209 protein-coding genes, 1 tRNA gene, 4 pseudogenes and 2 riboswitches (1 of these 216 cut by a window edge) are annotated in these 225699 nt (G+C 65.1%); of the genes and pseudogenes, 113 read left to right on the forward strand and 101 right to left on the reverse strand.

The window, feature by feature from the left end:
* From PEP31012_RS06200 to PEP31012_RS06220, 5 genes are all read right to left on the reverse strand, one after another.
* Positions 1 to 168: the start of a diiron oxygenase gene (locus PEP31012_RS06200; RefSeq protein ID WP_150588448.1), read on the reverse strand. 798 nt of this gene lie to the left of the window's left edge; the window shows 168 of its 966 coding nt (coding positions 1-168); the start codon lies at positions 166 to 168; its stop codon lies beyond the left edge, outside the window.
* Complete coding sequence (locus PEP31012_RS06205; protein ID WP_150588449.1) at positions 161 to 1654, reverse strand: adenylosuccinate synthetase; 1494 nt, start codon at positions 1652 to 1654, stop codon at positions 161 to 163. The genes PEP31012_RS06200 and PEP31012_RS06205 overlap by 8 nt, the downstream gene beginning before the upstream one ends.
* Positions 1651 to 2706 carry a 2,3-diaminopropionate biosynthesis protein SbnB gene (gene sbnB, locus PEP31012_RS06210; protein ID WP_150588450.1) on the reverse strand — a complete coding sequence of 352 codons (1056 nt, stop codon included), beginning with the start codon at positions 2704 to 2706 and terminating at the stop codon, positions 1651 to 1653. Before sbnB ends, PEP31012_RS06205 begins: the two co-directional genes overlap by 4 nt.
* Entirely contained in the window at positions 2703 to 3788 is a 1086-nt protein-coding gene (gene sbnA, locus PEP31012_RS06215) for a 2,3-diaminopropionate biosynthesis protein SbnA (RefSeq protein WP_246171162.1), read from the reverse strand. Before sbnA ends, sbnB begins: the two co-directional genes overlap by 4 nt.
* 200 nt (positions 3789 to 3988) lie before the next feature.
* Positions 3989 to 4909: a methyltransferase domain-containing protein gene (locus tag PEP31012_RS06220; RefSeq protein WP_150588451.1), complete on the reverse strand. Its 921-nt coding sequence runs from the start codon at positions 4907 to 4909 to the stop codon at positions 3989 to 3991.
* 154 nt (positions 4910 to 5063) lie between these two features.
* Between PEP31012_RS06220 and PEP31012_RS06225 the strand changes: the two genes are divergently transcribed.
* Together PEP31012_RS06225 and trmL are read left to right on the forward strand one after the other, a co-directional pair.
* Entirely contained in the window at positions 5064 to 5867 is an 804-nt protein-coding gene (locus PEP31012_RS06225) for a ComF family protein (protein ID WP_246171163.1), read from the forward strand.
* A gap of 16 nt (positions 5868 to 5883) precedes the next feature.
* Positions 5884 to 6354, forward strand: a complete 471-nt coding sequence (gene trmL / locus PEP31012_RS06230) for a tRNA (uridine(34)/cytosine(34)/5-carboxymethylaminomethyluridine(34)-2'-O)-methyltransferase TrmL (RefSeq protein ID WP_150588452.1) — start codon at positions 5884 to 5886, stop codon at positions 6352 to 6354.
* On the opposite strand, the gene PEP31012_RS06235 is transcribed toward trmL, so the two are convergent.
* The 5 genes from PEP31012_RS06235 to PEP31012_RS06255 all read right to left on the reverse strand — a co-directional run bounded on the left by PEP31012_RS06235 (position 6336) and on the right by PEP31012_RS06255 (position 9349).
* Positions 6336 to 6866, reverse strand: a complete 531-nt coding sequence (locus PEP31012_RS06235) for an O-acetyl-ADP-ribose deacetylase (RefSeq protein WP_150588453.1) — start codon at positions 6864 to 6866, stop codon at positions 6336 to 6338. The two genes, trmL and PEP31012_RS06235, sit on opposite strands and share 19 nt — an antisense overlap.
* 142 nt (positions 6867 to 7008) lie before the next feature.
* Complete coding sequence (locus PEP31012_RS06240) at positions 7009 to 8028, reverse strand: NAD(P)H-dependent glycerol-3-phosphate dehydrogenase (RefSeq protein WP_150588454.1); 1020 nt, start codon at positions 8026 to 8028, stop codon at positions 7009 to 7011.
* A 63-nt stretch (positions 8029 to 8091) separates the two neighbouring features.
* Positions 8092 to 8598 carry a protein-export chaperone SecB gene (secB, locus tag PEP31012_RS06245; protein WP_017232705.1) on the reverse strand — a complete coding sequence of 169 codons (507 nt, stop codon included), beginning with the start codon at positions 8596 to 8598 and terminating at the stop codon, positions 8092 to 8094.
* A 65-nt stretch (positions 8599 to 8663) separates the two neighbouring features.
* The gene (gene grxC / locus PEP31012_RS06250; protein WP_150588455.1) at positions 8664 to 8924 is read right to left on the reverse strand and encodes a glutaredoxin 3; all 261 of its coding nucleotides are present in this window, start codon (positions 8922 to 8924) and stop codon (positions 8664 to 8666) included.
* 17 nt (positions 8925 to 8941) lie between these two features.
* A complete protein-coding gene (locus tag PEP31012_RS06255) occupies positions 8942 to 9349 on the reverse strand; it encodes a rhodanese-like domain-containing protein (protein WP_150588456.1) in 408 nt (135 codons plus the stop codon).
* 234 nt (positions 9350 to 9583) lie between these two features.
* Between PEP31012_RS06255 and gpmA the strand changes: the two genes are divergently transcribed.
* The 3 genes from gpmA (at position 9584) to PEP31012_RS06270 (ending at position 13143) form a co-directional block, all read left to right on the forward strand.
* The gene (gpmA, locus tag PEP31012_RS06260) at positions 9584 to 10330 is read left to right on the forward strand and encodes a 2,3-diphosphoglycerate-dependent phosphoglycerate mutase (protein ID WP_150588457.1); all 747 of its coding nucleotides are present in this window, start codon (positions 9584 to 9586) and stop codon (positions 10328 to 10330) included.
* Between the two features lie 436 nt (positions 10331 to 10766).
* Complete coding sequence (locus PEP31012_RS06265) at positions 10767 to 12320, forward strand: S41 family peptidase (protein WP_150588458.1); 1554 nt, start codon at positions 10767 to 10769, stop codon at positions 12318 to 12320.
* Positions 12321 to 12390: 70 nt separating this feature from the next.
* A complete protein-coding gene (locus PEP31012_RS06270; RefSeq protein ID WP_150588459.1) occupies positions 12391 to 13143 on the forward strand; it encodes a HesA/MoeB/ThiF family protein in 753 nt (250 codons plus the stop codon).
* Positions 13144 to 13413: 270 nt separating this feature from the next.
* On the opposite strand, the gene ptsP is transcribed toward PEP31012_RS06270, so the two are convergent.
* The 9 genes from ptsP to PEP31012_RS06315 all read right to left on the reverse strand — a co-directional run bounded on the left by ptsP (position 13414) and on the right by PEP31012_RS06315 (position 23375).
* Complete coding sequence (gene ptsP / locus PEP31012_RS06275; RefSeq protein ID WP_150588460.1) at positions 13414 to 15150, reverse strand: phosphoenolpyruvate--protein phosphotransferase; 1737 nt, start codon at positions 15148 to 15150, stop codon at positions 13414 to 13416.
* 145 nt (positions 15151 to 15295) lie between these two features.
* Positions 15296 to 15565: an HPr family phosphocarrier protein gene (locus PEP31012_RS06280; protein WP_150588461.1), complete on the reverse strand. Its 270-nt coding sequence runs from the start codon at positions 15563 to 15565 to the stop codon at positions 15296 to 15298.
* A gap of 3 nt (positions 15566 to 15568) precedes the next feature.
* Positions 15569 to 15982: a PTS sugar transporter subunit IIA gene (locus tag PEP31012_RS06285; RefSeq protein WP_150588462.1), complete on the reverse strand. Its 414-nt coding sequence runs from the start codon at positions 15980 to 15982 to the stop codon at positions 15569 to 15571.
* Between the two features lie 169 nt (positions 15983 to 16151).
* Positions 16152 to 17090, reverse strand: coding sequence for a glutathione synthase (gshB, locus tag PEP31012_RS06290; protein ID WP_150588463.1), 939 nt, complete (start codon positions 17088 to 17090; stop codon positions 16152 to 16154).
* A gap of 59 nt (positions 17091 to 17149) precedes the next feature.
* A complete protein-coding gene (locus tag PEP31012_RS06295) occupies positions 17150 to 18442 on the reverse strand; it encodes a helix-turn-helix transcriptional regulator (RefSeq protein WP_150588464.1) in 1293 nt (430 codons plus the stop codon).
* 573 nt (positions 18443 to 19015) lie between these two features.
* Positions 19016 to 20305: a glutamate--cysteine ligase gene (gene gshA, locus PEP31012_RS06300; RefSeq protein ID WP_150588465.1), complete on the reverse strand. Its 1290-nt coding sequence runs from the start codon at positions 20303 to 20305 to the stop codon at positions 19016 to 19018.
* Positions 20306 to 20661: 356 nt separating this feature from the next.
* Positions 20662 to 22176, reverse strand: coding sequence for an ammonium transporter (gene amt, locus PEP31012_RS06305; protein WP_150588466.1), 1515 nt, complete (start codon positions 22174 to 22176; stop codon positions 20662 to 20664).
* Positions 22177 to 22201: 25 nt separating this feature from the next.
* Positions 22202 to 22540, reverse strand: coding sequence for a P-II family nitrogen regulator (locus PEP31012_RS06310; protein WP_010804740.1), 339 nt, complete (start codon positions 22538 to 22540; stop codon positions 22202 to 22204).
* Positions 22541 to 22553: 13 nt separating this feature from the next.
* A complete protein-coding gene (locus PEP31012_RS06315) occupies positions 22554 to 23375 on the reverse strand; it encodes a TorF family putative porin (protein ID WP_150588467.1) in 822 nt (273 codons plus the stop codon).
* Positions 23376 to 23780: 405 nt separating this feature from the next.
* On the opposite strand from PEP31012_RS06315, the gene PEP31012_RS06320 reads away from it, so the two are divergent.
* On the forward strand, positions 23781 to 24029 hold the full coding sequence (locus PEP31012_RS06320; protein ID WP_150588468.1) for an accessory factor UbiK family protein: 249 nt from the start codon (positions 23781 to 23783) through the stop codon (positions 24027 to 24029).
* Positions 24030 to 24345: 316 nt separating this feature from the next.
* The gene (locus PEP31012_RS06325; protein WP_150588469.1) at positions 24346 to 25890 is read left to right on the forward strand and encodes a YifB family Mg chelatase-like AAA ATPase; all 1545 of its coding nucleotides are present in this window, start codon (positions 24346 to 24348) and stop codon (positions 25888 to 25890) included.
* Positions 25891 to 25896: 6 nt separating this feature from the next.
* On the opposite strand, the gene PEP31012_RS06330 is transcribed toward PEP31012_RS06325, so the two are convergent.
* Complete coding sequence (locus PEP31012_RS06330) at positions 25897 to 26436, reverse strand: hypothetical protein (protein WP_150588470.1); 540 nt, start codon at positions 26434 to 26436, stop codon at positions 25897 to 25899.
* Positions 26437 to 26654: 218 nt separating this feature from the next.
* On the opposite strand from PEP31012_RS06330, the gene PEP31012_RS23920 reads away from it, so the two are divergent.
* Both PEP31012_RS23920 and PEP31012_RS06340 read left to right on the forward strand, forming a co-directional pair.
* Positions 26655 to 27365, forward strand: coding sequence for a thioredoxin domain-containing protein (locus PEP31012_RS23920; RefSeq protein WP_246171164.1), 711 nt, complete (start codon positions 26655 to 26657; stop codon positions 27363 to 27365).
* A 182-nt stretch (positions 27366 to 27547) separates the two neighbouring features.
* On the forward strand, positions 27548 to 28042 hold the full coding sequence (locus PEP31012_RS06340) for a TlpA disulfide reductase family protein (RefSeq protein WP_246171165.1): 495 nt from the start codon (positions 27548 to 27550) through the stop codon (positions 28040 to 28042).
* A 219-nt stretch (positions 28043 to 28261) separates the two neighbouring features.
* Here the strand turns inward: PEP31012_RS06340 and PEP31012_RS06345 are convergent, their stop codons facing one another.
* The 11 genes from PEP31012_RS06345 to PEP31012_RS06395 all read right to left on the reverse strand — a co-directional run bounded on the left by PEP31012_RS06345 (position 28262) and on the right by PEP31012_RS06395 (position 40524).
* Positions 28262 to 29617 (reverse strand): sigma-54-dependent transcriptional regulator, encoded by a 1356-nt coding sequence (locus PEP31012_RS06345; RefSeq protein WP_425494927.1) that lies wholly within the window; start codon positions 29615 to 29617, stop codon positions 28262 to 28264.
* Positions 29614 to 31599 (reverse strand): sensor histidine kinase, encoded by a 1986-nt coding sequence (locus tag PEP31012_RS06350; protein ID WP_150588472.1) that lies wholly within the window; start codon positions 31597 to 31599, stop codon positions 29614 to 29616. The genes PEP31012_RS06345 and PEP31012_RS06350 overlap by 4 nt, the downstream gene beginning before the upstream one ends.
* A gap of 242 nt (positions 31600 to 31841) precedes the next feature.
* Positions 31842 to 33128, reverse strand: coding sequence for a dicarboxylate/amino acid:cation symporter (locus tag PEP31012_RS06355; RefSeq protein ID WP_150588473.1), 1287 nt, complete (start codon positions 33126 to 33128; stop codon positions 31842 to 31844).
* 44 nt (positions 33129 to 33172) lie between these two features.
* On the reverse strand, positions 33173 to 33967 hold the full coding sequence (locus PEP31012_RS06360; protein ID WP_150588474.1) for an ABC transporter ATP-binding protein: 795 nt from the start codon (positions 33965 to 33967) through the stop codon (positions 33173 to 33175).
* A gap of 10 nt (positions 33968 to 33977) precedes the next feature.
* On the reverse strand, positions 33978 to 34814 hold the full coding sequence (locus tag PEP31012_RS06365) for an ABC transporter permease (RefSeq protein WP_217427113.1): 837 nt from the start codon (positions 34812 to 34814) through the stop codon (positions 33978 to 33980).
* A 14-nt stretch (positions 34815 to 34828) separates the two neighbouring features.
* Complete coding sequence (locus PEP31012_RS06370; protein WP_150588475.1) at positions 34829 to 35797, reverse strand: ABC transporter substrate-binding protein; 969 nt, start codon at positions 35795 to 35797, stop codon at positions 34829 to 34831.
* Between the two features lie 372 nt (positions 35798 to 36169).
* Positions 36170 to 36949 carry an IclR family transcriptional regulator gene (locus tag PEP31012_RS06375; RefSeq protein WP_150588476.1) on the reverse strand — a complete coding sequence of 260 codons (780 nt, stop codon included), beginning with the start codon at positions 36947 to 36949 and terminating at the stop codon, positions 36170 to 36172.
* Entirely contained in the window at positions 36949 to 37833 is an 885-nt protein-coding gene (locus tag PEP31012_RS06380; RefSeq protein WP_150588477.1) for an N-formylglutamate amidohydrolase, read from the reverse strand. Before PEP31012_RS06380 ends, PEP31012_RS06375 begins: the two co-directional genes overlap by 1 nt.
* Positions 37834 to 38201: 368 nt before the next feature.
* Positions 38202 to 39212 carry a lipoyl synthase gene (lipA, locus tag PEP31012_RS06385; protein WP_246171167.1) on the reverse strand — a complete coding sequence of 337 codons (1011 nt, stop codon included), beginning with the start codon at positions 39210 to 39212 and terminating at the stop codon, positions 38202 to 38204.
* A 24-nt stretch (positions 39213 to 39236) separates the two neighbouring features.
* Positions 39237 to 39944 carry a lipoyl(octanoyl) transferase LipB gene (lipB, locus tag PEP31012_RS06390; RefSeq protein ID WP_150588478.1) on the reverse strand — a complete coding sequence of 236 codons (708 nt, stop codon included), beginning with the start codon at positions 39942 to 39944 and terminating at the stop codon, positions 39237 to 39239.
* Between the two features lie 247 nt (positions 39945 to 40191).
* On the reverse strand, positions 40192 to 40524 hold the full coding sequence (locus tag PEP31012_RS06395; RefSeq protein WP_150588479.1) for a DUF2917 domain-containing protein: 333 nt from the start codon (positions 40522 to 40524) through the stop codon (positions 40192 to 40194).
* 100 nt (positions 40525 to 40624) lie between these two features.
* Between PEP31012_RS06395 and PEP31012_RS06400 the strand changes: the two genes are divergently transcribed.
* A complete protein-coding gene (locus tag PEP31012_RS06400) occupies positions 40625 to 41647 on the forward strand; it encodes a transcriptional regulator GcvA (RefSeq protein WP_150588480.1) in 1023 nt (340 codons plus the stop codon).
* Between the two features lie 133 nt (positions 41648 to 41780).
* Here the strand turns inward: PEP31012_RS06400 and PEP31012_RS06405 are convergent, their stop codons facing one another.
* From PEP31012_RS06405 to PEP31012_RS06450, 10 genes are all read right to left on the reverse strand, one after another.
* Positions 41781 to 42053 carry a DUF493 family protein gene (locus PEP31012_RS06405; protein WP_150588481.1) on the reverse strand — a complete coding sequence of 91 codons (273 nt, stop codon included), beginning with the start codon at positions 42051 to 42053 and terminating at the stop codon, positions 41781 to 41783.
* Positions 42050 to 42898: a D-amino acid aminotransferase gene (locus PEP31012_RS06410; RefSeq protein ID WP_150588482.1), complete on the reverse strand. Its 849-nt coding sequence runs from the start codon at positions 42896 to 42898 to the stop codon at positions 42050 to 42052. Before PEP31012_RS06410 ends, PEP31012_RS06405 begins: the two co-directional genes overlap by 4 nt.
* Before the next feature lie 2 nt (positions 42899 to 42900).
* Entirely contained in the window at positions 42901 to 44088 is a 1188-nt protein-coding gene (locus PEP31012_RS06415; RefSeq protein WP_150588483.1) for a D-alanyl-D-alanine carboxypeptidase family protein, read from the reverse strand.
* A gap of 252 nt (positions 44089 to 44340) precedes the next feature.
* Positions 44341 to 44970 (reverse strand): alpha/beta hydrolase, encoded by a 630-nt coding sequence (locus PEP31012_RS06420; RefSeq protein ID WP_150588484.1) that lies wholly within the window; start codon positions 44968 to 44970, stop codon positions 44341 to 44343.
* Between the two features lie 69 nt (positions 44971 to 45039).
* Positions 45040 to 45369 carry a (2Fe-2S) ferredoxin domain-containing protein gene (locus PEP31012_RS06425; RefSeq protein WP_150588485.1) on the reverse strand — a complete coding sequence of 110 codons (330 nt, stop codon included), beginning with the start codon at positions 45367 to 45369 and terminating at the stop codon, positions 45040 to 45042.
* A gap of 119 nt (positions 45370 to 45488) precedes the next feature.
* Entirely contained in the window at positions 45489 to 46661 is a 1173-nt protein-coding gene (locus PEP31012_RS06430) for a VanZ family protein (RefSeq protein WP_150588486.1), read from the reverse strand.
* Between the two features lie 13 nt (positions 46662 to 46674).
* Positions 46675 to 47517, reverse strand: coding sequence for an ABC-type transport auxiliary lipoprotein family protein (locus PEP31012_RS06435; RefSeq protein WP_150588487.1), 843 nt, complete (start codon positions 47515 to 47517; stop codon positions 46675 to 46677).
* A 32-nt stretch (positions 47518 to 47549) separates the two neighbouring features.
* Positions 47550 to 48509 carry an MlaD family protein gene (locus PEP31012_RS06440; protein ID WP_150588488.1) on the reverse strand — a complete coding sequence of 320 codons (960 nt, stop codon included), beginning with the start codon at positions 48507 to 48509 and terminating at the stop codon, positions 47550 to 47552.
* Entirely contained in the window at positions 48499 to 49482 is a 984-nt protein-coding gene (locus PEP31012_RS06445; RefSeq protein ID WP_246171168.1) for an ATP-binding cassette domain-containing protein, read from the reverse strand. Before PEP31012_RS06445 ends, PEP31012_RS06440 begins: the two co-directional genes overlap by 11 nt.
* A complete protein-coding gene (locus tag PEP31012_RS06450) occupies positions 49482 to 50603 on the reverse strand; it encodes an MlaE family ABC transporter permease (RefSeq protein WP_150588489.1) in 1122 nt (373 codons plus the stop codon). Before PEP31012_RS06450 ends, PEP31012_RS06445 begins: the two co-directional genes overlap by 1 nt.
* A gap of 205 nt (positions 50604 to 50808) precedes the next feature.
* Between PEP31012_RS06450 and PEP31012_RS06455 the strand changes: the two genes are divergently transcribed.
* Genes PEP31012_RS06455 through PEP31012_RS06465 form a run of 3 tightly spaced genes read left to right on the forward strand, consistent with a single transcriptional unit; the run spans position 50809 to position 53859 of the window.
* Positions 50809 to 51807 carry a biotin--[acetyl-CoA-carboxylase] ligase gene (locus PEP31012_RS06455; protein ID WP_150588490.1) on the forward strand — a complete coding sequence of 333 codons (999 nt, stop codon included), beginning with the start codon at positions 50809 to 50811 and terminating at the stop codon, positions 51805 to 51807.
* Complete coding sequence (locus PEP31012_RS06460; RefSeq protein ID WP_150588491.1) at positions 51804 to 52952, forward strand: type III pantothenate kinase; 1149 nt, start codon at positions 51804 to 51806, stop codon at positions 52950 to 52952. Before PEP31012_RS06455 ends, PEP31012_RS06460 begins: the two co-directional genes overlap by 4 nt.
* Positions 52924 to 53859: an SPOR domain-containing protein gene (locus PEP31012_RS06465; protein WP_150588492.1), complete on the forward strand. Its 936-nt coding sequence runs from the start codon at positions 52924 to 52926 to the stop codon at positions 53857 to 53859. Before PEP31012_RS06460 ends, PEP31012_RS06465 begins: the two co-directional genes overlap by 29 nt.
* A gap of 213 nt (positions 53860 to 54072) precedes the next feature.
* Here PEP31012_RS06465 and PEP31012_RS06470 read toward each other — a convergent pair whose 3' ends face one another.
* The 3 genes from PEP31012_RS06470 to PEP31012_RS06480 form a co-directional block, all read right to left on the reverse strand.
* Positions 54073 to 55080, reverse strand: a complete 1008-nt coding sequence (locus PEP31012_RS06470; protein WP_150588493.1) for an asparaginase — start codon at positions 55078 to 55080, stop codon at positions 54073 to 54075.
* Complete coding sequence (rfaE2, locus tag PEP31012_RS06475) at positions 55077 to 55580, reverse strand: D-glycero-beta-D-manno-heptose 1-phosphate adenylyltransferase (RefSeq protein WP_150588494.1); 504 nt, start codon at positions 55578 to 55580, stop codon at positions 55077 to 55079. The genes PEP31012_RS06470 and rfaE2 overlap by 4 nt, the downstream gene beginning before the upstream one ends.
* A gap of 115 nt (positions 55581 to 55695) precedes the next feature.
* The gene (locus PEP31012_RS06480; RefSeq protein WP_150588495.1) at positions 55696 to 56571 is read right to left on the reverse strand and encodes a ferritin family protein; all 876 of its coding nucleotides are present in this window, start codon (positions 56569 to 56571) and stop codon (positions 55696 to 55698) included.
* Between the two features lie 711 nt (positions 56572 to 57282).
* Here PEP31012_RS06480 and PEP31012_RS06485 point away from each other — a divergent pair.
* From PEP31012_RS06485 to PEP31012_RS06495, 3 genes are all read left to right on the forward strand, one after another.
* Positions 57283 to 57843 (forward strand): chalcone isomerase family protein, encoded by a 561-nt coding sequence (locus PEP31012_RS06485; protein WP_150588496.1) that lies wholly within the window; start codon positions 57283 to 57285, stop codon positions 57841 to 57843.
* A gap of 201 nt (positions 57844 to 58044) precedes the next feature.
* Entirely contained in the window at positions 58045 to 58482 is a 438-nt protein-coding gene (locus PEP31012_RS06490; protein ID WP_174978137.1) for a nuclear transport factor 2 family protein, read from the forward strand.
* Positions 58483 to 58595: 113 nt separating this feature from the next.
* The gene (locus PEP31012_RS06495) at positions 58596 to 59183 is read left to right on the forward strand and encodes a LysE family translocator (protein ID WP_150588498.1); all 588 of its coding nucleotides are present in this window, start codon (positions 58596 to 58598) and stop codon (positions 59181 to 59183) included.
* 27 nt (positions 59184 to 59210) lie between these two features.
* Here the strand turns inward: PEP31012_RS06495 and PEP31012_RS06500 are convergent, their stop codons facing one another.
* From PEP31012_RS06500 to PEP31012_RS06525, 6 genes are all read right to left on the reverse strand, one after another.
* Positions 59211 to 60053 carry an AraC family transcriptional regulator gene (locus tag PEP31012_RS06500; RefSeq protein ID WP_150588499.1) on the reverse strand — a complete coding sequence of 281 codons (843 nt, stop codon included), beginning with the start codon at positions 60051 to 60053 and terminating at the stop codon, positions 59211 to 59213.
* 27 nt (positions 60054 to 60080) lie between these two features.
* Positions 60081 to 61370, reverse strand: coding sequence for a patatin-like phospholipase family protein (locus PEP31012_RS06505; RefSeq protein ID WP_150588500.1), 1290 nt, complete (start codon positions 61368 to 61370; stop codon positions 60081 to 60083).
* Between the two features lie 141 nt (positions 61371 to 61511).
* A complete protein-coding gene (locus PEP31012_RS06510) occupies positions 61512 to 62459 on the reverse strand; it encodes a PhaM family polyhydroxyalkanoate granule multifunctional regulatory protein (RefSeq protein ID WP_150588501.1) in 948 nt (315 codons plus the stop codon).
* A 145-nt stretch (positions 62460 to 62604) separates the two neighbouring features.
* Positions 62605 to 63426, reverse strand: coding sequence for an enoyl-CoA hydratase/isomerase family protein (locus PEP31012_RS06515; RefSeq protein WP_150588502.1), 822 nt, complete (start codon positions 63424 to 63426; stop codon positions 62605 to 62607).
* 171 nt (positions 63427 to 63597) lie between these two features.
* On the reverse strand, positions 63598 to 64749 hold the full coding sequence (locus tag PEP31012_RS06520) for an ABC transporter substrate-binding protein (protein ID WP_150588503.1): 1152 nt from the start codon (positions 64747 to 64749) through the stop codon (positions 63598 to 63600).
* Between the two features lie 407 nt (positions 64750 to 65156).
* The gene (locus PEP31012_RS06525; RefSeq protein WP_150588504.1) at positions 65157 to 66143 is read right to left on the reverse strand and encodes a fumarylacetoacetate hydrolase family protein; all 987 of its coding nucleotides are present in this window, start codon (positions 66141 to 66143) and stop codon (positions 65157 to 65159) included.
* 432 nt (positions 66144 to 66575) lie between these two features.
* Between PEP31012_RS06525 and PEP31012_RS06530 the strand changes: the two genes are divergently transcribed.
* The 3 genes from PEP31012_RS06530 to PEP31012_RS06540 all read left to right on the forward strand — a co-directional run bounded on the left by PEP31012_RS06530 (position 66576) and on the right by PEP31012_RS06540 (position 69096).
* Complete coding sequence (locus tag PEP31012_RS06530; protein WP_150588505.1) at positions 66576 to 67637, forward strand: DUF3108 domain-containing protein; 1062 nt, start codon at positions 66576 to 66578, stop codon at positions 67635 to 67637.
* Positions 67638 to 67871: 234 nt separating this feature from the next.
* Positions 67872 to 68666, forward strand: coding sequence for a 3-oxoadipate enol-lactonase (pcaD, locus tag PEP31012_RS06535; protein ID WP_150588506.1), 795 nt, complete (start codon positions 67872 to 67874; stop codon positions 68664 to 68666).
* Between the two features lie 172 nt (positions 68667 to 68838).
* On the forward strand, positions 68839 to 69096 hold the full coding sequence (locus tag PEP31012_RS06540) for a BTH_I0359 family protein (RefSeq protein WP_150588507.1): 258 nt from the start codon (positions 68839 to 68841) through the stop codon (positions 69094 to 69096).
* 152 nt (positions 69097 to 69248) lie between these two features.
* Here the strand turns inward: PEP31012_RS06540 and PEP31012_RS06545 are convergent, their stop codons facing one another.
* Positions 69249 to 69641: a rhodanese-like domain-containing protein gene (locus PEP31012_RS06545; RefSeq protein WP_017231999.1), complete on the reverse strand. Its 393-nt coding sequence runs from the start codon at positions 69639 to 69641 to the stop codon at positions 69249 to 69251.
* Positions 69642 to 69787: 146 nt separating this feature from the next.
* Between PEP31012_RS06545 and PEP31012_RS06550 the strand changes: the two genes are divergently transcribed.
* The 3 genes from PEP31012_RS06550 to PEP31012_RS06560 all read left to right on the forward strand — a co-directional run bounded on the left by PEP31012_RS06550 (position 69788) and on the right by PEP31012_RS06560 (position 74705).
* Entirely contained in the window at positions 69788 to 70918 is a 1131-nt protein-coding gene (locus PEP31012_RS06550; protein WP_150588508.1) for a homocysteine S-methyltransferase family protein, read from the forward strand.
* 116 nt (positions 70919 to 71034) lie between these two features.
* On the forward strand, positions 71035 to 73803 hold the full coding sequence (gene metH, locus PEP31012_RS06555; protein WP_150588509.1) for a methionine synthase: 2769 nt from the start codon (positions 71035 to 71037) through the stop codon (positions 73801 to 73803).
* Between the two features lie 191 nt (positions 73804 to 73994).
* Positions 73995 to 74705 (forward strand): MgtC/SapB family protein, encoded by a 711-nt coding sequence (locus PEP31012_RS06560; protein WP_150588830.1) that lies wholly within the window; start codon positions 73995 to 73997, stop codon positions 74703 to 74705.
* Between the two features lie 235 nt (positions 74706 to 74940).
* Here PEP31012_RS06560 and PEP31012_RS06565 read toward each other — a convergent pair whose 3' ends face one another.
* Positions 74941 to 75267, reverse strand: coding sequence for a DUF1840 domain-containing protein (locus tag PEP31012_RS06565; protein WP_150588510.1), 327 nt, complete (start codon positions 75265 to 75267; stop codon positions 74941 to 74943).
* 224 nt (positions 75268 to 75491) lie between these two features.
* On the opposite strand from PEP31012_RS06565, the gene argS reads away from it, so the two are divergent.
* The 6 genes from argS to PEP31012_RS06595 all read left to right on the forward strand — a co-directional run bounded on the left by argS (position 75492) and on the right by PEP31012_RS06595 (position 81911).
* A complete protein-coding gene (gene argS, locus PEP31012_RS06570; RefSeq protein WP_425494935.1) occupies positions 75492 to 77213 on the forward strand; it encodes an arginine--tRNA ligase in 1722 nt (573 codons plus the stop codon).
* A gap of 66 nt (positions 77214 to 77279) precedes the next feature.
* Positions 77280 to 77945, forward strand: a complete 666-nt coding sequence (locus PEP31012_RS06575) for an SPOR domain-containing protein (RefSeq protein WP_150588512.1) — start codon at positions 77280 to 77282, stop codon at positions 77943 to 77945.
* 245 nt (positions 77946 to 78190) lie between these two features.
* Positions 78191 to 78874 carry a thiol:disulfide interchange protein DsbA/DsbL gene (locus tag PEP31012_RS06580; RefSeq protein ID WP_150588513.1) on the forward strand — a complete coding sequence of 228 codons (684 nt, stop codon included), beginning with the start codon at positions 78191 to 78193 and terminating at the stop codon, positions 78872 to 78874.
* A gap of 46 nt (positions 78875 to 78920) precedes the next feature.
* Complete coding sequence (locus tag PEP31012_RS06585) at positions 78921 to 79775, forward strand: SDR family oxidoreductase (protein WP_150588514.1); 855 nt, start codon at positions 78921 to 78923, stop codon at positions 79773 to 79775.
* Between the two features lie 99 nt (positions 79776 to 79874).
* Positions 79875 to 80366 carry a hypothetical protein gene (locus tag PEP31012_RS06590; RefSeq protein ID WP_150588515.1) on the forward strand — a complete coding sequence of 164 codons (492 nt, stop codon included), beginning with the start codon at positions 79875 to 79877 and terminating at the stop codon, positions 80364 to 80366.
* 225 nt (positions 80367 to 80591) lie between these two features.
* Complete coding sequence (locus PEP31012_RS06595; protein WP_150588516.1) at positions 80592 to 81911, forward strand: MFS transporter; 1320 nt, start codon at positions 80592 to 80594, stop codon at positions 81909 to 81911.
* Between the two features lie 291 nt (positions 81912 to 82202).
* On the opposite strand, the gene PEP31012_RS06600 is transcribed toward PEP31012_RS06595, so the two are convergent.
* Positions 82203 to 83285, reverse strand: coding sequence for an MBL fold metallo-hydrolase (locus PEP31012_RS06600; protein ID WP_150588831.1), 1083 nt, complete (start codon positions 83283 to 83285; stop codon positions 82203 to 82205).
* Between the two features lie 127 nt (positions 83286 to 83412).
* On the opposite strand from PEP31012_RS06600, the gene PEP31012_RS06605 reads away from it, so the two are divergent.
* The 21 genes and pseudogenes from PEP31012_RS06605 (at position 83413) to PEP31012_RS06705 (ending at position 106396) form a co-directional block, all read left to right on the forward strand.
* Entirely contained in the window at positions 83413 to 83850 is a 438-nt protein-coding gene (locus PEP31012_RS06605; RefSeq protein ID WP_150588517.1) for a MerR family transcriptional regulator, read from the forward strand.
* A gap of 307 nt (positions 83851 to 84157) precedes the next feature.
* Positions 84158 to 84643 carry a PaaI family thioesterase gene (locus PEP31012_RS06610; RefSeq protein ID WP_150588518.1) on the forward strand — a complete coding sequence of 162 codons (486 nt, stop codon included), beginning with the start codon at positions 84158 to 84160 and terminating at the stop codon, positions 84641 to 84643.
* A 107-nt stretch (positions 84644 to 84750) separates the two neighbouring features.
* The gene (locus PEP31012_RS06615) at positions 84751 to 85932 is read left to right on the forward strand and encodes an isovaleryl-CoA dehydrogenase (RefSeq protein ID WP_150588519.1); all 1182 of its coding nucleotides are present in this window, start codon (positions 84751 to 84753) and stop codon (positions 85930 to 85932) included.
* An 84-nt stretch (positions 85933 to 86016) separates the two neighbouring features.
* Complete coding sequence (gene aceK, locus PEP31012_RS06620; protein WP_150588520.1) at positions 86017 to 87828, forward strand: bifunctional isocitrate dehydrogenase kinase/phosphatase; 1812 nt, start codon at positions 86017 to 86019, stop codon at positions 87826 to 87828.
* 48 nt (positions 87829 to 87876) lie between these two features.
* Positions 87877 to 88557, forward strand: a complete 681-nt coding sequence (can, locus tag PEP31012_RS06625) for a carbonate dehydratase (protein WP_150588521.1) — start codon at positions 87877 to 87879, stop codon at positions 88555 to 88557.
* Between the two features lie 143 nt (positions 88558 to 88700).
* On the forward strand, positions 88701 to 89885 hold the full coding sequence (locus PEP31012_RS06630; protein ID WP_150588522.1) for an acetyl-CoA C-acetyltransferase: 1185 nt from the start codon (positions 88701 to 88703) through the stop codon (positions 89883 to 89885).
* Between the two features lie 40 nt (positions 89886 to 89925).
* Positions 89926 to 90603, forward strand: coding sequence for an SDR family oxidoreductase (locus PEP31012_RS06635; protein ID WP_150588523.1), 678 nt, complete (start codon positions 89926 to 89928; stop codon positions 90601 to 90603).
* A gap of 206 nt (positions 90604 to 90809) precedes the next feature.
* Positions 90810 to 91415: a 2-hydroxychromene-2-carboxylate isomerase gene (locus PEP31012_RS06640; RefSeq protein ID WP_150588524.1), complete on the forward strand. Its 606-nt coding sequence runs from the start codon at positions 90810 to 90812 to the stop codon at positions 91413 to 91415.
* Between the two features lie 19 nt (positions 91416 to 91434).
* A complete protein-coding gene (locus PEP31012_RS06645; RefSeq protein ID WP_150588525.1) occupies positions 91435 to 91857 on the forward strand; it encodes a YchJ family protein in 423 nt (140 codons plus the stop codon).
* Positions 91858 to 91923: 66 nt separating this feature from the next.
* Positions 91924 to 93531, forward strand: a complete 1608-nt coding sequence (locus PEP31012_RS06650) for a carboxyl transferase domain-containing protein (RefSeq protein ID WP_150588526.1) — start codon at positions 91924 to 91926, stop codon at positions 93529 to 93531.
* Between the two features lie 34 nt (positions 93532 to 93565).
* Positions 93566 to 94357 (forward strand): enoyl-CoA hydratase/isomerase family protein, encoded by a 792-nt coding sequence (locus PEP31012_RS06655; protein WP_150588527.1) that lies wholly within the window; start codon positions 93566 to 93568, stop codon positions 94355 to 94357.
* A gap of 312 nt (positions 94358 to 94669) precedes the next feature.
* The gene (gene bioA, locus PEP31012_RS06660; RefSeq protein WP_150588528.1) at positions 94670 to 96055 is read left to right on the forward strand and encodes an adenosylmethionine--8-amino-7-oxononanoate transaminase; all 1386 of its coding nucleotides are present in this window, start codon (positions 94670 to 94672) and stop codon (positions 96053 to 96055) included.
* Positions 96052 to 97260 carry an 8-amino-7-oxononanoate synthase gene (gene bioF / locus PEP31012_RS06665; RefSeq protein ID WP_150588529.1) on the forward strand — a complete coding sequence of 403 codons (1209 nt, stop codon included), beginning with the start codon at positions 96052 to 96054 and terminating at the stop codon, positions 97258 to 97260. Before bioA ends, bioF begins: the two co-directional genes overlap by 4 nt.
* Positions 97253 to 98023 carry a dethiobiotin synthase gene (gene bioD, locus PEP31012_RS06670; protein WP_174978140.1) on the forward strand — a complete coding sequence of 257 codons (771 nt, stop codon included), beginning with the start codon at positions 97253 to 97255 and terminating at the stop codon, positions 98021 to 98023. The genes bioF and bioD overlap by 8 nt, the downstream gene beginning before the upstream one ends.
* A gap of 126 nt (positions 98024 to 98149) precedes the next feature.
* Positions 98150 to 99142: pseudogene (gene bioB, locus PEP31012_RS06675) on the forward strand (biotin synthase BioB); the annotation flags it as partial.
* 220 nt (positions 99143 to 99362) lie between these two features.
* Positions 99363 to 101384, forward strand: coding sequence for an acetyl/propionyl/methylcrotonyl-CoA carboxylase subunit alpha (locus tag PEP31012_RS06680; RefSeq protein ID WP_150588531.1), 2022 nt, complete (start codon positions 99363 to 99365; stop codon positions 101382 to 101384).
* Between the two features lie 279 nt (positions 101385 to 101663).
* Positions 101664 to 102860, forward strand: coding sequence for a porin (locus PEP31012_RS06685; RefSeq protein ID WP_150588532.1), 1197 nt, complete (start codon positions 101664 to 101666; stop codon positions 102858 to 102860).
* A 515-nt stretch (positions 102861 to 103375) separates the two neighbouring features.
* Entirely contained in the window at positions 103376 to 103561 is a 186-nt protein-coding gene (locus PEP31012_RS06690; protein WP_150588533.1) for a hypothetical protein, read from the forward strand.
* 400 nt (positions 103562 to 103961) lie between these two features.
* A complete protein-coding gene (locus tag PEP31012_RS06695; RefSeq protein WP_150588534.1) occupies positions 103962 to 104207 on the forward strand; it encodes a hypothetical protein in 246 nt (81 codons plus the stop codon).
* Between the two features lie 450 nt (positions 104208 to 104657).
* Entirely contained in the window at positions 104658 to 105440 is a 783-nt protein-coding gene (locus tag PEP31012_RS24200; RefSeq protein ID WP_425494928.1) for a helix-turn-helix domain-containing protein, read from the forward strand.
* Positions 105441 to 106018: 578 nt separating this feature from the next.
* The gene (locus tag PEP31012_RS06705; RefSeq protein WP_150588535.1) at positions 106019 to 106396 is read left to right on the forward strand and encodes a helix-turn-helix domain-containing protein; all 378 of its coding nucleotides are present in this window, start codon (positions 106019 to 106021) and stop codon (positions 106394 to 106396) included.
* Between the two features lie 56 nt (positions 106397 to 106452).
* Here the strand turns inward: PEP31012_RS06705 and PEP31012_RS06710 are convergent, their stop codons facing one another.
* Complete coding sequence (locus PEP31012_RS06710; protein WP_150588536.1) at positions 106453 to 107289, reverse strand: alpha/beta fold hydrolase; 837 nt, start codon at positions 107287 to 107289, stop codon at positions 106453 to 106455.
* Between the two features lie 152 nt (positions 107290 to 107441).
* Between PEP31012_RS06710 and PEP31012_RS06715 the strand changes: the two genes are divergently transcribed.
* The 11 genes from PEP31012_RS06715 (at position 107442) to PEP31012_RS06775 (ending at position 121334) form a co-directional block, all read left to right on the forward strand.
* Positions 107442 to 107993: a YaeQ family protein gene (locus tag PEP31012_RS06715; protein WP_150588537.1), complete on the forward strand. Its 552-nt coding sequence runs from the start codon at positions 107442 to 107444 to the stop codon at positions 107991 to 107993.
* 372 nt (positions 107994 to 108365) lie between these two features.
* Positions 108366 to 109310 (forward strand): 2-hydroxyacid dehydrogenase, encoded by a 945-nt coding sequence (locus tag PEP31012_RS06720; protein WP_150588538.1) that lies wholly within the window; start codon positions 108366 to 108368, stop codon positions 109308 to 109310.
* Positions 109311 to 109359: 49 nt separating this feature from the next.
* Entirely contained in the window at positions 109360 to 110301 is a 942-nt protein-coding gene (locus tag PEP31012_RS06725; protein ID WP_150588539.1) for a hydroxymethylglutaryl-CoA lyase, read from the forward strand.
* A 58-nt stretch (positions 110302 to 110359) separates the two neighbouring features.
* A complete protein-coding gene (locus tag PEP31012_RS06730) occupies positions 110360 to 110878 on the forward strand; it encodes a YbaK/EbsC family protein (RefSeq protein WP_150588540.1) in 519 nt (172 codons plus the stop codon).
* Positions 110879 to 110919: 41 nt separating this feature from the next.
* Positions 110920 to 111162 (forward strand): DUF1289 domain-containing protein, encoded by a 243-nt coding sequence (locus PEP31012_RS06735; protein WP_150588541.1) that lies wholly within the window; start codon positions 110920 to 110922, stop codon positions 111160 to 111162.
* A gap of 34 nt (positions 111163 to 111196) precedes the next feature.
* Positions 111197 to 111628 carry a MaoC family dehydratase gene (locus PEP31012_RS06740; protein WP_150588542.1) on the forward strand — a complete coding sequence of 144 codons (432 nt, stop codon included), beginning with the start codon at positions 111197 to 111199 and terminating at the stop codon, positions 111626 to 111628.
* A 78-nt stretch (positions 111629 to 111706) separates the two neighbouring features.
* Positions 111707 to 112630 carry an MBL fold metallo-hydrolase gene (locus PEP31012_RS06745; protein ID WP_150588543.1) on the forward strand — a complete coding sequence of 308 codons (924 nt, stop codon included), beginning with the start codon at positions 111707 to 111709 and terminating at the stop codon, positions 112628 to 112630.
* Positions 112631 to 113000: 370 nt separating this feature from the next.
* Positions 113001 to 113948: an NAD(P)H-dependent flavin oxidoreductase gene (locus PEP31012_RS06750; RefSeq protein WP_150588544.1), complete on the forward strand. Its 948-nt coding sequence runs from the start codon at positions 113001 to 113003 to the stop codon at positions 113946 to 113948.
* A gap of 455 nt (positions 113949 to 114403) precedes the next feature.
* Positions 114404 to 116524: a hypothetical protein gene (locus PEP31012_RS06755; protein ID WP_150588545.1), complete on the forward strand. Its 2121-nt coding sequence runs from the start codon at positions 114404 to 114406 to the stop codon at positions 116522 to 116524.
* Between the two features lie 166 nt (positions 116525 to 116690).
* Positions 116691 to 118991, forward strand: coding sequence for a hypothetical protein (locus tag PEP31012_RS23605; RefSeq protein ID WP_174978141.1), 2301 nt, complete (start codon positions 116691 to 116693; stop codon positions 118989 to 118991).
* A 165-nt stretch (positions 118992 to 119156) separates the two neighbouring features.
* Positions 119157 to 121334 carry a hypothetical protein gene (locus PEP31012_RS06775; protein ID WP_150588548.1) on the forward strand — a complete coding sequence of 726 codons (2178 nt, stop codon included), beginning with the start codon at positions 119157 to 119159 and terminating at the stop codon, positions 121332 to 121334.
* 95 nt (positions 121335 to 121429) lie between these two features.
* Here the strand turns inward: PEP31012_RS06775 and PEP31012_RS06780 are convergent, their stop codons facing one another.
* The 4 genes from PEP31012_RS06780 to PEP31012_RS06795 form a co-directional block, all read right to left on the reverse strand.
* Positions 121430 to 122278, reverse strand: coding sequence for a 3-hydroxybutyryl-CoA dehydrogenase (locus PEP31012_RS06780; RefSeq protein ID WP_150588549.1), 849 nt, complete (start codon positions 122276 to 122278; stop codon positions 121430 to 121432).
* Between the two features lie 435 nt (positions 122279 to 122713).
* Positions 122714 to 123754, reverse strand: coding sequence for a porin (locus PEP31012_RS06785; RefSeq protein ID WP_150588550.1), 1041 nt, complete (start codon positions 123752 to 123754; stop codon positions 122714 to 122716).
* A 470-nt stretch (positions 123755 to 124224) separates the two neighbouring features.
* The gene (locus PEP31012_RS06790) at positions 124225 to 124485 is read right to left on the reverse strand and encodes a hypothetical protein (protein WP_150588551.1); all 261 of its coding nucleotides are present in this window, start codon (positions 124483 to 124485) and stop codon (positions 124225 to 124227) included.
* A gap of 288 nt (positions 124486 to 124773) precedes the next feature.
* Positions 124774 to 125289: a hypothetical protein gene (locus PEP31012_RS06795; RefSeq protein WP_150588552.1), complete on the reverse strand. Its 516-nt coding sequence runs from the start codon at positions 125287 to 125289 to the stop codon at positions 124774 to 124776.
* A 716-nt stretch (positions 125290 to 126005) separates the two neighbouring features.
* Between PEP31012_RS06795 and PEP31012_RS06800 the strand changes: the two genes are divergently transcribed.
* The gene (locus PEP31012_RS06800; RefSeq protein WP_150588553.1) at positions 126006 to 126476 is read left to right on the forward strand and encodes a hypothetical protein; all 471 of its coding nucleotides are present in this window, start codon (positions 126006 to 126008) and stop codon (positions 126474 to 126476) included.
* 169 nt (positions 126477 to 126645) lie between these two features.
* Positions 126646 to 127050 carry a hypothetical protein gene (locus tag PEP31012_RS06805; RefSeq protein ID WP_150588554.1) on the forward strand — a complete coding sequence of 135 codons (405 nt, stop codon included), beginning with the start codon at positions 126646 to 126648 and terminating at the stop codon, positions 127048 to 127050.
* Positions 127051 to 127169: 119 nt separating this feature from the next.
* Here the strand turns inward: PEP31012_RS06805 and PEP31012_RS06810 are convergent, their stop codons facing one another.
* Both PEP31012_RS06810 and PEP31012_RS06815 read right to left on the reverse strand, forming a co-directional pair.
* A complete protein-coding gene (locus PEP31012_RS06810; protein ID WP_150588555.1) occupies positions 127170 to 127751 on the reverse strand; it encodes an IMPACT family protein in 582 nt (193 codons plus the stop codon).
* Positions 127752 to 127773: 22 nt separating this feature from the next.
* Positions 127774 to 128643 (reverse strand): PhzF family phenazine biosynthesis protein, encoded by an 870-nt coding sequence (locus tag PEP31012_RS06815; protein ID WP_150588556.1) that lies wholly within the window; start codon positions 128641 to 128643, stop codon positions 127774 to 127776.
* 386 nt (positions 128644 to 129029) lie between these two features.
* Here PEP31012_RS06815 and PEP31012_RS06820 point away from each other — a divergent pair, with 386 nt between their 5' ends.
* Positions 129030 to 129749, forward strand: coding sequence for a pirin family protein (locus PEP31012_RS06820; protein ID WP_150588557.1), 720 nt, complete (start codon positions 129030 to 129032; stop codon positions 129747 to 129749).
* 80 nt (positions 129750 to 129829) lie between these two features.
* Here the strand turns inward: PEP31012_RS06820 and PEP31012_RS06825 are convergent, their stop codons facing one another.
* Positions 129830 to 131083 (reverse strand): GTP-binding protein, encoded by a 1254-nt coding sequence (locus tag PEP31012_RS06825; RefSeq protein WP_150588558.1) that lies wholly within the window; start codon positions 131081 to 131083, stop codon positions 129830 to 129832.
* A 445-nt stretch (positions 131084 to 131528) separates the two neighbouring features.
* Here PEP31012_RS06825 and PEP31012_RS06830 point away from each other — a divergent pair, with 445 nt between their 5' ends.
* The 5 genes from PEP31012_RS06830 (at position 131529) to alkB (ending at position 135624) form a co-directional block, all read left to right on the forward strand.
* Positions 131529 to 131939 (forward strand): copper resistance CopC family protein, encoded by a 411-nt coding sequence (locus PEP31012_RS06830; protein WP_246171169.1) that lies wholly within the window; start codon positions 131529 to 131531, stop codon positions 131937 to 131939.
* Entirely contained in the window at positions 131939 to 132928 is a 990-nt protein-coding gene (locus tag PEP31012_RS06835) for a CopD family protein (RefSeq protein WP_150588559.1), read from the forward strand. Before PEP31012_RS06830 ends, PEP31012_RS06835 begins: the two co-directional genes overlap by 1 nt.
* Positions 132929 to 133031: 103 nt before the next feature.
* Positions 133032 to 134240 carry a bifunctional DNA-binding transcriptional regulator/O6-methylguanine-DNA methyltransferase Ada gene (gene ada / locus PEP31012_RS06840; protein ID WP_150588560.1) on the forward strand — a complete coding sequence of 403 codons (1209 nt, stop codon included), beginning with the start codon at positions 133032 to 133034 and terminating at the stop codon, positions 134238 to 134240.
* The gene (locus PEP31012_RS06845) at positions 134237 to 134968 is read left to right on the forward strand and encodes a 2OG-Fe(II) oxygenase (protein ID WP_150588561.1); all 732 of its coding nucleotides are present in this window, start codon (positions 134237 to 134239) and stop codon (positions 134966 to 134968) included. The genes ada and PEP31012_RS06845 overlap by 4 nt, the downstream gene beginning before the upstream one ends.
* On the forward strand, positions 134965 to 135624 hold the full coding sequence (gene alkB, locus PEP31012_RS06850; protein WP_150588562.1) for a DNA oxidative demethylase AlkB: 660 nt from the start codon (positions 134965 to 134967) through the stop codon (positions 135622 to 135624). Before PEP31012_RS06845 ends, alkB begins: the two co-directional genes overlap by 4 nt.
* A gap of 59 nt (positions 135625 to 135683) precedes the next feature.
* On the opposite strand, the gene PEP31012_RS06855 is transcribed toward alkB, so the two are convergent.
* Positions 135684 to 136304 (reverse strand): NAD(P)-dependent oxidoreductase, encoded by a 621-nt coding sequence (locus PEP31012_RS06855; RefSeq protein WP_150588563.1) that lies wholly within the window; start codon positions 136302 to 136304, stop codon positions 135684 to 135686.
* A gap of 212 nt (positions 136305 to 136516) precedes the next feature.
* Here PEP31012_RS06855 and PEP31012_RS06860 point away from each other — a divergent pair, with 212 nt between their 5' ends.
* A complete protein-coding gene (locus PEP31012_RS06860; protein WP_150588564.1) occupies positions 136517 to 137446 on the forward strand; it encodes a LysR family transcriptional regulator in 930 nt (309 codons plus the stop codon).
* Between the two features lie 361 nt (positions 137447 to 137807).
* On the forward strand, positions 137808 to 139526 hold the full coding sequence (locus PEP31012_RS06865) for an acid phosphatase (RefSeq protein ID WP_150588565.1): 1719 nt from the start codon (positions 137808 to 137810) through the stop codon (positions 139524 to 139526).
* Between the two features lie 191 nt (positions 139527 to 139717).
* Here PEP31012_RS06865 and PEP31012_RS06870 read toward each other — a convergent pair whose 3' ends face one another.
* A complete protein-coding gene (locus PEP31012_RS06870; RefSeq protein ID WP_174978142.1) occupies positions 139718 to 140173 on the reverse strand; it encodes a MarR family winged helix-turn-helix transcriptional regulator in 456 nt (151 codons plus the stop codon).
* A 193-nt stretch (positions 140174 to 140366) separates the two neighbouring features.
* Between PEP31012_RS06870 and PEP31012_RS06875 the strand changes: the two genes are divergently transcribed.
* The 6 genes from PEP31012_RS06875 (at position 140367) to PEP31012_RS06900 (ending at position 145407) form a co-directional block, all read left to right on the forward strand.
* On the forward strand, positions 140367 to 142055 hold the full coding sequence (locus PEP31012_RS06875; protein ID WP_150588567.1) for an FAD-dependent monooxygenase: 1689 nt from the start codon (positions 140367 to 140369) through the stop codon (positions 142053 to 142055).
* Positions 142056 to 142084: 29 nt separating this feature from the next.
* Entirely contained in the window at positions 142085 to 142279 is a 195-nt protein-coding gene (locus tag PEP31012_RS06880; RefSeq protein ID WP_150588568.1) for a DUF2783 domain-containing protein, read from the forward strand.
* Positions 142280 to 142377: 98 nt separating this feature from the next.
* Complete coding sequence (locus tag PEP31012_RS06885; RefSeq protein WP_217427114.1) at positions 142378 to 143787, forward strand: MFS transporter; 1410 nt, start codon at positions 142378 to 142380, stop codon at positions 143785 to 143787.
* Between the two features lie 73 nt (positions 143788 to 143860).
* Positions 143861 to 144649 (forward strand): NYN domain-containing protein, encoded by a 789-nt coding sequence (locus tag PEP31012_RS06890; protein WP_150588569.1) that lies wholly within the window; start codon positions 143861 to 143863, stop codon positions 144647 to 144649.
* A gap of 81 nt (positions 144650 to 144730) precedes the next feature.
* Positions 144731 to 144807, forward strand: a tRNA-Val gene (locus tag PEP31012_RS06895).
* Between the two features lie 303 nt (positions 144808 to 145110).
* Positions 145111 to 145407, forward strand: coding sequence for a hypothetical protein (locus PEP31012_RS06900; protein ID WP_150588570.1), 297 nt, complete (start codon positions 145111 to 145113; stop codon positions 145405 to 145407).
* A gap of 118 nt (positions 145408 to 145525) precedes the next feature.
* Here PEP31012_RS06900 and PEP31012_RS06905 read toward each other — a convergent pair whose 3' ends face one another.
* Positions 145526 to 146428: a LysR family transcriptional regulator gene (locus PEP31012_RS06905; protein WP_150588571.1), complete on the reverse strand. Its 903-nt coding sequence runs from the start codon at positions 146426 to 146428 to the stop codon at positions 145526 to 145528.
* A 146-nt stretch (positions 146429 to 146574) separates the two neighbouring features.
* On the opposite strand from PEP31012_RS06905, the gene PEP31012_RS06910 reads away from it, so the two are divergent.
* The 7 genes from PEP31012_RS06910 (at position 146575) to PEP31012_RS06940 (ending at position 155220) form a co-directional block, all read left to right on the forward strand.
* Positions 146575 to 147264, forward strand: coding sequence for a glutathione S-transferase family protein (locus PEP31012_RS06910; protein WP_150588572.1), 690 nt, complete (start codon positions 146575 to 146577; stop codon positions 147262 to 147264).
* A gap of 16 nt (positions 147265 to 147280) precedes the next feature.
* Positions 147281 to 148255, forward strand: a complete 975-nt coding sequence (locus PEP31012_RS06915; RefSeq protein ID WP_246171170.1) for a pyridoxamine 5'-phosphate oxidase family protein — start codon at positions 147281 to 147283, stop codon at positions 148253 to 148255.
* Positions 148256 to 148805: 550 nt separating this feature from the next.
* Positions 148806 to 149654, forward strand: coding sequence for a DMT family transporter (locus PEP31012_RS06920; protein ID WP_150588573.1), 849 nt, complete (start codon positions 148806 to 148808; stop codon positions 149652 to 149654).
* Between the two features lie 249 nt (positions 149655 to 149903).
* On the forward strand, positions 149904 to 150800 hold the full coding sequence (locus PEP31012_RS06925; protein WP_150588574.1) for a LysR family transcriptional regulator: 897 nt from the start codon (positions 149904 to 149906) through the stop codon (positions 150798 to 150800).
* 112 nt (positions 150801 to 150912) lie between these two features.
* The gene (gene argG / locus PEP31012_RS06930) at positions 150913 to 152247 is read left to right on the forward strand and encodes an argininosuccinate synthase (RefSeq protein WP_150588575.1); all 1335 of its coding nucleotides are present in this window, start codon (positions 150913 to 150915) and stop codon (positions 152245 to 152247) included.
* Positions 152248 to 152481: 234 nt separating this feature from the next.
* A complete protein-coding gene (locus tag PEP31012_RS06935) occupies positions 152482 to 153885 on the forward strand; it encodes an HdeD family acid-resistance protein (RefSeq protein WP_150588576.1) in 1404 nt (467 codons plus the stop codon).
* Positions 153886 to 154047: 162 nt separating this feature from the next.
* Positions 154048 to 155220, forward strand: coding sequence for a lipase family protein (locus PEP31012_RS06940; RefSeq protein WP_150588577.1), 1173 nt, complete (start codon positions 154048 to 154050; stop codon positions 155218 to 155220).
* Between the two features lie 284 nt (positions 155221 to 155504).
* Here PEP31012_RS06940 and PEP31012_RS24235 read toward each other — a convergent pair whose 3' ends face one another.
* The 3 genes from PEP31012_RS24235 to PEP31012_RS06955 all read right to left on the reverse strand — a co-directional run bounded on the left by PEP31012_RS24235 (position 155505) and on the right by PEP31012_RS06955 (position 158761).
* A complete protein-coding gene (locus tag PEP31012_RS24235; protein ID WP_315973487.1) occupies positions 155505 to 155675 on the reverse strand; it encodes a DUF6726 family protein in 171 nt (56 codons plus the stop codon).
* A gap of 222 nt (positions 155676 to 155897) precedes the next feature.
* Entirely contained in the window at positions 155898 to 156179 is a 282-nt protein-coding gene (locus tag PEP31012_RS06950; RefSeq protein ID WP_150588579.1) for a DUF1653 domain-containing protein, read from the reverse strand.
* A 497-nt stretch (positions 156180 to 156676) separates the two neighbouring features.
* Positions 156677 to 158761 carry an ATP-dependent helicase gene (locus PEP31012_RS06955; protein WP_150588580.1) on the reverse strand — a complete coding sequence of 695 codons (2085 nt, stop codon included), beginning with the start codon at positions 158759 to 158761 and terminating at the stop codon, positions 156677 to 156679.
* A gap of 166 nt (positions 158762 to 158927) precedes the next feature.
* Here PEP31012_RS06955 and PEP31012_RS06960 point away from each other — a divergent pair, with 166 nt between their 5' ends.
* Positions 158928 to 159860, forward strand: a complete 933-nt coding sequence (locus tag PEP31012_RS06960) for a DUF72 domain-containing protein (protein ID WP_150588581.1) — start codon at positions 158928 to 158930, stop codon at positions 159858 to 159860.
* Here PEP31012_RS06960 and PEP31012_RS06965 read toward each other — a convergent pair.
* Positions 159857 to 161197, reverse strand: a complete 1341-nt coding sequence (locus PEP31012_RS06965) for a voltage-gated chloride channel family protein (protein ID WP_150588582.1) — start codon at positions 161195 to 161197, stop codon at positions 159857 to 159859. The two genes, PEP31012_RS06960 and PEP31012_RS06965, sit on opposite strands and share 4 nt — an antisense overlap.
* A 127-nt stretch (positions 161198 to 161324) precedes the next feature.
* Positions 161325 to 161403: riboswitch (Fluoride riboswitch) on the reverse strand.
* Positions 161404 to 161583: 180 nt separating this feature from the next.
* Between PEP31012_RS06965 and PEP31012_RS06970 the strand changes: the two genes are divergently transcribed.
* The gene (locus PEP31012_RS06970; RefSeq protein ID WP_150588583.1) at positions 161584 to 161808 is read left to right on the forward strand and encodes a Rho GTPase-activating protein; all 225 of its coding nucleotides are present in this window, start codon (positions 161584 to 161586) and stop codon (positions 161806 to 161808) included.
* A gap of 51 nt (positions 161809 to 161859) precedes the next feature.
* Here PEP31012_RS06970 and PEP31012_RS06975 read toward each other — a convergent pair.
* From PEP31012_RS06975 to PEP31012_RS06990, 4 genes and pseudogenes are all read right to left on the reverse strand, one after another.
* Positions 161860 to 163017 (reverse strand): annotated as a pseudogene (locus PEP31012_RS06975) (cysteine desulfurase family protein); the annotation flags it as partial.
* 260 nt (positions 163018 to 163277) lie between these two features.
* Entirely contained in the window at positions 163278 to 164375 is a 1098-nt protein-coding gene (locus tag PEP31012_RS06980; protein ID WP_150588585.1) for a saccharopine dehydrogenase family protein, read from the reverse strand.
* 308 nt (positions 164376 to 164683) lie between these two features.
* Positions 164684 to 165574, reverse strand: a complete 891-nt coding sequence (locus PEP31012_RS06985; RefSeq protein ID WP_150588586.1) for a nickel/cobalt efflux protein RcnA — start codon at positions 165572 to 165574, stop codon at positions 164684 to 164686.
* Positions 165575 to 165738: 164 nt separating this feature from the next.
* On the reverse strand, positions 165739 to 167727 hold the full coding sequence (locus PEP31012_RS06990) for an aconitase family protein (protein ID WP_150588587.1): 1989 nt from the start codon (positions 167725 to 167727) through the stop codon (positions 165739 to 165741).
* A gap of 312 nt (positions 167728 to 168039) precedes the next feature.
* Here PEP31012_RS06990 and PEP31012_RS06995 point away from each other — a divergent pair, with 312 nt between their 5' ends.
* Both PEP31012_RS06995 and PEP31012_RS07000 read left to right on the forward strand, forming a co-directional pair.
* Complete coding sequence (locus PEP31012_RS06995; protein WP_150588588.1) at positions 168040 to 169026, forward strand: SLAC1 anion channel family protein; 987 nt, start codon at positions 168040 to 168042, stop codon at positions 169024 to 169026.
* Between the two features lie 95 nt (positions 169027 to 169121).
* Positions 169122 to 169436, forward strand: a complete 315-nt coding sequence (locus tag PEP31012_RS07000; protein ID WP_150588589.1) for a DMT family transporter — start codon at positions 169122 to 169124, stop codon at positions 169434 to 169436.
* 130 nt (positions 169437 to 169566) lie between these two features.
* Here the strand turns inward: PEP31012_RS07000 and PEP31012_RS07005 are convergent, their stop codons facing one another.
* Positions 169567 to 170526, reverse strand: coding sequence for a GlxA family transcriptional regulator (locus tag PEP31012_RS07005; RefSeq protein ID WP_150588590.1), 960 nt, complete (start codon positions 170524 to 170526; stop codon positions 169567 to 169569).
* 172 nt (positions 170527 to 170698) lie between these two features.
* Between PEP31012_RS07005 and PEP31012_RS23925 the strand changes: the two are divergent.
* Positions 170699 to 171017: pseudogene (locus PEP31012_RS23925) on the forward strand (4Fe-4S dicluster domain-containing protein); the annotation flags it as partial.
* A gap of 342 nt (positions 171018 to 171359) precedes the next feature.
* On the opposite strand, the gene PEP31012_RS07015 reads toward PEP31012_RS23925, so the two are convergent.
* The 6 genes from PEP31012_RS07015 to PEP31012_RS07040 form a co-directional block, all read right to left on the reverse strand.
* Positions 171360 to 171941, reverse strand: a complete 582-nt coding sequence (locus PEP31012_RS07015) for a hypothetical protein (protein ID WP_150588591.1) — start codon at positions 171939 to 171941, stop codon at positions 171360 to 171362.
* A 370-nt stretch (positions 171942 to 172311) separates the two neighbouring features.
* Positions 172312 to 174141, reverse strand: coding sequence for a glutamine--fructose-6-phosphate transaminase (isomerizing) (glmS, locus tag PEP31012_RS07020; protein ID WP_150588592.1), 1830 nt, complete (start codon positions 174139 to 174141; stop codon positions 172312 to 172314).
* 119 nt (positions 174142 to 174260) lie between these two features.
* Complete coding sequence (glmU, locus tag PEP31012_RS07025) at positions 174261 to 175622, reverse strand: bifunctional UDP-N-acetylglucosamine diphosphorylase/glucosamine-1-phosphate N-acetyltransferase GlmU (RefSeq protein ID WP_150588593.1); 1362 nt, start codon at positions 175620 to 175622, stop codon at positions 174261 to 174263.
* Between the two features lie 122 nt (positions 175623 to 175744).
* Positions 175745 to 176689 carry a tRNA 2-thiocytidine(32) synthetase TtcA gene (gene ttcA, locus PEP31012_RS07030; protein WP_150588836.1) on the reverse strand — a complete coding sequence of 315 codons (945 nt, stop codon included), beginning with the start codon at positions 176687 to 176689 and terminating at the stop codon, positions 175745 to 175747.
* A 13-nt stretch (positions 176690 to 176702) separates the two neighbouring features.
* Complete coding sequence (locus PEP31012_RS07035) at positions 176703 to 177098, reverse strand: dihydroneopterin aldolase (protein ID WP_150588594.1); 396 nt, start codon at positions 177096 to 177098, stop codon at positions 176703 to 176705.
* Between the two features lie 21 nt (positions 177099 to 177119).
* On the reverse strand, positions 177120 to 177962 hold the full coding sequence (locus PEP31012_RS07040; protein ID WP_246171171.1) for an SDR family oxidoreductase: 843 nt from the start codon (positions 177960 to 177962) through the stop codon (positions 177120 to 177122).
* A gap of 268 nt (positions 177963 to 178230) precedes the next feature.
* Here PEP31012_RS07040 and PEP31012_RS07045 point away from each other — a divergent pair, with 268 nt between their 5' ends.
* The 3 genes from PEP31012_RS07045 (at position 178231) to PEP31012_RS07055 (ending at position 180844) form a co-directional block, all read left to right on the forward strand.
* Positions 178231 to 179445 (forward strand): class I SAM-dependent methyltransferase, encoded by a 1215-nt coding sequence (locus tag PEP31012_RS07045; protein WP_150588595.1) that lies wholly within the window; start codon positions 178231 to 178233, stop codon positions 179443 to 179445.
* A gap of 28 nt (positions 179446 to 179473) precedes the next feature.
* Positions 179474 to 179668 carry a DUF2905 domain-containing protein gene (locus PEP31012_RS07050; protein WP_017235747.1) on the forward strand — a complete coding sequence of 65 codons (195 nt, stop codon included), beginning with the start codon at positions 179474 to 179476 and terminating at the stop codon, positions 179666 to 179668.
* Between the two features lie 282 nt (positions 179669 to 179950).
* Positions 179951 to 180844 (forward strand): glutamate/aspartate ABC transporter substrate-binding protein, encoded by an 894-nt coding sequence (locus PEP31012_RS07055; RefSeq protein WP_425494936.1) that lies wholly within the window; start codon positions 179951 to 179953, stop codon positions 180842 to 180844.
* Positions 180845 to 180903: 59 nt separating this feature from the next.
* Here PEP31012_RS07055 and PEP31012_RS07060 read toward each other — a convergent pair whose 3' ends face one another.
* From PEP31012_RS07060 to PEP31012_RS07075, 4 genes are all read right to left on the reverse strand, one after another.
* Positions 180904 to 182154 carry a multifunctional CCA addition/repair protein gene (locus tag PEP31012_RS07060; RefSeq protein ID WP_150588597.1) on the reverse strand — a complete coding sequence of 417 codons (1251 nt, stop codon included), beginning with the start codon at positions 182152 to 182154 and terminating at the stop codon, positions 180904 to 180906.
* Positions 182151 to 182795: a glutathione S-transferase family protein gene (locus PEP31012_RS07065; RefSeq protein WP_150588598.1), complete on the reverse strand. Its 645-nt coding sequence runs from the start codon at positions 182793 to 182795 to the stop codon at positions 182151 to 182153. The genes PEP31012_RS07060 and PEP31012_RS07065 overlap by 4 nt, the downstream gene beginning before the upstream one ends.
* 81 nt (positions 182796 to 182876) lie before the next feature.
* Positions 182877 to 183827: a complex I NDUFA9 subunit family protein gene (locus PEP31012_RS07070; RefSeq protein WP_150588599.1), complete on the reverse strand. Its 951-nt coding sequence runs from the start codon at positions 183825 to 183827 to the stop codon at positions 182877 to 182879.
* Between the two features lie 53 nt (positions 183828 to 183880).
* The gene (locus PEP31012_RS07075) at positions 183881 to 185887 is read right to left on the reverse strand and encodes a lytic transglycosylase domain-containing protein (RefSeq protein ID WP_150588600.1); all 2007 of its coding nucleotides are present in this window, start codon (positions 185885 to 185887) and stop codon (positions 183881 to 183883) included.
* 24 nt (positions 185888 to 185911) lie between these two features.
* Here PEP31012_RS07075 and PEP31012_RS07080 point away from each other — a divergent pair, with 24 nt between their 5' ends.
* The 4 genes from PEP31012_RS07080 to pxpA are packed head-to-tail and all read left to right on the forward strand — an operon-like array spanning position 185912 to position 189028.
* Positions 185912 to 186583, forward strand: coding sequence for a 5-formyltetrahydrofolate cyclo-ligase (locus PEP31012_RS07080; protein ID WP_246171172.1), 672 nt, complete (start codon positions 185912 to 185914; stop codon positions 186581 to 186583).
* Positions 186580 to 187233 (forward strand): 5-oxoprolinase subunit PxpB, encoded by a 654-nt coding sequence (gene pxpB / locus PEP31012_RS07085; protein WP_150588601.1) that lies wholly within the window; start codon positions 186580 to 186582, stop codon positions 187231 to 187233. Before PEP31012_RS07080 ends, pxpB begins: the two co-directional genes overlap by 4 nt.
* Positions 187230 to 188240: a 5-oxoprolinase subunit C family protein gene (locus PEP31012_RS07090; RefSeq protein WP_150588602.1), complete on the forward strand. Its 1011-nt coding sequence runs from the start codon at positions 187230 to 187232 to the stop codon at positions 188238 to 188240. The genes pxpB and PEP31012_RS07090 overlap by 4 nt, the downstream gene beginning before the upstream one ends.
* A 41-nt stretch (positions 188241 to 188281) precedes the next feature.
* On the forward strand, positions 188282 to 189028 hold the full coding sequence (pxpA, locus tag PEP31012_RS07095) for a 5-oxoprolinase subunit PxpA (protein WP_150588603.1): 747 nt from the start codon (positions 188282 to 188284) through the stop codon (positions 189026 to 189028).
* Between the two features lie 155 nt (positions 189029 to 189183).
* On the opposite strand, the gene PEP31012_RS07100 is transcribed toward pxpA, so the two are convergent.
* Positions 189184 to 190710: a CoA-acylating methylmalonate-semialdehyde dehydrogenase gene (locus PEP31012_RS07100; RefSeq protein WP_174978143.1), complete on the reverse strand. Its 1527-nt coding sequence runs from the start codon at positions 190708 to 190710 to the stop codon at positions 189184 to 189186.
* Positions 190711 to 190832: 122 nt separating this feature from the next.
* Positions 190833 to 192161, reverse strand: a complete 1329-nt coding sequence (gene aptA / locus PEP31012_RS07105; protein ID WP_150588604.1) for an omega-aminotransferase AptA — start codon at positions 192159 to 192161, stop codon at positions 190833 to 190835.
* 187 nt (positions 192162 to 192348) lie between these two features.
* On the opposite strand from aptA, the gene PEP31012_RS07110 reads away from it, so the two are divergent.
* The gene (locus tag PEP31012_RS07110) at positions 192349 to 193797 is read left to right on the forward strand and encodes an aminotransferase-like domain-containing protein (RefSeq protein ID WP_150588605.1); all 1449 of its coding nucleotides are present in this window, start codon (positions 192349 to 192351) and stop codon (positions 193795 to 193797) included.
* 22 nt (positions 193798 to 193819) lie between these two features.
* On the opposite strand, the gene PEP31012_RS07115 is transcribed toward PEP31012_RS07110, so the two are convergent.
* From PEP31012_RS07115 to PEP31012_RS07125, 3 genes are all read right to left on the reverse strand, one after another.
* Positions 193820 to 194806, reverse strand: coding sequence for a GlxA family transcriptional regulator (locus PEP31012_RS07115; RefSeq protein ID WP_150588606.1), 987 nt, complete (start codon positions 194804 to 194806; stop codon positions 193820 to 193822).
* 53 nt (positions 194807 to 194859) lie between these two features.
* Entirely contained in the window at positions 194860 to 196164 is a 1305-nt protein-coding gene (locus PEP31012_RS07120) for an MFS transporter (RefSeq protein WP_150588607.1), read from the reverse strand.
* Positions 196165 to 196240: 76 nt separating this feature from the next.
* Positions 196241 to 196522 (reverse strand): hypothetical protein, encoded by a 282-nt coding sequence (locus PEP31012_RS07125; protein ID WP_150588608.1) that lies wholly within the window; start codon positions 196520 to 196522, stop codon positions 196241 to 196243.
* Between the two features lie 198 nt (positions 196523 to 196720).
* On the opposite strand from PEP31012_RS07125, the gene urtA reads away from it, so the two are divergent.
* The 17 genes and pseudogenes from urtA (at position 196721) to ureG (ending at position 212288) form a co-directional block, all read left to right on the forward strand.
* Complete coding sequence (urtA, locus tag PEP31012_RS07130) at positions 196721 to 197917, forward strand: urea ABC transporter substrate-binding protein (protein WP_425494937.1); 1197 nt, start codon at positions 196721 to 196723, stop codon at positions 197915 to 197917.
* Between the two features lie 62 nt (positions 197918 to 197979).
* Positions 197980 to 199602: an urea ABC transporter permease subunit UrtB gene (urtB, locus tag PEP31012_RS07135; RefSeq protein ID WP_150588610.1), complete on the forward strand. Its 1623-nt coding sequence runs from the start codon at positions 197980 to 197982 to the stop codon at positions 199600 to 199602.
* A complete protein-coding gene (gene urtC, locus PEP31012_RS07140; RefSeq protein ID WP_150588611.1) occupies positions 199603 to 200814 on the forward strand; it encodes an urea ABC transporter permease subunit UrtC in 1212 nt (403 codons plus the stop codon).
* 77 nt (positions 200815 to 200891) lie between these two features.
* Positions 200892 to 201677 carry an urea ABC transporter ATP-binding protein UrtD gene (gene urtD, locus PEP31012_RS07145; RefSeq protein WP_246171195.1) on the forward strand — a complete coding sequence of 262 codons (786 nt, stop codon included), beginning with the start codon at positions 200892 to 200894 and terminating at the stop codon, positions 201675 to 201677.
* A 2-nt stretch (positions 201678 to 201679) separates the two neighbouring features.
* Positions 201680 to 202381, forward strand: coding sequence for an urea ABC transporter ATP-binding subunit UrtE (gene urtE / locus PEP31012_RS07150; RefSeq protein ID WP_150588613.1), 702 nt, complete (start codon positions 201680 to 201682; stop codon positions 202379 to 202381).
* A gap of 77 nt (positions 202382 to 202458) precedes the next feature.
* Positions 202459 to 203310, forward strand: a complete 852-nt coding sequence (locus PEP31012_RS07155; RefSeq protein ID WP_150588614.1) for an urease accessory protein UreD — start codon at positions 202459 to 202461, stop codon at positions 203308 to 203310.
* A 470-nt stretch (positions 203311 to 203780) separates the two neighbouring features.
* Entirely contained in the window at positions 203781 to 204551 is a 771-nt protein-coding gene (locus PEP31012_RS07160; RefSeq protein WP_150588840.1) for a transporter substrate-binding domain-containing protein, read from the forward strand.
* A 40-nt stretch (positions 204552 to 204591) separates the two neighbouring features.
* Entirely contained in the window at positions 204592 to 205278 is a 687-nt protein-coding gene (locus PEP31012_RS07165) for an amino acid ABC transporter permease (protein ID WP_150588615.1), read from the forward strand.
* Complete coding sequence (locus tag PEP31012_RS07170) at positions 205275 to 205925, forward strand: amino acid ABC transporter permease (protein WP_150588616.1); 651 nt, start codon at positions 205275 to 205277, stop codon at positions 205923 to 205925. The genes PEP31012_RS07165 and PEP31012_RS07170 overlap by 4 nt, the downstream gene beginning before the upstream one ends.
* Positions 205912 to 206634, forward strand: coding sequence for an amino acid ABC transporter ATP-binding protein (locus PEP31012_RS07175; protein WP_150588617.1), 723 nt, complete (start codon positions 205912 to 205914; stop codon positions 206632 to 206634). Before PEP31012_RS07170 ends, PEP31012_RS07175 begins: the two co-directional genes overlap by 14 nt.
* A gap of 162 nt (positions 206635 to 206796) precedes the next feature.
* The gene (locus PEP31012_RS07180) at positions 206797 to 207099 is read left to right on the forward strand and encodes an urease subunit gamma (protein ID WP_150588618.1); all 303 of its coding nucleotides are present in this window, start codon (positions 206797 to 206799) and stop codon (positions 207097 to 207099) included.
* A gap of 261 nt (positions 207100 to 207360) precedes the next feature.
* Complete coding sequence (locus PEP31012_RS07185) at positions 207361 to 207936, forward strand: HupE/UreJ family protein (RefSeq protein ID WP_150588841.1); 576 nt, start codon at positions 207361 to 207363, stop codon at positions 207934 to 207936.
* 47 nt (positions 207937 to 207983) lie between these two features.
* Entirely contained in the window at positions 207984 to 208289 is a 306-nt protein-coding gene (locus PEP31012_RS07190; protein ID WP_150588619.1) for an urease subunit beta, read from the forward strand.
* Positions 208286 to 209986 carry an urease subunit alpha gene (gene ureC, locus PEP31012_RS07195; RefSeq protein ID WP_150588620.1) on the forward strand — a complete coding sequence of 567 codons (1701 nt, stop codon included), beginning with the start codon at positions 208286 to 208288 and terminating at the stop codon, positions 209984 to 209986. The genes PEP31012_RS07190 and ureC overlap by 4 nt, the downstream gene beginning before the upstream one ends.
* Positions 209987 to 210046: 60 nt before the next feature.
* Positions 210047 to 210730: pseudogene (gene ureE / locus PEP31012_RS07200) on the forward strand (urease accessory protein UreE); the annotation flags it as partial.
* Between the two features lie 103 nt (positions 210731 to 210833).
* Positions 210834 to 211559 (forward strand): urease accessory protein UreF, encoded by a 726-nt coding sequence (locus tag PEP31012_RS07205; RefSeq protein WP_150588622.1) that lies wholly within the window; start codon positions 210834 to 210836, stop codon positions 211557 to 211559.
* A gap of 90 nt (positions 211560 to 211649) precedes the next feature.
* The gene (ureG, locus tag PEP31012_RS07210) at positions 211650 to 212288 is read left to right on the forward strand and encodes an urease accessory protein UreG (protein ID WP_150588623.1); all 639 of its coding nucleotides are present in this window, start codon (positions 211650 to 211652) and stop codon (positions 212286 to 212288) included.
* A 338-nt stretch (positions 212289 to 212626) separates the two neighbouring features.
* Here ureG and PEP31012_RS07215 read toward each other — a convergent pair whose 3' ends face one another.
* The 13 genes from PEP31012_RS07215 to PEP31012_RS07275 all read right to left on the reverse strand — a co-directional run bounded on the left by PEP31012_RS07215 (position 212627) and on the right by PEP31012_RS07275 (position 225506).
* Entirely contained in the window at positions 212627 to 213073 is a 447-nt protein-coding gene (locus PEP31012_RS07215; RefSeq protein WP_150588624.1) for a hypothetical protein, read from the reverse strand.
* 145 nt (positions 213074 to 213218) lie between these two features.
* Positions 213219 to 214184: a TraB/GumN family protein gene (locus PEP31012_RS07220; protein ID WP_150588625.1), complete on the reverse strand. Its 966-nt coding sequence runs from the start codon at positions 214182 to 214184 to the stop codon at positions 213219 to 213221.
* Positions 214185 to 214216: 32 nt separating this feature from the next.
* Positions 214217 to 215263 carry a dipeptide ABC transporter ATP-binding protein gene (locus PEP31012_RS07225; protein WP_246171173.1) on the reverse strand — a complete coding sequence of 349 codons (1047 nt, stop codon included), beginning with the start codon at positions 215261 to 215263 and terminating at the stop codon, positions 214217 to 214219.
* Positions 215260 to 216264 (reverse strand): ABC transporter ATP-binding protein, encoded by a 1005-nt coding sequence (locus PEP31012_RS07230; protein WP_150588626.1) that lies wholly within the window; start codon positions 216262 to 216264, stop codon positions 215260 to 215262. Before PEP31012_RS07230 ends, PEP31012_RS07225 begins: the two co-directional genes overlap by 4 nt.
* On the reverse strand, positions 216261 to 217181 hold the full coding sequence (locus tag PEP31012_RS07235) for an ABC transporter permease subunit (protein WP_150588627.1): 921 nt from the start codon (positions 217179 to 217181) through the stop codon (positions 216261 to 216263). Before PEP31012_RS07235 ends, PEP31012_RS07230 begins: the two co-directional genes overlap by 4 nt.
* A 12-nt stretch (positions 217182 to 217193) precedes the next feature.
* Entirely contained in the window at positions 217194 to 218198 is a 1005-nt protein-coding gene (locus PEP31012_RS07240) for an ABC transporter permease subunit (protein WP_150588628.1), read from the reverse strand.
* Positions 218199 to 218468: 270 nt separating this feature from the next.
* Positions 218469 to 220109 (reverse strand): ABC transporter substrate-binding protein, encoded by a 1641-nt coding sequence (locus PEP31012_RS07245; RefSeq protein WP_150588629.1) that lies wholly within the window; start codon positions 220107 to 220109, stop codon positions 218469 to 218471.
* A 204-nt stretch (positions 220110 to 220313) separates the two neighbouring features.
* Complete coding sequence (gene metF, locus PEP31012_RS07250) at positions 220314 to 221144, reverse strand: methylenetetrahydrofolate reductase [NAD(P)H] (protein WP_150588630.1); 831 nt, start codon at positions 221142 to 221144, stop codon at positions 220314 to 220316.
* Positions 221145 to 221170: 26 nt separating this feature from the next.
* Positions 221171 to 222010: a TlyA family RNA methyltransferase gene (locus tag PEP31012_RS07255; protein ID WP_150588631.1), complete on the reverse strand. Its 840-nt coding sequence runs from the start codon at positions 222008 to 222010 to the stop codon at positions 221171 to 221173.
* A 46-nt stretch (positions 222011 to 222056) separates the two neighbouring features.
* Complete coding sequence (locus tag PEP31012_RS07260; protein ID WP_150588632.1) at positions 222057 to 222416, reverse strand: phage holin family protein; 360 nt, start codon at positions 222414 to 222416, stop codon at positions 222057 to 222059.
* 177 nt (positions 222417 to 222593) lie between these two features.
* Positions 222594 to 224009: an adenosylhomocysteinase gene (gene ahcY, locus PEP31012_RS07265; RefSeq protein WP_150588633.1), complete on the reverse strand. Its 1416-nt coding sequence runs from the start codon at positions 224007 to 224009 to the stop codon at positions 222594 to 222596.
* A gap of 32 nt (positions 224010 to 224041) precedes the next feature.
* A riboswitch (S-adenosyl-L-homocysteine riboswitch) is annotated at positions 224042 to 224169 on the reverse strand.
* Positions 224170 to 224287: 118 nt separating this feature from the next.
* A complete protein-coding gene (locus PEP31012_RS07270) occupies positions 224288 to 224971 on the reverse strand; it encodes an LrgB family protein (protein WP_150588634.1) in 684 nt (227 codons plus the stop codon).
* 79 nt (positions 224972 to 225050) lie between these two features.
* Positions 225051 to 225506: a CidA/LrgA family protein gene (locus tag PEP31012_RS07275; RefSeq protein WP_150588635.1), complete on the reverse strand. Its 456-nt coding sequence runs from the start codon at positions 225504 to 225506 to the stop codon at positions 225051 to 225053.
* Positions 225507 to 225699 lie beyond the last annotated feature (193 nt).

A 225699-nucleotide genomic window follows, 5' to 3' on the forward strand; every position in this document is an offset into this window, starting at 1 on the left:
CGCCAGGTTGAAGAACAGGTGATCGGGTTGCAGCGGCGGAAATGGCGCCTCGCCACTGCAGCGGGTAACGGCTGCGACGTCTCGCCAGGGCCGCAGGCCGGGCTCCCGCTCCCCCGCATTCCCGGCCGTGAGCGCACCAATGCCGCGCGTTGCGCCGTGATCAGACATGGGGTGACACCGCGGCGACAGTCGTCAACGGATGCGCGGCCAGCGACACGAGACTGGCCCGCTCCGGCCCCAGTCCGATACCGGCCAATGGCGCGCCGATTTGCCGTTCGACGAAATCAATGAAACCGTGCATGGCCGAATCAACCGTGCCTTCGCGCCCCAGCGCGAGCGAGCGCTCGGTCAGCCCCGGATAAATCATCACGTCCGACATCACGCCGCTGGACATCACGTCGCGATGGACGCGCATCGGCACCCCCTGATAGGTCGAATGGAAGTAGTGCGCGAGGCAGTCGACCTTGTTGAGGTAGACACAGTCGACGGCATGCACCTTGACGACCTCTCGCAACTGCGCGAGATCGAGCATGCCGATACGCCGCGGACGACCGGTCCCCGTGCCGTACTCGCGGGTGAGCATGCGAAGCGCGGTGCCGACATCGAACGGATCGTCGGAGCGCAGCAACCGGTCCGGCGAGAAGCGCGTCTGCTCTTCGGTCACGCCGACGTGCGACTGCGACGCTTCGTCACAATACTGCGCCGAGCGCTCACCCCCCAGTTCCGACGGAAACGGGCCACGGCCGACGCGTGACATGATCGCCTTCGCCACGCCGATCGTCCGACGGTGGTACTTCGGCGACAGATCGCCCCCCACATACGCATACGCCGGCACCGTGTGGCTCGACGTGACATACGGCTGGCAGCCGTCGACAACATCGAGCAGCACCGACTGCGCCCCTTCGAACAACACTCGGGCGCCCTGCTTCACGCGATTCGCGAGCCATCCTCGATCCGGTTCGACGTAAGCACGCAAGGTATCGGCCACCCTCGGCAGGCTCAACAACAAGTCCGACATCTCGGCGATCCATGGCGACGTTCCGCCTTCCGCATTGATCATGCTCGTGAACACGTCGCGCATCGACGCCACGGTGTCGGCTTCGCTCATGAGCAGATCGCCGAGCATCAGATTGACGCGTGTGTCGTTGCGCACACGCAAGGCGCGATCGGCGTAGCACGGCCCGATGCCGTTGCCGGTCGTACCGATCTTGCCGCCGCCGCGCCGATCCAGCGCAATGTGGTGAGGCTGCACGAGCGCTGCCCGCGCGCTGATGCGCAACCGGCCTTCGAGCGAGATACCCATCTCGCGGAGTTGTTCGATCTCATCGGCCAGCTTCCACGCATTAAGGGCGCACCCGGAGCCGATGTAAAGCGTGGCATGCGGATGAAACACGCCCGACGGCAATTGCTTGAGCGCGATACGGCCGAGCGGCGTGTCGATGGTGTGGCCAGCATTGGCACCGCCATTGAATCGGGCGATCACGTCGTACCCCGCGGCGAGAGCGTCGATGATCTTCGCTTTGCCTTCATCGCCGTATTGCAGACCGACGAGGACGTCGGCGAAGCCTTCGGCGCCTGACGACGCACGGTCCGCGGCGGAAGAGGACGCCGAAATGGCGGCAGGAAAGGAAGCGGAACAGGTAACAGAGGTCATGCGCGTTGCAAATCGTGGAAAAAACGGGGGACGGGCGCCTGCTGCGCCGCCAGTTGCTCATAGATCCAACGCCCGACAGCAATGTCGAGAATGCCCAGTCCGAACGGCGAGAACACGATCGGTCGGTCACGCTGCGGCGCGTGGCCGCCGCAAAGCAGATGCGGCAACGATGTCGTGACGAAGCGTCGATGACCGGTCTCGACCTCGGTGAGATGCAGCGAGGTCATCGCCCTCAGGCAATGGTCGATGTCGTCGACAACGTTATGCGACGCGAGAATTACCGCCGGCGCGAGGTCACGAAGCGAGAGATGCAGCACGATGGGACAGTGTGAGAACCAATCAGGGTTGTCCACGTAGGGGGATGACGCTGTCGTAGTGAACACAACGACGTCCGACGCGCGAACGGTGCGTTCAAGCGACGCGTCGGTGCACACTGCATCGCCAAGTCGCGCGTCGATGTGCGTCGCGAGCGACGCGGCGTAATCGGGGTTCAGGTCGTGCACCCGCACCTCGCCGATCGGCAGCCCGGCGAGCGGCAGGCACTCGGCCACGTGACGCGCAATCACGCCGGCGCCGACAAACGCCACGCGCAGGCGTCGCGTGGCCGATTCGGACATCGCCGTCGTCGTGAACCTGTCGCGCGCGAGACACCGCAGCGCGCTGACCGCGCTGGCCGCCGTGCGCGCCGCGCTGATGAAGCTCGCTTCCATACATGCCATCGGATACCCGGTCGCTCCATCGTTCAGGATGAGGACCGCCGAGGCACGCGGCATGCCCCGCTCGATGTTGTCTGGAAAGCTCGAGATCCACTTGATGCCGGTCACGGCCTCGCCTTTGTCATCGCGAAGGTGAGCCGGCAGCGCGATGATGCGATTGCGTTGCGCGTCGGGAAAGCGGAGAAACTGGCTCTGCGGATTGACGGTGCGCCCGGCGTGATGCGCGCGATATGCCGCCTCGACGGTGTCGAGGACAGCAGACTGTCCTTCCCCGAGGACCGCGCCGACCTGTTCCCCCGTGAACACGCGAAATTGCGGTAGCGGTTGTGCGTTCATGGCGATGACGGATGGACAGTCGCGACGAGAGGGGACGTCCCGCAAGGCGGACTCGGGCGGCCGTCGATACACGCGGCGGCCCAATCGGGGTCGTAGAGGGTGTCGAGATACTTGTCGCCCATGTCGGGCGCGATGGCGACGACCGTGTCGTTGGCGGCAATGTCGGCCGATGACAGTTGCACGGCGCGCAACACGCTGCCCGTGGACCCGCCAGCGAGCAAACCGCGCGTGGCCAGTGTCTGGCACATGCGAAGCGTTTCCGCCTCGGCAATGTGGACGATGGCGTCCGGCTGCTCGGCGCGAGACGCCTCGGACAACACCGGGCAGCAACTGGTGCCAAGCCCGGGGATACGGCGCGGCCCGGGCGGGCCGCCGAACGTCACCGAACCGACGGCATCGACCGCCACGACACGGGTCGGTAGCCGATGGCTGCGCACGTAGCGCAGGCAACCGATCAAGGTCCCCGTCGTGCCCGCGCCGACGAACAAATGGTCGACGTGGCGATGCGCTGCGAAGATCTCGGACGCCGTCCATCGATAATGCGCACGCCAGTTGCCCGGGTTGGCGTACTGATTGACCCACACCCAATGCGGATCACGCGCCACTTGCTCGCGAATCCACGCAATGCGCGTGCCGAGATACCCCCCCTGCGCGTCACGCCGCTCAACGCGCACGACATGCGCGCCCGTCGCCTGCATGGCACGGATCGCATGACGGGACGTATTGGGATCGGTCACGCAGGTGAACGGGTAGCCGCGATTTGCGCACACCATCGCCAGCGCCACGCCGAGATTGCCCGAGGACGATTCGACGATCCGTGTGTTCACATCGATGCGGCCTGTCGCCTCCAGATCCTCGATCAGTTGAAGCGCTGTCTTCAGCTTGATGGAGCCCGCCGCGTTCAGCCCTTCCAGCTTGAGATGCACCGTGGCACGGCACAGGCCGTCGATCGCAGCGAAAACGGGCGCCGTCGGGCGCAGGAAGGCGCCGTCCACGCGCAGCCCCCGGCGATCACGCGATGTATCGCTTGGCGCAGGCTCGAGCTGCGGCGACGCCACCCACGTTTCGTGTTGATCTCCCACTCCGACCTCCCGATGTCCCGCCCGAGGGCGATGCAATGGCGTGGCGTAGCGAGGGCCATCCGCAACGTCCTGGGCTCATGCACGCCGTGAAGCGTCATTTAAGCGAATCGGACGAGCGCAGAACACCTGCAAGGTCGTGTAGGACGTAGGATGCGGTGAGATAGTCAGGATGCCGACGGAAGACGTCGCACCCGCGAGGCTCAACGTGGCCGGCCGCCGCGCCCGATGTCCTGGATGCGAACGACGGCATTGCCGGACGCATCGGTTTTTTCGGGAATTTTCCAGGCGTGTCCGTAGACGAGCTCGAACGTCAGGGCGATCGTGCCGTCGGCACCGCGCTGACGTTCCAGCGCCGCACGCAAGGCCGCAAGACGCGCCCGCCCTGTGAGCCCCCTACGACGCTCCGGTCGCGGATTCACGCCGAGCAGGCGCACGTCGCGCAACAGGGTGTCCGGCGATTCGAACGTGAGCGTGAGCCGCTCCATGTCCGTGACCGGCGTATCGAAGCCGCTCGCCACCATCATGTCGCCCAGGTCGTGCATGTCCGTCGGCTCGAGGGCATGCGGCACCTCGTCCACTTCCGCCCACGCCGCCCTCAATTCCCGCAGGGTGTCGGGGCCATAGGCCGAAAACATCAGCAAACCGTCGTTGCCCAGCACGCGATGCCACTCGGGGATGACGCGGTGCGGCTCGCGATACCAATGAAGCGCGAGGTTCGACCACACCAGATCGAACGTGCGTGGTGCGAACGGCAGCGCGGAGAAATCGGCCTGCACGATGCCGTACGGCGGCGCAGTGCGCAGCAGACGCCGCCAACCGGTCGTCGCCCCTGCCGCCACGGCCGCCTTGGCCATCGCGAACGACGCGTCGAGCCCCACGCGATAGGCGTCCGGGTAACGCTCGCCGAAGCTCAGCAGATCGCCGCCCGTGCCGCATCCGGCATCGAGCACGCGCGTCGGCTTCAACTTGATGTAGTCGAGCCGGCTCGCGAGTCGCGATGCCACCTCCCGCATCAGGAAGTCGGCCTGCGGCCAGTGCGGCGCGCGGCGGTCGAACGCCGTACGCAAAAAACGCGCATCGAACGCAGAGGACGGGGTCGAGGGAGCGGCAGAAGGCTTCATGGGACGGGCGAAAAGGCGAGTCGGCAGTATACTCGCTGCTGTCCGAATGCATCGGGCACGGCTGTGCAGCCCGGCGCCCGCCGGCCCGTGCCGCGCCGTGCATCGACGATGTCGGCCGCGCCGCCCTTCACGCCACTTCATCGCTGCTATTGCCTTGCGTTCCCTTCATGCCACCTTCCCGACGCTCGCCAGACTCGCTGGCGGGTGGCTGCGCATGGCGTTGCCGGATCACTGTGCGCTTTGTCACCAGCGCGCCGCGCGACAGGTCTGCCCCGACTGCGCACATGCGTTCGACGCCAACCGGCCCGATGCACCGTCGCGCTGCCGCCAATGCGCCGTCGCCCTGCCACCGCTGGCAACGCTCAGTGATGGCGCCCCCCTGTCCGGCGCCGAGGGTGCGACAATTTGCCGCACCTCGTTACCGCTAGTGTGCGGACAATGCCTGCGACGGCGGCCCGCGTTCGACGCGACGCTGGTGCTCGCAGACTACGTGGCACCGCTCGATACCCTGATGATTCGTCTGAAATACCATGGCGCTCTGCCGTTCGCGCGCGAATTCGGCGAACGCCTCGGCGACGCCCTCGCAACCTGCGGCGACGACACGGCACTGCTGGTGCCTGTGCCGTTAGCGCCCTCGCGACTGGCATCGCGAGGTTTCAATCAGGCGTGGGAACTCGCGCGTGTCGCGTCGCGACGCGCGCAACTGCCTGCCAGCGCCCACATGCTGCATCGCGAGCGGACGACCGCCGCGCAGCGCGGCCTGTCGCGCGATGCACGGCGGCGCAACCTTCGCGGCGCCTTCGTTGCGAGCGACGGTGTCCGTGGGCGTCGCGTTGTGCTCGTTGACGACGTGATGACGACGGGGGCGACCTGCGACGCCGCGGCCGCCGCCCTCAAACGCGCCGGCGCAACGCATGTGCTTGCGGCAGTCGCATTGCGCACGCCGCCCACTTCATAACTTTGCCCCAACGCTCATGTTCAACGTCGTTCTCGTCAGCCCCGAAATTCCGCCGAACACCGGCAACGTCATTCGCCTGTGTGCCAATACGGGCGCACGCCTGCACCTGATCGAACCGCTCGGTTTCCCGCTCGACGACGCGCGTATGCGCCGCGCCGGACTCGACTATCACGAGTACGCCGAGATGAAGGTCCATCGGGACTGGGCTGCGTTTCTGAGCGCCGAATCGCCCGATCCCGCGCGGATGTTCGCGCTGACGACACGCGGCTCGCGCCCCTTCGGCGAGTTGTCGTTCGCCAAGGGCGACTGGTTCGTGTTCGGATCGGAAACCCGCGGCCTCGCCCCGGAACTGCTCGATACGTTCGCCACGACGCAACGCGTGCGCCTGCCGATGCGTCCCGGCAACCGCAGCCTCAACCTGTCGAACACGGTCGCCGTCGTGGTCTTCGAGGCGTGGCGTCAGCAGGGTTACGCCGGCGGGTCCTGATTCGCCAGTGCCGCGCGGTAAAGGGCCAGCATCGCACCGTCGAAGCAGACGAACTCGACGTGCTCGAGACTCGGAAAGTGGGGCAGCGCGTCGCGCACGGTGAAGACGGCCAACGGCACCGCCAGTTCCGGTGGATAGCCATAGATGCCGCAACTGATGGCCGGAAACGCCACGCTGCGGCAGCCGTGCGCCGCCGCCAGACGCAGGCTCTCGCGGTAGCAACTCGCGAGCAGCGCCGGCTCGTCCTCTGAACCACCGTGCCAAACCGGGCCCACCGTATGAATCACATACTTGGCCTTGAGTCGAAATCCCGGCGTGAGTCTGGCCTGCCCCGTCGGGCAGCCGTGGAGCTTGCGGCAGGCGTCCAGCAGTTCCGGCCCGGCGGCGCGATGAATCGCCCCATCGACGCTTCCGCCACCCAGCAGCGATTCGTTCGCGGCATTCACGATGGCATCGACCGGCGATTGCGTGATATCGCCTTGAGAGGTGTGGAGATGGGCAGCTGGCGACATGGGCTTGACTCCCTTGTGCGAGTGCCGACGACGGGATTCCGTCATCGGGGAAACGGCGCGCCGGCCATCGCGCAAAGGATCGCCGGCGGGCCATGCGACGCCGAAGCGGACCGCTCAGGCGTCGCAACTTGCCGGTGAGGCGTTAGCCCGGGGGAGCGTCGTCCTCGCGCTCTGCGCGGGCGTCGCGCCGCAGCAGGGCTTCCACCGCCGCACGGGCGGGCAGCCCTTCGAACAGCGTAGCGCAAACGGCGTCGGTAATCGGCATTTCGACGCCATGCGCACGCGCCAGATCGCGCACCGCACGCGCACATCGTACGCCTTCGGCGACATGCCCCAGCGACGCCAGCACGTCGTCGAGCGACTTGCCCGACGCCAGTTGCAGACCGACGGTGCGGTTACGCGACAGATCGCCCGTGGCCGTCAGGATCAGATCGCCCATGCCGGCCAGCCCCATGAACGTCTCGGGCTTGCCACCCAGCGCGACACCCAGGCGGGTCATTTCGGCCAGGCCACGGGTGACGAGCGCCGCGCGGGCATTGAGGCCCAGACCGAGTCCGTCACTGACGCCCGTCGCGATCGCGAGCACGTTCTTCACCGCGCCCCCGACTTCGACGCCAATCACGTCATCGCTCGAATAGATGCGCAATGCGCCGAAGTGACACGCGGCAATCGTCAGCTCGCACAGCGACGGCACCGCGCTCGCAATGGTCAGCGCCGCCGGCAGTCCCTGCGCGACTTCGCGAGCGAAGCTTGGCCCAGAGAGCGCGCCGCCCGCCACCTGCGGAAAAACCTCGGCAACGACCTGATGCGGGAGCAGTCCGGTATCGGACTCGAAGCCCTTGCACAGCCAGATCAGGTTGTGCGGCGCAGGGGCGGCCAGCGCCATATGGCTGGCCAGCGCGCGCAGGCCGGCAACGGGCACCGCGGCGACGCACAAGGCGTGTTCGCCCGTGCCATGCGTGAGCGCCGCCGCAAAATCGGCTTCGAATCGCAGACGTAGCGACAGCTGCGCACCGGGGAGATAGTGGGAATTTTCGTGGGAGGCGGTCAGTTGCGTCACGAGCGCCGCATCGCGCGCCCAGAGCACAACGTCATGGCGGGCCGCCATGTGGCTCGCCATCGCGGTGCCCCAGGCACCTGCACCGAATACGGCAATCTTCATGAGGGAGGCCTCGACGCGACGGCCGACTGCGTGCCGGGCGTCGCGTCGATCAAGCGCAAGCGCTTAGTGGGTCTGGGCGGCCGAGCCGTCGGGCATGACGATGCCCGGGGCCGGCGTTTCGCCGTTGGCCGCCTGTTGCTCGGCCAGTTGCGCCAGACGCTGCTCGTAGAGCGCCTGGAAGTTTACTTCGGCCAGATGGATCGGCTGGAAACCGGCACGGCTGATGGCGTCGGCCACGTTGGCGCGCAGGTACGGGTAGACGATCGTCGGGCACGCAATGCCGATGAGGGGGTCGAGTTGCTCGACGGGCACGTTGCGAATCTCGAAGATGCCGGCTTGCTTGCCTTCGACGAGGAACGCGACCTTGTCCTTGATCTTGGCCGTCACGGTGGCAATCACGGCGACTTCGAAGATTTCCTCGGCCAGACGTTCGGCGGCGACGTCCAGCTGCACTTCCACGGTCGGCATCTCCTGCTCGAGGAAGATCGCGGGCGAGTTCGGCTGTTCGAGCGACAGATCTTTCAGGTAGGCGCGCTGGATGCTGAAAAACGGCTGATTCTGGTCGGACATTTCGTTTCCTTGGGATAAGACAGCCGCGCAGACACGCGGCTGGGCGCACTATTTTGCGGGCGGTATCAGGCGGCTTGCAAGAGGGGGACGAGGCCACCGGCACGGTCAAGTGCCGACAGATCGTCGTAACCGCCGATGTGGCGCTCGTCGATATAGATCTGCGGTACCGTGCGACGGCCCGTGCGCGTCATCATTTCCTCGCGGCGGGCGGGTTCCTTGTCGATCAGCACCTTCTCGATGTCCTGAACGCCGCGCTGACGCAGCAGTCGCTCCGCCATCTGGCAATACGGGCACACTTGCGTGCTGTACATCACGATCTTCGGCATGACTGGCAATTCCTCGATTACTTCACAACCGGCAGACCGGCTTCCTGCCAGGTGGCAATGCCGCCCTGCAGGCTGAACGCCTCGGCATAGCCAAGACTGCGCAACAGCGTCTGGGCGCGCGCGGCGCCCTGCCCGTTCTTGCACACGATCAGGACCGGTGCCGCCTTGTTCTTGATGATCTGCGCGACCTTCTGTTCGACATCGTCGAGCGGCACGTTGCGCGCGGCGGGCAAGTGGCCGGCGGCGAACTCCTCGCCAGTGCGCACATCGAGCACCACGGCACCCTTGCGGTTGATGAGCTGGGTCGCTTCCACGGTCGACAGACCGCGACCGCCGCGCTTGAATACGGGCCACGCCAGCATGCCCCCCGAGACGAGGGCAATGACGATCAGCGCGAGGTTGGTGTAATCGGTAAGGAACGTCACAAACCACCTGAAAAATATCAAAAGAATCCGATCATTATAAAATAATCCGTGATTGCGCCGACGGGTTGCGTTGCCAATCGCTGCGCCGGACGTCGGCGGCCCCTTCGCCGCGCCCCCGAACGTCTCTGGATTGCTGCCGCAAAACCCCTTGCCGGGCCTTGCTGCGCAAGGCGCGGCGAGCGGCCATCGTCTCGTCGGCTGCCCCCGCTTTCCAACTCTGACTGAAGTTTGCTCATGTACAAGCTCGTTCTCATCCGCCACGGCGAATCGACGTGGAACAAGGAAAATCGCTTCACCGGCTGGATCGATGTCGACCTGACGGACAAGGGCGCCGCCGAAGCCACCCAGGCTGGTGAATTGCTCGCCGAAGCCGGCTACAAGTTCGATCTCGCCTATACGTCGGTGCTCAAGCGCGCGATCCGCACCCTCTGGCACGTGCAAGACGCCATGGACCAGATGTGGATTCCCGTCATCCATAGCTGGCGCCTGAACGAGCGTCACTACGGCGCTCTGGCCGGCCTCAACAAGGCCGAGACCGCCGCCAAATACGGCGACGAGCAGGTGCACGTCTGGCGCCGCAGCTACGACACGCCGCCGCCGCCGTTGGCCGCGGACGACGAACGCAGCTCCTACCACGACCCACGTTACGCCAAGCTCAAGCGCGAGGAGATTCCGCTCACCGAGTGCCTGAAGGACACCGTGGCGCGCGTGCTGCCGTTGTGGAACGAGTCGATCGCCCCGGCGGTGCGGGCGGGCAAGCAAGTCCTCATCGCCGCGCACGGCAATTCGCTGCGCGCCCTCATCAAGCACCTCGACAAGATTTCGGACGACGACATCGCCGGCCTGAACATCCCGAACGGCACACCGCTCGTGTATGAACTGGACGCCGACCTCCAACCGATCCGTCACTACTACCTGGGCGACGCGGAGAAGATTGCCGGCGCGCTGGCCGCGGTGGCGGCGCAAGGCAAGTCGAAGTAATCGCCGAGTCTCGCCTGCGCCCGTCGCAGGCGGCGAGCGCGCCGCCCTCCCTTGGCGGCGCGCGCCCGCGCCGGCCGCGCCCCCTGCTCGCCCTTATCCCCGCCCTTCTCCCCCTCACACGTCCGCTGCGAGCACCTTACTGGCCACCCCCGCTGTAACGCGCCGTAACACGATATCCGAGCGTCCCAAGACTGCCCACTCCATGGGCCCGGCGCAGGGGAAAGCGCGTTGCGCCGGCCAAAGTGGGGCGATTCCTGACGAAGTCGAGGCTCCCGCTCGCGACAAAGGCGCGTAAACCGGAACTTTTCGTAGAACCTCTCCGGAAAATTCCCTGTCGAATGGGCAATGCCCGCCCTGCGGGCAAACGGTTATACTTCGCCAAAGTGCGCGCACCGCTGGGTGGGCGCCCCGAAAAATCCGGAATTTCCACGCCTATATGCGCCAAACCCTCAAACACATCGGCCTGATCGTGCTTGGCCTCGCAACCGGTGCGGCTGCCACCCTCGCGTTTTCGCAGGCTTCCGCACAAAGCGCTACCACGCCGTTGCCGCTCGAACAGCTCCGTCTGCTGGCCGAAGTGTTCGGTCAGATCAAGCGCGAGTATGTGCAACCGGTCGACGACAAGAAGCTGCTGACCGCGGCCATCAAGGGCATGGTGTCGAGTCTCGATCCGCATTCGTCCTATCTCGACAAGGACGAATACAAGGAGCTGCAGGAACAGACCCGAGGCCGCTTCGCCGGTCTCGGCATCGAGATCTCGCAGGAAGACGGCCTGGTCAAGGTCATTTCCCCGATCGAAGACAGCCCGGCGTTCAAGGCCGGCCTGAAGCCCGGCGACCTCATCACCCGCATCGACGACAAGCCCGTGCGCGGCATGACCCTCGATCAGGCGGTCAAGCGCATGCGCGGCGCACCCGGCAGCAAGGTCACGCTAACCATCTACCGCAAGTCGGACGAGCGCACGTTCCCGGTGTCCATCGTTCGCGCGGAAATTCGCGTCCAGAGCATCAAGGGCAAGATGCTCGAGCCCGGCATCGCTTACGTGCGCATCACGAGCTTCCAGGAACGCACGGTGCCGGATCTGGCCAAGAAACTGCAAGAGCTGGCCAAGGACCAACCGATCAAGGGTCTGGTGCTCGACCTGCGCAACAATGGCGGCGGCATCCTGCAGTCGGCGGTCGGCGTGTCCGCGGCCTTCATGAAGGAAGGCGCCACGGTTGTGACGACCAACGGTCAGATCGAAGACGCCAAGCAGAAATACACGGCCACCTTCGACAACTACCGTCTGTCGGCAAGCCCCGACGATCCGCTCAAGGGCGAAGCCGCCTTCTGGAAGACGGTGCCGATGGTCGTGCTGGTGAACGCCTACTCTGCGTCGGCCTCGGAGATCGTGTCCGGTGCGCTGCAGGACTCGAAGCGCGCGCTGATCATGGGCAAGACGACCTTCGGCAAGGGCTCGGTGCAGACCGTGCGCCAACTGTCGCCGGACACGGCGCTGCGCCTGACCACGGCCTACTACTACACGCCGAGCGGTCGCTCGATCCAGTCCATCGGCATCACGCCGGACATTCCGGTCGACCAGAATCCGAAGGGCGATCCGGAAGACGTGCTGATCACGCGCGAAATCGACTACCAGAACCATCTGCACAACACGCAGACGCCTGACGAGCAAAAGGCCATCGACGCCCGCGAAGCGCGCCGCCTCGAAGAGTTGCACCGCCTCGAGGAAGAGAACGCCAAGAAGACGCCGGAAGAGCGCAAGAAGGAACGCGAAGCGCGCCTGCCGGATCTGGGCAGCCCCGACGACTTCATGCTCCAGCAGGCGGTTCACCAGCTCAAGGGCGAGCCGGTCCAGCGCACGAAGTCGCGCCTGGAGGCCAATGCCGGCCCGATGCCGAAGGACACATCGAAGGCAGCCAGCCCCGCCGCCGTCAAGACGGACGCGAAGAGCGGCACGGCAGCGCCGGCCAAACCGTCGGACAAGAAGTAAGCATCGGCTTTACACTACAAACCGTGCCCGCGAAAGCCGGCACGGTTTTTTTATTCATTCCCGTTTTGCGATGAACGACGACCAGTTGCTGCGTTACTCCCGCCACATCCTGCTCGACGAACTCGGTATCGAGGGTCAGGAGCGTCTGCTCGCCGCCCACGCCATGATCGTTGGCGCAGGTGGTCTCGGCTCGCCCGCCGCGCTGTATCTTGCGGCCTCCGGCGTCGGACGCATCACGCTGATCGACGACGACGACGTCGATCTCACCAACCTGCAACGCCAGATTCTCCACGACACCGGGAGTGTCGGTCGGCCCAAGGTGATCTCCGGGCGCGATCGCATCGCGCAGGTCAATCCCGGCGTGGTCGTCGACGTCGTCCAAGCCCGTGCGGACGAAGCGCAACTCACGGCGCTGGCCCGCACCGCCACGGTGGTGCTCGACGGGTCGGACAACTTCGCCACGCGTCACGCTGTCAATCGGGCCTGCGTGACGGCGGGGGTGCCACTTGTGTCCGGCGCAGCCCTGCGCTTCGACGGGCAGATCAGCGTCTTCGATGTGCGAGACGAGGCGTCGCCCTGCTACGAGTGCATTTTCCCGGCCGACGAGCCGTTCCCCGAGCAGGCCTGCGCCACGATGGGGGTGCTCGCCCCGCTCGTGGGCATTATCGGCAGCATGCAGGCAGCCGAGGCCATCAAGCTCATCACGGGAATCGGCAAGCCGCTCGTTGGCCGCCTGCAGATGCTCGACGCCCGCCGAATGAGCTGGCACACGATGCACTGCGCCCGTAATCCGGAGTGCAAGGTCTGCGGGCAGCGCCACTGAGTGCCTGCGGCGCGGCTGGCGTCGATCGGGCGTGGCCCGAACTTTCCGAACTATCTGAACGCTTCGAACGCTTCGAACGCTTCGAACGCTTCGAACGCTTCGAACGCTTCGAATGCTTCGAATGCTTCGAATGCTTCGAATGCTTCGAGCGTATTGAACTCACCGAACGCTTGCTACGCGCGCCGAGCACGAGCGAAAAAAAAGCGGGCGCCCTGTCTCAGGGCCCCGCTTTTCTCGTTGGGGGATGGCCGGCGACGCGCAACCGATCCGTCAGGCCGCCGCCAGGCGCGACAGCGCCGCCTGCATCTCCTCGGGCTCGGTCGCCGCAAGCAGCTCCTGGACCGGCCGCTCCAGATCCGGCAGATGCGCACGCAGGATCTCCTGCTTGACCTGCAGCAGTTGGCTCGGATGCATCGAGAACTCCCGCAGGCCCATGCCGAGCAACAGACGCGTCGCCGTCGGATCACCTGCCATCTCCCCGCACACGGCCACCGGCACGCCGAACGCATGTGCCTCGCGGATGGTCATGGCGATCAGTCGCAGCACCGCCGGATGCAGTGGATCGTAAAGATGGGCGACGGCATTATCGGCGCGATCGATCGCCAGCGTGTATTGAATCAGGTCGTTCGTACCGATGGACAGGAAGTCCAGTCGCTTCAGGAACATCGACACCGTGAGCGCCGCCGCCGGCACTTCGATCATCGCGCCCAGCTTGACGCCTGGGTCGTAAAGCAGCCCCGCGGCATCGAGCTGCGACTTCGCTTCGCGCACGAGTTCGAGTGTCTGGTCGATTTCCTGCGCATGCGCGAGCATTGGGAACAGTATCTGCACCTTGCCGAAGGCCGATGCCCGCAGAATCGCCCGCAATTGCGTGAGAAACATGCGCGGCTCGGAGAGACTCCAGCGAATGGCCCGCAGCCCCAACGCCGGATTCGGCGCCGTCTCGTACGACTCATGACTGTCGAGCGGCTTGTCGGCGCCCACGTCGATGGTCCGGATCGTCAGCGGCAGACCGCGCATCGCCTCGACGGCGCGCTTGTAGGCCTCGAACTGCGCCTCTTCCTCCGGTGCCTCCTTCTCGTTCATGAAAAGGAATTCCGTGCGGAACAGCCCCACGCCCACCGCGCCTGCAGCGACTGCCGTCGCGGCGTCTTCCGGCAACTCGATGTTGGCAAGCAACTCGATGGGAGTGCCGTCGATCGTCTGTGCCGGCGAATGCTTCAAGCGCTGCAAGCGCCGCTCTTCGAGCGCGCGCTCGCTTTGGCGGTAGCTGTACTCTTCGAGCACGATCGGCGCCGGATCGACGATGACGATACCGTGATCGCCGTCGATGATGATGACGTCGTCCTGCTTGATGAGCAGGCTGGCTTGCGCGACGCCGACCGCCGCCGGAATGCCCAGACTGCGCGCAACGATGGCCGTATGCGACGTCTTCCCGCCGAGGTCCGTGACGAAGCCCTTGAACGTCTGCGTCTTGAATTGCAGCATGTCGGCCGGCGCAATGTCGCGGGCCACGACGATCATGTCGTCGCGCGGGGTCTCGGCCACCACGTGGCGAATGCCGGGCGCACCGGCGAGTGCCTTGAGTACGCGCTCGGTCACCTGTTCGATGTCCGCGCGGCGCTCGCGCAGGTACTCGTCGTCGATGTCTTCGAAACGTGCGACGAGCACCTCGAGCTGCGTGGTCAGCGCCCATTCCGCGTTGTAGCGGCGCTCGCGAATCAGCTTGATGACCGCGTCGGCCAGCAGCGTGTCGTTGAGAATCAGCGAGTGAACATCGAGGAACGCGCCCATCTCGCCCGGCGCATCGTCGGGCAGTTCCGCCTTGAGGGTATCGAGTTCGTGCTGGACAGTCGACTGAGCGCCATGAAAGCGCGCGATTTCGTCATCGACCTGGGTGGGGTCAAGCAGATAGTGCGGGACATCGAGCGTGGCGGGCGCGAGCAAGTAGGCGCGTCCGATCGCGATGCCGCGGGAAACGGGAATGCCGTGCAGGGTGAAAGACAAGGAAGTCTCCCCAGTTCAGAGGCGAATGATTCGACCGTAAGCTGTAGGCTTTGCCGCGTTCGGGTGACGTGCGACACGGTGAGCCGCCCTTGGGCGCGGATGCGATCGACGCTCGCGGCGCGCCGCAACTCACCGCAACGACGCGTTACTCCCCTTCGCCGAACTTGCTCGCGATGAGGGCCAGGATTTCATTCATGGCTTGCTGCTCGTCCGAGCCCTCGGTCTCTACTTCGACCGTCGCGCCAATCCCGGCGGCCAGCATCATGACGCCCATGATGCTCTTCGCGTTGATGCGCCGACCATTCCGGGTCAGCCAGACCTCACTCTGAAATTTCGCCGCCAATTGCGTCAGCTTTGCCGATGCCCGGGCATGCAAGCCCAATTTATTTACGATCGTCGTTTCTTGTCGAAGCATGTGTCAGTGTGACGTAGTGTGTGTGGCCGGCGCACCCGCGCCAACCTCCAGAATACCTTTAGATCCGCCGGAAAGCACCTTCTCCACCAGCGTGTCGAGCGGCACCGAGCGATAGCACACCGCCTTGATCAGCATCGACAGGTTCACTCCCGAGAGGACACGCACCTTCGCATCGACGAGTTGCGCCGCGACATTCGACGGCGTGGCGCCGAACAGGTCCGTGAGGACCAGTACGCCGTTGTCCTCGTGAAGCTGCGCGAGGCGTTCGCGCGCCGTGGCGACGAGCGCGGCCGTGTCCTGGTCGGGCACAACGTCGATGGCGCCGATGTGCGCCGGACACCCGCCGTAGATATGCGAAACACACTCGCGAAGTGCGGAGGCGAGCGGTGCGTGGGCAATAATCAGAATTCCAGCCATGATGCTAGGTACGCCAAGCGCCGCGGGTGTTCGGAAGTCAAACACAACGACGAACGCGAACCTGTCGATTTTGGGACAGCTATTTTAACAGGCGCGCAAAAAACCCGATTTTTCAGGCGGTTAGGCCCGGCCTGAGACGGTGCGTCGCCCCGACAGCCCCGAATTCACCTTACACCGCCCGTTCCAGGGCATCGATGAACATTTTCGGCACATCGAAACCGGTTTGGTCCGTGATTTCCTGGAAGCACGTCGGACTCGTGACGTTCACTTCCGTGAGGCAATCGCCGATGACGTCGAGGCCCACGAGCAGCAGGCCACGTTGCCAGAGTATCGGCGCCAGCGTTTCGGCAATCTGACGATCGCGCGCCGTCAGGTCGCGCGCCTCGCCCACGCCGCCGGCGGCGAGGTTGCCGCGCACTTCGTTGCCTTGCGGGATGCGCGCCAGCGAGTGCGGCACAACCTGGCCGCCGATGACGAGAATCCGCTTGTCGCCCAGCACGATCTCGGGAATGAAGCGCTGCGCCATCACCGAACTGGCCCCGTATTCCCCGAGCATTTCGATGACCGACCCAAGGTTGCGGCCATCCGGACCGATGCGGAACACCCCTGTGCCGCCCATGCCGTCCAGCGGCTTGTAGATGACGTCACCATGTTCGTCGTGAAAAGCGCGCAGGCGGGTCGCGTCGCGCGTGACCAACGTCGGCGTCACGAACTGAGGAAATTCGGCGATCGCCATCTTTTCGGAGTGATCACGAATCGCGCTCGGCTTGTTGAACACCCGCGCACCGGCGCGCTCGGCGACCTCAAGCAGCCACGTGGCGTTGATGTACTCCATGTCGAACGGCGGGTCCTTGCGCATGAGCACGGCATCGAACTCGGTAAGCGCGCTCACCCGCGTTTGCACCACGTCGTACCAGGCAATCGCATCGCCCGTCAGGCGGATTTCCCTGACGCGCGCGTCGACCCCCGCGTTCTGCCAGGCCATCTCGTGCGTCTCGCACGCGAATATGCGGTGCCCGCGACGCGCGGCCTCGCGCATCATCGAGAACGTGGTGTCCTTGTAGATCTTGAACTGGTCGAGCGGGTCGGCGATAAAGAGAATCTGCATCGATCGGCGGGAGTCTTGGGGGTTCGGATGCACACACCGCGGGCAGCGGCGACAGACGTCTATTCTAGCCGAGGCGCCATTTTGCCGCTGCGCGTGGCATCAACGTCCGGCGCGCCGCTTCCACGCGACATGAACGCTCGCCCCCCGCTGCCAAGCGCCACGGATCCGCCCAGCCCGAGCAGCAGCGATGCGTCGTGCACAGGATCCAGACGAGCGCGCATGAGCGACAAATGCGTCTTGAGCGTCTGCACGCCAATCGCGCACGCCTCGCGCGTCTGCGCGCGCGACTGCCCGGCCAGCAGCCGCATCGCGATCTCGCGCTGCACCGGGGTCAGCCCCGTCTGCCAGAGCCGCAGCAACAGCCGAATGGCGGGCGGCACGGCGAGGTGCAGGGCAATGCGCACGCGCTCGGTCGCCCGGCCGCCCATTGCGCACAAATGCGTGGCGTGCAGGTGTAGCGTGCCGCCTGGCACCCCGAGTGCCTTGCTGACGGGCACCCCGGGCGAGGCGGCGTCCGATGGGTGGAGCCTCAGTTCGTCGACCAGCGACTGGCAGGCCTGCACGACGACGCACGCCTCGGGCCACGCGCGCCCGGGCATGCGCTGCCAGACCCGGCGCATGAGCGCCAGCGCCGCGGGGTCGGCCCATTCCGGCTGACGTCGATGCCAGACCAGCGTCCCTGCCACATCGTCGCCGATGGCGGCCGACGGTTCCGGCCGAAGCGGTTGAGTGAGGGATGTCATCGCGGTCATCGGGGGGAAGCCGGGGCGATGAAGCGGCGCGGCGAACTCGGCGGCGGCAGACTCAAACGCCGCGACTTCGCGTGCACTGAAACGCGGCTGCGATCTGCGGCGCGACACGAGGAGTCGCAACGCGCCGAGCGGGGCGACGGCCGACGGCCCGGCGCACTCGCTGCGCATCGCCGCCGCGCCCGTGGCCCTGGGCAACGGCAACAGACAAACGTCGAGCAAGTCGCCGTCGGGCAGGCATCCCGCCAGTTCCGGAGGACGGGGCAATGTCGAGGACGCCGCGGCCAAGCCGCCCCGTGAGCGCCGCGCGTGACCGCGCAGCACCTCGCCGTGCGCGAGCGAGCGCTGCAGCGCCGCCACCGGCGGCATCGCCCAATCGCTGGTGGCGAGCCGCTCGCAGGCCGACAGGGGCGCCTGCGGCGCGTACCAGCAAGTCGCCGGCGCTGTCGCGCCTGGATCGTCGGGCGCATGACACCAGAGCGCGGCCACGCCGTCCGCCGCCAGCCTCAGGCGCAGTGTCTCCAGCCACAGCGGCAGATAGTCGAGCGTCGGCAGCGGCAGTTGATGAAGTTGACGAAGGCCTGTGCGCAAATCCCCCTGCATTCCCATATGCCTCCCAGACAGCACCATTCCAAGGAAATTTCCTATTCCGCGTCGAGACGGACGCACCTCCCCCAGTCGGGGGATGTTGTGCATGTCAAACGGTCGCATCATCGCTTCAATGCTGACGCGAACGAGGCAGCGGATCGGCACAGTACACCGATCCAGACATCAAGGGAGCGTGCAGGAAACCAGTTTGCGGGGGGGAACCGCCCAGGGAAGCCCCGATTTCCGGTCGTTGCATGAGGCGACCGGTAAATGTGACGCCCGGCTAGTCGGGGGGCCAGCCGGGCGTCTTTTTCTTTTCGCTTCCCGGAACGGGAAGCGTCCAGGGCGACCGCCTAACCGGCACGCCCTCACCTCAAATTCGGAAACTTCTCAAACCGACGCCAAACCGAAGGGACGTAAGCGGGCGTGACGGGGCGTGACGGGGCGAGCGGGCGCGAACCGATGTGAGCCGATGTGAGCGGACGCGAGCCGACGTGGAGCCGGCGTGGAGCCGGCGTGGAGCCGGCGTGAAGCAGGCGTGAGCGGACGTGAGCCGACGTCACTGGCCGCCACGTCGATCCTGCCGCGTCAATACGTTTCCGGATCCGGATCGGTGCGCTCGAGTTCGACCGACGCCGCGAGCAGTGCCAGACGCGCCACCACGCCGTACATATAGAACCGGTTCGGCGGTGCCGCGCCCGGTTTGGCGTGGACATCGGGCAGCGCCGTGTGCTCGAAGGCGAGCGGCACGAAGTGCATGCCGGGCGCATTGAGGTTCTCGTCGGTCCCGCGTCCGGTGTGCACCCGGTAGAACCCGCCGACCACGTAGCGATCGATCATGTAGACGACCGGCTCCGCCACGGCTTCGTTGATGCGCTCGAACGTGTAGACGCCTTCCTGCACGATCACGTCGTGCACTTCGAGACCTTCCTTGACCACGCTCATCTTGGTACGCTCGCGCCGGTTCAGGTTTTTGATCTCGGCGGCGTCATGCACCATCATCACGCCCATGCCGTACGTGCCGGCATCGGCCTTGATCACGACGAACGGCTTTTCACTGATGCCGTACTCGCGATACTTCTTGTTGATCTTCTTGAGCACGGCGTCGACCGTATCGGCGAGCTTCTCTTCCCCGACGCGTTCATCGAAATCGATGCCCTCGCACTTGGCAAAGTACGGATTGAGCATCCACGGGTCGACGTCGATCATCTTCGCGAATTTCTTGACGATGTCGTCGTACGCCGAGAAATGCTGGCTCTTGCGGCGCACGGCCCATCCGGCATGCAGCGGCGGCAAGAGGTACTGTTCGTGAAGGCCTTCGAGAATCGGCGGAATGCCGGCGGACAGATCGTTGTTGAGCAGGATCGAGCACGGATCGAAATTCTTGAGCCCCAGCCGACGCGGCGAACGCTCGAGCGGCTCGATCACGACGTGCTGGCCGTCGGGCAACTCGATGGTGGTCGGCTCGGTGATGTCGTCCGACAGACTGCCCAGGCGCACGTTCAGCCCCGCGTGACGCATGATCGTCGACAGCCGGGCAAGGTTCTGCAGGTAGAAAGTGTTACGCGTATGCCGTTCGGGAATGAGCAGCAGGTTCTTGGCGTCGGGGCAGATCTTCTCGATGGCGGCCATCGCCGCCTGCACGGCAAGCGGCAGCACCTCAGGCGCCAGATTATTGAAGCCACCGGGGAAGAGATTGGTGTCGACCGGGGCGAGCTTGAAGCCGGCATTTCGCAGGTCGACCGAACAATAGAACGGCGGCGTATGTTCCTGCCACTCGAGCCGGAACCAGCGCTCGATCGCGGGAGTCGCATCGAGGATCTTCTTTTCCAGGTCGAGCAAGGGGCCTTTCAGAGCCGTGACGAGATGCGGAACCATGCTTCTCTCATATCCAGATGGAATATCGATTGTAGAGCATACGCCCGGCGTCCCCCACCCTTGGGCAGGATCGGAGGACGTGCAGTGCGCAAGCTGCGGTGAAAGAAGATGGGGGCGAAGCGGGGAATCGCAAGCAAAAAAAACGGGCACCCCTGGGTACCCGCACAACGCCGGCGGCGGCTGTCCGACCGGCCACCGGCAACTCCTCTTGCTCGCCCTGGGTCAAGCTCGGCAACGCATCGTTGCCGAGTCGCGGGCGGTTGTGGGATGTCAGACCCGGCCGAAGCCGGGCCCGAACAGTGCGACGTCACAGATTCGAACGGTGGGGAAAACGATCCCCACCGACGCTCCTGTCATCAGTTGTGATAAGCGGATTCGCCGTGCGAGGTGATGTCCAGACCCTCGCGCTCTTCGTCTTCCGGCACGCGCAGACCCAGCACGATGTCGGCGATCTTGAAGGCGATGAAGGCGACCACGCCCGACCAGACGACCGTGGTGAGCACGGCCTGCAGCTGGATCCAGACTTGACCGGCGATCGAGTAGTCCGGCGCCACCTTGTTGGCCACGTAGTCGTAGATGCCCGTACCGCCAAGCGACGGGGCCGCGAACACGCCCGTCAGAATCGCGCCGAGCATACCGCCCACGCCATGCACGCCAAATACGTCGAGCGCGTCGTCGGCCTTGAGCAGGCGCTTCAGGCCATTCACCCCCCACAGGCAGATCAGACCGGCAAGCAGGCCGAGCACGATCGAGCCCATCGGGCCGACGAAGCCGGCGGCAGGCGTCACCGCCACCAGACCGGCGACAGCACCCGAGGCACCACCGAGCATTGACGGCTTGCCCTTGCCGATCCACTCACCAGCCGTCCACGACAGCGTGGCAGCCGCGGTTGCGAGCAGCGTGTTCACGAAGGCGAGCGCAGCACCGCCGTTCGCTTCCAGCCCCGAGCCGGCGTTGAAGCCGAACCAGCCGAACCAGAGCAGCGAGGCGCCGATCATCGTCATCGTGAGCGAATGCGGCTTGAACGCTTCCTTGCCGAAACCAACACGCTTGCCAACCATGTACGAGCCGACCAGACCGGCGATAGCGGCATTGATGTGCACCACCGTACCGCCTGCGTAATCGAGCGCGCCCTTCTGGAAGAGCCAGCCGGCATGTGCCGTGGCGGCGTCGGCGGCGGCAGGGTCAGTGTAAGCATCCGGACCCGCCCAGAACCACACCATATGGGCGATCGGCAGATAGGAGAACGTGAACCAGATCACGGTGAAGAGCAGCACGGCCGAGAACTTGGTACGTTCGGCAAACGCCCCGACGATCAGCGCACAGGTAATGGCGGCGAACGCGGCCTGGAACGCCATGTACGCGTATTCCGGCACATTCACGCCCTTGCTGAAGGTCGCGGCGATCGAGTCCGGCGTCATGCCCTTCAGGAACAGACGATCAAAGCCCCCGAAGAACGCCCCGCCCTCGGTGAACGCGATGCTGTAGCCGTAGATCGACCAGAGCACGACCACGAGCGAGAAGATGATGAAGCACTGCATCAGCACCGAGAGCATGTTCTTCGAGCGGACGAGACCGCCGTAGAACAGACCCAGGCCGGGCAGGGTCATGAGAATCACCAGGGCGGTACAGGTCAGCAGCCACGCCGTGTCACCCTTGTTCGGCGGCACGGGCGTCGCGGCGGCGGCGGGTGCCGGCGCAGCGGCCTGGGCCGCCGGCGTCGCAGTGGAGGCAGCGGGTGATGCGGTTTCCGACGCGGCGGCCGGGGCCGAGGCGTCCTGCGCGAGTGCGGCGGTCGAGCCGAGGCCCAGCGTGCCCGCAACGCCCGCGAAGGCGGCGACGAGCAACAGTTTGGCAAGCAGTTTTTTCATGATTGTTGTCTCTTTTGTAGGACCTTCACAGCGCGTCTTCGCCGGTCTCTCCCGTACGGATTCGGACGACGTGTTCGACGTTGGACACGAAAATCTTGCCGTCGCCGATCTTGCCGGTGCGAGCCGCCTGCTCGATGGCGTCGATCGCCTGGTCGAGCAAGGCGTCGCCGATGACCGCCTCGATCTTCACCTTCGGCAGAAAGTCGACGACATATTCTGCACCCCGATACAGCTCGGTATGGCCCTTTTGGCGGCCGAAGCCCTTGACTTCGGTCACCGTAATCCCCGCCACGCCGATGTTCGACAGGGCTTCGCGCACCTCGTCGAGCTTGAAGGGTTTCACAATTGCGGTAATCAGCTTCATGTTGAGTCGCTCCTTAGAATGTCTTCGACAACCCCACGACGACCGTCGCCTTGGAGAGTACTTTGCCGGAATTCGCGGCGGTGTAGTACTTCTCATCGGCGTTCGTATCGACGTAGGCGACCGACACGGTGAAGTTCTTGCCCAGGTCTTTCGACAGGCCGAGCTTCCAGTCGGTATAACCAGCCGCGCTGAAGTTGTGCACCCACTGGTGCCCCACGTGACCGACCGCCGAGAGGCCCCAGAAGCCGATGTCATAGGTCGCCGTGAGGTCGAGATAGCCGCTGTTCGTCGTATCCTGGCCGTCCGGGCTCACGAGACCGAACAGACGGGTCAGCGAGTGCGAGTACTTCAGCGTTACCGTTTTCCAGCCCACGGCGGCATACAGTTCGAACGTATGCGGACGCGGGAAAAACGCCCCGGACGGGTAGGTCCCCGGGTAGTAGTACTGCAGCCCCCCGACGTCGACGGTCCAGTCGGGGAGGACTTCCTTCTTCCAGCCCCCATAGAAGTCCATCTCGATCGGCGCGCTCACCGCCGAGTTGCCATCCGAAATCCAGCTGATGTTCGACGCCCACACGCCGGCGTACAGCCCGGACTCATGCGCGAGATCGAAGCCACCCTGCACCGCCGGGCGCTTGGCCGTTTGCGAAATGCCACGGAAGCGGTAGTCGGAGAACAGACCGATGTTGGCGGTTACCGTCAGCGGTTCGGCTGCGGCACTCGCCGCGGTGGCAGGTGCGGCACCGTCGGCGCTCGCCTGCGCGAAAACGCCGGCGGACGTCGCCATGGCACCGAAGAAGACAACGCCAGCCATCGCAGTTGACACTTTATTCATCACTTTCCCCTGAGTTGTTATCTAACGTCTTGGTGCAGCGTGCGGCAGGTTCCGGCCTGAGTAGAGCAACTCCCGTGCCAGGTCCCATGTCGACATGCGCTGCGACGCGCAAGATACGAATTTCGAGATAAAAAATTGGCAAAATTACGGGGGACGGGCCGGCGCACGGGCATCGCCGACGACGACAACGACGCCGGGCCGACGTGGTCAAATCCTTACCGGGTAATGACTGGGCGGAATTGGACCGGCGCCTGCGCTGGCTGGGCACAGGAAACGGTGTTAGAGTTGCGCCAACGTTGGCGGCCGCCCCCGATGCACCACCTTGCACCGGTCAGACCGGCACGCCGAAGCACTGTGACGGTGCAAGCACCATTTTGGTGCGCAGAAATGAAGCGAGGAAGGCTTATGAAACCGAACGAGATCCTGCAAGACATGCAAACCAAGGTGAGTGAGTTGCTCAAGCAATCGCCCGCCAAGGATATCGAGCGCAATGTCAAAAGCCTGCTCAACCAGGGCTTCAACCGGCTCGATCTGGTAACCCGCGAGGAATTCGACGTGCAGGCGCAGGTGCTTGCCCGCACGCGCGAGAAGCTCGAAGCGCTGGAAAAGCGTGTGGCCGAACTCGAAAGCCTGCGCAGCGAAGCGCAAGACTGACGGGATACAAGGGGCGCTTCGGCGCCCTTTGTGGTTTTAGGGGACCCGAAGCAGGCCAGCGCGATGCCCCGCGTCACCGCCCCCTCGTCGCTTCATCGCTTGACACCCCGTATCGCGACACCCCGATTCTCAGCCTAAGATCGGGATCCTCCTAAATCGCAGCGGACCTTGCCGAGTCATCGGCGGCGTCGCTCCGAAAATACCCTTCACGCCCCCGATTTCCTCCGGTAGGACGTTGTGCGCCGCGGCGTTCTGCGACGACTATCGACATTGATGCGACACGCTGCGATGGGTCGCGATGTTAGAAGGAGGAGAGATGTCATTGGCAGTTGTCAGCAGCCGTGCGATCACGGGGATGGTGGCGCGCGCGGTCACCGTCGAAGTGCACCTGGCGAACGGGTTGCCGGGCTTGTCGCTGGTGGGTCTGCCCGATACCGAGGTCAAGGAGAGCCGGGAACGCGTACGCTCCGCGCTGCAGAACAGCCGGTTCGAATTTCCCGCACGGCGCATTACCGTCAACCTGGCCCCGGCGGATCTGCCGAAAGCGTCTGGCGGCTTCGATCTGCCGATTGCGCTGGGCATTCTCGCGGCCAGCGGTCAGTTGCCCGAAGCCGGATTGCGCGCGCACGAGTTCGCCGGGGAGCTGTCGCTCAGCGGCGAATTGCGGCCGGTCCGCGGCGCCTTGGCGATGGCGAGTGCCGCGCTGGCTGAACCCTTGGCGCGTGCGCTCGTGCTGCCTGCGGGCAGCGCACAGGAAGCGGCGCTGGTCGAAGGCGCCACGGTCTACGGCGCGCGCACCTTGCTCGACGTCTGCGCGCACCTTGCCGAGCCCGACGTGGCCGTGCCGCTGCCGCGTGCCGTCGTCCCGCTCGCCGTTGCGGACGCCGCACTGGCCGACGCCGAAGCGGCGCAGGCGAGCAACCTGCCCGATCTGGGCGACATCAAGGGACAGGAACACGCCAAGCGCGCGCTGGAAGTGGCGGCGGCTGGCGGGCATCACATCCTGTTCTATGGTCCGCCGGGCACCGGCAAGTCGATGCTGGCGACGCGGCTCGCGGGACTGCTCCCGCCCCTGGGCAAGACACAAGCCGTGGAGGCCGCCACGCTGGCCAGCCTGAGCGCACAGGGATTCGATTGGCGTCACTGGGGTCGACGGCCGTTTCGCGCACCGCATCACACGGCAACGGCAGCGGCGCTGGTGGGCGGAGGCAGCGTGCCGCGCCCAGGAGAAATCAGCCTCGCGCATCGCGGCGTGCTCTTTCTTGACGAACTGCCCGAATTCCAGCGACGCGTGCTCGAAGTCCTGCGCGAACCGCTGGAGGTCGGTCATGTCACGATCTCACGCGCGGGCGGACACGCCACATTCCCGGCAGCGTTTCAACTCGTGGCTGCGATGAACCCTTGCCCGTGCGGCGACCTGGGGCATCCATCGCGCAGTTGCCGCTGTACGAGCGAGGCCGTGGCGCGATATCGCAATCGTCTCTCGGGCCCGCTGCTCGATCGCATCGACCTGCATGTCGAAGTGCCGGCGCTGCGTGCCGAGACGTTCGCCGCCCCGGCCAGCGGCGAGCGCAGCGAGGTGGTGGCGGCGCGCGTCGGGCGGGCGCGCGAGCGCCAGCTATCGCGTCAGGGTCAATTGAATAGCGACCTCTCGAGCCGTGCGCTGGAGGCGCAATGCGCATTGCAGCCGAACGCGCAGGATGTCCTGCACCGCGCGGTTACGCAGCACCATTGGTCGGCACGCACGTATCACCGCGTGTTGCGCGTGGCGCGCACGGTTGCCGATCTCGCAGGCAGCATCGCGATCGACGCTCACCATGTCGCGGAGGCTACCCAATATCGCGAAGCCTCCACGACATGACAGAGATCACTCCAGCGTGAAGGAATCGAGAAACTGGTCGACTTGATCCTTCGCGGGCGCCTTCGTCGCGAGCACGACGACCTGATAGACGTGGTTGCCACGTCCGACGAAACGGGCCGCGATGTAACGCTCGGTCTTGTCGCTGGCCTTGCCTTGCGCCAAGACACTTGTCCCGGGAATGGCGGGGGCGTCGCCCGCCTGGTGCACCATGACCTGCACCGGCGCGGCGGCCGCGTCGTTCACATTGGCGAGCAAGCCTCGCTGTAGTTCGGCGAGGATCGTCTGCCGTAACGTCGCATCGTCGCTGGGCAGCGTGACCACGCCCACGGCGAAGAGCGCCGCATCGACCCGCGCCGCCTGCATGCGCATCGGCAACGGACCGGAAGCGAACTTCACTTCGCGGGCGTCCCGCGTCGGTTTGGCAGGGTAGGTGACGGCGTACGCGCCGTCCTTGTCGTGCACCTCGCGCCAGTCGTAGCGAGGGGAACAGGCGGCGAGCAACATCGTCGCGGCAAGCATGACGTAGACACGGACAACGCGATTCATAAACAGGAGAGCAACCTGAGGGAACGGAGACGCTCATTATCCGCCATGTGTTGCGACACGAAAAACGCGTCGTGGCAGTTCCCGGTATCATCGGCGGCATGACACGCACCACGGCTGACTCGTCCCGCCCATTGCCTGCCGGCGTCTGCGACCGACGCGGGCGGCTTGCGTCCGCGCTTGCGCTCACGCACCGACATTGCGTCGCGGCGCGCTCGCCAATGACCCGCAACGTTGCCAGGCAGTATGCAATCGCGCAGTTGAAGGCGCTGTTGATAGCGTCGGCAACGGCGCTATTGAAGATACGCGTGACGGCGTTACCGACGGCACTGGCGGTGCTGACGGCGGTGTGCGCCATTGGCACGGCGGCCGCAGCGCCGGCGTTGGGCGACAATATCCGCCCCGGCACACCGAACTCCGCGGTGCCGCCATCGACGGGCGTCACGTCGCCGCGCGACGCCGGTAGCACTTCAGCAACGCCAGCGCAGAACGACAACCGGCGTCCTGTGCAAGCGCAGGCCACCGTGCCGTTGGCGACGGACTTCGCCGCCCACGCCCGCCGTGCCGCTTCGCTCGACGCCCCGCTGATCGTGCTCGTATCGCTGCGGGACTGCGTCTATTGCGGCCCGATCCGTCAGCGCGAACTTGCGCCGCTCGTGCGCAGCGGCAAATATGAGGTGCGAGAGATCGGCATGGACAGCGCCGCGACCGTGCGCGAGTTTGACGGCTCGACGACGACGGGCGTTGCCTGGGCACGCACCCACGGTGTCAAGGTGTCGCCGACGGTTTTGTTCCTCGATACGCACGGACGCCCGGTCGCCGACCCGCTGATCGGCGCAGGACTCCCCGACTTCTATGGCGCCTATCTCGACAACGCCATCGCGCAAGGCCGCACCCAGTTGCGTGCCGGTCGCGCCGCCGTCGAGCGCTGAGCATCGGAGCCGTGGAATCGAGGCCGCGCAATCGGGGCTGTGGGATCGGGGCTGTGGAATCGAAGCGGTACGATCGAGGCAGCAGAATCGGGGTTGAAAATCAGAGTAGAATCGCCCACACCCATCGAACCATCCTTTCACACGGCTGTGTCATGAGCACTACGACCCCCCGCAAGTCTCCCATGAGCAAGATCCTCGCCATTGCGATCATCGCAATCGTGGCGATCGCTGCGTACTTCACGTTTGCCGGACAAAAGCGCGCGCCCGAGGCGACGTTCACGCTGCTCTCAGGACAAAAGCTCGGCACCGAACAGCTCAAGGGCAAAGTCTATCTCGTCAACTTCTGGGCGACGAGCTGCACCACGTGCATGAAGGAAATGCCGACGATGGTGAAGACGTACGAGAAGTACAAAGGCCGAGGGTTGGAATTCGTGGCCGTCGCCATGAGCTACGACCCGCCGATGTATGTGGTGAACTATGCGCAGTCGCGTCAACTGCCGTTCAAGGTGGCGATGGATTCCGACGGCAGCGTGGCCAAACAGTACGGCAACGTCCAGCTCACGCCGACGACCTTCGTCGTGGATCGCAATGGCAAGGTGCTCAAGCAATACGTGGGCGAGCCCGAATATGCAGAACTCGACAAGCTCATCGAGACGGCACTGGGCAAGCAGGCTTGACGTCGCGGCGCCGGGCCACGTCACCGCATCGCCTAACCTCCCTCGCCGCAACGCAAGCGCCCTTAGGGGCGCTTTTGTTTTGTCCCCGACGTTGGCGCACAACTTAGGGACCCGACTTGGGCATCCGACGCTGGCGCTCGACTTACACACTCGACGTAGACACCCAACGTAGGCAATCACCAGCAACGCCCCGCGTCACCCCTTTCGCCCACGGTGCGATCAACGCCCGCCCTCGCCGCCGTCGCCTTGCCCGCGCGTGTGTAAGCCGTAACGCTTGAGCTTTTCATACAGCGTCGCCTTGGGCACGTGCAGCGCCTCGGCCGTCGCCGCCACGTTGCCTTTGCTGTGCTCCAGCGCCTCTTGCAGCACCGCGCGCTCGAAGCGGTCCACCTGCTCACGGAGCGGGAGCGGCGCGAGCGAGTCTCCCTCCGGCGCACTCGCCACGCCGAGCACCAGACGATCCGCCGCGTTGCGCAGCTCACGCACGTTGCCCGGCCAGTCCGCCTGCATCAGCTCCTGACGCATCCGGTCCGAGACCACGGGCGCCGGGCGGCCATAGCGCACGGCGGCGTCCAGCATGAAGTGCTCGAACAACGGCAGGATGTCCTCACGACGCTCGCGCAACGGCGGCAATGCCAGCGTCACCACATTCAGGCGGTAGTAAAGATCGCGACGGAACGTGCCCGCGCGCACCAGCGCCTCCATGTCGCCCTTCGCCGCGGCGACCACTCGACAGTCGACACGAATCGACTGATTCGAGCCCAACCGCTCCAGCACCCCCTCCTGCAGCACACGCAGCAGCTTGACCTGCAGCGCCAGCGGCATACTCTCAATCTCGTCGAGAAACAGCGTGCCGCCCGACGCATGCTCCAGCTTGCCGACGCGACGCTTGGCCGCCCCGGTAAACGCGCCGACCTCGTGGCCGAACATCTCGCTCTCGAAGATCGCTTCGGGCAGCGCACCGCAGTTCAGTGCAACGAACGGCGCATCGCGCCGAGGCGACAACTCGTGCAGACTGCGCGCCACCAGCTCCTTACCCGTGCCGGTGTCGCCATTGATGAGCACCGGCGCATCGGTCATCGCCACATTGGCGATGAGCGTGCGCAGCGTCTCCATCGCCGGACTGCGTCCGATAATGCGCGAGGCACGCCCGCCCTGCTCCGCCAGTTCGCGCCGCAACGCCTGGTTCTCCAGCATGAGCTTGCGTGTCTCCAGCGCTCGCTTGGCCGATTCGATCAGGCGATCCGGCGCGAACGGCTTCTCGATGAAGTCGTAGGCACCGTCGCGAATCGCCTGAACGGCCATTGAGATATCGCCGTGACCGGTTACGAGAATCACCGGCACCTCGGGGGCGTGCTGACGCAGATGCGCGAGCAGCTCGAGTCCGCTCATGCCGATCAGGCGAATGTCGGAGACGACGATGCCGGCGAAATCCGGCGTGATGCGCTCGCGCGCGGCTTCGGCAGAGGCGAGCCCGAAGGCGTCGAGCCCCGCGAGTTGCAGGCTCTGCAGCGTGGCACGCCGCACGAGTTCGTCGTCTTCGACAAATAGGATCTGAAGGTTCTTGTACATCATGCGATTGTCGCGCCGGTGCGATGCACTCGACGCAGCGTCACGAGAAATTCCGCGCCACCGCCGGGAACGTTGCGGGCGACCAACTGGCCGCCGTTTTCCTGGGCGATGGACGACGAGATGGCGAGTCCGAGCCCCATGCCCTGACCGCCCTCCTTGGTACTGAAAAACGGCTCGAACAGACGCGGCATATGCGCCTCCGAAATGCCCGGCCCGTTATCGCGCACATAGATGCGCGCCCACAGGTCGTCGGCCTCCACATCGATCCAGATCGACGGCGGCGCGTGCGGGCTGGCGACACTCCCCACCGCGTCGATGGCGTTGCCCACCAGATTGATCAGCACCTGCTCGAGACGCAGTCCCTCACAGGCGACCTGCACGTCGTCCAACCCGTCGGCGAACGTCGTCGTCAACGCAATGCCCACCAGACGCCCGCGCAGCAGTGTCACCGTATTGTCGAGCGCGCGGCGCACCGACGCCTGCGTGTCAACGCGGCGCGAGCGACCCGCGAAGAGCCGCAGTTGTCCGGTGATCTTGCCCATGCGATCGGTCAGCGACGCAATGGCCTCCAGGTTCTCCTGCGCCGCGCCGTATTCGGCACGTTCGAGCAACACGCGCGTATTGTCGGAGAAGCTGCGCAGCGCCGAGAGCGGCTGATTGAGCTCGTGCGTGATACCGGCCGCCATCTGGCCCAGCGCCACGAGCTTGGACGCCTGCACGAGTTCACTCTGCGCCTCGCGCAGCTCGTGCTCGGTGCGCGAGCGCTCCTGCACCTCGGTCTGCAAGCGCTCATTGGCCGATTGCAGATCGGCCGTGCGCTCCGCGACCCGCTCGCCCAGTTCCGCATACGCCGATTGCAACAACTCACGGCTCTTCAACATGTCGCGCACGCGCTGACGCCGCTGGTTCCACGCCACCCCCAGCAAGCAAGTGAACGCCGCGAGACAACCCGCCGCCACCGCCGCGATCCGCGCGTTGGCGATCACCTGGTCGAGCGGCGCAAAGTACATGAGCGTCCAGTTCGGCTCGCCCAGCCGGCGCTGCACGGCGAGAAAGCGTCGCCTCTTGCCCGCGCCACGACCGTCGCGCACCGTCACGACCTCGCCGTCGGCGTCGAGCCGCTCGTCCTCGTGCCAGGCGAGCGGCGTGATGTGCTGGTTGTAGTACTGACGCGAGCTGTCGAGCGCCGCCTTCACCGCGGGGGTTAGCGGTGCGAGCGCCCGATACTGCCAGCGCGGCTCGGACGACAGGAAGATCACGCCATGATCGTCGGCCACCACGACCGGCTCGGAGGCGTCGGCCCCGGCTCGCTGGAACCACTCCAGGTTGAGCTTGAGGACCACTACACCGCGAATCTGGCCATCCACCACAATGGGCTGCGAGACGAAGTACCCTGGCTCACCCGACGTCGTGCCCACGCCATAGAAACGGCCCAGCGCGCCCTGCAGCGCATCGATGAAATACGGACGGAAGCGATATTCCTGGCCCACGAACGTGGCCGTCTCGCGCCAGTTGCTCGCGGCCAGCGCGCGACCGTTGGCATCGATCACATAGGCGGCCGACGCCTTGGCGCGCTGGTTCACGTCGAACAGATAATCGTTGGCGCGCTGCACGACCGCGGGATCGTTCGGATGAAGCAACAGATCGCGCACATCCGGATGCAGCGAAAGCAAATACGGCAGGAATTCGTAACGGTCCACGGTGCTGCGCAGACTGCCCGCGTAGCGCTCGACACGCGCGCCGGCGTTCACGCGCAGGTCGGCCACGCCACGCTGCCAGCTCAGAGCGTACGTCAACCAGCAGAACAGAACGCTCGCCAACAGCATGACGGCGATCCACGACCAACGGCGCATCGGCACGGTCCTCTCGAAATCGATGGGAGCGTCGTCGCGCCGAGGGGTCGAAGCGTCCGTACGTGAAGCGAAGCCACCTGCCGGTGCCTGGCGCTCGCGTGGGCGAATCGGGTTGTCGTGCTGAGTGGCCATTGGGTCGCAGCGTACGCCTTGTCGACGTCGATGACGGCCGGTTCTGGCGATGACGACAGGCGGCGCGGTCGTGCCGCCTGTCGTCATCGCAAAACCAGTGAGAACCAAAGAACCACCGGGCGGCGAAGCTCAGGCGCTATTGTGCCTGTGCCGCGCCGCCCGGTGGCGAATCTTGCGTTGGCGGGGGGCAGCAGCGTCACGCGAAACCACTCACGTGAGCCCGCAGCACCCGCCGCCAGCCGTCAGGCCAGCTCCGGCTCGCGGTTCTTGGACATGGCCTGCGCGAGCTTCTTGCGGTCCAGTTCCTTTTCCCAGGCCGACACGACGATGGTCGCCACGCCATTGCCGACGAGGTTCGTCAGCGCGCGGCACTCGCTCATGAAGCGGTCGATACCGAGGATCAGCACCATCCCGGCCACCGGGATGGTCGGGATCACGGCGAGCGTGGCGGCCAGCGTGATGAAGCCGGCGCCGGTCACGCCCGACGCGCCCTTCGAGGTCAGCATCGCCACGGCAAGCAGCGTGAGCTGCTGGCCCCAGGTCAGGTCGATGTTGGTCGCCTGCGCGATGAACAACACGGCCATCGTCATGTAGATGTTGGTGCCGTCGAGGTTGAACGAGTAACCGGTCGGAATCACCAGACCCACCACCGACTTCGAGCAACCGGCATTCTCCATCTTCTCCATCAGCTGCGGCAGCGCGGCTTCCGACGAGCTGGTGCCCAGCACGATCAGCAACTCTTCCTTGATGTAGGCGAGGAAACGGAAGATCGAGAAGCCCGTGAACTTGGCGATCAGACCCAGCACGACGATCACGAACAGGAACGACGTCAGGTAGAACGTGCCCATGAGCTTCGCGAGCGGCACCAGCGAGGCGATACCGTACTTGCCGATGGTAAAGGCCATCGCACCGAAGGCACCCAGCGGCGCAACCTTGGTGATGATGTGCACCACGCGGAAGAGCACGCCCGAGACGCTGTCGATCCAGTTCGTCACCACGCGGCCACGCTCACCGATCATGCCCAGGGCGGCGCCAAACAGGATAGCGATCACGAGGATCTGCAGAATCTCACCCTTGGCGAACGCATCGGTGATCGTGCTCGGGATCAGGTGCATCAGGAAGTCGACGAACGTCTCGCCGTGAGCGGCCTTCGCGGCATAGCCGGAAATCGCCTTCGGATCGAGGGCATTGATGTCGACGTTGAACCCGGCACCCGGCTTCAGGATGTGGGTCGCGGCCAGACCGATGATCAGCGCGAGCGTCGAGACGATTTCGAAGTAAAGGATCGCCTTGCCACCAACGCGGCCGACCTTCTTCATATCTTCCATGCCGGCAATGCCGGTCACGACGGTACAGAAGATCACCGGGCCGATGATCATCTTGATCAGCTTGATGAACGCATCGCCGAGCGGCTTCATCTGCACGGCCAGATCGGGCTTGAGGTGACCGAGCACGATGCCGATGACGATGGCGATCAGCACCTGTACGTACAGGATGCGATAGAAGGGTTTTTTGGTCTGAGTTTGCATGTTGTTTCCTCTTCAGGCGGCGGGGCAAGCCACCGCCCTTGTTATCAATCCGCGGTGACGCCGCGAATTTCGCTTTGCGCAAAGCGCATTTGCTCCTCCATCACCATCTGGGCGAGCGTCTTCTTCAAATCATTGAATTCGCTGCCTGCCGTGTCGCGCGGACGGGGTAGTTCGATGACCATGTCCCGCTTGACCGTGCCCGGCCGGTACGTCATGACGACGACCCGGTCGGCCAGATAGATCGACTCCTCGATGCTGTGTGTGACGAAAATGATCGTCTTCTTGAATTCCTCCCAGATGCGCAGCAGCTCGTCCTGCAACGTGCGGCGCGTGAGCGCATCGAGCGCGCCGAACGGCTCGTCCATAAGCAGGATCGGGCTGTCGAGCGCCAGCACGCGCGCGATCGCCACACGCTGACGCATGCCGCCCGACAGATCGCGCGGAAACCGGTCGCGAAACTCGCGCAGGTTCAACTTGCCGAGCAGCAGATCCACCCGCTCGTTGATCTCGGCGCGACGCATCCCCTTGATTTCCAGCCCGAAAGCGATGTTCTGCGCCACCGTCATCCACGGAAACAGCGCGTACTCCTGGAACACCATGCCGCGATCCGGGCCCGGCTCGGCCGCCGCGTGCGCACGACCGTCGATACGGATGGCGCCCGAGGTCGGTTGCACGAATCCTGCCAGCGCGTTGAGCAGCGTCGACTTGCCGCAGCCCGACGGCCCCAGCAGGCAGACGAATTCCCCTGCGCCAATGGTCAGATCGATGTCCTTGAGCGCATCGACGACGCCGCCCGGAATCGGGAACTGCTTACCCACGTGTTCAATTTCGATCAGCATGTCGCTCGCCTCACTTGGTTTCGAGACCACGGTGCCACTTGAGCAGGTGGTTGTTGAGACGATCCATGCCCAGATCGATCACCAGGCCGAGCAGACCGATGGTCAGCATGCCGGCGATGATCTTGTCGGACCACATGTATTCGCGCGCTTCCAGAATGCGGTAGCCGAGACCGTTGTTCACGGCGATCATCTCGGCCACGATCACGACGATGAACGCCGTACCGATGCCGATGCGAATGCCCGACAGGATGTACGGTGTCGCCGCCGGCATGATGACGCGGCGAAAGATCGTGAACTGGCCCGCCCCGAGATTGCGGGCTGCGCGCAGATAGATGCCGTCGACGTGACGTACGCCCGCGATCGTGTTCATCAGCACCGGGAAAAACGCCCCGAGTGCGATGAGGAAGAACGCCGGCGGGTTGCCCAGGCCGAACCAGAGAATGGCCAGCGGGATGTAGGCGATCGGGGGAATCGGGCGCACCACCTGCACCAGCGGATTGAACAGCCCGTAGATGCGGCTGCTGGTGCCCATGAGCAGGCCGAGCGGCAGCGCGATCACCGCGCCCACGAGAAAGCCCATGACGACGCGGTACAGACTGTTGGCGGCGTCCGTGAGCAATTCGCTCGAATTCAGCCACGCGCCGACGCCGTCGGCCATCGTCACCGTCGGTTTGAGGTATTGCCACCACTTGGCGATGACCGCCAGCGGCGACGGGAGAATGATCGGATTGATCCACCCGAGGCCCGTGACGATCTGCCAGATCGCCACGACCGCGAGCGGAATCAGCACACCGCGCATCATGCGCGTAGTGCGCGAGGCACCCGAAGAAGCAAGCACAGCAGCCATCCGTTCGCCTCGCTTTACTTGATGTTCAGCTTCGTCTTCGCCTTGGCGAGCAGGTCGAGCTTGACCCAGTCGCCCGCGTTCGGCACCGGATCCTGCAGCCGGCCCACGCCATATTGCTTCATGAGGTCGGTCGTGAGCTGCACGTGCGAGGTGCTCAGATCGTAGCTATACGGCGAGTTGCTGATGGCGTCGGTGAAGTCCTGCGTCGTGATCTGGTTCTTGAACATGTCCTCGCGCACGAACTTCTCTGCCGCCTGCGGGTGCTGAATGAAGAAGTCGGTCGCCTCGACGAACGCATACATCAGGCGCTGCGCCACGTCCGGCTTTTCCTTGTAGAGCTTTTCGGTGATCACGAGCGCGCGCACCGGCTCGCCGAGCGGCGTGTCGTAAGGCTTGAGCATTTCCACGCCGAAGCCCTTGTTGATGGCCTGCGAAGCCTGCGGCTCCGACTGACACATCGCATCGATGCTGCCGGCGGCAAGCGCCTGGTTCAGATCGGCATACGCCATGAACAGGATCTGCACGTCCTTGCCCGGCTTATCCGACCACGTCAGGCCGGCCTTGGCCAGCTCGGCGTACAGAATCAGCTCCTGGGCGCCGCCACGGGCCACACCCACTTTCTTACCCTTGAGATCGGCCACCTTGGTGATCGGCAACCCCTTCTTCGCGACGAGACGCACGCCCCCCTTCGCGAATCCGGCCACGGCGTAGATCGGCGCGCCCTGCGCACGACCCGCAATGGCGGCGTCCAGCGCGCTTGCCGACACGTCGACCTGCCCCGCCACGATTGCAGGCATGATGTCCACACCCTTGGCGAACATCCGCTCTTCGATCTTCAGGCCATATTTCGGCCCAATGACCTTCATGTACGACACCGCGCCGTAGTGGGCGAACTTCAGGTTCCCCAGACGGACCACATCGTCGGCAAAAGCGTGTAGCGAAGCCGCGCACAGCGCCGCAACGGCAAGACATTGCTTGAACATAAGGTCTCCTCTTTTATATGGACGGCTTGCCTTGTCCGTCTGGATTCCCGTAAGGGCACCGGATCGGGCGGCAGCACGTACTTGATAAAAGCAATACCTATGCCAACAACGTAAGTCCTTGATTTTAATATGGGAAGATGTGGAAAACCCGAAGAACCGTCATACGAAAAACCGGAAAGCGAGGTCCAATGCTTTCTGGATTTCCAGAAAAATGGCCGAGCGTGGAATGTCGCGCGAGCTTTCGGGTAAATTCCGCCCAGCCGAAGCAACGCAGTGCGATGAAAAGGCGAAGCCCCCCCTTTGAAGGCATCGCCCCAAGCGGTCGGGCCCACCGAAGCGAGGCGGCGACCACCCGTGCGACCCGAGACCCGATCAGGCGGATAACGCTTCCGGCAGGGGCGCCTGATAGCCCAGCGCCGCGGAAATCTCGGTGGCGCAAGCCGACAGGCGCGACGAGATATCGGGCAGCAGCGCCCGCGTCATGCGCGACGACGGACCGGAAGCCGACAGCGACGCGATCACCTCGCCAGACGCATCGCGCACCGGCACCGCCACCGACACGGCTTCGGGCGCGAGCTCGCCGAAGCTCACCGCGCAATCCTGACGACGCACGTTGAGCAGCTCGGCGGCCAACTCGTCACGCTCGATGAGCGTGCCCGCCGTATAGCGCTTGCGCGGACGGCCCAGCACCTGCGCACGAACGTCGTCGGACGCGAACGCCAGCAGCACTCGGCCCGACGCCCCGACATACAGCGGACGACGATTGCCGACCACGCCGTGCACGCGCAACTCATGAGTCGATTCGACGCGCGCCACGCACAGCGACTCTAGCCCGTCGCGCACACGAAGCTGGATATTCTCGTTCAGTGCGCGGTTGAGCGCCTGGAGGTGGCGGTGGGCGACTTTCACGAGATTGACCTGCTCGTGCCCCGCCACACCCAGCACCAACGCCTGCGCGCCCAGCACGTAGGTGACCGGGCTGCCCTCGCGCACCACCCAGCGGTGCTGCTCGAGCGTTGCCAGCAGACGAAAGGCACGCGACTTGTTCAGGCCGGCACGCTGCGCCAGTTCCGTCACACCCAGGCCAGGACACTCCCCAACCAGCGACAACAGCGTAAGCGCCGTATCGACCGAAGCGACTGTGTAGTCCATCAAACTTCCTCGCTATGTTGTTCGGCATAGGCGGCGAGCGCTGCCGCGAATTGGCCAAGTTGCGATTGCAGCGCCGGGAAGCCGTCATGCTTCTCGCCGTGCGATTCATTCAGGTAAAGCGCCTGGTTCAGCTCGATCTGCACGCTGTGGCGCCGCTCGGCGGGGCGTCCGAAGTGACGCACCAGATCGCCGCCGCCATCCTCGCCCCCCGGCGTGTTGTACGCGACGCGATACCCCAGTCGCGTGAATTCGGCGATGACCCAGCGCGAGAACGCCGGATCGGCCGTCGTGCCGTTGCCGTCGCTCACGAGCACGTCGGCGCGCGACATGCCGGCATCGATATCGAGCGCCCCGCCGCGCGACCGCATCGAGTGACAGTTCAAGTGCCAGACCACGCCGTGCCGGTGCCAGGCGGCATCCAGCGCATCGCGCAGCGCCTGGCGGTACGGCAGGTAATAGTCGTGAATGCGGCGCTCGACCTCGGCCACCGACAGGCGCCGGTCGTAGAGCGGCACATTCGGCGCCGCAAACCGATGCAGCAGGCCGACACCGCGCTCGCTGTACGCTTGGGGACGCGCATCGTGCGGCCACAGGCTCGCGAGCAATTCGGGATCGATGTCGTGCTCGGCGCGGTTCGCATCGATGTAGGCGCGCGGGAACAGCGCGGCGACGAGCGTTGCGCCGTGATGCGTGGCCACGGACCACAATTCGTCGACGTACGCGTCGCCGCACGCGAGAATCGCGGCCGTCGGCGCAATGGTGTCGAAATCGGGAGGGAACACATGACCGCTGTGCGGCGCATCGATCACCAGAGGCAAACGCCTCCCCAGGCCCCCTTGTGGCGCTTCCACAAAATATCGGCCCTCGGTGACCTGACGGGACATGCAGTCTCCTCGTGTGCGTCCGGAACGCCCGTCTTTTATCTTTATGACAAGCGCATCGTTTTGCCAAGCAAAACAAGGTTTCAATATTCTGAAACAATGCCGGAGCGTCGGCAAGAAGCGGGTTGTTACGGCATATTTCGCGGCACGACGTCGCGAGACCGACAACGAAAATGATCGTTTCCTCGACGTTCACCGCAGATGTCGACGTGTTTGAAACGACTTAGCCGGCATGCGCCGACGGACGCGCGCGTATCGCCTATTGAACCGGGCTTCGCCTGTGACGCGTCGTAATCGAAAAACAAACAAAAACGCGGACCGTCTTTCGACGGCCCGCGTTCTGTGTCTGGCGACGAGGTGACGCTTGCGGATCAGATGGCGTCGGCCACCCCCGCTTCGTGTGCCTGCACGTCGGCGTGATAGCTGGAGCGCACCATCGCGCCCACGGCGGCGTGCGTAAAGCCCATCTTGTAAGCCTCTTCCTCGAACATCTTGAACGTGTCGGGCGTGACGTAGCGACGCACCGCCAGGTGGTGCTCCGACGGCTGGAGATACTGTCCGATCGTGAGCATGTCCACGTTGTGGGCGCGAAGATCGCGCATCACTTCCAGGATTTCCTCGTCCGTCTCACCCAGGCCGACCATCAGGCCCGACTTCGTGGACACGTCCGGATGCTTTGCCTTGAACTCCTTGAGGAGCGTGAGCGAGTGCTGGTAGTCCGAGCCCGGACGCGCTTCCTTGTACAGGCGCGGCACCGTCTCGAGGTTGTGGTTCATCACGTCGGGCGGGGCGGCATTGAGGATGCCCAGCGCGCGATCGAGACGCGCGCGGAAGTCCGGCGTGAGAATTTCGATGCGGGTTTGCGGCGACAGCTCGCGCACGTGACGGATACAGTTGACAAAGTGCTGGGCCCCGCCGTCGCGCAGGTCGTCGCGGTCGACACTCGTGATCACCACGTACTTCAGACGCATCGCGGCGATGGTCTTCGCGAGGTTGAGCGGCTCGTCGACGTCGAGCGGGTCGGGACGGCCATGGCCGACGTCGCAGAACGGGCAGCGGCGCGTGCATTTGTCGCCCATGATCATGAACGTGGCCGTGCCCTTGCCGAAGCACTCGCCGATGTTCGGGCAACTTGCCTCTTCACACACCGTATGCAGGTTGTGCTCGCGCAGGATCTGCTTGATCTCGTAGAAACGCGACGTGTGGGTGGCCGCCTTCACGCGAATCCAGTCCGGCTTCTTCAGACGCTCGATCGGCACGACCTTGATCGGAATGCGCGCCGTCTTGGCTTGCGACTTTTGCTTGGCGGTGGCGTCGTAGTCGCCGTCGATCGTGCGAACTTCCTTGTTCGCGGTGTCGTTCTGAGTCACGGTGGTGGTCATGTTGGGGGCTTTCCAGACGTCCAATCAGGCGGCGGCGTTTGCGCTTGCGGCCGGGTCGGCCTGCGACGCGGCTTCGGCCGACGCGGTGTGCTGGTCGAGATGATGACCGAGTTGCTGCGCCAGTCGCGCGGCCACTTCGTCCCAGCGGGGGGCCACGCCGAGCGTGGCCATGTCTACGGTTTGCAGTCCGGCGTAGCCGCACGGATTGATCCAGTCGAACGGGCGCAGATCCATCGCGACGTTCAGCGACACGCCGTGATAACTGCATCCATTGCGGATCTTCAACCCGAGCGCGGCGATTTTCGCACCGGCATGCGCTGCGGAGCCGTCGCCCAGGCTCACATAGATCCCCGGTGCGCCGGCCCGGCGCTCAACGTCGAGATTATACGCGCCCAGGGTGTCGATCACTGCCTGCTCGATCAAACGCACCATTTCGCGCACGCCGAGCTTGCGCCGGCGCAGGTCCACGAGCAGGTAAATCACGACCTGCCCCGGTCCATGATAGGTAATCTGGCCACCGCGGTCGACCTTGACGAGCGGGATACCGGTATTTGCCACGAGCAAGTGGGCAGGGTCGCCGGCCAGCCCAAGCGTGTACACAGGCGGATGCTGAACGATCCAGAGCTGGTCGGGGCCGTGCGGGCCACGCGTGTCGGTGTACGCGCGCATGGCGTCGAACGATGTGGCGTAGTCTTCGGTGCCGCGCCAGCACACTTCGATCGGGGAGGTCATGCGCGCAATTTTAACGAAACCCGCGCAGTCTTGCTCGAAGCGGCGCGACCGGGCGCGCGTTGGCAGCTTTTACGGCGACGTTTCGCACTTCAGGGTTGCCCGGGGTCTCACAGCGCGTTGTGAATGTCATTGACACATCGACCGCGTCGACGCCGGCCCCCAACACGAAACACGCGCCCGTTGGCGGCGAAGGCCAAGGGGCGCGTAATGTCACTTAACCCGAGCGCCGGGTCCGCAAGGGGTCGCGTCAGGCCGCCGACGCGCAGGCGTTTGCTTCGCGCGATGCCCGGCGTCCGGCGAGCCACCGGCGCAGCGCACGGGCCAGCGGGAAACGGTGCGCCACTTCGCGCAGCAATTCGGCTTCCGCCACCTCGTCGGACGACACCCAGTAACGGCGGCCGGGTTCAACCACGAGGCGCTGGCCGGGCATGAGCCAGTAATCGCGCGGATCGCCCGCACGTGTCACCCAAACCGCCGCGCCGCGCGCGACCAGCGTATGCTCATGATGCAAGTCGAGGCTGATCACTTCCCCCGGACGGATACCGTAGAAGTACTGCACCTTTGTTAAATTGTTTTGCATTTTACGACCCCCACTCAGTGCGAGACAATGACTGAATCATAGAGACTGGCGGGCGTCTGACCAAACGACATATTTTCACGGCCTTGCCAATAAAACTCACATGGATATTCGGAGACTTCCCAACCTGAGCGCCTTGCGCGCCTTCGAGGCGGCGGCCCGCCTGGAGAGCTTCTCGCGCGCGGCCGAGGAGTTGTTCGTCACACACGGCGCCATCAGCCACCAGATTCGCGCGCTGGAGCAGGAGCTGGGGACGACGCTTTTCGCACGCAACGGCAAACGCATCAGCATCACGCCGGCGGGGCGCCAGTACGCCGCCTCGATCCGTACCGCGCTCGGCGACATTGCGCAGGCGACGCGCAAGTTGCAGGCGGGCACGCGCAGCGAGCGGCGGCTGGTGCTCACGACCATGCCGTCGTTTGCGAGCCGTTGGCTCACGCCGCGCATCGGACGTTTCATCGACCGGCATCCGGAGCTTGAAGTGGAGTTGCGATGCAGCGCCCAGTTGGTCGACTTCGAGCGCGACGATGTCGACGTTGCCCTTCGCATGGGCAAGGGCAACTGGCCTGGGCTGCACATCGAGAAAGTGCTCGACGACGTGTTTTTCCCGGCCTGCAGTCCGACGTACAACAACGGACGTTTGCCGCAGACGGCGGAGGAATTTGGTCGCAGCACGTTGCTGCGCTCGGAGGGCGAGCCGTGGGCGCCGTGGTTCGCGGCGGCGGGCTTCGATTTGCCAGAGCCGACACAGGGCATGATGTACGAGGATTCCGGGATGCTGTCGCAAGCGGCCATCGTCGGCCAGGGCCTGGCGCTCGTACGCCGCTCGCTGGCCGTGGGCGACATCATGGCGGGACGCCTCGTGCGGCTGTCCGACGTCGACACGCCGTGCGACTGGGATTACTACTTCGTGTGTCCACCCGCCGTGCTGCAGACGCAGCGAGTCCAGGCGTTCAGAACGTGGTTCCTGGAAGAATTGAAGGCCTTTGAGTCGGTGAAGGACATGCAGCGCCGCCCGACCCAACCGAATGCCGCCGCCTGGGAGGCCGGCGAGGTGTCACCCGACGCGCAACCGAGATTCCCGTCCCGCCTGCCGCCCGATGACGGCGCACCGACGCACGCTTGAATCCGACGACGCACGCCAACGTCTGAAGCCAACCACCCAATTCAACCGCGCAAGCGAGCGGCTGGACGTCGCGTCCAAAGCGCGCTCGCCGGGTGCATGCATCGCCTGCGCCCCGCCAGGCGTTGTAGGCGCCTTACAGCACCACCTTGACCATCGGATGCCCGGTCAGCGCACGATAGATATCGTCGAGATGAGCTTTCGAGTGGGCGCGCACCGTGACGGTCAGACCGAGATATTTGCCCGTGCTGGACGGGCGCATCTCCACGGTCGCGGCGTCGAATTCCGCATCGAACTCACGCAGCAGCGCCACGATCGCGTCGGCGAAACCGTCCTGCGTCGCCCCCATCACCTTGATCGGAAAGTCGCACGGAAACTCGAGCAGGCTTTCCTTTTTTTCCGTGGTCATAGTGCCTCCTTGGCGCGTTGATAAGCCGCGTACAGCGCCTGGAAGACAGGGCCCGGCTTGCCATCGCCCACGGCCTTGCCGTCGAGCGTGACGACCGCCAGCACTTCCTTGGTGGCCGACGTGATGAGCAGCTCGTCGGCGTTGCGCACTTCCGCTTCACTGACCGGACGCTCATGGAACCGGACGCCGCATTCGCGCGCCAGGCCTTCGAGCACGCCGTAGCGAATGCCTTCCAGGATTCGATTGTCGCGCAGCGGCGCGAACATTTCACCGCCCTTGACGACCCACACGTTGCTCGACGACGCCTCGGTCAGGTTCCCGTCGCGGAACTGAATCGTTTCCTGGACGTCGTGATCGGCCGCGTACTGCGCCATCAGCACATTGCCCAGCAGCGACGTCGACTTGATATGGCAGTTCAGCCAGCGCCGATCCTCATGCGTGACCGCCCCCACCCCGTGCTCCACTTTTTCGCGGCTGGGCAGCGTGAGCGGCGTCGCGATCCCGAACACCGTGGGTGCGATGTCCTTCGGGAACGTGTGCTGCCGCGGCGCCACGCCACGCGTGACCTGCACGTAGACGCTGTGCGGATCAGCCGAACACGTGGCCGAGAGGCGGGCGAAGAGCGCCTCCCATTCGGCTCGCGTGTACGGATTGGCGATGCGGATTTCGGCAAGACTGCGCTCGAGCCGATCCAGATGCTGGGCAAGCCGGAAGGGCTTGCCGTGATAGACCGGCACGACCTCGTAGATGCCGTCGCCGAACAGGAAACCGCGGTCGAGGACGGAGATTTTCGCGTCGCCGAGCGGGATCAGGTCGCCATTGAGCCAGACGGTGGGGTTTTCCATGCTTACTTCTTCACGAACATCAGGCGCAGCGCATCCCATGCGCGGCCAATGAAGCTGGCCTGCGCGACGTCGGCGAGTGCCACGACCGGGAATTCGGCCAGCGACTTGCCGTCGGCCATCACCTTCACGGTACCCACCGGCGTACCGTTGGCGATCGGCGCGATCAGCGGCTCACGCAGTTCCAGTTGCGGCTTGATCTTGTCGGCCGTGCCCTTCGGTACGGTGATGAAGGTGTCCTTCTTCACACCGATCTTCAGCTCGCTGTCCTTGCCCTTCCAGACCTTGGGCGTGGCCACGACCTGATTGGCGCCGTACACGCGCAGCGTGTCGAAGTTCTGGTAGCCGTAGTTCAGCGCCGAGAGGCTGTCCTGCACGCGCGCACGCTCGGTCGGCTCGCCCACGACCACGGACAGCACGCGGCGGTTCACGCCCGGGGCGCCCGGCATCGGACGCGACGCCGTGGCCACGAGGCAGTAACCCGCTTCCTTCGTGTGGCCGGTCTTCAGGCCGTCGACCGTCGGATCGAGGTACAGCAGGCGATTGCGGTTCGGCTGGCGAATGTTGTTGTATGTGAAGCTCTTCTCCGCGTAGATCTTGTAGTACTCGGGGAAGTCCTGAATCAGGTGTGTCGACGCCGCCGCGATATCGGCCACGGTCGTGTAGTGCTGCGGATCGGTCAGCCCGTCGACGTTCGCGTAATGGGTGTGCTTCAGGCCCATGCGCTGCGCCGCGCGATTCATCAGCTCGACAAAGCCCTGTTGCGAGCCGCCGACGAGTTCGGCCAGCGCGATGGACGCGTCGTTGCCCGACTGCACGATCATGCCGTAGATGAGATCGTGCACCGACACCGGCTTGCCGGCTTCGATGAACGTGCGCGACTCGTCGCGACCCACCTTGCGAACCGAATCGCTCGGAATGACGGTCTGCTCCATCGAAATGCGCTTGTCGCGCAGGGCTTCGAAGATCACGTACGACGTCATGATCTTCGTGAGCGACGCGGGCTCCACCCGTGCATCCGCGTCACCGGCAGCCAGCACCTGACCGCTGTTGATGTCGACGATCGTCCAGGCCTTGGCCGACATCGGCGGCGGCGGAATCTGTTGAGCACGCGCGGGAAGCGCGACAAGCGAGCCGCAAGCGACGAGCGCAGCCGCGGCGGCGGCACGGGACAGCGAAGCGTTGAATTTCATGGGCGATGAGGAAAACGATGTGAGGCTCAGGGGCATCTGCGCTTGATGAAGCGCCGTGCCGCCGACACACTGACGAGCGCGCGGCACGGCGAAGAAGACGGCGGCACCGGAGCGCCGGGGCCATGCCTGTCGGGATCATAGACCCGGCTCGGCATGACAAGGTTCAGGGCCGAATTATACCCGTCGCGATTTCGCGGCCCCAGCGCGGCGGGCCTGGACGGTCGAAATCTGCCGAAATTCGCCCCGGGTGTATCAATGACGCCACGCGTCGACCACGAGCTGTTTCAGCAGGGGTAACAGGCCGTGGAAAAAGTGCTCGCCACCGGGAATGACCACGACGGGCAGCGTCTGCGGACGTGCCCAGTCCAGCACCGATGCCAGCGGCACCGTATCGTCCATTTCGCCGTGAATGACCAGCGTGTCGGCCGGCACTGTCGCCACCTCCCAGTTGCTCGCTGCCGTGCCCACGAACACCAGACGCTGCGCGGGCGTCCCGGCGGCCTCCAGCGTCTTCGCGACATGCGAGAGCACGAACGTGCCGAAGGAGAAGCCGGCCAGCGCGAGCGGCAACGTCTCCCAGCCCGGTTGCTGGCGCATCCAGTCGATCACGGCGAGCAAGTCGTCGCGCTCGCCGATCCCTTTGTCGTGCTCGCCCGCCGACTTGCCGACGCCGCGAAAGTTCGGACGCACCACGGCGTAGCCGAGCTGGACGAACGCCCGGGCGAGCGTCTGGGCGACCTTGTTGTCTAGCGTGCCGCCGAACAGCGGGTGCGGATGGGCGACGAGCGTGATGCCGCGCGGCGCGCCTGCCGGACGGTCGATGGCAATTTCGATGGCGCCGACCGGGCCGTCGATAGTGAAGCGTTCAGTCTGGGCGTTCATGAGCGATAGTGGGCTGAAGTGCGGCGAGGCCCGTGCGCAGCGCGCCGGGCGTTGCGTGCGTCGCGAGGATCAGTCGATCAGCAGACGCTCGACGATCTCGCCTTGCGCCAGATGCTTTTCGACAATCTCGTCGATATCGGTTTCGTCGATATACGTGTACCAGGTCCCCTCGGGATAGATCACCACGACCGGTCCTTGCTCGCAGCGATCGAGGCAACCCGCCTTGTTCACCCGCACCTTGCCGGGGCCGGCCAGGCCGAGTTGCTTGACCTTTGCCTTGGCGTACTCCTGCATCGCTTGTGCGTTGCAGTTGGCGCAGGAGGGGCGATCGGCGCCGGGTTCGCGCTGATTCAGGCAGAAAAACATGTGATGCTGGTAGTACTGCGGCTGGGTGGCCATGTCGGGACTTTGGCAAAGTGGCAACGTATTGCGGGCCATTCTAACCGACCTGCCCGCGCCTTGCGGCGTCCGCCCCCCCGTGCGCTCAGGAAGCCGCGCGTGGCGGGAACGGGTGGACCTCAGCGCCGCGCGCCGACGTTGCGCGCGGGGCCGCGATGGCTCGGATCGAACATGGCGAGCAGGTAGATCAGCGCGAGGTACGGCCATGTCCAGGCGAGCCAGCGGGCCAGCACGTTGAAGTGGACATAGCGGCCTTGCCGCCACGACTGGAGTGCCGCTTCGTAGTAGGGGTTCGCCGGCAGCAGGTTCACGAGCACCAGCAGCACAATGAGCGCCGCCAGCGCGACGGCGCCGCGCAGCGCGCGCGGCCCGCGGCCCGCGACGAGCAGTACCAGTGCGCCGATGATCACGCCGTAGATGGCGCCCGCCGTCACCCAGTCGAATGCCTGCGCGGGCGAGAACTGCCACGCCGACGCGATGGCCTTGATCGCGAAAGCGCTGATGAACATTGCGCACAGCAATGGCACGCGCGGTGCCGTACGGCGCATCGCGAGCGTGGCGAGCAACCCCGCCAGGACGGTGCCGCTGGCACTCACCACCGTCTCCCACAGCGCGTGACTGGCGACAGCATCGAGTTCGGAAAGATAGTCCTGCAGTTGCCCCAATCGCGGCACCCAGTCGATCACCCGCCCGGTGACATCGGGGTCCTGCCAGAGCCATATCTGGCGCACCAGGTCGCCGTCGCCAAAGAGGAACTGCTGGGGGTAGGCCTGCGCCCACGGCCACAGGGCCAGCAATACGAGCAGCACGCTCGCGTGCCGCTCGAACCAGGCGAAGCGCAAGTGCCGCAACCATCCGCGATCGAGCAGCGGACTGGTGAGCGGTACCGCGATCGCGCCACCGATGAGCGCGCCCAGCGCGTTCGTGGCGAGATCGACGTTCGACGCGACCCGCGTCGGCAAATATGTCTGCAACGCCTCGATGCCGCAGGAAAGCAACGCGCCGAGCACGAAGGCGGCGATGACGGCTCGCACGCCCCGCCAGGCCGGGTGCAGGGCCAGCACGGTCAAGATGCCGAGCGGCAGGTATCCAAGCACGTTGGTGATCACATCGAACTGCGTGATCCAGCGGGGTAACGGCGCGAACAGGTAGTCGAACGGTCCCACCGCCGCACGTTGGAATTCGAACGGATACAGGCTCGCGTAGGCGATCAGCAGTATCAGGCAAAGCAGCGCCTGACGCGTGAGCGGCGAGGCGCGTCGTTGCCAGGGTTTGACATCCGGCTCGGTCATCGGCGGCGCGGTCCTATTGTGCGGGCACGCCCGCGGCCGGCGACGTGGCCGGCAACCCACGCGAGGACGCCGGCGCATGTGTGGCGGTCATGGCCGATGGCACCGGCACGCGCCCGGCGAGCCATTGGATCAGTTGCGTTTGCACCGCGTCGCTGGCCGCGGCCAGCGCGCGCGTGCCGCCGGCGGCGTCGGCACGTGCGGCGGGGGCCTGCGCACGTAGCGTCGTCTGCGCGAGCAGCTTCGGCCCGTCGAACAGCGTGGCACGTATCTGGACGACGCCACGGCTCGTCGACGCATTGTCGAAGTACTGCGCAAACTCCTCGAGTTCCACACGCAACGCGGGCGCAGCGCTCGGGTCGCCCGCCGCCAGCACCGGTCGGTCGACCGACAGGGCGGCGCGTAACCGATCGCCGAAGAGCCGTGCCGGCGACGCCAGCCATCGGCTGTTCGCATACCCGCGGGCCTGATCGCCATCGCTGGCAGGCAAGCGGTAGTAGATCGTGTCGACGTCGAGCCAGCTCGGCGCATTGACCACCACTTTGAGCGGCGACAGCCGCTGTCCGGCGGCGGCAACAACGTCCGGCGACGGCGCGGCGGCAGAGTGCGTGGCATGCGTGGCGGCGGCAGTGGTGGCGGCGGCATTGGCACCGCCCTTGGCCGATGCGGCGGGTATCGTCGGCGGACCGAGATCGAAGCGCGTCAGCGAGGCCGACGGCGCCTGGGCGGCGCATCCCGCCACCAGCAAGACCGCCGCGGCGCAAAGCCACCACGGGATCGGCGCACGCGCGCGATGGGCTCCTTCGCGCGGCGCGACGGCCGCGCCGTGGGCGTTGATCGCGTCGGTCGGGTCAGTCATCTCCCTCTCCCCTTGCATGACAGTGTTGCGCATTATTGACGCCCTCCACCGGGCCAGGAAAAACCCGTTTCGCCCGGACCGGGTGGCGGCGGCGACGTGCCGAACAGCAGCGCGCGCGGATTGCGGTTGATCGTCTCGGCCGCTTGACCGACCGCCTGCGTCGTAAAGCGCAGATCGTCCGAGAGCGTGTTCAGGCGCGGCAGCGCTTCCTGTTGCAGCGAACCTTCGAACGTTTCCATGGTGCCCTGGAACGCCGCCAGACTCGACGCCGCCTGATCGGCCGCGCGTCCCACGCTATCCAGGTTGCGCACTAGCGGCCCCTGCGGATCGGTCAATTGTTGGGTCAGACGATGCGCCCCGGCGAGCGTGCCATTGAGTTCGTGCAACGTGTCCGGCAACTGCGCCGTGACAGGTTCGAGCTGCTGCGCCACGCGATTCACGCTTTGCGCGGCCGCCTTCACGCTGTTGATCGAATCGAGCATGGCCTGCCGGTTCTCGGGCGACAGCAGCGTGTTGACCGAGGAGGTTGCCGATTCGAGCTGATGCACCAGGTTGTTGCCGCGCCGCTGCAGCTCGTCCACAAAACTCGGGCGCAGCCGCAACTGCGCGACATGCTTCTCGGACGACGGCAGCAACGTTCGGTCATGCCCATCGTCGTCCAGTTGCACGAAGGCCAACCCCGTTACGCCTTGATAGCTCAATGTAGCGAAGGTCGAGCGCGTCATCGGCGTGCCCTCGTTCACAAGAATGCGAATCAGGATCTGGCCCGGCGTGCGGGGGTCGAACTTGATCGACTCGACCTTCCCGACGGCCAGCCCGCGATAGCGCACGGCGGATTCCGGATTCAGCCCGGTCACATTGGTGTGCGCGACCAGATCGTAAGGCAGGCGTACGCGGTTGTCGCGATTGAACCAGTACACCGACGCGGCGACGGCGGCGAGCAACACCAGTGTGAAGAGGCCTGCCATGAAAGCGTGCGATTTATTTTCCATCGTCGAGTAACTCCGAAATCCTGGCGCGCCGCGCCGCGGGCAACGCCAGCAACGCGCGTCGGCCACGCTCACCGAGGAAGAAGCTGTGGATGAACGGATGATCGACCCGCACCACGTCTTCCACCGGCGCATTGACGAGCACCTTGCGCTCGGCGAGCACCGCCACCCGTGTGGCGAGCATCATCACGGTGTCCAGATCGTGCGTGACCATCACGACCGTCAGGCCGAGCGAGTGATGCAGGCCACGAATCATGTCCACGAATTCATCGGACGCCTGCGGGTCGAGCCCGGCCGTGGGCTCGTCGAGAAACAGCAGTTCCGGCTCGAGCGCGATGGCCCGAGCGATGCCCACACGCTTGATCATCCCGCCCGACAACTCCGACGGCATGCGGTTGGCCATGCGCCCCGACAGCCCCACCATCTCGAGCTTGTACATCACGACATCGCGAATCAGATCTTCCGACAGCGTGTGCAACTCGCGCAGTGGTTGCGCAATGTTGTCGAACACCGTCATCGCAGAGAACAGCGCACCGCGCTGAAACAGCATGCCCGAGCGACGGCGCAGCAGGTGCGAGGTGCGCCGATCGATCGACGTGATGTCGTGACCGAAGACGCTGATATGGCCATTGGTTGGCGATTCCAGCCCGATGATCTGCCGAATCAGCGTGGTCTTGCCCGACCCCGAGCCGCCGACGAGCGCGATGATCTCGCTTTGCCCCACGGTAAGATCAAGATGCTCGTGAATGGTGTGCGAGCCGTAGCGCTTGGTGAGATCACGAACTTCGATCACCGGCTCGGCGTCGCCCGACAGGCTCGACGAGACGGGCGGGCAACTCGCGGCGGCGCCGGATATCACATCGCCGACATCAGTCGACGCAGGCGCCGGCACTGACGCCGACACCGGCGCGGGCACAGCCGGAACGCCCGCCCTGGCGGGCGTCTGCGACCGATCGGGCACGGGAGACTTGGGCATCAGCCGATCCCCACGTTGCGGAACAGGATCGCGAAGATGGCATCGGCCAGGATCACGACGGTAATCGATGTCACCACGGACTGTGTCGTGCCCTCGCCGAGACTCTGCGTGTTCGGCTTTACGCGCATGCCGAAATGGCAGGCCACGAGCGCGATCAACATGCCGAAGACGCCTCCTTTTCCCAGGCCGATCCAAAGATTGGCGATGGGCACCGCGTTGGGTAGCGTGGTGAAGAAGTAGCGCAGCCCGATGCCAAGTTCGTACTTTGCCGCGAGCGCGCCGCCGAACAAGGCGATGATATTCGTCCACATGACGAGCAGCGGCATGGCGATGGACAGCGCAATGACCTTCGGCAGCACGAGCCGCAGCCCATGCGGGATGTCCATCACGCGCATGGCATCGAGTTCTTCGGTCACGCGCATCACGCCGAGCTGAGCGGTGATGGCCGACCCCGAGCGCCCCGCCACGAGAATGGCGGAAAGCACCGGGCCGAGTTCGCGAATCACCGCCAGCCCGAGGATGTTGACGATGAACGTGCTCGCCCCGTACAGCTTGAGCTGCTGGGCCGACAGATAGGACAGCACGATGCCGATCAGGAAGGCGACGAGTGCCGTGATGCCGAGCGCCTTGGCCCCCGCGCTGTAGATATTCGCGGACATCTCCAGCCACGGCGCGCGGATCGGATGACGAATGACGCGGCCGAGGTCGATGACGAAACGTCCGAACATCGTGACGCCATCGCGCAGATGATCGCCCAACGTGAAGAGCGACGCGCCCAGCCGGCTGATCGGATCGAGGCGGCGCGTGGGCGCCGGGCTCTGTCGCGAGCGATCGAATTCGGCAAGGTGATCGAAGAGCGCACGCTGTGTCGGCGTGAGCGCGATGCGCTCGGGAAACCGACGTTGCCAATAGCGCCAAAGCGCCTGCGCGCCGACGTGATCAAGTCGCTCGACGCTGGTCAGATCCCACGCCAGATCGCCCTGCGGCAGTGAATCCACCAGGCGCAGCAGCGTCTTCTTGCGCTGCGAGAGTGCCAGCGCTGTCCACAAGCCGCGAAGCATGACCACCGGGCCTTGCGCCGAGGTGGTCAGCTCGAGAGTGGGCACGGCATCGAGGTTCAAAACAGACGATCTCCTGGCTATCAACCCGCTGAAATCCGGCAAAACGCGGTCATTGTACGGTACAGGGGCGACCGGTCGATGGCAACCCGGCGCCGGCTGAAAACACGGCAGAACCGGCCGATTTGGGCCTCGGACAATACCGAAAAACGGGAATGGCTGCAGCGCAGACCGGCGCGGTACCGGCCTCGCCGCTACAATAGCAGCCATGAATAGCGCCGCACCCTCCTCGCCGAACGCCACCCCCGCTGCCGCAGCGGGGGCTTCGCCCGAACGCCCTGCCGAAGCGGGTGGCCAACCATCGCACGACATGCCATCGCGCCAGTTGGATGGCGACCGGATTCGCTCGGCGCTGGCCGCCACTTGCCGCGACTGGCAGGTCGACGTCGTCGAGACCACCGGCTCCACGAATCTCGATCTGCTCGCCCGCCTTCGCCAGGACACGTCGTGCGCGCCCATGGTGCGAGTTGCGATGCGCCAGACGGGCGGACGCGGGCAACGCGGCCGCGCCTGGCAAAGCGTGCCGGGCGACAGCCTCACGTTCTCGCTCGCCTATGTCATGCCGGGCGGTCCCGCCGATCTGGCCGGGTTGTCGCTCGCGACGGGCGTCGCGGTGGTGGAGGGACTCTCGGACCTGCCGCTGACGGCGCCGCACGCGCTCGGCCTGAAATGGCCCAACGATGTCCTGCTGCGCGGCGGCAAGCTCGCGGGCATCCTGATCGAAACGATCCCGGCGGGGCCCGGACACATCGGCGTCGTCATCGGCATCGGCGTCAATCTTCGTCGGGCCGCGGATGTCGCCGCACGCATCGACCATGCAGCGCCGTCCGACGGCAGTGTGACGTCATCGGCCGCCGTGCCGGCCACGCCGCCCGCGGCGCTCGAATCGGTGTTGGCGGATCCGGATATGTCGTCGGTGTTGATCGCTTTGGCCCCGCGTCTCGCCGCCATGCTGAATCGCTTTGCCGAGCAGGGTTTCGGCGTCTTCCGCGACGATTGGGAAGCGATGCACGCGTATGGCGGCGCGCCGATTCGCGTCATCGAAAATGGTCGCGATCTGTTGCAGGGCGTGGCGCTCGGTGTCGATTCGCAAGGCTGCCTGCGCGTGGCTACCCACACCGGCGAGCGCACCGTCTCGAGTGGCGAAGTGTCCGTGCGATTGCTCGATGCCTCCGGCACGCCTGGCGCCGAAAGGGGCCATCGATGAGCGCGGCCCGACGCACACCGCCGTCGCGTCCCGCAGACGGCGCGTCGCCTGCGGCAACCTCCGCGAGCCCACACCTCGTGAGCGGCACGCGTACCGTGCACGGCACCGGCGACACCCACGCTGCGGGCGCGAACAGCGCGCCGTGGCTGCTCGTCGATGCCGGCAACAGCCGGATCAAATGGGCGCTCGCGCCAGCCACGCGTCCTGAGAATTGGCGCGCGGCGTCGCCCTCGTTTCTTGCCAGCGGTGCGGTCGATCACGCGCAATGGCGCACGCTCGCCGCGCAAATTCGCGCGGGTTGGGCTGCGCTGGCCTCGGGCTCGGTCGACCAGGCCCACTTTGCGCCGAACCGGGCGCCGCTCGCCATCGGCCAGGGCGGCCAGGGCGGTCAGGGGGGGAAGGACGAAGGCTTCGTCTGCCCGGCACCGGCGGGGGTCTGGCTTGCGAACGTGGCGGGCGACGCGGCAGAGCAAGCCGTGCGCATGACACTGCAAACGCTGTGGGGCACGGCATCGGCCGATTGGCTGCAAATCTTGCGCGCGAGTGGATCGCGGGCAGGCGTGCGCAACGGTTATCACGTTCCCACCCAGCTCGGTAGCGACCGTTGGGCAAGCCTGATCGGCGCACACGCGGCGTGGCCGGGCGAACATCTGCTGATCGTTACGCTCGGCACGGCCACCACCGTGGAAGCCTTGCACGCGGACGGCGATTATCTCGGCGGACTGATCGCGCCGGGGCCTGCGCTGATGCTCCAGTCGCTGGCCGTCGGCACCGCACAATTGCCGTCGCTCGACGCCACCATGGCCTCCGGTGGACAGGCGTTCGCGCGCAGCACGACCGATGCCATTCTGCGCGGATGCGCTGCCGCACAGGCCGGCCTCGTCGAGCGCAGTCACGCGCAACTGCAGACGCAACTCGGCGCGCCAGTGCGTTGCGTGCTCGCGGGCGGCGCACGCCAGGCGCTCGCGCACACCCTGGCGCTACCCGTTACCGAACACGATCAACTGGTACCGGCCGGTTTATACGAGGTGGCGCTTCTTGCTGCCGAGTCTGGCGCGGGCGCGGCTGACGCCGCCGTTCCCCGTTTGACGGATGTTTCGGTACCCGCACCGCGCGATGCCGACCCTTCCCCTGGCGGAGCGTGAGATGTTGCGTGCGCTGTTGCTTGTCATGTTTCTCGCGGCGAACGCGGCACTCGCCGCCGTGCAGTTCGGCTGGCTGAAATGGCGGGATGTGCTGCCGACGACTGGCCGCGAACCGGCGCGTGTCGAGAAGCAACTCGCGCCGGAACGCATTCGATTGACCGGGGCAGCGATCAGCGGTCAGCCGCCCGCTGCCGCGGTCTCTGAGGCCGCCGGGGCATCGGCCGGGGGGACTCGCGATGCGCAAGCCTCCCGAGCGTCGGCATCAACGGGGGCTTCAGGCGCCGAAGAGACGGCAGGGGCGTCCGCAGGGGCGCCCTCGTCCGTGTCGCCATTGGCGACGGTGACCGCAAGTCAGGCAGTCGCCACCGCAACGACAAATGCAGTCTCGGCCGATGCGGCGGCCTCGCAGGCCGCCGCGGCGACTGTCGCTCCCCTCTGCCTGGATGTCGGCCCATTCGCCGCCAATGACGCACAACAAGCGCGCGGCCTTTTGCTCGCGGCACTGCCTTCGGGACAAGGTGACATTCAATCGGTGGCGCTCGACAAGCGGTACTGGGTGCATCTCGAGCCGGTGCCCAACAAAGTCGCCGCCGACAAACAGGTGGCGCAACTTCGCGCAGCAGGGGTGACAGAGTATTTCCTGCTCAATGGCGACGGCTCGGCGCTCGTCGTCTCGCTCGGGCTGTTCAACGACAAGGAGCGTGCGCTGCGCTTGATGGCCGCCGCGCAGAAGCGAGGCATCACGCCGCAGTTGAGCGAAAGGCCCAACGCAAAGAGCCGAATCGTCTACCGGATTGTGGGCATCAATGCGAATGCCGCCGCCCAGATTCGCGGCGTCGTGACGCAACAGTGGTCGGCGCAATGGGTACGGAGTTGCCCCTCCCCGACCGGTAACGCACCAGGGTGACGCTTGTGTCGCGTGGCGCTGCGTCGGATTGCAGCGGTTGCGGCTGGCTGCGTCGGGTACAGCCGGTTGCGCTGGTCTGAACGACTCCGAGCGGGTCCGAGTTGGTCTGGTGTGAGCTGGACTGGACTGGACTGGACTGGGATGGGATGAGTTGGACTGGGCTGAGTTCGACTGAGTGTGAGCTGAGCCGGTCCTGAGCCCGGCTCAGCCGATTCAGCCGACGCGCTTCAACGCCACCACAGGACGCACCACCCCAGTGTGGGTGCCCCGCGCATTCCGGATGGCGGGTGACACCCATGGCGCCAGCCCGGTCGTCTCGGGCGATTCGACCAGCCCCAGCGCCTTGAGCACCGCCACCGCCGCGGTATACAGCGCGCGCATATTGCCATCGACGACCTTGATCGCAATACCCAAGCCCGCGGAGCGAACGCCGATCGTCTGCACACCGTCGGCGCCGATCTTGGCCACCCAGTCTCCGGGCGCCATGCGCATGAACGCCAGATCGTTGCGCGCCGTGCCGGACACCATTTCCGGCTGCTGCGTCATGGCGGCGAACAAGGTCGCGAGTGCGGCATCGTCGCTCGCGGCAAGCCGGGCGTAGGCGGCGGCAAGCTTGTCGAGCGGCAACGCGTAGTTCGGCGCGGAGCATCCGTCGATGCCCAACGCCAGCGTGTCGCCCTTCACGCCGACAACATCGCCGACACGCGCGCGAATCGCCTGTTGCAGCGGATGGGCCGGATCCAGATAGGTATCGAGCGGCAGACCGTGTTGCACACAATACGCGAGGAAGCCCGCATGCTTGCCCGAGCAGTTGTGATGCAGCGACGTCGGCTTCAGATCCGCCGGCGCACGCTTTCCGGTGGCGGAATAGAACGTCGGCGTGTGGCAACCGCACTGCAAATGATGTTCGTCACACCCCGCCTTGTTCAGCAGACTTTGCACGCCCTCGACGTGGAACGTCTCACCCGAGTGGCTCGCACACAGCAGCGCCAGCTCCGGCTGCGTCAGCCCGAAATGCGCCACGCCATCGCCCTCGACGAACGGCAGCGCCTGAAACGGCTTGAGCGTGGAGCGCGAAAACGTCAGAAACGACGGGTCACCTGCGGCGTAGCGCAGACGCCCCTGCGCATCGACCACGGCCACGGCGCCGTAATGCACGCACTCCACCGTGTCGACGCCCATGGCGCCGCGGGTGACTTCAACGAGCGGGGCCAGATTCATGATTGGGCACGCACCTTCTTGAGCAGCGACGTCGTCGAGCGCTGATGTTCGAACGGAATGGCCAACGCCTTGCCGCCCCAGCCGCGAACGAGCGCAGACTCCGGCAGCTTGTCCATCTCGTAGTCGCCGCCTTTGACGAGAATGTCGGGACGCACGGCGGCAATCAGTGCCTCGGGCGTCGATTCGCCAAACGTCACGACGTAGTCGACGCTTTGCAACGCGGCGAGCAATGCCGCACGGTCGTTTTCGTTGTTGATCGGACGGTCGTCGCCTTTGCCGAGCGTGCGCACCGACGCGTCGCTGTTCACCCCAACGATAAGGCACGCCCCGAGTGCGCGCGCCTGCGCGAGATAGGTCACATGACCGCGATGCAGGATGTCGAACACGCCATTGGTGAACACCAGCGGTCGCGGCAGCGACGGCGCCAGCGCAGCGAGGGCCTCGCGAGACAGAATCTTGGCCTCGAAATCGGCCGGAGGAATGACTTGGGAAGCAGACATGACGATCGTTCGAAGTGGATGCGCTATTGTCCCACGCCTCGGAGGCGGTAACAAAAAAGGGGCCGAAGCCCCTTTTTTGTCGATACCGTCGGCGCCGAATGCGCCGAACGCGTGGTTACGATGCCGCGGCAACCGCCGGTGCGGCCACCGCCGCCAGACGGCTCGTAATTTCCTTGCGGTAGCGATTCAGGTCCTGCGCCGTCGCAAACGTGTGCTCGAACAGCAACGACATGTTGTGCAGAATGCGCTCGACGACCTTCTTCTCCCAGCTGTCGTCAAACTTGATTTGCTCGTCGAGCCAGTGCTCGAGCCACTCCGGCTCCGGCAGACGCGACTGCACCGTGTCGTTCGGGAACAGGTCCTTGTTCACGTGCAGGTTGGTCGGATGCAGCGGCTTTTCGGTGCGACGCGCCGAGGCCATCAGCACGCCGATCTTCGCGAACGCGGCACGCGCGTTGTCGCCAAAGCTCGTCAGTGCCTTCTTCATGTAGCGCAGGTAAGCGCCGCCATGACGCGCTTCGTCACGCGAGATGATTTCGTAGATGGCCTTGATCACCGGCTCGGTGTGCCATTCGGCCGCACGGCGATACCAGTGATTCAGGCGAATTTCGCCGCAGAAGTGCAGCATCAGCGTCTCGAGCGGCGGAGCCGGGTCGAATGGAAAACGCACGGCATGCAGTTCGGCTTCGGTCGGCACGAGGTCCGGGCGGAACCGGCGCAGGTATTCCATAAGCACCAGCGAGTGCTTCTGCTCTTCGAAGAACCACACGCTCATGAACGCGGAGAAGTCGCTGTCGTCACGGTTGTCGCGCAGGAACATCTCGGTGGCCGGCAGCGCCGCCCATTCCGTGATGGCATTCATCTTGATGGTGCGCGCCTGATCGTCGGAGAGCTGGCTGGCGTCGAACTTGTCCCAAGGAATGTCCTTCTCCATGTTCCAACGCACTGCCTCCAACGACTTGTACAGTTCGGGATACAGCATTTCGTTCATTTCAATTACCCCCAAGGTCGCGAGACCTTACACCAGGACTCAAGATAGTATTGTGAAAGTTTACGCCGAATTTCGACAGACAAAACGGTGAGCGTGTCGTGGGCGGCCCCCGCCGTCCGACTTCACGTCTTGAACCCTGCCGTCGCTGAAGGACGACGAATTAACGCCTGTAATCTGGCCGCATCCTGGCGATATGGCTTAGAGCGACCCTACTAAAATATAGGCAAACTCTTGAATCATAACATAAAAGCCGTTTAATCCCGCCAACGCCGCCCCTCATGTGACGGTAATGCGTCGTAATTTTGACGCCCGTCAAATTGTCACGCAACGCGCCTATGCTCGAGGCATCGCGGGCGTTCCGAACCGCCGCCGGCGGCAAGATTGCGCCGCGCCGCCGCCTTGGCCGTCACAGGCATCGGGGCCTGCGAATGCGGATGCCACGGCAGCAGGTCAGGGTTTGCCCCTGTGCCACGGGCCTGCGCGAGCGGCGTCCGATGGTCTACGCTGAAAGCAATCGTTCCGTACCTGCGACCGGGTTCCAGAATCCATCCCTGCCGACGCCGCAATGCCATTTTCGCGCCGCGCTTTGAGGATAGTTCTCAGTCGCAAATACGCAACACATTGTATCGGCCGGCGCATAGGCAGAACGAACCCTGCGCCGCCAACGGGCCTACCGACTCGACTGGATCCTTGACCGATAAGGAGCCGAGCATGGCAACTCGTCCCGTACTTGCCGCATGGCTACGCACCGCCTGCTTTCTGGCGACGGTGGTAACAGCCCCCGGCGCCCTGGCGTTCGACGCCGGGCAACTGGCGTCGCAGGAAATCCCTACCGCTCATCTGGTCGGCCGCGGCTCCTTCACCCGCCTGGGTTTTCATCTTTACGACGCAGAACTCTTCTCCGGCGCCGAGCACGTCAGCGCCAACTGGAGTGCGCACCCCCTGGTGCTGGACCTACGCTACGCGCGCAGTTTCAAATCGCACACGCTGGTGCAGCGAAGTCTGATCGAGATGAACAAGCTCCAGGTGGCTACCGACGCCCAACGGCAGCATTGGGCCGAAGCCCTGGCGCACATCCTGCCCGACGTCACGGCTGGACAGCACTTGACCGGCGTCTTCCAGCCTGGCGACGGCACACGATTCTTCTCGGACGGCAAACTGATCGGTCAGATCGCGGGCGACGCCTTCGGCCGCGCATTCTTCGCGATATGGCTGGATCCGCGCACCAGTGCCCCCGACCTTCGTGCCGATCTGATCAGCGACGCGCGCTGAACGCCCGCGCGGCAGCGACTGCCGCGTGTCTCATCGACGCCACGCGCGAGGCGACATCACGGCGCAAGAGCGCGCTGCCGAGGTAAATTGACGGGAGGCCGATCCCGGCGACGCGCGTTCGGGACGGGAGAGACCGGCCCCGCCCAAGGCATGGACGGGCTCATCGAATCGCGCTGTCACAGCGCCCACGCGAGTGTGCCTATGGATATCGATCACGCTGCGTCGCTCACGCGCCTGACACGCTACTTCGAGACTCTCACCCGCCAAAGCGTCGGGAATCTCGGTGAGTTCTACGCGCCCAATGTTTATCTCAAGACGCCGCTGCACGAGGTGCGCAGCGCGGCCGAAGTGGCCACGCTGCTCACGCATCTGTTCGAGCGGGTCGATGTGCCACGCATCGAATTCACCGCCACGCTGCTGCAACACAATCAGGCGCTGCTCGTCTGGAACCTGCATTTCCACGCCAAGCGGTGGCTCGAGGACGAACAGGTCATCCACGGCGCCTCCCACCTTCGTCTCGCCGTGGACGGGCGCGTGGCCTATCAGCGCGACTATTGGGACGCCACTGAAGATATCTACGTCAAGCTCCCCATCTTTGGACGTCTATTGCGTTGGCTACGCCATCGACTGTTTCGCTGAGACGTCGGCACACGGCCATTTGCCAAAGGGCAGTTTTCTTCAATACACGGCGTCCGTCGCCGCCTACATTCGGAACCTCGCTTCACCCGCTTTCTTCAGCATCGAGGGATCCGATGACACTTTTCTATTCAATGGCGGCGTTCGCATTGGCCGCTTCGATCACGCCGGGTCCGGTCAATGTCGTGGCGCTGGGCGCAGGCGCGTGCTATGGCCTCGGACCGAGCCTGCGTCATGTGACAGGTGCGACGGTGGGCTTCGTCGCGTTGCTCGTTTCAGTCGGCTTCGGCGTACACGAGTTACTGCACCGCATGCCCGTACTGATGCACGCGATTCAGTGGTTCGGCGTGGCGTTCCTGCTTTATATGGCCTACAAACTGGCGATCGATAACGGCGTGTTGAACGACGCCGACACGCAGCGTGGCCCGACAATATCGAAAGGCGCCGTCATGCAGTGGCTCAATCCGAAAGCCTGGCTCGCGGCGCTGGCCGGAATGGGCGCGTACACGGCAGGTGATCCCGCGCGCATCTGGCAATTCGCGGCGATCTACTTTGTCGTTTGCTGGTGCTCGGTGGGATGCTGGGCCGCCGCGGGTGCGATGTTGCGTCATCGCATGCGCGACGCGCGGCGCGTGCGGCGTCTGAACTGCGCGATGGCGGCGCTGTTGGCGGGAAGTGCCGTGTATCTTGTCGCGACCGGCTAAGGAAACATGCGCCTTCGCGGCGTCGAATCAGGCGGCGTGCGGCTCCCGGTAATGCCCAGGCGTCGTGGCGAGGCGTTGCTTGAAGGCGCGTTGGAAATGCGCCTGGTCCGCGAAGCCCGCATCGAGCGCCACCTCGGCAATGGCATGTCCACGACGCAGTCGGCGCCGTGCATATTGAATCCGCTGGTCCATGAGAAAGGCGTGCGGCGTGAGTCCGTATTGCTCTCGAAAGACGCGTGTCAGATAAGACGCCGATAGGCCCGCCGCCGCGCAAATCTGCGCAAGCGTCAGCGCCTCTGTGCAGTGCGCACGGATGAAATCGGCGGCGCGGCGCAGCTTGTGCGAGTCGTCCCGCATCGGTTGCGGCGCAGGGTTCAACCGCTCATGCACGTCAATGAAAAACTGCTGCACCACGCTCTCGCGCTCAAGCCGGTCGCGCGTCGCGTCGGTGCAAACGTCATAGAGCCGGTTAAACCCCCGGTACAACACCGGATCGTCAGCGGACATCGGGTCGAACAAATGCAGATCCTGTCCATGCCCGAAACCCAGTTCTCGTTGCGTTTCGCGCAACCACACCGTGTCGACGAACAGCATCCGATAGGCCCACGCCTCGTCGTCAATGGGATTGCAAGCATGCACCGCGTCAGGGTTCATCACGACAACGCTGCCGCGGCCCACCCTCTCGTGTGCCCGGCCATTCCGATAGGTACTGCGCCCTCCCGTCACGGCGCCGATGGAAAACGTCTCATGGCTGTGCAACGCGTAGCAGACGCGACGCCCATCGCGCACTTCTCGCGCTTCGAGAAACGGCAGCGCCGGATCGCGCCAGAACGTCGACGGATACGGACACGCAACAGTGGATTTCGACATAGGGGCAGGTTCAGTGAAGACAACAACTCATGCGGCCGGCTTGCCAGTATCCGCCACGGCGGCGGGCGACTCCGCCGATAGCGGCGAATTCGCCGGCAATCCACCGCCCCCAACCGCGCCAGCCTCGACACGATGGAGCGGGCTCGTGCCATCCGCTTCCGCCACGAGCCATGCCGCAATCGCGTCGCGCTGCGCGTAGGCATCGGCCTCGCCCAGCGCAATGAGTTCCTGCGTGTAGGACGACTCGAACAGCAGGTAGCTGGCGAAGGCGGCACCGCGCGCTTCGTCCGCCCCGATCGCGCCGAGGATCGTTCGAACGGCCCGCGGCAACTGTTGCAGATGCCGCGCCGCGATCGGCTCGATGCGCTGGCTTGGCGAGATCAAAAGCGTCTCGATGGGTCGCCAGCCGCTCGACTCGCGTTGTGCTTCGGGCACATACCGCAGCACGTTGTTGATGTGCTGGAGACGCTCCAGATCCGCCGACAGGCCATCGATGAACACGCTGGCGAGCGCCTGCCCGCCGATCTGCGCAAGACTGGGGTACCCGCCGATGCGCTCGCCGCTGCTGTCGAGCCCGTACTGGCCGTGCGCCGCGCCAATGATCAGGATGCGGGTGGCGCCCAGATGGATCGGCGGACTGAGCGGCGCAATCTGACGCATCGATCCGTCACCGAAATATTCCGGCTGCCCGTCGAGATCGAGTTCGACGGCGGGGAAGAGAAACGGGATCGCGCTCGATGCCAGCAAGTGCTCGACGCTCAACGGCACCGCGCGCGCCAGACGCAGCGAACGCTTCCAGGCCTGGATCGGCTCGGCGCTCTGATAGAAGGTGACGTGCTTGCCCGACGAGTACGAGAGCGCCGTCACCGACAAGGCCTCGAGCGCGCCAGACGCAAACACGTCGGGCAGCCGATCGAGGCGGATCGCGCTGCGCAGCATATCGCCCAGGGGCGACCAGTCGAACAGCGAACGCGGCGAACGGCGCAGCGCCCAACCCAGCGACAGTGCGGCCAGCCAACGCGCGCCGGTGCCCGCCATCCCCAGCGAGTCCGCGCGGAACACCTGACCGGCATGGAATTGACGCCACACCGCATCGAGCTTCATGACCCCATGCTGGAAATCGTCGGCATGCGAAGCGAGTGCCGCCGCGTTGATCGCACCAGCGGAGGTGCCACAGACAATGGGAAATGGAATCGCCCGCCGCGACGGCAGCACTTCACGTTGGATCGCGGCAATCGCCGCCAGCACGCCCACCTGATACCCCGCGCGTGCCCCGCCGCCCATCAGGACGAGGCCGGTACGTTCGCCTGAAATCATGGGGGCCTCCTCCCGCCGTGGTTAGCGCTGTCGTTGTCGTTGTCGTTGCGGTTGCGGTTGCCGCTGTCGTTGCGGCTGTCCCTGCCGCCGCGGTGGGTGCCACCGTCACCCGACCGCGTGCGTCGCGCCAGCGCGACGACGTCACCACTTCCACGAGGCTTGCTTGCCCGGTGGCTTGCCCGCGGCAGGGGCCGCCTTTGCCGAGGTTTTGGCGGCGGTCTTGGCCGCTGCCGATTTCGCCGGCGTCGTCTTGCTGGCGGGCGCACGCTTGGCGGCGGTCTTGCCTGCCGCCTTCGTCGACCCCGCCGCACGCTGGGAGGCGCCGGCCTTTGCCGAGGCCTGGCCGGACGCCTTCGCGGAGGCCGTCCCAGCCGTCGCCGCTGATTTCGCGGACTTCGCCGGCTTTGCCGGTGCGGCCTGCGTCGTCTTGGCGGCCGCCTCCGACATTTGCGCCGCGGCGGCTTCCGTCATCTGGGCGGCCGACACACCGGCCGCCTGCGCGGCAGCGGCAATCTGATCGAACTGCGCGCGCATGGCGTTAAACCACATCGACGGATCCAGGGCACCGTAAGCGTTGCCTGCCTGCGAGAATGGTGATTGCGCGTCGCCGCCTGTCGCCGCGGCTTCCTCTGACGCAGCCGCCGCTTCGGGCGCCGCCGGTTCTGGCTCAGGCTCGGGTTCCGGCGCGCTCGCCGGCGGTTCGACGTCCTGTGCCGGCGCCTCGGCGGCAAACGGCGAGCGCCAGAAGTTCGCCGTGCCTGCCTGTCCAAACGGCGACGCGCTCGCCTGCGTATCGCCTGCCGCGCCGAAGGTACCAGTGCCGAACGCGCGCAGCGTCGCATAGGTGGCCCGTTGCACTTCGAAGGCCTGAATTGTCGAGCGCAGCACGTTCAGGTTGAGCGTGAGCCACTGCTCTACCGCACGCATCTCGGCGATACGGTTTTCGATCTCCTCGGGATCGAGCAACGGCGCCGCGCTCTGCATCAACTGCGTGAGCGGCGAGGTGAAGGTCGCGGGCGGGCTGAAGGCTTCCCACATCTTCTTGAGAATGTCGAAGCCGTTGGGCATGGCACTCGTCGAATCGCTCATTACGGTCTCCAGTCACAGTCGGGGAACGCGCCGCCTGCGGGGTGATCCCGGCAAGGCGCGCGCGTCCTGAGCGCCATCCCGCGCGCATCGACGCGCGAGGGGCGTATGGGTATCGATCATACGCCGAGCGTGCGCCAGTGGTGTGTCAGAACGGGGCGTCGCCGCGATAATCCGGCGCACGACGCTCGCGCAGCGACGCAATGCCCTCGCGTACGTCCGGCCCCGCGAAGCCCATGAATTCGAGCGCGAGCGACGCGTCGAACGACGGCCCCGCGCTGCGCAGCCAGTTGTTCAGCGCGTACTTGGTCCAGCGAATGGCGGTGGTCGAGCCGCGCGCGAGCTTGTCGGCCACTTCGAACGCGCGCGGCAGCAGGTCGGCTTCGTCGACGGTGAGCGACACGAGTCCGATGCGCTCGGCCTCTTCGCCCGTGACCGGCTCGCACAGCAGCAGGTAGTACTTCGCCTTCGCCATGCCGCACAGCAGCGGCCAGACGATGGCGGCGTGATCTCCCGCCGCGACGCCCAGTCGCGTATGTCCATCGATGATGCGCGCGGTCTTCGCGGCAATCGAGATGTCCGCCAGCAGGCCCGCGACCAACCCGGCCCCCACGGCCGGGCCGTGCATGGCCGAGACGATCGGCTTGCTGCAGTTGATCACGTTGTAGACGAGATCGCGCGCCTCGCGCCATACCCGGGCGCGCACGGCGAAATCGTCGGCCATGTCTTCCACAAGCGACAGATCGCCGCCGCCGGAAAACCCTTTGCCTTCGCCGCGAATGACCACCGCGCGCGTCTCGGTGTCGCGATCGATGTCGCGCCACACGTCGGCCAGTTCCTGGTGCATGCGATGGTCGGCCGTCGACAGGCCACTCTTGTTCGCCCCCGCGCCCATGATGAGTTCGAGCACGCCATTGGGATGCCGCTTGAACTGCAGCGACTGGTAGTGTTGATACGGGTCTTGCGACATGGCTTACCGCTCCAAAAAAATATCCCCGCACAGGCGGGGATTGGGAAACGGCGGCACCGGACAAAGCCGGCGCCACCGACGGTCAACGGGTTGTGGATGCGCACGGCGCCGGCCGCCTCCCGGTCATGCCGGATCGGCGGGACGCTCCCTCACGTCCCCTTCACGCCCCGCTCACGGCGCGAGTTGCCACTTGCCGTTGACGATCTCGACCATCACGCGGGCGCGCTGGTCGAGGCCGAGGTGATCGGTCGGGCTCATGTTGATCACGCCGTTCGTCACGTGCATGTTCTTGCTCGTCTCGAGCGCATCGCGCAGCGCCTTGCGGAATTCCGGCGTGCCCGGCTTGGCCGTCTTCAGCGCGATCGGAATGGCGCGCTGGAGCAGGATGCCCGCATCCCACGCATACGAGCCGAAAGCCGCCACCGTCCCGGCGCCGAACTTGGCTTCGTACTTCTTGATGTAATCGAGCGCCACCGCCTTGGCCGGATGGTCGTTCGGCAGTTGCGACGCCACGAGCACCGGGCTCGCCGGCAGGAAGGTGTTGTTGCAATCCTTGCCGCACACGCGCAGGAAATCGTTATTGCCAACGCCGTGATTGTGATACACGAGGCCCTTGTAACCGCGCTCGGCCAGTGCCTTCGGCGGCAGGGCGGCAGGCGTGCCGGCCGCGCCCACGACGACGGCGTCCGGATGCGTGGCCATGATCTTCAGGATCTGCCCCGTCACGCTCGGGTCGGTGCGTGCGAAGCGCTCGCTGGCGACCATCTTGATCTTGTGCAGACCGGCGAACTTCGCGACTTCTTCGTAAAACGCCTCACCCAGGGCATCGCCCTGGCCGATGAACGCCATCGTCTTCACGCCATGACGGCTCGCATGCTCGGCGATGGCCGACGCCATCTGCGCATCGGTCTGCGGCGTCTTGAACATCCAGTAACGCTTGGCATCGACCGGCTCGATGATGCGCGCCGACGACGCCAGCGAAATCGTGGGCGTCGTGCCGCTGGCGATCACATCGATCATCGCCAGCGTATTCGGCGTGATCGACGAGCCGATGATGGCGTCGACGTGATTCTCGGAGATGAGCTTCTTGGTGTTCTGAACGGCGGTCGTGGTATCCGACGCGTCGTCGAGCACGATGTATTCGACCTTCTGGCCACCGATCTCGGTCGGCAGCATGGTGATCGTATTGCGCTCGGGAATGCCAAGCGATGCGGCCGGTCCGGTGAGCGAGATGTTCACGCCGATCTTGACCTGAGCGGCAGCACCGCCGGCCAACGCCAGCAACATCGCACCCAACAGGGCAGTGCGCACGGGGTTTCGCATGGAAAGTCTCCTGGTCTGGTCTGGCCTGCGCTCGGTTTTTCTCTTGCACGGGCCGCCCGGAACGGAGGCCTCGCGCCGCGCCGGCGAAAGTTAGGGCCGGCTCGCCCACCCGATAGGGGTGCGAACCGACTCAAGGAGACAAAGCATAGCGGAGCCGGAATTGCATGCCATATCCGGGTTCACCCTACGCAGGTATCCCGACGCCTCGCATCGGCCCGCCGTTTCCGGTGCGCTGCGGCCCCTTCAACACCGCCCTCCGGATGGACGGGAGCCCCGTTCCGCCTCTCAGACACAAACCCAACTCGCTGCAGAAAGGGGCCTCGGTCCATCCCCCTTCACGCCCGCCAGGTTTCTGCCGACACTTCGCCGACACTTCGCTGCCCTACGCTCGCGGCAACGAGCGTTGCTTACTCGTCCAGCGGCGCGACGGCCTGATCGATGGCACCGAAGATCGACTTGCCCTGCGCGTCGAACATTTCGATGCGCACACGATCGCCATAGCGCATGAAGGCCGTCTGCGGCGCACCCTGCTCGATCGTCTCCAGCATGCGCTTCTCGGCGATGCAGGCGCTGCCGCGGCTGCGATCCTTGTTCGAGATCGTGCCCGAGCCCACGATCGTGCCCGCCCGCGCATTGCGCGTCTTGCAGACGTGCGCCACGAGTTGTCCGAAGTCGAACACCATGTCCTCGCCGCATTCCGGCGCGCCGAACTTCCTGTCGTTCCACTTCACCGTGAGCGGGCGGTGCACCCGGCCGTCGCGCCAGGCATCGCCCAGTTCGTCCGGCGTGATGGCCACCGGCGAGAAACTGCTCGCGGGTTTGCTCTGGAAGAAGCCGAACCCCTTGGCCAGTTCGGCGGGAATGAGATTGCGCAGGCTCACGTCGTTGACCAGCATCAGCAGACGCACGCCTTCGAGCGCGCGCGCCGGGCTGGCACCCATCGGCACATCGGAGGTCACCACCGCGACCTCCGCTTCGAAGTCGATGCCGAAGTCCTCGGACGCACAGACGATGTCGTCCGTCGGGCCGAGGAAGTCGTCGCTGCCGCCCTGATACATGAGCGGGTCGGTCCAGAATTCGGGCGGCATGTCGGCCCCGCGCGCGCGGCGCACCAGCTCGACGTGGTTCACATAGGCCGACCCGTCGGCCCACTGATAAGCGCGCGGCAGCGGGGCCATGCACTCGGCCGGGTCGAACGCGAAGGCATGGCGCGCCCGCTGGTGATTGAGTTCGGTGTAGAGCGTCTGGAGCTGGGGGGCATAGAACGTCCAATCGTCGAGCACGCGTTGCAGCGTGGGGGCGATGGCGTCGGCGATGCAGGCGCTCGACAGGTCGCGCGACACGACGATCAGTTGGCCGTCGCGGGTGCCGTCCTTGCGGGTAGCGAGTTTCATGGGATGGAGTCGGCAGGCCCTCTCAGGCCCGATAGAATGGCGCGTGAAGTCAACGATTCTACCCGAGGGTATCGGCCACCCGCCGGCCGGTGAACGGCCCCTTGCGCGATCTGTCGAACCGAGTGCGTCGCAATGTGAGATCCTGACGCCGTGACGCTCCGGAGCATCGATGCACGCGCCATCGCGCGGTCAATAGCGGGATCGTCGGGATCGTTGAGATCGCTGAGATCGTCGGAACCATCGATTTCGATGCGTAGAACTCGCTCGTATAGCGCGTATTGCCGGAATTGCCCGTCGCACTCCTATAGCCTTTTTCGCCAAGCGGTTCCCAACGTGCCCCCGGCCCTCACCGATTCCCAAGACGCTGCACCCACACCCGCCGGCCCGACACCGCCTGTGGGGGGGCGCCGGCGAGGACGTGGGCGCAGACGTGTGTTCGTCTGGGCGGGCGTGATGGCCGCAGTGTTCGTCGCCCACATCGTCATTGCCTGGTGGGTCGCCAGCCAACGATCCTCGCTCGACGACACGCCGATTCCCGAAATTCCGGTCACGCTGATCCCGCTCAAACCGGTCACCCCCCCCGAACCTCCGGCCCCACCTGCGCTGCCGGCACCCAAGGCAGCCGTCAAGCCCGCCATCAAGCCGCACCCGCGCAAGCCTGCCCCGCCGGCCCCACGCGCCGCCCCCAACACGCTTGCCGCACCGGCTACGGCCAACACGCCCGGGCCGCAGGCCGCCTCGCAGACCGTCGCGAGCGAAGGCAGCACCCTCGGCGCGCCCGCCAGCAGCGCCCCCGCCGCCTCACCGCCCGGCCCGGCGCTGACGGCCGCCGCCGCCAACGGCGACAGGTTCGATCCGCCGCCCTCCGCCACGATGGCCTACGACGCCTATATGAACGGCGTACGCAATCAGACCGGTGAGCTGCAATGGGTCAACGCCAACGGCCATTACCGCCTGCGCGTGGCGGTGCCGATCATCTTCTTCGGCACGTTCGAGTTCATCAGCGAGGGCGGTTTCGACGTGAACGGCATTGCGCCGTCCCGCTATGTGGAGAAACGCGGACGTCGCGCCGAATATGTCAGCGACTTCCGGCGCGACGGCACGCCGACGCTGCATTTCTCGCGCTCGGGCCAGTCCGTGCCCCTGGCCCCCGGTGCACAAGACCGGTTCAGCGTGATGATGCAACTGGCGAGCTACGCGAGAGGCAATCCGGAGCGCTACGCACAAGTCGGCGTGACGCACGAGTTCACGGTGGTCGACACGGACAGCAGTGAAGTGTGGCCAGTGCAATACGTTGGCAGCGAAACCCTGCGCACGCCGCAGGGCTATGTCGAAACCCGCCACTTCACGCGGCTGCCGCGCAAGGCGGGCGACGAACGACGTGTCGATATCTGGCTCGCGCCATCCCTCGACTGGATGCCGGTACGCGTCAAGCAGATTGAGCCGTCGGGCAACGAGTTCGAACTGGTCTTCTCGCAAAAATCGTCGCCCTGAGCCCAAACGACATCGCCGTCCGGGCGATAAAGCGCCCGCCCCCATTCCTTAGAATGTCGAGCGATTGGCGCACAGCTCGGCGGCACGCGGCGCCAGACGGCGACAAGACGCGGTGTTGTCCTGCTACTACGATTCGCCGAGCAGAAGTCCAAGGTTCCTGACATAATCAGAACGATCCCACTGCATCTACGCCACTTCGCCAACGCATCGACGAGATTAGGGGGGCCGGTCACCATGAAAGTCAGCGCCAACGGTGCATCGATTCATTACGCGGTGGAAGGCCACGGTCCGTGGGTGACCCTCGCGCATCCGTTGGGGGCGGATCTCACAATCTGGGACGATCTGGTGCCCGAGCTCGCGGCTCATTTCCAGGTGCTCCGGTACGACAGCCGCGGCCACGGCCGCAGCGACGTTCCCACCGGCCCCTACACCATTGAACAATTGGCGGCCGATGCGACGGCCCTGCTCAATTCGCTGGAAATCCCGAGAACGCATTTCGTTGGCATCTCGATGGGCGGCGCCGTCGCGCAGCAGGTGGCGCTCGACGCCCCCGAGCGCATCGCCAGCCTGACATTGATCGATACCACCGCCGGCTACGACGACGCCGACGCGAAGGTATTTCGCCAACGCGCGAGACAGGCGCGAGAGCATGGCATGAAGGCGCTTGCCAACGGCACGCTCGAGCGCTGGCTGGGCGAGCGTTTCCGCAAGCGCCATCCGGAGGCGTCGGAACGCATTCGCGCGCTGGTGGCCAAGGCGCACCCGGAGGGTTTCGCCGCCGCCTGCGAGGCGCTGGCGGCGTTTGACGTGCGAGCGAGATTGTCGGAAATCGACGCCCCGACCCTGGTGCTGGTCGGGGAAAACGATCCGTCCACCCCACCCGCCGTTGCCCGGCGCATCGCCAGCGGCATCGCCGGTGCCCGGCTGGAGATCGTGCCCGACGCCGCCCATCTGTCGATCGTCGAGCAGAAACAGTTCGTAACCAATGCCCTTGCAACGTTTTTGCTCGGCGCGGCCTCTAATGTTTGAACCTGCAAGCTGCGGGACCTGAAGCGGGACCTTTGACAAGGAGGGACACGACCTTTGAATTCGTCAGCCGGTGTGCCGAACAGCGAATCATGGGGCACTGCCTCTTGAAATCGCGCCGCGTCGCCCCTATGTGGGGTACTGAGGACCATGCAGGAACACCAGGAGAGTTGCCATGCTCATGATTTACGACAGCCCGAATTACTACGTCGTCGAGTTTGCCGCGGACAACGGCAATCACTCGCTGTCTGCGGGTGGCTATGAAATCGTGGACAAAACCGCGGGCCGCGAGATTTTTCTCGACGGCACGCTTGCCCGGCAATTCCGTGAAGAAGTGCAGAAGTTGATCGCCAGCGAGCCCTCCGAGGATGAGGTCGACGAATTCCTCGGCCAGTTCGACACCTTCATGACGAACCCGGTCGTGCTCCACTGACGCCAACACCGCACGCGGTGCCGTCACACACCCCAAACCCTCGCCGCGGCGAGGGTTTTTTCATGATGCCAACGCCTGACATCATGTCAGACACCATCCGAGCGTCCGGAGAAACCGGCGGCTCCGGCGCGCCGACGGCCTCGGCCCGGTGCTCAGCACTGCTCCCACGGGAGTCCCTCGAAACGCCAACCGTTCACGGCGTTGCGGTGATGGGTGCCGTCCAGATCGCCCTCGAAGCCGTGCAGCACCGCGTACACGTTGCGAAAGCCGGCCGCCTCCAGTGCCTCGCCGGCCGCCGTGCTCCGATTGCCGCTGCGGCATATCAGCAGCACTGGGCGCTCGCCCCCGGCACCGGCGAGCTTGCGCACGCTCTGCACGAAGTGAGGGTTGATCTCCCAATCCGGGCCGTCGTTCCACGCCACGTGGATCGCCCCGGCCGGGTGCCCCACGAACAGATATTCCATTTCGCTGCGGCAATCGACGAACAGGGCATTGGCCTTGGCTTGCAGAAACTGGTGAGCGGCGCTCGGGAGCAGGAATTCCATATCGTTGGCGAGAGCGGGTCAAGACGGCGCGGCGCGCGCGTCACGAATCGACGCCGGCGCCGCCCGACAAGCGGCGGCGCGCGGGCGGCGGGCGCGAAAACCATTACAATTATAGGTTTTCCGGCCACTCCAAGGCGACGTCCGTCATGACCACCGCTACCCCATCCGCCGCCAATGCCCATACGGGAGCCGCACCGAGCGCGGCGCAGGCCCCCGCCCAGCCGCGCTACACGCGGGGGCAGGCGCTGCCTGCACTGCTCGCTTCGCGCATCCTGATCCTGGATGGCGCCATGGGGACGATGATCCAGCAGTACAAGCTGAACGAAGCCCAGTACCGTGGCGAGCGCTTCGCCAACTTCGCGCACGACGTCAAAGGCAACAACGAGCTGCTCTCGCTCACGCGCCCGGACGTCATCAGCGAGATTCATCGCAAGTACCTCGCGGCCGGCGCCGATATCCTCGAGACGAATACGTTCGGGGCGACGACGATCGCCCAGAGCGACTATCACATGGAGGATCTGGCCGACGAGATGAACCGCGAGTCGGCGCGTCTGGCGCGCGAAGCCTGCGACGCGTTCAGCACGCCCGACAAGCCGCGCTTCGCCGCCGGCGCCATCGGCCCGACGCCCAAGACCGCTAGCATCAGCCCGGACGTGAACGATCCCGGTGCGCGCAACGTCGACTTCGATCAACTGCGCGACGCGTACTACGCGCAGGCCAAGTCGTTGCTCGAAGGCGGCGTCGATCTGTTCCTCGTCGAGACGATTTTCGATACGCTCAACGCCAAGGCCGCGCTCTTTGCCATCGACGAGCTGTTCGAAGACACCGGCGAAGTGTTGCCGATCATGATTTCGGGCACCGTCACCGACGCCTCCGGGCGCATTCTGTCGGGCCAGACCGTCGAGGCGTTCTGGAATTCGCTGCGTCATGCGCGCCCGCTCACTTTCGGCCTGAACTGCGCGCTCGGCGCGACGCTCATGCGCCCGTACATCGCCGAGTTGGCCAAGCTGTGCAACACGTACGTGTCGGTCTACCCGAACGCCGGTTTGCCCAACCCGATGAGCGACACGGGTTTCGACGAAACGCCTGACGTGACGTCCGGCCTGATCAAGGAGTTCGCGCAGGCAGGCCTGGTAAATATCGCGGGCGGCTGCTGCGGCACCACGCCGGCGCACATCGCCGAGATCGCCAAGGCGCTGGCCAACGTGAAGCCGCGCCGCTGGCCGTCGCAGTATCGCGCGACTGGCGGCAGCATGGATGGCGACGACGACGCCTGAGCGGCGCCACCGTCCGCCCAACGAAGACAAGACTGATTGCAGGAAGCCCGGCGCGCCGCCCTCGCGTCTCGCGCACGAGACGCGGCAAGCGCGCCCACCATTGAACGGATTGCCCCATGAGCCAAACGCCCTTCCTAACGCCTGTTGAGCCGGTTGAGCCTGCCTCGCCAGTGCAGCCGATGCGCCTGTCCGGCCTCGAGCCCTTCAACATTGGCGAGGGCACGCTCTTCGTCAACGTCGGCGAGCGTACCAACGTCACGGGTTCGAAAGCGTTCGCGCGCATGATCCTGAACGGCCAGTTCGATGAAGCCCTCGCGGTCGCCCGTCAGCAGGTCGAGAACGGCGCCCAGGTCATCGACATCAACATGGACGAGGCGATGCTCGACTCCAAGGCCGCGATGGTTCGCTTCATGAACCTGATCGCCTCCGAGCCGGACATCGCGCGCGTGCCGATCATGATCGACTCGTCGAAGTGGGAAGTGATCGAGGCGGGGCTCAAGTGCGTGCAGGGCAAGGCCATCGTGAACTCGATCTCGCTCAAGGAAGGCAAGGAAGCCTTCGTGCATCACGCCAGGCGGATTCGACGCTATGGCGCCGCCGCCGTGGTCATGGCCTTCGACGAACACGGGCAGGCCGACACCTACGCGCGCAAGACCGAGATCTGCGAGCGCAGCTACCGCGTGCTCGTCGACGAAGTGGGGTTCCCGCCCGAGGACATCATCTTCGATCCGAACATCTTCGCGGTGGCCACCGGCATCGAAGAGCACAACAACTACGCGGTCGATTTCATCAACGCCACGCGCTGGATCAAGGCGCACCTGCCCGGTGCGAAGATCAGCGGCGGCGTGTCGAACGTCTCGTTCTCGTTTCGCGGTAACGACATCGTGCGCGAAGCGATTCACACCGTGTTCCTGTATCACGCGATTCAGGCGGGCATGGACATGGGCATCGTCAACGCCGGTCAGCTCGGCGTGTACGAGAACCTCGATCCCGAATTGCGCGAGCGCGTCGAAGATGTGGTGCTCAATCGCCGCGACGACAGCACCGAGCGTCTGCTGGAGATCGCCGACCGCTTCAAGGGCGGCGCGCAACGCCGTGAAGAGAACCTGGAGTGGCGCAACCAGCCGGTCGAAGCGCGTCTCGCGCACGCCCTGGTGCACGGCATCACCACGTTCATCGTCGACGATACCGAGGAAGTGCGTCAGAAGATCCACGCCGCGGGCGGCCGCCCGATCCAGGTGATCGAAGGCCCGCTCATGGACGGCATGAACGTCGTGGGCGACCTGTTCGGCGCGGGCAAGATGTTCCTGCCGCAGGTCGTGAAGAGCGCGCGCGTGATGAAGCAGGCCGTCGCGCACCTGGTGCCCTTCATCGAAGAGGAAAAGGCGCGCATGGCCGCCGCCGGGGAAGACGTTCGCTCCAAGGGCAAGATCGTGATGGCCACGGTCAAGGGCGACGTGCACGACATCGGCAAGAACATCGTGACCGTGGTGCTCCAGTGCAACAACTTCGAGGTCGTGAACATGGGCGTGATGGTGCCCTGCGCCGACATCCTCGCCAAGGCCAAGGAAGAAGGCGCCGACATCATCGGCCTGTCCGGCCTCATCACGCCGAGTCTTGAAGAGATGGCTTACGTCGCCTCGGAAATGCAGCGCGACGATTACTTCCGCCTGCGCAACATTCCGCTGCTGATCGGCGGCGCCACGACGTCGCGCGTGCACACGGCCGTGAAGATCGCGCCGCACTACGACGGTCCCGTGATTTACGTGCCGGACGCATCGCGCTCGGTATCGGTCGCGTCGAATCTGCTCTCGGACGAGGCCGCCGAGCGATACCTCGCAGAGGTCAAGACGGATTACGAGCGCGTGCGCGCGCAGCATGCCAATCGCAAGGCCACACCGATGGTCTCGCTCGCCACGGCACGCGAGAACAAGCACAGGATCGACTGGTCGACCTACGTCCCGCCGAAGCCGAAGTTCATTGGCCGGCGTGTGTTCAAGAACTACGACCTGGCCGAACTGGCCGATTACATCGACTGGGGGCCGTTCTTCCAGACGTGGGATCTCGCCGGTCCGTTCCCTGCGATTCTCACCGACGCGATCGTCGGCGAATCGGCCCAGCGCGTCTTCGCGGACGGCAAAGACATGCTCGATCGCCTGATCAAGGGCCGCTGGCTGACGGCCAACGGCGTGATCGCGATGCTGCCCGCCAACGTCGTCGGCGACGACGACATCGAAATCTACACCGACGAGTCGCGCACGGAAGTCGCGTTCACGTGGCATAACCTGCGGCAGCAGAGCGAGCGCCCCGTCGTCGACGGCGTGCGTCGCCCGAACCGCTCGCTGGCCGACTTCATTGCGCCGAAGGACAGCGGAGTGGCCGATTACATCGGCGTGTTCGCGGTCACGGCAGGGCTCGGCGTCGAGGCCAAGGAAGCCGGCTTCCTCGCCACGCACGACGACTACAGCGCGATCATGCTCAAGGCGCTGGCCGACCGTCTGGCCGAGGCGTTCGCCGAGTGCATGCACGCGCGCGTGCGTCGCGAGTTCTGGGGCTATGCCGGCGACGAGCAACTCGATAACGATGCGCTCATCAAGGAAGCGTACGTCGGCATTCGTCCCGCGCCGGGCTACCCGGCCTGCCCGGAACACTCCGTCAAGGGACCGATGTTCCACTATCTGCAAGCCCACGACGTCGGCATGAGCGTGACGGAATCGCTCGCCATGTTGCCCGCCGCGAGCGTCTCGGGCTTCTATCTGTCACATCCGGACAGCACGTACTTCAGCGTGGGCAAGATCGGCCCCGATCAGGTGGAAGACTTCATGGAGCGTGCCAACGTGGACGAGGCCACGGCCCGGCGTCTGCTCGCCCCGCAACTGTCGTAATTACAGGCCAGCATCCCTTTGCGTGACCCGGCCGGCGGCATGACGACCGCTCGCCGGCGCCGGTGTCACGCCGCTGTCGCAACCGAAGCGTAGTGTCCCGCCCGTTCGGGCTGATCCGGCAGTTCGGATCCCCGGCCGCCGGCGCCCTGCCCCCTGCCGGCTGGCTCACTTCGAGACGTCCCATGCACGCACTGCAAAGCATCCAGAACTTCCAGCTCCTGCCGCTACTCAACACGGCCGTCTCGCTGCTCGTCGCGTTCATTCTGGGCACGATCATCGGCGTGGAGCGTCAGGTCCGTCAGCGCACCGCCGGCCTGCGCACCAACGTGCTCGTGGCCGTGGGGTCTGCCGCCTTCGTCGACCTGTCGATGCGGCTCATGCCCGGCGATACGCGCGTGATTGCCTATGTCGTGTCGGGGGTCGGTTTCCTGGGCGCGGGCGCCATCATGAAAGACGGCGCTTCGGTACGCGGCCTGAACACCGCAGCCACGCTCTGGGGCTCGGCAGCCGTGGGCGCGGCCGCGGGGGCGAGCCTGATCGTCGAGGCGGTCGTCGTGGCGGGCTTCGTGCTGGCGGCCAATACACTGCTGCGCCCGGTCGTGAACCGCATCAACCGCGCCCCGATCAACGAGGCGACGTCGGAGGCAACGTACGCGCTGTCCGTCATCTGCGCGCGCACGACGCAGCGCGATGTGCTCGACAAGGTGGAAGCCTGGCTGGAAGCGTCGAACTATCCGGTGCGGGCGCTCGATATTCACCCGTTCGGCGAGGCGGAGGTCGAGATCGAAGCGCTCTTGCTGCCCACGGCCGTGCAGGCAGGCGAACTCGATGCGCTCACCGATCATCTGGAAACATTGCCGGGGGTGAATCAGGTGTTCTGGTCGAGCCGTTCGGACGACTAGGGAAAGCTGCCGAGTGACATGCCGCATGACGCGCAATGTCAGTCCTTTCAGCGCGCCACAGCGTGGATCGCTGGCACTGAAAATTGCAGATTCCGGGACGGGGATCTCGCGCGAAAGCGCGTTGGGGTGACGAGCGACGCGCTCGGACGATGGGCGCGTCGTGCCGGACGAATGGCGTAGCGTGCCGTGGGTTGCCCGGGAGGGCCCGGGAGGGACTGACTTGGCCTTCGACCGCTTAGCGGCGACCGATCTCCCACATCACGGCGACGTTTTCCTTTTGCGACTCGCGCAGCATATCGAGCAGCGGATAGGCCCGTTGCGCAAGACGCAAACGATCCGCTTCCTCGCGTTCGTCCGATTGCTTGCCTTCGCTTTGCTTCTTCGCAGCGGCATTGTCTTCCGCGATGGCGGCTTCGAGCTTCGCAATCGCCGCGCCCATTTCGTCCTCGCCGATGGCACCGCGCTCACCCAGCTTCTTGCCGACCAGCCCGAGCAGAAACTGCGCGAGATTCTCCAGCATGGTGATCGTGGGCGAAGCGTGCGACTTGAACGTTACCAACATGGTTGTCTCCCGATTCGAGTTGTCACCACCCCCGCCCCAGGCGTATGTCGCGCAACGCATGGGACCGGTGGGTACCGTGACTTCATCATACACCTGTTAAAATCCGGTGCTGACGATTCAATTGCCTGTCCGGACGCGTCCGGACGCACCCGAAACACCCGCCAATGCTACCCGCACAAAAGAATGCTCTCGTCGCGCTGATCGGCGACGTCGTCGCCGGTTTGATGCCTGCGCACGGCACTGCGCCCGACGCGCAAAACGCGCCGGCCATGCCGTCCATCCTGCTCGAACGCCCGAAAGTCGCCGCGCATGGCGACCTGGCCTGCAACGTGGCGATGCAACTCGCCAAGCCGCTGCGCGCCAACCCGCGCGAGCTGGCGCAGAAGATTGCCGATGCCATCCTCGGCGACGCCCGCGCGAACGGGCTCGTCGACGCCGTTGAAATCGCCGGCCCCGGCTTCATCAACCTGCGACTGGCCAACGCCGCGAAGCAGTCGGTCGCGCGCGCGATTCTGACCGAGGGCGCGGCCTTCGGCCACTGCGCCGTGCGCCACGACGACGCGCCGGTGCTCGTCGAATTCGTCTCGGCCAACCCGACCGGCCCGCTGCACGTAGGTCACGGTCGTCAGGCCGCGCTCGGCGACACGATCTCGGCGCTGCTGGGTACGCAGGGCCATCCGGTCCATCGCGAGTTCTACTACAACGACGCCGGCGTGCAGATCCAGACGCTCGCCACCTCGGTGCAGGCGCGTGCGCGCGGCCTCAAGCCGGGCGATGCCGAATGGCCGGAATCGGCCTACAACGGCGACTACATCGGCGATATCGCGCAGGACTTCCTCGCGCGCAAGACCGTGCAGGCGTCCGACGGCGCGCCCGTCACCGGCAGCGGCGACCTCGAGGACATCGACTCGATCCGCGCGTTCGCCGTGGCCTATCTGCGCCGCGAGCAAGACATCGATCTGCAGACGTTCGGGGTGCGCTTCGATCAGTACTATCTCGAGTCGTCGCTCTACGCCGACGGCAGTGTGGAGCGCACGGTGCAGGCCCTCGTCGACGCCGGCGTGACGTACGAACAGGACGGCGCGCTGTGGCTGCGCACGACCGATTACGGCGACGACAAGGACCGCGTGATGCGCAAGTCCGACGGCACGTACACGTATTTCGTGCCGGACGTCGCCTATCACACCCGCAAGTGGGCGCGCGGCTTCCATCAGGTCATCAACGTGCAGGGCTCGGACCACCACGGCACCATCGCCCGCGTGCGCGCCGGCTTGCAGGCCCTGGGCATCGGCATTCCGAAGGGCTACCCCGACTACGTGCTGCACAAGATGGTTACCGTCATGCGCCATGGCGAAGAGGTGAAGATCTCCAAGCGCGCGGGCAGCTACGTGACCGTGCGCGACCTGATCGAGTGGTCGGGCGGCATCACGGCCGAAACCCCGGTGACGGACCCGGCCGAGCGTGAAGCGGCCCTGCGCCGTGGCCGCGACGCCGTGCGTTTCTTCCTGATTTCGCGCAAGGCGGACACCGAATTCGTGTTCGACGTGGATCTCGCGCTCAAGCAGAACGACGAGAACCCGGTGTACTACGTGCAGTATGCGCACGCCCGCATCTGCTCGATCCTCACGCAATGGGGCGGCGACGACGCCCGTCTGGCGCACACCGACCTCGCGCCGCTCGACAGCGAACGCGCGCTCGCGCTGCTGCAATTGCTCGCCGAATACCCCGACATGCTCACGCGCGCGACCGAGGAACTGGCGCCGCACGCCGTGGCCTTTTATCTGCGGGATCTGGCGGGGGCGTTCCACTCCTTCTACAACGCCGATCGCGTGCTGGTCGACGACGAGACCGTCAAGCACGCGCGTCTGGCGCTGCTGGCGGCCACGCGTCAGGTGCTGCGCAACGGTCTTGCCGTGCTGGGCGTGTCGACCCCGGCCAAGATGTAAGTCCCAGTTATCCAACCCCTCCGAACGGCAAACGCATCGGAACTCTGTAAGGACGGAATCGACTCGATGGCAAACACACGTCGGCCTCCCCGCCAGCGGGGCGGTACTTTTCTGGGCATCGTGCTCGGCCTGATCGTTGGGCTGGCCGTTGCCGTCGTCGTCGCGCTCTACATTACGAAGACGCCCACCCCGTTCGTCGAAAAGACGCCGCCGCGCCCGGCCGATAATTCGCCGGCCGCGCAGGCGCCAGATCCGAACAAGTCGCTGCAGCCGCGCACGCCGCTGCCGGGCGCGGCGTCGGCCGCCGCCGGGCCGGAGGCGGCCTCGCAGGCCGTCACGTCGCCACTCGTGCCGGGCGTGCCGGTCACGCCGCCGATGGCGTCCGCCCCGACGGCGCCGACGAAGCCCTCGCCTGCCGACATTCTCAGCGGCAAGTCGACGGTGCCGGTCGCGCCGCCGACCACGCCGCCCGCAAGTGCCACGGACAGCGCCAACACGGGCTACTACCTGCAAGTGGGCGCCTTCAAGTCGCAGAACGACGCGGAGCAACTGCGCGCAAAGCTGACGCTCTCGGGCTTCGAGGCGAAGGTCACGCAGCGCGATGCCAACGGCCTGACGCTCTATCGCGTACGCCTTGGACCGTACGGCAAGCTCGACGAGATGAATCACGTGCGCCAGCGCCTGCAGGACGGTGGCTACGATACGGCCGTCATCCGCTTCACGAAGCAATGAACGCAAAAGGCGTTGCACGATAAGGGCAACGCCTTTTGTTTCCTCGTCCGGCACAGCGACGCACCCGCGCAGAATGCCGGTGCCGGCGGCGTCGTTCGGACGCGACGGGTGTAGCCGTGAGGTTGAACCCGGCAACGCGTTGCCGGTCATACGCACTAGCTAATCCGTCTGAATCCGGGATATGGTTTCGCGGGAGCGTCGGCCAACCGCTGGCCTGCGCGTCTGCTCACTCCTCAACAACGATCATGAAAAAACTTCTTGGTACCGTTTTGCTGTCTTTCGGTTTCCTTTGCGGCGCCGCCTCGGCCTCGCCCGAAGCCCCGGTCGCGGGAACCGACTACCTGGTGTTGCCGCAGGCACAGCCCACCTCGGCGGGCGCGGGAAAAATCGAAGTCACCGAATTCTTCTGGTACGGCTGCCCGCACTGCAATGCGCTCGAACCGTCGCTGGAAGCGTGGGTGAAGAAGCAAGGCAAGGACGTCGTGTTCAAGCGCGTGCCGGTCGCCTTCCAGGACCGCTTCGAGCCGCACACCCGCATGTTCTACGCGTTGCACGCCCTGGGCCGTGAAGCCGAACTCACGCCGAAGGTCTTCAACGAGATTCACGTCAAGCACAACTATCTGCTGACGGCGCAGACGCAGGCCGACTTCCTCGCGCAGTTCGGCATCGACAAGCAGAAGTATCTCGACGCCTACAACGGCTTCTCGACACAGGCCAGCGTGAAGACGGCCAACCGGACGTGGCAGGACTACAAGATCGACGGCGTGCCGACGATCGCGATCCAGGGCAAGTACCTGGTCTCGCCGGCCACCTCGGGCGACGCGCTGCAAAAGGCCGGTAAGCCGGCCACGACCGAGCAGCAGACGTTCGACGCGGCGCTCAAGACCGCCGACGCGATCATCAACCAGATCCGCGCGAAGAAGCTGTAAGCGTCGTCTCTCTCGAAGCCCGGCCACGGCCGGGCTTTTGCATTCCATGGCAACACACACGACTTCCCCGAAGGTTTTCATCACGGGCGCCTCGAGCGGATTGGGCGAAGCGCTCGCGCGTCACTACGCCGCGCAGGGCGCCATCCTCGGGCTGGTGGGCCGTCGCGGCGACAAGCTCGCCGATCTGGCCGCCTCGCTCCCCCATCCGCATGCTGTGCATTGCTACGCGCTCGACGTGCGTGATGCGCTCGCACTGCGCGCGGCAGCCGACGACTTCATGGCGCGGCACGGCGTGCCGGACATCGTCATCGCCAATGCGGGCATCAGCCACGGGGTGAACACCGAAGACGCGGCCGATCTGCCGCACTTCGCATCGGTCATGGACACCAACTGGATGGCGATGGTCGCCACCTTCAGCCCCTTCGTCGCGCCAATGCGCGAGCGCAAGCACGGCACGCTCGTGGGCATCGGCAGCGTGGCCGGCGTGCGTGGCCTGCCGGGGCATGGCGCCTACAGCGCCTCGAAGGCAGCCGCGATGACTTACCTGGAAAGCCTGCGCGTGGAATTGCGAGCCGCCAAGGTCGCGGTCGTGACGATTGCGCCGGGCTACATCCGCACGCCGATGACCGACGGCAATCCGTTCCCGATGCCGTTCCTGATGCCCTCGGACAAATTCGCGCGCAAGGCGGCCGCGGCGATCGCGCGGCGCAAGCGCTTCGTGGTGCTGCCGTGGCCGATGGGCGTGGTGGCCTGCGTCATGCGATGTCTGCCGCGCTGGCTCTATGACATGCTCTTCGCCCGCGCGCCGCGCAAGCCGCGATTGTCGGAGCGCCAAGCGAAAAACAGCGCCCCGGCGAACGCCGGCCCGCCGCCGAACGATCCGTCGACAGGCCCCAACTAGCGGACAACGCAGGGATATTCCCCAAATCGAAGCATGGAACCGGGGAAAGCCGAACGTCACGCGTTACATTGCTCCGAATCCCTAACGCGCGACGTCCCCATGAACGCCATGTCAACGCAAGCCGCGTCACGCGCTTGCCCCACTCGCGGCGTCGCGCCTCCTCGGCGCCTCGCCCTCATTTTCGCCCTGCCGCTTGCCCTGGTCGTTTCCGGTTGCGCCGCGCTCGATCCCGGCAACTGGCAAGTCGTCGGTCCGCCGGCCTCTTACGTGCGCCCCGCACCGGCCGTCGTCACCCCCGCGCCGGTGATCGTGACGCCAGCGCCGACCGTCATTGCCCCCGCCCCCGTGATCATCGCGCCGCGTCCGCCCGTCGTGATCGCCCCCGCACAGCCGTATATCGTCGTGCCGCAGCCCCGCCCGCGCGCGTCGCGCGACGCCGCCCACTTCCTGAGCGAGAAATGCTATCTGGAGAAAGGCGGCTGCTACACCAGCGAATATCGGGAAGGGTACGAGTTCAACCCCTACACCGGCACGTGGGAATGGGTCGGTCAACGAGACTATCGGTGGAAAGGCAGCCGGGGGAACCGCTAAGTCCCGCCCCCGTGTTCCTCCCGTGGAACACGGCGCCGCCCATCATGGTCGACTCGAATTTTGACCCGTTGTGGTGCATTGCAAACCTGCGCTAGAGTGCGCGTGTAACTTCAATAGAGGTACACACGACGTTAAACCGGTCTTGCCGCGAGAGCGCGGACGGATGCCGAAGGACGTTAGCATACCGATCCGACTGCGGCGGTCCCAACCAAGCAGGAGAGGCATATGCAGGCAACCCCCACCGGCGCGCCGGACATCGATCCGGCACTGCGACGCAAAGCGGTGATCGGTTCCACGCTGGGCAATGCATTCGAGTGGTTTGACTTTACGGTCTACGGTCTCTTCGCCGTCATCATCGCGAAACTCTTCTTTCCCGCGGAAAACGATACGAACTCGCTGCTCGCGAGTGTGGCGTCGCTGGGCGTGGCATTTTTCTTCCGTCCCATCGGCGGGCTCGCGTTCGGGTTGTATGCCGATCGCGCCGGACGCAAGTCGGCGCTCTCGGTCATGGTGCTGCTCATGGCGCTTGGCACGGGCCTGATCGGCATTGCGCCAACGTATGCGGCGATCGGTTTCGCCGCGCCGCTGCTGATCCTGCTGGCACGGGTCATCCAGGGCTTCTCGGCGGGCGGCGAGTTCGGCGGTTCGACGGCCATGCTCATCGAGTTTTCACCGCCCAATCTGCGCGGCTTTTACGGCAGCTTTCAAATGTGCTCGCAAGCCCTGGCCGTCGCGTTCGCCGGGCTGTTCGCCTATGTGCTCAACACGGGGCTGACTAAGGAAGCGCTCGAATCGTGGGGGTGGCGGCTTCCGTTCCTGTTCGGGATTCTGATTGGGCCGGTGGGCTTCTACATTCGACGTCGCATGACGGAGTCGCCGGAGTTCCTGGCCTATGCCGCCGCGCGTGAGCCGACCCGCCGCACGCCGCTCGCCGACGTCTTCTCGCATCACTATCGCGCGCTCATCGCCGGCTTCGGCCTGACGGTTGCCGCCACGACGTCGTTCTACGTGACGCTGATCTACACGCCGATCTACGCGGTCAAGCAGTTGGGATTGACACAGGGTTCCGCGAGCCTGTCGACGTTCATCGCCGCCATGCTGATCGCCGCGCTGTGCCCGCTCACGGGCTGGATTTCGGATCGCGTGGGTCGCAAGCCGCTGATTCTGCTGTTCGTGCTGCTCTACGGTCTGACGTCGTTCTGGATGTTTACGCGGCTGCACAGTGCGCCGTCGATGGGCAATCTGCTGCTCGCGCAGATTCTGCCTGCCGTGTGCATGGGCTTCGTGTGGGGCGCGTTCCCGACGGCGGTCACGGAGGTGTTTCCGGTCGGCGTACGCTCGACGGGTGTCTCGATCCTCTACAACGTCTCGGTGATGTTGTTCGGTGGTCTCGCGCCGTTCTGGATCACGTATCTGATCAAGGCGACCCAGAACCCGCTGGCCCCCGCGTATTACATTCTGATGACGGTGACGATCAGCCTGGTGACGTACGGTCTGCTCGGCCGCGAAGGCCGCAGCGCACCGGCGTCGGCGCAGCACGCCTGACGTCGCACTCGACGCCAAAAGCACGAGCGCAAAAGCAATGCCCCGGTGACTGAACTGCACCGGGGCATTTTTTCGTCGCCGACCGATCCAGTCAGTCGCTCGTACTTGCTGCTCACACCTGCCGCTCGTACCTGCCGCTCGTACCTACCGCTACTACCCGCCGCTCGCACCTGCTGCTCGTACCTACCGCTGGTACCCGCCGCTAGTACCTGCCGTTCGCACCTGCCGCTCGTACCTGCCACCAAGGCAGTTGGTCGCTCAGGTCGTATGCCGTTCGGTCTGCCGGTCCAATCAAACCGGCGAAAAGCGCCAGACGCCCTTCGCATCGCGCTCTCGCTTGAGTTCCCCCGAGCGCCAGAGCATGTGCAGGTGGGCCAGCGCTTCGCCCATGGCGAAGGTGGTCTGGTGAGCATCGAGCTTGCGATGGAACATGATGGGCACGATATCCCCCGCGCTTTGCGGTGACCGGGCACAGGCGTCGCGCACTTCCTGCAGTCGTGCGGCGTGGTGATCGCGCAGTTGGCCAATGCGCGTGTGCAGTCCCGTGAACGGCCGGCCGTGCGACGGCAGCACGAGGCAATCGGCGGGCAAATCGAGGTAGGCGCCGAGCGAGTCGAGGAACAGTTGCAGCGAATTGGCTTCAGGTTCGATGTCGAACACGCTGACATTGGTCGAGATGCGCGGCAGCACCATGTCGCCGGAGATGAGTACGTTGTGCTGTTCGGAGTACAGCGCCATGTGTTCGGGCGAGTGGCCGTACCCCGCGATCAGGCGCCAGTCGCTGCCGCCGATGCGCAGGGCATCGCCATCGCGCAGGCGGAAGAAGCGCGACGGCACTTCAGGCACGAGGTCGCTGAAGTAGGTTTTGCGGTGGCGGATCTGGTCGATCATGGCCTCGTCGGCGAGCCCGTGCGAAATGAAGTGCGCTACCGCGAAGTCGCCCCCCGCATTGGCGGCGTTGTTGTTGACGGCTTCCGACATGAGACGACCCCAGGCGTAATCGCCCTGCGACATTGCGAGCCGGGCCGACCAGCGGGGTTTGTCGCCGCCTTTGCAGATCCAGTGCGCGAGGCCGAGGTGATCGGGGTGGCAGTGCGTAACGACGACGCGCAGCACGGGCTCGCCGCCGAGCGCGCTCTCGAACACCTGCTCCCAATAAGCCTTGATCTGCGGATGGGTGATGCCGCAATCGACGATGGTCCAGCCTTTGACGCCGTCGATCTCATCGCGCAACAGCCACAGGTTGATGTGATCGAGCACGAACGGCAACGGCATGCGCACCCAGAAGACGCCAGGCACAACTTCGTGCACGGTACCGCCTTCCGGCAGGAAATCTCCGAAGGGGTAATTCAGTTGTTGTTCGAGGGCATTCACGGGGCCACGCTCCAGATGGACTTGTTCTGTCATTGTCGTTTGACGCCGTCACGGATTGCATACGGCGCGACTTGACGCTAACGTAAACGGCAATTCTATCTGTAACGGTAAGCACCCGCTTAACCCGATGCTCACATACACGATTACCGACCTCGCCCGCGAGTTCGACATTACGCCCCGCGCGATCCGATTCTACGAGGATCAGGGCCTGCTCACCCCGGCCCGCGAAGGCCCTGGCGGACGCCACCGCGTCTACACCGGGCAGGATCGCACGCGGCTGAAACTGACACTGCGCGGCAAACGTCTCGGACTCACGCTCTCGGAGATCAAGTCGATTCTCGATCTCTACGAGTCTCCCAAGGATACGGTGTCCCAGCTACGCGTGTTCCTGGAGACGCTGTCGCAGCATCGGCAGGTGCTCGAGCAGCAGCTCGAAGACCTGCACGCCACGCTCGACGAAGTCGCGCAACACGAAGCCCAATGCCTTGCACTGCTCGAGGCCGCCGGCGAGGCGGTGCCCACCGCCGTCGCCCGACGCGTGAAGACGACGGCGGTGTCGCACTGATGGATTAGGCTCCGGCCTTGGCTTGCGCCACGCCCCCACATCCCGCTTCAACCCGCCTCGCACGGGCCCCTTCCCTGGGCTGCGGGGATCGGCACTCCTGACACGGTTCCACAGGAAAGTCGCGCCTTCAGAAGCACCGATCCTCGCCCGGCTAGCGTCCCGAAAACCGCCACGCTTGCCCACAATCCCCTCGCATCGCCCGCCTTGACCTTCATCCTCTTCGATTCCGGAAAACCCTTACTTTACGTTTACGTAAACGTAAAGTAAGATCTGGTCACTCGGTTTTGTCCGTACTTTCGCTCCCGCCATGGCCAACATTCCTGTCTCGCATGCCGCACCGCTCGACGACGCTGTCGCCGCAAAGATCCGCGCCAGCTTCGACAAACAGGGCGTCATGACGCAATGGGGTGCGCATCTCTCGCATCTTGCCGACGGTTACTGCGAAATTTCGCTGCCGTTCTCGAACAAGGTCAACCAACAGCACGGCTATTTTCACGGCGGCGTGATCGGCGCCGTTGCCGACTCCGCCGGTGGCTACGCCGGTTACACCCGCATCTCGCCGGATCAGGAACTGGTCACCGCCGAGTACAAACTGAACATTCTCGCCCCCGGCAAGGGCGATACACTGGTCGGACGCGGCCAGGTCGTGAAAGCCGGACGCACGCTGATCGTCGCCACCGCCGAACTGTTCGTCATCGACGACGGCCAATGGACACTTTGCGCACTGATGCAGCAAACGCTTTTCGTGCTGGCGGCAACACCCTCGGCAACATCGTCGCCCGCGACACGCTGAGCGCCGCCTCACCAGATTCACCGGATTCACCGAATCAACCTCATTAGCCGCACCATCGAACCTCCGCGCGGGCCAATCGCCACGCGCCACCCTCTGGAGACTGTGTCATGACTACGTTGCCCGGCCTCAATTTCATGCTCGGCGAAGACCTCGATATGTTGCGCGAATCGGTCTCGAACTTCGCCGCCAAGGAAATCGCCCCGCGCGCGGGCGAAGTGGATCGCACTGACCAGTTCCCGATGGACCTCTGGCGCAAGATGGGCGAGCTCGGCGTGCTCGGCATGACGGTCTCGGAGGAGTACGGCGGCGCGAACATGGGCTATCTGGCCCACATGATCGCGATGGAGGAGATCTCGCGCGCCTCGGCGTCGATCGGCCTGTCGTACGGCGCGCACTCGAACCTTTGCGTCAACCAGATTCACCGCAACGGCACCGCCGCGCAAAAGGCGAAGTACCTGCCGAAGCTGGTGTCGGGCGAGCATGTCGGCGCCCTCGCGATGAGCGAGCCGAACGCCGGCTCGGACGTGGTCAGCATGAAGCTGCGCGCCGAGAAGCGCGGCGATCGTTTCGTGCTCAACGGCACGAAGATGTGGATCACCAACGGCCCGGATTGCGACACGCTGGTCGTCTACGGCAAGACGGATCCGGAAGCGGGCGCCCGCGGCATGACGGCCTTCCTCGTCGAGAAGGGCATGAAGGGCTTCTCGGTTGCGCAGAAGCTCGACAAACTCGGCATGCGCGGCTCGCACACGGGTGAGCTGGTGTTCGAGAATGTTGAGGTGCCGGAGGAAAACGTGCTGGGCCAGGTCGGCGGCGGCACGAAGGTGCTCATGAGCGGTCTGGACTACGAGCGCGCGGTGCTCGCCGGCGGCCCGCTGGGCATCATGCAGGCGGCCATGGACGTGGTCGTGCCCTACATCCACGACCGCAAGCAGTTCGGCCAGTCGATCGGGGAGTTCCAGCTCATCCAGGGCAAGGTCGCGGACATGTACACGATCCTGCAGGCGAGCCGCGCCTATCTGTACGCGGTGGGCCGCCAGCTCGATTCGCTCGGCAGCGATCATGTGCGCCAGGTGCGCAAGGACTGCGCCGGGGTGATTCTGTACACGGCCGAAAAGGCGACGTGGATGGCCGGCGAGGCGATCCAGATTCTGGGCGGCAACGGCTATATCAACGAGTACCCGGTCGGCCGCCTGTGGCGCGACGCAAAGCTCTATGAAATCGGCGCGGGCACCTCGGAAATTCGCCGCATGCTGATCGGCCGCGAGTTGTTCGCGGAAACGATGTAAGCCCACGACACATCGACTGACATTCAGGCGCAGGCAGCGGCGCTACAATCCCTTGAGATCGCCCCTGCGCCTGTCCCGACCGGTATGAATCACTTCCCGAAACTCCTGTCGTCGCAGTTTGCTTACGACGTCGCCCGCACGATGCTGGACGGCTTCGACAAGCATTACCGCATCTTCCGCGATGTATGCATCGCGGCGCAGGCGTGTTTCGAAGCGGGCGATTTCACGGGTATCCAGAAGCTCCAGCGCGAGCGCATCGCCTATTACGACGAACGCGTGCGCGAATGCGTCGCGACGCTCGAAGACGAATTCGACGCCCAGTCGCTCGACGACGATGTCTGGCAGCAAGTGAAGCTGCATTACATCGGCTTACTCACGGAGCATCGTCAGCCGGAGCTGGCCGAGACGTTTTTCAACTCGGTGTGCTGCAAGATCCTGCACCGTTCGTATTTCAACAACCGCTTCATCTTCGTGCGCCCCGCCGTGGCCACGGAGTACATCGAGAACGACGCCCCCGCCGCGAAGCCGACGTATCGCGTCTATTACCCGGCGCAAGACGGCATGGCCGCCACGATTGCGCGCATCGTCACGAATTTTCAGCTCAAACGCCCGTTTGCCGATCTGGCGCGCGACGTCGGCTATGTGATGCGCGCCCTCGATGAGACGCTCGGCGACTTCGTGCCGGCGCCGAACTTCCAGATTCATGTGCTCTCGTCGCTGTTCTTCCGGAACAAGGCGGCCTATATCGTCGGACGTATCGTGAACGGCGACGTGACGACACCGTTCGCACTCGCGATCATGCACGACGCGAACGGCAAGCTGGCGCTCGACGCCGCCCTGCTGCGGCGCGACGAACTGCGCGTCGTGTTCGGCTTCACGCACGCCTATTTCATGGTCGACATGGAGGTGCCGTCGGCCTATGTGCAGTTCCTGCGCACGATCATGCCGGGCAAGCCGAAGGCGGAGATCTACACGTCGGTCGGCCTGCAGAAACATGGCAAGAATCTGTTTTATCGCGATTTCCTGCATCACCTGAAACATTCGAGCGACAAGTTCGTGAGCGCGCCGGGCATTCGCGGACTCGTGATGCTCGTGTTCACACTGCCCTCGTATCCGTACGTCTTCAAGCTGATTCGCGAGCGCTTCGCGCCGCCCAAGGAGACCACGCGCGAGCAGGTGAAAGCGAAGTACCTGATGGTCAAGCAACATGATCGGGTGGGCCGGATGGCCGACACGCTGGAGTTTTCGAGCGTGGCCTTCCCGCTCGCGCGCTTCGACGACGCCCTGCTCGCCGAACTCCAGCGCGAGGTGCCCTCGCTGCTCGAAGTCGACGGCGACGCGCTCGTGATCCGCCACTGCTACATCGAGCGCCGCATGACGCCGCTCAATCTGTGGCTGCAAACGGCATCGGACGCCGAGGTCGATCGCGCCATGCACGAGTATGGCAACGCGGTGAAGGAGCTGATGGCGGCGAATATCTTCCCGGGCGACCTGCTCTATAAGAATTTCGGCGTGACGCGTCATGGCCGGGTGGTGTTCTACGACTATGACGAACTGGAATATCTGACGGATTGCCACATCCGTCGAGTGCCGGAACCCCGTAACGAAGAAGAGGCGATGTCGGGGGAAGTCTGGTACCGTGTAGGCCCGCACGACGTGTTTCCGCAGACGTTCGAGACGTTCCTGACAGGAGACGCGCGCGTGCGGCACTCCCTGAGCCAGCATCATCCGGATTTTTTCGACCCCGGCCTGTGGCAGGACTACCAGGACCGGGTGCGAGCCGGACAGATGCACGACTTCTATCCGTACGATGTCTCGCTGCGTTTCGTCAATCGCTACAGCACCGTCAGCGGTGCCGGCGCCTCCGGCGCTGCGCTCCGCGCGGCGGCTGCTTGAGCCCTCGATGTCTCCCAGCACAGGACACGTTCACCGGATGACACGATCATGACCGAAGACAAAGACCAACCTCTGCTCCATCTGCTCGACAACAACCGCGCCTGGGTCGCCAGTGTGAACGCGGAAGACCCCGCATTTTTCGAGCGGCTGTCGAAGTTGCAAACCCCGGAGTACCTCTGGATCGGCTGCTCGGACTCGCGCGTGCCGGCCAACCAGATCACGGGCCTGGCGCCGGGCGAAGTGTTCGTCCACCGCAATATCGCGAACGTCGTGGTCCACAGCGACCTGAACTGCCTGTCGGTATTGCAATTCGCCGTCGAAGTGCTGAAGGTCCGCCACATCATGGTGGTCGGCCATTACGGCTGCGGCGGCGTGGGCGCGGCGCTCGACGGCGCGAAGATGGGGCTCGTCGACAACTGGCTGCGCCATGTGCGCGATGTGTACGAGCGCCACGTCGAGCAGATCGACGCGCTGCCGTCGCGCGACGCCCGCCACGACCGCCTGTGCGAACTGAACGCCATCGAACAGGTGGTCAATATCTGCCATACGACGGTATTGCGCGACGCCTGGGCCCGCAATCAGCCCGTGACGGTGCACGGCTGGGTGTACGGCCTGCGCGACGGTCTGGTGCGCGACCTGCGCATGTCGGTCAACAGCCTGGAAGCCCTGCCGCGGATTTACGACCGCTGCGTGGAAGCGATGGCCGAATTGCGCAATCCGCGCGCCTGAGCGAGGCGCGCCGGCCAGCCACGCCGGACACCCCTCGCCGGACGCGCGGACGAAGCCAGGACTGAAGCATTGGATATTCGGGGGCTGACGACCCGGTCCGCCAGGACGATCGTCGGCCCCGCAAGCGATTACAGGAGATTGCCATGCAACACGACCCGATCGTCATCGTTTCCGCCGCCCGCACGCCGATGGGCGGCCTGCAAGGGGTATTCGGCGATGTCACCGCACCGCAACTGGGGGCTGCCGCCATTCGCGCCGCCGTCGAACGCGCCGGGATTCAACCCGAGCAGGTCGACGAGGTGGTCATGGGCTGTGTGCTGCCCGCCGGCCAGGGCCAGGCGCCCGCCCGCCAGGCAACGCTGGGCGCCGGTCTGCCGCTCGCGGCAGGCGCGACCACCGTCAACAAGATGTGCGGATCGGGCATGCGCGCCGCCATGTTCGCACACGACATGCTCGTGGCCGGCAGCGCCGACGTGATCGTCGCCGGTGGCATGGAGAGCATGAGCAATGCGCCCTATCTGCTGCCGAAGGCGCGCACCGGCATGCGCATGGGGCACGGTCAGGTCATCGATCACATGTTTTACGATGGTCTGGAAGACGCCTACGACAAGGGCCGCCTGATGGGCACCTTCGCCGAGGAATGCGCCGACCGTTACGCATTCACCCGCGAGGCGCAGGACGCTTTCGCGATCGCCTCGCTCGAACGCGCGCAAAACGCCACAAAGAACGGTGCGTTCTCGTGGGAAATCACGGCGGTGACGGTGCCCGGGCGCAAGGGCGACACGGTGGTCGATCAAGACGAGCAACCGTTCAAGGCCAACCCCGAGAAGATCCCGACCCTCAAGGCGGCGTTCCGCAAGGACGGCACGGTGACGGCGGCGAATTCGTCGTCGATCTCGGACGGCGCCGCCGCGCTCGTGCTCATGCGCGAATCGACGGCCAAGCGTCTTGGCCTGGCGCCGCTCGCACGCATCGCCGGACACAGCACGTTCGCCCAACAGCCCGGCCTGTTCACCACCGCACCGGTCGGCGCCATGCGCAAGCTGTTCGAGAAGACCGGCTGGTCGACGAACGACGTCGATCTGTATGAAATCAACGAAGCCTTCGCCGTCGTCACAATGGCCGCGATGCACGAATTCCACCTGCCGCACGAGAAGGTCAATATTCACGGCGGCGCCTGCGCGCTCGGCCACCCGATCGGCGCGTCCGGCGCACGCATTCTGGTCACGTTGATCGGCGCGTTGCGCCAGACCGGCGGCAAGCGCGGCATGGCCAGCCTGTGTATCGGCGGCGGCGAAGCCACGGCAATGGCCATCGAACTCGTCTGACCCCACAGGCCGGCGCCTTCGCACACAGGACTCACACGTCATGAAAACAGCGCTCATCATCGGTGCCTCACGCGGTATCGGCATGGAATTCGTCAGGCAGTATCGCGAGGACGGCTGGCGTGTCTTCGCCACGGCACGCCATGCCGATGGCCTGGCCGCCCTGCGCGCGTTGGGCGCCGAGCCGCTCCAACTCGATGTGACGCGCGTCGAATCGCTCTCCGGCCTGTCGTGGCAGCTCGACGGCGTGGCACTCGATGTCGCGATCTACAACGCCGGGGTGAATTCGGAGCGCACCACCGGCCTCGCGCCGGTCACCGCCGCCGAGTTCGACCGTGTGTTCCACACGAATGTGCTCGGCGCCATGCAGGCCGCGCCGCTCGTGTTGCCGTTCGTCGAAGCCGCCGGCGGCGCGTTCGGTTTTCTCTCGAGCCGCATGGGCAGCATCGCCCTGATGGATTCGAACCGCAGTTGGCTCTATCGGGCAAGCAAGGCGGCCGTGAATTCGGTGGTCAAAGCCACCTCGCTCGAAGCACAGCGCGCCACTTGCGTCGCGATGCATCCAGGCTGGGTGCGCACGGACATGGGCGGCGAGGACGCGGACATCGACGTGCAGACGAGCGTGGCCGGCATGCGCCGCGTGCTCGCCCGCGCGCCGGGTGAACGCGCCACGCACAACGGTGGGTTCTTCAATTACGACGGCAGCGCGTTTGCGTGGTGATTGCACGATCCACACGCAAGCCGGCAATGAACGCAGAAGCGAACACAGCAACTCACGCAGCACCGAACGCAAAAACGAAGCGCAGGAAAAAATAAAGTCGCGACCGGGCAGGCATCGCCCGGCACGAGACGGAATAACAAGCTGTAGCCACACCGCCATATCTTTAGATTCGCGGGCCAGACACGTCACTCGGAAACGGAGCCAACATGACGTCCGCCATCGACTTTTATTTCGACTTCGCATCCCCGTATGGGTATTTTGCGAGCACCTGCATCGACGACATCGCGACGAGACACGGGCGTGGCGTGGCGTGGCATCCGATCCTGCTGGACATCGTCTACAAGGTGAACGGCACGGGTGCCCCGATGCAGCATCCGATCAAGACCGAGTACCTGCGGCATGACGTGGAGCGCACCGCGCGTTTTCACGGCATCGAGTACCAGCGCCCGACGCACTTCCCGATCCCGACGCAAGCCGCCGAGCGCGCCGTGCTGTGGGTGCAGGATCATCGCGGTGGCGATCTGTCCGCAGCGTTCGCCAAGGCGATCTTCCGCGCGCTTTACGTCGACGACGTGAACATCGGCGACCCGGCGGAACTCGTGCGCCTGGGCGAGGCGCTGGGCATCGACGGCGCGAAGCTCGACGCCGGCATGCACTCGCCCGCTGCCAAGGACCACCTCAAGGCCGAAATCGATCTGGCCATGGCACGCGGGGTGTTTGGCTCGCCCTTCGTGATCGTGGACGGCGAGCCGTTCTGGGGCTTCGACCACTTCCCGCAGGTCGAGGCCTGTCTGAAGCAAGGCAAGACCTGACAACAAGGCAAGACTCACGATGGCAAGACCCCAAACGTCGCGCGGTGCCGCGACGCCACCGACCGAGCGCGACGCCTGCCCTTGCGGTGGGCGCTCGTTCGACGACTGCTGCGCGCGCTACCTGGAACGCGGCGACATCGCGCCCACCGCCGAAGCGCTGATGCGCTCGCGTTACACGGCGTTCGTGCGTCACGACGCCGCGTATCTGCTCGACACATGGGCGGCACGCACGCGTCCCGCCACGCTCGACTTCGACGACGCGCCGCAATGGCTTGGCCTGCAAATCAAGGCGCATCGCCAAAGCGATGAGACACACGCCGAGGTCGAATTCGTCGCCCGTTACAAGGTCGGCGGACGGGCGCACCGGCTGCACGAGCGCAGCCGCTTCGAGCGCTCGGACGACGGCCGCTGGCACTACCTCGACGGCGATCTGTTCGACTGACCTTGACCGGGCGCACGCCCCAGAGTCGCCTTACCCGAACCCTCACTCTCCACCGGATTTCGTCACATGCCGATTATTGAAAGCAAGCTCAACCCGCGCGGCGAAGACTTTGCGCGCAACGCGGCCACGATGCAGACCCTGGTCGATGACCTGCGTGCGCGCATTGCACAACTGGCCGGTGGCGGCGGTGAGGCCGCACGCAAGAAGCACATCGCGCGCGGCAAGCTGCTGCCGCGCGAGCGCGTGCAACAGTTGCTCGACCCGGGCTCGCCGTTTCTCGAACTCTCGCAGCTCGCGGCCATCGGCATGTATCACGATGACGCCCCCGGCGCCGGCATCATCACCGGCATTGGCCGTGTGTCCGGCCAGGAATGCGTGATCGTCTGCAACGATGCCACCGTCAAGGGCGGCACCTATTACCCGATGACGGTCAAGAAGCATCTGCGCGCGCAGGAGATCGCCGAGCAGAACCATCTGCCGTGCATCTATCTGGTCGACTCGGGCGGCGCGAACCTGCCGAACCAGGACGATGTCTTCCCCGACCGCGATCACTTCGGACGCATCTTCTACAACCAGGCGCAGATGTCCGCGCAGGGCATTCCGCAAATCGCCGTGGTGATGGGTTCGTGTACCGCCGGTGGCGCCTACGTGCCCGCGATGAGCGACGAGTCGATCATCGTCAAGGAACAGGGCACGATTTTCCTCGGTGGCCCGCCGCTCGTGAAAGCGGCCACCGGTGAGGAAGTGAGCGCCGAAGATCTCGGCGGCGCCGACGTGCATACGCGGCTCTCGGGCGTGGTCGATCACTTCGCGCAGAACGACGCGCACGCCCTGTCCATTGCACGCAACATCGCCGCGAACCTCAATCGTCGCAAGCCGGCCACCGTCGCGGTCAAGCCGCCGGTCGAGCCGAAGTACGACGCCCGCGACCTGTACGGCGTGATTCCGGCCGACACGAAGAAGCCGTTCGACGTGCGCGAAGTGATCGCCCGCCTGGTGGACGGCTCCGAGTTCGACGAATTCAAGGCGCGCTACGGCACCACGCTCGTGTGCGGCTTCGCGCATCTGTGGGGCTATCCGGTCGGCATCGTGGCCAACAACGGTATCCTGTTCTCCGAGTCGGCCCAGAAGGGTGCGCACTTCATCGAGCTGTGCTGCCAGCGCAAGATCCCGCTCATCTTCCTGCAGAACATCACCGGCTTCATGGTCGGGCGCAAGTATGAGAACGAGGGCATCGCCAAGCACGGTGCGAAGATGGTGACGGCCGTCGCCACCGCGAACGTGCCGAAGTTCACGGTCATCATCGGCGGCTCGTTCGGCGCCGGCAACTATGGCATGTGCGGTCGGGCCTACTCGCCGCGCTTCCTGTGGATGTGGCCGAACGCCCGCATCTCGGTGATGGGCGGCGAGCAGGCCGCATCGGTGCTCGCCACGGTCAAGCGCGACGGCATCGAGGGCCGTGGCGGCCAATGGAGCTCAGAGGAAGAAGACGCCTTCAAGCAGCCGATCCGCGATCAGTACGAGCGCCAGGGGCATCCGTACTACGCCAGTGCCCGCCTCTGGGACGACGGCGTGATCGACCCGGCAGACACCCGCACCGTGCTCGGATTGGGACTGTCGGCCACGCTCAATGCGCCGATTCCCGACACGCGCTTCGGCCTGTTCCGCATGTAATCGCCCGCAACGGCCCATCGAGGAATTCCCCGTCATGAATCTCGCCACGCTAAAAGTCAGCGTAGACGCCCATGTCGCCACCGTCACGCTCAATCGTCCGGAAGTGCGCAATGCGTTCAACGAAACGGTCATCGAGGAGTTGACCGGCGCGTTTCGCGCGCTCGCCACGAACGACGACGTGCGTGTCATCGTGCTCGCCGCCGAGGGTGTCGCCTTCTGCGCAGGCGCCGACCTGAACTGGATGCAGAAGATGGCCGGCTACTCCGACGCCGAAAACCGCGCCGACGCGATGACGCTGGCCGTCATGCTGAGCACGATCTATCGCTGCCCGAAGCCGGTGATCGCCCGCGTGCAGGGCGACACATACGCGGGCGGCGTCGGTCTGGCCGCCGTGGCCGATATCGTCGTGGCGGTGGACACCGCGCACTTCTGCCTGTCGGAAGCGAAGCTGGGGCTGATGCCAGCGACGATCGGCCCCTATGTCATTCGCGCCCTCGGCGAGTCGGCCTCGCGGCGCTATTTCCTTACGGCCGAGCGCTTCACCGCCGCGACGGCGCAGCGTCATGGTCTCGTGCACGAGGTCGTGCGCGCCGAAGCGCTCGACAGCACCGTGCAGGTGCTGGCCAAGGCGCTTGCCGACAACAGCCCGAACGCGGTGAAGGAATGCAAACGGCTCGTGCAGGACTTCGCGAGTCGAGACATCGACGACGCCGCCATCGCCGACACGGCGGAGCGCATCGCGAAGATCCGCGCGTCCGACGAGGGCCGCGAGGGGGTGCGTTCGTTCCTCGAAAAGCGCGCGCCGTCTTGGCGCGAGGCGTCCTGAACCGCGCGCGCGAGCCGGTCCACATCATCGGTTACAAATTTTTTGGGGAAGGGTGACGGCGGAGATGCCGCAACGTTATCGGCGGGTTTTGCGAATTTACCGATAACGTCTCGCTACGTCTCTCAAAACTGCGATTTTTCTCACAAATTTCGCCTATTGCCCTACTAAAACGCTTTGCCTACCATGCGTCCATCCCCCCACCTCCGGCCCCGTGCGGCAGTGCCCTGTGCAACGCCCGTCACCGGCCAGCCGGGCGGACGACACACGTCGCATTGTGAACGTCGTCCGTCGCGGCCAACCAAGGAGTCAACGATGGACGCCTCCCCGCGCCCCCCCGCCGATCCCAGCAATCTCGGCGATCTCGCCGCGCGCAGTCTGCGACAGGTTTGGCACCCCTGCACGCAGATGAAGCAACAGGCAAAGCTGCCGCTCGTCGCGTTGTCCCACGGCGAGGGCCCCTGGCTCGTCGATACCGACGGCGAGCGTTACCTCGACGCCATCAGCTCATGGTGGGTCAATCTGTTCGGCCATGCGAATCCGCGCATCAACGCGGCGCTCGTCGATCAGCTCGGCCGCCTCGAACATGCCATGCTCGCAGGCTTCACGCACGAGCCGGTCGTCGCCCTGGCCGAGCGTCTGTCGGCGCTGACCGGCGGCGTGCTTGGCCATGCGTTCTTCGCGTCCGATGGCGCCTCGGCCGTCGAGATCGCCCTGAAGATGAGTTTTCACGCGTGGCGCAATCAGGGCCACAGCGACAAGCGCGAATTTGTGTGCGTGCGCCACGGCTATCACGGTGAGACGCTTGGCGCGCTCGCTGTGACCGACGTCGCGCTCTTTCGCGATGCCTACGACCCGCTGCTGCGTCACGCCCACGTGGTGGCCTCGCCCGATGCGCGCGACGCCCGCGACGGGGAAACGCCGGTCGACGTCGCCCGTCGCGCGGCGGCGGACCTCGAAACATTGCTCGTGCAGCGCGAGGGACGCATTGCCGCCGTCATCGTGGAGCCGCTCGTGCAATGCGCGGCCGGGATGGCGATGCACGATCCCGAGTACCTGCGCCGTGTGCGAGCGCTGTGCGACGAGCACGGCGCCCATCTGATCGCCGACGAAATTGCCGTCGGGTGCGGACGCACGGGCACGTTCTTCGCCAGCGAACAGGCTGGCATCTGGCCCGACCTGCTCACGCTGTCCAAGGGCATCAGCGGTGGCTATCTGCCGCTGTCGCTGGTGCTCTCGCGCGACGCGATCTACAACGCCTTCTATGACGACGACACCGCGCGCGGCTTCCTGCATTCGCATTCGTACACCGGCAATCCGCTGGCGTGCCGCGCCGCGCTCGCCACGCTCGACCTCTTTGCCGACGACGACGTCCTCGCGCGCAATGTGCTTCGCGCACAACGCCTCACGCAAGCCCTCGCCCCATTGGCCGACGACCCACGAGCCAGGCACGTGCGCCATCGCGGCATGATCTGGGCGTTCGATGCGGTGTTGCCGGACGCCCCCGGCGCCGCCGGCGCCTTCGCGAAACGCTTTTCCACCGAAGCCCGGACACGCGGCGTGCTGCTGCGTCCCATCGGGGGCACGGTCTACTTGATGCCGCCGTATGTGCTCGATGACGACACCGTCGACTGGCTCGCGGCGCGAACGCTCGAGGCCTTCGACGCCACGATGACACACGGCACGGAGGTGCACGCATGACAACCCATCCCTTGTTCGCCCGCCTCGACGCCGGCCTCGCCGACATCGACCGTGCCCATCTGCGACGCCGCCGTCGCGTGGTATCCACGCCGTGCCAGCCGCATGTGTGCGCCGACGGCCGCGATGTGCTCGCGTTCGCCAGCAATGACTATCTGGGCCTGGCGTCGCATCCGAAGATCGTCGAGGCGCTCATCGAGGGCGCACAGCGCTACGGCGCAGGCAGCGGCGCATCGCACCTGATCAGCGGTCACTCGCAGGCCCACGCGGAACTTGAAGACGCGCTCGCCGACTTCATGTCGCCGCATCTCGTCGACGGCCGTGCGCTGTACTTCTGCACCGGTTACATGGCCAACCTCGCGACGATCTCCGCGCTCGCCAACAAGGACGCCGAGATCTTCTCCGAAGCGCTCAATCACGCCTCGCTGATCGACGGCGCACGGCTATCGCGCGCGCGTACCCACGTCTATCCTCACGGCGACGTCGACGCCCTTGCCGCGCTGCTCGATGCGAGCACCGCCGAGACGAAGCTGATCGTCACCGACGGCGTGTTCTCGATGGACGGCGACATCGCCCCGCTGCCGCAACTGCTTGCGTTGGCCGAGCGCCATAATGCGTGGCTGGTCGTGGACGATGCGCATGGCTTCGGCGTCGTCGGCGAGACCGGCCGGGGGGTGTTCGAGCATTTCGATCTGCGCTCGCCGAACCTCGTCATCATCGGCACGCTCGGCAAGGCCGCCGGCGTCGGTGGGGCGTTCGTCGCGGCCAACGAGCGTGTCATCGAGTGGCTCGTCAATCGTGCGCGACCGTATATCTTCACCACGGCCGCCGCGCCGTCGCAGGCCCATGCGCTGCTCACGAGCCTGGCGCTGATCGGCGGCGACGAAGGCCGCGAGCGCCGCGCTGCGCTGCAGGCGCGCATCGCCCAACTGCGCGACGCGCTCACGCTGCGGCACTGGCGGCACATGGTCTCGCCCACGGGCGTGCAGCCGATCATTCTCGGCGAGAACGCCGCCGCGCTGCACGCGCAGGCGGGGCTGGCCGAAGCCGGACTGTGGGTACCCGCCATCCGACCGCCGACCGTGGCACCCGGCACGTCGCGTCTGCGTCTGACGCTGTGCGCCACCCACACCGCCGACGACGTCGCGCGGCTCGCCACCGCCATCAACCAGTTGGACCGAGACTGGACGGAGCACGCGCATGGCTGATCCGCGTCTCGTCGCTCCCCTCGATATGCCTATCGATATGCCCGCCGCCCGGGCCACGCCGGCGCGCCATGCGTTCTTCGTGACCGGCACCGACACGGAAATCGGCAAGACGCTCGTCTCGTCGGCGCTGCTCCATGCCGCCTCGCGGCGCGGACTGGTGTGCGCGGGGCTCAAGTCGGTCGCGGCTGGCGCCTCGGAGCACAACGGGCGCGTCGTCAACGACGACGTCGAGCAATTGCATCAGGCGAGCAACCTGAAGCTGCCCGACGACTGGTACTGCCCCTATGTGCTCAAGGACGCCACGGCGCCCCATATCGCCGCCGCCGCTGAAGGCATCGCGCTCGATTGCAGCGTGATTCGCGCGGGTTACGCGCGGGTCGCCGCGCGGGCCGATCTGGTGATCGTCGAGGGCGTAGGTGGCTTTCGTGTGCCGCTCGGCGCCGATGCCAACGCGCCGGATACCGCGGATCTCGCGCGCCAGCTCGGCCTGCCGGTGATCCTGGTCGTCGGCCTGCGGCTGGGCTGCATCAACCACGCCCTGCTCACCGCCGAAGCCATCATGGCGCGCGGGCTGACGCTCGCGGGTTGGGTTGCGAATCACGTCGATCCGGAGATGCGCCACGTGGCAGCGAACATCGACACGATCGCCGCCCGCTTACCGGCGCCACTGCTCGGGCGCGTGCCGCATCTGCCGCACCCCGACGCGGCGACCGCCTCCGGCTATCTCGACATCGGGCCGCTCGTCGACATGACGCGGCCCTGAGCGCGCGGCAACCTCCTTAGCGCGACATCAACGACTACACCCAATTCAAGGAATCTCTTCATGCAAGTTCACGCCCACACCGCCGCTCACGGCCACGACGAAGCGCTGCGCCGCAACGACACGCCGTGGAGCGTCACCGACATCGAGGCACTCTTCGCGCTGCCGTTCAACGATCTGATCTTCCGCGCGCAGCAAGTCCATCGCGAGCACTTCGACGCCAACGCCGTGCAGCTCTCGACGCTGCTCTCGATCAAGACCGGCGGCTGTCCGGAGGACTGCGCCTATTGCCCGCAATCGGCACGTTACGACACGGGCGTGGAAGCCGAGAAGCTCATGCCGGTGGAGGAAGTGGTCGCCGCCGCGCAGCGCGCCAAGGATGCCGGGGCCACCCGCTTCTGCATGGGCGCCGCATGGCGCAGCCCGAAGCCGCACCAGGTCGATGCCGTGGGCGAGATGGTGCGCAGCGTCAAGGCGCTGGGCCTGGAGACGTGCGTCACGCTCGGCATGCTGCGTGACGGGCAGGCCCAGCAACTGCGCGACGCCGGCCTCGACTATTACAACCACAACCTCGACACGTCGCCCGAGTTCTACGGGCAGATCATCACCACGCGCACCTATCAGGATCGCCTGGACACGCTCGCCCGCGTGCGCGACGCAGGACTGAAGGTGTGCTGCGGCGGCATCGTCGGCCTGGGCGAGACCCGCCGCGAGCGCGCCGGCCTGATCGCACAGTTGGCCAACATGTCGCCGTACCCTGAATCGGTGCCCATCAACAACCTGATGAAGGTGGAAGGCACGCCGCTCGAGGACAACGAGGCCGTCGACCCGTTCGATTTCGTGCGCATGATTGCCGTGGCGCGCATCACGATGCCGCGCGCGATGGTGCGTCTGTCGGCCGGTCGCGAGCTGATGGACGACGCCCTGCAATCGCTGTGCTTCCTCGCCGGCGCAAACTCGATGTTCTACGGCGAGAAGCTGCTGGTGACGCAAAACCCGCAGGCCGAGCACGACCGCGCGTTGCTCGCGCGCCTGGGCATGCACACGTCGACCGAGGACAAGCTCGGCGCCACCGAGTCCGCCGGCGAGTGCGACGGCTTGCAGGCCTGCAGCACGCACTGAGCGCGGTCGTCTTGCGCAGCGCGGCCCTTGAATTGAAGGATGCGTTGACAGGCTGAACGCCGCGACGGCAACGAGATCGCACCCGACGATCTGCCGTCGTGGCGACGTTGGATTGCAAAGAGAATGGTGCTGGCGCGTCGGCCTTCCGCCACAAGCGGGAGTGCGACAGCGCTTTACGACACGCGAGCGCCGCCCCAATCGATCATTTTCCGGAGGCAACATGTTCGACAAGATCCTCATCGCCAACCGCGGCGAAATCGCCTGCCGCGTGGCCGCCACGGCCGCACGGCTCGGTATTCGCACGGTGGCCGTCTATTCCGACGCCGACGCGCACGCCAAGCATGTCGCCGTGTGCGACGAAGCGGTGCACGTGGGCGGTGCCGCCGCGCGCGAGAGCTACCTGCGCATCGACGCCATCATCAACGCCGCCAAGGCCACCGGCGCCCAGGCGATCCACCCCGGCTACGGCTTCCTGTCCGAGAACGAAGCCTTCGCCGCCGCGTGTCACGAGGCCGGCATCGTGTTCATCGGCCCGCCGGTCGGCGCCATTCATGCCATGGGCAGCAAGAGTGCCGCCAAAACCCTGATGGAGGGCGCCGCGGTGCCGCTGGTGCCCGGTTACCACGGCGACAATCAGGACGCCGCGTTCCTGCACGAGCGCGCCGACGAGATCGGCTACCCCGTGCTGCTCAAGGCCAGCGCGGGCGGCGGCGGCAAAGGCATGCGCGTGGTGGAGCGCAGCTCAGCGTTCCGTGCCGCGCTCACGTCCTGCCAGCGCGAAGCCGCGAGCAGCTTCGGCGACGAGCGCGTGCTGGTCGAGAAGTACCTGACGCGTCCGCGCCATATCGAGATTCAGGTGTTTGCCGACACGCACGGCAACTGCGTCTACCTGTTCGAGCGCGACTGCTCGGTGCAGCGCCGTCACCAGAAGGTGCTGGAAGAAGCCCCCGCGCCGGGCATGACCGAAGCGCGTCGCCGCGCCATGGGCGAGGCCGCCTGCAACGCCGCTCGGGCTGTGGGCTATGTGGGTGCGGGGACGGTCGAGTTCATCGCCAATCAGGACGGCTCGTTCTACTTCATGGAGATGAACACGCGCCTGCAGGTCGAGCATCCGGTCACGGAGATGATTACCGGACTCGATCTCGTCGAGTGGCAATTGCGCGTGGCCGCGGGTGAGCTGCTGCCGTGCAAGCAGGACGAATTGCGCATTCATGGCCATGCGCTCGAGGCCCGCATCTACGCCGAGAACCCGGATAACAACTTCCTGCCGTCGACGGGCACGCTCGGCACACTGCGTCCGCCTGCTGCGGTCCATTTCGAGATCGGCAGCGCTGACACGCCGGCCGCCGTGCGCATCGACTCGGGTGTGCGCGAGGGCGACACCATCTCGCCGTTCTACGACCCAATGATCGCCAAGCTGATCGTGTGGGGCCGCGACCGCGACGAGGCGCTTGCCCGCATGCGCCGCGCGCTGGGCCAGTACCGTGTGGTCGGCGTGCAGACCAACATCGCGTTCCTCGGACGCCTGGTCGCCAGCGAGCCCTTCTCCTCGGCCGATCTCGACACTGGCCTGATCGAGCGCCATCACGACACGCTGTTCCCGGTCTCCGCCCCGGTGCCCGCGACCACGCTGGCGCTGGCCGTCGCCGCGCAGTTGGCGCGCGAAACCGTGATCGGCCGCCGCAAGTATCAGGACAGCATCGATCACCACTCGCCCTGGCAGCTCGCCACCGGCTGGCGCCTGAACGGCGACTACCATCGCACCCTCGCTTTCGACCATGGCGAGACGCGACTGTCCGCGCTTCTCACAAGCGGGCCGCAGGCCAGCACGCTCACCATTGACGGGCAAACGTATACGTATCGCTATACCCATGACGCCGGGGTGTACCGCGTGACGCTCGGCGAACGGCGCGTTCAGGGGCATGTCGACTTCGACCACGACGCGGCACACGTCTTCGCCGACGCTCAGTCGTGGACACTGCGCTGGCACGATCCGCTGGCACAGGCCGGGGCCCAGGAAGGGGGCGAGGGACGGCTGACGGCGCCGATGCCGGGCAAGGTCATCGCCGTGCTGGCCCCCGCCGGCACGAAGGTCGAGAAAGGCGCACCGCTGCTGGTGATGGAGGCGATGAAGATGGAGCACACCATCAGCGCACCCGCGGACGGCGAGATCGAAGAGGTGCTGTACGCCGTCGGCGATCAGGTGCCGGAAGGCGCTCAATTGCTGGCGTTCAAGCGATAACGCGCGTTGTCTCGTTGCGCTCCGGCATCGCGCCGGAGCGCGCGCTGGCGCGAGTCGCGCATTGACGCACGCAGGACGGTGCATTCCGCGCTACCGCTTACTGCGGTATTGCGCGATGAAATTTGAGGACAGTTCCTAGAAACTTTGTCAGCGGCCCCGACAGGCGTTCGCTGCCACGCGGATCTCGGGATATTCGGAATTTTCATAAGGAATCCGAATAGCTGTTCGGAAATATTCTCGGTGTCGATTTCCACCATGCGCGGTTAAGCGCTCGACACCATGACTCAACGTCCTCACTCGTTCACCGGCCCGCGCGCCCTTGCGCTCGCCGCCACCCTCACACTCCTGGCATTGCCCGCCGGCGCCAACGCGCAAAGCAACGTCACCCTCTACGGCACGATCGATTCCGGTTTCGTTCACGCCAATCACACGGAAGGTGCCACCGGCCCACAATCGCGATCGATGATCACGAGCAACATCATCTCCGGCAGCCGCTGGGGCCTGCGCGGCACCGAGCCGCTGGGTCGCGGCCTGTCCGCGATGTTCCAGATCGAAAGCGGCTTCAACGCGGTCAACGGCGAGATGGGCAATGGCGGCCGCGCGTTCGGACGCAAGTCCATCGTCGGCCTGACGAGCACCGAATGGGGCGAAGTGACCATCGGTCGCCAATACGATCCGGTCGTCAATCTCGTGCAGGGCATGACGGCCGACGGCTACTTCGGCGGCTTCTTTGCCACGCCGGGCGACGTCGACAACTACGACAACGGCGCGCGCATCAACAACGCGATCCGCTACGCCACGCCGAACTTCGGCGGCCTGCAGTTCGAAGGCATGTACGCGTCGGGCAACGTTGCCGGGGAAACCGGGGCCGGCCGATCGTATGGCGTCGCCGGTGCCTACAACAACGGTCCGCTTGCCCTCGGCGCCGGTTTTTTCTTCGCGGACGGTGGCAACACGCAGAAGGGCTACGGCTATCGGGAGTGGACCAGCAGCGCGGGCTCGCTGTTCAACTCGCCGATCAACAATGGCTTCCGCACGGCGAGCAAGGTGCGCATTGCGCGCGTGGCCGGCAAGTACGCCGTCGGCCCGGCGATCCTTGGGCTGTCGTATTCGAATGCTCAGTACGCGAGCGATGGTCTGTCGGATTTCACCGGCACGGCAACATTCGACACGGTGAACGCGTTCGCCACGTATGCCCTGACCCCGGCGATCAACACCGGCATTGGCTACAGCTATACGCGGATGCGTGGTGAGCGACATCTCGGCGCCCACTACAACCAGTTCAACGCCGGTGTCACGTACGCGCTGTCCAAGCGCACGTCGACCTATGTCATCGGTGGCTATCAGCAGGCCATCGGCAAGACCCTGAATCAGGGCGAAACTGTGGAAGCCACCGCATCGGTCGGTTCGTACGGCTTCAACGCGGGCGCACGGACGCAATTGCTGGTCGGCATGGGCCTGAAGCACAGCTTCTGATTCGCTTCCCCGTGATCGGCCCGAACCCTTGGAAACATGCGGGTTCGGGCCGATTTATCCAATGAATTTAGACGCTTGAAATTCAAACGAATGTTTGGATAATTGCGACGCCTCTGTCTAAAAAAATACACAATTCACGAAATTGAGGGTTTACCCGATTAGGGAATCGCCTTAGAATTCGTCTCCATGAAATTGTTGCGGTAGCAACCGATGGCTTCCACGTCTTGTGCATCCCCCTGCTTTCGATGCGCGCCGACGTCGCCCGCACTGTCGTCACGATGTGCGGTCGTCGCTTAGGACAGTCGGCGCTTGATGCCGTCGCCACTTGGGGTAGGTGCCTCCTGAGATAGGTGCCGCCTGGGGTAATCGCCGCTTGCGGGAATCGACGCTTTAGGTAGTCGCCGCTTTAGGTAATCGTCGCTTGAGATAGTCGTCATTCAAGGCACTTGTCGCCCGAGACAGTCATCACTTGGGGCGTCGTCACGCAGTGCTGCCGTCGTTTAGGGAGATGTTTTGTGATTTTCGTCATTTGGCTGGGGACCGCGGCGCTCGCCGTCACCGCGACGGTGGCGCGCGTCATGCAATTGAAGCGCGCGGCGGCACGCACCGCCGCGGCGACCCACGTCGTCCGTGTCTTGCGATATCGCCGCAGTCATCGCCGTACCCCCTGCTCGCGCATTCGCTTCAAGGACGCCGCGTAATTCGGCGTCGGCCGCCCGTCGCGGGTCACCGTAGCCGGAACCGAGGTTGCCAGACGCCGTTCAGCAAGTCGCAGTGAGCTTTTGCCTTACCTGAAGTCGTAGTCCGCAGTACTCATGCTGTATTCCGGCACAGATGTCATGGCCGGATAGAGAGTCATCCCTCCCCGCCGTTACGAGGCATCGCTCTCACGCGTTAGCGCCGTACCGCCGCCCACCTTTCGGGCGGCCAATTTCGCGCCCACAGCCTCGTATTGCCCTCGCATTGCATTCGCCTCTCCGACGCCCTTTATCGCGCGCCGTCGGATTACGCTCGCCCGCGTTATCGCGTGGGTGCTTTGGCATGCGCATCACCCGCGCGGCATGCCCGATGTTTTGAACACGAGAAACAAAATTGTCAGACATGAAGACCGCCCCAGAGCACATCACCCTCACCCTCACACTACATCCGAGCGATCTGAAGCAGCTCGATCTCGCATGCCAGCGCGTCGGGATGAATCGAGAGGATTTTTGCCGACTGGCCACGCATCTGGAAGGCGCGCGCGTGCTCAACGGCGAGGGACTGGCCACGCTATCGCGCCCGTTCGGCTTCGCGGCCGCGCTGCCCGCCGTTCTTCGCGGCGCGCTATCCCGCCTCTGCCTGCGCTGATCAACACATCGATCGACGCCAATGCCGGCGCGATTCGATGCGCTGATGGCACCTTCTGCGCCGATGTCGTCCCATGGGTTGATGTCGTTCCGTGCGCCGATGTCGTCTCGTACGTCGATGCCGTCCCGTGCGCCGATGTCGTCTCCTGCGCCAATGTCGTCTCCTGCGCCAATGTCGTCTCCTGCGCCAATGTCGTCTCCTGCGCCGATGTCGTCTCCTGCGCCGATGCCGCCGCATGGGCGGCCGTTGCTCCATGCGTTGGGAAGCGTCCGATAAATTTCGCGCTATAGCGGTCACCGACTCTGTATAGAGGCCCGCCTGTAACGCATGGGGAGGAAAGCGATATAACGTCGCAAGACGCGGGGGGATTGATTACGCTGTGTGACTCGTCAACGGAGTTCCGCCATGCAAACGAATCCACTCGCGCTGTTCGGAGACCACCTGGCCGGTTTGCGCAAGGCGCGCGGCTGGTCGCAGGAGAAGCTGGCGCTCGAGAGCGGTCTGGCACGCTCGTATGTCAGCGGCATCGAGCGCGGCCGACGCAACGTCGCCCTCGTCAACATCTGCGTCCTGGCCGATACGCTCGGCGTGCCCACGTCCGAGATGCTGCGTTTTGCGCAGTCAGCGCCCGGCGCCACGGACACTGCCGCGCTGTCTGATCGCACACCGCTGCCGCAGATCAGTCGTTCGCTGTGCCGTCTCGAAAACCGCGATCAGGTCTGGCTCGCCGAAATCGTTCGAAGCCTCAGCGCTCGCCTGAGCCAAGCAGCGCCACCCGCCGACACCGACGCTCATGGCAACCGGTGCGCGGCTTCGTCCGTCGCACACGGCAGTGCCTGTCGCGACGCGCGCGACCCGCGCCATCGGCATGGCCTGCACGATGGGCTCGGGACGCGCGACGACCTCGACAATGCCGAAGATCCCAAGGACATCGATGACCTCGACGGCGCCGACACCCCGCCGTCCGCCCTCCCCACCCCCACCAGACGCCCGGCGACCGCCGCAGGGTTCGGCGCGGGCTTTCCCGCGCACCTCCAACTCGCCGCGCCTGGCGACGATGGCTACCGCATTGCCGACGGCACCGACACTGCCCACCTCGAGGCCCGCCGCCACGAACCGGGACACCCCCAATCGTCCCGCCAAGACACTTCCGTCGCGACGGCCAATCCGGCCCGAATCGACGCCATCACGCGCGAAGACTCGCGGCGTTTCCCCACCGGCGATGAAGAGTGAGCGATAGCGAGGTAATTGATTCTTAGGACATTGCGCAAAGTCCCCCTGGCATCACGGGGACGTTGCGCGAGCGTTCGTCTTGTAAGCGTGACCTGGCCTGCCGAGAAATCGCTCGCCGCGGCGGGCACCTTATACCACCGCAACGGACGTACTGCCGTGCCGCGCCTATCGTGCGCACACCAGGCCCATCAAGCGTGTCAGTGGGTCAACGACGGCGCGCCATTCAGGCCACTTGGCACAACGTCCGGCCCTCCCCGTCGACATCGAGTGACATCCCAAGGCGGAAACTTTCAGAATCGCGTGATGGCTTGGGCCGGCATGTCCGGTGTCACACTGCGCGGCTCCGGTTGACGGGAGTGCGACAAGACGTATCGCAATGCCTTCGCAGCGGTACGCAAAATGGCGCCACCACTACCGTCGGAATGCTCGCACTCGTTGTGCCTTCTCCGAAAGTCCGCAAAAAATCCACTTCGCAGACTCGGTAGTTCGTGCCTCGCAAACGGGGGATACCCGAGGCACCGTCCCCAATGCCGGATTTTTGTTTCAATCTTCTTGTCCCTAACAAGGAAAACATTCTTATGGACACCAATTTATTCAGATTCGGCAGGCACCTGGCCGGTTTGCGCAAGAAATACAACTGGGCGCAAGACAAACTTGCCCTGGAAAGCGGCCTGGCGCGCTCATACCTGAGCGGTGTCGAGCGTGGCAAGCGCAATATCTCGCTGCGCAACATCTGCATTCTTGCCGACACGCTTGGGCTGCCGCCCCATGAGCTGCTGGCGTTCGATTCGTCAAACGGCATAGCGGCAGACTCGGGCGTGGCCGCGCCCTGCGATCCGTTTCCGTCGCTCAACCGGGCAATGCAGAAGTTGTCGGACCGCGATCAGGCGTGGATGGCCGATCTGGTCCGCACACTGAGCCTGCGCCTTGGGCATGGCGTGTTGCGCGACGAATAAGCGCCACGCCGGCCTACGCGCTGGCGTGGATTCCCGGTCCGCGTCGTCTCCGCGCTTCAGTCGTTCCCTAGGAAGGCGTCCACGGCGCGGTGAAACGCAATCGGATTGGCCAGGTTCATGCCGTGCGATGCGTCCTGGATCACCATGCGACGCGCTTCCGGCATGGCACTTGCGAGCGCGTTCAGCACGTCCGGATAGGGTGCGGGGCTGTGCGCGCCGCCCATCAGGAGCACGGGCGCATGCAAGGCGCCGAGCGCGTCGATCGGCAACGGCGTGCGCGGCTCGGCCACCTGCCCGATCAGCGTACGGGCGTTGTCGCGCACCATCTGCTTGAACCACGGCACCATGCGACGCCACGTGTCCGGCCCGCTCACCGTGTCGATGAAGATGGCCAGCCCACCGTCGATATCGCCGGACTCGATGGCGGCCAACGCCTGCTCGCGGAAGTTGCCGCGTTCGCTGTCGAGCGGTACCTGCATCGGGCCGCCGCTGATTTCCACCCCCGGGTCGGCCAGTATCAGCGAGCGGATCGTGTCGGGCGCGAGCAGTGCCGTGCGCAGCGCGACATAGCCGCCGCGCGAATGGCCGAGCACGTGCACCGGGCCGACGCCCAGCGCCGTGATGAACGCCGCCAGATCCTCGGCGTGCTGCTCACCGGAGAACGTGCCGTCGTGGCCGCTCCAGGCTTCCGGCCAATAGTGACGAAGACTCACCGAGATGACCCGCCGCCGCAGCCCCAGCGGCGACATGTTCGGCTTGAAGTACCGGTAATCGCAAAGCGAACCGTGCACCAGCACGAGCGGGGCACCGATGGCGTCGACAGGTGCGGGGGTTTCGACGTACGCCATGGGATAACCGTTGACGTCGATCGTTTGCGGCGCGGGAACCGGCATGGGGACACATCAGATGAGGCGGGGCCGCCAGTATACCGAGCTTGCCGCTCCCTTGCCGCAGCGTACCACCGGCATGGCGTGCCGCGTCGGCGAGCGGCGAATGCGCGCTGGTGTATGCTTGCGACTCTCTTCATTCCTGCGGTGTCCCCGGTATGGCACTCAAAGCCACCATTTACAAGGCCGAGGTGCAAATCACCGACCTCGACCGCCACTACTACGCCGCCCATAGCCTGACGCTCGCCCGGCATCCGTCGGAAACCGACGAGCGCATGATGGTGCGCCTGCTCGCCTTCATGCTGTATGCCGGTGAGCGGCTCTCGTTCGGCAAAGGCCTCTCCACCGCCGACGAGCCCGACCTGTGGGAGCACGACTTCGGGGGCGACATCGTCCGCTGGATCGACGTTGGGCAGCCCGACGCACGGCGCCTCGTCAAAGCCGCGGGCCGGGCGACGCATGTCGACGTCCTGGCGTACGGCGGCAAACCCGCCGCCGTCTGGTGGCAAGCGACCGAGTCGCAGATCACCCGCTTGTCGAACCTCACCGTGCGGATGCTCGACGAAGCGTCCGCCGAGGCGCTCACCGCGCTCGCCTCGCGCACGATGCGCCTTCAGTGCACGATTCAGGACGGTGAAGTCTGGATCGCCGACGACAGCCACAACTTCGCCGTCAATCTCGTGACGCTGCGCGCAGCCGCCAACGACTGACCGCGTCCGGGCTTGCGGCGCGGCGGCGCGGTGCTCTGCGCCGCGCCGCCGCTTCCATCTTTGCTTGCATCCTCGCTTCCGCCTTTGCCGCCGTCGGCGCTGCCGTCGCGGGTGCCGTCTGCCTATCCCTGCCGCCCGGTCATCGCGGTTCCGGCCTCGGGCCTGGCCCCAGTACGCGGCACACCATAAGCTGCGTTACACTTGACGTTAACGTCAATCGAGTGAACGCGACAACACCGCCCGAGCCGGCCGGAACGACCGGACGCGAGTGCCAGGCGTGCCCGCCGGCATCGGCTGGGCGCGTGCACGTGACGCCCCCCTCGCTGGCCCTGTCGCCGTGCGTCATTTCTACAAGCGTCTGCCCCGCAACTCATGGACATTCTGATCTTTTCTCCGGACGGCAAGACCGCCGCCTACGAAACCGGCCTCGCCGAGCATCTGCCGCAGGCCAGCATTCGCGGCTGGCAACCCGGCGACACGGCACCGGCCGACTACCTGGTGCTCTGGAAGCCGAACCCGGAAGTGCTGCAACCGCGCGAGCGCCTGAAAGCCATTTTCAACCTGGGCGCTGGCGTGGATGGCGTGCTCGGCGCGCACGGCGAAGGCGCACAGCACCTGCCGGCGGGCGTGCCGCTGGTCCGTCTGGAAGACGCCGGCATGGCCGACCAGATGGCGCAGTACGTGAGCGCCGCCGCGTTGCGCTACTTCCGCCGCCTCGACGAATTCGACGCCCAACAAACCCGAGGTCAGTGGAAATTCCAGAAGCCGAACCGTCTCGCCGACTTTCCCGTCGCGGTGCTCGGCTTCGGCACGCTCGGCGCGCACGTCGCCAAGGCACTGAAGTCATTCGGCTTCCCGGTGCGCGCATGGAGCCGCAGCCAGCGCAGCGACGACAGCGGTATCGAGTTGCACCACGGCGACGCCGGCTTCGACGCCTGCGTATCCGGCGCGCGTATTCTCGTGAACCTGCTGCCGCTCACGCCGCAAACGGTCGACGTGCTCAACGCCGGGCTGTTTGCGAAACTCGCACACGGTGCGTTCCTGATCAACGTCGCGCGCGGCGCGCATCTGGTCGAGGCGGACCTGCTGGCCGCGCTGGACAGCGGCCAGATTGCCGCGGCCACGCTCGACGTCTTCCGCACGGAGCCGTTGCCGGCCGACCATCCGTTCTGGCGCGCGCCACGCCTGACCCTGACGCCGCACATTTCCGCCCTGACGTTGCGCGACGAAACGGTCGCGCAGATCGCAGGGAAGATCGCCGCGCTCGAACGCGGCGAAACCATTACCGGCATCGTCGACCCGGCGCGCGGCTACTGAGCCCGCGCCCACCGACATCGTTACCCGCCCCCCTCCGAGGAGACATCGCATGTCCTTGTCCACGTCTGATCTGCCCAAGCGCGTGAAAGTGGTCGAAGTCGGCCCGCGTGACGGGCTGCAAAACGAAAAACAACCGGTACCGACCGATATCAAGATTGCGCTGATCGACCGCCTGTCGGCAGCCGGCTTCGCCAATATAGAAGCGACGTCGTTCGTCTCGCCGAAATGGGTGCCGCAGATGGCCGACGGGGCCGAGGTGATGGCAGGCATTACGCGCCGTCCCGGCACGATCTACTCGGTGCTCACGCCGAACCTGCGCGGCTTCGAGGGCGCCGTGGCGGCCAAGGCCGACGAAGTCGTGATCTTCGGCGCCGCAAGCGAAGCGTTCTCGCAGCGCAATATCAATTGCTCCATCGTGGAGAGCATCGCGCGCTTCGAACCGGTCGCGCGTGCGGCGAAGGACGCCGGTCTGCGCCTGCGCGGCAGCATCTCGTGCGCGCTCGGCTGCCCGTACCAGGGCGAGGTGCCCGTCGCCAGCGTGGTCGACGTCGTGCAACGACTCGCGGCGCTCGGCTGCGACGAAATCGATATTGCCGACACCATCGGCGTGGGCACGCCCACGCGCACCCGTGAAGTCATGGAAGCCTGCGCAAAGGTGTTCCCGATCGAGCGACTGTCCGGTCACTTCCACGACACCTACGGCCAGGCGACCGCCAACGTCTACGCCGCACTGCTCTCCGGCATCTCGATCTTCCATTCGTCTGTCGCCGGTCTCGGCGGCTGCCCGTACGCCAAGGGGGCGACGGGGAACGTCGCGACGGAGGACGTGGTGTATCTGCTGCATGGGCTCGGCATCGAGACCGGCATCGACCTCGACGCCGTGGTGCGCGCGGGCGACTTCATTTCGCGCGCCATCGACCGCCCGAACGCGTCGCGCGTCGGCCGCGCCATGCTCGCGAAGCTGCAGGACGGTGCGCCCACCTGTGTGTGATACCGCGCGGGCCAACCCGCCCGCGCCAACCCTGTGACCCGAAGACACTGACACGACCATGAGTGAAACACCCCGGACGCCCGAACCCGCCCGACAGGACGACCTCCCCGAAGGCGCACGTCATGTTGCACGGCTGCTCGCCGGCCTGGGCCACGACCAGCCGATCGTGCTGTTGCCAACCACCGGCAAGACCTCCGCCGAGGCCGCCGCCGGCCTCGGGTGCGACGTGGCCCAGATCGCCAAGTCGATCCTGTTCCGTCGTGCCGCCGACGACACCCCGGTGCTGGTCATCGCGAGCGGCGTCAATCGCGTCGACGAGAAGAAGGTGGCGGCACAGGTCGGCGACCTCGCCCGCGCCGATGCACGCTTCGTCAAGGAGAATACGGGCTATTCGATTGGCGGCGTCAGTCCGATCGGACACGTTGTCTCGCCACTCACGCTGATCGACGAAGACCTGCTCAAACTCACCAGCCTGTGGGCCGCCGCCGGGCACCCGCATGCCGTGTTCAACCTCACGCCGACACAGCTCGTGGCGATGACGGGCGCGCCCGTCGTCGACGTGGCGCTGCGCGACTGAGCGATTGAACGAACGCATCCCCACGTCATCTCAAGGCCATCATGCCCCTGCCCGCGTCCCCGGTGCCGTCTCCCTGCACCAACATCTGCCGCATGAATCCGGCGACGGGCTGGTGCTCCGGCTGCTGGCGCACGCTCGACGAAATTGCCGCGTGGTCGACGATGACCGAGGACGACAAGCGCCACATCTGGTCGCTGTTGCCCGCGCGGCGTATCGAGCACGAGCCGCCGCCGGTGCAGCATCGCCGCGTGATCGCCAACGACCCCGGCACGGGCAACTCATGACGCGCCCTGGTGCATAACCTTCTCGTTACCGTATATGGGAAAAATCGTTGCCATTGGCGAAACCTTCGCCGCCACCCACCATTTTTCGCCCGACTCGATCCGCGAATTTTCCGCGCTGGCGCACGATTTCAATCCGCTGCATCACGACGCGGACTACGCGCGCGCCGACCAGCGTTTTGGCGGACTGATCTCGTCGGGCACCCAGCAGATGTCGTATCTGGCCGCCCTGCTCGCCACGCACTATTCGAAAACGGCCCAACCGCTCGGGCTCGAATTCGACATGAAGCTGCGCCGCGCCGTGCATGCGGGCGACGACATCACCGTGCGCTGGACCGTCACCGACAGCCTGTGGAAGGAAAAGCTCGCGGGCGACATCGTGTCGCTCGACGGCGAGGCCGTCAATCAACGCGGCGAGACGGTGATCGCCGCGACGGCCAAGATCCTCGTGAGCGCCAAACCGGCCTGAGACGCCGCCAACGCCACGTGTTTTCCGTTACGCCTTGACGCCATCACCACCCCCTTACCCGATCACGTCCCTACGTCCATGACCTCGCTTGCCTTGCCCGCCGGGCTTCGCGTGTTCGAGCGCGGCTGGCTCTCCTCGAACAACGTCCTGTTTCTGGGCGATGCGCCAACGCTCGTCGACAGCGGCTACGTCACGCATGCCGAGCAGACGCTGGCGCTCGTCGCGCACGCGCTGCCAGACGGCCAGCCGCTCGCGCGGCTCGTCAACACGCATCTGCACTCCGACCACTGCGGCGGCAATGCCGCGCTACAGGCGCACTATGGCTGCCGCACGTGGATCCCCGCGGCCGACGCCGATCCAGTGCGTCATTGGGATGCACGACGCCTGTCGTTCGAGGCGACCGGCCAACAATGCGCCCGCTTCACCTTCGACGACACCCTCTCGCCCGGCGACGCCATGACGCTCGGCGGGCGCGAATGGTTGGTCCTCGGCGCGCCGGGCCACGATCCGCACGCGCTGATGCTCTACAACGCCACCGACGGCATCCTGATTTCCGGCGATGCGCTGTGGGAACGCGGCTTCGGCGTGATCTTTCCGGAACTCGACGGCGAGTCCGGGTTCGCCGAACAGGCGGCCGTGCTCGATCTCATCGAGCAGCTCGATGTCGCGCGGGTCATCCCCGGTCACGGCAAGCCGTTCGACGATATCGACGGCGCGCTGACGACCGCACGCTCGCGCCTCGACTATCTGCAAACCGAGCCGGCACGCAATGCGCGCAACGCGCTCAAGGTGCTGATCGTCTTCCGTCTCATGGCGGAGAATAAGATGACGGGCACGGCGCTCAAAACCACGCTCGACACCGCGCGCGCATGGCGCAGTGCAGCTGCGATGCTCGCGCCGCCGTCGGCCTGGCCCGGCCTGCTCGACAGCCTTGTCGCGGAACTCGCGAAGGCCGGCGCATTGCGCTACGAGCCCGCGACGGATACGTTGCACGCCGTCTAGACGTGCCCGCGTTGCGCTGGCCGGCAAAAAACAACGCCGCTTGCCAATCACGGCAAGCGGCGTTTGAGGACGTGACGTGCCGGACGAACGCTGCGGTCGCTAACGCGGCGCCCGTCCTGTGGCGTCTTGATGCTGACGCCGCTTGGCACGCCCTTTTATCGTAGTCGCGACGCCCCCGTCCCCCAAGGGGACTTTCCCTGATACCTGAACGAATCCCCTCGTCGGAACCGAAGCTTTCTTCGAGTGCCCGCCCAGCGAGCCACCCACGAATCCCCCTATAATCGAACGATCGTTCGCGAAATTAGCCCACTGAAAATTGGGCGTCGACGCAATGGCGCCGCCCGCCGAACGTCCTGCTCGAGGAGACTTCATGGCCCTTCCCAAGATTCTGCAAAACCTGGCGCTGCCCGTCGTGGCGTCGCCGATGTTCATCGTGAGTTACCCGGAGCTGGTGCTTGCGCAGTGCAAGGCCGGCATCGTTGGCTCGTTCCCCGCGCTCAATGCGCGCGAGCCGCAAATTCTCGAAGACTGGCTCTCACGCATTACCGAAGAACTCGCCGCGTATCAGGCGGCGAATCCAGGCGCCGTCGTGGGTCCGCTCGCGGTCAATCAGATCGTGCACCAGTCGAATCAGCGGCTCGAACACGACGTGCGTGTGTGTGTGGAGCATCGCGTGCCGATCTTCATCACCAGCCTGCGCGCGCCGCCCAAGGAAGTGCTCGACGCGGTGCACAGCTATGGCGGCATCGTGCTGCACGACGTGATCAATCTGCGTCATGCGAACAAGGCGCTCGAAGCGGGGGTGGATGGGCTGATCCTCGTCGCTGCCGGGGCGGGGGGCCACGCGGGCATGCTCTCGCCGTTCGCGCTGGTGGGCGAGGTGCGCAAGATCTTCGACGGCCCCATTGTGCTCTCCGGCTCGATCGCCAACGGCGGATCGATTCTCGCCGCCCAGGCCATGGGCGCCGATCTCGCCTATATCGGCACGCGGTTTATCGCCTCGTCGGAAGCCAACGCGAGCGATACGTACAAACAGGCGATCGTCGACGCGAGTGCCAACGACATCATCTATACGAACCTCTTCACCGGCGTGTCGGGCAACTACATCCGCCAGAGCATTCTGAATGCGGGCCTCGACCCCGATGACCTGCCCACGGCCGACAAGAGCTCCATGAACTTCTCCAAGGCGAAGGCGTGGAAGGACATCTGGGGTGCCGGTCAGGGGGTGGGATTGATGGATGACGTGCGCCCCGCGGCCGAGATCATCGCGCGTCTGAAGCAGGAGTACGACGACACGCGCAAACGACTGGCCGGCTGACATCACACCGCTCGCGCCGGACGACTCATGGTTCCGGCGCGGCGTTTGACAGCGACTCGGCTGCCACGGCTTCAACTCCGGGCGCCTCCGCTCACCTCGGCTCACCCCCGCTCGCGTCTGCGCCCCGCGCTCGCGTCCGCTCGTCTCCACTCATCTCCGCTCGCGGCCTCCGCCCCCCTCGCTACGGGCCTCCCCTTCGTCACACGTCCCAGCCTCGCCGCCCTTCGTGACTACCGCGGCTCCCCGATGCCGGGCCTGACAACCGGACGCGCCGACGGTCCGTCGCACCATGGCTTCACATCGTCGATTCGCTGCGATGCGCCGAAATCAACAGTGTGCTCAGCCGAAGCGCAAACCCGCCTTGTCGGGCAATGGCAGTCTTCGCCAATGGTTGCCGAGTCCGCTTTGTGTCGGCGCTTGAAAACACCTTCACCTTTTTGTCAGGAGGCAATGCCATGCGATCTTCGCCGCACTGTCGCGCGATTTGCTCGCCCCCTCGCTACCAGGCCACCAACGCCGTGCCGTCTCGCGAAACATCGACAATCACGCCGCCAGACTTCCCGCACGCGTTGCGCGGCACACGGAATTCCCGCAAACGCGGCGGTGGCGATGCAGCAGCGCAGCACCGTGCCAGTCCGCCTGCGACGTCGGCCGCCAGCCCTTGGTCTGCGGCCTTCGCTGTGATGCTGGTCGCCAATCTCATGGCTCCGCGCGCGCACGCCACACCGATGCTTCCTCGCCGCACGCACGGATATCCGGGTACGGATGATGCAGTCGTCAACACCACGGCGATGCCTTCAGACGGGCAAGCGGCTGTCCCACGCGATGTCGACAGATTTCCGCTCGCCGCGCCGCTGATCAAATCACACTACACGTTGCGCGAATTTCTCCGGGCCGTGGCCACCGCGAGTGCCCCATTCCGGCATCTCGGCAGGACAATAGGCGACGCCTACGCCGCCGTGACCGGCAACGAAATGGATCCGCCAACGATCGAGACCGCGCAGCGCATCGGCGGCGTCGTGGACGCGGCCACGGGACTGATCCCGGAAGTCCAACTGAGTCGGCTACCCGGCCAATTCGCCGATCTGGCCGCCGACGTGCTCGACGGCAGGCCGCCGTCAACATCGAAGCTGGCCGACTTTCTGCAATACGGCGATCCACGCGCAATGGGGCCCCACGTGCCGATACGGCAGGCTTCCGCACCAGCGCAACCGGTGTTGCTCAGGCGTGCCCCGATGCATGAGTCGGCGTCGACACACGGCATCGATGCCGACGCGCCGGTCGCCCCCGCGGCCGAGGACGACGGACTCGATCCGCCGCCCAACGCACTGCCTGAACACAGCATGAAGATTGTCGACGCGTCGGCCTCCAACGCCGAAAGTGTCGACATCGATCAAGGATCGCGCATCGAAGGCGAGCAAGAATATCTTCAGGGATACGAACAATTGTTGTCGCAGGAGATCATCCCGAACGGGCCGCGGCGTCAACTGATGACGATCAACGGTCGCCACTATCTCGGCGGCGAATCTGGCTATTACCACGTAACGCCCGGGCAGCACGCGGGTGACTGGCTGATCAACGCGCCACGCGGCACCCGCGCACAAGTGCCGGTGACCTACGACGCGCAGACCGGCAAGTGGCGCGCAAGCGCCCCGTTGCGCCTGTGCGGCGGTGGATGCGGGCCGAGCCGGGCATCCACGCCCGACAGCGTCGCCATGAGCAAGAACGACGTCGCCGACGCGATACGCCACATTGCTGATGCCGACGTGCGGCGCGCAATATTACAGGCCTACAGCGACCTGGCGGACTTGCACCTGATGCGAACGAACCGTGAGGACCTGCGCCCACTGCGCGACAACTCGATCATTGCGCATCGCCGCATCCTGGTGCCGCAGTTGATGCGCATCGATCCGCAAGCCACATTGTTCGAGCAACAACGCGAGGCCGCGCTGATCACCGCGATCCACTACGACAACTACTCGGACTATCGCATCCCTGAGCTCAGCTCGGAGGCTTTCTGCCAGGAGAACGCCGAGATTCTCTTCCACTATCTCCTGACCCGAGGCGTTCCCAGTCACCATATCCGCATGATCACCGTCCAGCCGAAGGGTCGGCCGCAGCATGTCATGGTGCTCTATTCGGAATCGGATCAATTCATCGATCTGCTCGATCTGTCCACGCCGCAACCGCCAGTGCGAGGCCATGTCGATGGCATCACCGGCGATCGATTCACGGCCGCCGTGTTCCTGACGCGCGACACCACCGTGCTACTCGACCCTTGGAGCCGACTCAAGGCATCGTCGTTCCGGCACGCCAACGACGTCGAGGCGTTGCTGGGCATGCTGGACATCTCGCTCGCGGATGCCGGTCACCGTCCCGGCCAGCCTTACACGGTGTCGGTAACGCGACCGTACCCGACGCCGCGCGAGCGCGCCTCGGCCGCCAAGGGCAGCGCCGTCAGCATGGGAACCCCAGGAAGTGCCGTGAATTCGGAGAGTGTGTGGCTACGGTTCGGCGCCGCTCGTCGAACCCCATCGATTCAAGCCGCTGGCAGTGCGGCTGGCACGCCGGTTTGATATCGGCCTGCGACGCGCCCCAATGCGCTCGCGAACGGCAATCGGTCGCACCCGAGCGCGTCTGCGAAGACACCCAGCCCTCTCAGACGCGCGCCAACGGTTCCGATTCGCGGGCCTCGCCTTGCCGCACTCGGCCCATCGATGTCCCTTCCCCTTGGAGGCGTACATGCCATTGGCTTCGCACTACCGCGACATGCGAGTCGCGCCATGCTACGGGCGGCCGCATGTACCGCGCGACCATGGGAACAAGCTTCGCGCGGCGTCCGGCTGGCCTCGCGGCTTTCGCGGTGCGCGTCTCGCGCGCGCCGAGACCGGCCTGTGGGCGCACGCGCCGCGCGAACCCGCAGCTCCCCTGCACTCACACGGCAGTCGCCTCCAGCCCGCCGCGCTCGCCCTCTTGCTGGTCGCCAATCTCGTGGCCCCTGTGGCCACGCGAGTGTCTGGGCGTGCGCATGGCGCACGCGACGGCGCCGCAGCGGACATCCTTCGGGGCGAAGCCCACATTGCCGACAAAAGCGGGCCTGCCAACCTTCCAGCCCCGTCGGTGCCCGCCGACACGATCCGCCGGCCCGTGAGGCACGCGTCAACCCTCAAATCCGACTACAGCCTTCACGACGTCCTGAGCGCCGTGGCCAGCGCGCGCGCCCCGTTCCACTATCTGTGGGAATCGATCGGTGACACCTACGAAATCCTGAGCGGCCGGCGGATGAATCCTCAGGTTCGCCGTGGCGTTCAACAAGGCGCCGATGTCCTGGACGTCGCTACCGCCGTGCTGCCCGGCGTGCGCTTGTTGCGACTCCCCGGCGATCTGGCAGACATTGCCGACGATGCACTAGAAGGCAAGTCGCCCGATCCCGGCAAGCTCGCTGGCTTTCTGCAATATGCCGACCCGCGCATGATGGGATCGGCGCGGCAGACGCACGGTGACTCACTCGCGCGGGAGAACGGCGAAGACGTCGACGTGGCAGATGCTGTGGAGGCTGTGGAGACGGTGGAGGTTGGGGAGGCGGCGGATGCAGTTGAGCCGATCGAGCCGATCGAGCCGGTTGATGCGGTCGAATCTGTTGATGCTGTTGATTCTGCTGATTCTGTTGATTCTGTTGATTCTGTTGATGCTGTTGATTCTGCTGATTCTGTTGATGCTGTTGATGCTGTTGATGCTGTTGATGCTGTTGATGCTGTTGATGCTGTTGATGCCATCGATGCCGTTGATTCTGTTGATGCGGTCGATCCGGAAAGCCTTGCGCGTGCGCCTATGCCTCTCGCCGAGCACCGCGCGATTGCGCCGGCGCGACGACCTCGGATCGTCGATGAACACGCCCATCTGAATGGCTATGCACAATTTCTGTCGATCGATCAACGCCCAAACGGCCAGACGTCGCCCCTCGTCCTCGTGGACGGTCGTCACTACCTGAGGGGCGAGGCGGGCTATTACCGGGTCAATCGCGGCATCAGCGCCGACCATTGGTTGATCGATGCGCCACCGGGCAGCGAGCACCGGGCACAGGTGCCGGTGACGTACGAATCGAGCACCGGCACCTGGCATGCGCACGCGCCACTGCGGCTATGCGGTGGCGGGTGTGGGCCGAGTCGCCCCGACGATCCCCCCGACAGCATCGCCAACAGTGTTGAAGATATCCTCACGACGATACGCCACGTGCCCGACGCGCACGCGCAGCGAGCGATTCAGAATGCCTTCACGGACTTGAGCGCCTTGCATTTGCGCAGAACGAATCGCGCCGATCTGCAATCCGGTCGCGACAATTCGATCATCAGTCACCGAATCGCCCTGCGTGGCGCCATGAGAAAGCGGATTGACCCGAACGCGCCGCTGATCAAGCAGCAGCGCATCGCGTCCACGATCACAGCGGCGCATTACGGGTGGCGCGACGCCGGCGAAGCGTTTTGTCAGGAAAACGCCGAAGTGCTCTTTCACAGTCTGCTTGAGCATGGCGTTTCGCGAGATCAGATTCGCATGATCACGATCAAACCGCACAGCAAGCCTTCGCATGTCGCCGTGCTTTACACCGATTCCGAAAGCTTCATCGCGTTGCTGGATCGCTCGACGCCACAACCGCCGTCTCCCCAGCATCCCGACGGCATCCGTCACGAGTTGTTTCAGGAGGCCGTCTACCTGACGCGCCACTCGACGGTGCTGCTCGATCCGTGGAGCAGGACGAAGGCCGTTTCATTTGCCAGCGCAACCAGCCAATACCACGCCGGCCGCATGATTCACCGGGCGCTTAACGATATCGGACACCTCCCTGGCACCCCCTACGTCGTTTCCGTCACGCGCCCGCTCGGCAGGCATCGAGCGAACCCGACAGGGCGAACGGAGCAGGGAAATCCGCAAGGCCCTGCCGGGCGATCCGACGCAGCAGCGTCACGTCCCTTGAGCGGCGGGGAACGTCACTTATCCGCAGATCGGAAATCCTCGCGTGCCGACGATTCCATGGCTTCGGATTGATACGCCACCCACGCTCCCTCTCGGGGGTGAGGCTGGCGTTCATCGCGAAGCCGCGCTTCGGCGTCTTTGTCTTGCATCCGCGTCTATGTGCGTTGCCCATATCTCGCGCGTGCCGCGCGTTTCGGTGATCGGCGTGCTCCGCCGATTGCCCCTCTGGAGGACTCCATGCCAATTAGTTCGCATCATCGTGCCATCCGTGTCGCACCATCTTATGGACTGCCGCTTGCGCACCCACAACGCGAGAGCGATTCGGGTGCCGCCTTGGGTTTGTCGCGTGCGTTTCACGGCGCGCGCTCCGGGCGGCCCGAGAACGGGCTGCCTGTCGCCGGGCATCCCTCGCGCGCTCACACCGGTCGGCCGACGCACGGCACGGCATGGCCCGCCGCGCTCGCGATCCTGCTGGTCGCCAATCTCGTCGCTCCCGCGGCAGGCGCAGTACCAAGACGCGCCCTTCCCGCCGACGGTCCCGACGAACCCGGCGCCGACATCGACTCGCCCTTCGATCCCGACGCACTGTCGTCGGCCAACACGACGGCATGGACCGCGCTCGATGACGTGGTCATCAGGCCGGTGGAACGCCCGTCGATCAAGTCGGATTACACCTTCCACGACTTCCTCAAAGCGGTGTCCGCGGCCCGCGCGCCGTTTCGCTATTTCGGCGAATCGGCGGGTGACGCCTACGAGATACTGAGTGGCGACGAAATCGATCCGCAGGTGCGGAGAAACGTTCGTCAAGGCGCCGAGGCGGTGGATCTCGCGACGGGACTGCTGCCCGGCGTGCCCATGTTGCGACTGCCCGGCGAACTGGCCGATATTGCCTGCGACGACCTCGAAGGCAAGGCTCCCGACGCGGAAAAAATCGCCGGATTCCTTCAGTATGGCGACCCACGTACCATGGGATCGGCGACGCAACTTCTCGGTGACGCATCGTCGCTGGCTCGCTCGCCGTCGGTGCCGAAACCGGCGGCCAAATCCCTGAAGCCGCGCGACGTCGACCTTATGCCCATCGAGCTGATGCACAACAGCCATGCCGCCGACGGTGCTCACGCCGTTGAGCCCGACGGAAAAGGCGACGTCCTTGGTGCCAGCGGCGACGTTGGCGCCGACGACACGGCAGAGGCCGAGCGTCTTGCCTTTGTACCGCGCGTCGCCGGTGCGCACGACCCGGCCATCCCGGCGCCGCCGGAAATCGTCGGCGAAGATGAATACCTGCGAGGGTACGCCCAGCCTTTGCCTGCCGATCAGCTACCCGCCGGCGCGCCGGCGCGCGTCGTTCTGGTCAACGGGCAGCACTACCTGAGGGGCGAAGCCGGTTACTACCTGGCTCGACGCGGTCTCAGTGACGATCACTGGCTGGTCGACGCCCCTAGGGACAGCGAGCGGCGCGCACAAGTGCCTGTGACCTACGACACAGACACCGGGCAATGGCACGCCCACGCCCCGTTGCGACTATGCGGTGGCGGATGCGGTTCGAGCCACATTGCCTATGCGCCCGACAGCATCGCCACCAGCTTCGAAGATATTGCGCATGCCATTCGCCACGTTCCCGACGAAAGCGCGCAGGAAGCGATTCAACTCGCATTTGCCGAACTGAGTGAGCTGCATCTGTTGCGGACGAATCGCGCAGACCTCCAGCCGATTCGCGACAATTCGATCATCGGCCATCGTACAGCGCTTCGCAGTGCCATGAGCAAGGAAATCGACCCGACCTTGCCGTTGCCCAAACAACAACGCAGCGCGGCAGAGATCACGTCAATGTATTACGAATGGAACTCCGCCGCCGAAGCCTTTTGCCAGGAGAACGCCGAGATTCTCTTCAATAGCCTGCTCACCAACGGCGTCTCGAAGGATGATGTTCGCATGATCACCTTCAAACCGAAAAACCGGCCGCCCCATGTCATGGTGCTTTATACGGAATCCGAACATTTTATCCAGCTGATGGATCGCTCGACACCGCATCGACCGAACCCGCAGTATCGCGACGGCATCAGTCAGGAATTTTTTCGGGAAGCCGCTTACTTGACGCGCCACTCGACGTTGCTGCTGGATCCATGGAGCACCACGAAAGCCATCTCGTTCGCCGGCGCCACGTCGCGCTACGACGCGGGCCGCATGATTAACCGGGCGCTCACCGATATCGGACATGTGCCGGGCACCCCCTACACCGTATCCCTCACGCGTCCACTGGGCATGCACCGTCCGACCCCGAGGAACTCGGTCGGACTGGAGAGTGCGGGGAGTTCGTCGGGGCAATCGGCATCTGCCAGCGGGAGCCAGGACTCTAGCTGGACATCGTTGAAAACCGCTTTGTCGCACGATACCGCGCCCGCGTCGTCAAACTGAGGCACGGGTCACACGCGAATATCCCGGATAACCCGCATTCGCATCCGGCACCGGCGCGTAGCTCGCGCCGGTGTTGCCGCTCGCTCAACCGCCCTTCAATACGTGTACACGCCACGCCCGGTCTTGCGTCCGAGATACCCGGCGGCGACCATCTCCTTGAGCAACGGGCACGGACGGTACTTCGAATCCGCATACGCTTCGTAGTAGACGTTCATCACCGACAGGCAAACGTCCAGACCGATCATGTCGGCGAGCGCCAGCGGTCCGATCGGATGATTGCAGCCGAGCTTCATGCCTTCGTCGATCTCTTCGGGCGAGGCCAGGTGCTCGGCCAGTACGAAGAATGCCTCGTTGATCATCGGCACCAGGATCCGGTTGACGACGAAGCCCGGCGCGTTCTTCACCGTGATCGGCGACTTGCCGAGCTGGCGCGCAAGGGCGTCCACGCGCGCGTGCGTCTCGTCGCTCGTCTGCAAGCCACGAATGATTTCCACGAGCGCCATCAGCGGCACAGGGTTGAAGAAGTGCATGCCGATGAACTGCGTCGGCTTGGCGACGACGGCGGCAAGCTGGGTAATCGAGATCGACGACGTGTTGGACGCGAGGATCGCACTGTCCTTTGTTTTGCCCTCGAGCTGCTTGAGGATCTTGACCTTCAGGTCGAAATTCTCGGTGGCCGCTTCGATCACGATGTCGGCATCGGCCAGCGAGGCGTAGTCGGTTGATGTGGTAATGCGCGCCAGCGCGGCTTGCTTGTCGGCGGCGGTGAGCTTGTCCTTCTTGATAAGGCGATCGAGGCTGCCGGCAATCGTCGCCACGCCTTTCTGTACAGCCGCATCGCTGATATCGACCATCGTCACCGGCAGGCCGGCCACCGCACAGGCCTGTGCAATGCCGTTGCCCATGGTGCCTGCGCCAATGATGCCTACGTGTTGAATCGTCATGTCGTCTCTACTCCGTTTGTGCTCGGGGGTGGCGGGAATACCGTCTTGCGCGGTGCACAAATCATAGCGCGGACCCGTCGATTCGGTGACACATGAAACCGCTCTGCGAAACGGCACTGGCACGGGCGTGTAACCGGCCGGGCGTTTCGGTGTCGGTGTTGGTGTCGTTGCAAGTGCAGATGCAGGTGCAGATGCAGGTGCAGGTGCAGGTGCAGGTGCGGGTGCGGGTGCGGGTGCGGGTGCGGGTGCGGGTGCGGGTGCGGGTGCGGGTGCGGGTGCGGGTGCGGGTGCGGGTATCGGTGCCAATGTCGGCATCGGCAAACAATGCCGTCGCTGGCGACTTAACGAACAAAGCGGGCAGACGCGCTCAATCGGCGTCTGCCCCCGTCGACGATTTCCTTCAGCACGCGTATCGAGTCCGCGTGCGCCGGGACGTCAGAACTTCATGCGAACGCCGCCGCCGAAGGTATCGCCGCCCGAGAGCGTGCTCACCTTGTCGTTCATGTAAGCGGCGTAGATGTCAGTGCGCTTCGAGAGCGGGTAGTCGTAGCCGAGTGCCCACGTCTTGCGGTTGACGTTGCTTGCGCCCGAACTCTTCGTATAGGCATACGACGCGAGCACGCTGCCATTGCCCAGCGGCACCGACACGCCGAGCTGGCCGCCGTTCTCCGACACACCGCCGCCTGTGATGTTGTTGCGGATGTATTGATACTGGCCGAACAACTTCACGACTTGCAGGTCGTACGTCGCGCCCAGTTGCACCGCCTGCTGGCTGCGGAAGCCCGTCATGCCGGCGAGGTCGTCCGGTTGCGAATCGTACTTCACCTGCTGATAGGCGACGGTCGCGGCGAACGGGCCGTTGAAATACAGCGCCGACGCGCTCCACTTGTTCTGTCCGGTTTCGCCGGCCTTGTTGCCGAACGCGTACGAGACGCTGCCCGACAGACCCTTGAAGTTAGGCGTCGTGTACATCACCGCGTTGCTCCAACCCGAGTCGCCCACGATGCCCTGACCGGCCTCGCCGATGAACGTGTGGAACACCATCGGGCTGAAGGTGTACGAATCGACGAACGGGTTGAAAAGGATCGTCGAGACGAAGTACGAGGTCGTGAGACGGCCGATCGTGACGGTGCCGGCCGTGTCCGACGACAATCCGACGTAGGCATTGCGCGAGAACATCGAGTCGCCCTGGAAGCGGCCGTACTGACCGTTCTGCGGACGGAAGAAGTCTTCCAGCACGAACACGGCCTTCAGGCCGCCACCGAGATCTTCGTTGCCCTTCATGCCCCAATACGACGTCGACATGCCGCCGCCGCCCTGCGTCCACGCGCGATCTCCGCCCGGGTTCTTGACCGCGCCCAGCCAGGCGTCGACCTGACCGTACAGCGTGACGTTCGACTGTGCGAATGCCGGTGCGCTCATGCACGCGCTCAATACGAGTGCCCCGCCAATGCCCTTGGCCATGCTCCGCTTCATTAACTTCTCCTTGGTTTCTGTCTTTTGTGTGCCCGTTCCCGGCTTGCGCGGGAGCAGCTGGCGCCCGCTGGCGAAGCGCCTCCCTGATAAACGGCCGTGATTCTCGCACAGGCCCGCCATGCGCAGACAGGCCGGAACATCGCGGCAAAATGCCCCCTCGTGAGGTGACCAGGAAATGGTGGAGAGACAAAAATCGGCCGACCATCCGCGCCACAATTAACCCCGGTATAACGGGATCCATATGTTCCCTATCTCAGCGGGTTAGCAACGACTCACATTCGCCGTGATATCAGGAATCTGTGGGGAGACAGCAAGCGCGACCCGGGGACGTCGATGGGCGACGGCGAGGGAATCCGATGTTGCACATGTGCAACACGCGCTCAGCCGAGAGACTTCGGAGGGGGAAAACGTGAAACGAGAGGCGCGGCGGCGCCAGGAGACACCGCGCGTGGCGACAAACGCACGGTGTGTCAGCGACCGCGACGGCCTCCGCCGCGTGGACCGCGCAGCTCGCCTTGCGGCGTGTACTGACGCTCACGCGGCTCCGCCGGCGCCGCCCAGTTAGGATAGGCCGCCTGTCCGCGGCCCCGATCGGCGCTGAAACGGCTAATGTCTTCCCGTAGCGACGCCTTGTTCACGTCGAGCATGTCTCGGCCGCGCCCACCCCCTGCCCAGGCAGGATAGGCGCACGCAAGCAGCAGCAGGAAACAGTAACGAAGTCGGGTACTCATCTGGATTCAGCCATCGCACCCGGCCCTAAGGTGGGGCCGGTGGCACGAGACGCGGGACGGCACCTGCGGGTTGCCTGTGCGCCATACGCCTCAAGAATGACTGTACCGGGTCGGTCGAACGAGCGTCGACCGAAAAAATGTTAACGCGTCACATGGTCTGCAACCGTTTGTAACGGCGGCGTCATCAGGGCGAGAGAGGCACCAAGAAGTGCTTCTCGCGGGACGGGATGCGCCCCCGCGTTACCCGTAAGGTGAAGGTATCCGACATCTGCGACCGCCAGGCGCGGCTTACTTCTCGATCTGCTTTTCGACGGACAGCGAGATCTCGCGCAGGCGCTCGCCGCGTGGCGTCATCAGATCCTGCGCCGTGACGGTGAAGTTCACCGGACGCGCAAACTTCCGGCTCGCGCTCTGCCATTCGGCCGGCAAACCGGCAGCGTTCGTCGTGGTCGTGCGCAGCGTGGTCACCCCACGGGTGCAGCGCGAGACCTGTGTGGCAAATCCCTGCGCCTCGCGCCGCAGATCCGCCGGCGTGATCTTCTGGTAATCCCAGACACACTCGTAGGTCGGTGCGAGGCCCTTCGCCCGGAACACCTTGCAATCGCCGCCCGGCACCGAGTAGGTGGCCTGATAGCTCTCACCGCGATCGCTTCTGGCCGCGAGCGGCCCGGAGATGTTGTCGAAACCGGTCTGCGCGCTCTTGGCCAGCATGAGGATGCCCTCGCACTGGTCGGCGGCGAAGGCCGACTGCGCCGCGCAGAGGCAGGCAAGCAGGGCCCATCGTTGTAGTGAATTCGTTGCCATCTTTGGAATGTTTGGCTGGAGTCTGGCCGCGTATCGCGCGATGGCGATGCGGGGGCCGCATGCCTGGCGATCACGTCGTGAATGGTGACATTAGACCCCAAAGTCGGCGCGGACGAAACCTTGGACACAGGAGGAATCCGGTGTCAGCTCGGGAGGCCTGTCCACAGAAGGGTTCGACTTTGGTGTTCCCTCATCCGAACAGTCGATTCGCTCGCGCGAGCGAGCGGCCTATACTCAAGGGGCAGTCAAACTGCATCGGCACGGCCGGGAATCGGAAACGGTTCAGTGCATGACGGCAATGCCTTCCGGTGCCAAGTCTGCTTGGCCCATACCATGCCGCGCCGGTACACGCGGCTGGCGACGCCCCGATGGGGCCTCAACCGGCGGCTCAGTCCGCCGGTTTTCATTAGTGCGGCTCGCGCGACACCTCCCCGCCGCCGCTCCAGAACGCCGCCACAGTCACATTTACCGTCACCGCCGCCCCAGCCCCAGCCGCCACCACCACAGCCACAGCCACCACGTCATCATGCCGACGGATTAGGCGAAAGTGCGGATTTCGCCCGCGGCTCGGCTCTGCAACTATCAAATCACAAGACCAATACTCGCCGGGCACGCAACTTCGGGAAGTCAACGGAGTGTTTGTGGATACCTGTACGTCATCGGCATTGCATGGCTTGCCGTGCGCGCGCGTCGCTGTTTGGTCCGCGGGGTGAACCATGGGCCACCCCAGCCTTCCCGGCAGTCTTCGTCCCGACGCCCCCGACCCTGACATTGCGTTGGCGCACGATCCGTCGTGTCTGATGGCATGCGTGCGCGGCCATGGCGGCACGCTGGCCCACGTGCTCGGCGCACTCGGCGTATTCCGCGCGCGGCATGGTCATTGGCCGCGCCGCCTCTACCTGTATCCCGAAACCCTCGCCGCACTCGTGCAGGATCTCACGCCGCTGGGCTTCTATCGCTGTCAGCAACGACTCGACATCGTGGCCGATCTGGAGCGCGATCTGTTCTGTGCGGACGAGCGTGGCAACGTGTCGATCTATCGCATACAAGCCGCGCCGGACCCGGCCAGCATTGATGCAGCCGCCATCTGGCTGGGCCTGTCGCCACCGACGACCGGCGGCCCGGACAACCCGAATGCCCCGGACGGCCCACCGCCGTCGCTCGCGACACCGAAGCCACCGCGCTGACAGAGACACACGAACGCGCAGGCGGCTGTCACGGAAATATCGCATTGCGTGGCTAGTCTGGCCTGCCGCCCCAGACCGGCCACTTCCTTTGACTGTTTGACCGCAACCGGACCCCGTCGCCTTGCGCGGGGCGATCTCACCTCCGCACCTTTTTCGTCGGAGAGATGCCATGAACCGACTCGCGATCGTTCTGGATGGTTTGATGCTGCTCTATCTCGCCGCGGCGACGGTCGTCGGCGTGCAATCGAGCGCCACCGACGGGCACGAGCTGCTCGCCAGCGTGCTTGGCGTGCTACTCGCGCTTTGCGTGCTGGCGCTGATTGCCGCCCCGTTCTATGTCTCGCTCGTCGTGCTCGTGGCGCAATCCGAGCGGCACCTGCGGCTGGCGACATGGCTGCATCGTGCGCTGCTCACGATCATGGTGGCGCTGACCCTCGTCTCGCTGCTCGCGCGCGACACGATCGAAGTCTCCGCGCCACTCTTCGCGCTGGTCGCGGGCGTGTGCATCGTCAATCTCGTGGCGCTCTCGCGACGGCGGAACCACTTCGAGGCCTTCCACCTCTTCGAGCATTGACGTCACGCCTTTTGGTCGCGCGCCATCGCTTCCCGTCGCGCGTCGTCGCTCGTCGCCGCTTATCACGCGTTGTCACCCACGACGCGCCTGTTCGCGCGGCGACCGATCGCCCCGCCGCGTCAGTCGCACCGCGTGAGGCCACCGCTGAGCGCTTCGATGGCATCGGCTTCGAACGCCGCGACGTCGCGCACCTTCAACCGTAACCGCAGCGTGACGGCGTCGTCGTACGCGGCGTCGAGCACCTCGGCCGCGTGACGCTCGGCCAACCGCCGCAGCGTCGCCTCGTGGGCAAAGCCACAGCGATAGCGCGGCTCGGTCGTCGGCTCGACCGCGGTGAGCGTGGCAAGCTTGAGGGCTTCGCTCACCGCTTGTCCGTAGGCACGCGTCAGGCCACCCGCGCCCAGCTTGATGCCGCCGTAATAGCGTACGACAACCGCCAGCACATTCGTCAGCCCCTTGTGCATCAGCACGTTGTACATGGGCTTGGCCGCCGTGCCGCCCGGCTCGCCATCGTCGTCGAAACCCGATGCGCCCTCGCACAGCAACACCCAGCAGTAATGCGTGGCGTTGGGATAACGCACGCGCAGCGCACCGAGTTCGCGCATGGCGGCCTCGCGCGACGCGACGGGCATGACGATGCCGATAAACCGGCTCTTCTTGATGTCCAGCTCGGTATCGACCGGCGCTGCCAATGCGTACATACGGCTGTCGTCCTCCGGCGCCTTACAGGCGCACCTCGCCGCGTGCAAGTTCGATGACGTTGCCGCCCACCAGGATGCGACGGTCCGCCGTGACCTCGAGCGTCAACCGGCACGGCCGCCCGATGGCGTCACCCTGCGAGACGCGCGCACGCACTGGCAGCGGATACCCTTGGCCGATCAGCCAGCCGCCGAGATTGGCGCACGCCGACCCCGTGCCCGGATCTTCGGTCACGCCGCCGCCCTGTGTCGTGAAGAAGTAGCGGGCCGTGACGTGCAGTTCTCCCCCAGCTTCGTCGTCGATGGAAAACACGTAGCCGGTCTTGCGCTCGAGACTCGAGAGCGGCCAGCGTTCCAGGCGCGCGCTGTCGGGTTGCGCCCGCGCGACTGCGTCGGCGTCGCGCAGCGGGATCAGCAATTGATCGGCCCCAGTGTCGACCCATTGCGGCGATTGCGCGAGATCGTCGCGCCCCAGCCGCACCAGCGCAGCGATGTCGGCATCCGCCTCGCTCGCGCTCTTGATCGTCGGTTCGCCCGACGACGGGGCGGTCAGCGTCCAGTGATCGCCGCTGGCCTGCACCGGCACGAGACCGGCCGCAAACTGCAGCGTCACGTGATCGCCCGAGCCGCGCATGGCGCGCAACACATGCGCCGTGCCCAGCGTCGGATGCCCCGCAAAGCGCATCTCATAGCCGGGCGTGAAGATCCGCACGTGCGCATCGGCCGTCTCGGACGGCAGCATGAACGTTGTCTCGGACAGGTTGAACTGCCGCGCCAGCGATGCCATCTCGTCGTCGCTCAGGCCGCGTGCGTCTTCGAAAACGCACAGCGGATTGCCCCCGAAAGTGGTCTCGGCGAACACGTTGACGATACGAAATGCATAGGTACGACTCATGACGAATCTCCAGTGGGGGCGGATCGGACGACGGCACAGCCTTCACGCCGGGGGCGCGAAAACATCTGACAGGGACCTACCGTGAATGCCCAGTTGCACGCACGTTGGCCGGCCGACCTTGGGAAAGAAGGTTCGTAGTCTCGCACATCGCGCACCGGCACGCGCGCCAACGCCCGCGCTTTCGGCCGTTTGAACCCCCTGCGTTAAGCATCTTCCGTCTCGGAGCCGGAAAAAGGGGCGATCAACGGCGCCACTCAATTGTCACCTAGAATAGGACAATAATTCACATTTAACGCGTATTGTGGTTTTCTGTCAGGACTCTAGAATGACATTCATCGAGGCCAACCCAGCCTCTCAATGAATCGATGAACACTCAGGAGCCCATCATGCTGGACATCAGAAAAGCTGCAGACCGAGGCGTTGCGAACCATGGCTGGCTCAACTCGCGTCACACGTTCTCGTTCGCGAATTTTTACGATCCGAAGCAAGTCGGTTTTTCCGACCTGCTGGTGATCAACGACGACCGCGTGGCTCCGGCACAGGGCTTCGGCAAGCATCCGCACCGCGACATGGAGATCTTTTCGTATGTGCTCGAGGGCGCCCTCGAACACAAGGACACCATGGGCACGGGGTCGGTGATCGAGCCGGGCGACGTGCAATTGATGAGCGCGGGGCGCGGTGTGGCGCACAGCGAATTCAACCACTCGCCCACCGCGCCGGTGCACTTCCTGCAGATCTGGATCGTGCCGAACCAGGCCGGCATCGCGCCCGAGTATCAGCAACAGCGCTTCACGCCGGAAGAAAAGCGCGGCCGCCTGCGCCTGATCATCTCGCCGGATGGCAGCGACAACTCACTGCACATCCATCAGGATGCGCGCGTGTACGCCGGCCTGTTCGACGGCGACGAGTCGGCCACGCTGACCCTCGCGCCGAACCGCTATGCGTATGTTCACGTGGCACGCGGCAGCGTGAGCTTGAACGGCGTGGCGCTGGGCGAAGGCGACGGGGTGCGCGTGCGCGACGAAACCGCGCTCACGCTCTCGAAGGGCAACGACGCGGAAGTGCTCGTATTCGACCTGCGCCCGGTGGAAACGCCTGACTTCTAAGGACGAAGGCCAGGCAGGTAGACGCACCGCAGAGTGACCCTCTCGCCCTGTGGTGCGTCATTCACGTCATGTGTGTCGGCTCAAACGCTTTCGTGCTCCTCCACCGACAGCGGCAACACGTGCGCGTCGTCGCGCCAGGCGCTATCACCTAGCGATTGTTCCACCACGCTCAGACAGCACGCATCGAACGCGTTTTCGATGGCGTCACGATCCATGTCGCGTCCGATGAACACCACTTCGTTGATGCGGTCGCCCCAGGGCGCCTCCCAATTCGTCTCGATGGCGACGCGCTGCGGATCGCCCTCGGGCGGCCACTCAGCCTGATCCACGGCCGCCCACCACTGCCCCATCGGCTCCAGCGTCGCCGTATTGCCCGCGCGCGAGTAGGCGAGCGCCCACGCCGGGTGACTTGCGGCCCAGACATATCCCTTCGCACGGATCAGACCGTCGAACGGCTGCGACATGAACGATGCGAAGCGCGCCGGATGCAACGGCTCACGCCGACGCAGTACAAAGCTCGTCACCCCGTAGGTGTCAGCCTCCGACACAGGCTCGCCCTCGAGCGCCTGCGCCCAACCGGCCATTCGCTCGGCGCGCTCGGGATCGAAAAGTCCCGTGCCCAACACGTCGGCGAGCGGCACCTGCCCGTGCTCGCCCAGCACGATACGCGCCGACGGATTGAGACCGGCGATCAGCGCCTTGACGGCGTTGAGTCGCGCCGCGTCCACGCGATCCCCCTTGCTCACGACCACCACATCCGCGAACTCGATCTGCTCGGTCAGCAGTTCGGCAAGTCGCCGCTCGTCTTCCTCACCGGCCACCTCGCCGCGCTGCGCGAGCGTGTCGAGGCTGTGGAAGTCTTCCAGCACATGCAGGGCGTCAACGACGGTCACCATCGTGTCGAGACGGGCGATGTCGGCGAGCGATTGCCCGGCGTCGTCGCGAAATTCGAACGTCGCAGCCACGGGCATCGGCTCGGCAATGCCAGTCGACTCGATGAGCAAGTAATCGAAGCGGCCCTCCCGCGCCAGATCGCGCACCGCGATGAGCAAATCCTCGCGCAGCGTGCAGCAGATGCAACCGTTGCTCATCTCGACGAGACGCTCCTGCGTGCGCGACAGCGCCGCACCCGCCTTGGCCGCACCGCGCTCCACGAACGAGGCGTCGATGTTCACCTCGCTCATGTCGTTGACAAGCACGGCCACCCGCAGGCCGTCGCGATTGCGCAGCACATGGTTGAGCAGCGTGGTCTTGCCGGCGCCGAGAAAGCCGGACAGCACGGTGACGGGCAGGCGACGGTCGGCGTCGCCGGATGCCCCGGGAGGAAGCGTCATGGCAGCAAAGTCCTGTGATCTTGTGGGGTCGGCACGGCGCGCACGACACACACAGCCCGCGTCACATTCGCCCGTCCCCAACGCCGCACGATTCGCGGCCCCATTAATGCAACCAAGTTGCAATATGGCGCGATGATACTGGGGTCGAAGGTATTTTGCAACTCAGTTGCAAATAATGAACATGCGTCGATGGCATCGGCGCGACACATTGCCGCGCGAGACAGTCCCCCCGGGAACCGGCAGATGGCTGCGTCGGTCGGCAAGGTCTGCGATACTGCGCGAGCGGCGTCGGCCGTGTCTGCGGGCAGGACAACGCGGGCCCGTCGGCGACACGTGCGAGCGCGTTCGGACCTGCCGCTCGCATGCGAACAGCGCTACCCGAATGGTTCCGCGGCGTATTCAAATCATTACCCAAGTCATTACCCAACTCGTTAGCCAACTCGATATGTGCAATTCCAAGAACGCTTGCCATGCCTCTCGTGCCACCGGTTTCCTGCATCGCGCAATGCAGGGACTCGCGCTGGCGGCCATCGTCGGCTTGACCGGACTCTCGCAAGGGGCGTGGGCCCACGCGCACGTCGTCTCGAGCGATCCGGCCGCGCAGACGAGCGTCGAGGCGCCGAAGACCGTGCGCGTGACGTTCGACTCGACGCTCGAAGGCGCCCTTTCGAAGTTAAGCGTCGTCGACGCCCAGGGCAAAGCGGTCACGCACGCCAAGGGCAAACTCGACGCCTCGCGCAAGACGCTCACGCTGTCGCTTCCCACGCTCGCCGCCGGCCACTATCAGGCGAATTGGGTCGCCGTCGCGAGCGACGGCCATCGCACGCAAGGCAGCATCCAGTTCTCCGTGAAGTGATGTCGGCCGATCTGGCCGCCGGCACGTGGCAACCGGCCACCGCGGGGCTACTGGACCTCGCGCTGGCGCTGGCCTTCGGCGTGCTGCTCCTGCGCAGCCCGCACGCCGTGCGGCGCGGCCTGACGCTGCGTGTGCTGCCGGCCTTTGCGGCCGGACTCGCCGTCCTCGCGTGGATCGCCTACATGTTCGCCAGCACCGATGCGATGACAGGCGGCGATTGGGACGGCGCGTCCGCCATGGTCGGCGATGTGTGGCTGGTGCTCACGCAAACCCACTTCGGCAGGATGCAATGGGTCGCCGCGCTCGGCGCCGCGCTGCTGTGTGCCGGCGTCTGGGCCTGGGTCGACGCGCGACGCCGCCTGCGCGCGACGCTGCCGATCGCCGACGATCCCCGTGACCGGCATCATCGTCGCGAGCACCGTCAGGAGCGTTATGCCCGCGCAGTGTATGCCACCGGCGCCGTGGTGCTGGCGCTCGCCCGCGCCGAGACGGGGCATGCGGCCGATGCATCGCTGCCCTGGCTCGCCATCGGTATTCACACGCTGCATGTCGCCGCAGCGGCATCGTGGACCGGAGCGCTGCTCGTGGCCGGATGCGCGATCCCGGGCTGGCGTCATTGGCCGGTCGGCGCGCGTGCGGCGTACGGCGAACGACTTTCCTCGGTCGCCACGCTGGCCATGTTCGTCGCCCTCGTGACGGGGGCCTTCAACGCGTGGCGCACGCTCGGTGAAACGCCGTCGCTATGGTTCGCCACGCAGAACGCGCCGTATCTGGCGTGGCTCGTGACGAAGCTCTTGCTCGTGGGCATTGCTGCGCTGCTCGGCGCATGGAACCGCTGGCATTTCCTGCCGCAGCTTGCGCTCGACGCGGGCGACACGCCACTCGAATCGACGGCGTTCGCGCGCGTGGTCGCCGTCGAGGCGCTCGTGCTGGTGATGGTGATGAGCCTTGCGGCCAAGCTGGGCACGACGCTGCCGCCGGGCGTCTGACGGAATTCAAGAGCAAGAATCGGAGCGCCGCCTCGCGCCCCGCTCCCTACACTGAAGGCAAGTCCTCAGTCTTCGGGAGTCCACTGTGATGCAGAACCATTCCATGACCGCCAAACGCCCGTTCCGCCCCGGCAGCCGCACCAACGACCCGCGTCCTGCGCAGGCGTCGGCGCCCCCTGCCGCGGCGAACGATCGCGCCCCAGAGTCGCGCTACGCGACCGACGACGCCAAGTGGGCGGCTGTCGCCGCGCGCGACAAGCAGGCGGATGGCGCATTCTTCTATGCCGTGCGCACGACCGGCGTTTATTGCCGCCCCTCGTGTGGCGCGCGGCTCGCGCGGCGCGAAAACGTCACCTTCCATACCGACAGCGCGACGGCGGAGCGCGCCGGCTTTCGTCCCTGCAAGCGGTGCCATCCAGAGCAGGACGCGCCCGGCGCGGGTCACGCCCGCCACACCGCCCTGGTCACAGCCGCCTGCCGGCAGATCGAGACGGCCGAGGTGCCGCCGCGTCTGGACGCGCTTGCCGCCGAGGCCGGCCTGAGCCCTCACTATTTCCACCGGCTCTTTCGCGCGGTGACGGGTGTGACGCCACGCGCCTATGCCAATGCACACCGCGCCGAGCGTGTGCGCGACGCGCTGCCTGCTGCCGCGAGCGTCACGTCGGCGTTCTACGACGCCGGCTTCAATTCCAACGGCCGCTTCTACGCGAGTGCCGACGCGCTGCTCGGCATGAAGCCCGCGGCGTTCCGCGCGGGCGGCCAGGCCGAATCGATTCGCTTCGCCGTGGCGCAGTGCTCGCTCGGGGCGTTGCTGGTCGCCGCCACCTCCCGCGGCCTGTGCGCCGTGTCGCTGGGCGACGACCCCGAAACGCTCGTCAAGGCATTGCAGGACCGTTTCCCGAACGCCGAACTGGTCGGGGCCGACGCCGAGTTCGAGCGATGGGTGGCGCAGGTGGTGGGCTTCGTGGAGTCGCCGCGCGTCGGCCTGTCGTTGCCGCTCGACGTACGCGGCACGGCGTTCCAGCAGCGTGTGTGGCAAGCGCTGCGCGACGTACCCGCGGGGATGACCGCGAGCTACACGCAAATTGCCGAGCGCATCGGTGCCCCACGCGCGGTGCGCGCGGTGGCGCAGGCATGCGCGTCGAACCCCTTGGCCGTCGTCATTCCGTGCCACCGCATCGTGCGCAACGACGGCGCCCTGTCGGGCTATCGGTGGGGCGTCGAGCGCAAGCGCGCGCTGCTCGCCCAGGAAGGCAGCGAAGGCGACGAGTGTGGCGAAGGTGGCGACGTGACGCCCCAGGTGACGCGATGAGCACACGCGTGCTGTCGCTCGATTGGGCCGCGCTCGAAGACGAACTCAATGGCTTCGGGGCGGCGCGCATTGCGCAACTGCTGAACGCGAGCGAATGCGCTGCGCTTTGCGCGATGTACGGCGAGACGGACGCGCCGCTCAGCATCACCCCCACGTCGCCCCTTTTCCGCAGCCGTATCGTGATGGCGCGTCACGGATTCGGGCAGGGCGAATATCAGTATTTCGCTTACCCGCTACCGCCGCTGGTCGCCGAATTGCGCGAAGCGTTCTACGCGCCGTTGCGCGACATCGCCCACCGCTGGCACGCGGCGATGGGCATCGACACGCGCTATCCGCCCACGCACGGCGCCTACCTCGCGCAATGCCACAGCGCCGGTCAGCGCCGCCCGACGCCGCTGCTGCTGCGCTATGCGGCAGGCGACTACAATTGCCTGCATCAGGATCTCTATGGGGAACACGTCTTCCCGTTGCAGGTGGCCATTCTGCTGTCTCAGCCCGGCGAAGATTTCACGGGCGGCGAATTCGTCCTCACCGAGCAGCGTCCGCGCATGCAGTCGCGCGCCGAAGTGGTGCCGCTTACGCGCGGCGACGCGGTCGTGTTCGCCGTGCATCATCGTCCGGTGAACGGCACGCGCGGGGTGTACCGCGTCAACCTGCGACACGGGGTGAGCCGCGTGCGCAGCGGCCATCGACACACGCTCGGCGTGATCCTGCACGACGCCACATGACACTCGACCTTTTCGGCAGCGCGCACGACGATGCGCGCGACGACACACCGCAAGCCGATGCCATCGGTCCAGGCGCGTGGGTGTTGCGCGGGTTCGCGCAGTCGGAACTCCCGGACTTGCAGGCCGATATCGACGCGGTGATCGCGCAAGCGCCGCTGCGCCACTGGCTGACGCCGGGTGGCAAGCGCATGTCGGTCGCCATGACGAATTGCGGGGAAGTGGGATGGATCAGCGATCGGCAGGGATACCGCTACGGCACGCACGATCCACTCTCGCAACGACCGTGGCCGTCAATGCCGGCATCATTCGTCGCGCTCGCGCGCCGCGCGGCCAAGGCGGCGGGGTATCGCGACTTCGCGCCCGACGCCTGCCTCATCAATCGCTACACACGGGATGCGCGGCTCACATTGCATCAGGATCGCGATGAGCGCGAACTGGGCGCGCCCATCGTGTCCGTGTCGCTCGGTCTTCCCGCGACGTTCCTGTGGGGCGGATTGCAGCGCGGCGACCGCACCCACCGCATTCGTCTGGCCCCAGGCGACGTGGTCGTGTGGGGTGGGCCGTCGCGACTCGCCTATCACGGCATTGCGAGCGTCGAAGGCAGCTTCGACGCACAAGCCGTGCGTTACAACCTCACGTTCCGGCAGGCGCGCTGATCGCGCCGACAACCGACGTGCACCGCCGCCATGTCACGCTCAACACCTCTCAGTAGCGCTCAATAGCCGACAGTGAAGCGCGCGTGCGGATGCTGGTTCCGCTCGAGTTCGTCGACCAGCGCGATGGCATAGTCTTCCATCGAAATCCAGCTCTTGCCGTTGGCATCGACGAGCAGCGCGTCGCCACCGAGGCGGAACTTGCCCGTGCGCTCACCCGGCTCGAACAACGCCGACGGCGACAGGAACGTCCAGTTCAGCGGCGCGTCCTTCGCCTCGGCGCGCAGCACTTGCAGGAACACGCGGCCGGCACTGGCTTCCGCCTTGTATACCTCCGGAAATTCCGGCGCATCGATGAGCGCCTTGCCCGGCGCAACGTCCAGGCTGCCGGCACCGCCCACGACGAGCAGACGCGGGACGGCGGCCCGCTTTACGGCGTCGATGAGCTTGTGGGCGTCCATCGAGGCGAAGCGACCCGCGCTGATCACGGCATCGTGACCGGCGAGCAGCGGCGCGAGCACTGCCGGGTCAGCGGCGTCGCCCTTGACGACGGTGAGCCCCTGCTCGGCTTCGACGCGCTCGGGATTGCGCGCAATCCCGGTGACGGTGTGATTGCGTTGCAGCAGTTCGGTGGCAACGCGCGTACCCACGCGGCCGGTAATACCAATCAAGGCGACTTTCATCAGGAAGCTCCTGGGAGTGACGGGGAATTCGGGTTAGGCGGCAGACGCTCGGCGCGCGCAGCCGTCGGGGCCGCATCGGCGCGACGTATCGGCGTCGCCTTGCGTGGAAAGCGCCGTCGTTCGACGCCTTTCATGACTGCCATCGTAGTCGCGTCAGTCGCGCAAAAAAAGCCCATAATGACGATCACTTTGTTGCGTGGATCGAGCAAATCATGGACCGTCTGACGGCAATGCGGGTCTTTACCGAAGTGGCCGAGCGTGGCTCGCTCACGGCGGCGGCGCAGCGGCTCGATATGTCGCGGGCGATGGTCTCGCGCTATCTGGCGGAACTCGAAGCGTGGCTCGGCACGCGACTGCTGCACCGGACGACGCGTGCGGTGAGCCTCACCGACGCCGGCAACGACGCCTTGCCGCGCTGTCGCGAGATGCTCGGCATCGCCGATGATCTGGCGTGTACGTCGCACGCTGACAGCGCGCCGCGGGGTCTGTTGCGCGTGGCTTGCAGTACGTCGCTCGGACAGGCATTCCTGGCGGCGGCGGTCACACGGTTCATCATGCGTCATCCGGGTGTGGCCATCGATCTCGTGGTGGCGGACCGCACCGTCGACCTGGTGGACGAGCGCATCGATCTCGCGATTCGCGTGACGCCCGAGCCCTCGCCCGGACTGATCGCGCGGCGGCTGGCCACCTGCCACTCGGTGGTCTGCGCGGCGCCGTCGTATCTCCAGCGACACGGCACGCCGGAACGCGCCGAAGACCTGGCCCTGCACAACTGCCTGACCTACACGTACTTCGCCAAGAGTCTCTGGCAGTTCACGCACAAGGGCACACCGCTGAGCGTGCCCGTCAGCGGCAATCTCTCGGCCAATGAGGTCAATGTGGTGTTCGCCGCCACGCTCGCGGGCGCCGGTATTTCGATGCAACCGGTCTACTCGGCGCTGCCGCATCTGCGCGACGGCACGCTGCGCGCGCTGCTGCCGGATTACGTGCCGCGCGAGATGACCGTCTACGGGGTCTACATGTCGCGCAAGCAGATGCCCAGCGCATTGCGCGCCCTGCTCGACGATCTGGTCGAACAGTTCCGCACACCGCTGTTCGAGGACACCGGCTACGCCGGGCGACCGGCCGCGCCCGCGGCTTGAGTGGCTTGAGTGGCTTGAGTGGCTTGAGTGGCTTGAGTGGCTTGAGTGGCTTGAGTGGCTTGAGTGGCTTGGACGACTTGAGCACCTTGAGCGACTTGCGCCGCGTGCGCCACGCCGACACCCGCCACCACGTTCTGTCTGTCGTGACGCCGCGACGGCGTCACCGAATTGTCACACTCCCCGCGTAAAAACGTCGTCTGCCTGGCCCACCCCAGCAAGCTGACGACGCGGTGCTCGTGCGTCTGCCGTTGACAACCCGGCGCGGGTACGCCTGCCTCGCCGAACGCCTCTGCCTGATTCACCTGATTCGCCTGACTCGCCTGACTCGCCTGACCTGCCCGACTCGCTCATCAAGGACATCATGACGCACGACGCCAAGCCCCAACCTCACGATCCCTCGCTCGACGCCGACCTCGCGCACGACGACAACCCGAGCGATCCGTCACGCCGCCGTCTGCTTCAAGGCCTCGCCGCCATCGGTGCGGCCAGCGCGGCGGGCGCCACCACGGCGTTGACCGGCTGCGCCGCCGAGGGCGGTCCCGGCGCCCCGACCACCGTCGCCGCCGGCGGCACGTTCGACACCCAGCTCAAGGCCAACATCAAGACGGTGGTCGTGATCTATCTCGAGAATCGCAGCTTCAACAATCTGTTCGGCGATTTCCCCGGCGTGGAAAAACCGCTCTCGAAGGTGCCGGCGTCGGTCTACACCCAGCTCGATCGCGACGGCAAAACCCCGATGTCGCTGCTGCCGCCGATCTTCGAGGGTCTCGTGCCGCGCGCGCAGAGCGTCGGCGGGAAGAAGTACCACATCACCGAGAAGGAGATCGCCCGCGCGCCGAACGCACCGTTCATGCTCAAGGACGCCGAGGGCCAGTTACTGCCGACCTCCGTCATCACGCGCGATCTGTGGCACCTGTTCTGGCAGAACCAGATGCAGATCAACGGTGGCAAGAACAACCAGTTCGCCGCATGGGCCAATTCGGGCGGTCTGACGATGGGCTACTACGGCGAGACGGCCAGGACGCTCGACATGTACAAGATCGCGCAGCAGTACACGATGTGCGACAACTTCTTCATGGCGGCTTTCGGCGGCTCGTTCCTGAACCACCAGTTCCTGATCGCGGGACGTCCGCCCGTGTATCCGAATGCCGCGCAAAGTCCGGCCAAGGACAAGATCGCCGTGCTGGCCGATGGGCCGCAGGGCGTGCGTCTGGCGGTGGCGCCTGCGTCGCCGGCATCGGCCGCCGACGGCCCGCCCAAGTTCGTGCGCGACGGGGCCATCACGCCCGATGGCTTCGCGGTGAATACGATGATGCCGGCTTACCAGCCGTCGCCGGTCAAGCCGGCCGCTTCGGGCGACAAGCGTCTGGCCGATCCGTCGAACCCCGCCACGCTGCCGCCGCAGACGTTCGCCACCATCGGCGACGTACTCTCGGCGAAGGGTGTGTCGTGGGCCTGGTACGCGGGTGCATGGCAGTCGGCGCTCGATCACAAGGGCGGTGCGGACAAACCGAACTTCCAGTACCACCATCAACCGTTCAACTACTTCGCTCAGTACGCGCCGGGCACGGCTGCGCGCGAGATGCATCTGCGCGATGGCGGTGAGGGCGACAGCCCGATCGCGAACAAATTCATCGCCGACGCCATTGCCGGCAAGCTGCCGGCCGTCACGTTCTACAAGCCGCAGGGCAACCTGAACCAGCACGCGGGGTATTCGGATGTGGCGTCGGGCGACCAGCATGTGGCGAACGTGCTGGCCCACCTCATGGCGTCGCCGCAGTGGCAGAACATGATGGTCGTGATTACGTACGACGAGAATGGCGGCTGGTGGGATCACGTCGCACCGCCGCAGGGCGACCGCTGGGGGCCGGGCTCACGCGTTCCGGCACTGGTGGTCTCGCCGTTCGCCAAGCGTGGCAACGTCGATCACACGTTCTACGACACCACGTCGATCCTGCGCTTCGTCACGCGTCTGCATGACCTGCCGACACTCGAAGGCATCGCCCATCGCAACGCCGCCTTCGCGGCGCGCGGCACCATGCCGCCCGGTGATTTGACGATGACGCTGTCGTTCGCGTGAGGTTCGGTCAGGTGAGCGCTACGCGTGCGCTTCTGCGCAGGCGTGACGCGCACCGCCCCTGAGCCATAACGGCGTATTTGCGAAACCGGCCCCCCAACGTTGGATGCATATCCCAACGTTGGGGGGCCGGTTCATTGGCGTGCCATTGCCGTTGATCGTGGTGAATGGGGCCACGAGGTCGGTGAGATCGCTCACCCCTGCCCGTCGAGTTCGTCCGAGCGCAGCAGCAGTTTGTCGAGCAGTTGCTCGTAGGTGCGCATCTCGTCGTCCGTCAGCGTGTCGAACAACTGGTCGTAGTGAGCGCGCGCCGCATCGATCACTACGCGCCACACGCGCTCGCCTTCCGGCGTAAGCGTCACCTTGACCGCACGGCCGTCGTGCTCGTCCGGCGCACGACGCACCAACCCGCGCGACACCAGTCCATCCGCGCCACGGCTCGCCTGACTCTTGTCGAGATTCGCGCGACGCGCCAGCTCCGAGTTCGACAACGCCCCCGCCGTGCCCACCGCCGCCAACACGCGCGACTCGGCAAGACTCAATTGCGCCGCGTCGGCATACGACTGCGCGATGCGCTTGTCGTGTTGCTTCATCAGACGGTGCATCTTGTACGTCAGGAACTGGTCGAGTGTTGTGTGGACAGGCCGCATCTCAGTGTTTTTCCCTACTCGGAAAGGATCGATATTTGGTTGCGATCGCAACATTAGCACACTAGAATAGTTGTGTTAGCAACTATATGCTCGCTGGCGTTTTCGCCATTCGCGCGATGGGCATCCGCCGTCTCCCCCGCTGACACGAGACCCACTGCCCATGTGCCGAACCGCCTTTTTTGGGTGCCGCATCATGCATCGACCAGAGACCACCCCGCGCGCGTCGCTCTATCACGCGTACCGCGTCCATCCGCACTTTGCGCCGCAAGGCGAGACACTCCCGGACGTCCCCGTCACCGTCGTTGGCGGCGGTCCGATCGGCATGGTCACGGCGCTTGCGCTGGCCCGTCACGGGGTGCGCTGTGTCGTGCTGCAAGCCGAGCAGCAAGTCTCGGAAGGCAGCCGAGCCATCGTCTTCACGCGTCGCTCGCAGGAGATCCTGCAAGCCGTGGGCGTGGCGGATGCCGTGATCGCCAAGGGTCTGCCCTGGACCAGCGGCAACTCGTACTATCGCGGCCAGCGGGTGTTCCGCATGACGTCGCCGGTGGATGAGGACGACCGCTTCGCGCCGCTCATCAACCTGCAACAGAACGTGCTCGAGAGCTATCTGGTGGAGGCGATCGAGCGCCAGCCGCTCATCGAGATGCGATGGGGCAACAAGCTCGTCGGGCTGACGCAGGACGACCACGGCGTGGCCCTGCAGATCGACACGCCCGACGGCGAGTACACACAATGCACGCGCTGGCTCGTCGCCGCCGACGGCGCACGCTCGACCGTGCGCACCGCGCTGGGCCTGCGCTTCGAAGGCGCGAGCTACGAAGGCCGCTTCGTCATCGCCGATATCCGCATTGATCTCGATCTGCCGACCGAGCGACTGGCCTACTTCGCCCCCGACTGGAATCCCGGCAACACGGTGCTCATGCATCGCGAGCCGGACGGCATCTGGCGCGTGGATTATCAATTGCCGGCGTCGGAGACGTCCGAGCACGCGCTGCAACCCGAAACGATTCGCGAGCGCATCGACGCGCAACTCGACATGATGGGGTTGGGTGGCACGCCCTGGGAACTGGACTGGTGCTCGGTCTATTCGGCCCGCGCGCTCACGTTGCCCGACTATGTGCACGGACGCATTCTCTTCGCAGGCGACGCCGCGCACCTGCTGCCGATCTTTGGCGTGCGTGGCGCCAACACCGGCTTCCAGGACGCCATCGATCTGTCGTGGAAACTCGCCGCCGTCGCCAAGGGCGCCGCACCGGCCTCGTTGCTTGCGTCGTACACGCACGACCGCGTGGGCGCGGCGCGCGAGATCATCGCGGAAGCTGGCAAAAGCACACGCTTCATGACGCCGCCCTCGCACGGTTTTCGTGTGTTGCGCGACGCCGTGCTGGATCTCTCGCTCGATCACGAATTCGTGCGGCCGCTGTTCCACTGGCGCACCTCGCGCGCGCATGACTATCGCGACTCGCCGCTCAACAGCCCCAACGACGACAACGCGCGGATGACGGCGGGACCCGGCGTCGGTGCACCAGCGCCGAACATCAAGCTCGGCGACAACGACTATCTGTACGACCACCTCGGCGCCGCGTTCCATCTGGTGACGTTTGGCGATGCCCCGCTCGACGATGCCGTGCATCACGAACTCGTGACGTGGCGTGAGCGCGGTGTGCCGGTGAAGGTCATCGCGTTCGCCTCGTCGCAAGGCGACGTGGCAAATGCGGACCTCACGCTGCCCGATCCGACGGGCCACGCCGCAACGAAGTACGGTGCCGCCGATGGCACCGCGTATCTCGTTCGTCCCGATCATCACGTGTGTGCCCGCTGGCAAACGCTCGACGCGACGCGTCTTGCCAGCGCGCTCGCGCAGGCGACGGGCCGCGCCTGAGCCGTCACGTCATTCAAGGAAACCCTGCCATGACCGCCCAACAAACTGCCAACGCCGGCCTTGAGGAGATCTACGACACCCTCGCCCTGGCCATCGACGCCGCACCGCAAGACAAGCGCGAGCTGTTGCTCGCCAAGGTCGTTCTGTTGCTGGCCCATGAGATTCCCGATTCGCAGCGCGTGATCGATCTCATTGAGCAAGCCGCCCGCAGCGCACAGGTTTAAACACAGTTCCCTTCGGCGTCCGCCCTCAATGGCGGACCCGTTTTCATCACACCGCCACGCGATATCCAAGGCGGGGAGCGTTGGAGAAGACACCCATCATGACTCGTATCACACCCGCCGCCGGCATCTCAGGCGGAATTGCCGCATCCGCATCCCCCGCCGTTGCCGTCTTCGACGGCATACAAGACGCGCAGCCCCTGCCGAATGAGGCCCTGGAGCGCGACGTTGTGCGCAAGGTCTCGCGCCGCCTGCTCGGCTTCCTGTTCGTACTGTTCCTGTTCTCGTTTCTCGATCGCATCAATGTCGGCTTCGCGGCGCTCACGATGAGCCAGGATCTGAAGCTCACGAGCACGATGTTCGGCATGGCGTCGACCGTGTTCTACCTGACGTATGTGCTGTGCGGTGTCCCGAGCAATCTGATGCTCGTGAAGGTCGGCGCGCGTCGCTGGATCGGCACGATCCTGATCGCCTGGGGCTTCGCCTCGAGCGCCACGATGTTCGCGCACGACGCCACCAGCCTCTATCTGATTCGCGCCATCGTCGGCATTACCGAGGCGGGCTTCCTGCCGGGCATGCTGCTCTACATGGGCGACTGGTTCCCCTCGGCTGCACGCGCACGCGCCAATGCCTGGTTCATGATTGCGATGCCGGTGACCTCCGCGCTCGGTGCGGCCGCCTCGGGCTACTTGCTGCGGCTCGACGGTGTGGCCGGACTCGCCGGCTGGCAGTGGTTGTTCGTGCTCGAAGGACTGCCGACGGTACTGCTCGGCGTCGTCACCTGGTGGTACCTGGACGACAAGCCCGCCGACGCGCGCTGGTTGAGCGCCGCCGAAAAGCACGCGCTCGACACGATGATCGCCCGCGACCGCGCCGCCACCGTCTCGCAACGCGCGAGCCGTGCGTCGGACGCGGGCAACAGCATGTGGCGCGCGATCCTCACGCCGAGCGTGGCAAAGTTTGCGCTGGGCTATTTCTGCCTCGTCAACACGCTCTCGCTGGCATCGCTGTGGATTCCGCAGATCGTGAAGAGCTTCGGCACGACGAGCAGCAACGTGACCATCGGTCTGCTCGCGGCGATTCCGTCGCTGTGCACGATTGCCGGCATGATCTGGTGGGGACGCCGCTCGGACCGCCTGCAGGAGCGCCGCTGGCACCTGGTACTGCCCATGCTCTTCTCCGCGGCAGGCTGGGTCGTCACATGCTTCGCGCCGGAGCCGTCGTTGCGCCTGGCCGGGGTGGCGATGGCCTCGACGGGGGCCTACACTGCCATGGCCATCTTCTGGACGGTGCCCGATCGCAGTCTCGCCCCGCACACGCGCGCCCTCGGGTTGGCGGTCATCAACGCGGTCGGCAATCTTGGCTCGGCGCTCAGTCCCATTGTCGTGGGCGCGCTCAAGGACTGGACGCACTCGTTCACCTCAGGCCTGATGTTCGCAGCCGTGAGCCTGCTCGTCGGCATCGCGGTGCTGTGGTTCGCACCGCTGGGGCAGCGTCGCGGCACCCGCTGATCCCGGTCACGGCATGGCGGGCACCGTTCCGGGCCATAATGCGAGTCGTCTTCGCGTTCAAGGAACCCCCGTCATGCCAGTGACACCTCCCGTGGCCGCTCAGGGCCCCACGCTCGTCGTGCTGATCGACGCCGATAACGCCGCACCCGCCATCGTCGAAGGCCTGCTCACCGAAGTGGCCAAGTACGGCGTCGCGAGCGTGAAGCGCATCTACGGCGACTGGACCAAGCCCAATCTCGACGGCTGGAAGAAGTGCCTGCTCGAATATTCGATCCAGCCGATTCAGCAGTTCCGCTACACCGTCGGCAAGAACGCCACCGATAGCGCCATGATCATCGACGCGATGGATCTGCTCTACACGGGACGCTTCGACGGCTTCTGCCTCGTCTCCAGCGACAGCGACTTCACGCGGCTCGCCTCGCGCATCCGCGAGCAGGGACTGATCGTGTACGGCTTTGGCGAGCGCAAGACGCCGCAGCCGTTCGTCACCGCCTGCGACAAATTCATCTATACGGAATTGCTGCGTCAGGACGATGAACCGGACGGCGACGAAGCCCCGGCGCCGCGCAAGCGCCGCAGCGCGTCGGACCTCAAGCGCGACACGCGTCTTGTGCGGCTGCTGCGCAACGCGGTGACCGGTGTGTCCGACGAGGATGGGTGGGCGAGTCTCGGCCCCATCGGCAGCCATATCGCCAAACAGGCGCCGGACTTCGATTCGCGCACCTATGGCTTCGGCAAGCTGAGCGATCTTGTCGCGACCATCGGTCTGTTCGACGTCGAGCAACGCACCGGCAGTGGCGGCAACAAGAGCCTCTGGGTACGGATCAAACCGAAGCGCGGCACGGCGAAACGCGGCGAATGAGCGCGCCAGAATCTTTTTTCGGAGAAATTGCGCGAAACGCTTGCCAGACCCGGAAATACCCCCTATACTCGCGGTCTTTCTAGGCTCGTAGCTCAGCTGGTTAGAGCACCACCTTGACATGGTGGGGGTCGTTGGTTCGAGTCCAATCGAGCCTACCAACGAATCAAAGCACAAGGCGTTGCGCGTTCTCGCGTAACGCCTTTTGTTTTTTCCGCGACCGCGCGAGATTCGTCCCCCCGTTACAAAACGACACATCCCCGACAAACTCGTAGCACCTGCTGCGCAGGGTCGTCGATACACTGGCTTCAACGGTTCGACGACAGGCATCAGGACGGGAAGGCTTCCCGACTTGCACCGCCATCGCGAATCGATCCGACTCACTGGCTTCATTGCCCACGCGCACGCAGTCGCGCCATGTCATCAAACGATGCATCGACCTGCGAGTGCCATTGGAGGACATCATGAAACGCATGATTATCGTCGCTGCCCTCGGCGCTGCCGCCGCTGTCGCATCGAGCGCCGCGTCGGCCCATGTGGACGTCGGCGTCTATCTCGGCCTGCCCGCGCCGGTGATCGAAGCGCCGCCGGTCTATGTGGCGCCGCAGCCGGTGTATGTGCAGCCGCGCCCGGTGTATGAAGCCCCGCGTCCGGTCGTCTACTACGGTCGCGACCGCTGGGACGACTGGCGTGATCGCCGCTGGGAAGACCGTCACGATCGCGGCCGCCATCGCGGCTGGCGTCACGGCGACGACGACTGATCGCCCAACGAACGAAGCGGTCCGCCGATTGGCGTCGGCGGGCTTTTGACGCGGGAAGCGGCGCCGTCGCTTTCCGCGTTCTTTTGTTTGATGCCAGCCCGCTGGTGCTTGCTGCCGCTCAACGCATCGGCACGTCGCGCAATTCCCGCAACTCCCGCTTCATCCATTCCACGAACACGCGCGTGCGCGACGGCAACAGTCGCGCATGCGGATAGACGATATTGACGGGCCGCGCCGGTCCTTCGTAGTTCTTGAGCACGCGTACCAGACGACCGTCGGCCATTGGCGCGGCCACCTGGTACGAGAGAAAGCAACCATAGCCCATGCCGTCCAGACACGCGTCGACGGCCGTGAGGCCGTGACTGACCTCGAGATTGCCATCGACCGGCACCACGAACTCACGCCCGCCCTCCCAGAAGCGCCACTGTCCGAAGCCGCCGCCATGCGAGCGGATGCAATTTTTGCCGGCCAGCTCGCGCGGATGTGTCACTTCGCCCTGCTCGGCCAGACACGCCGGACTCGCCACTACCACGCGACGAATCGCCCCGAGGCTCTGCGCGACGAGCGTGGAATCGTCCAGCGGCGAGATGCGAATCCCCACGTCGATCCCCTCTTCCCAGAGATTCACCACGCGGTCGTTGAGCAACAGGCGGCATTTGACGGCCGGATACGCGCGCAGGAAGCGGTAGAGCGCGGGCGCGACGTGCAACTGCCCGAAGAGCACCGGCGCCGTGACCACCAGCGTGCCGCTCGGAGCCTCGTGCCGGGCGGCCAGCCGCGCTTCGGCTTCCTGGAGTTCACCGAGGATCTGACGACACGTATCGAGATACGTCCGCCCCTCTTCCGTGAGCGCAATGCGGCGCGTGGTGCGATTGAGCAGCCGGACGTCGAGCGATGTTTCGAGCGCCGCCAGCGTGCGCACCACCGCCGGGAGCGAGGAATCGAGCACGCGCGCCGCCGCGCTCAGGCTACCCTGATCGACGATGGCAACGAACGTCTGCATAGCGCGAAGTTTATCCATGTCGCGCATCATTACTCCGAATTTCGGAGCAGTCAAATCAACATTGCAGCATTTATTCTAAAATCGGCTTGATGGAGAATCGGTGCATCGCGTGATGGCTCTGGCAGCAGGGCTGGCGCGGCCCCGCTCACTTCCGGAGACCTCTGATGACCCACCCCGCCGAAACGCATGCTCGTTCTCTCCTGGCATCGGTCCGCCCCACCCGTCCGATCCGCCTGTATCGGCACGCGCTCTCGGGGCACTGCCATCGCGTCGAACTGATGCTGCACCTGCTGGGTCTGCCATACGAGACCATTGACATCGACCTCATGGCGGGCGAGCAAAAGCAACCGGCGTTCCTTGCCATCAACCCCTTCGGGCAGGTACCGGCCATCGACGACGACGGGCGGGTGATCGCCGACTCGAACGCGATTCTCATCTATCTCGCGAGCCGCTACGATGCCGGCGGCACCTGGCTGCCGCGCGACCCCGTTGTCGCCGCCACAGTGCAGCGCTGGCTGTCGGTGGCCGCCGGAGATCTGGCCTTCGGGCCGGCGGCCGCGCGTGTGGTCGTCGTGTTCAAGCGTTCCATCGACGCCACGGCGATGATCGAGCGCGCCACGCTGCTCCTCTCGCGCATGCAGACCTATCTGTCGGCATCGGGAGCAACGCCGTTCCTCGCGGCCGGCACGCCGACGATTGCCGACGTGGCGTGCTACGCGTATCTGGCGCACGCGCCCGAGGGCAACGTCTCGCTCGAACCGTATCCCGCCGTGCGGGCGTGGCTGGCCCGTGTGGCCGCGCTGCCGCGTTTCGTGCCGATGGCTTCGACCGCTTGCGGCCTGAACGCCGCCTGAGTCCCAGGAGGACATCATGACCGCGCCCGGACAAACTTCTCTGCCGGCATCACCGTTCCATGCAGGCGAAATCGCCGTGCAGACACTGGCCGGATCGCGCGAGGCGATAGCGGATGTCGGGGCGCGGGTCATTCGCGCCGCGATGCCGGACCAGCATCGTCAATTCTTCGCACAGTTGCCGTTTCTCGTCGTGGGGGCGCTCGATGCGCGTGGCCAGCCCTGGGCAACGCTGTTGAGCGGCACGCCCGGCTTCGCCCACGCCCCTGACCCGACGCTGTTGCGCGTGAACGCCTTGCCGCCAGCGACCGATCCGTTGCATGGTGCCGTGACGCTCGGGGCGGCGATGGGCTTGCTGGGGATAGCGCCGTCGACGCGTCGCCGGAATCGTGTCAACGGGCAGGTCGTCGACGCGGATGGGCAAGGCTTCGCCATTCGCGTCGCGCAGAGCTTCGGCAACTGCCCGCAGTACATCCGCCAACGCGACATCACACCGCAACGCCACGACGTGCCGGCACAGGCCGAGCGACCCCGGGCGTCGCTCGACGACGATGCACAATGGCAGATCGCCAGCGCCGACACGTTCTTCATTGCGACGCATTACGCGGGCGACGGCACGACCGAGCACAGCGCCGGCACGGACGTCTCGCATCGCGGCGGCAAGCCGGGCTTCGTGCGTGTCGACGATGCCAACACGCTGACGTGGCCCGACTTTCGCGGCAACGCGTACTACAACACGCTGGGCAATCTGCACGTCAATCCGCGGGCGGGACTGGTGTTCGTCGACTTTGCGTCGGGCGATTTTCTGCACGTGGCAGGCGACGCGGAGATTCTTTGGCATGACGAAGCGATGAGCGGCTTCGCGGGCGCGCAACGGCTCGTGCGCATGCGGGTGCGCGAGGTTCGGCGCGTGCGCGGCGCGCTGCCTGCCGCGTGGCGCGATGGCGACGCGTCGCCGAGTGTCGAACGCACGGGCGCATGGCCAACCGCCTGATAATGCGCGCTCACCCCCCATTCGCCTCGGGTTCGCCGCGGGTTCGCTACCGATTCGGCCTGGGTTCATGTCGGGTTTGCCTCGCGCTTGCCGCAAGGGATCGCTGCGTGTAAAGTGTGTCCACGCCCGTCGAGTGACGGGCGCCTTTTTTCTCCTCATCGATCCATGACTGTTCACACGTCCCTTCGACTTGCCGTAGCACCGCCGCAGCGCGCGGTGGGCGCACGTCTGCGCGGACGTTTCGCAGCAGTCGCGCCTCCCCCGCCAGCCGGCGTGGCACCGCCCGCTGGCGTGGTCGCTGCCGCGGTCGCTGTTCTCGGCGTCGTCGCCTGACAGCACCGTTGGCGCGCTGGGCGTTCGTCGCCCGGCACAACACCTATTCATCCGAATTTCAGTTTCGATCCGCCTGTCTGCGCATCGTGCGTCGAACGCCATGACGTTTCGTCATGCCGCGTCGGCGACGGCATCGCGACACGGGGAGCGGCGTCTTGGCGCCGCATCCCCTGACGTTGCGCGCGGCAGGCCGGACATCCTGTTCAGGGGAAGATCGATGCAATCAGAAGGTCTCGCGTGGCGCCGGCATGGCGCGACGCTCTTGTTTGTCCTGCTATGGAGCGGCGGCGCGCTGGCCGCCAAATGGGGGCTGGCGCACGCGTCGGCGTTTGCGTTCCTCGTCATCCGGCTGGGGGTGGCGCTGGCCGCGCTCACACTCATCGCCCTGACGCGCTGCCGATGGTGGCCGGCCGCGCACACCCGGTGGCAAGTCGCAGGCACGGGCGTGCTGCTCATCGGCGGCTATCAGGCGGCGTATCTGCTGGCGCTGTCGCATGGCATCACACCCGGCGCACTCGCGACGGTGCTGGGCGTGCAGCCGATTCTCACGCTCGTGGCGCTGGAGCGGGCGCATAGTGCGCGGCGTCTCGCCGGACTTGCCGTGGCGCTGGCCGGTCTCGCGCTGGTCGTCGCACAAAGCCTGATGTCGGCGCGACTCTCGGCGGCGGGCTCGCTGTGGGCACTGGCCGCATTGGCGTGCATGACACTCGGCACCCTCGCACAGAAGGGCTCGCGGCAAACGCCGCTCGACGTGCTGCCGCTGCAGTATGCGCTCGGGCTGGCGCTGGCGCTGCTCGTCGCGCCGACCCAACCATGGCACATCGACGCGTCGCTCGGCTTCTGGCTGCCGCTGCTCTATATGGCGCTGGTGATTTCGGTCGGCGCGACCCTGCTGCTCTATCGCATGATCGCCACGGGCAACCTCGTCACCGTCACCAGTCTGTTCTATCTGGTGCCCGTGGTGACGGCGCTGCTCGATTGGGGCATCTTCGGCCATCGGCCCACTGCGCTCGCCGTCGCGGGCACCGCCGCGATCCTGCTGGGACTGCGATTGGCGCTTCGGTAGATGCCTGGATAGGTGCTTCGATAGGTGCTTCGATACGTGCCTCGATAAGTGCTTCGACAGGTGCTTCGATACGTGCCTCGATACGTGCTTCGACAGGCGCCTCGATAGATGCGTCGATACGCGCTTCCACAGGTGCCCCGACGGGCCGGTCAGGCGGCATCTCGGCTAAGATTGTCGGCGAATGGGTGACAATGGCGAGGCAAACCCTCTCGTTGTCACCCCAACCTTCATACGACCGGGAGCCTGCCGATGGATTTACTCGACGACATGCGCATCTTCGTCACCGCGGTCGACGCCATGAGTTTTACGGGTGCGGCAGCGAAGCTCAGCCTCTCGAAACAGTTCGTGAGCCGCCGCATCTCGTCGCTGGAGCAAGCGCTTGGCGTGCGTTTGCTGCTGCGCACGACACGGCGGCTTGCCGTCACGGACCTGGGCCGCATCTACTACGAGCGCGCCCGGCGCATTCTCGACGACGTGGAAGCCGCCAATCTCGCCGTGAGCAGTCAAGGCGAGCGGCCGCGCGGCAATTTGCGGGTCTCCGCGCCGATGTCGTTCGGCACGATGTTTCTCGGATCGGTCATTCCGTCGTTTCTCACGACCTATCCGGACGTCACCATCGAGCTGGAACTCAACGACCGCACGGTCGACATCATTGGCGAGGGCTATGACGTGGCGGTGCGTATCGGCGCACTGGCCGATTCGTCGCTGATCGGCCGGGCGGTCGCGCCCATGCGCATGGTCACCTGCGCCAGCCCACGGTATCTGGAGGCGCGGGGCACGCCGGAAACGCCAGAAGCGTTGCGCGATCACGCCCTTTTGCCCTACGGGCACAGTCAGCGGGTGAATTGGACTTACGCGCGCGACGGCCATCCGGTCGAGATCCCGGTGGCCGGTCGCCTGCGCGTGAACAACGGCGAACTGGCGCGCGACGCCGCCGTGGCCGGGCTCGGCATCACGTGGCTGCCGGTGTTCATCGTCGCGCCGGCCTTGCTGAGCGGGCGGCTGGTGACCGTGCTCGACGCGTTCGCACCGACGCCGTCGGCGATTCATGTCGTCTACCCGCAGCATCGTCAGGCATCGCTCGTGATTCGCGCGTTTTCCGATTTCCTGTCGTCCGCATGCAGCGTGGCCGGCACGCAATGGTGACCGTTTGGGCGAAGTTTGGCGTTCCGGTGCACGGGAATCGGCCGTCAGACTTGACCATCCATAGCCCGGACAGGGATACTTGACAGGTTAAAAACCCAGCTTTTCCACGCCGATGACCACGATTCTGCAACACATTCCCACGGGACAACGAGTCGGCATCGCCTTTTCGGGCGGTCTCGACACCAGCGCTGCGCTGCTTTGGATGCGCCAGAAGGGCGCGATTCCGTACGCTTACACGGCCAATCTGGGTCAGCCGGACGAACCGGACTATGACGAAATCCCGCGCCGCGCCATGGGTTACGGCGCCGAGAACGCCCGTCTGATCGACTGCCGCGCGCAACTCGTGTCCGAAGGCATCGCCGCCCTGCAATCGGGCGCGTTCCACATTTCCACCGCCGGCGTCACGTACTTCAACACCACGCCGATCGGTCGCGCCGTCACGGGCACGATGCTTGTCGCCGCGATGAAGGAAGATGATGTCAACATCTGGGGCGATGGCAGCACGTACAAGGGCAATGACATCGAGCGCTTCTATCGCTACGGTCTCTTGACCAACCCGGGCCTGCAGATCTACAAGCCGTGGCTCGACCAGACGTTCATCGACGAACTGGGCGGCCGCAAGGAAATGTCGGAATTCCTGATCGCCAACGGCTTCGATTACAAGATGTCGGTCGAGAAGGCCTATTCGACGGACTCGAACATGCTGGGCGCGACGCACGAAGCCAAGGATCTCGAGCATCTGAATTCGGGCATCAAGATCGTGCAGCCGATCATGGGCGTGCCGTTCTGGCGCGACGACTGCGCGATCAAGGCCGAAGAAGTCACCGTGCGCTTCGAAGAAGGCCAGCCGGTGGCGCTGAACGGCAAGACGTTCGCCAACGCCGTCGAACTGTTCGAAGAAGCCAATCGCATCGGCGGCCGTCACGGCCTGGGTATGAGCGACCAGATCGAGAACCGCATCATCGAAGCCAAGAGCCGTGGCATCTATGAAGCCCCGGGGCTTGCGCTGCTGTTCATCGCCTACGAGCGACTCGTGACCGGCATCCACAACGAAGACACCATCGAGCAATACCGCGAGAATGGCCGCCGTCTGGGCCGTCTGCTGTATCAGGGCCGCTGGTTCGACCCGCAGGCCATCATGCTGCGCGAGACGGCACAGCGCTGGGTGGCCCGCGCCGTGACCGGCGAAGTGACCATCGAGCTGCGTCGCGGCAACGATTACTCGCTGCTCGACACGACGTCGCCGAACCTCACGTACAAGCCGGAACGCCTGACGATGGAAAAGGGCGACTCGGTGTTCACGCCGCTCGACCGTATCGGCCAGCTCACGATGCGCACGCTCGACATCGTCGACACGCGCGAGAAGCTCATGACCTATGCCAAGGCCGGTCTGCTCACCGCATCGAGCGCCGACGCCCTGCCGCAGCTCGAAAGCAAGAAGGACTGAGCTGGCTAACCGACGCCGCGCCTCTCGGGGTGCAGCGTGTGTAGCCTGCCGCAGCAGTCCAAACCGCCACAACAGGCGGCGTGCCCCGAAAGGAGCGCGCCGCCTTTGTTTTTGGCCTGTCACGGTTCGCGCGCTAAGATAGCGTCAAAAGTGGCCACCTCCCCACCCGTCCCGCATTCGGGGAACGCGCCGACTCCCGACACACGGACAGGCGCATGCGATGGAGACCTTGCGTTGGTACGTTTGATATTGCTGTTGCTCGGCGTCGATTATTTGCGCCGCCGCGCCCTCGCGCTGATTTGGATCGGTGCGATTTTCTTCGCCTTCGGGCTGGCGCTGATCGTCGACGCGCTCGACGGGGTGGTGCACTTCCCGCTCAACGTGTTCGCCTGGCTGCTGCTGCTCGAAGGGATCGCGACGCTGGCTATCGTCGGCATCGGTGTCGGCGGCCAGCGCATCGTGCGCGGGCTCAAGGGCGGCACCTTCACCCTCGCGGCGTTGCTCGTGCTCTTCTTTCACCAGCAGCACGGTAATTTCTGGCTGTCGATGCTCTTCGGCACGCTCTTCCTCGCCGATGGTCTGCTGCAGTGCGTGGCGGCGTACGTCGTGCGGTATCCGCGCTGGGCATGGGCGATGGCGGGGGGCGGGATCGAGATCGCCGTGGCGATCTTCTTCTACCAGCCTTATCCGACGCACTACAAAGGCACGTTGCCGTACGCGATCGGACTGGGACTCGCGTTCACGGGCTGGAATGTGCTGGTCCTCGCCATGCGCGCACGACGCCTGCGCCGCGATTTCCGCGTCGAGCAGATTCTTGGCAGCCCCAACGACAAACGCCGCTTGTGGAAGGACCGCCCCCGCGCACCGCGCTGGGACGGCCCGCCCGCCGACGGCGAACCCGCATTGACGGTGCACGTCTGGACACCCTCGGGATCGTCCAAGGCCCCGGCTCGCCGTCATCCGTTGATCGATCGTTACATTGCCGCCGTCGACGGGAATGGCGTGATCTCGACCGGCCACGCCGCGCTGGAGAGTCACGAAGGCGTGTATGTGAGTCTGTATCCCGCCCAGGAAATCGACCGTTCCCCGGATCAATTCGGGCAACTGCTGCGTGCCACGCGCGAGAACGACGTACCCGGCGTGTTCCAGCCGGACTATGCGACGGAATCGACGGCGTGGTGTGCGTCCACCGTCAAGGTGCGAATTCGCAACTACAGCCCCCGGCAGTTGGGCGAGTTCTGGCAGACTTACCGTCAGAACACCACGTATAACCTCACGCATCGCAACTGCTCGAGCAGTGTGGCCAAGGCACTCGAGGCCGCGATCGAAGGCCGGGTGGGACGCCTGCCCGGCGGCACGGATGCGGGCTGGTGGACCTTCGTGCGCCTGTGGCTCACCCCCGAGTTGTGGGTCGCCGCGCAATTGCGCAAGCGGGCCGAGACGATGGCGTGGACGCCGGGTCTGGTGCTCGATTACGCGCGCGCGGTGAGCATGCTCGTCGATCCGCGTCCGTTCGGATGGATGACGATGGCGTCGCTGGCGCTGCGGCGCATGCGCCGGGCACGTCGCACATGGCGAGAGGCTGCCGAGCAGGCGGCGGTTACGCAGCCGCCGGGAAATCGGCCATCGCACGGTTGATGGCGGACGCCGAAGGGATCACGGAAACGCCCGAGACAATTGGATCGCGACGGCGTAACGTCATGAGTACTCGTCAAGGCAATGGCAGCAGGTCCGCAGGCGACGCGTGAACTTCACTCATGCGCGCTTCAGAAGCACAACTCGATACGAGGACAGTTCAACATGTTCCATCGCCTGTGGCGCTTCATCAGCGCCGCCCTGTTTGCCAGTCTGGTCATCGGCCGCGCCGCCCACGCGATCACGCCCGACACCGCTCCCGCCACCCTTCCGCACGGCGTCATCGTCGACCGGCAGCCGCTCGAAGCCGACCACGGCCTACCCGAAGCCGGCGAGCAATTCCGCATCCGTTACAGCTCCATCGATGGCGTGAGCGGCATCGAAGCGCGCGAAGACACCGGCGCCGTCTTCCTGCCCAAGGGACCGACGCCGCCCGGCGGCTGGCCGGTCGTCGTCTGGGCACATGGCACGGTGGGGGTCGCCAGCGCGTGTGCCCCGTCGCTCAATGTGCGCAGCCAGCGCGACATTCAATATCTGGGCACATGGCTCTCGCTCGGCTTCGCCATCGTGGCCCCCGACTACGCGGGCCTGGGCTCGCCGGGGCTGCATCACTATCTGAATTCGCGCGCACAAGCGTACAGCGTGCTCGACAGCCTGCTCGCCGCGCGCAGCGTGTTCCCGTTGCAGAACCGCGTCGTCCTCGTCGGCCAATCGCAGGGCGCGCATGCGGCATTCTCGGCGGCGGGTTATCAGCCGCAGTACGCGCCCGACGTCAAGGTGATCGCGACCGTGCTCACGGGCACGCCATATTTCAACGCCCAGACGTCGGCCGCCATGTTGTTCGCGAGCCAACCTGATCCGGGCGCACCGGACCCGAAGATTCCGTATGCGATGTACCTGTTCCTGTCGGCGGCCGACCGCGATCCGACGATGCAGCCATCGCGGTACTTTTCGCCGCAGGCCTTGCCGGTGTTGAACGAAGCCCGCACGCTTTGCATCGACGAGTTGACCGCTCACTCCACGGCCGCCGGCCTGAATGCGGGCAACAGCATGCAGCCGGATATCCAGCAGCTGCTCGACAACCAGACACCGTCACTGCGCTACCCAACGCTGCACATCCGGCATCCGGTCTTCATCGGCATGGGCATGAACGACATCGACGTGCCGGTCATCATGCAACAAGCGTTTGCGCGCGATGTGACCCAAGCGGGCACGCCCACCGTGGTGCGCACCTACGAGGGGCTCGATCACGATGCGACGGTCAATCCCTCACTGCGCGATTCGGTGCCGTTCGTCCTCGACCTCATGTCGACGAGAAAGCGTGCGCATGCACAATAATTAGAGGGACACCTCGAAATCTCGAAACAGAACACGATGAGAGACTAGCGACGACACAACATAAGCCACTGATTTTTATGGAATTGCCACGTGTTGCATGTCCGCAACGTGCGGGTAACTACGTAAAACTACATATGGTGCATCGCAACACGTCGTCCTATACTGAACTCGTCTCCTCCATGTCTCCTCCTGATATGGATTAAGCCCGCAACGCGCGGGCTTTCTTTTTTTATGCAGCAGGAAATTTTGTGGCCGTCGGCGCGCCCCGGACGGCCTCAGGGCGATCAATCGATCGCGGCGGCGCACGCGTCTGTCGGCGTGGCCAGCACGCCGCCGACCCCCGGAATGATCTTCAGTCCCGCCGACGCCACCCGGCACGGCGCGGCCATCAATCCACACCCCGACACCGACGTCACGAATGGAAGAATCGCGAACAGCGCCCACCACCGGCGCAGATTGCGCGGCGCAGGCTTCGATGTCAATGGCGCATCACCCACGTCGAGGGCGCGAGCATCCGCCCCATCATCCGTGATCGGGCGAGTCGGCGAAGCGTCAATGGCCGGGTCGGGCATCGGGGGGAGCAGCGTCATGAGGAGGTGTCCTGATAAGGGGGATGCCGGTCGTTCGTTGGGTGCCAGGCAAGGCGTCGCAATGCGAGCGGTATTTTGTGGCGGGGCTCAGGTCGCAGGCGTCGTGTGGCCGATGTACGTGAAGCGCGGCACAGGCCCACTGTCCGTCACCACCGGTTCATTCCAGATGCGCAGCAGGCGGGTGCTCATGGGTAGCCCGTCGCGCGGGTACAGCCGCGTGTAGACGACCACCGATTCGTCGGTTTCATCGGCACGGGCGATGCCCAGCGCGAGATAACAATTGCCTTTGTAGTGACGATAGACCCCCGGGCGGAACGCCTCGATTTCCGGCGTGGATTCCGCCGACGGCGCGGACACATTCGATTCCATCTCTCTGCTCTCCTGCTGACGACAACCGGATACGATCCGGCAAAAAACGCTCACTGAAGTTCCTCGTCAGTGCAGCACCGCGATCTCCACCAATTGCGCCAGCGGCGCGGGCGAGATCCCCGAAACACCACGGAACGCCTCGTCGAGATTGACGATCAACGCGATCACCCTCCCGATCGCTCCCATGTGAATCGTGATGATGAAATGGCTTTTCCACGAAGCGGGCGACCGGCCAATCGATCGAACCGCCCGACGCGCGCCCTCGCCGATGCGGCGACTATACCTGATGGGCGACCGGTGGCAATGTGGAGAATCGTGGCCGCGCAACGCACGCGACTATCGCCGCCTTCCCAAACCGCCGCACGGGCGCCTGGGCCTCGCTACACGATCTCAAGACCGGGCATTGCGAAACGTGGTGAAAGACGGTCGCGCAACGCACGCGACTATCGCCGCCTTTCCAAACCGCCGCATGGGCGCCTGGGTCTCGCCGCACGATCTCAAGACCAGGCATTGCGCAGCTTGCGGGCGACGTCGATATGCACGCTCACGTCGCCGACCGGCGCTTGCGGCGCGTCTGACTCGCACGGCTTCGGGAAGATGTCATACAGCGGCAACATTGTGTCGGAGACGAAACGGCTGCGCGTACCGTACACGTGACGATCCCCCATTCCCGTTTGCTGATGCACGTAGAACCGTTGCGGCACAACCAGCTGAAGCGATTCCTTTGCACGCGTCATCGCCACGTACAACAGCCGCCGCTCTTCTTCGATGTCCTCGTCGTCGCCCGTGCTCATGTCCGACGGAATGCAGCCGTCGACGACATTGAGCACGTAGACCGAGTGCCACTCCTGTCCTTTCGCGCTGTGGATGGTCGACAGAATCAGATAGTCTTCGTCGAGCAACGGCGGGCCGGATTGCGCACTCGTGGCGTCGGGCGGATCGAGCGTCAGCTCGGTCAGGAACTGCTCACGCGAGCCGTACGTGCCCGCAATGCGGGCCAGCTGTTCGAGATCGGCCTGGCGCACAGCCGCGTCGTCGAAGCGTTGCGTGAGCAACGGCGCATACCAGCGCAGCGCCAGATCGACATCGGCGGGCCATGCCAGACGCGCGTCGTGCAACGCGACGAAGACGTCGACGAACGCGCGCCAATCGGCAGCGGCCGCCGACGGCGGCTTGAAGTCCACGAGCCCCTGCGCGGGCGTGGCGGATGCCGACATGGCGTCGAGCAGCCGCGTCGCACTCACGGGACCGATCCCAGGGATCAACTGAGCCACACGAAATCCCGACAAGCGGCTGGCCGGGTTGTGCGCCCAACGCAGGATCGACAACATATCCTTGACGTGCGCCGCCTCGAGAAACTTCAAGCCACCGAATTTCACGAACGGGATATTTCGGCGCGTGAGTTCCAGTTCCAGCGCTGCGCTGTGGCTCCCCGTGCGAAACAGCACCGCCTGTTGCATCAATCGGGTACCGGTCTCGCGCTGCGCCAATACCTGATCCGCGACCCAGCGCGCCTGCCCTGTCTCATCGCTCACATTGACGAGTTGCGGCAGACGCGTCGAGCGCCGATCGGTCCACAGCGCCTTCGCGTAGCGCTCGCTCGATTCGGCGATGACGGCATTCGACGCATCGAGAATCGGTTGGGTCGAACGGTAGTTGCGCTCGAGCGTGACCACATGCGCGGGCTCGGAAAACTGCGCGGGGAAGTCGAGGATGTTGCGGATCGTGGCCGCGCGGAAGGCATAAATCGACTGTGCGTCGTCCCCCACCACGGTGAGGCCTCGCCCGTCGGGCTTCATCGCGCGCAGAATCTGCGCCTGAAGTCGATTGGTGTCCTGGTATTCGTCGACGAGCACATGATCGAAGCGCCCGCCCAGTTCACGCGCGAGTTCCGGCGCGCTCATCGTCTCGGCCCAGTACAGCAACAGGTCGTCGTAATCCAGGACGTGCTGCGCCTGCTTCGCATCGACATAGGCGCCGAAGAGCGTCTTGAGTTGGGGCTCCCATTGCGCGCACCAGGGAAAGTGCTTCGCGAGAACTTCGGCGAGCGGCGCCTGACTGTTCACGACACGCGAATAGATCGAAAGGCATGTGCCCTTGAGCGGGAAGCGCGACTGAGTGGCGGAAAATCCGAGGTCGTGGCGCGCGAGGCCCAGCAGATCCTCGGCATCGCTCCGGTCGTGAATGGTAAACGCTTCCGACAGGCCGATGCGCGTTGCGACGTCGCGCAGCAGGCGCGCACCGATCGCGTGAAACGTGCCGGCCCACGGCAGCGACGGGGGCTGCGACGACGCCAGCCCCAGCACCTTTTGCAGCACCGCGCCCACGCGTCGCTCCATCTCGCCAGCGGCACGACGCGAGAAGGTGAGCAGCAGGATGCGGTTGGGGTCGGCCCCGCGCACGATGAGGTTGGCCACGCGATGCGCGAGCGTGCTGGTCTTGCCCGAGCCCGCGCCGGCGATCACGAGCAGCGGCCCGCCGGGCGCGCCGTCGTCGCCCACGCCGTAGTCGACGGCCTCGCGCTGGCGGTCGTTGAGTTCAGCCCACGGATCGCGGGCGGGAGCAGTCGTCTGGTCGGACATGCGAGATCTGGGAGCGCCACGAAAAGGCAGGCCATGGCCCGCAAGTACGCTCATCAAGTACTGTATATTTATACATTATAACGACGGCTTCAACGCCCATCGAGCCCCTTCAGACATTGCGCCGAATTCCGGCTGTCGCCCTGCCGACGGCCCACTGACCTACCGCATGACGATTCGCACCGGCACCTCGTCCTGGACCGACCCGACGCTCATCGCGTGCGGTCGCTTCTACCCGCCGGGCGTCGAGACGCCCGAGGCGCGGTTGCGTCATTACGCATCGCAGTTCGATCTGGTCGAGGTCGACAGCAGCTTCTACCGCCTGCCCGACGCCGCCGTGGCATGGCGCTGGACGCAACGCACGCCGCCGACGTTTCGCTTTCACATCAAGGCATTTCGCGCGTTCACCGGTCATACGACGCCGCTCGCGGCACTTCCGCGCGATATCGCGCAGGCGCTCGGCACGGGGGACGAGGCACCGTCAGCGCCGAACATCGCGCTCGCCGCGCACGACCTCCCCGCCGACGTTCGCGACGAACTCTGGCGCCGCTATCTCGAAGCCATCGAGCCGCTGCGCCAGGGCGGGCAACTCGCGGCGATCCACTTCCAGTTCTCACCGCGCGTACAGAATGACCGCGCCGGGCGGGCGCTGGTCTTCGAGACCGCGCGCCGGCTTGATGGCGAGCGGCACGCCGTCGAGTTTCGACACCGTAGCTGGTTCGACACGCCCTCGCGCGAAGCCGCCACGCTGGCCATGCTGCGCGAGACGGGGGCGGCACACACCGTCGTCGACAGTCCGGGCGGATTCGACAACACGGTGCCCGCCGTCTGGGCGAGAACGCGTGACGACCTGTGCGTCGTTCGTCTGCACGGCCGCAACGCCGCTGCATGGAACCAGCGAGGCGTCGCGGCCTCGTCGGGACGCTTCGTCTACGAGTACAGCGCGAGCGAGTTGATCGACATCTCGGCGCGTGTCGAGCGACTGGCCGCGACCGTCGACGACACGCACGTCCTCTTCAATACGAACCACGAAGATCAGGGGATGAAGAACGCGTCGGCGTTCGCGCGCACGCTCACGACGCTTGCGCGCGGCATCGCTTAGGGACGGTGCGTGTCGTCGGTTGGCCGGGCGCTTGCCTTGAGCGTCTTGCGCCATGCTGGCAGTTCGCCGAGCCTTGCGCCTTCCGGCACCGCACCGTGCTTGCCATGCCCGACGCGTTGCGCGCGGTAGATGCCCGTGTGTCCCGAGCACAGATACGCCAGCACGCATGCAATCGCGGCGTAGCCACCGATCTGCGGGCCGAAGATTTCGATCGCCATCAACGTCGAGGCGATGGGGGTGTTGGCCGCCCCGGCAAACACCGCGACAAAGCCGACGCCCGCGAGCACCGCCGCCGGCAACGCCAACACATGTGACAGCGCGTTGCCCAGCGTCGCGCCGATGTAGAACAGCGGCGTGACTTCCCCGCCCTTGAAACCCGAGCCGAGCGTAACGACCGTGAAGGCCGCCTTGCCAAGGAAGTCGTACCACGGCAACGACGTATGAAACGCGTCGACGATGGTCGGAATGCCCAACCCGAGATACTGCGGCGTGCCCAGCACCGTGGCCGCCACGGCAACGAGCAGGCCCCCGGCGAATGGCCGCAGCGGCGCGTAGGCGATGCGGCGCTTCATGAAGGCCGACGTCGCATGCGTGGCCTGTGCGAAGGCCATCCCGACGAGTCCGCACAGCACGCCGGCGACCGCGGCGCTGAGTGCGCCCGTGATCGACATCGATGCGGCAAACGCGCCCGGCGCGATCGTGTACGCGGTGTGATGCACCCCCCAGGCGCGAGTGACGGCATCGCCCACGAGCGCCGCGACGACGCACGGCAACAGGGCATCGTAGCGCAGGCGTCCGATGGCTAGCACCTCCAGACCGAACACGGCGCCCGCGAGCGGCGTGCCGAAAACCGAGGCGAAGCCTGCGGCGATGCCCGACATCAGTAGCACACGACGCTGTTCGCCGGACAGGCGGAAGACGTGGGTGAGCTGATCGGCCAACGCGCCGCCCATCTGCACGGCCGTGCCTTCGCGCCCGGCGGACCCGCCGACCAGATGCGTGACGACCGTGCCGAACAGCACCAGCGGCGCCATGCGCAACGGCACGACGCGCCGCGGATCGTGAATCTCGTCGATCAACAGATTGTTGCCGGCCTCGACACTGGCGCCGAGCCGCAGATAAAGCCAGCCCACGGCGAAGCCGGCAACAGGCAGCAGCCCAAGCAGCCATGGGTGAACCAGTCGAGTCTCGGTCGCGAGGTCCAGCGCCACGAGAAAGAATGCCGACGCAGTGCCGGCCATGACGCCGACGAGCGCCGCGAGCGAGCTGGCACGGGCGGCGCGCGGCAATACGCCGAACACGTCGCGCAAGGGAGAGTCTTGAAAGATCTTCTTCATGGTGTCAAACACGGGGACGAGCGACGCCGTCGACAAATTGCCTGAACACTGCCGGGAATGAGACGCAGAGCCAAAGGGAACGTGAGAAACGCTCGCACGCATAGCCCGCAACCTCCCGGCACGCCAGGACCTTGCAGGCATCATCAGCCCCGGGGAGGGGCGGTTTGCGAAACGATCGCCGGAGGTATGCCATCTCCGTGGAGCCGCCGACATGCTATCAGGAAGCGCGAACCCTCACAATGCATGACATCCGATGCGCCGGAATGCCAAACCGGATCGGCGCATTCCGATAAATCAGCCCATTGACGTTTGGCCGCCACGCATGTCGCTAGAATCGGTATCCGGTTCACGGATTTCGCGAGCGGGCGATCAAACTTCTGCACTTGATGGACAGCTACGATCCTGAGCGGGCAGTCCGCGAAGCCGGCAGCTCGGTGGCGGACCCCATCGCCCGTCTCGACGACACCACCCTTGCGTTGCTGCGCGCGACGCCGACGGCGCAGCGAATCCTTGCGCGCATCGCCAGGCTCGATGCCAAGCCCTACCTCCGTGACAACGACTGGGACGCTGCCTGGCATCACGACCTGTCGCAGCCGACCGGGTCGTATTGACTCGCCGACGCGTTCGCCCGCGTCACCGCTTGTTCGGCACACGCACCCTCAGGCCGCCAACGCCCGGCACTGACCGACGACGCGCTCGAAGCACGCCATGGCGAAATCGACCGACGCTTCGGTCGTAAAGCGTCCGAGGCTCACACGCACCGTGCGGCTCGCGGCTTCGTTGTCGAGCCCGATGGCGCTCAGCACATGCGACGGCTGCCCGGACGCCGAGTTGCAGGCGGACGTCGACGACACCGCCAGATTGCCGTTGAGCATGAACGTGGCGAAACCCGGATGCTGGACCGTCAAGCTCAGCGTGTGAGGAATGCGCTGCGCCGTCGCGGCGTTATGCACGACGCCATCGAGCCTCACCACCCCGTCGAGGAAACGGCGACTCAGTTGTGCGATACGCGCGTTGTCCGTCGTCATGGCCTGCATGGCGAGTTCGCACGCCGTGCCCATGCCGACGATCTGATGGGTCGCCAGCGTGCCGGAGCGCAAGCCTCGCTCATGGCCGCCGCCGTGCATCTGCGGGGCGATGCGCGCCATCACGTCCTGACGAACGTATAGCGCGCCAATGCCCTTGGGGCCGTAGACCTTGTGCGCAGACATCGACATCAGGTCGATGCCCATCGCCTTGACATCGATGGGGGTCTTGCCAAGCGCCTGCGCGGCGTCGACATGCAGCAGCGCCCCGGCCGCGTGCACCACGTTCGCAATAGCGGTCACGTCGGTCAGTGTGCCGAGTTCGTTGTTGACGAGCATGAGCGACACCAGGCCGGTGTCGGGACGCAGCGCCGCTGCCACGGCGTCGGCGGTGATCTCGCCGGTGGCCGATGGCGTCAGGTACGTGACGCAGACGCCGCGCGATGCCAGACACGCCATCGTATCGAGAATCGCCTTGTGCTCGAGCACACTCGTCATGAGGTGCGCACGCGCCTGCCCGCGTTCGGCATATCCCTTGAGCGCGAGATTGTTCGACTCGGTGGCGCCGGACGTCCACACGATCTCAGCCGCCTCGGCACCGATGAGTGCCGCGACCTGGGCACGCGAGCGCTCCACGAGACGACGCGCACTCACGCCCGCCGCATGCGAACTCGACGCCGGATTGCCGAAGACACCGTCCACGCCGAGACAATCGGCCATTGCCGCAATCACCGCCGTGTCCGCGGGGGTCGTGGCAGCGTAATCGAAGTAGTGAAGTGGTGAAGTCTCGCGCATGATCGGCCCCGAATAAAAAGTGCATCGATCGTACGCGGCGAAAACGAGAAAAGGCTTGCGGAATTCCTCATAATCGGACGGTTTTAGGCAAATTTGTTCCCGCAATTCGGCGAAATAAGGAATTTTCATCCGATCGCGACCGATTCCCCTCACTGGCAAGGAATCGCACGGTCACATCAAGGCCGCCGCCCGGCGCAGGCGGTGGGTGGGCTGCCCCTGTCGGGTCGTCGTGTTCTTTGTGAGGCGATCCCTCTCTGACGTCAGGACAGGGATTCGATATGCGTCGAGTGTGCGTAGACCTGGCCGAACCGATTGGCCAGGAAATCCGCCAGGGCAATCTGTTCCTGACGCACAAAACCGCGTTGCGGCAACTGCCCGCCGAAGAACATGTCGAGCGCCGCGCAGATGGCCGATGCCGTGGTGATCTGGATTGCGCTGGCACTATGGCCGTTGTTGCGCTCGGCGAAGATCTTCCGCGCAAAGACTTCCTGCGTCAGCACCCCACCGCGCAGACCGCTCACGACCACGAAGATCAACACCACGTCCTGCAGCGTGCTAGGCACCGCGCGCCGGAGAATCCGCTTGATCGTTTCCTGATCTTCTTTCAGGCGCAGTTCGTTGAGGAGCACCTTCATCAACGCGCCGTGGCCCGGATAGCGCACGGACTTGTAATCGAGATCGCGCACACGCCCGCTGAGGGTTTCGCATAGCGTGCCCAATCCGCCTGACGTATTGAACGCTTCGTACTCCACGCCATCCAGCGAGAAGTGCTCCAGATCTTCCAGAGGCTGAACGCTCAGCCTGACCCCGTCGCGAATCGCTTCGCACGGCTGGCAGTACTCGTTGATGAGCCCGTCGACGCTCCACGTCAGGTTGTACTTCAACGAGTTGGTGGGGAATGCCGGCAACGCGCCGACGCGCATCTTCACGGAGTCGACCTGTTCGAAGGTGGCCGCGAGATGATGTGCCGCGATGGCGATGAAGCCGGGGGCCAGGCCGCATTGCGGCATCAGCACGGTCGATGCGCCCTCGGCCAGTTGCTGAATCGCGTGCGTCGCCGCCACGTCCTCGGTCAGATCGAAGTAGTGGCATCCCGCCGCGACGGCCGCCGTCGCGGCGCTCGTGGCCATGGTGTAGGGCAGCGCGTTGACGACGGCGTCGTGGCCCGAGATGGCCTGTTGCAGCGTGCCGGTGTCGCAGTCGGTCAGTTCGACGAACGCATGGGCATAGTCGCGCACCACTGCCGCCGCCTGTGCATTGCGGTCGAAAACCGTCACCCGATAGTCGCCGCTATCGTGCAACAGGCGCGCGATGGTCTGGCCGATGTGTCCCGCGCCAAGCAAGGCGATCTTCTTCATGGTCTCCCCCTCGAATCGAAACGTCGAACGATTGGGCTGGCAGCACGTCGAGTCTGTGACATCGGCGTTCATGCAAGCACCGCTATCACCATTCTAGGGAGAGAGTCGGATGAAATGTAGCGTCAATTCGCCGAAAATCATCAATTTATCGTCGAAACGACGAACCTCATGACGAACTTCGATTCTATGAGCCCTCGCCGCGAGAGATGCCAGTTGGCCCGGCTGTCTCGCGATCGACGTCGCGCACGAAGTGGGAAGGAAGGCGCTGGCGGGCGAGTCAGGCTCGCCTGTCACCGGCAAATGCGACGTCAGTTCGTCGTCAGGCCAAGATATCCCTGGTAGCCCACGTACAAACCGACCATCACGATCAGGGCGCTGGAAAAGTAGGGGGCCTTGCGCGCAAACTCACCGAAGCCGCTCCAACGCCTGGACACGTGTTTGACGCTGAGCGCGGCAAGCGTGCCGGAGGCCACCATGGTGAGCGCCAGTCCGATACTGAAGCACAACACCAGCCCCGCCCCGAGCGCGAACTTCTTGAGTTGAAGACAAAGCAGCAGCACCGTGAAGGACGCCGGGCACGGCACGAGTCCCCCTGTAAGACCGAACATGACGATCTGTCCGGTCGTGACCTCGCGATTCGCGAAACGGCGCCGGATATCGTTGGCGTGAGCCCGCTCGTGGGCATCCTGATACTCGTCGGAGGAAACGTCGAGGCCGTCATGCCCATGGGTGTGGCCATGGGTGTGGCCATGGGTGTGGCCGTGGCCGTGGCCGTGGCCGTGGTCATGGTCATGGTCATGGTCATGGTCATGGTCATGGTCATGGTCATGGTCATGGTCATGGTCGTGAACATGGTGATGCTGGTCGCGCCAGGTGCGCCAGATCATCCAGCAGACGACGGCGATGATCAGCACCGCAGATGCCACCTGGAAGTACGGTTCGGTCGCTTCGGCATTCCAATTCCGACCGAGGTACAACCCGGCCAACGCCACGGCCCAAACGACTGCCGTATGCGACACCGTCGCGGACAGACCAAGCAACACCGCTTGCCCGACGGTGCCACGAATGGCCACGATGAACGCGGCCATCATCGTCTTGGAATGACCTGGCTCAAGCCCGTGGAGCGCTCCCAGCAGGATGGCGCTTGGGATGAACAGCCAGGCGTTTCCCTGCTGAAGTAGGTTGGCGAAGTCGGCCATGACGGAGAAGGTGCAAAGTGTCGATGGCGCAAATATACTCCACCCCAGTATATTTGCACTACGATCATTTGCACATTTCTCGCGACACAAATGCCTCAAGTCCTCGCAAGAAGCGGGGATTGCTCAGTGGACGTCGACGAAACGAATGCCCTCGGCGGCGCAGATCAACACTGCGCGTCTGACGCGCGATTACCGAACCGTCGTTGCAATTCCTCAAACGACACCAGCTCACCGGCAATTGCACTCGCAGCGACCGTCGGCGGACTGGCCAGCCATACCTTGCCGGGTCCGGAGCGCCCTGGGAAATTCCGGTTGATGGCACTGATCGTCACCTGGTCGGCGTGCGTCGACGACCCCGGGCCACAGTTCGCACACGCGCCGCATGCAGGCTGCAACAATTCCGCGCCGACCGCTTCAAACGCTTCCAGATAGCCACGACGCTCACAGTAGTCTCGAACGGCGACGGTCCCGAACTGCAGATACAACTTCACGTGCGAGGGCACCTTCAGTCCGCGCGCCGCCGCCCATGACAGGACCGAATGGTATTCGTCGAAATCTTCGCGCTTGCCGGCCGTGCAAGATCCGCCATAGGCGATATCGAAGCGGATCGGTCCTTCGGTGACGTCGGTGATCGGCACACCGTTTCCCGGGTCGCCCGGCCGCGCCACCATCGGGACGACAACACTGCAATCGATGCGAATGACTTCCGCGTAGACCGCGCCCTCATCGCTGTGCATCCAGTCTTCGATAACGAACGTCACGCCTCGGCGTTCGCGCAGGAAACGAACCGTTTCCTCGTCCGGGGCAACGATGCCGGTAAATCCGCCCAGTTCGGCGGTCATGTTGGTCAGCGTCGCACGCTCGTCTGTCGACAACTGCCGGATCGCCTCTCCCGCGAACTCGAAGACCCGGCCCACGCCCGCGCCTGCCTTGATGCGTGGCTGCGCGAGCAGGTCGAGCACGATGTCCTTTGCCGTCACACCGGCGGGAATCCTGCCCACGAGGTCGATGCGCAGCGACTCGGGCACCGTCAACCGCACCGCGCCGGTGACCATACTGTTGGCCATGTCCGTCGTTCCCACGCCGAACGCCACGCAACCCACCGCACCGCTATGCGGTGTGTGGGAGTCCGTACCGACCAAAACCTGACCCGGCAATGCGTAGCTCTCGGCCATGACGGCATGCGAGATGCCTTCGGACCCTTTCCCGTGAGCCACATCGGCGTCGCCGAGGTAGCCATGGTTGCGAATGCCATACTCGCGAACGAAGTCGCGATGCGCGCTGGACAAGTGGTACACGCCGGTCATCAGCCCGTCCTTGCCATGCACCGGGCTACGATTCGAATACGAGAGATGATCTTCGAAGGCGATGATCGACTGCGGCTCATGGAGCACGGTCGGTCGCCCGAATGCCGCATGCAGCATGTGCGCACACATGCCGGTGTAGTACTCGTGGATGAAGCGCCAGTCGGCCTTCACGAAGCCGCCGGCGCCCGATTGCAGACCGCCATCGACATCGTCGGTCACGACGAGATGACGCGACAGAATCTTTTCCGCGAGGGTCTGCGGCCGGGGCGACGTGTTCGCCATGGCGGACGGGCGAACGTCGCGCATGCGCGCCTGGCCGTACTTGAGCAGGCCGCCGTGCCTCAGAATCGCGGCAGCGAGCGTGTCACGCGGCGCCACCAGTTCTTCGATGTCGATTGCCTCGCCCCGCTGGATCCGGTCGATCAGTCCGAAGTCCGTCGAGGTGAACAGGCCGACGTTATCGGCGTTTTGCCGATAGATACGCTCGAAGCTTTCCGCGATGACCAGAACGATCCCCGCCCGGCGTTCCGCGACCGGACTGTGCTCGCGCGAGGAGCCTTTTCCGTAACGTTTGCCAGCGACCGTCACACTGAATCCGCCGAGCTTCACGCTGTCCGTGCCGATCGGTGTCCGATCTCCGGCCTTCAGGCCGACGTAGGGATAGCGTCCCAGACGGTCGTCGTAATACGTCAGCACCGGAATCGGCGTGATTTCGTCGGTCGACACGTCGTTGCGCATCGACCCCGCCTGCGCCAGAGTCAATGCACGCCCTTGAAGCTGCGCGTCGATCGTATCGGGGTCATCGCTGAGAAAGAGAATGCGGCCGGGGATGTGAAGTTCGGTCATGCTGCGCTCCTGGTTCCGAAAATGTACCGAACGCTCACACGATCCTGAAGTGCCGATTCATGCAGGTCGCCATCCCGATTTGCGATGCCCCCGGCATTGGCAGGCGCAAGGCGTCTGCGGCGCACTGCTGGCGCGCCTTTCCCCGCAGATGGCAATGTTTGCCACATCGTTGGCAGGAATTGCCGCGTAACATCACTTTCGGTCTTGGGCACCGCATCCCATAATTTCCTCACGGCGCGAGCGACGCTTCGCTCCAGCGAGCCGGCTTGCCACTGCGGCACCGGCGTACGACAGAAAGTCAGTGAGGAAATCATGAGTCATGCCACTACCACTACGCACTATGGTCAGCCGCGTAGTTCGGTAAAGCACCTTCCCGTCAATTTGTTTGCGTCAGTCATGGGTATTTCCGGACTGTCGCTTGCGTGGCGTGGCGCACATCAGCTCTTCGGCGCCGATGTGGAGATCGCCGAGGGGATTGGCCTCATCGCCATCCTCACGTTCCTGGTTCTGGCAATTGGTTACGCCATGAAGTGGGCGCGGTACCCCGCCGTCGTCAAAGCGGAATTCAATCACCCCGTCGCGGGCAACTTCTTCGGCACCGTCACGATTGCCGTGCTGCTGCTTTCGTCAGTCATCGGTTTCTACAGCGCGACGCTCGGCGAAGTGGTCTGGACCCTCGGTTCGATTCTGACGATCGGTCTGGCCTTCGTCATTGCGGGTCGGCTCTTCCGAGGCAAGGAGGATCCGGCCCACGCGGCGCCGGCGTGGCTGATTCCCGGCGTTGCCACACTCGATATCGCCGTGGCCGGTGGCACGATGCCGATGGCGTGGGCGCACGAGCTCAACATGTTCGCAATAGCGATCGGCACGATGATGGCGCTGGTGTTCTTCACGATGATCTTCTCGCGCGTGGTGCATCATGAACCGCTGCCCGCCGGCATGGTGCCGTCGCTGATCATCATGATTGCGCCGTTCGAGGTGGGCTTCCTGGCCTACGTGAACGTCACCCACCATGTGGACATGTTTGCCGGCCTGCTCTTTTACTTCGGCCTGTTCCTGTTCATCTCGCTCTCGTTCAAGGTCTTCCGACGGTCGATCCCCTTCGCTGCCTCGTGGTGGGCCATCAGCTTCCCGATCGCGGCGCTGTCCAATGCGGCCATCAAGTACGCGGCGTACTCGGATACCTGGGTGCTCAAGGCGCTTGCCGGCCTCATCCTGGCCTTCCTGAGCGTAACCATCCTCGTGCTCGTCGTGCGCACGTTGCACCGCCTGTTCACTCATCGACTCCTTGTCGGATGAGTAGACTGGCTGAGCGGACCGGCACCGCCAGGGCGCCCTCTCACCGGAGGGCGTTTTCTTTTTCGTCTCCCCCTATGTCACATCGGTAATACGCTATGTCTTGGATCGTGCTCAGTGTCGCTGGACTTCTGGAAATTGCCTTCGCCTTCGGGATGAAATGGTCGGCGGGATTCAGCCGGCTCTGGCCAAGCGTTTATGCCGCCATCACCGGGCTAGGCAGCATCTGGCTGCTGAGCACGTCGCTCCGATCGCTCCCGGTGGGCACCGCGTATGCGGTTTGGACGGGCATTGGCGCGGCCGGCACGGCCGTCATCGGCATGATCTTCCTGGGCGAGTCCGCATCGGTGGCCCGAGTGGCATGCATCGCGTTCATCCTGTCTGGCGTCGTCGGCTTGCGCGTGACAGCGTGAGCAATCGCCTAGCTGCGTGTCATGAGGGATCTGCGCGGCTGTCCGAATGACGGGCACGCCGCGTCCCAAGGCGTCGAGGTGTGACGAGCCGCACCAATCGCATTGGTGACGGAGATGGCCGCAGGTCCAGCTATGCGGCAAGCCGGAAGCGTCGTCGATACTCCACTGGGGAGACGCTCAACTTGCGCAGGAAAGCGCGCCGCAGACCGTTCGGATCGGCAAAGCCCGTCAGACTCGCGACTTTCTTCAGGGGATGTTGGGTTTCCTCAAGCAACCTGCGCGCGGCATCGATGCGCGCGTCTTCCACAAACGACGCGGGAGTCGTGCCACATTCCTGCTTGAAGATTCGCGCGAAATTCCGCGCACTCATGCCGGCGCGCTCCGAGAGTGCCTCGACGGATAACGTTTGCGTCAGATTCTGGAGCACCCACTCCTGGACGTCGCGTATGGCGTCCTTTTCCGACGCTTGAGCGGTCAGGTAAGCACTGAACTGCGACTGTCCGCCGGGGCGTTTGAGGAACATGACGAACTGTCGCGCGACCTTCATGGCGACGGCTCGCCCCAGGTCTTCCTCCACGAGGGCCAATGCGAGGTCCAGGCCCGCCGTGACGCCCGCCGACGTGTAGATGCCGTTGTCCCGGACGAAGATCTGGTCCGGCTGGACATTCACTTTCGGGTACAGGCGGCTCAGGCGCGCCGTGTAGTTCCAGTGCGTGGTGGCCTTGCGCCCGTCGAGCAAACCTGCGCGCGCGAGAAGGAGGGCGCCCGAACATACCGAGCCGATACGACGCGCCGTCTTCGCGTAACGCAATATCCATTGACGGATCGCGGCATCGTCCTCCAGAAGCTGCATCGATGGACTGCCGGCAATCAACAGCGTATCGATATCCGCGCTGCTCGTGTCCAGCGTCGCATCGGGGGTGATCCGCATTCCGTTCGATGCCAGCAATGCGCCAGACGTCGTGGAGACGATTTCGAACTGATAGGTGGACGGCGCGCCGGCCTGCCGCGCCGCTTCGTGAAAGACTTCGACCGGCCCGACCAGGTCCAGCATTTGCACGTTTGGAAAGGTGAGCACTGCAACTTTCATGGCCACGACCTGTTGTCCCAATGACATTACAGTGTAGTTGTCGCGACCGGTGCTTGCCAGGAACTGGCCGAGAATTCATGCAGTCTGGCCGAGATCGGCATATGTCGCTGCGAAATGGGCCGAAAATGGAAGCGTGCCTGGCTTATGGGTTTCCGGGGTCGCAAGTCAATGGGATGGGAATCTGACGTTCGACAGACGATCCTCTGTGTTCTTGCCCAATACCAACCACGAGGAAAACCAATCTTCGCATTTGACTCAGCTGGTTACGTCCGGTGCCCATGGCAATCAATCTGTAGACGTTTGCGGGACCCGAAAGGCGGTTTTTTTCGGCCAGCGTTTATGAGTTCGATCGTGACGTCAACGCGGATGAGCATCTCATCATCAACGCGAAAATCTGTGTTCCCTGTAAACCATGCAATACCAAGGACCCTACGCAAAACATCGTTTTGGTAACTCCGGAGGGTGACGCATGTCCGAATGAGCCGAATATGCGAGGTGGGTATGGGGCGTTGCGATCCTGCGTAACTTTCACCCTCAACGGGTCGACCGCGTGTGACTACTCGATATGCCGTTGGCACGACGCCCGGTCAACGCATCCCTAGGGAATCGCCCGTGACTAGTACGCGAGTTCAATGCTTGACCTCGTCGAGGTCCCTATATTAGTATCGGGGCTGAAAACTACGTACAAGCGGGTGCAAAAAACGTAGCGCCGCCTGGGAAACCAGGTCCCACCTGGAGTGGGAAGTCTGCAGAAATGTAGATAGAGAATCCCGCATGCGACGGCCACCGAGAGGTGGCCGTTGGTCTTTCTGCTTACCGGTTTCGTGCGACAGTTACGCGCGAATCGGTGTCCCCCTCTGAACGTTGCGAAGCAGCGTCGTCAGCGCAATTTTCTTCGCATCGCGTTGACGCTTCGTCAAACCACCCTCAAGTACGTACGCGGATTGCACTCGCAGCACGAGGCGCTTCCGAGCCTTGTCTTTTTCGACTTCGAAGAACATTGCATAAAGCACGGTCTTTCCGGCATCAACATGCTCGAGGGTCACGAAGTTGGGGCGTCGGTCGTCCGCCAGCGTGATGCGGCGCACGCCCAGAGACGTCACAATCTCACGAAGCAGCCGTCGCGACAGGTTGTAGCGCTGCTCACACAGCACTCGTCGCTCTCGCTCGTCGGCGTAGATTTCATGCTCGGGGATTTCCAAGGCCGGACGCGCGTCCCATCGAAAACTCTTCGTAAAACAATGGCAGGAAAACAGGACAAGCACTGACACTTCGAGCCCAGGCGCCACCACCGCCTTAAAGACGAATGGCTCAAGGTGACTCAAATCCCAGGTCACTCCCCGAAAGACGACCGTTCCGAACGGTTGCGGCAGTTCTCGCGCCAGCTTCTCGGTCCGCGTCTCAACCAATAACATTTACGCGTTCGCTCTGATCTGGAAAATCGACAATCTTAATGCATCGGCATCCTATGCGAATGAATATTGCATAAAATTCCAATTTTTCAGAACAACGCCGATCACGCTACCGACACAGTAAGCACACTATCGCGTTCCAAACCCACGCCCCCACGACTGAACGTTGCGAACAACGAGGGAAATTCAGCCCGCTTCGCGGATGTCACGGGCATTTCGCTGCGCAAGAAAAAGCCGGAGCGTTATGCACGTCTCCGGCTTCGTCTGACAGGGGCACTCAGGAATCGATACCCACTTTTCGCAAAGGGTACTCCTTAGGAAAAGTTAGGTTTCGCAATCCTCTATACAGTCAACGCGCCCCTATAGCCGTCCCTCACTCCACCGTCACCGACTTGGCCAGATTGCGCGGCTTGTCGACATCGGTGCCGCGTGCGCAGGCGGTGTGATACGCGAGCAATTGCAGCGGCACGACGTGCAGAATCGGCGACAACTGGCCGTAGTGCTCCGGCATGCGAATCACGTGGATGCCGTCGGCGTTCGCGATCTGCGTATCCGCGTCGGCAAAAACGTACAACTGGCCGCCACGCGCACGCACTTCCTGCATGTTCGACTTCAGCTTCTCGACCAGCGCATCGCGCGGCGCAACCGTCACCACCGGCATCTCTTCCGTCACCAGCGCAAGCGGACCATGCTTGAGCTCGCCCGCCGGATACGCCTCGGCGTGAATGTACGAGATCTCCTTGAGCTTGAGCGCGCCTTCCAACGCGATCGGGTAATGCAGCCCGCGACCGAGGAACAGCGCATTCTCGCGACGCGCAAAGTCCTCCGCCCATGCGATGATCTGCGGCTCCAGCGCCAGCACGCTATGCAGCGCCGCCGGCAAGTGACGCAACTGCGTCAGGTAATCCGCTTCCTGCGCCGCCGTCAAACGACCGCGCAGCTTCGCAATCGTCAGCGTCAGCAGGAACAGTGCCGTCAACTGCGTGGTGAACGCCTTCGTCGACGCCACGCCGATCTCCGTGCCCGCGCGCGTGAGGTAGTGCAGCGCCGTCTGACGCACCATCGCACTCGTGCCCACGTTGCAGATCGCCAGCGTGTTCGTCATACCCAGCGACTGCGCATGTTGCAGCGCCGCCATCGTGTCGGCCGTCTCGCCCGACTGCGAAATCGTCACCACCAGCGTCTTCGGATTCGGCACGCTGTCGCGATAGCGATACTCGCTCGCCACTTCCACTTGCGTCGGAATCTGCGCCAGCGACTCCAGCCAGTACTTGGCCGTCAGGCCCGAGTAATAGCTCGTGCCGCACGCCAGAATCAGGATCGAGTCGACACGGCTCAGCACCGCTTCGGCCTTCTCGCCGAAGAGCGTCGGCGAAATGCCTTCCACGCCCTCCATCGTGTCGCCGATCGCGCGCGGCTGCTCGAAGATTTCCTTCTGCATGTAGTGACGATACGGCCCCAACTCCACCGCCCCCGTATATGCCTGTACCGTGCGCACTTCGCGCTCGACAGCCGCATCGTTACGGTCCACGATCGTCACGCCCTCGAGCGTGAGCTCGACGACATCGCCCTCTTCCAGATAGATGAACTGATCGGTCGTGCCGGCCAGCGCCAGCGCATCCGAGGCGAGGAAGTTCTCGCCCTCACCCACGCCCACGACCAGCGGCGACCCCGCGCGCGCGCCCACCACGCGGTGCGGCTCCTGCTTGCGGAACACCGCGATGGCGTAAGCACCATGCAGACGGCGCGTCGCCAGACGCACCGCGTGATACAGATCGCCCGCGGCGCCATTCGACAGCAGGTGATGCACCAGGTGTGCAATGACCTCGGTGTCGGTCTGCGACACAAATTCGTAGCCGAGACCGCGCAGTTCGTCGCGCAGGCTCTCGTGGTTCTCAATGATGCCGTTGTGCACCAGCGCCACGTCGTCGCGCGAGAAGATCGGATGCGCATTGTCCGTGATCGGCGCGCCATGCGTCGCCCAGCGCGTGTGGGCAATGCCCGTCTCGCCGCCCAGGTGCGTCTGCGCCAGTTGCTCATCCAGATCCGCCACGCGCGACACGCTGCGCGCCCGCTGCGGCACGCCATCCTTCAATACCGCCACGCCGCACGAGTCGTAGCCGCGGTACTCCAGACGACGCAGCCCTTCGACCAACACCGGTACTACATTACGTCGCGCCACCGCGCCGACAATGCCGCACATATTCGCTTCCCTTCGTGCCAGAAACCCTGGCGCATTCGATCGGATTCAATCCGTTTTTGACTCGCCGGCGCGCGCTCTTGCTTGCCGCTGCTTCGCACGCCGGTCCATGACCGCCGATTTTACTGCTTCTGCTTGCGCGGACGAACGTAACCCGTCTTCGCTTCCTGTGTCTTGCCGTTGAGCACCAGCGAATCTTCCGGCGTGTCCTTCCACACCGTGGTGCCGGCGGCGATCGTCGTGCCGCGCCGCACCGTCACCGGCGCCACGAGCTGCGTGTCCGAGCCGATGAAGACGTCGTCCTCGATCACCGTGCGATGCTTGTTCGCGCCATCGTAATTGCATGTGATGGTGCCCGCGCCGATGTTGACCCGCGCGCCCACCGTCGAGTCGCCGACATACGCCAGATGGTTGGCCTTCGAGCCCTTCGCGAGCGACGCATTCTTCACTTCCACGAAGTTGCCGATGTGCACCTCGTCGGCCAGATCGGCGCCCGGACGCAGGCGCGCATACGGCCCGACGTGCGCATCGGCACCCACCACGGCGCCGTCCAGATGGCTGAACGCCTCGATGTGTGTGCCCGCACCAATGGTGCTGTTGCGAATCACGCAGTTCGGACCGATGGTCGCGCCATCGCCAATCGTCACCTTGCCTTCGAACACGCAATTCACGTCGATCGAGACGTCAGTGCCGCACGCGATCTCACCACGCAGGTCGAAGCGCGCCGGATCGATCAGGGTCACGCCCGCCGCCAACAGCGCGCCCGCCGCATTGCGCTGGTAGTCGCGCTCCAGCTCGGCAAGCTGCGCCTTGTCGTTCACGCCGTTGGGCTCCCACGCGAAGGCCGGCTGCGTCGTGACGACCGGCACACTGTGCGCGACCGCACACGCGATCACGTCGGTCAGGTAGTACTCGCCCTGGGCGTTCTGATTCTTCAGGCCGGCCAGCCAGCCCTTGAGCGCGCGCGTCGGCGCCACGATGATGCCGGTGTTGATCTCGCGAATGGCCAGCTCGGCCTCGTTGGCATCCTTCTGTTCGACGATGCGCAGCACGTTGCCCGCCGCGTCGCGCACGATCCGGCCATACCCGGTCGGGTTGTCCAGATCGACGGTGAGCACGCCCAGCTTCTCGTTGCCCGCCGCATTGAGCAGCGCCTGCAAGGTCTCCGGTCGCGTGAGCGGCACGTCGCCATAGAGCACCAGCGTCGGCACCGACTCGTCGAGCAGCGACGCCGCTTGCTGCACGGCGTGTCCCGTGCCCAACTGCTGCGCCTGCTCGGCGAAATGCACACCGTCGCCGGCCACCGCGTCACGCACGGCCTCGCCACCGTGACCGATCACCACGATGAGCTTGCCCGGCGTGAGCTTGCGTGCGGTCGCAATCACGTGCGACAGAAGCGGCCGGCCGGCCAGCGGCTGCAACACCTTGGGCAGCTTCGAGCGCATGCGCTTACCCATGCCGGCGGCGAGAATCACAATATTCATGGCGTCGTGACGATTCGAGAGTGGAAATCCGTGTGTCGGGGTCAGGCGGCCGCGCCGGTTTGGCCGGCAGGCCGCGTCAGGTTTCAGTGCACCAAGTCAGGGCGATCAGGATCAGTCGTCAATCAGTCGTCGAATTGCGTGATACGAATGATGCCGGCGTCGTTCTCGTCGCCGCAAGGCGCTTCGTCAAACGCGATATCACCGAGCGGATCGGGCTGCCCCGTTGCACGCAGATGCTTGAAGTCGTGAAGGTTCGTATCCATCAGATGCGACGGCACTACATTCGACAGCGCACTGAAAATCGATTTGATACGCCCGGGATGCTGCTTCTCCCACAGGCGAATCAGCGACTTCATCTCGGCACGCTTCAGGTTCGGCTGGCTGCCGCACAGCGTGCACGGAATGATCGGGAACTGCTTGTACTCGGCGTAGCGTTCGAGATCCGATTCGCGCACGTACGCGAGCGGACGGATCACCACGTTCTTGCCGTCGTCCGACTGCAGCTTCGGTGGCATGCCCTTGAGCTTGCCACCGTAAAACAGATTCAGGAAAACGGTCTCGATGATGTCGTCGCGATGGTGGCCCAGCGCAACCTTGGTCGCGCCGAGTTCGCCCGCCACGCGATAGAGAATGCCGCGACGCAGGCGCGAGCACAGCGAGCACGTGGTCTTGCCCTCGGGCACCACACGCTTGACGATCGAGTATGTGTCCTGGTTCTCGATGTGGAAATCCACGCCGATGGAACGGAAGTAGTCAGGCAACACATGCTCCGGGAACCCCGGTTGCTTCTGGTCGAGGTTGACGGCAACGATCGAGAAGTCGATCGGCGCACGCTCGCGAAGCTTGAGCAGGATGTCGAGCATGGCGTAGCTGTCCTTGCCGCCGGACATGCACACCATCACACGGTCGCCCTGCTCGATCATGTTGTAGTCGCCAATGGCCTGCCCCGTCAGACGGAACAGGCGCTTCTCGAGCTTGTTGTTCTCGAACGCGAGCTTCTGCGCTTTCTTCACGCTGTCGGCGGCAACGTTTCCGGTCGCGGCCAGTGGCGCGCCGATCTCGGGCATGACGGCACTCATGTCAGGCATCCTTCATCTTGAACACTTCGATGCCGACCGAGTGGCAATCGGGATAGACGTCGGGCTTCTCGGTCGACACGCCCACCGCGCGCACACGCGGATGCGCGAGCAGCGCACTCGCGACGTCGTCGCACAAGGTTTCCTGCAGGTGGATATGCCCCAGCCCCACGCGCTTGGCAATGGTCTCGCGCATGAAGTCGTAGTCGACCACTTCGTCGAGCTTGTCCGCGACGGGCGTGCTGTCGGCGAGCGGCACGAACAGTTGCACATTGATCAGCACGCGCTGCTCGCCACGCTTCTCGTAATCGTGCACGCCGATGTTGATGAACACTTCATAGTCGCGCAGGAACATGCGACGGCAGTCCATCAGGCGAGGGTGGGAAAGAGCGCTATGCATTTTGAAAACTCTTAATGACAATCAACGAGACCGGTCGGCATCGGCCGGCTCGGTCAGAAATTTCACGTCGCGCGACGAACTCGCGAGATGTTGCCCGCCATCGACATACAACACGGTACCGGTCACCGCGGGCGCGTCGGCCAGATACGCCACCGCCTGCGCGATGTCGTCGGGCGTCGACGAGGCGCCCAGCGGCGTGGCCGCATGCGCCGCCGCGAAGCCCGCCGGGGTCTGATCGACCGACAGCAGCGTCACGCCGGGCGCCACGCCGACCACGCGCAAGCGCGGCGCGAACGCCTGGGCCAGCAATGTCGTCGCCAGCGCCAGCGCCGCCTTCGACAACGTGTACGACAGGTAATCGGGGTTCGGATTCGCCAGCTTCTGATCCAGCAGATTGACCACAACGCCCCGCCCCGACTCGCCCAATGCGGCATGCATCTCGCGCGCGAGCACGAGCGGTGCGCCCGCATTCACGCGCATGTGGCGCTCCAGCGCCTGGTAGCCGAAATCGCCGGCGCTATCGTACTCGAAGCGCGAGGCATTGTTGACGAGGCAAGTCGGCACACCCAGCGCCTCGGTACACCGGGCGATGAGCCCGGCCGTGGCGGCTTCGTCCGCCAGCGACGCCTGCAACGCCACCGCACGACGCCCCAGCGCCTCGATAGCCGCGACCGTCTCGAGCGCCTCGTCATGCGAACGCTCGTAGTGAACGGCGACGTCCCACCCCATGCCGGCGAGCCGCAGCGCAATGGCGCGACCGATCCGGCGCGCGCCCCCCGTCACGAGCGCCACGCGCGGCACGGCAGACGTGCGGGCGGGCTCGCCTGCGGCGGACGTGGGGCGTGGCGTCGATGCAACGGTCATGCGGCGAATTCCTGTCAGAGGGCGGCTGGGGCGATGCACTTCGCGTGGCGATGGGCTTCAATGGGCGTGGACGAACCGTCGGCGACGTCGCTCGCGACAGCCTCGCCCGTTGTCCAATCGGCACCCATGGATCACAAAAACTGGTGAAATCCACGCAAAAAAGGCTGAAAACCGACGAAAATCGGCGCCAATCGCGGCGAAATAGCGCATGGACGCGGCAATATCGACCAAAGCAGCCAGCGTGCACCGTCTCCGCTACAATGCCCGCATGAATCAGGCCGCACCGAAACCGCATAGTTTACCCGTTCCAGAGCCGGACGCGCTCGAACACTCGCGCCGCCTCACGGCCCATCTTGCCGACGCCATCGACGCGGCAGGCGGCTGGCTGCCGTTCGATCGCTTCATGGAACTGGCCCTTTACGCGCCTGGCCTCGGCTACTACGCCGCCGGTGCCGCGAAATTCGGACGTCTGGCCGCCGATGGCAGCGACTTCGTCACCGCCCCGGAACTCACGCCGTTCTTCGCGCGCACGCTGGCCCGCCAGATTGGCGAGATCTTCGAACAGACCGGCGACGCGCAAGTGCTGGAATTCGGTGCAGGGTCAGGACGCCTGGCGGCCGACCTGCTGCTCGCGCTCGACGCCGAAGGCACGCCCTGCGAGCGCTACTCGATCATGGAACTCTCCGGCGAGCTACGGGCGCGTCAGCGCGAGACCATCGCCACCGCTGCACCGCATCTGCTCGATCGTGTCACGTGGCTCGACCGGTTGCCCGACGCCTTCCACGGCGTGATGCTCGGCAACGAAGTGCTCGACGCCATGCCGGTGCGCCTGTGGACACGCCGCCCGGACGACAACGGGCAGCCCGTCTGGTTCGAGCGCGGCGTGATACGAACACAAGATGGCTTCGGCTGGGAAGCCCATCGCCATACTGGTTCGTTGCCGCCAGCGCTCGGCGCGCTGGCCGACCTACCGCCGACACAGGAATATCGGACGGAGACGCACGAAGCCGCTTCGGCGTTCGTGCGCAGCGTGGCACCCATGCTCGCGCGCGGCGTCTTGCTGCTCATCGACTATGGTTTCCCTGCGCGCGAGTACTATCATCCGCAGCGCGCAGACGGCACCTTGATGTGCCACTACCGCCATCACGCGCACGACGATCCGTTCTATTACCCCGGCTTGCAGGACATCACCGCCCACGTGGAGTTTTCGGGCATTGCCGATGCCGGCGTCGAAGCGGGTCTCGATCTGCTGGGTTTCACCTCGCAGGCGCGATTCCTGATGAATGCAGGCATCATCGAACTGATGAGTGCGCTCGATCCGACCGATCCGAAGACGTTCCTGCCGGCCGCGTCCGCCGCGCAGAAACTGCTCTCGGAAGCCGAGATGGGCGAACTCTTCAAGGTCATCGCGTTCGGTCGCGGCATGGACGAGTGGGCGGGCCTGCTGGGCTTCGCCACCGGCGATCGCAGCCACGCCCTCTGATACTCCTTCTCTGCGAGGCCACACCGATATGTTTCGCTGGATGTTCACGATCTTCATCGCGATCTGCATCCTCTCGGCGGCCTCGCCGTGGCTCACCAAACTCGGCATCGGCCGGTTGCCCGGCGACCTGCGCCTTCGATGGCGTGGCCGCGAGATGGTGTTCCCGTTCGCCTCGACCGTCGTGCTTTCGCTCGTCTTCAATCTGCTGATTCGCCTGCTGTAATCACTTTCGCAACGCAACACCTGTTGCAACGCCTGTCAGCCAAGCACGTTCGTGCTGCCGCCCCACGGTTCCGCTTTCGCCCCCCCACCCGCAGACCCGATCCCTTGCCGGTCATCGGTTCGACGCGTGTGCGCGCGCGTCGCCATCGGGGTGGCGCGCCGAATGACCGCCATCGCTAGGGTTAACAATGATTTGATCATTTGTTGCAAAAAAATTACTATGAAACAAATGATTCAATCATGAATCAGAGTAAGGCCATTTCAGGAGCAGGACATGATCAAAATGCGATTGACCGGAGTCATGCTGGGTGCTGCGATGACTGTCGCCACGGGAGCGGCGCTCGCGCAGCCCGCGTCGGAGACACTGCAGAAGATCGAGAGCAGCGGTGTGATTTCGATTGGGCACCGCGAGTCGTCGATTCCGTTTTCGTACTACGACAACAATCACAACGTCATCGGTTATTCGCAGGATCTGTGCAACAAGGTCGTCGACGCGGTGAAGACGCGCCTGAAGAAGCCCGATCTGCAAGTGCGCTTCATCCCCGTCACCTCGCAGAACCGCATTGCGCTCGTGCAGAACGGCACGGTCGATATCGAGTGCGGCGTGACGACGAACCTGAAGGCGCGTCAGGCGCAGGTCAACTTCTCGGATACGTTCTTCGTCGCGGGCACGCGGCTGCTCGTGAACAAGCATGCGGGCATCAAGGACTTCCCGGATCTGGCGGGCAAGCCGGTCGTGACCAATGCGGGCACGACGTCGGAGCGCATCCTGAACAAGATGAACAATGAGAAGAAGATGAACATGAGCGTCATCTCGGGCAAGGACTATGGGGAATCGTTCACCATGCTCCAGGGCGGTCGCGTACAGGCGTTCATGATGGACGACGTGCTGCTCGCCGGTGCGCGCACGATGGGCCGCAACCCCGACGACTGGGTCGTCACAGGAACGCCGCAATCGTTCGAAGCGTATGGCTTCATGATGAAGCACGGCGACACCGAGTTCAAAAAACTCGTCGACGACACGCTCTCCGGCGTCATGAAGAGCGGCGAAATCAACACGATGTACAAGAAGTGGTTCGAATCGCCGGTGCCGCCGAAGCAGATCAACTTCAACTTTGCAATGAGCGACCAGCTCAAGCAACTCTACGCGAATCCGAACGACAAGGCCTTCGAGTAAGCGAAGCTTGCATGACACGGGCATGCGCAGACGGCAACGTCTCGCATGCTCCCGGCAATTCAGTCTCCCTCGCCCCCCAGCCCCGCCGCCTTGACGGCATCGATTCTCGCGGCCTGCACGGCGTCGCGAATCTTCACCGGGTTATCAGCGTACTGACGCGCCACCGCCCCCGCATCGATGCCGCGCGCCGCGCTCAGTGCCGCCATCAATCGATCACGTTGCGGATACAGTGCCGTGGCGAAGTCGCCGCCACGTCCGCGCGCATCGGCTTCGCAGGCCTGGAGCACCTCGACGAACCGGTCGGGCTTGCGCAAGGCGTCGCATCGCTCCAGCAAGCGCACGAGCGCCGCCGCCCCGAACTTCAGACATGCATGGATGTTGCCGTGCTCGCGCGCGACGACCTGCGCCAGTTCTCGGCATTCGACCGGCACGCGCAAGCGCGCGCACAACGGCCCGAGCAGGTCGACACTGCGTCCCTCATGCCCGATATGACGCGGTAACACAGCCTCAGGCGTCGTGCCTTTACCGAGATCGTGCGTGAGCGCTGCAAAGCGCACCGGCAGCGAATAGCCCTGCGCCGCGGCATAGTCGAGCACCATCATCACATGCACGCCGGTGTCCACCTCGGGATGGAAGTCGGCACGCTGCGGCACGCCCCACAGCCGTGCCACTTCGGGCAGGATGCGATCGAGCGCTCCGCACGCGCGCAGGACATCGAACATGCGCGACGGGCGACGCTCCATCAACCCACGTGAAATCTCCTGCCAGACACGCTCGGCCACCAACGCATCGACCTCGCCGTTGGCCGTCATCTCACGCATGAGCGCGAGCGTCTCGTCGGCAACGGCGAAGTCGGTGAAGCGAGCGGCAAAGCGGGCGCACCGTAAAATCCGCACCGGATCTTCGGCAAAGGCTTCACCGACGTGACGGAACAGCTTCGCCTCCAGATCGCGTCGGCCGCCATACGGATCGACCAGTTGATCCGACAGGCTGTCGTCGGGCAGGACTTCGCGCGCCATCGCATTGATGGTGAAGTCGCGGCGCACGAGATCGTCTTCGAGCGTGACTTCCGGGGCGAAGTAGAACGAAAAGCCGTGATAGCCGCGCGCCGTCTTGCGCTCGGTGCGAGCGAGCGCATACTCGGCCTGCGTCTTGGGGTGGAGAAACACCGGGAAGTCGCGGCCCACCGGTTTGAAGCCCTGCCGCACCATGTCCTCGGGCGTCGCGCCCACCACCACGTAATCCCGATCCTTGACGGGCAGTCCCAGCATGGCGTCGCGAATCGCGCCGCCGACCGCGTAAATCTTCATGGACGCGCTTCGTAGTAAGCCACACGCTGCGTCTCGCCGCGTCCCGCCGCCACCCACGCCTGCACGGCCGCCACTTCGCGAATGCGATCGGCGTACGCCTGCGCGCGTGCCGACAACGCCGGCTCGAACGTCGCGAAACGCATTACGACGGGCGCGTAGAACGCATCGGCAATGGTGAAATCACCAAACAGGAACGGGCCTTCGTGGCGCGCGAGGCAATCCTCCCAGATCGCTTCGATACGACGGATATCGGCGAGCACGTCATCGGTTGCGGCCGCCCCTGGCCAATGCACGCCGACGTTCATCCACATATGCGTGCGCAGCGCAGTGAATCCGCTGTGCATCTCCGCGCAAACGCTGCGTGCATGGGCTCGCGCCTCACGCGACTTGGGCCACAGCGGCAGATGCGGATAGCTCTCGGCCAGGTACTCGCAGATGGCCAACGAGTCCCAGACGGTAATGCCGTTATCGATCAGACACGGCACTTTGCCGGTGGGCGAGTAGCGCAGAATCTGCTCACGCGAGTCGGGCTGCGCGAGCCACACGCTGCATTCTTCGAAGGCGATGCCGAAGTGCTTGAGCAAGACCCACGGACGCATCGACCACGACGAGTATCTCTTGTTGGCAATGACCAGTTGCATGAGGACGTTCCTTACGCGCATGGCGCATCGGGATTGACGCGCCAGATGGAAAAGGGGGCTGCGGGGGAGGCACGTGAGGTGTCACCGTCCCGCGTAACGGCGATAGTCCGACAGACGACGTGCCTCGTTGTCGCCATCGAGATAATCGACGGCGACCTCCAGACCGTTCGGGATGAGACCGAGTTCCGGCGCCAGCGGACCGCTCATGACGTTGTCGACACGCATCGAATCGAGATTGTCGCGCGTGATGATCGGCTCACCAGGCATCGCCTCGAAGAGGATCGCCTGCAGGCGCGCGACGCGCTCCGGCAACGGCAGGATCGGCCGCTCGCAGCCGCACGCCGCGCCGGCAAAGCGCACGAGCGCCTCGAGCGTGTACACCTCCGGGCCGCCCAGTTCGTACGTCTTGCCAAGCGTGGCGTCGTTGTCGATCGCTTGCGCGAAAGCCTGCGCGACATCCGTCACGTAAACCGGCTGAAAGCGCGCCTTGGCACACGCGAGCGGTACGACGGGCAAGCGCCGTTGCAGCCTCGCAAACGTATTCAGGAAATGGTCGCCCGGACCGAACACCACCGACGGGCGGAAGATCGTGACGGGAATGCCCGTCGCGCGAATCGCCACTTCGCCATCGCCCTTCGAACGCTGGTACATGCTCGGGCCGTTCGAATCCGCGCCCAGGGCGCTCATGTGAATGAGCCGGGCGATGCCGCGATCGCTGCACGCCTGCGCAATCGTGCGCGGCAGCTCGACGTGCGCCCGCGCAAACGCACGACCATAGGGCATGCCCCGGTCGCTGTGCAGAATACCGACGAGATTGATGACCGCGTCGCTGCCCGCGATCACACGTTCCAGCGCGCGCGGGTCGTGCACATCGCACTCGACGAGTTCCACGCCGGGCAACACGCCGAGCGCCTTGGCGGCTTCGACTCGCCGCGTAGGCAGGCGCACGGCGTGGCCCATCGACACCAGCCGGGCGACCAGATGGCTGCCGATGAAGCCGGTGCCACCGACGACACAGACGTTATAGCGCATGCGTCACCTCCGCGTCATGACTGTGAGGGGGCGCGGCCCCGACCGCTGCCCGGTCACTGGGGCAGGATGATGCCGAGCCGCTCCTTGAGCGATTGCGGACGGCCCGTGATCAGGGCCGAGTAATACGTGGTGTTCGACAACACATTCTCGACATACGTGCGCGTCTCGTTGAACGGAATCGTCTCGGCGAAGATCGCCCCCTCGACCGGACGATCGAGCGTGGAGCGCCACGTGCGCGGACGCCCCGGGCCGGCGTTGTAACCAGCCGACGCCAGCACTGCCGAGCCGTCGAACTTGTTGTAGATGTCCGCCAGATAGCTCGTGCCCAGACGGATATTCGTGTCGATGTCGTGCATCATGCCCGGGTGGTAGTCCATGCCGATCTGGCGCGCGACCATCTTCGCGGTGGCCGGCATGATCTGCATCAGACCACCCGCCCCGACCGACGAGCGCGCATTGATGATGAAGCGCGACTCTTGCCGGATCAGGCCGTAGGCCCACGCTTCGTCAAGATCGACGGCGGCAGCCAACGGCTCCACCTTGTCGCGGAACGGCATCAGGTAGCGCAGCGCGAAGTCGTGCTCGACCTTCGTGCGATCGGCCGTGTTGACCGTGCGGTCGAACAGTTCGATCTGGTTGGCGTACTGTGCGGCGGCGAGCAACTGGCGATCGGTCATGTTGCGCAGTTCCCAGTTCCACTCGCGATTGCCTTCGAAGCGCAAACCGAGATCGTAGAACTTCGCGGCGCGCCGGAAGCCGGCGTTCGCACGATTCGCATCGACCTCGGCCTGGGTGACGGTCGTGCGCGGCGGCAGCGATGTCTTGTTGCCCAGTTCCTCGTTGGCCAGTTGGCCGTAGAAGTTGGGCTGCATGGCGATCTTCTGGAATTGCGCACGCGCGGCGTCGACCTTCCCGGCTTCGCGCAGCGCTCGGCCGTACCAGTATGTCCAGACACCGTCGTCGCGCAACGCCGACGGCATCGCTTCAATGCCGGTGCGCACCAGATTCCAGTCGCCCGCACGCAGCGCCGCACGAACCTTCCATTCCTGCGCCGTGGTCGAGAGCTTGGCGTTACCCGCCTGACGGTACCAGGTGATCGCCATCGGATTCTGCGACAGCGCCCCGCGCATGCCGATGCTGCCCCAACCGATGGCGCGCTCCTCCGGCGACAGGCTGCCCGCGACGCTGGAGAAACTGCTGGCCGCCAGCATCGCGTCGCTGCGGGCCATGCGCACGACGGCGAGCAGCGTGAGCTGGCGCGACGCCTCCGAGCCGTCCACCCCGCGCGCGAGGATCTGCGCCGGGCGCGTGGCGGCCATGTCGAGCAGGCTGTCGTCCGGGCGCGCGGCACCCAGCGCATCGGCGATCTGCTTGCCGAGCGAGGTGTAGTTTTCCTCGTAGGCCAGACGGATCTGATGCCAGACTTCCTTGCGTGGCAACTGGCCGCTCGCGGCCAGCGTATTGATCATGTCGACGCATCCCTCGCCGTAGTACTTCGGCGTGGTCAGCAGATCGGTGGCGGCCTGCGTGACGTTCTCGCCGCGCGCGGCGCGCGACATCAGCGCGTAGCATTTGACCTGGGTGTCGTCGTCGAGCACGAACTTCGGATACTCGGCGTCGAACGTCTGCCAGTCGTGGCGCTTGCCCAGCACCAGCAGCCAGTCGTTGCGCAGGCGATCGGCGATCGCCTGCCCGTCATACGTGCGCAGGAAGGCGCGAATTTCGTCGTCGGGGGCATCGATCAGCGCCTTGCCCGAGCGGTCGAACATGCGCGGCTTGATCTGGAAGTACTGGACGTACGACGGCACGTCGTAGCCGGAGAGCATGGCGGCGAGCGCCGTGGCGCGAGGTGCGTCGTTGGCGCGGGCCGCTTCGCGCAGTTGCACGAAGATGTCGTCGGGCGAGCGCTGCGAGAGCGCGTCGGCGGATGCCGTCGAACGGCTCGCCGCCGAATGCGCCTTGGCGCGGCCGGTCGCCTGGGTCGTGCTGCAGGCAACGAGCGTGGCAGCGGTCAGGGCCAGCGCAACGGCGCGATATACTCGGGTCAAACGTTCTGACATCTTCGGGGGAGCGTCGGATAAAAAGTGGATTCAAGCATAGCACGGGACCCCACCCAGTCGGCGGCCCAAACGTCCGGAAATGGGACCGAATCGGCGGCCGGAAAGGCGCGTCTGCGCAAGGCGTTGCTGCACACGCGCACCACGCTTGCCGGTCGTGCCGCGCACGACGCCGCCCTCGCTGCCCGGCTGGCCGACGAGCTGACGCGTCGCGCGCCGCGCTGCGTCGGCTTCTATTGGCCGATCCAGGGCGAATTCGACGCACGCGACGTCGTCTCGGCATGGCTCGCCCAGGCGTCTCCCAAGGCACCGCGCCTGGCCGCACTGCCTGTCGTGACCGCGCCCGCCGCGCCACTCGTCTTTCACCGCTGGACTCCCGACGCGCGCATGACGCCAGGCCGCTACCGCATTCCCGTGCCGCTTGACGGCGAGGTGCTCGTCCCCGATCTGCTGCTGGTGCCCTGCGTGGGCTTTAATCGCAACGGCCTGCGACTCGGCTACGGCGGCGGCTTCTACGACCGCACCTTGCATTCGATGACGCCAGTACCGCAAACGCTCGGCATTGCTTACGACGCCCTCGAAATCGACGGCCTCACGGCCGAAGCCCACGATCTGGCGCTCGATGTCATCGTGACGGAATCGGCCACCTTCGCGCGCGCCGACGACAACCCTCGCGAATCCGGGACCCCCACGCCATGACAACGCTCAAGATCCTGCCGCTCGGCGACAGCGCGCTCGTGTGCGAAGCGGGCACCACGCCCACGCTTGCGACCCAACGCCGCGTCTGGCACGTGGCAGCCCTCGCGAAAGACTGGCCCGATGTGCACGACGTCGTGCCGGGCATGAACAACCTCACCCTGGTGTTCGACCCATTGACCATCGATATCGACGCGCTGGGCGAGCGTCTGCGCGACGCGTGGCAGACCCAGCCGGTCGCCGGGGAGGTCGGACGCGACATCGAGATTCCCGTGCATTACGGCGGCCAACACGGCCCCGACCTCGCCGACGTCGCCAGGCATGCACGCCTGCAACCCAAGACCGTCGTGCAGCGTCATACCGCGCCGCAATACATTGTCTACTTTCTCGGCTTCCAGCCGGGCTTCGCCTATCTGGGCGGGCTCGACGAGTCGATTGCCACGCCCCGCCGCGCCGAACCCCGGCTGTCGGTCCCGGCGGGGTCGGTCGGCATCGGCGGCAATCAAACCGGCATCTATCCGCTCACCTCTCCCGGCGGCTGGCAAATCATCGGCCATACGTCCAGCGCGCTGTTCGACCCCGCCGCGACACCGCCCGCCTTGCTGGCGCCGGGCGACCGTGTGCGCTTCACCATCGCGAGCCTCGACCTGTGATCGATATCCTGCGTGCCGGCCTGCTTACCACGGTCCAGGATCTGGGCCGCTCCCGTCTGCGTGAATTCGGTGTGGCCAGCGGCGGCGCCGTCGATCCGCTCGCCTGCGCCGTCGCCAACCGTCTCGCGGGCAACGACCCGAACGCCGCCGCGCTGGAAATCACGATGGGGGCGTGCGTGCTGCGCTTCGCGTCGACGACCCTCGTGGCGCTGGCCGGTGCCGATTGCCATGCCGATCTCGACGGCGTTCCCGTGTGGTCGTGGTGGCGCTTTCCCGTCACACGCGGTCAGACGCTGACGTTGCGCCCGGCGCGCTTCGGCATGCGCACCTATCTGGCGGTGGCGGGCGGCATCGAGGTTCCCGAGACACTGGGCTCGCGCAGCACCGATCTGGCGGCCGGCTTCGGCGGCTTCGAGGGCCGCGCCCTGCGCGACGGCGACCGCATCGCCATCGGGCAGCCCAGCGCCGCCGCGCGCAAGGCCACGCTGCTGGGGGTGCGACCGCCCGTGTGGCTGTCCGATCCGCTGGCGCACCGCGTGCGCGTGCTCCCCGGCCCGGAATACGACGACTTCACCGCCGTCTCGCAGAAGGGTTTCTGGACGCATCCGTGGCACGTCACGCCCAACAGCAACCGGATGGGTTACCGGCTGTCTGGCCCGGAACCGCTCGCGCGCAAGAAGAATCGCAGTCACGACCTGCTCTCGCACGGCGTGTTGCCCGGCGTGATACAGGTGCCGCCGTCGGGGCAGCCGATCATTCTGCTGGCCGACGCCCAGACCACCGGCGGCTACCCGAAGATCGGCACGGTGATCAGCGCCGATCTGTGGCGGCTCGGACAGGCACGGCTCGGCAGCACGCTGTACTTCACGGAATGTAGCGCCGCCGAGGCGCACGAGGCGCTGCACGAACAGCGGCGCTATCTTGCCCAGATCGAGCGCGCGCTTACGTGGCACGATCGCGGCATTCTGACGACATCGCGGGTGCCGGCCATCTCGCGCAAGCGCTGACATCGCGCGCCCGCCGCACCATCCCCGCAGGAGAACTCCGAATGAAAATCGATCTGAACGTCGACCTCGGCGAAGGTTGCAACAACGACGAGGCGCTGCTCGGCCTGGTCAGCTCGGCCAACGTGGCCTGTGGCTGGCATGCGGGCGACGCGGGCACGATGCAGCAGGTGGTGCGCTGGGCGCTGGCGCAAGGCGTGGCCATCGGCGCGCACCCGAGCTTCCCCGATCGGGAGCATTTCGGCCGTGCGGAAATGCAGCTCCCGCTCGACGAGATTCGCGCAGGCATGCTGTACCAGATCGGCGCCCTCGCCGCGATGGTGCGCGCCCAGGGCGGCTGGCTGTCGCATGTCAAGCCGCACGGCGCACTCTACAATCAGGCGGCGCGCGACCCGGCACTGGCCGAGACGATCGTCGAAGCGATTCGCGCGTTCGACACCGACCTCGCGATCTTCGGACTGGCCGGCGGCGAGTTGGTGAAGGCCGCGCGGGCTGCCGGTATGCAAGCCGTCGATGAAGTCTTCGCCGACCGGGGATACAACGCCGACGGCTCACTGGTCAAACGCGGCACGCCCGGCGCGTTGATCGAGCGCGAGGAAGATGCGCTCGCCCAAACGCTGATGATGGTGCGCGAACAACACGTGCGTGCCATTGACGGCTCGCTCGTACCGATCCAGGCGCAAACCGTTTGTCTGCACGGCGACGGCGAACACGCACTCGAATTCGCACAGCGCATTCGCGGCTTCCTGCTCGGCGAGGGCATCGATATCGCGCCGGCGCATCTGTCCTGACCTCGCCGCTGCCCGCACACAAGTCAGAACGCCGTCCGAGGGCAGGTGGAATGCCTCGGACGGCGTTTTCATTTCGAGGCCGGCAAGCCCCGGCGCCTTCGCGGTACAGCGTGATGCGGATTGCGCCGATCGCGCGGATCGGCACTGGATCGCCGTTATTGGCCGAGCGTCGGCATGACGAGCGACGACGCGGCATTCGCCGGACGTCCCTCCGACCAGCGACGCGTAACCACCTTCGAGCGCGTGTAGAAGCGCACCGACTCCGGTCCGTAGATGTGCTGGTCGCCGAACAGCGAATTGCGCCATCCGCCGAACGAGAAGTACGACACCGGCACCGGGATCGGCACGTTCACGCCCACCATGCCAACTTCGATCTCGTCCTCGAAGCGCCGCGCGGCACCGCCCGACGTCGTGAACACCGCCGTGCCGTTGGCATACGGATTCCGGTTGATGAGCGCAATCGCCTCTTCCAGCGTCTTCACGCGCACCACGGCCAACACCGGCCCGAAAATTTCGTGGCGATAGATCGACATCTCCGGCGTCACGTTGTCGAACAGGCACGGGCCGATGAAGAAACCATCGTCGCGCTGCGCGACCTTCAGGCCACGGCCGTCCACCACGAGCGTCGCGCCTTCGCCAACACCGGCATCCACATAGCCACGCACCTTGTCGCAATGCGCGCGGGTAATCAGCGGCCCCATCTGCGCCACGGGGTCGGCCCCGTCGCCGACCGGCAGCGACGTCGCGGCTTGCGCCAGACGCGCCACCAGCGCATCCGCCACGTCGCCGACGGCCACGGCCACCGAGATCGCCATGCAACGCTCACCCGCCGAACCGTATGCGGCGCCGATCAGCGCATCGACGGTGAAGTCGAGGTCGGCGTCCGGCATCACCACGCCATGGTTCTTCGCGCCGCCGAGCGCCTGCACGCGCTTGCCATGCGCCGACGCCGTGCTGTAGATGTATTGCGCGATCGGCGTGGAGCCGACGAACGATACGGCGTTGACGTCCGGATGCGTGAGCAGTGCATCGACCGCCGCCTTGTCGCCATTCACGACGTTGAGCACGCCGTCGGGCAGCCCGGCGTCCTTGGCGAGGCGCGCGAGCAGCAGCGCGGCCGACGGCACTTTCTCGGAGGGCTTGAGCACGAAGGTGTTGCCGCAGGCGAGCGCCATCGGGAACATCCACAACGGCACCATCGCGGGGAAGTTGAATGGCGTAATGCCGGCGCAGACGCCCACCGGTTGGTGAATCGAATACGTGTCCACGCCCGTGCCCACCTGCGGCGCGATTTCGCCCTTGAGCAACTGCGGGATGCCCATGGCAAATTCGACCACCTCGATGCCGCGCGTGACTTCGCCGCGGGCGTCGTCAAGCGTCTTGCCATGTTCCTGCGTGATCAGTTGCACAAGCGCTTCGCGATGCGTTTCAAGCAGTTCGCGGTACTTCATCATCACGCGGGCGCGCTTCATCGGCGGCGTGGCGCGCCAGCCGGGCAAGGCGGCACGTGCGGCCGCCACGGCGCTTGCAACATCCGTCGCACCGCCCAGGGCCACCTGGCGGATGACCTCGCCGGTGGCCGGGTTCGTCACTTCGCCAAAGCGGCGATCGGCTTCCCCCGAGGCGACGCTGGCGCCGCCAATCCAATGCTCGATACGTTCGATGCTCACTCGTTGATTCATGTCGATGTCCGTGAAAACGCTGTCGGTGGGCGAGCGTCCGCCCGAGGCGGGCGTTCGCCCTGACTGTCTGATGAATGGCGGGGCGTCGCGCGGCGGCCGCCCAGCCTTGCTGTGGATGTCGCTTACGCCGTCTCGCGAATGGCTTCCCCAACGATGCCGAACAACTCGTCGATCTGCGCTTCGCTGATGATGAGCGGCGGCGAGAACGCCAGGATATCGCCCGTGTAACGCACCAGTGCTCCCTTCTCGAAGCACTTGACGAAGATTTCATGCGCGCGTGCACCCGGCTTGCCGTCGCGGTTGGCCAGCTCGATGCCGCCGACCATCCCGAGGTTACGGATGTCGATGACGTTCGGCAGATCGCGCAGACCGTGAATGACCTTCTCGAAATGCGGCGCGAGGGTTGCCGCGCGCTCGAACAGGCCTTCGCTCTGGTACAGATCGAGGGCCGCGCACGCGGCGGCGGCGGCCAGCGGATGGCCGGAGTAGGTATAGCCGTGGAAGAACTCGATGGCGCCCGAGTTACCGGCGTCGACGATGGTGTCGTGCACGCTCGTCTTCACCGCGACGGCCCCCATCGGAACGGCGGCATTGTTCACGCCCTTGGCCATTGTGATGATGTCCGGCGTCACGCCGAAATACTGGGCCGCGAACGGCTTGCCCAGGCGGCCGAGTCCGGTGATGACTTCGTCGAAGATCAGCAGAATGCCGTGCTTGTCGCAGATCTCGCGCAGCTTTTGCAGATAGCCATGCGGCGGCACGAGCACACCGGTGGACCCGGCGAGCGGCTCGACAATCACGGCGGCGATGGTCGAGGCATCGTGCAGCGTCACCAGACGTTCGAGTTCATCGGCCAGATGGGCGCCCCAGGCGGGCTGCCCCTTCGTGAAGGCCGCTTCCTTGATGTTGAGCGTGTGGGGCAGATGGTCGACCGCCGGCAGCAGTTGCCCCGAATAGGCCTTGCGGTTCGGCGAGATACCGCCGACCGAAATGCCGCCGAAGCCCACGCCGTGATAACCGCGTTCGCGGCCGATGAGGCGCGTGCGCTGGCCTTCGCCGCGCGCACGATGGTAGGCCAGGGCGATCTTCAGGGCAGTGTCGACCGACTCCGAGCCCGAGTTCGTGAAAAAGATGCGATCGAGCCCCTGCGGCGTGATGGCGGCGATCTTGCTCGCAGCCTCGAACGCCTTCGGGTGTCCCATCTGGAAGGTCGGCGCAAAATCCATCTCACCGGCTTGCTGACGGATCGCCTCGACGATCTCGGTGCGGCAGTGGCCGGCGTTCACGCACCAAAGACCGGCAGTGCCGTCGAGAATCTTGCGATTGTCCGACGACGTGTAATACATGCCCTCGGCCTTCACCAACAGGCGCGGCGAGCTTTTGAACTGACGGTTGTTGGTGAACGGCATCCAGAACGCCGTCATGTCGAGATTCAGGTCTTTCATGTTCATCGCGGGGTCTCCCCAGGGCTTGGCTCGATCAGGAGGTTCCGTGGTCGGCACGATGCGGGCCACGGGTGGATGGGATCGATCGTACGAGAGCCAGACCGGTACAGACATGTACAGTTACGTGGAAAATGTATATTCTGTATCGGTCAATCGTCTTAACTGTATTGGCAACAGCCACTGCCCCGACACCATGGTCCAACCGCTTGCTTTTTCCCTGAACCGCGCCCAGCCGGAAGCGCTCGTCGACCAGATCGTGCGGGAGGTAGAGCGAGCGCTACAACGACAAACGCTGCACGCGGGCATGCGCATGCCGTCGATCCGGTCGCTGGCCAAGGCGCACGGCATCAGCACGTTCACGGTGGTGGAGGCGTATGACCGGCTGGTCGCGCGCGGCACGCTCGTGGCCCGGCGCGGCGCGGGATTCTTCGTCGCCGGGGCGGCCGACTCACGGGACACGGGACCGACCAGCCCGGGCGGCACGTTGGCCGTGAGCACGACGGCGAGCGAAGTCACGAATGCGTGGCTGCTCTCCGAGATCTTCGCGGACGACGCGATCGCCGTGAAGAGCGGCTGCGGATGGTTGCCCGACAGTTGGCTCGACGAAGACGGGCTGCAGGGTGCGCTGCGCTCGCTCTCGAAAGGACCGGGCGCGCATTTCGCGCACTACGGACATCCGCGGGGGTATGGGCCGCTGCGTCAGTGGCTGGCGCGGCGTCTCGGCGAGTTGTCCATCGACGCGCCGCCCGAGCACATCGTGCTCACGCATGGCGCGACGCAGGCGCTCGACCTGGTGGTGCGCACGCTGCTCAAGCCGGGCGATACGGTGTTGGTCGAGGCACCGGCGTACTGCAATCTGCTGGCGGTGTTGCGTCTGGCGGGTCTGAACGTTGTCGGCATTCCTCGCACGGAGGCGGGCCTGGATCTCGCCGCGTTGGAGCAGGCGGCGCAGACGCACCGTCCGCGCGCGCTGTTCGTGAATCCGGCGTTGCAGAATCCGTTGGGCACCTCGCTCACACCGGCGGCAGCGCATCGCATCTTGCAGTGTGCCGAGCAGCATGGTTTCTGGATCGTCGAAGACGACATCTACCGCGAGTTGGCCCCTGCGGGAACGCCGTCACTGGCGGCGATGGATGGCCTGTCGCGAGTGATCTACGTGTCGAGCTTTTCGAAGACGATATCGCCGTCGGTCCGTGTGGGCTATCTGGCGTGTTCGCGCGATCTCGCACATGAGATCGCGCGCAGCAAGATGGTGGCGGGCCTCACGTCCTCGGAAATCAACGAGCGCATCGTGCATGCGATTCTCACCGAGGGACGTCACCGCAAGCACATCGAGCGCCTGTCGGACCGGCTGACGCGTTCGCGCGCGCGTCTCATCACGCAGTTGCAGTCGCACGGGGTGACGCTGCTGGCCCAGCCGGAAGGGGGGATGTTCGTGTGCGGCAGCTTGCCGCAGACGTCGAGACCGGCGCGCGAGCTGGCCGAAGCGGCGCTGCTCGAGAGCATCATGTTGGCGCCGGGGGAGTTCTTTCTCGCGCACAACGAGCCGTGCCACTGGTTCCGCTTCAACGTTGCCTATTCCGACGACGCTCGCCTGTTCCGCTTTCTCGATCGGGCGGCGGCAGGGAAGTTGGCGGCGTAACTTGATTGCGCATTCGAAATCCCTAAACCTCCCCCACCACCCCAAACCGCTCCCGATACGCCACCGGCGTCACACCGTACTGACGTTGAAACGCGCGCCGCAGGTTTTGTTCGTCGCCGAAGCCCACGCGTGCGGCGATGCGCTTGAGCGGCGCATCCGAGTCGAGCAACGCAAACCGGGCCGCCTCCAGGCGCATGCGCTCGACCGCCTTGGCCGGTGTCGACCCGGTCCGCGCGAGATAACTTCGGGCAAACGTGCGCGGACTCATGTTCGCCTGCTCGGCCAGTCGCACCACCGACAGATCGCCATCGAGCCGTTCCGACATCCACGCATGCAAATCCCCGAACGGCGCCCCCGCCGCGACCTGCGCCTGCAACGGCGGACTGAACTGCGATTGCCCGCCCGCGCGCTTGAGAAACACCACCAGCCGCCGCGCCGCCTGCAACGCCACATCCGCGCCCCAATCGTCCTCGACCAACGCCAATCCAAGGTCGATCCCCGCCGTGATCCCCGCCGACGTCCACACCGGATCCTCACGCACATAAATCGGATCCGACTCGACGCGCGCCGCCGGAAAACACGCCTGCAACATCGCCGTATCGAGCCAGTGCGTCGTCGCGCGGCGTCCGTTCAACAACCCCGCCGTCCCCAGAATGAACGCCCCCACGCACACCGAACACACACGCCGCACGCGCGGCGCATAGTCGCGCAACCACTCGCCCACCTCGCCCGGCACCGCCGGACGATGCGCCACCGCTCCGCCCACCGCAATCAAGGTGTCGACCGGCATCGCTTCGAGCGCGCGCATCGGCTCGGTGTGCAGCGTGATGCCAGAGCCCGTCTCCACCGGCCCACCATGCTCGGACACCACCACGGTGCGGTACGGCGCCGACTGCCCCAACGCCGCGAAGTTGCGGATGACGGCGTGAAACGCATCGAGCGGTCCGGCCAGATCCAGCAACACGAACGGCGGCACGATGAGAAAGGCAACGAGACGAGGTGGATTCATGATCGCGAGAATGTCGGAGCGTCGGGGCGTTGGAGCGTTGGAGCGCTGGAGCGTCAGGCCGTCGCGGGCACCGCACGGCGCTTCGCGTCGACGGCGTACCACACCGTCACCAGCGCAGCGAGCGCCAGCAACGGGAAGGTCGCCTGGTTGATGGTGGCCCAGCCGAAGCGAGCGAGCAGTTGCCCCGCGAACAGACTCGCGAGCGCCGTCCCGGCAAAGGTGATGAATTCGTTGGCGGCCTGCGCGCGCGCACGCTCCGCCGGACGATACGACATCGTGAGCAACGTCGTGCCGCCCACGAACATGAAGTTCCAGCCGACGCCGAGCAACGCCAGCGCCGCATAGAAGGACGGCAGGCTCGTCGACGCGAGCGCCAGCACACTGCACAGCGCGCTCATCGCGATACCCGCGAGCAACACCGGCACCACGCCCCATCGCTTGACGAGATGCCCCGAGAAGAACGACGGCGCATACATCCCCACCAGATGCCACTCGATGATGTGCGCGCCGTCGTCGATGCTGTGCCCGCACGTCACCGCCGCAATCGGCGTCGCCGTCATGACGAACATCATCACCATGAACCCGATCAGGTTGTTCGCCAGCGCCGCCAGATAAATCGGCTGACGCATGATCTCGCCAAGCGGTCTGGCAGGCAACGCGCCCGCCTCGCCTGTCGCACCGCCGGCGGCATGCACCGGCAGATTGCGCAGAAAGCCGACGAGCAACACCAGCGACGTCGCCGAGAGGATCGCCACGACGAGGTACGATCCCGCGAACGTCACCGGCGCGAGCCAGTTTTTGCTGCCCGCCGCGAGCGCCGGCCCGATCACCGCCGCCAGCACGCCACCGGTGAGCACGATGGAAATCGCGCGTGGCTTGTCTTCGAGCGGCACGATGTCTGCCGCGGCCAGACGGTAATAACGCGCGAACGCCTGAAACACCCCCACACACGCCGTCCCCGCGCAGAACATCGCGAAGTGGCGCTCGTAGATCGCCATTACCGACACCAGCCCGCCCACCGTGCCGAACAAGGCGCCCAGCGCAAAGCCAAGCCGTTGTCCGAATCGCTGGATCAAGATCGACGCGAAGATCGTGGTGATGGCAGACGCGACGGTGATCAGGGAGAACGGCAGCGTCGCATAGCCTTTGTCCGACGCCAGCATGTAGCCGACCAGCCCCGTCAACGTCAGGTCGACGGACAACGCCGCGGTATAAAGCGCCTGACACACGGCCAGCACCGCCGCATAGCGGCGGCCCATCGAGCGATCGGGATGATCAGGGTAGTCGGGACGCCTCTGGCGCCCGGCCTGTTCGGAATCGGTGGGGCGCGCGGCGCGCCCGGCAATGGCATCGGTCATGAGTGTCGTGTCGAACCAGTCGGGGAGTCTTCGGGAGCCCTCATCTTGCCGTCGGCCGGTTTGGCACGAATGCCAATCATGCATCAAAAAGTGCCACCTCGTCGTCAGGGTGGTCCGGGGGATCGCCACCGCCACCGCGAGCGGTCTGCCTGACGATCTGCCTGGCGTTCTCCCTGGCGGTCATGTCGCCGGCTCGCGCCAACTCGGTGCGCACCAACTCAGCGCGCGCCCGCACCATCGTGCTTCGTTCGGACGACGACACGCTGGCGAACGGCTTCGGCAAGCCCGCACTGCTCGGTGCGCGCGCCCCCGTCGATTCGTCTCGCCAACGCACCCCGCACGGGCTTGCGCCAGCCATGCGACGTCCGGCACTTCCGCCGGCACGAACGTGCACCGTTACCTCGCATGACCAATCTCCCGCAATGCTGGCACGGCCTTTGCGTTAGTCCTCAGGTACCGGATCGACCGGTCTAACCAGGAAAGGGGAAGACGTACCATGAAACGACGCACGCTACTCCAGATGGCGGCCCTCTCGGGCGCCGCTTCGCTGACCGGCATGGCGCCGAACTTGTTCGCGCAGAGCAAGTCGCCCATCAAGGTCGGCATCCTGCACTCGCTCTCGGGCACGATGGCCATCTCGGAGACGTCGCTCAAGGATGTCGCGCTCATGACGATTGCCGACATCAACGCCAAGGGCGGCGTGATGGGCCGCCCGCTCGAAGCCGTGGTGGTCGACCCGGCGTCGAATTGGCCGCTCTTCGCGGAAAAGGCGCGTCAGTTGCTCACCAAGGACAAGGTCGCCGCCGTGTTCGGCTGCTGGACGTCGGTGTCGCGCAAGTCGGTGCTGCCCGTCTTCGAAGAACTCAACGGCCTGCTCTATTACCCGGTGCAGTACGAAGGCGAGGAGATGTCGAAGAACGTCTTCTACACGGGCGCGGCACCGAACCAGCAGGCGATCCCCGCGGTGGAATACGTGATGAGCAAGGAAGGTGGCGGCGCCAAGCGCTTCTTCCTGCTCGGCACCGACTACGTCTATCCGCGCACGACCAACAAGATTCTGCGCGCCTTCCTGCATTCGAAGGGCGTGGCCGACAAGGACATTCAGGAGGTCTACACACCGTTCGGCCACAGCGATTACCAGACCATCGTCGCCAACATCAAGCAGTTCGCCCAGGGCGGCAAGACCACGGTCATCTCGACCATCAACGGCGATTCGAACGTGCCGTTCTACAAGGAACTCGGCAACCAGGGCCTGAAGGCCACCGACGTGCCGGTCGTGGCCTTCTCCGTCGGTGAAGAGGAGCTGCGCGGCATCGACACGAAGCCACTCGTGGGACACCTCGCGGCATGGAACTACTTCATGTCGGTGAAAAACCCGACCAACGACGCGTTCAAGAAGGAATGGTTCGCCTACGTCAAGGCCAAGAGCCTGCCCGGCGGCGACAAGCGCGTCACCAACGACCCGATGGAAGCCACCTTCGTCGGCATGCACATGTGGAAGCAGGCCGTCGAGAAAGCGGGCAGTGTCGACGTCGACAAGGTACGCACCGCGATGATCGGCCAGTCCTTCAAGTCGCCGGACGGCTTCGACATGGTCATGGACGGCAACCACCACCTGCACAAGCCGGTGATGATCGGCGAGATCCGCCCGGACGGTCAGTTCAACGTCGTGTGGAAGACCAAGACCACGGTGCGGGCGCAGCCTTGGAGCCCGTACATCGCAGGTAACGAAGGCAAACCCGACAAGGTCTGACCCTCCTTTCATCCCCTGCGCCGGCGCCGCGTGAACGGCCGCCGGCGCGTGCAGAGGTTTTGATGATAACGATAAGACGCTGGACCGCTGCCGCCCTTGTCCTGCTCTCGCTGGGCGCTGCGCTGACCACTCCCTCCCTGGCGCATGCCGCCGTCACGAACGCCGACCTCACGGCGCTCGCAGGCGACGATTTCGACGCCAAGTCGCAAGCCATCGATCATCTCGCGTCCGACGGCTCGCCGCAGGCCACCGCGCTGCTCAAGGCACTGGCCGACGACACTGTCGTGACCGTGGGCGATCGCCTTGCCATCCAGGACGGCGAGACGACCCTCGACCCGATCACGGGCGCCCCGCTCAAGGGTGAGAACGCCGGATCGATCACGCTCAACAACGTGCTGCGCGCCAAGGTCGCCACGGCCGCCGCCGCCGGCGCCTTGCGCTCGCCCGATCATGACACCCGGGCGCAAGCCATCGACACGATGTTGCAGAACCCGTCGCCCGCGTTCAAGACGCTCGTTGAACAGGCGCGTCAGAAGGAAACCGATCCGGCGCTGCGCAAACGACTCGACCAGCTCTGGGCGCAGACGGCATTGCACGATGCCGACGCGACGAAGCGTCGTGAAGCCATCGATCTGATTGCCGCGACGGGCGATCCGCAGATGCGCGATCTGCTGCTGCCCATCGTCGCGAAGCAGGCGGACGGCACCTACGCAGAACCCGACGCCACTGTGCGCAGCGCCGCCGATATCGCGCTCACACAACTGGCCGCGGCGCAGCGCCGCAGCGAGTTCTTCGGCACGGTATTCGCCGGCCTCTCGCTCGGCAGCGTGCTGCTGCTCGCCGCGCTAGGCCTGGCCATCACCTATGGCCTGATCGGCGTCATCAACATGGCGCACGGCGAATTCCTGATGGTCGGCGCGTATACCACTTACGTGGTGCAGACGCTCTTCCAACGCTTCCTGCCGGGGGTTTTCGACGCCTATCTCGTGGCAGCCGTGCCTGCCGCCTTTCTCGTGGCCGCCGCCCTCGGCTTCGTGCTGGAGCGCACCGTCATCAAGCATTTGTACGGCCGTCCGCTCGAAACGCTGCTCACGACGTTCGGTATCAGCCTGCTCATGATCCAGGGCGTGCGCACGCTGTTCGGCGCGCAGAACGTCGAAGTGATCAATCCGTCGTGGATGAGTGGCGGCGTCGCGGTCTTGCCCAACCTGATGCTGCCGTACAACCGCATCGCGATCCTGATATTCGCGCTGGTGGTCGTGGCGCTCACGTGGTCGGTGCTCAACCTCACGCGGCTGGGGCTGTTCATTCGCGCCGTCACGCAGAACCGGTCGATGGCGGCCTGCGTCGGCGTGAAGACGGGACGCGTCGACAGTTACGCCTTCGCGTTCGGGGCCGGCATTGCCGGGCTGGGCGGATGCGCGCTCTCGCAGATCGGCAATGTCGGCCCGGACCTCGGGCAGAGCTACATCATCGACTCGTTCATGGCCGTGGTGCTGGGCGGCGTGGGACAGCTCGCCGGCACCATCGTCGGCGCGTTCGGACTGGGCATCGCCAACAAGCTGCTCGAACCCGTGTGGGGTGCCGTGCTCGCCAAGATCGCCGTGCTGATCCTGATCGTGCTGTTCATCCAGAAACGCCCGCAGGGCATGTTTGCGCTCAAAGGGCGCAGTGCGGAGGCCTGAATGCAGACGTCGAACTTCCTGCCCGAAGGGATCACCCCTTCGATCTCGCTGGACGTGCCGCCGCGCGCCCGCCTCCTGCCGAAGCATGTCGCGCCCTTGCTGCTCGTGTTCGTGCTGGCGGTGACGATTCTAGTGCCGGTGTGTGCGCTGGTGCTGCCGGCCACGCACCCGTTGCATCTGTCGGCCTACGCGATGACGCTCGTCGGCAAGATCATGTGCTACGCGATCGCGGCGCTCGCGCTCGATCTGGTGTGGGGCTATTGCGGCATCCTGAGCCTGGGTCACGGCCTGTTCTTCGCGCTCGGCGGGTATGCCATGGGGATGTACCTGATGCGCGGCATCGGGCGCGACGGCGTGTATCACAGCAACTTGCCCGACTTCATGGTGTTCCTCGACTGGAAGTCGCTGCCCTGGTACTGGACCGGTACCGAGCACTTCGCGTGGGCGATGTTTCTCGTCGTGGCACTGCCCGGCGTTGTCGCGTGGCTCTTCGGCTACCTCGCCTTCCGCTCTCGCGTGAAGGGCGTGTACCTGTCGATCATCACGCAGGCGCTCACGTTCGCCGCCATGCTGCTCTTCTATCGCAACGAGACCGGCTTCGGCGGCAACAACGGCTTCACCGACTTCAAGCGCATTCTCGGCTACTCGATCACGTCGGCCACCACGCGCACGGTGTTGTTTGTGGTGACGTTCGTGGTGCTGATCGGTGCGTTCCTGCTGTGCCGCGCGCTAGTCGTCTCGAAGTTCGGCCGCGTGGTCACCGCCATTCGCGACGGCGAGTCGCGCGCCATGTTCCTCGGCTACCGGCCGCTGAGCTACAAGCTGTTCGTGTGGACCTTGTCCGCCATGCTGTGCGGCATTGCGGGCGCGCTTTACGTCCCGCAGGTCGGCATCATCAATCCGAGTGAGATGGCACCCGTGAACTCCATCGAGATGGCGATCTGGGTCGCGATCGGCGGGCGTGGCTCGCTTGTGGGTGCGATCGCCGGTGCGTTCCTCGTCAACGGCGCGAAGAGCTTCTTCACGGCCTACTTCGCCGAATACTGGCTGTTCTTCCTCGGCGCGATGTTCGTGCTCGTGCCGTTGATGCTGCCGCAGGGCGTGATCGGACTCGTGACACAGCGCTCGCGCAAGCGCGCACAACAGGCGCAACACGCCCCGGCCGCCGCCGAAGGCGATGCGCCCCACCCCGTCACCGGAGACCGCGCATGAGGCCCGACACCGACATCAGTTGGCAGACCGCCGACGCGCCCGACGCGTCCGTCACCGTAAGCGGCGACCCCACGGGGATGTCGCACCTCGTGGTGCCGGGCGAGATCGACACGTCGCACGGTCTCATCCTCTACCTCGAGACCATCTCGGTCTCGTTCGATGGCTTTCGCGCCCTCAACGACCTGTCGCTGGCGATCAAAACCAATGAGCTGCGCTGCATCATCGGCCCGAACGGCGCGGGCAAGACAACGATGATGGACGTCATCACGGGCAAGACCCGCCCCGACGCCGGACGCGCCTTCCTCGGCCAGACACTCGACCTCACCCGACTCGATGAGCCTGCCATCGCGCAGGCGGGCGTCGGCCGCAAGTTCCAGAAGCCGACGGTGTTTGAGCACCACAGCGTGTGGGAGAACCTCGAACTCGCGTGTGCGGGCGACAAGCGCTGGTTCCGCGCGCTGTGGGACATGCTCACGCCGACCATGCGACGCCGCATCGAGGAAGTGCTCACGCTCACGCACCTGGAGCATCAGGCCCATGTGCGTGCTGGACAGTTGTCGCACGGCCAGAAGCAGCGGCTGGAGATCGGCATGCTGCTCATGCAGCAACCGCAACTCCTGCTGCTCGACGAACCCGCCGCCGGCATGACCGACGAAGAGACCGCGCAGCTCGCCGAGTTGCTCAACCGGCTGCGCGGGCATTGTTCGATGATGGTCGTCGAGCACGACATGGCGTTCGTCGCCGCATTGGCCGGCGAGACGGGGCTCGTGACCGTGATGGCCGAAGGGCGCGTGCTGGCCGAAGGCACGCTCGACGTCGTGCAGCGCGACGAGCGCGTGATCGAATCGTACCTGGGACGCTGACCATGCTGGAAATTCACGCACTCAATCAGTACTACAGCGGCAGTCACATTCTGCGCAACGTGGAATTCACAGTGCCCGAAGGACAGCTCACCGTGCTGCTCGGGCGTAACGGCGTAGGCAAGACGACACTGCTCAAGTGCCTCATGGGCGTGGTGCCCGTGAAGTCGGGCAGCATCGCGTGGCGCGGCACGACGCTCACGTCCGCGCCCCCGTATGCACGTGTGGCGCACGGCTTGGCATACGTGCCGCAGGGGCGCGAGATCTTCCCGCGGCTGAGCGTCGAGGAGAACCTGTTGATCGGGGCGGCGAGTCGGCCCGCGCGCGAGGCCAAGCGCGGTGTGCCAGATCACATCTACGAACTGTTCCCCGTGTTGCGCGACATGAAGCAGCGGCGCGGTGGCGACCTGTCCGGCGGGCAACAGCAACAGCTTGCGATCGGACGCGCGCTCATGAGCGACCCGCAACTGCTGATCCTCGACGAGCCGACCGAAGGCATCCAGCCGTCGATCATCAAGGACATCGGGGCCACGTTGCGGCGCCTTGTCGATGAGCGCGGCATGACGGTGTTGCTGGTCGAGCAGTATTACGATTTCGCGCTCCAGCTCGCGGATCACTATCGCGTGATGAGTCGCGGCGCCATCGTGGCGAGCGGTCTCGGCAAGGACATGGAGGCCGACGGCGTGCGGCATCAGGTGGCCGTGTGAAACGCATGCGGCAGGTTTCGATGTCGCGCCCAGGCGGCGCGTGCTAGATTCGCGCCATTCCTTGCCAAACCATGTTCATGAACTCCCTGCACACTCCCGGCGCGGGCTGGCATGCCGCGCTGACGCTGGGCTTCGCGCGCCACGACGCACGCACCGTCCTCGCCACGCGACGCCATCACGGCCCGCTCGTCGTCCAGAAATCGCTCCATCCGGAAGGCCCCGGTATTTGCCATGCCGTGGTCGTGCATCCGCCCGGCGGGATTGCGGGCGGCGACTCGCTGTCCATCGACGTCGATGTCGGTGACGACGCGCACGCCGTATTGACCACGCCCGGGGCAACCAAGTGGTACAAGTCGCAAGGCCGGTTCGGGACGCAGGAGATCACGCTCAACGTGCGCGACGGCGCGAAACTCGACTGGCTGCCGCTCGAGAACATCGTGTTCGATCATGCCGACGCTCGCCAGCGCATCACCGTGAAACTTGGCGAGAACGCGTCCGTCATTGGTTGGGACGCCACACTGCTCGGCCGCCAGGCGGCCGGCGAGCAATGGTCGCACGGCCGATGGCGCTCGAACTTCGAACTGCGCGACGCGACGGATCGTCTGCTGTGGGCGGAACAGGCCGTGCTTGGTGCCGACGACGCGCAACGTACCGGCACCACCGCGCTCGCCGGCTTCCCGGTCTTCGCCGCACTCTGGGCCGTGGGCGCCGCATGCACGCGCGAGTTGGCCGAGTCGCTCGCGCAAGGCCTGCCGTTCGACGACACGCTGCGCGCGGGCGTCACTTGCCTGCCGGGCAACGTGCTCGTGCTGCGCGTGCTCGGTCACGACATGGAAACGGTACGGCAATTGCTGGTCTCGCACTGGCTGACGCTGCGCCCGCTCGTCCACGGCGTCCCTGCCGAGCCGCTGCGCCTCTGGGCGACGTGATCCGACCTCCCGCCCGTCACAAGCACCACAATGGTGACGCGCACGGCGCCGCGTCACCCCCTCCGGTACGATTTCGCACCAACATTGGGCTCACTCCCGCCTTGCACCTCCTTTGCGCCGCCCGTTACAGCTCCCTTTTCCGCTCCCTCGCTCCCTTTTTCGCTCCCTTTTCGGCCCTCCCTGTACGCCCTTCCTCCCGGCCATGACTGCGCCGTGTTCCCGTTGCGCGCGCAGGATTTCGTCATGCTTCGCGACCCGCGGCATCGCCAGGCACGATTCCTGCTATGTCACTGTATCGACCGGTCAGACCAGATGCGCCGGCCGCCGGAACACTCCCGTTGCCGGAACGCTTCGCCCCCGATCCCGAGGTTACCGCTATGCTGCCGTTCCTTCGTAGTGCCTTCTCGCATGACACTGTTGCCGCCACGCTCGGCGCCCGCGCACGGGCTCGTCGCGCGTTCACCACGGCGATGCTCGCCGTCAGCGCCATCTCGGCCTTCGCCGTGGCAATGCCGCGCACCGCACACGCCGACGGACTCGACGACATCGTCAAGCGCGGCACCCTGCGCGTGGCCGTGCCGCAGGACTTCCCGCCGTTCGGCTCCATCGGCGCCGACATGAAGCCGGTCGGCTACGACATCGACGCCGCCGCGCTGCTGGCCAAGGGCATGGGCGTGAAGCTCGAACTGGTCCCGGTGACGAGCGCCAATCGCATCCCCTACCTCACGACGAACAAGGCCGACCTGGTGATCTCCAGCCTCGGCAAGAACGCCGAGCGCGAGAAGGTCATCGATTTCTCGCAAGCGTACGCGCCGTTCTACAACGGCGTTTTCGGACCGAAGGACATCGCGGTGTCCAAGCCCGCCGACCTGTCGGGCAAGACCGTCGGTGTGACGCGCGGCGCCGTCGAAGACCTCGAACTCTCGAAGATCGCCCCGGCCGACGTCACGATCAAGCGTTTTGAAGACAACAACGGCACGATCTCGGCGTTCCTCTCCGGACAGGTGCAACTGGTCGCCACAGGCAACGTCGTGGCGGCGGCGATTCTCGCCAAGCATCCGCCCAAGTTGCCGGAACCGAAGTTCCTCATCAAGAACTCGCCGTGCTTTGTCGGCCTGAACAAGAATGAGCCGAGGCTGCTTGCCAAGGTCAACGACATCATCGCCGCCGCGAAGAAAGACGGCGCGCTGAGCCAGGTCTCGCAGAAGTGGCTCGGCATGCCGCTGCCGGCCAATCTCTGATCCCGACGCCCGCCCCCTCGCGACTCCTCATCGGCTTCACATGCATTACGTTCTCGATTTTGCCGATCTGCGGCAATACCTGATGCTCTTCGTGCGCGGCGCCGCGCTGACCGTTGCGCTCACGGCCGTGTCCACGGTCGCGGGCGTCGCGCTCGGCGCGCTGTGCGCCGTCGCCCGCGAGGAGGGCCCGACGTGGCTCAAAGCCATCGCCGGCGCTTACGTCGAGCTGATCCGCAACACGCCGTTCATCGTGCAGCTCTTCTTCCTTTTCTTCGGGCTGCCGAGTCTTGGCCTGCATATCGACGAGACGACCGCCGCCATTCTCGCCATGAGCCTTAACCTCGGCGCGTACGCCACCGAGATCATTCGCGCGGGCATGCGTGCTGTGCCGCGCGGACTGTCCGAGGCCGGACTGTCGCTCGCCATGACGCGGGGTCAGATTCTGCGTCATGTGATCTTGCCGCAGGCTTTCGCCAAGGTGTTTCCGGCGCTCGCCAGCCAGATCGTGATCGTGATGCTGGGCTCGGCCGTCGTCTCGCAGATCTCCGTGCCCGATCTGTCGTACGCCGCCAACTTCGTCCAGTCGCGCACGTTCCGGGCGTTCGAGAGTTATCTGATCGTCACCGCGCTGTACCTCGTGCTCGCCATCGCCCTGCGTCGTGTGCTGATGCGCTGCGCACGACGCCTCTTTCGCGGTACCGTCAAGATCAAGGCAGGTGCCCGATGATCGAATTCTCGACGTGGGACATGCTGCACGGCCTGTTGCTCGCCGCACGCTGGACGCTCGCCCTCTCGGCCATCGCCTTCGTCTGCGGTGGGGTTGTCGCGCTGGCGTTGCTGGTCGTGCGCGTTGGACGTGTGTCCTGGGCGGCACGGGCCGTGGCGCTGTACATCGAAGTGTTTCAGGGCACACCGCTGCTCATGCAGTTGTTCCTGGTGTTTTTCGGCTTGCCCCTGCTGGGTCTGGAAGTCTCGCCGTGGGTCGCGGCCTCCGTGTGCCTCACGCTCTACACGAGCGCCTATCTGACGGAAATCTGGCGCGGCTGCGTCGACGCGATTCCGCACGGTCAGTGGGAAGCCTCGTCGAGCCTTGCCATGCGCTTCGGCGAGCAGTTGCGTCATGTGATTCTGCCGCAAGCGCTGCGCATTGCGATCGCCCCGACGGTCGGCTTCTCGGTGCAGGTCGTCAAGAGCACGGCGCTCGCGTCGATCATCGGCTTCGACGAACTCACCAAGACCGGCACCATGCTCACCAACGCGACGTTCCAGCCGTTCACCGTGTACGGCCTGGTCGCGCTGCTCTACTTTGCCGCCTGCTATCCGCTGTCGTTGTGGGCGCGTCATCTCGAAAGGAAACTCCATGTCGCTCATTGAAGTCAGGGGCATGCAAAAGCGCTTCGGCGAAACCCCGGTGCTCAAGGGCATCGACCTGGACGTCGAGCGCGGTCAGGTCGTGTCGATCATTGGCAAGAGCGGATCGGGCAAGAGCACATTGCTGCGCACGCTCAACGGCCTGGAGCGGTTCGATGCGGGCAGCGTCGCCGTCGAGGGCGTGCACGTCGGCGCGCGCGATACCGACCTGCGCGCGCTGCGCCTGAAGGTCGGCATAGTGTTCCAGCAGTACAACCTGTTTCCGCATCTGTCGGCCGGCGAGAACGTCATGCTCGCGCAGAAGGTGGTGAAGAAGACCCCGAGCGCCGAAGCCCGCGACGTGGCCCGCACCATGCTTGCCAAGGTAGGACTTGCCGACAAGTTCGACAGCTACCCGTCGCAGCTCTCGGGCGGTCAGCAGCAACGCGTGGCGATTGCCCGCTCGCTCGCCATGCATCCGGCGGTGATGCTGTGCGACGAGATCACGTCAGCACTCGATCCTGAATTGGTCGCCGAAGTATTGGGGGTGCTCGAAAGCCTTGCCGCCGAGGGCATGACGCTGATTCTCGTCACGCACGAGATGCGTTTCGCCCGTCATGTGTCGGATCGCGTGGTGTTCATGCATCAAGGCAAGATCTGGGAGTGCGGTGCGCCGGAAACCCTCTTCACGCAACCGGCAACGCCGGAGTTGCAGCGCTTTCTCTGCCAATGACGATGCCGCTGACCAACGTCTGCCGCCCTGTCGTTCCGCACAGTTTTGGTGCGGCGCGCGTGGGCGGCAAAACACAGTGGCGCACGCAGGAGCGTCGGCCTATGATGTGCGGCAGCGGCGACCGCCCCATGACCCTTTCGCATTGACGTCCCCCCGTTCCCGATGAAGCTCACTCCGCGCGAAAAAGACAAGTTGCTCATCTTCACCGCCGCCCTGCTCGCCGAACGCCGGCGTGCGCGCGGCCTAAAACTGAACTACCCGGAGGCCGTGGCATTCATCAGTGCCGCCCTCATGGAAGCCGCGCGCGACGGACGCACGGTTGCCGACCTGATGCATTACGGCACCACGCTGCTCTCGCGCGACGACGTGATGGAAGGCGTGCCCGAAATGATTCCGGACATCCAGGTCGAGGCCACGTTTCCGGACGGCACCAAGCTCGTCACCGTGCATCACCCGATTCCGTGAAAAGCGCGCACGAGGGAACGCCGAGCGTTCGGCGCGGGACATCGTCGCCGGTTGGCGAGCGTTGCCGCCCATTGCCGAGCGTGGCCCCCGCTTGCCGTTGCGTGCCGATCCGACGGCGTTTCGCTATCGTCGACAACCTCACCTAAAGGACGTCTCATGTCAGTGGCTCATCTCCAGAATGCCCATGAAACCCACCGCAAAGCCCAGGAAGTGACCGTCGCCCCCTCGGCCCCGCGTCGCACGCGCCATCGCGCGGCGCGCGTGGCGACAGGCCTCGCGCTGCTCGCTGCCTCGAGCGTGGCGCTCGCGCACCCCGGTCATCCGGGCCATGATGCGGCCGGCAGCTTCGTTGCGGGCTTCGTGCATCCGCTCACCGGCGCCGATCACCTTTGCGCCATGATCGTGGTTGGCCTGTGGAGCGCACTCACCTCGAAACGTGTCTGGCTCGCGCCGTTGGCCTTCGTCGCCATGCTGGCCGCAGGCGGCCTGCTCGGCATGTCGTACGGCGCAGCGCTGCCGGGCGTGGAGCCGATGATTGCCGTGTCGCTGCTCGTGCTCGGACTGATGCTTGCCACGCGCGCGAAGCTGCCCAGCGGAGTGGGCGCCGCCGTCGTCGGCGCCTTCGCGATCTTCCATGGCGTTGCGCACGGCGCGGAATTGCCGGCCGAGGCGAGCGCCATGCATTACCTGGCGGGTTTCCTGCTCGCGACCGGTGTATTGCACTGCCTGGGGATTGTCGCCGGTGTTGCGCTGCGTCACCGCACGGCCTGGTTGCCGCGCGTGCTGGGCGCCGGCGTGCTGGCCTACGGCGCGTCGCTGCTCGTCGCAGCGACCTGAGGTCGGCCACGGTCGCGCGCATTCCTCAATTCCTCCAAGAGACGCTCATGATTCCCGGAGAACTGTTGCCCGCCGCAGGCGACATCACGCTGAACGAGGGTCGCCCGACGCTCAGCGTGAGCGTTGCCAACACCGGCGATCGCCCGATCCAGATCGGCTCGCACTTTCATTTTTATGAAGTCAACGACGCACTGCAATTCGACCGCGAAGCGACGCGCGGCTTCCGTCTGAACATTGCGTCCGGCACCGCGGTGCGCTTCGAGCCGGGGCAACAACGCACGGTCGAGCTGGTGGCGTTGGCGGGCGAGCGCCGCGTGTTCGGTTTCGCCGGTCGTGTCATGGGGGCGCTATGAAGATTTCACGCCGCGCCTATGCGGAAATGTTCGGGCCCACGACGGGCGACCGGCTTCGGCTGGCCGACACGGAACTCATCGTCGAGATCGAGCGCGACTACACGATCTACGGCGAAGAGGTGAAGTTCGGTGGCGGTAAGGTGATTCGCGACGGCATGGGCCAATCGCAACGCACCCGCGCCGATGTTGTGGATACCGTGATCACCAACGCGGTCATCATCGACCACTGGGGCATCGTCAAAGCCGACATCGGGCTCAAGGACGGGCGGATCTGGGGCATCGGCAAGGCCGGCAACCCGGATATCCAGCCCGGCGTGACCATTCCGCTGGGCGGCGCGACGGAAGTGATCGCCGGCGAAGGCATGATCGTCACGGCGGGCGGCATCGACTCGCACATTCACTTTATTTGCCCGCAACAGATCGACGAGGCGCTGTCGTCCGGCGTGACCACGCTGCTCGGCGGCGGCACTGGACCGGCGACCGGCACGAACGCCACGACCTGCACGCCGGGGCCGTGGCATCTGGAGCGCATGCTGCAAGCCGCCGACGGCTGGCCGATCAATCTCGGCTTTCTCGGCAAGGGCAACGTCAGCCAGCCCGCCCCGCTGATGGAGCAGATCAAGGCCGGCGCCATCGGATTGAAGCTGCACGAGGACTGGGGTTCCACGCCGGCCGCCATCGACGCCTGCCTGTCGGTGGCCGATGCGACCGATACGCAGGTCGCTATCCACACCGACACGCTCAACGAGGGCGGCTTTGTCGAAGCCACCGTTGCGGCCATCAAGGGCCGCACGATCCACACGTACCACACCGAGGGCGCCGGGGGCGGTCACGCGCCGGACATCCTGAAAGTGTGCGGCGAGGCGAACGTGCTGCCGTCGTCCACCAATCCGACGCGGCCATACACCATCAACACGCTCGACGAACATCTCGACATGTTGATGGTCTGCCATCACCTCGACCCGGCCATTGCCGAAGACATCGCGTTCGCCGAATCGCGCATCCGTCGCGAGACGATCGCCGCCGAAGACATCCTGCATGACCTCGGCGCCCTGTCGATGATTTCCTCCGACTCGCAGGCGATGGGGCGCGTTGGCGAAGTCGTCATGCGCACGTGGCAGACCGCGCACAAGATGAAGGTGCAGCGCGGCGCGCTCGGCACCGACTCGGCGCAGGCCGACAACTTCCGCGTCAAGCGTTACGTGGCGAAGTACACGATCAACCCGGCGATCACCCACGGCATGGCCCATGAGATCGGTTCGGTGGAGGTCGGCAAATGGGCCGACCTGGTGCTGTGGGAGCCGGCGTTCTTCGGCGTGAAGCCGTCGTTGATTCTCAAGGGCGGGATGATTACGACAGCGCTCATGGGCGACCCGAATGCGTCCATCCCGACGCCTCAGCCGGTGCACTACCGAGAAATGTTCGGCGCGCGCGCCGGGGCGCTGGCGCGCACGTCGCTCACGTTTGTGTCGCAGGCGGCGTACGATGGCGACGTGGCTGGGCGCTATGGCCTGGCCAAGCGCATCGTGCCGGTGCGCAATATCCGGCAGGTGACCAAGGCCAACATGATCCATAACGACTGGCTGCCGCATATCAGCGTGGACCCGGAGACCTATCAGGTCATCGCCGACGGCCAGTTGCTGACGTGCGAGCCTGCGACCGTGCTGCCGATGGCGCAACGTTACTTCCTCTTCTGATCTATGCCGCAAGCCCCCGAATCGCCTCGCCCGGCGGATAATGCCGCCCCTTCGACGACGCTGCGCCGCGTCGAGAAACGCTTCGAGGCAGGACGCCTGGCCGCGCCGCTCATGCGGCGTGCCCCGGCGCTCGTACTGCCGTTCGACGCGCGCAGCAAGAGCCGCCTGCGCGCCACGCTGGAGACCGGCGAAGAGGTCGCCCTTTTCCTGCCACGCGGCACCGTGCTGCGCGGTGGCGATGGCCTCGTGGCCGACGACGGCGGCCTCATTCGCGTGGAAGCCGCCCCCGAGACGGTGCTGCTGGTGACGGCCGCCACGCCACTCGCCCTCACCCGCGCGGCCTACCACCTCGGCAACCGGCATACCCCGGTCGAGGTGGGCGATGGCTATCTCAAGCTCGAATACGATCCGGTGCTGCGCGACATGTTGCTGCGACTCGACGTCGACGTCGCCGAAGCGCTGATGCCGTTCGAACCCGAAGCAGGGGCCTATGGCGGCGGCCACAAGCACGGTCACGACGCGACCTTCGACGAAGACATGGCGCTCGCCCAGCGCGTGTTCCATGAGCATCATGGACATTCGCATGAGCATGAGCATGAGCACGACCACGGGCATGGGCATGGGCATGGGCATGATCTTGACCATGATCACGGCCATGTTCACGGCCCGGGGTGCCATCACGATCACGCGGCGGTTCACGTGCATGGCCCGGATTGCGCCCACTCGCACGCTCACGACGATCATCACGGCCGTGCCCATGTTCACGGTCCCGATTGCGGGCATGACCACGCCCATACGCCGGACAGCGCCACTGCCGGCAATGCGCCTTTCCCTGTGAGTCCGACCGATGACGGCAAGTCTGGCCAGTCCTCTCGCTGAACCGGTCGCCAGCGCGCCGTTGCAGTCGCTCGCCGCGCTGTTGCATCTCGCCTCTCCGGCGTTGCCCATCGGCGCGTTCAGTTATTCACAGGGGCTCGAAGCCGCAGTGGAACATGGCATCATCCACGATGCCCCGAGCGCCGAGCGCTGGATTGCCAGCCAGCTCGACGGCGTGTTCACGACCGGCGAGATGGCCCCGCTCGCCAGACAGTGGCGCCACTGGCAAGCGGGCGATGTCGCGTCGCTCTCCCGTGTCAACGATTGGTTGCTCGCGACGCGCGAGGCGGCCGAACTGCGCGCGGAAACCGAGCAGATGGGCTGGTCGCTTACGCAACTGGCGCTGTCCCTCGAATGGGGAAACCCGGTACAACGGGAGCACCTGTCCTCGTTGCGTCCCATCGCGCTGCCGACAGCCTTCGCCTTCGCGGCGTTGACGCATGGCGCCCCGCTGGCGGACATGCTCGTCGCTTACGCGTTCAGTTGGCTCGAGAACCAGGTGGCCGGCGCGCTCAAGGCCGTACCGCTCGGACAATTGGCCGCGCAACGGGTGATCATGGCCTTGCGTCCCCGCGTAGTGGCGGCAGCCCACCGGGCGGCGGCGTTGCCCGACGACCAGATCAATACGTTTTCCCCGGCGCTCGCCATTCTCGCGTCGCGTCACGAAACACAGTACTCACGCCTGTTTCGTTCGTGAGTCGCGATACGTCGCGACTTCGATTTTCGTCATTTCGTTATTTCGTTATTTCGTCATCTTTCCTTTTCTCCGCCACCCACGACATTCGCCATGACGACTTCTGCCAACGCCCGTCGCACCAAGAAGAATCCGCCGCTGCGTGTCGGCATCGGAGGCCCGGTCGGCTCCGGCAAGACCACCCTGACCGAGATGCTCTGCAAAGCCATGCGCGAGCGCTACGATCTCGTCGTCATCACCAACGACATCTATACGAAGGAAGACCAGCGCCTGCTCACGGTGGCCGGCGCGCTGGCGCCCGAGCGCATCCTTGGCGTCGAGACGGGCGGTTGCCCGCACACGGCCATCCGCGAAGACGCGTCGATCAACCTCGAAGCGGTCGAGCGAATGCTTGACCGCTTTCCCGACGCCGACGTGGTCTTCATCGAATCGGGCGGTGACAACCTCGCAGCCACGTTCAGCCCCGAACTCTCGGACCTCACGATCTACGTGATCGATGTCGCCGGTGGCGAGAAGATCCCGCGCAAGGGCGGCCCGGGTATCACCAAGTCCGATCTCCTCGTCATCAACAAGACCGATCTCGCGCCCTACGTCGGGGCCTCGCTCGACATCATGCGTTCTGACACGCAGAAGATGCGCGGCATGCGTCCGTTCGTCATGGGGAACATGAGGGAAGGCAAAGGCCTTCAGGAGATCATCAGTTTTATCGAGGCGCGGGGGATGCTGGCTTGAGGTCATGCACGAAGCCGCCGGCCGGAAATCCGTCAGTCGTGGAATGGGGAGTCCCTGGGAGGCCAGGGACGACTGACGTTGTGTAGTTTGAGGATGGTGACTTTGTTCTCCTTTAGACGGTAGATGGTTCGGTATCGCTTGTGAGAAACCAGTTCTCGGGTATCGGGTATCGGGTAAGCGCCCGGGACGCCCAATGGCAGGAAAGACGCGCAGTGTTTTCACTGCGCGTTTCAGCGAATCTTCAAAATCAAGGGAGACGTGAAGGTTGAAATTCTCCAGCGACATCCTGACGATGATGCGGTCCCTTTGGGCATGCGTTGACCATTGGATCGTTGCAATCACAGCCGTTTCAGAACGCTCCGTCTCCATGCCTCAGCCTCGGCACTGACCACCTCATCGGGTACCGTGCGACCGGCGTCGGCGTCCCGTAGCCCCATGAGGATGCCCACGAACTCGTCGACATGAATCTCGCTGGGGTCGTGCGGGAATTCGAAATACGCTTCGTTGAGGTCGATGGAACATCCGGTCTTGACGACCTCGCTGGGCAGCTTGCGGCCGGCCGCCACGTCGGCAAGTCCGCGGATCGTCGCGTCGTAGAGGATCTGCGCCTCTTCTTCAACGCTGAGCGCGTAATGCTCAACGGACTCAACGGACTCAACTGACTCAACTCGCTCAGCGGGCTCAGCGGGCTCAGCGCGTGCAGAGCGCTCGGAAGACATGGAAGGCATGGCATGCACCGGCACTTGGCGTGCGACGAGATCGGCGCTTTGATCGACAACTGGCATCGTGACTCCTGACTAGGATTTAGGCGGGGGCCACTCACACGAGTGTTACCAAATTAATCGTCCGGGATGGGGGAGTCAATCGGGTGGGCTTGTTTCTCGGGCGATTCCTAGCGGGATCGCCCGTCTGCCTCAGGTTCGCTTCAGACTACCGCTGCGCCACGGAAAATCCGTGTTCACGCAACAGTTGCAACACGCCATGCGGGCCGCCGAGATGGAGCGTGCCGATGGCGACGAAGACCGGCTTGCCCGGGTCCGCCAGAAACAGCATGCGCGCGAGAAAACGCCGATTACGCGAGTACAGGATGCGCTCGTCGATGGCATCTGCCAGCGCCACGTTGCGCCGCACTTGCGCCGACTTGCTCTGCGACCAGTCGAACACCAGTTCGGCATCCCCCGCTCGCCACAGGCGGTGCAACGCTTCGACCTGCGCCGTGGCCGTCTTCGGTGTGAGCACCAACTCCTGCGCCAGCAGTTCATTCTGCTGGGCCGACGTCAGTCCGGTGAAGGCATCCATCTGCTCGGCCAGCGATTCGAGACCGACGATGCGGCCGCGATAGATGTTCTCCAACTGGTTCTCGGTGCCGTACTCCGTTTGCAGATCGGCCCCCATCGAGTCCAGCGTCTCGACGAGCAACGCCGCCAGCCAGGGACGCATATGACGAATCTCGGCAAGCATCGCCGGATTGCCCTTGAGCCGCGCGCGCAGCTTACGCCACAGCGGCGCCGGAATCAGCCTCGGCAGACACGCGCGTGGGCACATGCCGTACTTCTGCACGTCGTCCTGGGACATCGTCAGATCGTCGGGCGACAACTCGAACGCCACCACCGAGGACACGCGCAGCGCATCGACCACGACTTTGCGAAACGGGTAGTCGTCCGGCTTGCCAACGTGCAGGGTGCCCATCACGTAGAGGGTCATGTCGCCCTTGCGGGCTTCGTAGAACGGAAGATTGGCGCCGGGCGGCGATTCGCCCGGCTCGGGAACGACCAGCGGCAGCGTTCGCGGCGCCACGACGCGCGGCGTGACGCTCGACGCCGCGTCCAGCGTGAAGGCGAACGTCATCAGCAGGCAACCGAGCAGCCAGCCGGCCAAGGCAACGCCCCGACTCACATGCGTCGCGCGTGGTGGTCCACCCAATCTCGTCATCCCTCAATGTCTTCAACCCGATGGCACGCCACCAGACGCGCCTCGAGCCTGCGCAGTTGCGGCACTTCTTCGCGGCAACGGTCTATTGCGTACGGACAGCGCGGCGCAAACGCACACCCCGGCGGCGGCCGCAACGGCGACGGCAGCTCGCCGATCAGCGCAATCTTCACGCGCCGCTCGGCCGCCTTGATCGCCGGCGTCGCCGACATCAGCGCCTTGGTGTACGGATGCAGCGGCTTGCCGAACACGGCGGCCTTGGGGCCGTGTTCGACCGCGCGGCCGAGATACATCACCATGACGTCGTCGGCCACATGCTCGACCACCGCGAGATTATGCGACACGAACACGTAACTCGTCGCGTATCGGTCCTGCAAATCCATGAAAAGATTCAGGATCTGTGCCTGAATTGAGACATCCAGGGCCGAAACCGGCTCGTCGGCGACCACGATGGCCGGCGACAGGATCATCGCCCGCGCAATCGCCACCCGCTGCCGCTGCCCGCCCGAGAACATGTGCGGATAGCGCGCCACGTGCTCCGGGCGCAGACCCACGGTGCGCATCATCGCGGCAATCGTCTCGCCTCGCTCGGCGCGGCTCGCCGACGTGTTGATGGCCAGCGGCTCGTCGAGGGCCTGTCCCACCGTCTTGCGCGGGTTGAGCGACGCGTACGGGTTCTGGAACACCATCTGGATGCGCGTGCGCAGCGGCGCCAGTTCGCCCGCCGACGCCGCCGTGGTCTCGGTCGCGTCGACCACGAGTCTGCCGGACGTCGGCGCTTCGATCAATGTGAGCACCCGCGCCAGCGTCGATTTGCCGCACCCCGATTCGCCGACCACGGCCAGCGTGCGGCCGGCCGTCAGCGTGAACGACACGCCGTTGAGCGCCTTGACGGTGGCCTGCGGGCGCATGAACCCGCGGTTCACCGAATAGAAGCGTGTCAGATCCTGCGCGGCCAGCACCACACGGCCGGCGTCGCGCCCGGCATCGTCCGCGGCCGGCGCCGACGGCGTTCCCGGCGGTGTCGCGAAAACGGTTTCACTCATTGCCCGCCTCCCGTCGTCTGTTCGACCGCCGCCGCATGCGGCAGCGGCTTGAAGCATCGCACCTGCGGCGCGTCCACCGCATTCGGCCCGACATAGGGTGTCAGCGCGGGGGGCACCGTGCGGCAATGCTCGTCGGCATACGGACACCGCGGCGAGAGCAGGCAGCCCGCCGGGCGATCGTCGCGCCCCGGCACCACGCCCGGCAACGTGCGCAGTCGCCTGACGCCCCGGTTATGCTCGGGAATCGCCGCGAGCAGCGCCTCCGTGTAGGGATGATGCGGGGCGTCGAACAGCGCCGGCACCTTCTGGTCCTCGATCACCTGCCCGGCATACATGACCGCCACCCGGTGCGCGACTTCGGCCACCACGGCGAGATCGTGCGAGATCAGCACGAGCGCCATGCCGTGATCCTGCTGCAACTGCAGCAGCAAGGCCATGATCTGCGCCTGGATGGTGACGTCGAGCGCGGTAGTCGGCTCGTCGGCAATCAGCAGCTTCGGGCGGCAGGCGATCGCCATCGCGATCATTACGCGCTGGTTCATCCCGCCGGAGAGTTGATGCGGATAAGCGCCGACCCGGTTCGCGGCATCGGGAATCTCGACCTGCTCCAGCAGCTCGACAACGCGATCGCGCAACGCACGACCCCGCAGCCCCATGTGACGGCGCAACACCTCACCGATCTGATAGCCGACGGTGTAGCTCGGGTTGAGGCTGGAGAGCGCGTCCTGAAAGATCATCGACACATCGCGCCCGACGATGCCACGCCGCTCGCGCGCCGACGCGCGCAGCAGATCGCGGCCGTCGAAGCGCACTTCGTCGGCGCTCACACGGCCCGGCGCGTCGATCAGCCCCATGAGCGCGAGCATCGTCACGCTCTTGCCGGAACCGGATTCGCCGACCACGCCAAGAATCTCGCCCTGGCCGACGTCGAGGTCGATGGCCTCGACGGCGCGCGCGCCGTCGAAGTCGACCGAAAGATTTCGAATGGAGAGCAGACTCATGCGATTCGCTTCAGTTTGGGGTCGAGTGCATCGCGCAGGCCGTCACCGACCAGATTGATGGCAAGCACCGAGATGACGATCGCAAGCCCCGGCAGCGTCACAATCCACCAGGCACTTTCCATGTAGTCGCGCGCGGACGCGAGCATCGAGCCCCACTCAGCGAGCGGCGGTTGCACGCCCAGGCCGAGAAAGCCGAGCGCCGCCGCATCGAGAATCGCCACCGAGAAGCTCAGCGTGGCCTGCACGATAAGCGGCGCCGCGCAGTTGGGCAGCACCGTCGAGAACATCAGCCGCAAGGTGCCCGCCCCCGCCATACGCGAAGCAATGACGTACTCGCGCTGCAACTCGCCGATTGCCGCCGCGCGCGTCAGACGCACGTACGCCGGCAGCGTCACAATCGCAATGGCGATGGTCGTGTTGGCAAGGCCCGGGCCAATCACGGCCACCACGGCCACCGCCAGCAACAGCGACGGCAGCGCCATCATCATGTCCATCAACCGCATGATCGGCGTGTCGAGCCAGCGCGGAAAGAACGCCGCCAGCAGCCCGAGCAGAATGCCCGGAATCAGCGAGAGCACCACCGACGACAGCCCGATCCAGAACGACAGACGCGCGCCGTAGATCAGTCGCGAAAGAATGTCGCGCCCGGCTTCGTCGGTCCCGAGCAGGAACCGAAGGTTGCCGCCGTCGAACCACGCGGGCGGGATCTTCACGAAGTCGCGATATTGCTCGATGGGACTGTGCGGCGCGATCCAAGGCGCGAATATCGCCGCCACGAACATCGACAACAGCACGATGGCCGCGGTCGTTGCGCCACGATTGGCGGTGAAGCTGCGCAGGAACTCCCGGAACAAACGCGCACGAGGCGTGGCCGTCACGGCGGCGGGAGGCGGCAGCGTGGCCGGTGTATCACTCATGATTGACCTCCCTCAGTGCCGAATGCGCGGGTTGACGACGCCATAGAGCACGTCGACCAGCAGGTTGACCAGAATCACGCCCGTCGCGATGAGCAGAATGCCACCCTGCACCACCGGATAGTCGCGTCGCAGAATGGCATCGATCAGCCATTTTCCGATGCCAGGCCACGAGAACACGTTCTCGGTGAGCACCGCACCGGCGAGCAGCGCGCCGACTTGCAGACCGATCACGGTGATGACCGGAATCAGCGCATTGCGCAGCGCATGCACGACGATCACGCGCCACGGCGAGAGCCCCTTCGCGCGCGCCGTGCGAATGTAGTCCTCGCGCAGCACTTCGAGCATGGCCGAGCGCGTCATGCGGGCAATCACCGCGAGCGGCACGGTGCCGAGCACGATGGTCGGCAGGATCAGGTGACTCACCGCAGAGCTGAACGCCCCCTCGTCGCCCGAGAGCAACGTGTCGATGAGCATGAAGCCGGTCACGTGCGGTACGTCGTACTCCACCCCGATGCGCCCGGACACGGGGGTCCATTGCAGGTAGACGGAGAACAGCATGATCAGCAGCAGCCCCCACCAGAAGATGGGCATCGAGTAGCCCGTGAGCGCCGCCCCCATCGTGGTGTGATCGAGCATCTTGCCGCGCCGCAACGACGCCGCCACGCCCGCGGGCAAGCCGACGACGAGCGCGAAGATCATCGCGCACACGGCGAGTTCGAGCGTTGCGGGAAAGCGGGCGAAGAACTCATGAAGCACGCCTTCGTTGGTAACGATGGAGCGCCCGAGGTCGCCCTGCGCAGCGTGCTTCAGATAGACGAAATATTGTGTGGTGAGCGGTTGATCGAGACCCAGGCGCTTCATCGCCTCGGCGTGCATGACGGGGTCGAGATTTCGCTCGCCCACGAGCACTTCGATCGGATCGCCGGGAATCAGGTGAATGAGCGCGAACGCCAGGACGGTGATGCCGATGAACGTCGGGATCACCATGCCCAGTCGTCTCAGGACGAATCTCAGCATAGGAGGGTTCCGTGGGGGCTTCGCGCACCGCCCGCCCCCGGCGCAGGGACGGGTGGCGCTGTGCCGCGTGAATCTATCGTGGACGATCGTTTGCCTTGTTGCGACAGGCGAACTCGGGCGCGGCGGCCGGGTCTGCCTACGTCATACCGCGGTGACGACCGACGGCGACCGACGGCGACGGATGGCGACGGATGGCGACGGATGGCGACGGGTGGCGACCGGTCACCGGCGTCAGCCGGATCCGGTCGTCATCGCGCCACGCCGGGCGCCCTACTCCAGCGACACGCCGATGAAGCTGTTGCGGCCGAACGGGCTGAGCTTGAAGCCCTTCACGTTCGTGGCCATCGGCTTGTATTGCGTGGAGTGCGCGATGGGCGAGAACGGCAGTTGCTTTGCGAAGATCTCCTGCGCCTGCGTGTAGAGTTTCGTGCGAAGAGCGACGTCCGTGGTCTGACGTGCTTGCTTGATGAGATCGTCGAACGGCTTGTAGCACCACTTCGAGAAGTTGTTGCCGTTGACCGAATCGCAGCCGAGCAGCACGCCGAGCCAATTGTCCGGATCCCCGTTGTCGCCGGTCCACCCGATGAGCAGCGCATCGTGCTCGCCCGCCTTGGCGCGCTTGATGTACTCACCCCACTCGTACGTGACGATATTGGCCTTCACGCCGATCTTCGCCCAGTCGGCCTGAATCATCTCGGCCATGAGCTTGCCGTTCGGGTTGTACGGACGTTGCACCGGCATCGCCCACAGCGTGATTTCCATGTTCTTCACGCCCGCCTTCTCGAGCAGCGCACGGGCTTTCTCGGGGTCGTAGCTGGCCGACTTGATGTTCTTGTCGTAGGACCATTGCGTCGGCGGCATCGGCGCGCCGTTCGACAACTGCCCGGCCGAGCCATAGACGGACTGGAGGATCGCCTTCTTGTTGATCGCCATGTCGAGCGCCTGACGCACCTCCACACGATCGAGCGGCTTCTTCTGCACGTTGTACGCCACATAGCCGAGGTTGAACCCGACCTGGTCCGGCATCTTGAGCTTCGACGCCTTGCCCTGCGCGGCGATCTCGGCCTTGAGCGCGTCGACATCGGCCGGGCGCGGGTAGGTCGCGACCTGGCATTCGTTGCGCTTGAGCTTCTGAATGCGAACGTTGGCGTCGGTCGTGATCGCGAAGATCAGCTTGCTGACCTTTGGCGGCAGACGCGTGTCCCAGTATTCCTTGTTGCCATCGAAGCGCAGCGTCGCGTCCTTCGTATAGCTGCGGAAGATGAACGGCCCGGTACCGACCGGCTTGAGCGCGATATCGCGCGGATTGTTCGCCGCGAGCAGCTTGTCGGCGTACTCCTTCGAGAGGATCGACGCGAACGGCATCGCCAGGTTCTGGATGAACGGTGCGTCGACCTTCTTCAGCACGAAGCGAACGGTGTACGGATCGACGACCTCGATGTGGTCGATGTCGGCCTGCAGCCCCATGTCGACGAAATACGGAAACTCCGTCGGATAGGCCTTGCGGAAGGGCATGTCGCGATCGCCCATGCGCTCGAAGGTGAACTTCACATCCTCCGCGTTGAAGTCACGCGTGGGCTTGAAGTACTCGGTGGTGTGGAATTTGACGCCCTTGCGCAGGTGGAACGTGTAGATCTTGTTGTCCGGCGAGATGTCCCACGACTCCGCGAGCGAGGGCATTACCCCAGTCTCGCCCGGCTTGAACGCGATCAGGCGGTTGTAGATGGCGTCGGCGGGATCGAAATCGGTGCCGGTGGTGAGCTGGCCCGGATCAAAACCGGCCGGGCTGCCCTCGGAGCAATACACGAGGGTCTTGTTCGGGATTTCGATGGCTGCCGCGGGCCGGATCACGGCCGCACCGGCAAACAAGGTCGCAGCCAAAAGCAAACGCAGGGTGTGGGTCTGTTTCATAGGCTCCTCGGGATCGGATGTGATGCCCGGCAACGGTCCGTCGCCGGGCCTACGAGGGATATTACTGAAGCTTCCCTCGTGTCACAACACGCCAAATCCCTAGCAAACCGCCTATTTGTGGTGTTTTTGATTAGGAAATCGCTTAATTATGATTAGAATTGACTTCCCAGGCACCCACCGCTTGGCAAACGATTGCGCTGCGCCTTATAGACCGAGGCGCTGCCACATCGCTTTGGTGGCCGACGCCGCGTTTAGCGTATAGAAGTGCAAACCGGGCACGCCCTGTGCGAGCAATCGTTCGCACAGCGCCGTCACCACGTCGAGCCCGAACGCACGGATCGAGTCGCGATCGTCGCCAAAACCTTCGAGACGCTTGGCGATCCAGCGCGGCACTTCGGCGCCGCACATCTCCGAGAAGCGCATCATCTGCGAATAGTTCGTGATCGGCATGATCCCCGGCACAATCGGCACGTCGACCCCCAGGCGCGCGGCGTCGTCGACGAAACGGAAATACGCGTCCGCATTGAAAAAGTATTGGGTGATGGCCGCATTCGCCCCTGCCTTTACCTTGTGGGCGAAATGCTCGAGGTCCAGGCGCGGCGACTTCGCCTGTGGATGGTATTCCGGGTAGGCCGCCACCTCGATGTGGAACCACTCGCCGGTTTCGGCGCGAATGAACTCGACCAGTTCCGACGCATAGCGAAACTCGCCGATCTCCCCCATCCCCGACGGCAGATCGCCGCGCAGCGCCACGATGTGGCGGATGCCGTGCTGGCGATACGTCTGCAGAATCTCGCGGATGTTGTCCCGGGTCGAGCCGACGCACGAGAGGTGGGGGGCCGCTTCCACGCCTTCGCGTTGGATTTCGACGACCGTATCGAGCGTACCCTTCTGGGTAGAGCCACCGGCACCGAACGTCACCGAGACGAACTTGGGACCGAGCGGGAACAGTTGCTGGCGCGTGGCGCGCAGCTTCTCCGCGCCTTCCGCCGTCTTGGGCGGGAAGAATTCGAAACTGAAGGAAGGTTGCGTCATGATCGTTCTATTGTCGTGAGAGCCGCTCATGCCGCGCGCGTCGCGTGCACGAAGAACTCCCGGTTGCCGTCACCGCCAGCGATCGGACTGTCGAGCCATGCGGCTACCGTCAGTCCCAGCGCCTCACAGGCGGTGCGGATTTTTGTCTCCACTTGCGCATACTGCGCAGCATCTCGCACGAGGCCGCCGCGGCCGATGTGCTCACGTCCCACTTCGAACTGCGGTTTGACCAGCATCAGCAGATCGCCGCGCGCATCCAGCAGTGGCGCGAGCGCAGGCAACACCAGCGTGAGGGAGATGAACGACACGTCACCGACGATCAGGTCGAAGCCTGCCTCGGGGACGGCCGCCAATCGCCTTGCCGGATCGGCATGCCCATCGCCGTGCGCCGCAGGCTGGGCCAGACGCGCATCGAGCATCTCGCGCGTCAGGTGCCGCGCGTTGATGCCTTCGAGCGACACGAGCCGAGGCTCGCCCGCCAGACGTCGATGCAGTTGCCCGTGACCGACATCGATGCCAACGACCTGCGCGGCGCCTGCCTGCAAGAGGCAGTCTGCAAAGCCGCCAGTGGACAGCCCGACGTCGAGCGCCACACGGCCGGCGACATCGAGATGCGTTTGCGCGAGCGCGCCGGCCAGCTTCAACCCGCCGCGCGACACGTAGCGGTCTTCGCCGGGCAAGCCGTCGGCGGCCTCACGCACTTCGAGATCGTCGTCGCTCGCCACGACCTCGCTGGCCTTCTTCACGGCCGTCTCTGTGCCCGCGTAATACACGCGTGCGGCATCGATCAGACGTTGCGCGGCGGTGCGCGATGCGGCCAGGCCTCGGGCAACGAGAGCCTGATCGGCACGAAGGGCTTGCGACATGACAGCGGGTTTCCTGCAAAACACGGTCGACGGCGTGCGTCGACCCTTACACGTTGGTGGCGCGGTCGCCGCCGAACACCAGCGCCGACAGAATCCACGAGATCAGGCTATAGAGCAGCGAGCCGAAGAGCGCCGCCCAGAAGCCCGAGACTTCGAAGCCCTTGACGACATGCGCAGCCAGCCAGAACAACAGTGCGTTGATCACGAAGATGAACAACCCCAGCGTGAGCACCGTGACCGGTAAGGTCAGCACGACGAGCAGCGGCCGCAGAAACGCGTTGATCAGGCCAAGCACGATCGCAACGACCAGGGCCGTTCCGATGCCCTTGAGCTGAATGCCCGACACGATGTGCGGCAAAACGAGAAGTGCGATGGCATTGATGAGCCAAATCAGCAGCAGACGCATGGCAAGCTCCGAAGAACAGTCCGGTGCGGGAGGTCGGTCCCGGCACCGGCAGTGGCAAAACCCAACGCGGCGGCATGCGGTGCCGCCGCGCCAAACCGTTGCCCCTTGCCCGTGCCTTGCAGCGCACCGGCGGGGGTCCGGCGAGACTCGTGACGAATCCGTCGCGTGGGCGACCGATCAATAACGATAGTGGGCCGGCTTGAACGGACCGTTCTTGTCGACGCTGATGTAGTTCGCCTGATCGTCGGTGAGCACCGTCAGTTCGGCACCGATACGGCCCAGGTGCAAACGCGCGACCTTCTCGTCCAGATGCTTCGGCAGGACATACACGCTGTTCTTGTACTTGTCGCCGTGCACGAACAGTTCGATCTGCGCGAGCGTCTGGTTGGTGAACGAGTTGCTCATCACGAACGACGGGTGGCCCGTGGCGCAGCCCAGGTTCACGAGGCGGCCTTCGGCCAGCAGGATGATGCGCTTGCCGTCCGGGAAGATGATGTGATCGACCTGCGGCTTGATGTTTTCCCACTCGTACTTGCGGGTGGACGCCACGTTGATTTCCGAATCGAAGTGACCGATGTTGCACACGATGGCCTGGTGCTTCATGGCCGCCATGTGGTCGTGATCGATCACGTGGAAGTTGCCCGTGGCCGTCACGAAGATGTCGGCCTTGTCGGCGGCGTATTCCATCGTCACCACGCGGTAGCCTTCCATCGCGGCCTGCAGCGCGCAGATCGGATCGATTTCCGTGACCCACACCGTGGCGCCCAGACCGCGCAGGCTTTGTGCGCAGCCCTTGCCCACGTCGCCGTAGCCCGCCACGAGGGCGATCTTGCCGGCGATCATCACGTCGGTCGCACGCTTGATACCGTCGACCAGCGACTCGCGGCAGCCGTACAGGTTGTCGAACTTCGACTTGGTGACCGAGTCGTTCACGTTGATGGCCGGGAACGGCAGCGTGCCGTCCTTTTCCATCTGATACAGACGATGCACGCCCGTGGTGGTTTCTTCGGTCACACCCTGGATCTGCGCCAGGCGCTTGCTGTACCACTGCGGATCGATGGCGATGTGGCGCTTGATCGACGCATACAGCGCGACTTCTTCGTCGTTGGTCGGGTTGCCCACAACCGACAGGTCCTTCTCGGCCTTGCTGCCCAGAATCAGCAGCAGCGTGGCGTCACCACCATCGTCGAGAATCATGTTGGCGAACTCGCCGTTCGGCCATTCGAAGATGCGGTGGCTGTATTCCCAGTATTCGTCGAGCGATTCGCCCTTGAAGGCGAACACGGGAATGCCGGCGGCGGCAATGGCCGCAGCGGCGTGATCCTGCGTCGAGAAGATGTTGCACGAGGCCCAGCGCACTTCGGCGCCCAGGGCGACGAGCGTCTCGATGAGCACGCCCGTCTGGATCGTCATGTGCAGCGAGCCGGCGATGCGCGCGCCCTTGAGCGGCTGGCTGGCCTTGAATTCGGCACGCGTGGCCATCAAGCCGGGCATTTCGCTCTCGGCGATGGTCAGCTCTTTGCGGCCCCAATCGGCCAGCTTGATGTCGGCAATGTGAAAATCGGAGAATTTCGAATCGACTACGGCGTTCATCACGCCTCCTTTCTCTAAAAGACTAGATAGTTGGGACGTGAGCGCCGTTCTTGAGGCCCACACGCCATGCGCTCCGGCAGGGAACCGGCGGCCGGCGGGGCCAAATAGGAAGGATCTTGAGCCTGGCAGCACCGTGGCTGTCGCAACGCTCCTCAAGACCCCGGCATTGTAGCAAAACTGCTGCGCCGCGTCGGGGCAACGGCGACGCCCTATGCGATATTTTTTGGCGGAAAGACAGAATTGGCGGGTATGACGCGCCCGCGCGCGCCGCCCGACGCTCAGATCGGCAGGTGGGCGAGCAGCGGCGCGGCAAACACCATCACAATACCGTTGATCATCATGACGAGGCTGGCCACCACGCCTTCCTCGCTGCCGATCTGGCGCGCCTTGGCGGTGCCGAAGCCGTGAGCCCCCGCGCCGAACGGCGCGCCGCGCGCCATGCGGGTGCGCAGCGGCAACCACGAGAGCAGCGCCTCGCCGAGCAGCATGCCGATGAACCCGGTGATGATGACGAAGAGTCCCACCAGATCGCGCGAGCCGCCCACCTTGTCGGAGACCGCGAGCGCGAACGGCGTCGAGATCGAGCGGGCGAGCAGGCTGCGCGCCATCTCGGGCGGCAGCTCGAACAGGCGGGCCAGCACGAAGGAGCTGCCCACGGCCACAACCATCGCGACGAGCACGCCAACGATCAGCGCGAAGGCATGCCGGCGCATGATGTCGCGATGCTCGTAGATCGGCACGGCGAATGCGATGGTCGTCGGGCCGAGCAGCCAGACGAGCCAACGCGAATCAGAGATATACGTCGTGTACGGGATATCCCCGCCCACCATCACTGCGATGAGCAGGATGGGCGCGAGAATGGCCGGGCCGAGCCACACCTTGCCGAAGCGCGCATAGAGGCGCTTCGACACGTAGTAGAAAACGACCGTGAGAACGAGCAGCAGGAGCGCCGTATGATTCATGGCAAGACCCGGCAAGCGCTAGTGGGAAGGGACGCCGCGGCGATCACGGCAATCCCGTCGGCAAGGCACGCGCAACGCATCAGCGGCCATCGTGCGCGTGCGCCCGGCGTGCCGGGATGCGAACGAGGGCGCGCTTGAGATGACGCTCGGCACGGCAGGCCAGATCGACCGCCAGCGCCGTCGAGACCATCACGAGCACCGTGCCCACACCGATCACGGCGAGCAGTTGCAGGCCTTCGCGGCGCAACAGATCGGTGTATTGCATGACGGCCGCGACCATCGGCACGAAGAAGAGGATCATTTCGGCCAGGAACCAGTCGGCACCGCGCTTGATCTTCTCCGTCTTCAGGACGCCGCTCATGAGCAGCGCCACCACGGTGAGCAACCCCAAGACGCCGCCCGGCAGCGGGAGGCGAAAATGGCGCGATGCAGCATCGGCCACCAGATAGATGCCCGTGAGCAGCGCAATTTGCCAAACCACGTCGACCACGCGCTTGCTGCGGCGATACATACGGCTGGCGATTATCTTGGTCATGGCGGGCTCCCGGGTGTGGCATCAGTATGAAGTCCAGTATAGGAAGCACCGCAACATAAATATAATGAATTAGTATTATAAAATCGATTCCAAATTGGAATAATTTAAGTATTAACCCTAATCGCGCATAAGAAAGCCTTACCGGACGGGGCTTTCCGGCCGATTGCACCAAATTTGTGCGAAAGAGAGGCCC

The organism is Pandoraea eparura (assembly GCF_902459725.1).
GTDB classification, from domain to species: Bacteria; Pseudomonadota; Gammaproteobacteria; order Burkholderiales; family Burkholderiaceae; genus Pandoraea; species Pandoraea eparura.

What these genes read in the sequence shown, in the direction of transcription:
- PEP31012_RS06205 (WP_150588449.1), bottom strand. Translation starts at nt 1,654, where the DNA reads ATGACCTCTGTTACCTGTTCCGCTTCCTTTCCTGCCGCCATTTCGGCG.
- sbnB (WP_150588450.1), bottom strand. Translation starts at nt 2,706, where the DNA reads ATGAACGCACAACCGCTACCGCAATTTCGCGTGTTCACGGGGGAACAG.
- PEP31012_RS06220 (WP_150588451.1), bottom strand. Translation starts at nt 4,909, where the DNA reads ATGAAGCCTTCTGCCGCTCCCTCGACCCCGTCCTCTGCGTTCGATGCG.
- trmL (WP_150588452.1), top strand. Translation starts at nt 5,884, where the DNA reads ATGTTCAACGTCGTTCTCGTCAGCCCCGAAATTCCGCCGAACACCGGC.
- PEP31012_RS06235 (WP_150588453.1), bottom strand. Translation starts at nt 6,866, where the DNA reads ATGTCGCCAGCTGCCCATCTCCACACCTCTCAAGGCGATATCACGCAA.
- PEP31012_RS06240 (WP_150588454.1), bottom strand. Translation starts at nt 8,028, where the DNA reads ATGAAGATTGCCGTATTCGGTGCAGGTGCCTGGGGCACCGCGATGGCG.
- secB (WP_017232705.1), bottom strand. Translation starts at nt 8,598, where the DNA reads ATGTCCGACCAGAATCAGCCGTTTTTCAGCATCCAGCGCGCCTACCTG.
- grxC (WP_150588455.1), bottom strand. Translation starts at nt 8,924, where the DNA reads ATGCCGAAGATCGTGATGTACAGCACGCAAGTGTGCCCGTATTGCCAG.
- gpmA (WP_150588457.1), top strand. Translation starts at nt 9,584, where the DNA reads ATGTACAAGCTCGTTCTCATCCGCCACGGCGAATCGACGTGGAACAAG.
- PEP31012_RS06265 (WP_150588458.1), top strand. Translation starts at nt 10,767, where the DNA reads ATGCGCCAAACCCTCAAACACATCGGCCTGATCGTGCTTGGCCTCGCA.
- PEP31012_RS06270 (WP_150588459.1), top strand. Translation starts at nt 12,391, where the DNA reads ATGAACGACGACCAGTTGCTGCGTTACTCCCGCCACATCCTGCTCGAC.
- PEP31012_RS06280 (WP_150588461.1), bottom strand. Translation starts at nt 15,565, where the DNA reads ATGCTTCGACAAGAAACGACGATCGTAAATAAATTGGGCTTGCATGCC.
- PEP31012_RS06285 (WP_150588462.1), bottom strand. Translation starts at nt 15,982, where the DNA reads ATGGCTGGAATTCTGATTATTGCCCACGCACCGCTCGCCTCCGCACTT.
- gshB (WP_150588463.1), bottom strand. Translation starts at nt 17,090, where the DNA reads ATGCAGATTCTCTTTATCGCCGACCCGCTCGACCAGTTCAAGATCTAC.
- PEP31012_RS06295 (WP_150588464.1), bottom strand. Translation starts at nt 18,442, where the DNA reads ATGCAGGGGGATTTGCGCACAGGCCTTCGTCAACTTCATCAACTGCCG.
- gshA (WP_150588465.1), bottom strand. Translation starts at nt 20,305, where the DNA reads ATGGTTCCGCATCTCGTCACGGCTCTGAAAGGCCCCTTGCTCGACCTG.
- amt (WP_150588466.1), bottom strand. Translation starts at nt 22,176, where the DNA reads ATGAAAAAACTGCTTGCCAAACTGTTGCTCGTCGCCGCCTTCGCGGGC.
- PEP31012_RS06310 (WP_010804740.1), bottom strand. Translation starts at nt 22,540, where the DNA reads ATGAAGCTGATTACCGCAATTGTGAAACCCTTCAAGCTCGACGAGGTG.
- PEP31012_RS06315 (WP_150588467.1), bottom strand. Translation starts at nt 23,375, where the DNA reads ATGAATAAAGTGTCAACTGCGATGGCTGGCGTTGTCTTCTTCGGTGCC.
- PEP31012_RS06320 (WP_150588468.1), top strand. Translation starts at nt 23,781, where the DNA reads ATGAAACCGAACGAGATCCTGCAAGACATGCAAACCAAGGTGAGTGAG.
- PEP31012_RS06325 (WP_150588469.1), top strand. Translation starts at nt 24,346, where the DNA reads ATGTCATTGGCAGTTGTCAGCAGCCGTGCGATCACGGGGATGGTGGCG.
- PEP31012_RS06330 (WP_150588470.1), bottom strand. Translation starts at nt 26,436, where the DNA reads ATGAATCGCGTTGTCCGTGTCTACGTCATGCTTGCCGCGACGATGTTG.
- PEP31012_RS23920 (WP_246171164.1), top strand. Translation starts at nt 26,655, where the DNA reads ATGACCCGCAACGTTGCCAGGCAGTATGCAATCGCGCAGTTGAAGGCG.
- PEP31012_RS06340 (WP_246171165.1), top strand. Translation starts at nt 27,548, where the DNA reads ATGAGCAAGATCCTCGCCATTGCGATCATCGCAATCGTGGCGATCGCT.
- PEP31012_RS06345 (WP_425494927.1), bottom strand. Translation starts at nt 29,617, where the DNA reads ATGATGTACAAGAACCTTCAGATCCTATTTGTCGAAGACGACGAACTC.
- PEP31012_RS06350 (WP_150588472.1), bottom strand. Translation starts at nt 31,599, where the DNA reads ATGGCCACTCAGCACGACAACCCGATTCGCCCACGCGAGCGCCAGGCA.
- PEP31012_RS06355 (WP_150588473.1), bottom strand. Translation starts at nt 33,128, where the DNA reads ATGCAAACTCAGACCAAAAAACCCTTCTATCGCATCCTGTACGTACAG.
- PEP31012_RS06360 (WP_150588474.1), bottom strand. Translation starts at nt 33,967, where the DNA reads ATGCTGATCGAAATTGAACACGTGGGTAAGCAGTTCCCGATTCCGGGC.
- PEP31012_RS06365 (WP_217427113.1), bottom strand. Translation starts at nt 34,814, where the DNA reads ATGGCTGCTGTGCTTGCTTCTTCGGGTGCCTCGCGCACTACGCGCATG.
- PEP31012_RS06370 (WP_150588475.1), bottom strand. Translation starts at nt 35,797, where the DNA reads ATGTTCAAGCAATGTCTTGCCGTTGCGGCGCTGTGCGCGGCTTCGCTA.
- PEP31012_RS06375 (WP_150588476.1), bottom strand. Translation starts at nt 36,949, where the DNA reads ATGGACTACACAGTCGCTTCGGTCGATACGGCGCTTACGCTGTTGTCG.
- PEP31012_RS06380 (WP_150588477.1), bottom strand. Translation starts at nt 37,833, where the DNA reads ATGTCCCGTCAGGTCACCGAGGGCCGATATTTTGTGGAAGCGCCACAA.
- lipA (WP_246171167.1), bottom strand. Translation starts at nt 39,212, where the DNA reads ATGACCACCACCGTGACTCAGAACGACACCGCGAACAAGGAAGTTCGC.
- lipB (WP_150588478.1), bottom strand. Translation starts at nt 39,944, where the DNA reads ATGACCTCCCCGATCGAAGTGTGCTGGCGCGGCACCGAAGACTACGCC.
- PEP31012_RS06395 (WP_150588479.1), bottom strand. Translation starts at nt 40,524, where the DNA reads ATGCAAAACAATTTAACAAAGGTGCAGTACTTCTACGGTATCCGTCCG.
- PEP31012_RS06400 (WP_150588480.1), top strand. Translation starts at nt 40,625, where the DNA reads ATGGATATTCGGAGACTTCCCAACCTGAGCGCCTTGCGCGCCTTCGAG.
- PEP31012_RS06405 (WP_150588481.1), bottom strand. Translation starts at nt 42,053, where the DNA reads ATGACCACGGAAAAAAAGGAAAGCCTGCTCGAGTTTCCGTGCGACTTT.
- PEP31012_RS06410 (WP_150588482.1), bottom strand. Translation starts at nt 42,898, where the DNA reads ATGGAAAACCCCACCGTCTGGCTCAATGGCGACCTGATCCCGCTCGGC.
- PEP31012_RS06415 (WP_150588483.1), bottom strand. Translation starts at nt 44,088, where the DNA reads ATGAAATTCAACGCTTCGCTGTCCCGTGCCGCCGCCGCGGCTGCGCTC.
- PEP31012_RS06420 (WP_150588484.1), bottom strand. Translation starts at nt 44,970, where the DNA reads ATGAACGCCCAGACTGAACGCTTCACTATCGACGGCCCGGTCGGCGCC.
- PEP31012_RS06425 (WP_150588485.1), bottom strand. Translation starts at nt 45,369, where the DNA reads ATGGCCACCCAGCCGCAGTACTACCAGCATCACATGTTTTTCTGCCTG.
- PEP31012_RS06430 (WP_150588486.1), bottom strand. Translation starts at nt 46,661, where the DNA reads ATGACCGAGCCGGATGTCAAACCCTGGCAACGACGCGCCTCGCCGCTC.
- PEP31012_RS06435 (WP_150588487.1), bottom strand. Translation starts at nt 47,517, where the DNA reads ATGACTGACCCGACCGACGCGATCAACGCCCACGGCGCGGCCGTCGCG.
- PEP31012_RS06440 (WP_150588488.1), bottom strand. Translation starts at nt 48,509, where the DNA reads ATGGAAAATAAATCGCACGCTTTCATGGCAGGCCTCTTCACACTGGTG.
- PEP31012_RS06445 (WP_246171168.1), bottom strand. Translation starts at nt 49,482, where the DNA reads ATGCCCAAGTCTCCCGTGCCCGATCGGTCGCAGACGCCCGCCAGGGCG.
- PEP31012_RS06455 (WP_150588490.1), top strand. Translation starts at nt 50,809, where the DNA reads ATGAATAGCGCCGCACCCTCCTCGCCGAACGCCACCCCCGCTGCCGCA.
- PEP31012_RS06460 (WP_150588491.1), top strand. Translation starts at nt 51,804, where the DNA reads ATGAGCGCGGCCCGACGCACACCGCCGTCGCGTCCCGCAGACGGCGCG.
- PEP31012_RS06465 (WP_150588492.1), top strand. Translation starts at nt 52,924, where the DNA reads ATGCCGACCCTTCCCCTGGCGGAGCGTGAGATGTTGCGTGCGCTGTTG.
- PEP31012_RS06470 (WP_150588493.1), bottom strand. Translation starts at nt 55,080, where the DNA reads ATGAATCTGGCCCCGCTCGTTGAAGTCACCCGCGGCGCCATGGGCGTC.
- rfaE2 (WP_150588494.1), bottom strand. Translation starts at nt 55,580, where the DNA reads ATGTCTGCTTCCCAAGTCATTCCTCCGGCCGATTTCGAGGCCAAGATT.
- PEP31012_RS06480 (WP_150588495.1), bottom strand. Translation starts at nt 56,571, where the DNA reads ATGAACGAAATGCTGTATCCCGAACTGTACAAGTCGTTGGAGGCAGTG.
- PEP31012_RS06485 (WP_150588496.1), top strand. Translation starts at nt 57,283, where the DNA reads ATGGCAACTCGTCCCGTACTTGCCGCATGGCTACGCACCGCCTGCTTT.
- PEP31012_RS06490 (WP_174978137.1), top strand. Translation starts at nt 58,045, where the DNA reads ATGGATATCGATCACGCTGCGTCGCTCACGCGCCTGACACGCTACTTC.
- PEP31012_RS06495 (WP_150588498.1), top strand. Translation starts at nt 58,596, where the DNA reads ATGACACTTTTCTATTCAATGGCGGCGTTCGCATTGGCCGCTTCGATC.
- PEP31012_RS06500 (WP_150588499.1), bottom strand. Translation starts at nt 60,053, where the DNA reads ATGTCGAAATCCACTGTTGCGTGTCCGTATCCGTCGACGTTCTGGCGC.
- PEP31012_RS06505 (WP_150588500.1), bottom strand. Translation starts at nt 61,370, where the DNA reads ATGATTTCAGGCGAACGTACCGGCCTCGTCCTGATGGGCGGCGGGGCA.
- PEP31012_RS06510 (WP_150588501.1), bottom strand. Translation starts at nt 62,459, where the DNA reads ATGAGCGATTCGACGAGTGCCATGCCCAACGGCTTCGACATTCTCAAG.
- PEP31012_RS06515 (WP_150588502.1), bottom strand. Translation starts at nt 63,426, where the DNA reads ATGTCGCAAGACCCGTATCAACACTACCAGTCGCTGCAGTTCAAGCGG.
- PEP31012_RS06520 (WP_150588503.1), bottom strand. Translation starts at nt 64,749, where the DNA reads ATGCGAAACCCCGTGCGCACTGCCCTGTTGGGTGCGATGTTGCTGGCG.
- PEP31012_RS06525 (WP_150588504.1), bottom strand. Translation starts at nt 66,143, where the DNA reads ATGAAACTCGCTACCCGCAAGGACGGCACCCGCGACGGCCAACTGATC.
- pcaD (WP_150588506.1), top strand. Translation starts at nt 67,872, where the DNA reads ATGAAAGTCAGCGCCAACGGTGCATCGATTCATTACGCGGTGGAAGGC.
- PEP31012_RS06540 (WP_150588507.1), top strand. Translation starts at nt 68,839, where the DNA reads ATGCTCATGATTTACGACAGCCCGAATTACTACGTCGTCGAGTTTGCC.
- PEP31012_RS06545 (WP_017231999.1), bottom strand. Translation starts at nt 69,641, where the DNA reads ATGGAATTCCTGCTCCCGAGCGCCGCTCACCAGTTTCTGCAAGCCAAG.
- PEP31012_RS06550 (WP_150588508.1), top strand. Translation starts at nt 69,788, where the DNA reads ATGACCACCGCTACCCCATCCGCCGCCAATGCCCATACGGGAGCCGCA.
- metH (WP_150588509.1), top strand. Translation starts at nt 71,035, where the DNA reads ATGAGCCAAACGCCCTTCCTAACGCCTGTTGAGCCGGTTGAGCCTGCC.
- PEP31012_RS06565 (WP_150588510.1), bottom strand. Translation starts at nt 75,267, where the DNA reads ATGTTGGTAACGTTCAAGTCGCACGCTTCGCCCACGATCACCATGCTG.
- argS (WP_425494935.1), top strand. Translation starts at nt 75,492, where the DNA reads ATGCCTGCGCACGGCACTGCGCCCGACGCGCAAAACGCGCCGGCCATG.
- PEP31012_RS06575 (WP_150588512.1), top strand. Translation starts at nt 77,280, where the DNA reads ATGGCAAACACACGTCGGCCTCCCCGCCAGCGGGGCGGTACTTTTCTG.
- PEP31012_RS06580 (WP_150588513.1), top strand. Translation starts at nt 78,191, where the DNA reads ATGAAAAAACTTCTTGGTACCGTTTTGCTGTCTTTCGGTTTCCTTTGC.
- PEP31012_RS06585 (WP_150588514.1), top strand. Translation starts at nt 78,921, where the DNA reads ATGGCAACACACACGACTTCCCCGAAGGTTTTCATCACGGGCGCCTCG.
- PEP31012_RS06590 (WP_150588515.1), top strand. Translation starts at nt 79,875, where the DNA reads ATGAACGCCATGTCAACGCAAGCCGCGTCACGCGCTTGCCCCACTCGC.
- PEP31012_RS06595 (WP_150588516.1), top strand. Translation starts at nt 80,592, where the DNA reads ATGCAGGCAACCCCCACCGGCGCGCCGGACATCGATCCGGCACTGCGA.
- PEP31012_RS06605 (WP_150588517.1), top strand. Translation starts at nt 83,413, where the DNA reads ATGCTCACATACACGATTACCGACCTCGCCCGCGAGTTCGACATTACG.
- PEP31012_RS06610 (WP_150588518.1), top strand. Translation starts at nt 84,158, where the DNA reads ATGGCCAACATTCCTGTCTCGCATGCCGCACCGCTCGACGACGCTGTC.
- PEP31012_RS06615 (WP_150588519.1), top strand. Translation starts at nt 84,751, where the DNA reads ATGACTACGTTGCCCGGCCTCAATTTCATGCTCGGCGAAGACCTCGAT.
- aceK (WP_150588520.1), top strand. Translation starts at nt 86,017, where the DNA reads ATGAATCACTTCCCGAAACTCCTGTCGTCGCAGTTTGCTTACGACGTC.
- can (WP_150588521.1), top strand. Translation starts at nt 87,877, where the DNA reads ATGACCGAAGACAAAGACCAACCTCTGCTCCATCTGCTCGACAACAAC.
- PEP31012_RS06630 (WP_150588522.1), top strand. Translation starts at nt 88,701, where the DNA reads ATGCAACACGACCCGATCGTCATCGTTTCCGCCGCCCGCACGCCGATG.
- PEP31012_RS06635 (WP_150588523.1), top strand. Translation starts at nt 89,926, where the DNA reads ATGAAAACAGCGCTCATCATCGGTGCCTCACGCGGTATCGGCATGGAA.
- PEP31012_RS06640 (WP_150588524.1), top strand. Translation starts at nt 90,810, where the DNA reads ATGACGTCCGCCATCGACTTTTATTTCGACTTCGCATCCCCGTATGGG.
- PEP31012_RS06645 (WP_150588525.1), top strand. Translation starts at nt 91,435, where the DNA reads ATGGCAAGACCCCAAACGTCGCGCGGTGCCGCGACGCCACCGACCGAG.
- PEP31012_RS06650 (WP_150588526.1), top strand. Translation starts at nt 91,924, where the DNA reads ATGCCGATTATTGAAAGCAAGCTCAACCCGCGCGGCGAAGACTTTGCG.
- PEP31012_RS06655 (WP_150588527.1), top strand. Translation starts at nt 93,566, where the DNA reads ATGAATCTCGCCACGCTAAAAGTCAGCGTAGACGCCCATGTCGCCACC.
- bioA (WP_150588528.1), top strand. Translation starts at nt 94,670, where the DNA reads ATGGACGCCTCCCCGCGCCCCCCCGCCGATCCCAGCAATCTCGGCGAT.
- bioF (WP_150588529.1), top strand. Translation starts at nt 96,052, where the DNA reads ATGACAACCCATCCCTTGTTCGCCCGCCTCGACGCCGGCCTCGCCGAC.
- bioD (WP_174978140.1), top strand. Translation starts at nt 97,253, where the DNA reads ATGGCTGATCCGCGTCTCGTCGCTCCCCTCGATATGCCTATCGATATG.
- PEP31012_RS06680 (WP_150588531.1), top strand. Translation starts at nt 99,363, where the DNA reads ATGTTCGACAAGATCCTCATCGCCAACCGCGGCGAAATCGCCTGCCGC.
- PEP31012_RS06685 (WP_150588532.1), top strand. Translation starts at nt 101,664, where the DNA reads ATGACTCAACGTCCTCACTCGTTCACCGGCCCGCGCGCCCTTGCGCTC.
- PEP31012_RS06695 (WP_150588534.1), top strand. Translation starts at nt 103,962, where the DNA reads ATGAAGACCGCCCCAGAGCACATCACCCTCACCCTCACACTACATCCG.
- PEP31012_RS06705 (WP_150588535.1), top strand. Translation starts at nt 106,019, where the DNA reads ATGGACACCAATTTATTCAGATTCGGCAGGCACCTGGCCGGTTTGCGC.
- PEP31012_RS06710 (WP_150588536.1), bottom strand. Translation starts at nt 107,289, where the DNA reads ATGCCGGTTCCCGCGCCGCAAACGATCGACGTCAACGGTTATCCCATG.
- PEP31012_RS06715 (WP_150588537.1), top strand. Translation starts at nt 107,442, where the DNA reads ATGGCACTCAAAGCCACCATTTACAAGGCCGAGGTGCAAATCACCGAC.
- PEP31012_RS06720 (WP_150588538.1), top strand. Translation starts at nt 108,366, where the DNA reads ATGGACATTCTGATCTTTTCTCCGGACGGCAAGACCGCCGCCTACGAA.
- PEP31012_RS06725 (WP_150588539.1), top strand. Translation starts at nt 109,360, where the DNA reads ATGTCCTTGTCCACGTCTGATCTGCCCAAGCGCGTGAAAGTGGTCGAA.
- PEP31012_RS06730 (WP_150588540.1), top strand. Translation starts at nt 110,360, where the DNA reads ATGAGTGAAACACCCCGGACGCCCGAACCCGCCCGACAGGACGACCTC.
- PEP31012_RS06735 (WP_150588541.1), top strand. Translation starts at nt 110,920, where the DNA reads ATGCCCCTGCCCGCGTCCCCGGTGCCGTCTCCCTGCACCAACATCTGC.
- PEP31012_RS06740 (WP_150588542.1), top strand. Translation starts at nt 111,197, where the DNA reads ATGGGAAAAATCGTTGCCATTGGCGAAACCTTCGCCGCCACCCACCAT.
- PEP31012_RS06745 (WP_150588543.1), top strand. Translation starts at nt 111,707, where the DNA reads ATGACCTCGCTTGCCTTGCCCGCCGGGCTTCGCGTGTTCGAGCGCGGC.
- PEP31012_RS06750 (WP_150588544.1), top strand. Translation starts at nt 113,001, where the DNA reads ATGGCCCTTCCCAAGATTCTGCAAAACCTGGCGCTGCCCGTCGTGGCG.
- PEP31012_RS06755 (WP_150588545.1), top strand. Translation starts at nt 114,404, where the DNA reads ATGCGATCTTCGCCGCACTGTCGCGCGATTTGCTCGCCCCCTCGCTAC.
- PEP31012_RS23605 (WP_174978141.1), top strand. Translation starts at nt 116,691, where the DNA reads ATGCCATTGGCTTCGCACTACCGCGACATGCGAGTCGCGCCATGCTAC.
- PEP31012_RS06775 (WP_150588548.1), top strand. Translation starts at nt 119,157, where the DNA reads ATGCCAATTAGTTCGCATCATCGTGCCATCCGTGTCGCACCATCTTAT.
- PEP31012_RS06780 (WP_150588549.1), bottom strand. Translation starts at nt 122,278, where the DNA reads ATGACGATTCAACACGTAGGCATCATTGGCGCAGGCACCATGGGCAAC.
- PEP31012_RS06785 (WP_150588550.1), bottom strand. Translation starts at nt 123,754, where the DNA reads ATGAAGCGGAGCATGGCCAAGGGCATTGGCGGGGCACTCGTATTGAGC.
- PEP31012_RS06790 (WP_150588551.1), bottom strand. Translation starts at nt 124,485, where the DNA reads ATGAGTACCCGACTTCGTTACTGTTTCCTGCTGCTGCTTGCGTGCGCC.
- PEP31012_RS06795 (WP_150588552.1), bottom strand. Translation starts at nt 125,289, where the DNA reads ATGGCAACGAATTCACTACAACGATGGGCCCTGCTTGCCTGCCTCTGC.
- PEP31012_RS06800 (WP_150588553.1), top strand. Translation starts at nt 126,006, where the DNA reads ATGGGCCACCCCAGCCTTCCCGGCAGTCTTCGTCCCGACGCCCCCGAC.
- PEP31012_RS06805 (WP_150588554.1), top strand. Translation starts at nt 126,646, where the DNA reads ATGAACCGACTCGCGATCGTTCTGGATGGTTTGATGCTGCTCTATCTC.
- PEP31012_RS06810 (WP_150588555.1), bottom strand. Translation starts at nt 127,751, where the DNA reads ATGTACGCATTGGCAGCGCCGGTCGATACCGAGCTGGACATCAAGAAG.
- PEP31012_RS06815 (WP_150588556.1), bottom strand. Translation starts at nt 128,643, where the DNA reads ATGAGTCGTACCTATGCATTTCGTATCGTCAACGTGTTCGCCGAGACC.
- PEP31012_RS06820 (WP_150588557.1), top strand. Translation starts at nt 129,030, where the DNA reads ATGCTGGACATCAGAAAAGCTGCAGACCGAGGCGTTGCGAACCATGGC.
- PEP31012_RS06825 (WP_150588558.1), bottom strand. Translation starts at nt 131,083, where the DNA reads ATGACGCTTCCTCCCGGGGCATCCGGCGACGCCGACCGTCGCCTGCCC.
- PEP31012_RS06830 (WP_246171169.1), top strand. Translation starts at nt 131,529, where the DNA reads ATGTGCAATTCCAAGAACGCTTGCCATGCCTCTCGTGCCACCGGTTTC.
- PEP31012_RS06835 (WP_150588559.1), top strand. Translation starts at nt 131,939, where the DNA reads ATGTCGGCCGATCTGGCCGCCGGCACGTGGCAACCGGCCACCGCGGGG.
- ada (WP_150588560.1), top strand. Translation starts at nt 133,032, where the DNA reads ATGACCGCCAAACGCCCGTTCCGCCCCGGCAGCCGCACCAACGACCCG.
- PEP31012_RS06845 (WP_150588561.1), top strand. Translation starts at nt 134,237, where the DNA reads ATGAGCACACGCGTGCTGTCGCTCGATTGGGCCGCGCTCGAAGACGAA.
- alkB (WP_150588562.1), top strand. Translation starts at nt 134,965, where the DNA reads ATGACACTCGACCTTTTCGGCAGCGCGCACGACGATGCGCGCGACGAC.
- PEP31012_RS06855 (WP_150588563.1), bottom strand. Translation starts at nt 136,304, where the DNA reads ATGAAAGTCGCCTTGATTGGTATTACCGGCCGCGTGGGTACGCGCGTT.
- PEP31012_RS06860 (WP_150588564.1), top strand. Translation starts at nt 136,517, where the DNA reads ATGGACCGTCTGACGGCAATGCGGGTCTTTACCGAAGTGGCCGAGCGT.
- PEP31012_RS06865 (WP_150588565.1), top strand. Translation starts at nt 137,808, where the DNA reads ATGACGCACGACGCCAAGCCCCAACCTCACGATCCCTCGCTCGACGCC.
- PEP31012_RS06870 (WP_174978142.1), bottom strand. Translation starts at nt 140,173, where the DNA reads ATGCGGCCTGTCCACACAACACTCGACCAGTTCCTGACGTACAAGATG.
- PEP31012_RS06875 (WP_150588567.1), top strand. Translation starts at nt 140,367, where the DNA reads ATGCATCGACCAGAGACCACCCCGCGCGCGTCGCTCTATCACGCGTAC.
- PEP31012_RS06880 (WP_150588568.1), top strand. Translation starts at nt 142,085, where the DNA reads ATGACCGCCCAACAAACTGCCAACGCCGGCCTTGAGGAGATCTACGAC.
- PEP31012_RS06885 (WP_217427114.1), top strand. Translation starts at nt 142,378, where the DNA reads ATGACTCGTATCACACCCGCCGCCGGCATCTCAGGCGGAATTGCCGCA.
- PEP31012_RS06890 (WP_150588569.1), top strand. Translation starts at nt 143,861, where the DNA reads ATGCCAGTGACACCTCCCGTGGCCGCTCAGGGCCCCACGCTCGTCGTG.
- PEP31012_RS06900 (WP_150588570.1), top strand. Translation starts at nt 145,111, where the DNA reads ATGAAACGCATGATTATCGTCGCTGCCCTCGGCGCTGCCGCCGCTGTC.
- PEP31012_RS06905 (WP_150588571.1), bottom strand. Translation starts at nt 146,428, where the DNA reads ATGGATAAACTTCGCGCTATGCAGACGTTCGTTGCCATCGTCGATCAG.
- PEP31012_RS06910 (WP_150588572.1), top strand. Translation starts at nt 146,575, where the DNA reads ATGACCCACCCCGCCGAAACGCATGCTCGTTCTCTCCTGGCATCGGTC.
- PEP31012_RS06915 (WP_246171170.1), top strand. Translation starts at nt 147,281, where the DNA reads ATGACCGCGCCCGGACAAACTTCTCTGCCGGCATCACCGTTCCATGCA.
- PEP31012_RS06920 (WP_150588573.1), top strand. Translation starts at nt 148,806, where the DNA reads ATGCAATCAGAAGGTCTCGCGTGGCGCCGGCATGGCGCGACGCTCTTG.
- PEP31012_RS06925 (WP_150588574.1), top strand. Translation starts at nt 149,904, where the DNA reads ATGGATTTACTCGACGACATGCGCATCTTCGTCACCGCGGTCGACGCC.
- argG (WP_150588575.1), top strand. Translation starts at nt 150,913, where the DNA reads ATGACCACGATTCTGCAACACATTCCCACGGGACAACGAGTCGGCATC.
- PEP31012_RS06940 (WP_150588577.1), top strand. Translation starts at nt 154,048, where the DNA reads ATGTTCCATCGCCTGTGGCGCTTCATCAGCGCCGCCCTGTTTGCCAGT.
- PEP31012_RS06950 (WP_150588579.1), bottom strand. Translation starts at nt 156,179, where the DNA reads ATGGAATCGAATGTGTCCGCGCCGTCGGCGGAATCCACGCCGGAAATC.
- PEP31012_RS06955 (WP_150588580.1), bottom strand. Translation starts at nt 158,761, where the DNA reads ATGTCCGACCAGACGACTGCTCCCGCCCGCGATCCGTGGGCTGAACTC.
- PEP31012_RS06960 (WP_150588581.1), top strand. Translation starts at nt 158,928, where the DNA reads ATGACGATTCGCACCGGCACCTCGTCCTGGACCGACCCGACGCTCATC.
- PEP31012_RS06965 (WP_150588582.1), bottom strand. Translation starts at nt 161,197, where the DNA reads ATGAAGAAGATCTTTCAAGACTCTCCCTTGCGCGACGTGTTCGGCGTA.
- PEP31012_RS06970 (WP_150588583.1), top strand. Translation starts at nt 161,584, where the DNA reads ATGGACAGCTACGATCCTGAGCGGGCAGTCCGCGAAGCCGGCAGCTCG.
- PEP31012_RS06980 (WP_150588585.1), bottom strand. Translation starts at nt 164,375, where the DNA reads ATGAAGAAGATCGCCTTGCTTGGCGCGGGACACATCGGCCAGACCATC.
- PEP31012_RS06985 (WP_150588586.1), bottom strand. Translation starts at nt 165,574, where the DNA reads ATGGCCGACTTCGCCAACCTACTTCAGCAGGGAAACGCCTGGCTGTTC.
- PEP31012_RS06990 (WP_150588587.1), bottom strand. Translation starts at nt 167,727, where the DNA reads ATGACCGAACTTCACATCCCCGGCCGCATTCTCTTTCTCAGCGATGAC.
- PEP31012_RS06995 (WP_150588588.1), top strand. Translation starts at nt 168,040, where the DNA reads ATGAGTCATGCCACTACCACTACGCACTATGGTCAGCCGCGTAGTTCG.
- PEP31012_RS07000 (WP_150588589.1), top strand. Translation starts at nt 169,122, where the DNA reads ATGTCTTGGATCGTGCTCAGTGTCGCTGGACTTCTGGAAATTGCCTTC.
- PEP31012_RS07005 (WP_150588590.1), bottom strand. Translation starts at nt 170,526, where the DNA reads ATGAAAGTTGCAGTGCTCACCTTTCCAAACGTGCAAATGCTGGACCTG.
- PEP31012_RS07015 (WP_150588591.1), bottom strand. Translation starts at nt 171,941, where the DNA reads ATGTTATTGGTTGAGACGCGGACCGAGAAGCTGGCGCGAGAACTGCCG.
- glmS (WP_150588592.1), bottom strand. Translation starts at nt 174,141, where the DNA reads ATGTGCGGCATTGTCGGCGCGGTGGCGCGACGTAATGTAGTACCGGTG.
- glmU (WP_150588593.1), bottom strand. Translation starts at nt 175,622, where the DNA reads ATGAATATTGTGATTCTCGCCGCCGGCATGGGTAAGCGCATGCGCTCG.
- ttcA (WP_150588836.1), bottom strand. Translation starts at nt 176,689, where the DNA reads ATGCCCGAGATCGGCGCGCCACTGGCCGCGACCGGAAACGTTGCCGCC.
- PEP31012_RS07035 (WP_150588594.1), bottom strand. Translation starts at nt 177,098, where the DNA reads ATGCATAGCGCTCTTTCCCACCCTCGCCTGATGGACTGCCGTCGCATG.
- PEP31012_RS07040 (WP_246171171.1), bottom strand. Translation starts at nt 177,962, where the DNA reads ATGACCGTTGCATCGACGCCACGCCCCACGTCCGCCGCAGGCGAGCCC.
- PEP31012_RS07045 (WP_150588595.1), top strand. Translation starts at nt 178,231, where the DNA reads ATGAATCAGGCCGCACCGAAACCGCATAGTTTACCCGTTCCAGAGCCG.
- PEP31012_RS07050 (WP_017235747.1), top strand. Translation starts at nt 179,474, where the DNA reads ATGTTTCGCTGGATGTTCACGATCTTCATCGCGATCTGCATCCTCTCG.
- PEP31012_RS07055 (WP_425494936.1), top strand. Translation starts at nt 179,951, where the DNA reads ATGCGATTGACCGGAGTCATGCTGGGTGCTGCGATGACTGTCGCCACG.
- PEP31012_RS07060 (WP_150588597.1), bottom strand. Translation starts at nt 182,154, where the DNA reads ATGAAGATTTACGCGGTCGGCGGCGCGATTCGCGACGCCATGCTGGGA.
- PEP31012_RS07065 (WP_150588598.1), bottom strand. Translation starts at nt 182,795, where the DNA reads ATGCAACTGGTCATTGCCAACAAGAGATACTCGTCGTGGTCGATGCGT.
- PEP31012_RS07070 (WP_150588599.1), bottom strand. Translation starts at nt 183,827, where the DNA reads ATGCGCTATAACGTCTGTGTCGTCGGTGGCACCGGCTTCATCGGCAGC.
- PEP31012_RS07075 (WP_150588600.1), bottom strand. Translation starts at nt 185,887, where the DNA reads ATGTCAGAACGTTTGACCCGAGTATATCGCGCCGTTGCGCTGGCCCTG.
- pxpB (WP_150588601.1), top strand. Translation starts at nt 186,580, where the DNA reads ATGACAACGCTCAAGATCCTGCCGCTCGGCGACAGCGCGCTCGTGTGC.
- pxpA (WP_150588603.1), top strand. Translation starts at nt 188,282, where the DNA reads ATGAAAATCGATCTGAACGTCGACCTCGGCGAAGGTTGCAACAACGAC.
- PEP31012_RS07100 (WP_174978143.1), bottom strand. Translation starts at nt 190,710, where the DNA reads ATGAATCAACGAGTGAGCATCGAACGTATCGAGCATTGGATTGGCGGC.
- aptA (WP_150588604.1), bottom strand. Translation starts at nt 192,161, where the DNA reads ATGAACATGAAAGACCTGAATCTCGACATGACGGCGTTCTGGATGCCG.
- PEP31012_RS07110 (WP_150588605.1), top strand. Translation starts at nt 192,349, where the DNA reads ATGGTCCAACCGCTTGCTTTTTCCCTGAACCGCGCCCAGCCGGAAGCG.
- PEP31012_RS07115 (WP_150588606.1), bottom strand. Translation starts at nt 194,806, where the DNA reads ATGAATCCACCTCGTCTCGTTGCCTTTCTCATCGTGCCGCCGTTCGTG.
- PEP31012_RS07120 (WP_150588607.1), bottom strand. Translation starts at nt 196,164, where the DNA reads ATGACCGATGCCATTGCCGGGCGCGCCGCGCGCCCCACCGATTCCGAA.
- PEP31012_RS07125 (WP_150588608.1), bottom strand. Translation starts at nt 196,522, where the DNA reads ATGGCTGGCGCAAGCCCGTGCGGGGTGCGTTGGCGAGACGAATCGACG.
- urtA (WP_425494937.1), top strand. Translation starts at nt 196,721, where the DNA reads ATGGCGCCGAACTTGTTCGCGCAGAGCAAGTCGCCCATCAAGGTCGGC.
- urtB (WP_150588610.1), top strand. Translation starts at nt 197,980, where the DNA reads ATGATAACGATAAGACGCTGGACCGCTGCCGCCCTTGTCCTGCTCTCG.
- urtC (WP_150588611.1), top strand. Translation starts at nt 199,603, where the DNA reads ATGCAGACGTCGAACTTCCTGCCCGAAGGGATCACCCCTTCGATCTCG.
- urtD (WP_246171195.1), top strand. Translation starts at nt 200,892, where the DNA reads ATGTCGCACCTCGTGGTGCCGGGCGAGATCGACACGTCGCACGGTCTC.
- urtE (WP_150588613.1), top strand. Translation starts at nt 201,680, where the DNA reads ATGCTGGAAATTCACGCACTCAATCAGTACTACAGCGGCAGTCACATT.
- PEP31012_RS07155 (WP_150588614.1), top strand. Translation starts at nt 202,459, where the DNA reads ATGAACTCCCTGCACACTCCCGGCGCGGGCTGGCATGCCGCGCTGACG.
- PEP31012_RS07160 (WP_150588840.1), top strand. Translation starts at nt 203,781, where the DNA reads ATGCTCGCCGTCAGCGCCATCTCGGCCTTCGCCGTGGCAATGCCGCGC.
- PEP31012_RS07165 (WP_150588615.1), top strand. Translation starts at nt 204,592, where the DNA reads ATGCATTACGTTCTCGATTTTGCCGATCTGCGGCAATACCTGATGCTC.
- PEP31012_RS07170 (WP_150588616.1), top strand. Translation starts at nt 205,275, where the DNA reads ATGATCGAATTCTCGACGTGGGACATGCTGCACGGCCTGTTGCTCGCC.
- PEP31012_RS07175 (WP_150588617.1), top strand. Translation starts at nt 205,912, where the DNA reads ATGTCGCTCATTGAAGTCAGGGGCATGCAAAAGCGCTTCGGCGAAACC.
- PEP31012_RS07180 (WP_150588618.1), top strand. Translation starts at nt 206,797, where the DNA reads ATGAAGCTCACTCCGCGCGAAAAAGACAAGTTGCTCATCTTCACCGCC.
- PEP31012_RS07190 (WP_150588619.1), top strand. Translation starts at nt 207,984, where the DNA reads ATGATTCCCGGAGAACTGTTGCCCGCCGCAGGCGACATCACGCTGAAC.
- ureC (WP_150588620.1), top strand. Translation starts at nt 208,286, where the DNA reads ATGAAGATTTCACGCCGCGCCTATGCGGAAATGTTCGGGCCCACGACG.
- PEP31012_RS07205 (WP_150588622.1), top strand. Translation starts at nt 210,834, where the DNA reads ATGACGGCAAGTCTGGCCAGTCCTCTCGCTGAACCGGTCGCCAGCGCG.
- ureG (WP_150588623.1), top strand. Translation starts at nt 211,650, where the DNA reads ATGACGACTTCTGCCAACGCCCGTCGCACCAAGAAGAATCCGCCGCTG.
- PEP31012_RS07215 (WP_150588624.1), bottom strand. Translation starts at nt 213,073, where the DNA reads ATGCCAGTTGTCGATCAAAGCGCCGATCTCGTCGCACGCCAAGTGCCG.
- PEP31012_RS07225 (WP_246171173.1), bottom strand. Translation starts at nt 215,263, where the DNA reads ATGAGTGAAACCGTTTTCGCGACACCGCCGGGAACGCCGTCGGCGCCG.
- PEP31012_RS07230 (WP_150588626.1), bottom strand. Translation starts at nt 216,264, where the DNA reads ATGAGTCTGCTCTCCATTCGAAATCTTTCGGTCGACTTCGACGGCGCG.
- PEP31012_RS07235 (WP_150588627.1), bottom strand. Translation starts at nt 217,181, where the DNA reads ATGAGTGATACACCGGCCACGCTGCCGCCTCCCGCCGCCGTGACGGCC.
- PEP31012_RS07240 (WP_150588628.1), bottom strand. Translation starts at nt 218,198, where the DNA reads ATGCTGAGATTCGTCCTGAGACGACTGGGCATGGTGATCCCGACGTTC.
- PEP31012_RS07245 (WP_150588629.1), bottom strand. Translation starts at nt 220,109, where the DNA reads ATGAAACAGACCCACACCCTGCGTTTGCTTTTGGCTGCGACCTTGTTT.
- metF (WP_150588630.1), bottom strand. Translation starts at nt 221,144, where the DNA reads ATGACGCAACCTTCCTTCAGTTTCGAATTCTTCCCGCCCAAGACGGCG.
- PEP31012_RS07255 (WP_150588631.1), bottom strand. Translation starts at nt 222,010, where the DNA reads ATGTCGCAAGCCCTTCGTGCCGATCAGGCTCTCGTTGCCCGAGGCCTG.
- PEP31012_RS07260 (WP_150588632.1), bottom strand. Translation starts at nt 222,416, where the DNA reads ATGCGTCTGCTGCTGATTTGGCTCATCAATGCCATCGCACTTCTCGTT.
- ahcY (WP_150588633.1), bottom strand. Translation starts at nt 224,009, where the DNA reads ATGAACGCCGTAGTCGATTCGAAATTCTCCGATTTTCACATTGCCGAC.
- PEP31012_RS07270 (WP_150588634.1), bottom strand. Translation starts at nt 224,971, where the DNA reads ATGAATCATACGGCGCTCCTGCTGCTCGTTCTCACGGTCGTTTTCTAC.
- PEP31012_RS07275 (WP_150588635.1), bottom strand. Translation starts at nt 225,506, where the DNA reads ATGACCAAGATAATCGCCAGCCGTATGTATCGCCGCAGCAAGCGCGTG.